The sequence below is a fragment of the Rhodococcus sp. GB-02 genome (genome assembly GCF_053470465.1).
In genome coordinates this window covers 230,687-461,372 of the sequence record NZ_JBPUKE010000004.1, presented here as the reverse complement: position 1 = coordinate 461,372, position 230,686 = coordinate 230,687, and the positions used below count along the sequence as shown (strand labels likewise).

The 230,686-nt window shown below is 62.2% G+C and carries 200 protein-coding genes and 1 pseudogene (2 of these 201 cut by a window edge); 119 read left to right on the top strand and 82 right to left on the bottom strand.

Annotation, left to right across the window (positions count from 1 at the left end; genetic code table 11):
• Positions 1-352, bottom strand: the beginning of a protein-coding gene (pknB, locus tag ACSW29_RS26905) for a Stk1 family PASTA domain-containing Ser/Thr kinase (RefSeq protein WP_448278728.1). Its footprint begins 1,712 nt before the window's first position; only the first 352 of its 2,064 coding nucleotides appear in the window; its start codon is at positions 350-352; its stop codon lies beyond the left edge, outside the window.
• A 303-nt stretch (positions 353-655) separates the two neighbouring features.
• On the opposite strand from pknB, the gene ACSW29_RS26900 reads away from it, so the two are divergent.
• Complete coding sequence (locus ACSW29_RS26900) at positions 656-1,024, top strand: Rv2175c family DNA-binding protein (protein ID WP_230813547.1); 369 nt, start codon at positions 656-658, stop codon at positions 1,022-1,024.
• 35 nt (positions 1,025-1,059) lie between these two features.
• Here the strand turns inward: ACSW29_RS26900 and ACSW29_RS26895 are convergent, their stop codons facing one another.
• From ACSW29_RS26895 to ACSW29_RS26880, 4 genes are all read right to left on the bottom strand, one after another.
• On the bottom strand, positions 1,060-2,001 hold the full coding sequence (locus ACSW29_RS26895; protein WP_317826346.1) for a phytoene/squalene synthase family protein: 942 nt from the start codon (positions 1,999-2,001) through the stop codon (positions 1,060-1,062).
• Positions 2,002-2,020: 19 nt separating this feature from the next.
• Entirely contained in the window at positions 2,021-3,589 is a 1,569-nt protein-coding gene (locus ACSW29_RS26890; RefSeq protein WP_317826347.1) for an alpha-(1->6)-mannopyranosyltransferase A, read from the bottom strand.
• 98 nt (positions 3,590-3,687) lie between these two features.
• The gene (gene crtI / locus ACSW29_RS26885; protein ID WP_230813541.1) at positions 3,688-5,280 is read right to left on the bottom strand and encodes a phytoene desaturase family protein; all 1,593 of its coding nucleotides are present in this window, start codon (positions 5,278-5,280) and stop codon (positions 3,688-3,690) included.
• Between the two features lie 2 nt (positions 5,281-5,282).
• Positions 5,283-6,422 (bottom strand): polyprenyl synthetase family protein, encoded by a 1,140-nt coding sequence (locus tag ACSW29_RS26880; protein WP_230813539.1) that lies wholly within the window; start codon positions 6,420-6,422, stop codon positions 5,283-5,285.
• Between the two features lie 170 nt (positions 6,423-6,592).
• On the opposite strand from ACSW29_RS26880, the gene ACSW29_RS26875 reads away from it, so the two are divergent.
• Complete coding sequence (locus tag ACSW29_RS26875) at positions 6,593-7,582, top strand: methylenetetrahydrofolate reductase (protein WP_230813537.1); 990 nt, start codon at positions 6,593-6,595, stop codon at positions 7,580-7,582.
• Positions 7,583-7,630: 48 nt separating this feature from the next.
• Here ACSW29_RS26875 and ACSW29_RS26870 read toward each other — a convergent pair whose 3' ends face one another.
• The 3 genes from ACSW29_RS26870 to ACSW29_RS26860 form a co-directional block, all read right to left on the bottom strand.
• The gene (locus tag ACSW29_RS26870) at positions 7,631-8,425 is read right to left on the bottom strand and encodes an LppM family (lipo)protein (protein ID WP_448278727.1); all 795 of its coding nucleotides are present in this window, start codon (positions 8,423-8,425) and stop codon (positions 7,631-7,633) included.
• Positions 8,426-8,495: 70 nt separating this feature from the next.
• Entirely contained in the window at positions 8,496-10,094 is a 1,599-nt protein-coding gene (locus ACSW29_RS26865; RefSeq protein ID WP_448278726.1) for a phytoene desaturase family protein, read from the bottom strand.
• Positions 10,091-10,696 carry a GNAT family N-acetyltransferase gene (locus ACSW29_RS26860; protein ID WP_230813532.1) on the bottom strand — a complete coding sequence of 202 codons (606 nt, stop codon included), beginning with the start codon at positions 10,694-10,696 and terminating at the stop codon, positions 10,091-10,093. Before ACSW29_RS26860 ends, ACSW29_RS26865 begins: the two co-directional genes overlap by 4 nt.
• A gap of 147 nt (positions 10,697-10,843) precedes the next feature.
• Here ACSW29_RS26860 and ACSW29_RS26855 point away from each other — a divergent pair, with 147 nt between their 5' ends.
• The 25 genes from ACSW29_RS26855 (at position 10,844) to ACSW29_RS26735 (ending at position 39,147) form a co-directional block, all read left to right on the top strand.
• A complete protein-coding gene (locus tag ACSW29_RS26855; protein ID WP_230813530.1) occupies positions 10,844-11,395 on the top strand; it encodes an SAV_6107 family HEPN domain-containing protein in 552 nt (183 codons plus the stop codon).
• Between the two features lie 237 nt (positions 11,396-11,632).
• Positions 11,633-12,070, top strand: coding sequence for a DUF3040 domain-containing protein (locus ACSW29_RS26850; RefSeq protein ID WP_230813528.1), 438 nt, complete (start codon positions 11,633-11,635; stop codon positions 12,068-12,070).
• 555 nt (positions 12,071-12,625) lie between these two features.
• Entirely contained in the window at positions 12,626-13,057 is a 432-nt protein-coding gene (mraZ, locus tag ACSW29_RS26845; protein WP_003941779.1) for a division/cell wall cluster transcriptional repressor MraZ, read from the top strand.
• Between the two features lie 190 nt (positions 13,058-13,247).
• On the top strand, positions 13,248-14,261 hold the full coding sequence (rsmH, locus tag ACSW29_RS26840; protein WP_230813526.1) for a 16S rRNA (cytosine(1402)-N(4))-methyltransferase RsmH: 1,014 nt from the start codon (positions 13,248-13,250) through the stop codon (positions 14,259-14,261).
• Positions 14,258-14,902: a hypothetical protein gene (locus tag ACSW29_RS26835; protein ID WP_317826352.1), complete on the top strand. Its 645-nt coding sequence runs from the start codon at positions 14,258-14,260 to the stop codon at positions 14,900-14,902. Before rsmH ends, ACSW29_RS26835 begins: the two co-directional genes overlap by 4 nt.
• Complete coding sequence (locus tag ACSW29_RS26830) at positions 14,899-16,773, top strand: peptidoglycan D,D-transpeptidase FtsI family protein (RefSeq protein WP_448278725.1); 1,875 nt, start codon at positions 14,899-14,901, stop codon at positions 16,771-16,773. The genes ACSW29_RS26835 and ACSW29_RS26830 overlap by 4 nt, the downstream gene beginning before the upstream one ends.
• Before the next feature lie 178 nt (positions 16,774-16,951).
• Positions 16,952-18,583 carry a UDP-N-acetylmuramoyl-L-alanyl-D-glutamate--2,6-diaminopimelate ligase gene (locus ACSW29_RS26825; protein WP_448278724.1) on the top strand — a complete coding sequence of 544 codons (1,632 nt, stop codon included), beginning with the start codon at positions 16,952-16,954 and terminating at the stop codon, positions 18,581-18,583.
• Positions 18,583-20,136 (top strand): UDP-N-acetylmuramoyl-tripeptide--D-alanyl-D-alanine ligase, encoded by a 1,554-nt coding sequence (locus tag ACSW29_RS26820; protein ID WP_448278723.1) that lies wholly within the window; start codon positions 18,583-18,585, stop codon positions 20,134-20,136. The genes ACSW29_RS26825 and ACSW29_RS26820 overlap by 1 nt, the downstream gene beginning before the upstream one ends.
• Positions 20,133-21,215: a phospho-N-acetylmuramoyl-pentapeptide-transferase gene (mraY, locus tag ACSW29_RS26815; RefSeq protein ID WP_230813516.1), complete on the top strand. Its 1,083-nt coding sequence runs from the start codon at positions 20,133-20,135 to the stop codon at positions 21,213-21,215. Before ACSW29_RS26820 ends, mraY begins: the two co-directional genes overlap by 4 nt.
• A 5-nt stretch (positions 21,216-21,220) precedes the next feature.
• On the top strand, positions 21,221-22,744 hold the full coding sequence (gene murD / locus ACSW29_RS26810; protein ID WP_317826357.1) for a UDP-N-acetylmuramoyl-L-alanine--D-glutamate ligase: 1,524 nt from the start codon (positions 21,221-21,223) through the stop codon (positions 22,742-22,744).
• Entirely contained in the window at positions 22,741-24,219 is a 1,479-nt protein-coding gene (ftsW, locus tag ACSW29_RS26805) for a putative lipid II flippase FtsW (protein WP_317826358.1), read from the top strand. The genes murD and ftsW overlap by 4 nt, the downstream gene beginning before the upstream one ends.
• Positions 24,216-25,385 (top strand): undecaprenyldiphospho-muramoylpentapeptide beta-N-acetylglucosaminyltransferase, encoded by a 1,170-nt coding sequence (gene murG / locus ACSW29_RS26800; protein WP_347873026.1) that lies wholly within the window; start codon positions 24,216-24,218, stop codon positions 25,383-25,385. Before ftsW ends, murG begins: the two co-directional genes overlap by 4 nt.
• The gene (murC, locus tag ACSW29_RS26795; protein WP_283304396.1) at positions 25,382-26,890 is read left to right on the top strand and encodes a UDP-N-acetylmuramate--L-alanine ligase; all 1,509 of its coding nucleotides are present in this window, start codon (positions 25,382-25,384) and stop codon (positions 26,888-26,890) included. Before murG ends, murC begins: the two co-directional genes overlap by 4 nt.
• On the top strand, positions 26,887-27,693 hold the full coding sequence (locus ACSW29_RS26790) for a cell division protein FtsQ/DivIB (RefSeq protein ID WP_448278722.1): 807 nt from the start codon (positions 26,887-26,889) through the stop codon (positions 27,691-27,693). The genes murC and ACSW29_RS26790 overlap by 4 nt, the downstream gene beginning before the upstream one ends.
• A 274-nt stretch (positions 27,694-27,967) precedes the next feature.
• A complete protein-coding gene (gene ftsZ / locus ACSW29_RS26785) occupies positions 27,968-29,155 on the top strand; it encodes a cell division protein FtsZ (protein ID WP_230813510.1) in 1,188 nt (395 codons plus the stop codon).
• 108 nt (positions 29,156-29,263) lie between these two features.
• On the top strand, positions 29,264-30,031 hold the full coding sequence (gene pgeF, locus ACSW29_RS26780) for a peptidoglycan editing factor PgeF (RefSeq protein ID WP_007733207.1): 768 nt from the start codon (positions 29,264-29,266) through the stop codon (positions 30,029-30,031).
• A 6-nt stretch (positions 30,032-30,037) separates the two neighbouring features.
• Positions 30,038-30,787: a YggS family pyridoxal phosphate-dependent enzyme gene (locus tag ACSW29_RS26775; protein ID WP_230813508.1), complete on the top strand. Its 750-nt coding sequence runs from the start codon at positions 30,038-30,040 to the stop codon at positions 30,785-30,787.
• An 85-nt stretch (positions 30,788-30,872) separates the two neighbouring features.
• A complete protein-coding gene (locus ACSW29_RS26770) occupies positions 30,873-31,523 on the top strand; it encodes a cell division protein SepF (RefSeq protein WP_003941752.1) in 651 nt (216 codons plus the stop codon).
• Positions 31,524-31,712: 189 nt separating this feature from the next.
• Positions 31,713-31,991, top strand: coding sequence for a YggT family protein (locus ACSW29_RS26765; protein ID WP_003941780.1), 279 nt, complete (start codon positions 31,713-31,715; stop codon positions 31,989-31,991).
• A 126-nt stretch (positions 31,992-32,117) separates the two neighbouring features.
• On the top strand, positions 32,118-32,945 hold the full coding sequence (gene wag31 / locus ACSW29_RS26760) for a DivIVA-like cell division protein Wag31 (RefSeq protein ID WP_003941722.1): 828 nt from the start codon (positions 32,118-32,120) through the stop codon (positions 32,943-32,945).
• A 49-nt stretch (positions 32,946-32,994) separates the two neighbouring features.
• A complete protein-coding gene (locus ACSW29_RS26755) occupies positions 32,995-33,303 on the top strand; it encodes a hypothetical protein (protein ID WP_317826362.1) in 309 nt (102 codons plus the stop codon).
• A 302-nt stretch (positions 33,304-33,605) separates the two neighbouring features.
• Positions 33,606-36,719: an isoleucine--tRNA ligase gene (gene ileS, locus ACSW29_RS26750; RefSeq protein ID WP_448278721.1), complete on the top strand. Its 3,114-nt coding sequence runs from the start codon at positions 33,606-33,608 to the stop codon at positions 36,717-36,719.
• A gap of 68 nt (positions 36,720-36,787) precedes the next feature.
• Positions 36,788-37,126, top strand: a complete 339-nt coding sequence (locus tag ACSW29_RS26745; RefSeq protein WP_448278720.1) for a TfoX/Sxy family protein — start codon at positions 36,788-36,790, stop codon at positions 37,124-37,126.
• Between the two features lie 36 nt (positions 37,127-37,162).
• Complete coding sequence (locus ACSW29_RS26740; RefSeq protein WP_448278719.1) at positions 37,163-38,527, top strand: DNA polymerase IV; 1,365 nt, start codon at positions 37,163-37,165, stop codon at positions 38,525-38,527.
• A 131-nt stretch (positions 38,528-38,658) separates the two neighbouring features.
• Positions 38,659-39,147, top strand: coding sequence for a hypothetical protein (locus ACSW29_RS26735; RefSeq protein ID WP_448278718.1), 489 nt, complete (start codon positions 38,659-38,661; stop codon positions 39,145-39,147).
• 83 nt (positions 39,148-39,230) lie between these two features.
• Here the strand turns inward: ACSW29_RS26735 and ACSW29_RS26730 are convergent, their stop codons facing one another.
• The 3 genes from ACSW29_RS26730 to ACSW29_RS26720 all read right to left on the bottom strand — a co-directional run bounded on the left by ACSW29_RS26730 (position 39,231) and on the right by ACSW29_RS26720 (position 42,456).
• Positions 39,231-40,622 carry a glutamate decarboxylase gene (locus ACSW29_RS26730; RefSeq protein ID WP_448278717.1) on the bottom strand — a complete coding sequence of 464 codons (1,392 nt, stop codon included), beginning with the start codon at positions 40,620-40,622 and terminating at the stop codon, positions 39,231-39,233.
• A gap of 143 nt (positions 40,623-40,765) precedes the next feature.
• Entirely contained in the window at positions 40,766-41,533 is a 768-nt protein-coding gene (locus ACSW29_RS26725; protein WP_448278716.1) for a sensor domain-containing protein, read from the bottom strand.
• On the bottom strand, positions 41,530-42,456 hold the full coding sequence (locus ACSW29_RS26720) for a hypothetical protein (RefSeq protein WP_448278715.1): 927 nt from the start codon (positions 42,454-42,456) through the stop codon (positions 41,530-41,532). The genes ACSW29_RS26725 and ACSW29_RS26720 overlap by 4 nt, the downstream gene beginning before the upstream one ends.
• Positions 42,457-42,581: 125 nt before the next feature.
• On the opposite strand from ACSW29_RS26720, the gene lspA reads away from it, so the two are divergent.
• The 5 genes from lspA (at position 42,582) to dnaE (ending at position 49,388) form a co-directional block, all read left to right on the top strand.
• Positions 42,582-43,226: a signal peptidase II gene (gene lspA / locus ACSW29_RS26715; protein WP_448278946.1), complete on the top strand. Its 645-nt coding sequence runs from the start codon at positions 42,582-42,584 to the stop codon at positions 43,224-43,226.
• Entirely contained in the window at positions 43,223-44,149 is a 927-nt protein-coding gene (locus ACSW29_RS26710) for an RluA family pseudouridine synthase (RefSeq protein WP_007733161.1), read from the top strand. The genes lspA and ACSW29_RS26710 overlap by 4 nt, the downstream gene beginning before the upstream one ends.
• A complete protein-coding gene (locus ACSW29_RS26705; RefSeq protein ID WP_448278714.1) occupies positions 44,146-44,817 on the top strand; it encodes a hypothetical protein in 672 nt (223 codons plus the stop codon). Before ACSW29_RS26710 ends, ACSW29_RS26705 begins: the two co-directional genes overlap by 4 nt.
• Positions 44,814-45,752, top strand: a complete 939-nt coding sequence (gene rarD / locus ACSW29_RS26700; protein ID WP_317826368.1) for an EamA family transporter RarD — start codon at positions 44,814-44,816, stop codon at positions 45,750-45,752. Before ACSW29_RS26705 ends, rarD begins: the two co-directional genes overlap by 4 nt.
• A 99-nt stretch (positions 45,753-45,851) precedes the next feature.
• Positions 45,852-49,388 (top strand): DNA polymerase III subunit alpha, encoded by a 3,537-nt coding sequence (gene dnaE / locus ACSW29_RS26695; protein ID WP_448278713.1) that lies wholly within the window; start codon positions 45,852-45,854, stop codon positions 49,386-49,388.
• A gap of 95 nt (positions 49,389-49,483) precedes the next feature.
• On the opposite strand, the gene ACSW29_RS26690 is transcribed toward dnaE, so the two are convergent.
• Positions 49,484-49,717, bottom strand: coding sequence for a hypothetical protein (locus ACSW29_RS26690; protein WP_448278712.1), 234 nt, complete (start codon positions 49,715-49,717; stop codon positions 49,484-49,486).
• A 221-nt stretch (positions 49,718-49,938) separates the two neighbouring features.
• On the opposite strand from ACSW29_RS26690, the gene ACSW29_RS26685 reads away from it, so the two are divergent.
• The 3 genes from ACSW29_RS26685 (at position 49,939) to ilvA (ending at position 53,720) form a co-directional block, all read left to right on the top strand.
• On the top strand, positions 49,939-50,373 hold the full coding sequence (locus ACSW29_RS26685; RefSeq protein WP_448278711.1) for a nitroreductase family deazaflavin-dependent oxidoreductase: 435 nt from the start codon (positions 49,939-49,941) through the stop codon (positions 50,371-50,373).
• 116 nt (positions 50,374-50,489) lie between these two features.
• Positions 50,490-52,265, top strand: coding sequence for a pyruvate dehydrogenase (locus ACSW29_RS26680; protein ID WP_448278710.1), 1,776 nt, complete (start codon positions 50,490-50,492; stop codon positions 52,263-52,265).
• A gap of 99 nt (positions 52,266-52,364) precedes the next feature.
• Positions 52,365-53,720 carry a threonine ammonia-lyase IlvA gene (gene ilvA / locus ACSW29_RS26675; RefSeq protein WP_230813492.1) on the top strand — a complete coding sequence of 452 codons (1,356 nt, stop codon included), beginning with the start codon at positions 52,365-52,367 and terminating at the stop codon, positions 53,718-53,720.
• A gap of 13 nt (positions 53,721-53,733) precedes the next feature.
• On the opposite strand, the gene ACSW29_RS26670 is transcribed toward ilvA, so the two are convergent.
• Positions 53,734-54,255, bottom strand: a complete 522-nt coding sequence (locus ACSW29_RS26670) for a TetR/AcrR family transcriptional regulator (protein ID WP_007733148.1) — start codon at positions 54,253-54,255, stop codon at positions 53,734-53,736.
• 129 nt (positions 54,256-54,384) lie between these two features.
• On the opposite strand from ACSW29_RS26670, the gene ACSW29_RS26665 reads away from it, so the two are divergent.
• A complete protein-coding gene (locus tag ACSW29_RS26665) occupies positions 54,385-55,929 on the top strand; it encodes an MFS transporter (RefSeq protein ID WP_230813491.1) in 1,545 nt (514 codons plus the stop codon).
• Between the two features lie 50 nt (positions 55,930-55,979).
• Here ACSW29_RS26665 and treZ read toward each other — a convergent pair whose 3' ends face one another.
• Positions 55,980-57,701: a malto-oligosyltrehalose trehalohydrolase gene (treZ, locus tag ACSW29_RS26660; protein WP_317826374.1), complete on the bottom strand. Its 1,722-nt coding sequence runs from the start codon at positions 57,699-57,701 to the stop codon at positions 55,980-55,982.
• Positions 57,702-57,771: 70 nt separating this feature from the next.
• The gene (locus ACSW29_RS26655; protein ID WP_448278709.1) at positions 57,772-59,133 is read right to left on the bottom strand and encodes an NAD(P)-binding domain-containing protein; all 1,362 of its coding nucleotides are present in this window, start codon (positions 59,131-59,133) and stop codon (positions 57,772-57,774) included.
• A gap of 98 nt (positions 59,134-59,231) precedes the next feature.
• Here ACSW29_RS26655 and ACSW29_RS26650 point away from each other — a divergent pair, with 98 nt between their 5' ends.
• The 4 genes from ACSW29_RS26650 (at position 59,232) to ACSW29_RS26635 (ending at position 62,081) form a co-directional block, all read left to right on the top strand.
• Complete coding sequence (locus ACSW29_RS26650; protein WP_448278708.1) at positions 59,232-60,116, top strand: helix-turn-helix domain-containing GNAT family N-acetyltransferase; 885 nt, start codon at positions 59,232-59,234, stop codon at positions 60,114-60,116.
• 68 nt (positions 60,117-60,184) lie between these two features.
• Positions 60,185-60,571, top strand: a complete 387-nt coding sequence (locus tag ACSW29_RS26645) for an ArsR/SmtB family transcription factor (protein WP_230813486.1) — start codon at positions 60,185-60,187, stop codon at positions 60,569-60,571.
• Positions 60,568-61,671: an ACR3 family arsenite efflux transporter gene (gene arsB / locus ACSW29_RS26640; RefSeq protein ID WP_448278707.1), complete on the top strand. Its 1,104-nt coding sequence runs from the start codon at positions 60,568-60,570 to the stop codon at positions 61,669-61,671. Before ACSW29_RS26645 ends, arsB begins: the two co-directional genes overlap by 4 nt.
• The gene (locus ACSW29_RS26635) at positions 61,668-62,081 is read left to right on the top strand and encodes an arsenate reductase ArsC (protein ID WP_448278706.1); all 414 of its coding nucleotides are present in this window, start codon (positions 61,668-61,670) and stop codon (positions 62,079-62,081) included. The genes arsB and ACSW29_RS26635 overlap by 4 nt, the downstream gene beginning before the upstream one ends.
• A 21-nt stretch (positions 62,082-62,102) precedes the next feature.
• Here the strand turns inward: ACSW29_RS26635 and ACSW29_RS26630 are convergent, their stop codons facing one another.
• The 3 genes from ACSW29_RS26630 to ACSW29_RS26620 are packed head-to-tail and all read right to left on the bottom strand — an operon-like array spanning position 62,103 to position 64,866.
• Positions 62,103-62,234 (bottom strand): hypothetical protein, encoded by a 132-nt coding sequence (locus ACSW29_RS26630; RefSeq protein ID WP_256922339.1) that lies wholly within the window; start codon positions 62,232-62,234, stop codon positions 62,103-62,105.
• Entirely contained in the window at positions 62,231-62,821 is a 591-nt protein-coding gene (locus tag ACSW29_RS26625; RefSeq protein WP_448278705.1) for a TetR/AcrR family transcriptional regulator, read from the bottom strand. Before ACSW29_RS26625 ends, ACSW29_RS26630 begins: the two co-directional genes overlap by 4 nt.
• Before the next feature lie 41 nt (positions 62,822-62,862).
• On the bottom strand, positions 62,863-64,866 hold the full coding sequence (locus tag ACSW29_RS26620; protein ID WP_448278704.1) for an MFS transporter: 2,004 nt from the start codon (positions 64,864-64,866) through the stop codon (positions 62,863-62,865).
• 195 nt (positions 64,867-65,061) lie between these two features.
• Here ACSW29_RS26620 and ACSW29_RS26615 point away from each other — a divergent pair, with 195 nt between their 5' ends.
• Genes ACSW29_RS26615 through ACSW29_RS26605 form a run of 3 tightly spaced genes read left to right on the top strand, consistent with a single transcriptional unit; the run spans position 65,062 to position 66,351 of the window.
• Positions 65,062-65,256: a DUF1918 domain-containing protein gene (locus ACSW29_RS26615; protein ID WP_230813481.1), complete on the top strand. Its 195-nt coding sequence runs from the start codon at positions 65,062-65,064 to the stop codon at positions 65,254-65,256.
• Positions 65,257-65,313: 57 nt separating this feature from the next.
• Positions 65,314-65,937 carry a TetR/AcrR family transcriptional regulator gene (locus ACSW29_RS26610; protein WP_448278703.1) on the top strand — a complete coding sequence of 208 codons (624 nt, stop codon included), beginning with the start codon at positions 65,314-65,316 and terminating at the stop codon, positions 65,935-65,937.
• Between the two features lie 57 nt (positions 65,938-65,994).
• Positions 65,995-66,351 (top strand): PLDc N-terminal domain-containing protein, encoded by a 357-nt coding sequence (locus ACSW29_RS26605; RefSeq protein ID WP_448278702.1) that lies wholly within the window; start codon positions 65,995-65,997, stop codon positions 66,349-66,351.
• A 1-nt stretch (position 66,352) separates the two neighbouring features.
• Here ACSW29_RS26605 and ACSW29_RS26600 read toward each other — a convergent pair whose 3' ends face one another.
• Positions 66,353-67,243: a LysR family transcriptional regulator gene (locus tag ACSW29_RS26600; RefSeq protein ID WP_448278701.1), complete on the bottom strand. Its 891-nt coding sequence runs from the start codon at positions 67,241-67,243 to the stop codon at positions 66,353-66,355.
• A gap of 83 nt (positions 67,244-67,326) precedes the next feature.
• Here ACSW29_RS26600 and ACSW29_RS26595 point away from each other — a divergent pair, with 83 nt between their 5' ends.
• Positions 67,327-68,223, top strand: coding sequence for an EamA family transporter (locus tag ACSW29_RS26595; RefSeq protein ID WP_448278700.1), 897 nt, complete (start codon positions 67,327-67,329; stop codon positions 68,221-68,223).
• A gap of 19 nt (positions 68,224-68,242) precedes the next feature.
• Here the strand turns inward: ACSW29_RS26595 and ACSW29_RS26590 are convergent, their stop codons facing one another.
• Positions 68,243-68,836 (bottom strand): TetR/AcrR family transcriptional regulator, encoded by a 594-nt coding sequence (locus ACSW29_RS26590; RefSeq protein ID WP_448278699.1) that lies wholly within the window; start codon positions 68,834-68,836, stop codon positions 68,243-68,245.
• Between the two features lie 55 nt (positions 68,837-68,891).
• Here ACSW29_RS26590 and ACSW29_RS26585 point away from each other — a divergent pair, with 55 nt between their 5' ends.
• Positions 68,892-69,338, top strand: coding sequence for a PaaI family thioesterase (locus ACSW29_RS26585; RefSeq protein WP_448278698.1), 447 nt, complete (start codon positions 68,892-68,894; stop codon positions 69,336-69,338).
• Here the strand turns inward: ACSW29_RS26585 and ACSW29_RS26580 are convergent.
• The 5 genes from ACSW29_RS26580 to ACSW29_RS26560 form a co-directional block, all read right to left on the bottom strand.
• The gene (locus tag ACSW29_RS26580; protein WP_448278697.1) at positions 69,328-70,257 is read right to left on the bottom strand and encodes an NADP-dependent oxidoreductase; all 930 of its coding nucleotides are present in this window, start codon (positions 70,255-70,257) and stop codon (positions 69,328-69,330) included. The two genes, ACSW29_RS26585 and ACSW29_RS26580, sit on opposite strands and share 11 nt — an antisense overlap.
• A gap of 66 nt (positions 70,258-70,323) precedes the next feature.
• Positions 70,324-71,136 (bottom strand): mycofactocin-coupled SDR family oxidoreductase, encoded by an 813-nt coding sequence (locus ACSW29_RS26575; RefSeq protein ID WP_347873000.1) that lies wholly within the window; start codon positions 71,134-71,136, stop codon positions 70,324-70,326.
• 94 nt (positions 71,137-71,230) lie between these two features.
• On the bottom strand, positions 71,231-73,597 hold the full coding sequence (treY, locus tag ACSW29_RS26570; RefSeq protein ID WP_448278696.1) for a malto-oligosyltrehalose synthase: 2,367 nt from the start codon (positions 73,595-73,597) through the stop codon (positions 71,231-71,233).
• A gap of 13 nt (positions 73,598-73,610) precedes the next feature.
• Complete coding sequence (glgX, locus tag ACSW29_RS26565; RefSeq protein WP_448278695.1) at positions 73,611-75,950, bottom strand: glycogen debranching protein GlgX; 2,340 nt, start codon at positions 75,948-75,950, stop codon at positions 73,611-73,613.
• A gap of 57 nt (positions 75,951-76,007) precedes the next feature.
• The gene (locus ACSW29_RS26560) at positions 76,008-77,300 is read right to left on the bottom strand and encodes an adenosylmethionine--8-amino-7-oxononanoate transaminase (protein WP_448278694.1); all 1,293 of its coding nucleotides are present in this window, start codon (positions 77,298-77,300) and stop codon (positions 76,008-76,010) included.
• A 38-nt stretch (positions 77,301-77,338) separates the two neighbouring features.
• On the opposite strand from ACSW29_RS26560, the gene ACSW29_RS26555 reads away from it, so the two are divergent.
• The 3 genes from ACSW29_RS26555 (at position 77,339) to ACSW29_RS26545 (ending at position 80,765) form a co-directional block, all read left to right on the top strand.
• Positions 77,339-78,484 (top strand): 8-amino-7-oxononanoate synthase, encoded by a 1,146-nt coding sequence (locus tag ACSW29_RS26555; RefSeq protein WP_317826393.1) that lies wholly within the window; start codon positions 77,339-77,341, stop codon positions 78,482-78,484.
• Positions 78,481-79,164 carry a dethiobiotin synthase gene (bioD, locus tag ACSW29_RS26550; protein ID WP_347872996.1) on the top strand — a complete coding sequence of 228 codons (684 nt, stop codon included), beginning with the start codon at positions 78,481-78,483 and terminating at the stop codon, positions 79,162-79,164. The genes ACSW29_RS26555 and bioD overlap by 4 nt, the downstream gene beginning before the upstream one ends.
• 203 nt (positions 79,165-79,367) lie before the next feature.
• Entirely contained in the window at positions 79,368-80,765 is a 1,398-nt protein-coding gene (locus ACSW29_RS26545) for a diguanylate cyclase (protein WP_448278693.1), read from the top strand.
• A 55-nt stretch (positions 80,766-80,820) separates the two neighbouring features.
• Here the strand turns inward: ACSW29_RS26545 and ACSW29_RS26540 are convergent, their stop codons facing one another.
• The 7 genes from ACSW29_RS26540 to ACSW29_RS26510 all read right to left on the bottom strand — a co-directional run bounded on the left by ACSW29_RS26540 (position 80,821) and on the right by ACSW29_RS26510 (position 87,754).
• On the bottom strand, positions 80,821-82,203 hold the full coding sequence (locus tag ACSW29_RS26540) for a tripartite tricarboxylate transporter permease (RefSeq protein WP_317826397.1): 1,383 nt from the start codon (positions 82,201-82,203) through the stop codon (positions 80,821-80,823).
• Positions 82,200-82,691, bottom strand: coding sequence for a hypothetical protein (locus ACSW29_RS26535; protein WP_448278692.1), 492 nt, complete (start codon positions 82,689-82,691; stop codon positions 82,200-82,202). Before ACSW29_RS26535 ends, ACSW29_RS26540 begins: the two co-directional genes overlap by 4 nt.
• Positions 82,692-82,770: 79 nt before the next feature.
• Positions 82,771-83,739: a hydroxymethylglutaryl-CoA lyase gene (locus tag ACSW29_RS26530; RefSeq protein WP_448278691.1), complete on the bottom strand. Its 969-nt coding sequence runs from the start codon at positions 83,737-83,739 to the stop codon at positions 82,771-82,773.
• A 5-nt stretch (positions 83,740-83,744) separates the two neighbouring features.
• Entirely contained in the window at positions 83,745-85,019 is a 1,275-nt protein-coding gene (locus ACSW29_RS26525) for a hydroxymethylglutaryl-CoA reductase, degradative (protein WP_448278690.1), read from the bottom strand.
• A gap of 105 nt (positions 85,020-85,124) precedes the next feature.
• Positions 85,125-87,098, bottom strand: coding sequence for a helix-turn-helix domain-containing protein (locus ACSW29_RS26520; protein ID WP_448278689.1), 1,974 nt, complete (start codon positions 87,096-87,098; stop codon positions 85,125-85,127).
• Between the two features lie 10 nt (positions 87,099-87,108).
• A complete protein-coding gene (locus tag ACSW29_RS26515) occupies positions 87,109-87,642 on the bottom strand; it encodes a tail fiber domain-containing protein (protein ID WP_317826401.1) in 534 nt (177 codons plus the stop codon).
• Entirely contained in the window at positions 87,626-87,754 is a 129-nt protein-coding gene (locus ACSW29_RS26510) for a hypothetical protein (RefSeq protein WP_003941742.1), read from the bottom strand. The genes ACSW29_RS26515 and ACSW29_RS26510 overlap by 17 nt, the downstream gene beginning before the upstream one ends.
• A gap of 132 nt (positions 87,755-87,886) precedes the next feature.
• Between ACSW29_RS26510 and ACSW29_RS26505 the strand changes: the two genes are divergently transcribed.
• Positions 87,887-88,207 (top strand): hypothetical protein, encoded by a 321-nt coding sequence (locus ACSW29_RS26505; RefSeq protein ID WP_448278688.1) that lies wholly within the window; start codon positions 87,887-87,889, stop codon positions 88,205-88,207.
• A gap of 5 nt (positions 88,208-88,212) precedes the next feature.
• Here ACSW29_RS26505 and ACSW29_RS26500 read toward each other — a convergent pair whose 3' ends face one another.
• The 3 genes from ACSW29_RS26500 to ACSW29_RS26490 form a co-directional block, all read right to left on the bottom strand.
• On the bottom strand, positions 88,213-88,587 hold the full coding sequence (locus tag ACSW29_RS26500; protein WP_448278687.1) for a VOC family protein: 375 nt from the start codon (positions 88,585-88,587) through the stop codon (positions 88,213-88,215).
• A 29-nt stretch (positions 88,588-88,616) separates the two neighbouring features.
• Positions 88,617-89,030, bottom strand: a complete 414-nt coding sequence (locus ACSW29_RS26495; RefSeq protein ID WP_347872988.1) for a VOC family protein — start codon at positions 89,028-89,030, stop codon at positions 88,617-88,619.
• Positions 89,031-89,144: 114 nt separating this feature from the next.
• A complete protein-coding gene (locus tag ACSW29_RS26490) occupies positions 89,145-89,717 on the bottom strand; it encodes a helix-turn-helix domain-containing protein (protein ID WP_230813457.1) in 573 nt (190 codons plus the stop codon).
• A 64-nt stretch (positions 89,718-89,781) separates the two neighbouring features.
• On the opposite strand from ACSW29_RS26490, the gene ACSW29_RS26485 reads away from it, so the two are divergent.
• On the top strand, positions 89,782-90,477 hold the full coding sequence (locus ACSW29_RS26485) for an AzlC family ABC transporter permease (RefSeq protein ID WP_448278686.1): 696 nt from the start codon (positions 89,782-89,784) through the stop codon (positions 90,475-90,477).
• A complete protein-coding gene (locus tag ACSW29_RS26480; protein WP_230813455.1) occupies positions 90,474-90,794 on the top strand; it encodes an AzlD domain-containing protein in 321 nt (106 codons plus the stop codon). The genes ACSW29_RS26485 and ACSW29_RS26480 overlap by 4 nt, the downstream gene beginning before the upstream one ends.
• Here ACSW29_RS26480 and ACSW29_RS26475 read toward each other — a convergent pair.
• Positions 90,780-91,436: a TetR/AcrR family transcriptional regulator C-terminal domain-containing protein gene (locus tag ACSW29_RS26475; protein ID WP_448278685.1), complete on the bottom strand. Its 657-nt coding sequence runs from the start codon at positions 91,434-91,436 to the stop codon at positions 90,780-90,782. The genes ACSW29_RS26480 and ACSW29_RS26475 overlap by 15 nt on opposite strands.
• 164 nt (positions 91,437-91,600) lie before the next feature.
• On the opposite strand from ACSW29_RS26475, the gene bioB reads away from it, so the two are divergent.
• The 3 genes from bioB to ACSW29_RS26460 are packed head-to-tail and all read left to right on the top strand — an operon-like array spanning position 91,601 to position 93,422.
• Positions 91,601-92,614 carry a biotin synthase BioB gene (gene bioB / locus ACSW29_RS26470; RefSeq protein ID WP_024487821.1) on the top strand — a complete coding sequence of 338 codons (1,014 nt, stop codon included), beginning with the start codon at positions 91,601-91,603 and terminating at the stop codon, positions 92,612-92,614.
• Positions 92,611-92,835 carry a biotin synthase auxiliary protein BsaP gene (gene bsaP / locus ACSW29_RS26465; RefSeq protein WP_230813453.1) on the top strand — a complete coding sequence of 75 codons (225 nt, stop codon included), beginning with the start codon at positions 92,611-92,613 and terminating at the stop codon, positions 92,833-92,835. Before bioB ends, bsaP begins: the two co-directional genes overlap by 4 nt.
• A gap of 11 nt (positions 92,836-92,846) precedes the next feature.
• Entirely contained in the window at positions 92,847-93,422 is a 576-nt protein-coding gene (locus ACSW29_RS26460) for a DUF2567 domain-containing protein (RefSeq protein WP_448278684.1), read from the top strand.
• Between the two features lie 11 nt (positions 93,423-93,433).
• Here the strand turns inward: ACSW29_RS26460 and ACSW29_RS26455 are convergent, their stop codons facing one another.
• Entirely contained in the window at positions 93,434-94,264 is an 831-nt protein-coding gene (locus tag ACSW29_RS26455) for an SDR family NAD(P)-dependent oxidoreductase (protein ID WP_347872982.1), read from the bottom strand.
• 83 nt (positions 94,265-94,347) lie between these two features.
• Here ACSW29_RS26455 and ACSW29_RS26450 point away from each other — a divergent pair, with 83 nt between their 5' ends.
• Together ACSW29_RS26450 and ACSW29_RS26445 are read left to right on the top strand one after the other, a co-directional pair.
• Positions 94,348-94,950: a TetR/AcrR family transcriptional regulator gene (locus tag ACSW29_RS26450; protein WP_448278683.1), complete on the top strand. Its 603-nt coding sequence runs from the start codon at positions 94,348-94,350 to the stop codon at positions 94,948-94,950.
• Between the two features lie 108 nt (positions 94,951-95,058).
• Entirely contained in the window at positions 95,059-95,391 is a 333-nt protein-coding gene (locus ACSW29_RS26445) for a short-chain dehydrogenase (RefSeq protein ID WP_448278682.1), read from the top strand.
• 14 nt (positions 95,392-95,405) lie between these two features.
• Here the strand turns inward: ACSW29_RS26445 and ACSW29_RS26440 are convergent, their stop codons facing one another.
• Entirely contained in the window at positions 95,406-96,134 is a 729-nt protein-coding gene (locus ACSW29_RS26440) for an NUDIX hydrolase (RefSeq protein ID WP_007733069.1), read from the bottom strand.
• A 102-nt stretch (positions 96,135-96,236) separates the two neighbouring features.
• On the opposite strand from ACSW29_RS26440, the gene nadA reads away from it, so the two are divergent.
• From nadA to nadC, 3 genes are read left to right on the top strand one after another with little or no spacing between them, the layout of a single operon-like run.
• Positions 96,237-97,274 (top strand): quinolinate synthase NadA, encoded by a 1,038-nt coding sequence (gene nadA / locus ACSW29_RS26435; protein WP_448278681.1) that lies wholly within the window; start codon positions 96,237-96,239, stop codon positions 97,272-97,274.
• Complete coding sequence (locus tag ACSW29_RS26430; RefSeq protein ID WP_347872979.1) at positions 97,271-98,842, top strand: L-aspartate oxidase; 1,572 nt, start codon at positions 97,271-97,273, stop codon at positions 98,840-98,842. The genes nadA and ACSW29_RS26430 overlap by 4 nt, the downstream gene beginning before the upstream one ends.
• A complete protein-coding gene (gene nadC / locus ACSW29_RS26425; protein WP_347872978.1) occupies positions 98,842-99,714 on the top strand; it encodes a carboxylating nicotinate-nucleotide diphosphorylase in 873 nt (290 codons plus the stop codon). Before ACSW29_RS26430 ends, nadC begins: the two co-directional genes overlap by 1 nt.
• A 6-nt stretch (positions 99,715-99,720) precedes the next feature.
• Here the strand turns inward: nadC and ACSW29_RS26420 are convergent, their stop codons facing one another.
• Positions 99,721-100,629: a LysR substrate-binding domain-containing protein gene (locus ACSW29_RS26420; RefSeq protein ID WP_347872977.1), complete on the bottom strand. Its 909-nt coding sequence runs from the start codon at positions 100,627-100,629 to the stop codon at positions 99,721-99,723.
• 71 nt (positions 100,630-100,700) lie between these two features.
• Between ACSW29_RS26420 and ACSW29_RS26415 the strand changes: the two genes are divergently transcribed.
• The 6 genes and pseudogenes from ACSW29_RS26415 (at position 100,701) to ACSW29_RS26390 (ending at position 107,545) form a co-directional block, all read left to right on the top strand.
• Positions 100,701-101,594: a 4-hydroxy-tetrahydrodipicolinate synthase family protein gene (locus tag ACSW29_RS26415; RefSeq protein ID WP_448278680.1), complete on the top strand. Its 894-nt coding sequence runs from the start codon at positions 100,701-100,703 to the stop codon at positions 101,592-101,594.
• 48 nt (positions 101,595-101,642) lie between these two features.
• Complete coding sequence (locus ACSW29_RS26410) at positions 101,643-102,941, top strand: DUF222 domain-containing protein (protein WP_448278679.1); 1,299 nt, start codon at positions 101,643-101,645, stop codon at positions 102,939-102,941.
• 136 nt (positions 102,942-103,077) lie between these two features.
• Entirely contained in the window at positions 103,078-103,590 is a 513-nt protein-coding gene (locus ACSW29_RS26405; protein ID WP_448278678.1) for an N-acetyltransferase family protein, read from the top strand.
• 93 nt (positions 103,591-103,683) lie between these two features.
• Positions 103,684-105,687, top strand: a pseudogene (locus ACSW29_RS26400) (ArnT family glycosyltransferase).
• Between the two features lie 34 nt (positions 105,688-105,721).
• The gene (locus ACSW29_RS26395; RefSeq protein WP_448278677.1) at positions 105,722-106,948 is read left to right on the top strand and encodes a hypothetical protein; all 1,227 of its coding nucleotides are present in this window, start codon (positions 105,722-105,724) and stop codon (positions 106,946-106,948) included.
• Positions 106,949-107,041: 93 nt separating this feature from the next.
• Positions 107,042-107,545: a GbsR/MarR family transcriptional regulator gene (locus ACSW29_RS26390; protein ID WP_317826419.1), complete on the top strand. Its 504-nt coding sequence runs from the start codon at positions 107,042-107,044 to the stop codon at positions 107,543-107,545.
• A 36-nt stretch (positions 107,546-107,581) separates the two neighbouring features.
• Here the strand turns inward: ACSW29_RS26390 and ACSW29_RS26385 are convergent, their stop codons facing one another.
• Entirely contained in the window at positions 107,582-108,613 is a 1,032-nt protein-coding gene (locus ACSW29_RS26385) for an iron-siderophore ABC transporter substrate-binding protein (RefSeq protein WP_347872972.1), read from the bottom strand.
• A 201-nt stretch (positions 108,614-108,814) separates the two neighbouring features.
• A complete protein-coding gene (locus ACSW29_RS26380) occupies positions 108,815-110,674 on the bottom strand; it encodes a DUF4012 domain-containing protein (protein WP_448278676.1) in 1,860 nt (619 codons plus the stop codon).
• Between the two features lie 192 nt (positions 110,675-110,866).
• Here ACSW29_RS26380 and ACSW29_RS26375 point away from each other — a divergent pair, with 192 nt between their 5' ends.
• A complete protein-coding gene (locus ACSW29_RS26375) occupies positions 110,867-127,102 on the top strand; it encodes an amino acid adenylation domain-containing protein (protein ID WP_448278675.1) in 16,236 nt (5,411 codons plus the stop codon).
• A gap of 523 nt (positions 127,103-127,625) precedes the next feature.
• On the opposite strand, the gene ACSW29_RS26370 is transcribed toward ACSW29_RS26375, so the two are convergent.
• Positions 127,626-128,279 (bottom strand): GNAT family N-acetyltransferase, encoded by a 654-nt coding sequence (locus ACSW29_RS26370; protein WP_317826423.1) that lies wholly within the window; start codon positions 128,277-128,279, stop codon positions 127,626-127,628.
• Between the two features lie 123 nt (positions 128,280-128,402).
• Here ACSW29_RS26370 and ACSW29_RS26365 point away from each other — a divergent pair, with 123 nt between their 5' ends.
• From ACSW29_RS26365 to ACSW29_RS26345, 5 genes are all read left to right on the top strand, one after another.
• Positions 128,403-129,800: an MFS transporter gene (locus ACSW29_RS26365; RefSeq protein ID WP_448278674.1), complete on the top strand. Its 1,398-nt coding sequence runs from the start codon at positions 128,403-128,405 to the stop codon at positions 129,798-129,800.
• A complete protein-coding gene (locus tag ACSW29_RS26360) occupies positions 129,797-131,359 on the top strand; it encodes a pyridoxal phosphate-dependent decarboxylase family protein (protein ID WP_448278673.1) in 1,563 nt (520 codons plus the stop codon). Before ACSW29_RS26365 ends, ACSW29_RS26360 begins: the two co-directional genes overlap by 4 nt.
• 127 nt (positions 131,360-131,486) lie before the next feature.
• Positions 131,487-132,818 (top strand): cyclopropane-fatty-acyl-phospholipid synthase family protein, encoded by a 1,332-nt coding sequence (locus ACSW29_RS26355; protein WP_317826425.1) that lies wholly within the window; start codon positions 131,487-131,489, stop codon positions 132,816-132,818.
• A 20-nt stretch (positions 132,819-132,838) separates the two neighbouring features.
• Complete coding sequence (locus ACSW29_RS26350) at positions 132,839-134,158, top strand: lipase family protein (RefSeq protein ID WP_448278672.1); 1,320 nt, start codon at positions 132,839-132,841, stop codon at positions 134,156-134,158.
• Positions 134,159-134,227: 69 nt separating this feature from the next.
• A complete protein-coding gene (locus ACSW29_RS26345) occupies positions 134,228-134,899 on the top strand; it encodes a DUF1345 domain-containing protein (RefSeq protein WP_317826427.1) in 672 nt (223 codons plus the stop codon).
• A 21-nt stretch (positions 134,900-134,920) separates the two neighbouring features.
• Here the strand turns inward: ACSW29_RS26345 and ACSW29_RS26340 are convergent, their stop codons facing one another.
• Positions 134,921-135,550: a LysE family transporter gene (locus ACSW29_RS26340; protein ID WP_230813430.1), complete on the bottom strand. Its 630-nt coding sequence runs from the start codon at positions 135,548-135,550 to the stop codon at positions 134,921-134,923.
• Between the two features lie 110 nt (positions 135,551-135,660).
• Between ACSW29_RS26340 and ACSW29_RS26335 the strand changes: the two genes are divergently transcribed.
• Both ACSW29_RS26335 and ACSW29_RS26330 read left to right on the top strand, forming a co-directional pair.
• Positions 135,661-136,317, top strand: coding sequence for a nitroreductase family protein (locus ACSW29_RS26335; protein ID WP_124569410.1), 657 nt, complete (start codon positions 135,661-135,663; stop codon positions 136,315-136,317).
• A complete protein-coding gene (locus ACSW29_RS26330) occupies positions 136,311-136,946 on the top strand; it encodes a dihydrofolate reductase family protein (protein WP_317826428.1) in 636 nt (211 codons plus the stop codon). The genes ACSW29_RS26335 and ACSW29_RS26330 overlap by 7 nt, the downstream gene beginning before the upstream one ends.
• On the opposite strand, the gene ACSW29_RS26325 is transcribed toward ACSW29_RS26330, so the two are convergent.
• The gene (locus tag ACSW29_RS26325; protein ID WP_448278671.1) at positions 136,943-137,746 is read right to left on the bottom strand and encodes a sulfite exporter TauE/SafE family protein; all 804 of its coding nucleotides are present in this window, start codon (positions 137,744-137,746) and stop codon (positions 136,943-136,945) included. The genes ACSW29_RS26330 and ACSW29_RS26325 overlap by 4 nt on opposite strands.
• 93 nt (positions 137,747-137,839) lie before the next feature.
• Between ACSW29_RS26325 and ACSW29_RS26320 the strand changes: the two genes are divergently transcribed.
• Positions 137,840-138,643: an AraC family transcriptional regulator gene (locus ACSW29_RS26320; protein WP_317826430.1), complete on the top strand. Its 804-nt coding sequence runs from the start codon at positions 137,840-137,842 to the stop codon at positions 138,641-138,643.
• Here ACSW29_RS26320 and ACSW29_RS26315 read toward each other — a convergent pair.
• The 3 genes from ACSW29_RS26315 to ACSW29_RS26305 form a co-directional block, all read right to left on the bottom strand.
• Positions 138,621-139,070, bottom strand: coding sequence for a hypothetical protein (locus tag ACSW29_RS26315; RefSeq protein WP_448278670.1), 450 nt, complete (start codon positions 139,068-139,070; stop codon positions 138,621-138,623). The genes ACSW29_RS26320 and ACSW29_RS26315 overlap by 23 nt on opposite strands.
• A 46-nt stretch (positions 139,071-139,116) precedes the next feature.
• Complete coding sequence (locus tag ACSW29_RS26310; RefSeq protein WP_317826483.1) at positions 139,117-140,370, bottom strand: glycoside hydrolase family 1 protein; 1,254 nt, start codon at positions 140,368-140,370, stop codon at positions 139,117-139,119.
• Positions 140,371-140,511: 141 nt separating this feature from the next.
• Positions 140,512-143,766 carry an arabinosyltransferase domain-containing protein gene (locus tag ACSW29_RS26305; RefSeq protein ID WP_448278945.1) on the bottom strand — a complete coding sequence of 1,085 codons (3,255 nt, stop codon included), beginning with the start codon at positions 143,764-143,766 and terminating at the stop codon, positions 140,512-140,514.
• A 132-nt stretch (positions 143,767-143,898) separates the two neighbouring features.
• Here ACSW29_RS26305 and ACSW29_RS26300 point away from each other — a divergent pair, with 132 nt between their 5' ends.
• The 11 genes from ACSW29_RS26300 (at position 143,899) to hisF (ending at position 152,238) form a co-directional block, all read left to right on the top strand.
• Complete coding sequence (locus tag ACSW29_RS26300) at positions 143,899-144,381, top strand: hypothetical protein (RefSeq protein ID WP_448278669.1); 483 nt, start codon at positions 143,899-143,901, stop codon at positions 144,379-144,381.
• Between the two features lie 152 nt (positions 144,382-144,533).
• A complete protein-coding gene (gene hisD / locus ACSW29_RS26295) occupies positions 144,534-145,856 on the top strand; it encodes a histidinol dehydrogenase (protein ID WP_317826433.1) in 1,323 nt (440 codons plus the stop codon).
• A gap of 11 nt (positions 145,857-145,867) precedes the next feature.
• The gene (locus ACSW29_RS26290) at positions 145,868-147,010 is read left to right on the top strand and encodes a histidinol-phosphate transaminase (protein WP_317826485.1); all 1,143 of its coding nucleotides are present in this window, start codon (positions 145,868-145,870) and stop codon (positions 147,008-147,010) included.
• Positions 147,007-147,621 (top strand): imidazoleglycerol-phosphate dehydratase HisB, encoded by a 615-nt coding sequence (gene hisB, locus ACSW29_RS26285; RefSeq protein ID WP_003942383.1) that lies wholly within the window; start codon positions 147,007-147,009, stop codon positions 147,619-147,621. Before ACSW29_RS26290 ends, hisB begins: the two co-directional genes overlap by 4 nt.
• On the top strand, positions 147,618-147,767 hold the full coding sequence (locus tag ACSW29_RS26280; RefSeq protein ID WP_230813421.1) for a hypothetical protein: 150 nt from the start codon (positions 147,618-147,620) through the stop codon (positions 147,765-147,767). Before hisB ends, ACSW29_RS26280 begins: the two co-directional genes overlap by 4 nt.
• A gap of 89 nt (positions 147,768-147,856) precedes the next feature.
• On the top strand, positions 147,857-148,978 hold the full coding sequence (locus ACSW29_RS26275) for an MFS transporter (protein WP_448278944.1): 1,122 nt from the start codon (positions 147,857-147,859) through the stop codon (positions 148,976-148,978).
• Positions 148,979-148,987: 9 nt separating this feature from the next.
• Complete coding sequence (gene hisH, locus ACSW29_RS26270; protein ID WP_230813420.1) at positions 148,988-149,623, top strand: imidazole glycerol phosphate synthase subunit HisH; 636 nt, start codon at positions 148,988-148,990, stop codon at positions 149,621-149,623.
• Positions 149,620-149,871, top strand: a complete 252-nt coding sequence (locus tag ACSW29_RS26265; protein WP_230813419.1) for a hypothetical protein — start codon at positions 149,620-149,622, stop codon at positions 149,869-149,871. The genes hisH and ACSW29_RS26265 overlap by 4 nt, the downstream gene beginning before the upstream one ends.
• Before the next feature lie 19 nt (positions 149,872-149,890).
• Positions 149,891-150,625 (top strand): bifunctional 1-(5-phosphoribosyl)-5-((5-phosphoribosylamino)methylideneamino)imidazole-4-carboxamide isomerase/phosphoribosylanthranilate isomerase PriA, encoded by a 735-nt coding sequence (gene priA / locus ACSW29_RS26260; protein WP_003942371.1) that lies wholly within the window; start codon positions 149,891-149,893, stop codon positions 150,623-150,625.
• Between the two features lie 9 nt (positions 150,626-150,634).
• Entirely contained in the window at positions 150,635-151,468 is an 834-nt protein-coding gene (locus ACSW29_RS26255) for an inositol monophosphatase family protein (protein ID WP_230813418.1), read from the top strand.
• Positions 151,465-152,238, top strand: a complete 774-nt coding sequence (gene hisF / locus ACSW29_RS26250; protein WP_095969965.1) for an imidazole glycerol phosphate synthase subunit HisF — start codon at positions 151,465-151,467, stop codon at positions 152,236-152,238. The genes ACSW29_RS26255 and hisF overlap by 4 nt, the downstream gene beginning before the upstream one ends.
• Here the strand turns inward: hisF and ACSW29_RS26245 are convergent.
• Positions 152,235-152,852: a TetR/AcrR family transcriptional regulator gene (locus tag ACSW29_RS26245; RefSeq protein ID WP_269068031.1), complete on the bottom strand. Its 618-nt coding sequence runs from the start codon at positions 152,850-152,852 to the stop codon at positions 152,235-152,237. The genes hisF and ACSW29_RS26245 overlap by 4 nt on opposite strands.
• Before the next feature lie 103 nt (positions 152,853-152,955).
• On the opposite strand from ACSW29_RS26245, the gene ACSW29_RS26240 reads away from it, so the two are divergent.
• The gene (locus ACSW29_RS26240; RefSeq protein ID WP_317826434.1) at positions 152,956-154,437 is read left to right on the top strand and encodes a flavin-containing monooxygenase; all 1,482 of its coding nucleotides are present in this window, start codon (positions 152,956-152,958) and stop codon (positions 154,435-154,437) included.
• Positions 154,438-154,459: 22 nt separating this feature from the next.
• On the opposite strand, the gene ACSW29_RS26235 is transcribed toward ACSW29_RS26240, so the two are convergent.
• Entirely contained in the window at positions 154,460-154,981 is a 522-nt protein-coding gene (locus tag ACSW29_RS26235) for a universal stress protein (RefSeq protein WP_317826435.1), read from the bottom strand.
• Between the two features lie 100 nt (positions 154,982-155,081).
• On the opposite strand from ACSW29_RS26235, the gene hisI reads away from it, so the two are divergent.
• The 4 genes from hisI to ACSW29_RS26215 all read left to right on the top strand — a co-directional run bounded on the left by hisI (position 155,082) and on the right by ACSW29_RS26215 (position 156,544).
• Positions 155,082-155,429: a phosphoribosyl-AMP cyclohydrolase gene (gene hisI / locus ACSW29_RS26230; protein ID WP_050655350.1), complete on the top strand. Its 348-nt coding sequence runs from the start codon at positions 155,082-155,084 to the stop codon at positions 155,427-155,429.
• A 6-nt stretch (positions 155,430-155,435) separates the two neighbouring features.
• On the top strand, positions 155,436-155,729 hold the full coding sequence (locus tag ACSW29_RS26225) for a DUF1905 domain-containing protein (RefSeq protein ID WP_317826436.1): 294 nt from the start codon (positions 155,436-155,438) through the stop codon (positions 155,727-155,729).
• 63 nt (positions 155,730-155,792) lie between these two features.
• Positions 155,793-155,957 (top strand): hypothetical protein, encoded by a 165-nt coding sequence (locus tag ACSW29_RS26220; RefSeq protein WP_317826437.1) that lies wholly within the window; start codon positions 155,793-155,795, stop codon positions 155,955-155,957.
• A 200-nt stretch (positions 155,958-156,157) separates the two neighbouring features.
• Positions 156,158-156,544 carry a DUF2784 domain-containing protein gene (locus ACSW29_RS26215; protein WP_230813412.1) on the top strand — a complete coding sequence of 129 codons (387 nt, stop codon included), beginning with the start codon at positions 156,158-156,160 and terminating at the stop codon, positions 156,542-156,544.
• Between the two features lie 62 nt (positions 156,545-156,606).
• On the opposite strand, the gene ACSW29_RS26210 is transcribed toward ACSW29_RS26215, so the two are convergent.
• Complete coding sequence (locus ACSW29_RS26210) at positions 156,607-157,032, bottom strand: nitroreductase/quinone reductase family protein (RefSeq protein WP_317826438.1); 426 nt, start codon at positions 157,030-157,032, stop codon at positions 156,607-156,609.
• 112 nt (positions 157,033-157,144) lie between these two features.
• On the opposite strand from ACSW29_RS26210, the gene ACSW29_RS26205 reads away from it, so the two are divergent.
• Both ACSW29_RS26205 and ACSW29_RS26200 read left to right on the top strand, forming a co-directional pair.
• A complete protein-coding gene (locus tag ACSW29_RS26205) occupies positions 157,145-157,567 on the top strand; it encodes an ArsR/SmtB family transcription factor (protein WP_230813410.1) in 423 nt (140 codons plus the stop codon).
• On the top strand, positions 157,564-158,604 hold the full coding sequence (locus tag ACSW29_RS26200; protein WP_317826440.1) for a cation diffusion facilitator family transporter: 1,041 nt from the start codon (positions 157,564-157,566) through the stop codon (positions 158,602-158,604). Before ACSW29_RS26205 ends, ACSW29_RS26200 begins: the two co-directional genes overlap by 4 nt.
• Before the next feature lie 13 nt (positions 158,605-158,617).
• Here the strand turns inward: ACSW29_RS26200 and ACSW29_RS26195 are convergent, their stop codons facing one another.
• The gene (locus ACSW29_RS26195) at positions 158,618-159,226 is read right to left on the bottom strand and encodes a glyoxalase (RefSeq protein ID WP_448278668.1); all 609 of its coding nucleotides are present in this window, start codon (positions 159,224-159,226) and stop codon (positions 158,618-158,620) included.
• A 317-nt stretch (positions 159,227-159,543) separates the two neighbouring features.
• Between ACSW29_RS26195 and ACSW29_RS26190 the strand changes: the two genes are divergently transcribed.
• Positions 159,544-162,648 carry a multicopper oxidase family protein gene (locus tag ACSW29_RS26190; RefSeq protein ID WP_448278943.1) on the top strand — a complete coding sequence of 1,035 codons (3,105 nt, stop codon included), beginning with the start codon at positions 159,544-159,546 and terminating at the stop codon, positions 162,646-162,648.
• 58 nt (positions 162,649-162,706) lie between these two features.
• Here the strand turns inward: ACSW29_RS26190 and ACSW29_RS26185 are convergent, their stop codons facing one another.
• Genes ACSW29_RS26185 through ACSW29_RS26170 form a run of 4 tightly spaced genes read right to left on the bottom strand, consistent with a single transcriptional unit; the run spans position 162,707 to position 165,657 of the window.
• Positions 162,707-162,940 carry a ferredoxin gene (locus ACSW29_RS26185; protein WP_082900857.1) on the bottom strand — a complete coding sequence of 78 codons (234 nt, stop codon included), beginning with the start codon at positions 162,938-162,940 and terminating at the stop codon, positions 162,707-162,709.
• A complete protein-coding gene (locus ACSW29_RS26180; protein ID WP_448278667.1) occupies positions 162,937-164,154 on the bottom strand; it encodes an NADH-ubiquinone oxidoreductase-F iron-sulfur binding region domain-containing protein in 1,218 nt (405 codons plus the stop codon). The genes ACSW29_RS26185 and ACSW29_RS26180 overlap by 4 nt, the downstream gene beginning before the upstream one ends.
• Before the next feature lies 1 nt (position 164,155).
• The gene (locus ACSW29_RS26175) at positions 164,156-164,713 is read right to left on the bottom strand and encodes a ferric reductase-like transmembrane domain-containing protein (protein ID WP_448278666.1); all 558 of its coding nucleotides are present in this window, start codon (positions 164,711-164,713) and stop codon (positions 164,156-164,158) included.
• Positions 164,714-164,715: 2 nt separating this feature from the next.
• Positions 164,716-165,657: an FAD:protein FMN transferase gene (locus ACSW29_RS26170; RefSeq protein ID WP_448278665.1), complete on the bottom strand. Its 942-nt coding sequence runs from the start codon at positions 165,655-165,657 to the stop codon at positions 164,716-164,718.
• Positions 165,658-166,108: 451 nt separating this feature from the next.
• Here ACSW29_RS26170 and ACSW29_RS26165 point away from each other — a divergent pair, with 451 nt between their 5' ends.
• The 5 genes from ACSW29_RS26165 to ACSW29_RS26145 all read left to right on the top strand — a co-directional run bounded on the left by ACSW29_RS26165 (position 166,109) and on the right by ACSW29_RS26145 (position 173,617).
• Positions 166,109-166,771, top strand: coding sequence for a response regulator transcription factor (locus ACSW29_RS26165; protein WP_448278664.1), 663 nt, complete (start codon positions 166,109-166,111; stop codon positions 166,769-166,771).
• A complete protein-coding gene (locus ACSW29_RS26160) occupies positions 166,768-168,003 on the top strand; it encodes a sensor histidine kinase (protein WP_347872468.1) in 1,236 nt (411 codons plus the stop codon). The genes ACSW29_RS26165 and ACSW29_RS26160 overlap by 4 nt, the downstream gene beginning before the upstream one ends.
• A gap of 63 nt (positions 168,004-168,066) precedes the next feature.
• Positions 168,067-168,564 (top strand): DUF2231 domain-containing protein, encoded by a 498-nt coding sequence (locus ACSW29_RS26155; RefSeq protein WP_230813401.1) that lies wholly within the window; start codon positions 168,067-168,069, stop codon positions 168,562-168,564.
• A gap of 35 nt (positions 168,565-168,599) precedes the next feature.
• Positions 168,600-169,247 (top strand): HemK2/MTQ2 family protein methyltransferase, encoded by a 648-nt coding sequence (locus ACSW29_RS26150; protein WP_230813400.1) that lies wholly within the window; start codon positions 168,600-168,602, stop codon positions 169,245-169,247.
• Positions 169,244-173,617, top strand: a complete 4,374-nt coding sequence (locus ACSW29_RS26145; protein ID WP_448278663.1) for an amino acid adenylation domain-containing protein — start codon at positions 169,244-169,246, stop codon at positions 173,615-173,617. Before ACSW29_RS26150 ends, ACSW29_RS26145 begins: the two co-directional genes overlap by 4 nt.
• A 58-nt stretch (positions 173,618-173,675) precedes the next feature.
• On the opposite strand, the gene ACSW29_RS26140 is transcribed toward ACSW29_RS26145, so the two are convergent.
• A complete protein-coding gene (locus ACSW29_RS26140; RefSeq protein WP_195791363.1) occupies positions 173,676-174,884 on the bottom strand; it encodes an amidohydrolase family protein in 1,209 nt (402 codons plus the stop codon).
• 194 nt (positions 174,885-175,078) lie between these two features.
• On the opposite strand from ACSW29_RS26140, the gene ACSW29_RS26135 reads away from it, so the two are divergent.
• Positions 175,079-175,825, top strand: coding sequence for an SDR family oxidoreductase (locus tag ACSW29_RS26135; RefSeq protein WP_448278662.1), 747 nt, complete (start codon positions 175,079-175,081; stop codon positions 175,823-175,825).
• Between the two features lie 146 nt (positions 175,826-175,971).
• Here ACSW29_RS26135 and ACSW29_RS26130 read toward each other — a convergent pair whose 3' ends face one another.
• The 6 genes from ACSW29_RS26130 to ACSW29_RS26105 form a co-directional block, all read right to left on the bottom strand.
• The gene (locus tag ACSW29_RS26130) at positions 175,972-177,153 is read right to left on the bottom strand and encodes an acetyl-CoA C-acyltransferase (protein ID WP_317826447.1); all 1,182 of its coding nucleotides are present in this window, start codon (positions 177,151-177,153) and stop codon (positions 175,972-175,974) included.
• A gap of 39 nt (positions 177,154-177,192) precedes the next feature.
• A complete protein-coding gene (locus ACSW29_RS26125; RefSeq protein ID WP_317826448.1) occupies positions 177,193-178,536 on the bottom strand; it encodes an MFS transporter in 1,344 nt (447 codons plus the stop codon).
• An 85-nt stretch (positions 178,537-178,621) separates the two neighbouring features.
• Positions 178,622-179,857, bottom strand: a complete 1,236-nt coding sequence (locus ACSW29_RS26120) for an alpha/beta hydrolase (RefSeq protein WP_317826449.1) — start codon at positions 179,855-179,857, stop codon at positions 178,622-178,624.
• Positions 179,854-180,099, bottom strand: a complete 246-nt coding sequence (locus tag ACSW29_RS26115) for a hypothetical protein (protein WP_195791367.1) — start codon at positions 180,097-180,099, stop codon at positions 179,854-179,856. The genes ACSW29_RS26120 and ACSW29_RS26115 overlap by 4 nt, the downstream gene beginning before the upstream one ends.
• On the bottom strand, positions 180,099-180,743 hold the full coding sequence (locus ACSW29_RS26110) for a VOC family protein (RefSeq protein ID WP_195791368.1): 645 nt from the start codon (positions 180,741-180,743) through the stop codon (positions 180,099-180,101). Before ACSW29_RS26110 ends, ACSW29_RS26115 begins: the two co-directional genes overlap by 1 nt.
• Positions 180,744-180,768: 25 nt before the next feature.
• The gene (locus ACSW29_RS26105) at positions 180,769-181,527 is read right to left on the bottom strand and encodes a maleate cis-trans isomerase family protein (protein WP_347875780.1); all 759 of its coding nucleotides are present in this window, start codon (positions 181,525-181,527) and stop codon (positions 180,769-180,771) included.
• Positions 181,528-181,717: 190 nt separating this feature from the next.
• Here ACSW29_RS26105 and ACSW29_RS26100 point away from each other — a divergent pair, with 190 nt between their 5' ends.
• From ACSW29_RS26100 to ACSW29_RS26075, 6 genes are all read left to right on the top strand, one after another.
• Entirely contained in the window at positions 181,718-182,098 is a 381-nt protein-coding gene (locus tag ACSW29_RS26100) for an acyl-CoA thioesterase (protein WP_448278661.1), read from the top strand.
• A gap of 174 nt (positions 182,099-182,272) precedes the next feature.
• A complete protein-coding gene (locus tag ACSW29_RS26095) occupies positions 182,273-184,375 on the top strand; it encodes a hydantoinase/oxoprolinase family protein (protein WP_448278660.1) in 2,103 nt (700 codons plus the stop codon).
• Positions 184,376-184,385: 10 nt separating this feature from the next.
• Positions 184,386-186,710 (top strand): hydantoinase B/oxoprolinase family protein, encoded by a 2,325-nt coding sequence (locus ACSW29_RS26090; protein ID WP_448278659.1) that lies wholly within the window; start codon positions 184,386-184,388, stop codon positions 186,708-186,710.
• Positions 186,711-186,753: 43 nt separating this feature from the next.
• Positions 186,754-188,451, top strand: a complete 1,698-nt coding sequence (locus tag ACSW29_RS26085; protein ID WP_448278658.1) for a (2,3-dihydroxybenzoyl)adenylate synthase — start codon at positions 186,754-186,756, stop codon at positions 188,449-188,451.
• 390 nt (positions 188,452-188,841) lie between these two features.
• Positions 188,842-190,425 carry an FAD-dependent monooxygenase gene (locus ACSW29_RS26080; protein WP_195791373.1) on the top strand — a complete coding sequence of 528 codons (1,584 nt, stop codon included), beginning with the start codon at positions 188,842-188,844 and terminating at the stop codon, positions 190,423-190,425.
• Positions 190,426-190,462: 37 nt separating this feature from the next.
• Positions 190,463-191,248, top strand: coding sequence for a TetR/AcrR family transcriptional regulator (locus ACSW29_RS26075; protein ID WP_019748739.1), 786 nt, complete (start codon positions 190,463-190,465; stop codon positions 191,246-191,248).
• Between the two features lie 143 nt (positions 191,249-191,391).
• Here the strand turns inward: ACSW29_RS26075 and ACSW29_RS26070 are convergent, their stop codons facing one another.
• From ACSW29_RS26070 to ACSW29_RS26050, 5 genes are all read right to left on the bottom strand, one after another.
• Positions 191,392-191,817, bottom strand: a complete 426-nt coding sequence (locus ACSW29_RS26070; protein WP_019748738.1) for a DUF1003 domain-containing protein — start codon at positions 191,815-191,817, stop codon at positions 191,392-191,394.
• A 113-nt stretch (positions 191,818-191,930) separates the two neighbouring features.
• Positions 191,931-192,668 (bottom strand): SDR family oxidoreductase, encoded by a 738-nt coding sequence (locus ACSW29_RS26065; protein WP_448278657.1) that lies wholly within the window; start codon positions 192,666-192,668, stop codon positions 191,931-191,933.
• Positions 192,669-192,678: 10 nt separating this feature from the next.
• Complete coding sequence (locus ACSW29_RS26060; RefSeq protein ID WP_448278656.1) at positions 192,679-192,930, bottom strand: hypothetical protein; 252 nt, start codon at positions 192,928-192,930, stop codon at positions 192,679-192,681.
• Positions 192,927-193,859: a universal stress protein gene (locus ACSW29_RS26055; protein WP_448278655.1), complete on the bottom strand. Its 933-nt coding sequence runs from the start codon at positions 193,857-193,859 to the stop codon at positions 192,927-192,929. Before ACSW29_RS26055 ends, ACSW29_RS26060 begins: the two co-directional genes overlap by 4 nt.
• On the bottom strand, positions 193,856-194,374 hold the full coding sequence (locus ACSW29_RS26050; RefSeq protein ID WP_020907987.1) for a flavodoxin domain-containing protein: 519 nt from the start codon (positions 194,372-194,374) through the stop codon (positions 193,856-193,858). Before ACSW29_RS26050 ends, ACSW29_RS26055 begins: the two co-directional genes overlap by 4 nt.
• Positions 194,375-194,618: 244 nt before the next feature.
• Between ACSW29_RS26050 and ACSW29_RS26045 the strand changes: the two genes are divergently transcribed.
• Positions 194,619-194,993, top strand: coding sequence for a hypothetical protein (locus tag ACSW29_RS26045; protein ID WP_021333637.1), 375 nt, complete (start codon positions 194,619-194,621; stop codon positions 194,991-194,993).
• Between the two features lie 23 nt (positions 194,994-195,016).
• On the opposite strand, the gene ACSW29_RS26040 is transcribed toward ACSW29_RS26045, so the two are convergent.
• From ACSW29_RS26040 to ACSW29_RS26030, 3 genes are read right to left on the bottom strand one after another with little or no spacing between them, the layout of a single operon-like run.
• Complete coding sequence (locus tag ACSW29_RS26040; protein ID WP_448278654.1) at positions 195,017-198,262, bottom strand: HAD-IA family hydrolase; 3,246 nt, start codon at positions 198,260-198,262, stop codon at positions 195,017-195,019.
• On the bottom strand, positions 198,259-199,257 hold the full coding sequence (locus ACSW29_RS26035) for a zinc-binding alcohol dehydrogenase family protein (RefSeq protein ID WP_031333463.1): 999 nt from the start codon (positions 199,255-199,257) through the stop codon (positions 198,259-198,261). The genes ACSW29_RS26040 and ACSW29_RS26035 overlap by 4 nt, the downstream gene beginning before the upstream one ends.
• Positions 199,258-199,292: 35 nt before the next feature.
• Positions 199,293-200,180, bottom strand: a complete 888-nt coding sequence (locus tag ACSW29_RS26030; protein WP_448278653.1) for a universal stress protein — start codon at positions 200,178-200,180, stop codon at positions 199,293-199,295.
• Between the two features lie 234 nt (positions 200,181-200,414).
• Between ACSW29_RS26030 and ACSW29_RS26025 the strand changes: the two genes are divergently transcribed.
• From ACSW29_RS26025 to ACSW29_RS26005, 5 genes are all read left to right on the top strand, one after another.
• Positions 200,415-201,386 carry an Acg family FMN-binding oxidoreductase gene (locus tag ACSW29_RS26025; RefSeq protein WP_347872946.1) on the top strand — a complete coding sequence of 324 codons (972 nt, stop codon included), beginning with the start codon at positions 200,415-200,417 and terminating at the stop codon, positions 201,384-201,386.
• 115 nt (positions 201,387-201,501) lie between these two features.
• Complete coding sequence (locus ACSW29_RS26020; protein ID WP_020907981.1) at positions 201,502-202,149, top strand: response regulator transcription factor; 648 nt, start codon at positions 201,502-201,504, stop codon at positions 202,147-202,149.
• Positions 202,146-203,837 carry a GAF domain-containing sensor histidine kinase gene (locus ACSW29_RS26015; protein ID WP_317826461.1) on the top strand — a complete coding sequence of 564 codons (1,692 nt, stop codon included), beginning with the start codon at positions 202,146-202,148 and terminating at the stop codon, positions 203,835-203,837. The genes ACSW29_RS26020 and ACSW29_RS26015 overlap by 4 nt, the downstream gene beginning before the upstream one ends.
• Before the next feature lie 2 nt (positions 203,838-203,839).
• Positions 203,840-204,421 (top strand): flavodoxin domain-containing protein, encoded by a 582-nt coding sequence (locus tag ACSW29_RS26010; RefSeq protein WP_080656740.1) that lies wholly within the window; start codon positions 203,840-203,842, stop codon positions 204,419-204,421.
• A 125-nt stretch (positions 204,422-204,546) separates the two neighbouring features.
• On the top strand, positions 204,547-205,566 hold the full coding sequence (locus ACSW29_RS26005) for an Acg family FMN-binding oxidoreductase (protein WP_448278652.1): 1,020 nt from the start codon (positions 204,547-204,549) through the stop codon (positions 205,564-205,566).
• On the opposite strand, the gene ACSW29_RS26000 is transcribed toward ACSW29_RS26005, so the two are convergent.
• On the bottom strand, positions 205,550-207,037 hold the full coding sequence (locus ACSW29_RS26000) for a bifunctional aminoglycoside phosphotransferase/ATP-binding protein (protein ID WP_448278651.1): 1,488 nt from the start codon (positions 207,035-207,037) through the stop codon (positions 205,550-205,552). The genes ACSW29_RS26005 and ACSW29_RS26000 overlap by 17 nt on opposite strands.
• Before the next feature lie 163 nt (positions 207,038-207,200).
• Here ACSW29_RS26000 and ACSW29_RS25995 point away from each other — a divergent pair, with 163 nt between their 5' ends.
• A complete protein-coding gene (locus ACSW29_RS25995) occupies positions 207,201-209,537 on the top strand; it encodes a heavy metal translocating P-type ATPase (RefSeq protein WP_448278650.1) in 2,337 nt (778 codons plus the stop codon).
• A 54-nt stretch (positions 209,538-209,591) separates the two neighbouring features.
• On the opposite strand, the gene ACSW29_RS25990 is transcribed toward ACSW29_RS25995, so the two are convergent.
• A complete protein-coding gene (locus ACSW29_RS25990; RefSeq protein ID WP_448278649.1) occupies positions 209,592-210,176 on the bottom strand; it encodes an Rv1733c family protein in 585 nt (194 codons plus the stop codon).
• Between the two features lie 36 nt (positions 210,177-210,212).
• Complete coding sequence (locus tag ACSW29_RS25985) at positions 210,213-211,013, bottom strand: slipin family protein (protein WP_448278942.1); 801 nt, start codon at positions 211,011-211,013, stop codon at positions 210,213-210,215.
• 279 nt (positions 211,014-211,292) lie between these two features.
• Here ACSW29_RS25985 and ACSW29_RS25980 point away from each other — a divergent pair, with 279 nt between their 5' ends.
• On the top strand, positions 211,293-214,082 hold the full coding sequence (locus ACSW29_RS25980) for a cation-translocating P-type ATPase (protein WP_448278648.1): 2,790 nt from the start codon (positions 211,293-211,295) through the stop codon (positions 214,080-214,082).
• An 8-nt stretch (positions 214,083-214,090) separates the two neighbouring features.
• Here the strand turns inward: ACSW29_RS25980 and ACSW29_RS25975 are convergent, their stop codons facing one another.
• A complete protein-coding gene (locus tag ACSW29_RS25975) occupies positions 214,091-215,347 on the bottom strand; it encodes a serine hydrolase domain-containing protein (protein WP_448278647.1) in 1,257 nt (418 codons plus the stop codon).
• Between the two features lie 743 nt (positions 215,348-216,090).
• Between ACSW29_RS25975 and ACSW29_RS25970 the strand changes: the two genes are divergently transcribed.
• From ACSW29_RS25970 to otsB, 4 genes are all read left to right on the top strand, one after another.
• Entirely contained in the window at positions 216,091-217,194 is a 1,104-nt protein-coding gene (locus ACSW29_RS25970; RefSeq protein ID WP_317826467.1) for a 3-oxoacyl-ACP synthase III family protein, read from the top strand.
• The gene (locus ACSW29_RS25965; RefSeq protein ID WP_019748714.1) at positions 217,178-218,062 is read left to right on the top strand and encodes a 3-oxoacyl-ACP synthase III family protein; all 885 of its coding nucleotides are present in this window, start codon (positions 217,178-217,180) and stop codon (positions 218,060-218,062) included. Before ACSW29_RS25970 ends, ACSW29_RS25965 begins: the two co-directional genes overlap by 17 nt.
• A gap of 83 nt (positions 218,063-218,145) precedes the next feature.
• The gene (locus ACSW29_RS25960; protein WP_317826469.1) at positions 218,146-219,030 is read left to right on the top strand and encodes a universal stress protein; all 885 of its coding nucleotides are present in this window, start codon (positions 218,146-218,148) and stop codon (positions 219,028-219,030) included.
• Between the two features lie 120 nt (positions 219,031-219,150).
• A complete protein-coding gene (gene otsB / locus ACSW29_RS25955) occupies positions 219,151-222,393 on the top strand; it encodes a trehalose-phosphatase (RefSeq protein ID WP_448278646.1) in 3,243 nt (1,080 codons plus the stop codon).
• On the opposite strand, the gene ACSW29_RS25950 is transcribed toward otsB, so the two are convergent.
• The 8 genes from ACSW29_RS25950 to ACSW29_RS25915 form a co-directional block, all read right to left on the bottom strand.
• On the bottom strand, positions 222,390-223,760 hold the full coding sequence (locus ACSW29_RS25950; RefSeq protein WP_448278645.1) for a wax ester/triacylglycerol synthase family O-acyltransferase: 1,371 nt from the start codon (positions 223,758-223,760) through the stop codon (positions 222,390-222,392). The genes otsB and ACSW29_RS25950 overlap by 4 nt on opposite strands.
• Positions 223,761-223,817: 57 nt before the next feature.
• Positions 223,818-224,096, bottom strand: coding sequence for a DUF1876 domain-containing protein (locus ACSW29_RS25945; protein WP_019748709.1), 279 nt, complete (start codon positions 224,094-224,096; stop codon positions 223,818-223,820).
• A gap of 246 nt (positions 224,097-224,342) precedes the next feature.
• Positions 224,343-224,837: a hydrogenase maturation protease gene (locus ACSW29_RS25940; protein WP_448278644.1), complete on the bottom strand. Its 495-nt coding sequence runs from the start codon at positions 224,835-224,837 to the stop codon at positions 224,343-224,345.
• Complete coding sequence (locus tag ACSW29_RS25935; protein ID WP_347872936.1) at positions 224,834-226,138, bottom strand: Ni/Fe hydrogenase subunit alpha; 1,305 nt, start codon at positions 226,136-226,138, stop codon at positions 224,834-224,836. The genes ACSW29_RS25940 and ACSW29_RS25935 overlap by 4 nt, the downstream gene beginning before the upstream one ends.
• The gene (locus ACSW29_RS25930; protein ID WP_317826473.1) at positions 226,128-226,895 is read right to left on the bottom strand and encodes an NADH-quinone oxidoreductase subunit B family protein; all 768 of its coding nucleotides are present in this window, start codon (positions 226,893-226,895) and stop codon (positions 226,128-226,130) included. The genes ACSW29_RS25935 and ACSW29_RS25930 overlap by 11 nt, the downstream gene beginning before the upstream one ends.
• Positions 226,895-227,719 carry an FAD/NAD(P)-binding protein gene (locus ACSW29_RS25925; RefSeq protein ID WP_020907962.1) on the bottom strand — a complete coding sequence of 275 codons (825 nt, stop codon included), beginning with the start codon at positions 227,717-227,719 and terminating at the stop codon, positions 226,895-226,897. The genes ACSW29_RS25930 and ACSW29_RS25925 overlap by 1 nt, the downstream gene beginning before the upstream one ends.
• Complete coding sequence (locus ACSW29_RS25920) at positions 227,709-228,173, bottom strand: Crp/Fnr family transcriptional regulator (RefSeq protein ID WP_019748704.1); 465 nt, start codon at positions 228,171-228,173, stop codon at positions 227,709-227,711. Before ACSW29_RS25920 ends, ACSW29_RS25925 begins: the two co-directional genes overlap by 11 nt.
• The gene (locus ACSW29_RS25915) at positions 228,170-229,327 is read right to left on the bottom strand and encodes a 4Fe-4S dicluster domain-containing protein (RefSeq protein WP_448278643.1); all 1,158 of its coding nucleotides are present in this window, start codon (positions 229,325-229,327) and stop codon (positions 228,170-228,172) included. The genes ACSW29_RS25920 and ACSW29_RS25915 overlap by 4 nt, the downstream gene beginning before the upstream one ends.
• A 281-nt stretch (positions 229,328-229,608) precedes the next feature.
• Between ACSW29_RS25915 and ACSW29_RS25910 the strand changes: the two genes are divergently transcribed.
• Positions 229,609-229,998: an N-acetyltransferase family protein gene (locus ACSW29_RS25910; RefSeq protein ID WP_448278642.1), complete on the top strand. Its 390-nt coding sequence runs from the start codon at positions 229,609-229,611 to the stop codon at positions 229,996-229,998.
• Positions 229,985-230,686, top strand: partial view of a 1-phosphofructokinase family hexose kinase gene (locus ACSW29_RS25905; protein ID WP_283569313.1) — the 5' portion only. It continues 267 nt past the right edge of the window; 702 of the gene's 969 nt are visible here — the first part of the coding sequence; its start codon is at positions 229,985-229,987; the stop codon falls past the right edge of the window. The genes ACSW29_RS25910 and ACSW29_RS25905 overlap by 14 nt, the downstream gene beginning before the upstream one ends.

Here is a 230,686-nt window from a genome sequence, read left to right as displayed (position 1 = left end):
GGACAGGGGCTACGACTGCTGCAACGGCGTGAGGCGGCATCGGTCCGCGCTCACGGAGGAGTTCGCGCAAAGTTCCACCGTCGACGAGTTCCATGACGAGGAACACGTGATTGCGATCGCTGCCCTGGTCGTAGACGGCCACCAGGGCCGGATGCTTGAGCCGGGCCACGGCCCTGGCCTCGAACTCGAAACGAGTCAGGAATGCTGGATCACCGGCGAACTGCGGGTCCATCACCTTGATCGCGACAGGTCGATCCAACCGTGTATCAAGGCCTCGATACACGGTCGACATACCGCCGCGCGCGATCGGTGCGTCCACTCGATAGCGGCGCTCGAGCATTTCGCCGATCAACCCTCGACCTCCGTAATGACTATTCCTCCGTGCTTGCGATCTGTCTGCTTGCGGTCTGGGTGGTAGCTGTCAGCGTGTGGGTGGTTGTATACCGCGTACTGGTTCCCGCAGTGAGGGCACCGATTCGCATCCACCGCGAAATTCCGGTTACTGATACGCCGCATCCCGTCCATCGTAGCCAGCGATACCGACGCGGAAGTCTCGAGAACGTCACAGAGCGCTGTGACCTAAGCGGAGCGGCAGTTTCGAGCACTGCACCGGGCGGTACCTAGCGGGCTCGCCGGACCGGATAAACTTCTCGCGGTGAGCGCGATTCCTTATTGTGATGATGTCCTGGATTCTTCGGTTTCCCTGTTCCAGCTTGTGGATGTGGCGAAGAACGTCGGGTTGCCGGTGAGCAAAGTTCACCAGTTGCTTCGCGATCACAAGATCGTCGCAGTCAAGCGTCACGGTGTTCTCGGTGTTCCCGAAGTGTTCTTCGGTGAGGACGGCCAGATCGTCAAGTGGCTGCCGGGTCTCCTGGCGGTATTGCACGATGGTGGCTACACCGACATCGAAATCCTTCGCTGGTTGTTCCTGGCCGATGATTCCCTGCCTGGTCGCCCGGTAGACGCACTGCATGGTGATCTCGCGCGTGAGGTCATCCGCCGCGCGCAGGCGATGGCCTTCTAACTTGTCGGCTTTCCGACAACTCACCCACTGCGTACTCAACCGCGCCGGCTTTTCACCGCGTACGTAGCGGACCGGACGAGACCGGGCGCAGCGACCCGAAGTCGCGTGCGTCCGGGAACGGATACTCGTCGATGCAGTATCCGGAAGTCGGCGCGCTCGACCTGATCGAGGATTGCCCCGTACAACACGAAAGCTGTGTGGATCGACGGCTGGACCCGCCGGTCGAGCATCGGGATTCCGGATTCGGCGGACCGATACCGCCCTCGCGTCACGGCAATGAAGTGTGCCAGTGCGCGCTTGACGCGAACGTCCACCGTTCCGGTTCTGCGCCCGTGCTCGAGCATCTCGATGTCGACGCCGAATGCGGCGAACTCGTTTGCCGGTAGATACAGACGTCCGCGGTCGAGGTCTTCACCGACGTCGCGGATGAAGTTGGTCAGCTGAAACGCCTCACCGAGATTCGACGCGGGCACTACGGCTTCCTGCTGCGGAACGCTCACTCCGAGAATCGGGAGCATCTGCAAACCGATGACGACCGCCGAGCCATACATGTACTCGCCCAATTCGTCCATGGTGTTGTAGACGGGTCGAAACTTCGCCGTGTCGGGGGCGTCCATCCGCATGGACTCGAAGAAGGCTTCGAAATATGCACGAGGAATGTCGAACATCTGCACGGCGTCGGCGAAGGCCGGCAGCACACGGCTCAGGTCCGATGGAATCGTTGCCGGGAGGTCACGTATTCCAGCGGCGTCCAGCGTAGTGAAGGTCGCACGTTCGACATCGGCGAGGACGGTGCCGCGTTCATGCGGACCCGATGGTTCGTCCACGACGTCGTCGACGATGCGAGCAAATGCGTAGAGTGCGTGAACTGCGCGGCGTCGTGGCTCGGGTAGCAACCGCGCGGCCAGAAAGTACGTGCGGCCGTGTTCCTTTGTCACGCCCTCGCAGAATCCGTAGGACGCGGACAGTGCGTTCATGACCTGCGGATCACGCGGATCATGACGTCGAGGTCGCCGAGGCTGGTGTTGAGACTTCGACCGGTTTTTCATGATGGCGTCCACGAAGTCGGAGTGGGTCTTCCGTTTGCAAGGACATCGCCGCGATCACGGCGGCGAAGATGGCCAGAGCCACATGCGGGAAGGTGTACAGACCGATGGATCCGTCCGGCTGGAACACCAGCATGAGCCAGGTGGACAGGCCGGTCAGTACAGCGAGGGTGGTCGGCGACATTGCAAAACCGGCCGCAACTGCCAGCGGCCAGGAGTAGTACCAGGGGAGTGCGGCGGGGGAGAGAACGACGATGGCGACCATCACGATCACGATGCCCATAACGGCGTCGCGCTCGGTCTTGCGGTAGCGCCACCACACGACGGCGATGATTGCGATCAACACAACCGCCGAGATGGTCCGGGAGACTTCGAGGATGTCGTTGAAATGGTCACCGGCGAACCAGGAGGTGGCCATGGTTCCGATGTGCGCCACGATCGTGGGCAGCGAGAGCCAATTGATGATCTTCGCCGAGCCGGAGAGTGCCGTCGTCCAGCCGAGACCGACGCCGGCAATCAGTGAGGTGGATCCGAGTACTGCCACGAACACGGCAAAACCAGCACCCGCGGTCTTGACGAACGACCGGATCGGTGACGCCGGTTCGCGGCCGGCGGCCGCGGCAGCCTCCCGCTCGTGAATCATCCAGATCCAGACGATGAACGGGAGGGCAACGCCCGCGGTTGCCTTGATCGCGACGGCGAGCGCAATCAATCCTATTCCGAACAGGTGCTTACGTTCGAGAGCGAGCGCTATGCCTGCGGCCATGAGGCCGACCATGAGCATCTCGTTGTGAACGCCGCCGATCAGGTGTATCAGGACGAGGGGATTGAGTACTGCGAGCCACAGGGCGATCGAGGTGTTTCCGCCGAGCTTCGTCGCGAGATGGGGGACGGCCCACATCATCAGGGCGAGTCCGGGGAGCATCGTGATCCGCAACAGCATCGTGCCGGCGATGACGTTCTCGCCGGTCAGACGCACGATGGCGTCGGCGAGGAGAAGGTGAACCGGTCCGTACGGAGTAGTTGTCGTCGTCCACACGTTGGAGACGTTGTCGAGCAGGATCCCCGGATTGACGACTGGGCCGACGGCGTACGGGTCGAAGCCGTTGCGCAACAAGGCGCCTTGTGCCAGGTAGGAGTAGGCGTCACGGCTGAACATGGGAACCGCGAACAGCAGCGGAAACGTCCAGACCGGGACGACGTAGCGCAGACCGCGCAGCGAGACGTCACCGCGCAGAGTCGAGCGGCCCAGTCGAACCCAGGCGCCGATCATGCAGAGAACACCGATCCACACGATTGCCGCCGACAGGATCGATCCGTGTCCGAATCGTAGCCAGGACAGATGCATCGACTCGAGCAGCGGATCCTGGCGCCGGACGCTACCGGCACCGAATCCGCCGAAAGTGATCATGACTGCGCCGAAGAAACCGAGCAGTGCACTGTGACCTTCGGGAGTCCGAAGGAAATCGGCGGCCCTTAGGTGCCACGGTATTTCAGTGGCTGCGGCAGAGGACGTCATCGGTGCAGGTTCCTCCCCCGAGGAGATCGGTGTCGATCGGCGCGTGCAGCGCCCGAGTCGGTGAATCGTGGATGAATGGTCGGTTACGAGGGGCTAGTTTAGTTGCTCGCACGAGTGCACACCGCTCTGGCTCGCTCGCGTGTACCGGTAATACGTTCGGCGGCGAGCCGACCGGACAGCAGAACGGTCGGTACTCCTACCCCCGGAACGGTTCCCGACCCGGCGAGAACGACGTTGTCGAAGCCGCGGGCGAGGTTCTTGCGTCGGAACGGCCCCGTCTGGGTGAAGGTGTGTGCCGCCGCGAACGGACTACCGGCGGCCATGCCCTTCTCGAGCCAGGTCTGCGGGGTGTCGACTCGATCGATCTCGAACGACTCGACCAGTCCCGTGTAACCGCGTTCCTGCAGCGTGAGGATGATTTCGCGGACGTAGGGCGGGCCGAGAGTCGACCAGTCGAGCGGCGCACTGTCCAGATTCGGGCACGGCGCGAGGACTGACAACGGTTCACGGATCCGGCCGTCTCGCGAGAAGGCCAAGCCTGGATCGGTCTGTGCCGGTCGGGTGACGAGCAGTGACGGATCACTCATCAGTTGCCCGCGGCCGCGGCGTGCCGTGATCTCGGCGAAGGTACGCTTCCACGCCTCGCCGAAGTCGATCATGTGGTGTCGCTGCGCGGGCCATCCGTCGGCGACCGCAGCGGAAACCGTGCCGTGAATCACGACCGCGGACGGCGATGTACGCACCGGGCGCGGGCGGAATCGGGTATGTGGGCGCAGGAGCGAGTCCGTGACGACCATGTCGGGAGTGAGGACAGCGGCGTCACAGTGGAAGCGCTCACCGTCGCGTGTGTGCACGGCATGCACGCGCCGATCGCTCACTTCGAGGCGTTCGACAGTGCGGCCGAGATGCAGAATTCCGCCGGCCTCGGTGAAGGCGTCGGCCATCGACTCGGCGATCGTGCGCATCCCGCCCTCGGGAAAGTAGACGCCGAGCGAGGTATCCATGTGCGCGATCGCCCCGTACACCGCGAGCGCACGAGACGGAGCAACGCCCGCATACAGCGCTTGGAAGGTGAAGATCCGCCGAAGGCGAGGGTCGTGGATCTTGCGATCCACCTGCCCACCCAGTTTCCCGAATCCTCCCAGCGCGACGAGTCGTCTCAGATCCTTGATCGCGGCACGCGAATTGACCAGTCCGAGGGGAGAATCGAAGTCGGCGTCCATGAAGCGATCGAATTCGGCGTCGAAGATCCGGTTCAGCCATCGGCGTAGCGCGCGGTATCGCTGCGCTTCTTCCGGCCCGCAGACGCGGGCTACTTCGGCAGCCATGTCTTCGGGATCAGCGTGAACGTCGAGAGCGGTGCCGTCCGCGAATCGCGCGTGGTACGTCGGATCGAGCTTGTGCACAACGAACTTGGGGTTCGTCGAGTCGGGGTCGGCCCCGACGGCGGCAAGAGCGTCTTCGACGAGTTCGGGCATCGTGAGCACTGTTGCGCCGTTGTCGATGCTGTAGTCACTGCATTCGTAGATGCCGACTCGTCCACCGACCGAGCTGTTGCTCTCGAGAATCGTGACTTCGCGCCCGGCGCCCCGCAGGTACAACCCCGCAGACAGTCCGGCAAGTCCGGCGCCGACGATCACGACTCGATCGGTCGGCGAGCTGACAGTTCGAGTGCGGTGCACGTCTGCCACGGTCAGTAGCTTCGCTTCGTGGCCGCGACCGCCATGTCGGTGAGACGAGCCTTGGCCTCAGCCGTCGCGGTGCTTGCACCGAGAGCGTTCGACGCTGCCTCGACGAGGGTGTCGATCTGCGTTTCGACGTCGGTGACGGCGCCGAGATCGGTGATCACCTCGCGCAGGGTGTCCACTTCGTTGTCGGTCAGCTCGGTGCCGATTCCGTTGCGAAGTAGTTCGGCCGCCGCCGGGTCCGCGGCGTCGGCGCGGTCGAGTGCCATCGCGAAGAGCACAGTCCGCTTGCCTGCAATGAGATCGTCGCCCGAGGGTTTGCCCGTAACGGACGGGTCTCCGAACACTCCGAGTAGGTCGTCGCGAAGTTGGAACGCGATGCCGATGTCGGTTCCGAACGTGCGGTAAGCGTCGATCAGCTCGGCGTCTGCACCGAACAGTGCGGCGCCGAGATGCAGTGGGCGTTCGATCGTGTACGCGGCGGTTTTGTAGCGGTTGACCCGCATGGCAGCCTCGACGGTCTCGTCACCGCGGGCTTCGTTGCTGATGTCGAGGAACTGGCCACCGAGCACCTCGGTGCGCATTGCCGACCAGACCGGGCTGACCCTTGCGGCTGCCTCGGGGCTGATCCCGGATTCTCGGATCATGTCGTCCGCCCAGGCCAACGCCAGGTCGCCGAGAAGAATGGCGACGGCCTCGCCGAAGTGTGCGGAGTCGCCGCTCCACTTCTCGCCGCGATGCTGGTCCTCGAATTCGACGTGAACGGTGGGGAAGCCGCGCCTGGTCGTTGATGCGTCGATGATGTCGTCGTGGACGAGCGCGCAGGCCTGCACCAGTTCGAGGGCGGCGCATGCCCGAATCACGGCGTCCGCGTCGCTCCCGTTCGGGTCGCCTCCGGCGCCGAGCCAACCCGTCCAGGCGAACGACGGCCGGACCCGCTTTCCGCCACGCAGGACGAAGGCCTCGAGGGTATCGACGGCCTTCTCGTATCCACCGCCGATGTTCGAGACGAGTTCGCGGCGTGAAGCGAAGAAGTCGCGGAGCGCTCCTTCGAACATGCCCGGCAGTTCGAGTGAGGTCGGATGCGGTGCGGTGTTGGTCGAACTCTGTCCAACGCGCGCGGTTCCTGCGGACAGGGTGGCCTCCAAGATCGGTACGTTCTCGCGCCGGAGGGTTACACGGAAGCGAGCTTGGAGCCCAGCTTAGTGGGGGTTGGAATCAACGGCGGGTCGGGCCGTGAACTGCGTGATCCTGACATACGGGATGCGCAGCCCTGGGCGATGAGCTTGTTTGCGGCTGGAAAACATATGCTTGACCGGTGACATTCGATCCAGTCAGGGGCCGCTCCAGCGAGGGGTGGGCCACCCGAACACCGTCGATCGTCGATCGGATCGCTTCCTCGACAGGTAGCCGCATTCCGTTCTCGGTCGAGTTTTCGCCGCCGCGCGACGCCGACGCCGAAGCTCGCCTGTGGCGTGCGGTGCGTACCTTCGAACGGCTCGCACCGGCATTCGTCTCGATGACGTACGGCGCAGGCGGGTCGACGCGCGATCGGACGGTACGCGTCACCGGTGAACTGGCCGAAGAGACGACCCTGCTGCCGGTTGCTCACCTGACTGCGGTGTCGCACAGCACCGAAGAACTTCGTGCCATGGTCGGTGCTTACGCCGATCGTGGGATCAGCAACATCCTCGTGTTGCGCGGCGATCCGCCCGGCGATCCGCTCGGCGAGTGGAAGAAGCATCCCGAAGGCGTCGAGTACGCCGAGGAACTCGTGCGGATGGTCCGTGACCTGGGCGACTTCCACGTGGGTGTCGCGTCGTTCCCCGAGGGCCACTACCGCGCTCCGGACTTGGCATACGACACGAAGTACCTGGTGTCGAAGCTGCGTGCCGGCGCGGAGTACTCGATCACGCAGATGTTTTTCGACGTGGAGGACTACCTGCGTCTTCGTGACCGGGTGAGCGCGTACGACGCAGAACAGGGCGCCAAGCCGATCATCCCGGAGATCATGCCGGTGACCTCGCTGCGTTCGGTGCGGCGCATGCTCGAACTGTCGGGCTCGTCTCTGCCTCCCGCCCTCGAACGTCGATTCGATGCCGCGGCCGGAAGCGGTCCGGAAGAGAACCGTGCAGCGGTTCGTGAACTCGGCATCGATCTGGCCACCGAGATGGGTGAGCGGTTGATCGCCGAAGGCGCTCCGTGCTTGCACTTCATCACGTTGAACTTCGCGCGTGCAACGAGTGAGGTCCTCGAGCGCCTCGGTCTGACCCCCGACACCTCGGTCGGGACAGCGCAAGCGGTCTGATCTTCGGTTGCCTCGCTCGACAACAATCGAGTGCGCAACTGCCAGGCGCTACTTTGTGGTGTTTCTCGGATTCTTGGTGTCAGCTTGCTTCGTGACCGGTGACTTTGTGACAGGCGTCTTCATGGCCGGTGCTTTCGACGCGGGTGCACGCTTGACCGGTGCGCGATTGCGCGCCATCCAGGCCAGCGCGCCGACGACGATTGCGACCCCGAGCGTCAGTCCGGCCATGATGCCGGCCCAACCGGCGAAGCTGCGAGTGCTGGGATCCGCATAGTTGACCTCGGCACGCATCGTCGACACCTCACCGGCAGGCAACGTCCACGACACCCGGGAATCACCGTCTCGGGTTCCGTTCGTGGTGCCCACCCGTGCCGGGAATGCGATGCTGACCTGGACGTCAGCGCCCTGGGCCGGCAACGTCTTCAGGTCTACCTTGCCGTCGAGCGTGACGGTGTCTCCCGAGCGCTTGAGGGTGATCTGGAACGAGCCGGATCCCTCGGCGTACATCGAACTCAGCTGGGCGACGTCACCGAAAGACAAATCGCTGAAGAACGCCTGACTGCCGACGTACCCGTCCTTCTTGTACTCCTGGACCCGTACCTTGTCCTCCAGTGAGGAAGGCGGGGTCAGCTGGGGACCCTTGTCTGCCTCATCCGCAGGTATCGCGGCGGCGACCACCTGACCCGACACACGATCGTTCGCGGACACGCCCATCGACACCTGCACGCGGATGCACCCGGCCAGCAAGGGAACGAACATCAGGGCGAGCGCGGCAACCGTCAGGAAGCGTTTCCGACTGGTCGGCTTGGCGGCGGGATCGGTGGACTGTTGCACACTGGCCATCGTGCCAGCCGTGGCGTAGCCAGTCATCGAGGCGGGGGCGTGTCGGCGGGTGAAGTTCGGCGGGTGACCTTTACGACCTGCTCGAACGAAGCAACCAACGACCAGTCGCACCCCGGCGGCTGTCGGACAGTGCGATTCGGGCGGCACTGCGACCACTGGCTCCGGACACACCACCACCGGGATGCGTCGACGCACCGGTCAGATACAACCCGTCTGCTCCCGGAACGCGATGTCCGGACAGTTCCGGAAGCGGTCGCCACAACATCATCTGATCGAGTGACATCTCGACGTGCATGACATTTCCGCCGATCATCCCCAATTCCGACTCGATGTCGCGGGGAGTCTGAATGAACCGGTCGAGGATGGAATCAGCGAATCCGGGCGCGACGGCCTCCATCTCGCCGACGATCCGATCGGCCTCCGCCGCCGCGACCGACGCCCAATCACGATGTCCGCTGAGGCGATACGGTTGCCACTGCGACCACAGCGTCACCTGATGTCGACCGGCCGGGGAGATCGTGGGATCGATTCCGCTGAAACTCATTCCGAGAACCGCAGGGCGAGGAGGAAGTTCCCCCGCCAGCGCTGCGCCGTGTGCAGCGCGCAAGTGGGCGCGATCGGAAACCAGCAATTGCAATCCCGACGTGCTTTCCTGCGTCGTGGCGTCGCCGCGGTAGGACGGAAGCGCAGATGTTGCCAGTCGCAGTACCGCGCCGATACCGGGGCCTACCCTGATGCGGCGACGCCATCGTTCGAGCGTCTCGCCGTCGAAGCCGCCGCGGCCCAGGAGTTCGAGCGTGGTGAGGATGTGGCACCCGGCAATTACCTTGCGAGCCTGAACCTCTCGACCGTTCTCGGTCGTGACGGTCCAGTGATTCGAGTCAGGGCGGATCGACGCCACACCGTCGCCGAGTGAGATGGCGGCGCCGTCGACAGCCATGCGGGAGGCCAACGCAGCGCTCAGCGCGCCGCTCCCGCCGACTGCCCGCCCGGGGGGCAAGACGTGCATGAGTGCAGCGAAGCCGACCATCGGAGCGGTTCCCGGTTCCGACATCGGAGGCCCGGACTGGGCGCCGAACCACGCCAACGCAGCTTTGAGTTCCTCGCTGTCGAAATACTCGTCCAGCAGTGCGTCGCCAGGCGCGAGGAACTGCCGCGAGAGTTCGCTGTTGCCGCGTGCGGTGGCGAGACCCCCGAACGCACCGATCAGGTTCGATCCGGTGGGTGGCGCCGAAAACGCTTTCATGACGTGTTGACTGCGCTCCGACCAGACTGCGACGAACCGCCGATACGAGTCGGCGTCCTTTGTCCCGCAAGCTCGTTCGATGGACAGGCAGGTTGCGTCGAGGTCGCGGTGAAACACGATGCCCGGCCCGTCGGTGCCCGGGGCGGGCGGCGCGAACGCCCACGGGTCACAGTCGATGTAGCGCAGTCCGTGCGCGCCGAGTCCGAGTTCCTCGATGATGCCGCTGTGCCGAATCATGAGGTGCGCCGACGACCCGCGGTCCACCTTGTATCCGGGAAATCGCTCGACGGTCGAGACGGCGCCGCCGAGAACCGTGTCCCTCTCGAGCACCTCGACCGACCAACCCTCGCGTGCGAGGTAGGCGGCCGAAACGAGCGCGTTGTGTCCGGAGCCGACGACGACGGCGTCGAGAAGCGCGCTCACAGCGGCAGTCCGCGCCCGAGGACCGCGAACGGTCGGTTGTCGCCGGCAAAACGAAATCTGCGGAGCACGTCACGAAATCCGAGGCGACGGTACAGCCGCCAGGCACGGTTGTCCTCGTCGTACACCTCGGGGGTCGACAACAGAACACTGCGTTCGGGTCGATCGGCGAGGAGGTGGCGCAAGAGCGATTCGCCCAACCGGTGCCCTTGTCCGTTCGGATGCACGTGAAGTTCGGTGAGTTCGAAGTAGTCACTCAGAATCGCATCGATCTCGCTCTGGGGGCGACCCGAGCGCCGCAGCCCGTGCAGTACCTGCTGATGCCACCACTGGTCCGGGCTCCCGCGATACCCGTAAGCGATCCCCACCAGTGGCAGATTTTCGTGCGACGGTTGCTGGGGAACTGCCAATGCGCCGACGGCTTTCCAGCCAGGCCGGTTCGCATGCTCCTGCCACATCGGTGCGCGATGGAACTCGGTTCCTCGCGGATAGTCCATCGCTGTGACGTACACGGCCAGTGCCTCGTGGAGTCGATTCGCGAATTCTTCGCGGTCGAGGTCGACCGTATGTGGTGTCCAGGCGATCTGCGGGTCGACCGGTCTCACCTCTTCTCTTGACGGCGTGTCGGTGGGTGCAGTTATATTGAATAGGTCGAACAGATGTTCGATGTGGGTGATCCGGAGATGCCCGAAGGGAAGCGGGCATCTCCGGCCCACCCGGCCTTGGATCCTTACGGTGCAGGAGGTGCCCCGATGTCCGAGCGTGTGAAGCCTGAACGTGTGAAATCCGTACGAACTCTGCCTGCCGAGTTGTCGAGTCCGTCGGATGCCGCAATCTCTCGATTGCCGATGTCGGCGCGGCGGTCGTTCGGTGCGACGGCCACCAGCCACCGCAGTGTTCAAGTGGGAAAGTCTGGTGTGGCATGGGGACTGCTTCGGAAGGCGGATGCGCTTCTGGAGGAAGCGATAGGGGCAGGCGATCCTGCCGACCGGTTCCGGTGTGCTTACCTGGCGGCGTTGCGTGGTGCCGGGGCGGTGTTGGCGGCGGCTCCCGCCGGTGCCGGTTCGAAGCGTAAGCGAACCGGAAACGCGTGGGTCCTGATGGACGCCGCAGCGCCCGCGTTCGGTGCGTGGTCGAAGTTCTTCGCGGGGTGGTCCGCTACGCGTGCGGCCGTGGAAACCGGTGTGTCGATCGTCATCACAGACTCCGATTCCGACGCATTTTTTGCCGAGGTCGGTCGTTTTCTCACAGCAGTCGAAGATTTCATCGGTCAGGACACGTCCGCGCATTTGCAAGCGTCGTGAACAAATGGTCCGTCGCGGCAGTCATTTCCGGGGAAATTCCTGGTCCGCGCGGGCAAATGGAGCCGAATCGGGGCCCTTTGGCACGAATACGTACGCTTGTGGCGGAACTCGTACCCGGAGTTGGTGGTCCGAGACCTAAACTGCTCGTATTATGAAAACAGGTAATCGTTCAAGTTGATTACCCGCCGCCTCACACCGTGAGGTGGTTGCCAAACTTCCAGTGCCGGGGGAGGTACCGTGCCACTCTCCGAGCACGAGCAGCGCATGCTCGATCAGATCGAGAGCGCTCTCTATGCCGAAGACCCCAAGTTCGCCTCCAATGTGAGGGGCGGCCGTATGCGGGCGCCGTCGAGCAGACGGCGATTCCAAGCAGCGGCTCTATTCGTGCTGGGTCTGGTCCTGCTGATCGCGGGGGTTGCCCTCCCGCTCAAGCCGGGCGGTTTTCCGATCATCAGCCTGTTCGGTTTCTTGTTCATGTTCGGCGCAGGGGTGTTGTTCCTCTGGGGTGGTGGACGTAAGTCCGCAGCAGCTGCCGACCCCGCTTCAGAAGGCGGCAATCATCCGTCCGGTCCGCCGGGCAGGGGTGGTTCCGGACGAGGACGCGGCCGGAAATCCGGCGGCGGATTCTCGTCGCGGATGGAAGATCGATTCAAACGCAGGTTCGAGCAGGACTAGCTCTCCCGCCCTTTTTTGGGGCGTACTTCGAGAGTGATGCAGTTTGGACATGACGCCCTTTGCAGGGCACGAACGACCACACGAGTTGGTGTGGGTGTTGTCGTGTGCGCTGGCGGGGTTACCGGCGAATCAGTGACGCGCGAGCGAATCACGTGCCACCCTGGCCGCCCGTAGGCATGCCCACGGGCTTCCTCCACTTCGCTCCACCCGGTCCTCCACTTTCCTCCACCCTGGCCGAACTGCAATGCTCGACCAGACCTCGTCCAGCTCACGTCTATTCGAAAACCGTGCTTGTACTGCCATTTTGTCTGGGGGAGCGACAAGTCGTGGCGTGACGGGTCGATATGACGGTGGTGTGGGCCGGGACACGGTTGCAAATTTCCCCCACGTCTCCCCACCTGCACTGACCTGCTATTTGTCAGCAAATGATGCTGAATAGGGACCATGTGCTCCTTGTTTGTGGGGGAAAGTGGGGTACTGTGGGTTCGGGCGGAGAGCTGAAGCACGATCCGCTCGATAGGGAGGGTTTCAGCGCAAGCTCGCAGGAGGTGTCGAGTGTTCCTCGGTACCTTCACGCCGAAGCTGGACGACAAAGGTCGGCTCACGTTGCCGGCAAAGTTCCGAGACGAACTGGCAGGAGGATTGATGATCACCAAGAGTCAAGATCACAGCCTCGCCATCTACCCCCGGGACGAGTTCGTCAAGCTCGCTCGAAAGGCAGCGGCAGCTCCACGCAATGATCCGGCAGCTCGGGCGTATGTACGTGCCCTGGCCGCCGGCACAGATGAACAGCACGCCGATGCCCAGGGGCGAATCACCCTCTCGGCTGATCATCGGCGTTACGCAAACCTGTCGAAGGAATGCGTAGTGACCGGCTCCGTCGATTACCTCGAGATCTGGGATCTAGCAGCCTGGGAGAGGTATCTCGGAGACAACGAAGAGGACTATTCGCAGGCAACAGGCGAATCTCTCAGCGAGATCGTCTAGGCGAAGAGCCCCCGGCGAATGCCGCGAGGCCTCTGCCCGGAAAGACCCTGACGCACTTCCCCAGCGCCAGGTTCTCCTTCGGGCAGGGACCTCGAAGCATTCGCCTTCTCGAACAGTCATCGCCTTCTCGGAAAGTTAGCAACTTTTCGAAAAGTCATCGGAAATCATGAAAGTAGGAGCCGGAGCAATCATGGTGGATCACGAGGTGAACGAACCCTCGGATGCCGATGGCTTCGCCCACGTCCCAGTACTTCTGCATCGCGCCGACGATCTTCTCGGCCCTGCCATCACAGCCGTCGGTGACGGTGGTGCGGGCGCCTACATGATCGATGCGACGTTGGGGCTCGGCGGCCACTCCGAATTCTTCCTCGGCAAGTACCCGGGCCTTCATCTCATCGGTCTCGACCGCGACACCAATGCACTCCGTATCGCTTCCGAGCGTCTGGCACCCTTCGCAGACCGAACCACGTTCGTGCACACCACGTATGACGGGATCGAAGACGCGCTCGAACAGGCCGGTCTGCCGTCAACGGAGTCGGTTCACGCGATCCTCTTCGATCTGGGTGTGTCGTCGATGCAGTTGGACGAAGCCGACCGAGGTTTTGCATACTCGATCGACGCACCTCTCGACATGCGAATGGATCAGACGGTCGGGCTGACCGCGGCAGAGGTTCTCAACACCTACAGCCACGGCGACCTTGCTCGCATTCTGAGCACGTACGGCGAAGAGAGATTCGCCGGAAAGATTGCGTCCGAGGTCCTTCGGCAGCGTGAGCGTGAACCTTTCACTACCAGTGCAGCTCTGGTCGAGTTGCTGTACCGGACAATTCCCGCAGCCACGCGACGGACCGGTGGACACCCGGCCAAGCGCACCTTCCAAGCGCTGCGGATCGAAGTCAATGCCGAGTTGGATTCGCTTCGTGCAGCGGTGCCTGCCGGGCTCGACGCACTGGCAGTCGGTGGACGAGTGGTGTTCATGTCCTACCAGTCGCTCGAGGATCGAGTTGTGAAGGCGGAGTTGGTTCCCCGCTCCAAGTCCACCAGTCCTGAAGGTCTGCCGGTCGAGTTGCCGGGAATGGGCCCGGAGTTCCGCATTCTCACCCGTGGCGCAGAACGTGCGTCCGAGCAGGAAATCGAAGAGAACCCACGATCAGCTCCGGTGCGTTTGCGTGCCGCAGAACGCATTTCCAGGAGGCGAGCATGAGTGGTCAGGGTAAATCCGGTGCAGCGCAACGCGCATACGAGAAGCGCACCGCGCGGGCGGCTGGTCGGACCGGAACTGCCGCTGCTGCCGGCCCGTCGATCTCTCCTCGGGCGATGCTCAAGGGACGAGTACCGTTCGTGGCCTCCGTCATCGGACTTCTGTCGATCGGTCTTGCGGTGACACTGCTGCTGACCACTCGCGCTGCCGAAGATTCGTACCAACTCAGTGATGCGCGTGCCTATAACCAGTCTTTGGTCGAGCAGAAAGCAGCGCTCGAACGTGACTTCCAGTCGCGTAACTCGGCTCCGGAGTTGGCAAATCAGGCAAGCGCTCTCGGCATGGTGCCGGCCAAGGATCCTGCACGCCTGGTGGTGCATCCGGATGGTTCGGTCGAGGTCGTCGGAACGCCGACTCCCGCGACTGCCGGAGCGATGCCGCCGCTCGATGCGCCCACGTCGGTCCCCGCTCCGACCGCGACGCCACCGCGTACTACGACGCCGGTTGTTCCCGGAGCCACGCCGAGCGTTCCCAATAACACGCGAAACCTCGCGCAGAGTGAACAATTGGTTCCTGTGATCCCCACAACGACAGCACCCGCCACCACGACGGCGGTGCCTGCTCCGCCTGAGGAACGTCGGTGAGTCAGAACTCCCGTAACAACCCCGGTCGGCGTCCGCGCCGCTCGGCGACCGCTTCCTTCCCGTTTCGCCAGCGAGTCGGTCGTATCACGATGTGTGGTGCGCTCGCCGTTGCGGCATTGCAACTCTTGTGGATTCAGGGCATCGACGCGCCGAGCCTGGCGGCGGAGTCCGCGAATCAACGAACCACGACGCAGGTCGATCCGGCCGTACGTGGCTCGATTACCGACCGCAACGGAAATCCTCTCGCATTCACCATGGAAGCCAAGGCGCTGACCTTCCAGCCGGTGCGGGTACGCAAGGAACTCGAGGAAGCGCGCGCCAAGAGCCTCGAGCAGGGCGCCGAGGGCGACAAGCAGGCGCCGGAAGTGAGCGATCGCCTCGCCGAGATCGCCGCCGGAATCCACGCCAAACTCGGCGAGACCGTTCCGGAAAAAGATCTGCTTCAGAAGATGAACAGCAACGAGACTTTCACGTACCTCGCACGCAGCGTGGATCCGGCTGTTGCTGCCGAGATCTCGGACAAGTTCCGGGAGGTCGGCCTCGAGCGACAGGACATCCGCGAGTATCCCGGTGGCTCTCTGGCCGCGAATCTCGTCGGCGCGACCGGCTGGGACGGGCACGGTTTGCTCGGCCTCGAAGATTCGATGGACTCCACGCTCGCCGGAACCGATGGATCCGAAACGTACGACCGCGGTTCCGACGGCGCTGTGATCCCCGGTAGCTGGCGTGACAAGCAACCGGCAGTCAACGGTTCGGGCGTCGAACTGACCATCGATTCGGACCTCCAGTTCTACGTTCAGCAGCAGGTTCAGATCGCCAAGGACAAGTCGGGCGCAAAGAACGCTTCGGTTGTGGTCATGGACTCCAAGACGGGGCAGGTGTTGGCCATGTCCAACGACAGCACCTTCAACCCCGCGATCGGCATCGACAAGAACGCGCCGACAGCCGAAATGGGCAATCCGTCGGTCAGTACGCCGTTCGAGCCCGGATCGGTGAACAAGATCGTCACCGCTGCAGCGGCTATCGAGGACGGTAAGACAACTCCGGACGAAGTTCTGCAGGTTCCGGGCAGCATCACGATGTCCGGTGCCACAGTCAAGGACGCGTGGGATCACGGTGTGGCCCCGTATACCTCTACCGGTGTGTTCGGAAAGTCCTCGAACGTCGGCACATTGATGCTCGCTCAGCGAGTGGGCGAGGATCGCTACGCAGACATGCTGAACAGGTTCGGCCTCGGACAACGCACCGACGTCGGACTTCCCGGCGAGAGCGCGGGCAGCGTTCCGAGCCGCGACCAGTGGTCCGGCGGAACCTTCGCGAACTTGCCGATCGGGCAGGGCCTTTCGATGACAACCCTGCAGATGACGGGGATGTACCAGGCTATTGCCAACGACGGCGTGCGAATTCCTCCGCGGATCGTGAAGTCGACTGTCGATTCTTCCGGTGCTCGAACCGAGACGCCGCAACCCGAGGGCGTCGAGGTGGTCAGCGCCCAGACAGCCGCGACGGTTCGGGACATGTTCCGATCGGTCACCCAGGAAGACACGGGTAATCAACGAGGAACCGGTGTTGCCGCGGGCGTCGAGGGATATCAGGTCAGCGGCAAGACGGGCACCGCGCAGCAGGTGGATCCGGCGTGCAAGTGCTACTCCAACTCCAACTACTGGATTACCTTCGCGGGCATCGCGCCCGCGGACAACCCTCGATTCGTGATCGGAATCATGCTCGACGCCCCGGTTCGCGGCGTGGACGGCGGCGGCGGTCAATCGGCAGCGCCGTTGTTCCACAACATCGCCTCGTGGATGTTGCAGCGTGACAGTGTTCCGATGTCGCCGGATCCCGGTCGCAAGTTGGTGTTGCAGGCGGACTGATTGCGGGTGTGGGGTTCGACACGGTCTTCGGGTTAATCCCGGACACGGTAATCTCAAACGCCGCAGTAATCTCTTTCATTGCAGTGCGCCGAACCTTGCTTGCGCTGCGATCGCCATAGACCGACGACAGACCAACGACCGCAATAGACCAACGACAATTCCCAGGAGTCGAGTGACAGTGCCGAATCGTTTGCAATCGTCGAACTCGGACGGCGCTCCCGGGACGCGTCCGACACAACCGGTTGCTACCGCGGTCACGGCGCTGTCCGAACTGTCCGGGGCTCGCCTCGAATGGGTCGGACAACCGGGATCACAGTCGCCGGAGGTGGTCGTCAAGGGCGTCGACCTGCGTGCGCAGGGAATCGTTACCGACGACCTCTTCGCTGCTCTGCCCGGTGCCAGGACGCACGGCGCTCAGTTCGCCGTCGACGCTCTGGGGCGCGGTGCGACCGCGATCTTGACCGACGAGGCCGGCCTGGAATTGATCGAGGCCGCTGACAAGGAGCCCGACCGTCCCGTTCCGGTTCTGGTTCATCCGAATCCGCGGGACGTGCTCGGCGAGATCTCAGCGGAAATCTACGGCCGACCTTCAGAGAAGATGCAGGTCGTCGGCATCACCGGCACGTCCGGCAAGACAACGACGTCGTACCTGCTCGAAGCAGCGATTGCCGGAGCCGGCCGCAAGCCCGGCCTGGTGGGCACCATCGAAACTCGCATCGACGGCCGCCGGGTCCCCAGCGCGCTGACCACGCCGGAAGCTCCGCAACTGCATGCTCTGTTCGCCGTGATGGCGGAGCAGGGGATCGACACCGTCGTCATGGAGGTGTCCAGTCATGCGCTCGCTCTCGGACGCGTCGACGGCATCCGCTTCGACATCGGCGCTTTCACCAACCTTTCGCAGGACCACCTCGATTTCCATCGGGACTTCGAGGAGTACTTCCAGGCCAAGGCTCGGTTGTTCGATCCCGAGTCGACGGTGCGAGCCGAGCATGCCGTCGTCTGCGTCGACGACGTATGGGGTCGACGGATGGCCGAGTTGGCTGCGACCGACGAGAGCGATGCAGTGACCACGGTCTCGACCTCGACGGCCGAGGCCGAATGGAAGGTCGGTGTGGTCGAGGTTGCCGAGGACGGCTCACAGACTTTCGAGTTGGTCGGGCCAGACGGACAAACATGGCCGGTCTCGCTTCGCCTCCCCGGTCGATACAACGTGGCCAACGCTGCGCTGGCGTTGACCGTCAGTTTTGCTGCCGGCCTCGACCCGGACGCCGCTGTTCGAGCGCTCGGCACTGTGGATGTCCCAGGACGAGTTCAGCGGATCGACCGTGGACAGAGCTTTCTCGCTGTGGTCGACTACGCGCACAAGCCGGCAGCGCTCGAAGCCGTGATCGCCACGCTGCGCAACCAGGTTCCCGGCCGAGTTGCGGTGGTGGTCGGCGCGGGCGGGGATCGCGACGCCGGCAAACGGACTCTCATGGGCGAAGCGGGTGCGCGAGGTGCAGACCTGCTGATCGTCACCGACGACAACCCACGTACCGAGGATCCGGCGAAGATTCGTGCTTCGGTGATGCAAGGCGCCATGGACGTGCCTGAATCCGAACGCGGCGAGGTTCGTGAAGTGGGGGACCGGGCCACCGCGATCGAGCGAGCGGTCCGGTGGGCACAGCCAGGAGATGTTGTCCTGGTAGCAGGCAAAGGCCACGAGGTAGGTCAAGAAATCGACGGGGTCAAGCACCCGTTCGACGACCGCGAGGTGTTGGGCGAAATGATCGGCCGATTCGCGATCAACACAGCACATGGAGGCAAGTAATGATCCCGATGACGCTCTCTCGGATCGCCGAGATCGTCGGAGGAACCCTGCACGACGTCGACGATTCGTCGACGCAGGTGACTGGAACCGTCGAATTCGATTCGCGCAAGGTCGGTCCAGGTGGGCTTTTCCTCGCACTACCCGGCGCGCGTGTCGACGGCCATGATCACGCGGAAGCTGCGGTGGCGGCAGGCGCCGTCGCGGTACTCGCGGCGCGGCCGGTCGGAGTGCCGGCGATCGTCGTTCCTTCGGTGCCGAACGACGGTCCCAGTGCGGTGATGCTGCTCGAACACGACACCGACGGATCCGGGGCCGCAGTCCTGCACGCCCTCGGTCTTTTGGCTCGAGCAGTTGTCGACGAACTGGCAACTGATGGAACAGCAACTGATGGTGGACTGACGCTCGTCGGTGTCACCGGTTCTGCGGGCAAGACCTCGACCAAGGACCTGATTGCAGCGCTGTTGCGCGAACGCGGTGAGGTTGTTGCGCCGCCCGGATCGTTCAACAACGAACTGGGTTTGCCGTGGACGGTCCTCCGTGCGGACGCGAAGACTCGCTTCCTGGTCCTCGAGATGTCGGCACGCGGGGTCGGCCACGTCGGCGAGCTGACCAAGATTGCTCCGCCGAAGATCGGCGTCGTTCTCAATGTCGGTACCGCGCACCTCGGTGAATTCGGTTCGCGCGAAGCGATCGCTGTCGCCAAAGGTGAACTGGTGGAAGCACTCCCGTCGGCAGCCGACGGTGGAGTCGCGGTCCTCAACGCCGACGACCGCATGGTCGCCGCAATGGCGAGCCGGACCGGAGCCCGGATCGTATTCGTCGGCCAGTCGGAAGACTGCGACGTTCGGGCGACCGACGTGGTCGTAGACGATCAGGCTCGGGCTTCCTTCACACTGAACTGTTCGCAGGGTTCGGCGCGTATTCGCCTGGCCGTCCACGGCGAACATCACGTGAGCAATGCCCTTGCCGCTGCGGCTGTCGCACTCGAGAACGGCCTCGCGGTTGCGGACATCGCGCGTGTCCTCGAGGGTACGAAGGCGGCGTCCGCGAGGCGGATGGAAGTCACCGAGCGCGCCGACGGCGTCACCGTTGTCAACGACAGTTACAACGCCAATCCCGATTCCATGCGCGCCGCCCTCAAAGCGTTGGTATCCATGGCACGATCGGATCGGCACTTCGGGCGTCGTAGCTGGGCTGTGCTCGGTGAGATGGCTGAACTCGGGCCGGAGTCGGTGGTCGAGCACGACGCGATCGGTCGCCTTGCCGTCAGGCTCGACGTTAGCAAGTTGATCGTCGTCGGAACTGGCCGCACCTCGCGTGCGATGCATCAAGGAGCGGTGATGGAGGGGTCGTGGGGTGACGAGTCCGTCGTCGTGCCCGACGCGGCTGCGGCAATTGCCATCCTCGACGCCGAACTCGAACCCGGCGATCTCGTGCTGGTGAAGGCGTCCAAGTCGGTTGAACTATGGACGGTCGCCGAAGCGATTCTGGCCGCAACGCCCGGCGCCGACGGCGAGAACACTGACGGCGAGAACAGCGGGGATTCGCAGTGATCCAGATTCTTCTCGCCGCAGGCATCGCGCTCGCGGTCTCCATCATGCTCACGCCGATTCTGATCAAGGCGTTCTCGAAACAAGGTTTCGGGCAGGAGATCCGAACCGAAGGTCCGGCCAGTCACCAGGCCAAGCGCGGCACTCCCACCATGGGCGGCGTCGCGATCCTGACCGGAATCTGGGCCGGCTATCTCGGCTCGCACCTCATCGGTCTCGGCATGGACAACGCGGAGGGACCATCGGCGTCCGGACTCCTCGTTCTGGGTCTGACCACAGCTCTCGGCGGAGTCGGTTTCCTCGACGATTTCATCAAGATCCGCAAGCAGCGCAATCTCGGACTGAACAAGACAGCGAAGCTGGTCGGTCAGTTCGTCGCAGCTATTGCCTTCGGTGTCTTGGCCCTTCAGTTCCGCGGTGACGACGGGCTGACTCCGGGCAGTGTTCATCTGTCGTACGTTCGTGACATCGCGACCGTCTCCCTCGGTTCCGTGGTCTTCATCGCGTTCTGCTACCTACTGGTCAGCGCCTGGTCCAATGCCGTCAACCTGACCGACGGCCTGGACGGTCTGGCCGCCGGAGCGATGAGTTTCGTTCTCGGTGCCTACGTCATCATCACGTTCTGGCAGTTCCGCTACTCGTGTGAGACCAACCCGGGCAAGGGTTGCTACGACGTCCGCGATCCACTCGATCTAGCGGTGCTCTGCGCGGCCGGCGCCGGCGCGTGCATCGGGTTCCTGTGGTGGAACGCCGCACCCGCCAAGATCTTCATGGGCGACACCGGTTCTCTTGCCCTCGGCGGCATGCTCGCCGGGCTGTCGATCACCACCAGCACGGAACTGCTGATGGTTGTCATCGGAGCACTGTTCGTCGCGGAGGCCGCGTCGGTGGTGATCCAGGTAGCGGTATTCCGGTCCAGCCGACGGCGGGTGTTCCGAATGGCGCCGTTCCATCACCACTTCGAACTCGCCGGGTGGGCTGAAACCACGGTGATCATCAGATTCTGGTTGCTGGCGGCTATCGCGTCGGCAATCGGATTGGCACTCTTCTACAGCGAATACCTCGCAGCGCTCGGAGGCTGAAAACCATGACCAGCTCAGCGGATTCCGAGAACGATCTGTCCTGGCTCCGCGGTACTCGAGTGCTGGTCGCCGGTGGTCGGGTGTCCGGTCAAGCCACCATCGAGCCTCTTGTCGCACTCGGCGCCGTCGTGACGGTTGCCGATTCGACTCTGGACTTCGCGGAGCGCTGCGCCGAACTCGGCGCGGACATGGTGACCACCACCTCGATCGAGGATGCCCCGGATTCGATCACCGACTACGGGCTCGTTGTCACCAGTCCCGGCTTTCGTCCGGATGCACCGATCCTGGCAGCCGCCGCCGGTCACGGGATTCCCATCTGGGGAGACGTCGAGCTCTCCTGGCGCGTCGACCACAGCGGGCACTTCGGCGCGCCGCGCAAGTGGCTCGTCGTGACGGGGACCAACGGAAAGACCACGACGACGTCGATGTTGGCCTCGATTCTCGACGCCGCCGGAGTTGTCGGCCGAGCCTGCGGGAATATCGGACTGCCGATTCTCGACGCGCTCGCCGAGACGTCGCCGCGCGTGGAGTACCTCGCTGTCGAACTGTCCTCGTTCCAATTGCACTGGGCGCCTTCGGTTCGTCCGGACGCCGGCGTGGTCCTCAACGTCGCCGAGGATCACCTCGACTGGCACGGCGGAATGAGTGCGTACGCCGAGGCCAAGTCGCGGGCATTGAGTGGAAAGGTCGCGGTGGTCGGCCTCGATGACGCAATCGCGTCCGAGCTGGGAACTCGCGCCACTGCAGACAAAGTCACCGGGTTCAGATTGGGTGAACCGGGCGAAGGAGAACTGGGTGTCGACGCGGGATACCTCGTCGACAATGCTTTCGGCGATCACGTCCGCTTGGCCGAAGCGGCGTCAATAGATCCGGCCGGCCCGGCCGGCGTCATGGACGCGCTGGCCGCTGCCGCCTTGGCGCGGGCACTCGGATTCGACGCAGGCGTCGTGGAGCGCGGTCTGGCCGCTCACAAGGTCGGCCCACACCGCGGGGCGCTGGTCGGTCGTGTCGGGTCCGTTGTGTACATCGACGATTCCAAGGCCACCAATCCGCACGCGGCCAGACCGTCGATACTCGCGCACGGTCGCGTCGTCTGGGTTGCCGGCGGTCAGCTCAAGGGAGCAAGCGTCGACCAGTTGGTGAGCGAAGTCGGCCCGAGACTCTCCGGCGCTGTCCTCCTCGGCCGTGACGCTGGTGTGATCGAGGACGCGCTCGCGCGACACGCGCCCGATGTTCCCGTGGTGCACGTGATGTCGGGGGACGATGCAGTGGTGAGCGAAAACAGCAGCAACTCGACTCTCACCATCCGGCTGCCGTCGGGTGCCGACGCGGATGCCGTCATGGCCGCAGTGGTAGCCGAAGCTGCCGAATTGGCGTCCCCAGGTGACGCTGTTGTACTCGCGCCGGCCGCCGCGTCCTTGGACATGTTTGTCAGTTACGGGCATCGCGGTGACAGCTTCGCCGCCGCAGTAGCCGCGCTACCCGATCCGTATACAGATTCGCCTGGCGAAGCCGGGAACCTGCGATGACCAAGGGTCCCAAGACCCGAATCGGTGCCTGGTTGGCGCGGCCGTTGGCATCGTTCCACCTGGTGGTGACGATTGCCACGATGTTGACTGTCTTGGGGCTCGTAATGGTTCTGTCGGCGTCGAGCGTCGAGCAGTACGTGTCCGGCGGCTCGGCATATTCGTTGTTCACCCAGCAGTTGATCTTCGCGATTCTCGGGGCGATGCTCTTCTATGTCGCGCTGCGGATTCCGGCGAGAGTGCTCCGGCAGTATTCGTTTCCGCTGTTCGTCGTCGTTCTGATCATGCTGGTACTCGTCCTGATTCCGGGAATCGGCACCGAAGCGCAGGGCGCGCGTCGCTGGTTCAACGTCGGTGGATTCTCGGTGCAGCCCTCGGAAATCATGAAGGTCGCGTTGGCGATCTGGGGCGCCCATCTGTTGGCCTCGAGGCGACCGGACGACCGATCCGTGAAGTCGATCCTGATTCCGCTCGTACCCGCCGCGATGCTGGTCTTCGCCCTGGTCGTCGCGCAGCCGAACCTCAGTACGACCATCGCATTGGGAATCATCGTCGGGGCCTTGCTGTGGTTCGGTGGGCTGCCACTGAAGCTCTTCGGCTCGATCGCGGTGACGGGCGTGGTGGTGGCAGGCGTGCTGGCCATGACGGCCGGCTATCGATCCGATCGAGTTCAGGCCTTCTTCAACAAGAGCGATGACCTGCAGGGCAACAACTACCAGGCCAAGCAGGCTCTGTATTCGCTCGCCGACGGCGGCGTTTTCGGACGCGGACTCGGGCAGAGCGTCGCCAAATGGAACTACCTACCCAACGCTCACAACGACTTCATCTTCGCGATCATCGGTGAAGAGCTGGGATTTGTCGGCTGTGCGGTAGTGATCGGGCTGTTCGCCGTATTCGTGTACACGGGATTGCGCATCGCAGCCCGGAGCATCGATCCGTTCTGGCGGCTCCTGTCCGCCACCGCAACTACCTGGATCGTCGGCCAGGCAATGATCAACATCGGCTACGTCATCGGGCTGCTACCGGTCACCGGACTCCAGTTGCCCTTGGTCTCCGCCGGTGGTTCGTCCTTGGCGATCACACTGTTCATGTTCGGCGTCATCGCCAATGCTGCTCGCCACGAGCCCGAAGCGGTTGCCGCTCTGAACTCCGGACAGGACGGCAAGATCTCGAAGTTGCTCAGACTCCCCAAGCCGGTGCTGTACCACCCTCCGTCAGGGGGCCGGCCGATCCGTCGACCGAAGCCCACGCGGCAGATCGAACCAGCTCGCGGACGCGACGGCCGGCGTGCGATCGAGACGGGTGATCGACGCAAGCGGGCAGATCAAGGCGCTCGTACTTCCGCGGATTCCACGCGAGGTGCGGCTGCTGGGTCACGGAAGCGCACCGCGGGAGGGCAGAATGGTCAGCGTCGGCAGGCGCCGACACGTAGGGCACAAGATCCACGAGAAGTTCGAGAGCGAGGAATTCGTAGGTGAGCGGCAACAAATCGGCTCTGTCGGTAGTGGTGGCAGGTGGAGGCACAGCTGGTCACATCGAACCCGCTCTTGCGGTCGCGGACGCGGTCAAGGCCGCTCAGCCCGACACCAGGATCACTGCACTCGGGACTGCGCGTGGTCTCGAAACCACCTTGGTGCCTGCCCGCGGCTACACGCTCGAGCTCATTCCGCCGGTTCCGCTGCCTCGGAAGCCCACGATGGATCTCGTCAAACTGCCGACACGCATCCTCGCGTCGGTGCGCAAGACCCGCGAGGTACTCGATTCCGTCGACGCCGACGTGATCGTCGGCTTCGGCGGCTACGTCGCGCTTCCGGCGTACCTTGCCGCCCGTGGTGGTGTTCTTCGGCGCCGACGCAAGATTCCGATCGTCGTCCACGAAGCAAACGCCAGTGCCGGAATCGCGAACAAGATCGGTGCTCGCCTGGCGACGCGCGTACTTGCCGCCGTTCCGGGGTCGGGTGTGAAGAACCGCGGCGATCAAGACGCCGAAATCGTCGGCATTCCGGTCCGGGCGTCGATCGCCAATTTCGATCGAGCGGGACTTCGCTCGCAAGCGCGCGAGTACTTCGGACTGCCGCAGGACGGCCCCGTTCTGCTCGTCTTCGGCGGATCGCAGGGCGCGAAGTCGCTCAACGACGCGGTCTCCGGCGCTGCCCAGGAACTCGCGAAAGCGGGGATCTCGGTGCTGCACGCACACGGACCCAAGAACTCCCTCGAGGTTACGCAGTACTCGGAGACAGCACCCTATGTGGCTGTTCCTTATCTCTCGCGGATGGATCTCGCGTATGCGGCAGCCGATGCGACCATCTGTCGCTCTGGCGCGATGACGGTCGCCGAGGTCTCGGCGGTCGGGCTTCCGGCCGTTTACGTTCCGCTGCCGCACGGCAACGGTGAGCAGGAACTCAACGCGAAACCCGTTGTCGCAGCAGGCGGCGCGATCATCGTCTCCGACAACGACCTCACGCCGACGTTTGTCGCCGGTACCGTCGTCCCGATGCTGAGTGACAGCGCGCGCCTCGACAAGATGAGCAGTGGCGCTGCCAATGTCGGACACCGTACGGCGGCAACCGAGATCGCACGGATCGTGCTCGACATCGCGGCAAAGGAAAACGCCGTCCAGGAAAACGCAAGGGGAAACCGATGACCGCGCTGCCCGCCCACCTCGAGCGAGTACACATGGTCGGAATCGGCGGTGCCGGTATGTCCGGCATCGCGCGAATTCTGCTTTCCCGCGGGGGCCTCGTCTCGGGTTCGGACGCGAAGGAGAGCCGAGGAGTCCTGGCGCTTCGTGCACGCGGGGCGCAGGTCCGGATCGGTCATGACGCCGATGCTCTCGACCTGCTGCCAGGCGGGCCGACCGTCGTCGTCACGACTCACGCGGCCATCCCGAAGGACAACCCGGAGCTCGTCGAGGCCGCTCGCCGCGGAATCCCGGTGATTCTCCGGCCGGCCGTCCTTGCATCACTGATGCAGGGCAATCGCACGTTCCTGGTTTCGGGTACACACGGCAAGACGTCGACGACCTCTATGCTCGTGGTCGCCCTGCAGCACTGTGGTTTCGACCCCTCGTTTGCCGTTGGCGGCGAACTCAACGAAGCCGGAACGAATGCCCATCACGGCAGCGGTGACGTCTTTGTCGCCGAGGCGGACGAGAGTGACGGGTCGCTCCTGCAGTACGACCCCAACGTCATCGTCGTGACCAACATCGAGGCCGATCACCTCGACTACTTCGGCAGCGTCGAAGCGTATGTGAAGGTGTTCGACGATTTTGTCGACAAGCTACGTCCGGGCGGGCTCCTGATTGTCTGCCTCGACGATCCGGGATCGGCGGATCTCGCGAAGCGAATCGTGGCCTCGGGTCGTTCGGACATCCGGGTGCTCGGTTATGGATCCGCGGATGCGCAGGAAGTGGAGGCGGGCACTGCCTTCGAGCCTGTCGACGGTGTCGAGGTCGGAGTCCGACTACTGGGCTTCCACGCACACGACGTCGGGGGAGTCCTGCAGTTCCACCTGGCGGGGGAGAGCGCTGCGCGAACCGTGCGGATGGCAGTGCCGGGTCGACACATGGCTCTCAATGCGCTGGCCGCCCTGCTGGCCGCCCGTGACGCCGGAGCCGAGACGGAGGAAATCGTCGAGGGGCTCGCCGGATTCGGTGGCGTCCACCGCCGGTTCCAGTTCACCGGGCGCGAGCGTGGTGTCCGGGTGTTCGACGACTACGCCCACCATCCGACCGAAGTTCGCGCGGTCCTCGGCGCGGCTGCGGATCTGGTTCGACCGGAAGATGATTCGTCGTCGACCAATTCGGCAGCCGGACGCGTGATCGTGGTGTTCCAACCTCACCTCTATTCGCGCACAGCCGCGTTTGCCGAGGAGTTCGCGCAGGCACTGGACTTGGCCGACGAGGTAGTGGTTCTCGACGTCTACGGCGCTCGCGAAGAGCCGATGCCGGGCGTCAGCGGTGCGCTGGTCGCTCAATCGGTCACCAAACCTGTTCACTATCAACCTGATCTGTCGCAGGCGCCGAAGCAGGTTGCGGCGTTGGCTCACCCCGGCGACATCGTCATCACGATGGGTGCCGGTGATGTGACCATGCTCGGCAAACAGATCCTCGATGCTTTGCGTTCGGCGCCGCATCCCGCGCCGCGATGACACCCGACGCACGAAGTCGGCGCGGGCGTCGAGATCCTCAAGCCAGACGAGCCACCAGTACGCGTCGGCGCAGTACTCGCACCGAATCGCGATACTCGACGCGGTCGACGGAGCAGGCTCCCGAACCCACACCGACTCGTAAGTGGTTCAAGCGACCGCTGATCGTGGCACCGCTGGCAATCGTGCTGGTGGTGGGAATTGCGCTGACGGCCTGGTTGTCTCCGGTTCTCTCGGTCCGGGGCACCGAAGTTCTCGGTGCGACGACCGTCAGTGAGGAACAGATCCTTTCACTCCTGGCCGTACCGACCGGTCAGCCGTTGATGCGGGTCGATACCGGCGCAGCCGCCGCACGTGTCGCGACGATTCCGAAGGTGGCCTCGGCCCGGGTGCAGCGGATGTACCCGTCGACCATCCGCGTCACGGTCACCGAACGGGTACCGGTTGTCTTCGTCGACTCGCCCGAGGGCGCGCACCTGCTGGACGGGAAGGGCGTCGACTTCGAGATGGGCGTCCCACCGCCTGGGGTTCCGCGCCTGGTGACACCGACGCCCGGGTGGAACGACGAGCCCACGCTCGCCGCTCTCGAGGTGTTGTCGGTGTTGCCGCCGGATCTGAGGTTTCAGGTGGGAGAGGTTGCCGCTCGGTCGATTTCGAGTGTCACGCTGACCTTGCTCGACGGTCGCGTCGTAAACTGGGGCGGTGTCGAGCACTCGGATCGTAAGGCTGCCGTGACGCTTCCGCTGTTGACCCAGCCGGGGCAGACGTACGACGTGTCCAGTCCCGATCTTCCGACGGTTCGATAGCGCACGGTGCGCTCGTGCGTCAGTGCGTGGCAAATACTTCGGTGTGTCTCGGCGCGCCTAATGGCGGAACGCGACGACGGTGCATAGCGTTTCGTTTCAGATCGAATACTTGACATAACTCTAACCCTGTGGTTGAGGTTTAGGGTTTATCTCGAACAACAGCAGTAGCAAAGCCCCAGCAGTAACACAGCCCCACAAGTTACACAGCCCTTAGCAGTAAAAAGACAGCAGCTCTGACAAGCAGCGTGAAACACGACACGGAAGGCGAGAGCCGATGACGCCCCCGCACAACTACCTCGCCGTAATCAAGGTCGTCGGCATCGGCGGCGGCGGCGTGAACGCAGTCAACCGCATGATCGAACAGGGACTCAAGGGAGTCGAGTTCATCGCGGTCAACACGGACGCGCAAGCCCTTCTGATGAGTGACGCCGACGTCAAGCTCGACGTCGGTCGTGAATTGACCCGTGGCCTCGGCGCCGGTGCTGATCCTGAAGTGGGTCGCAAGGCAGCCGAAGATCACAAGGACGAGATCGAAGAGGTCATCAAGGGCGCCGACATGGTGTTCGTGACCGCAGGCGAGGGTGGTGGCACCGGAACCGGTGGTGCCCCTGTCGTGGCAAGCATCGCCCGGAAGCTGGGTGCACTCACCGTCGGTGTCGTGACACGACCGTTCTCCTTCGAGGGCAAGCGTCGTGGGGGGCAGGCGGATACCGGAATTCAGGCGCTCCGCGAGTCCTGCGACACGCTGATCGTCATTCCCAACGATCGCCTGCTCCAGTTGGGTGATGCCGCAGTCAGCCTGATGGACGCGTTCCGCAGCGCCGACGAGGTTCTCCTCAACGGCGTCCAGGGCATCACGGACCTCATCACCACCCCGGGGCTGATCAACGTCGACTTCGCGGACGTCAAGGGTGTCATGTCCGGCGCCGGCAGTGCGTTGATGGGCATCGGTTCCTCTCGTGGTGAGGGGCGCGCGATCAAGGCGGCGGAATCCGCGATCAATTCGCCTCTCCTCGAAGCATCGATGGAAGGCGCCCGCGGCGTTCTGCTGTCGATCGCCGGTGGCAGCGATCTCGGCCTCTTCGAGATCAACGAGGCGGCGTCGCTGGTACAGGAAGCTGCCCACATCGACGCCAACATCATCTTCGGAACGGTCATCGACGATTCGCTCGGTGACGAGGTTCGTGTGACGGTCATCGCTGCGGGATTCGACGGTGGAGCTCCGGCTCGTCGTCCCGTGGAGTCGACCGCGCAGGGACGTGGAGCGATCGGCGCCGGGCGCGCAGGTGAGGTCGGCCGGTCACCGGTAGCTGCCGAACCTGCTGGCGAGCAGCCGATTTCCGCAGCGCGCGAGACCATCGGTTCGGGCAGCTTGCCTCCGATCGGTGGCCCACGCCATGCGCCGGTCCAGGAAGACGAGGGCGACGACGACGTCGACGTGCCCGTCTTCATGCGTCGCTGACGTAGGGCTACAAACAGTTTCGAGAACAGGGTGCCCGGAATTTCTGGGTACCCTGTTCTTGACTGGATGTCCGGTCACGCCTGAGCCGGACGACAACTTTCGACGTTTGTGAGCACACTTATCTTGAGTACCGAGAAGTCGACCACCCGCACCCGCATTCGCCGCGTCGTGACCAGCCGAGCCGGTGGTGTTTCCGCATCGCCGTACGAGTCGTTCAACCTCGGCGATCACGTCGGAGACGATCCGGCAGCCGTCGATGCGAATCGCCGTCGTCTGGCACGCGAAATAGGCGTCGAGCCTGACCATCTCGTGTGGATGGAACAAATCCATTCGCGCAACGTCACTGTCGTGACGGAACCGACCGACGAGGTCATTCCGGTGACGGATGCTCTGGTCACCACCGTTCCCGGCTTGGCGCTCGCCACTCTCAGCGCGGACTGTGTTCCTGTTCTTCTCTCCGACGAGGAGGCCGGTGTCATCGCGGCCGTTCATGCCGGACGGATCGGTGCCCGCATCGGTATCGTCCCGCGTGTCCTCGCGGAGATGGTGCGACAGGGCGCGGACGTCTCGCGTATCGGCGCCTTCCTCGGTCCGGCGGCGAGTGGACGCCAGTACGAGGTTCCCGCCGCGATGCGTGCTGACGTGGAAAAGCACTTGCCGGGCAGCGCAACTCGCACCGAGAAGGGCACACCGGGACTCGATCTGCGTGCGGGACTGCGTAAGCAGTTGCTCGCGGCGGGTGTGTCCGGTGTCGCCGAGGACCCGCGATGCACGATCGAGGACCGCGCGCTGTTCAGTCATCGCCGAGAATCGCTGACCGGACGTCAAGCTGCAGTGATCTGGATGGAAGCGCCCGCAGCGCAGGAAACCGTCTAGGCACAAATGCGACAGACGGAAATGCGGCTGACAGAAATATCGACGGCACTCGACTCGGTGAGGGCGCGATTGGCCGCCGCGTGCCTTGCTGCCGGTCGCGAAGTCTCCGACGTCGCACTGCTGCCAGTTACCAAATTCTTTCCGGCGTCCGACGCTCGAATCCTGTACGAACTGGGTTGCCGTGAATTCGGTGAGTCTCGTGAGCAGGAAGCAGTGGAGAAGGTCGCGGATTTCGACGGCGCTGCTCGTAGCGGCGCGATCGACGATCCGGTTCGCTGGCACATGATCGGACAGTTGCAGCGCAACAAAGCTCGGTCGGTAGCGAAGTGGGCCTACGCAATTCATTCGGTGGACAGTGCGCGGTTGGCCGATGCACTCGATCGGGCGGCGCTCGGCGCTTTGTCCGACGGCGAACGCAGGGCGCCGCTGCGGGTGCTCATCCAGGTAAGTCTCGACGGCGACCCTGCGCGTGGCGGAGTTCCGACGGGGGAGTTAACCCCTCTTGCCGAGCGGATCGAATCAGCCGAAGGTCTCGAATTCGCGGGACTGATGGCCGTCCCGCCACTTGGATCAGATCCGGACGAGCAGTTCGAAATCCTCCGCAGGGCACATCTTTTGATTCTCGAATCGCATCCACGGGCAACCGAACTCTCCGCCGGTATGACCGGCGATTTGGAGGCTGCAGTGCGCCACGGTTCCACGTGCGTGCGTGTCGGAACCGCACTGCTCGGCTCACGACCAGTAATCTCGAGGTGATCGCTCAGGTGATCGCCCAACCCGTCCACACCGCTGCGACCGGTCGCAGTCGGATTGATTCCGCCGCGCCAAGGAAGGTCGATCAATGAGCAACCTGCATAAGTTCAAGGCTTACTTCGGCATGGTTCCCCTCGATGACTACGAGGACGAATACGTGGAGGAGCCCGATCAGGCTCGCCGCGCACCGCGTCGTAGTCACGACGGCTATGCCGAGCGCGACGACCGCGAGTTCGTCGAACCTGCCTTCTCGAAGGCGAGCTACGCGCCCAGTCGTCGTGACGAAGAGGACGCGGAGTTCGATCGCTACGATTCCCGGCCCCGAGTCGACACCGTTCCCAGTCGCAGTAGCCGCCCGGCGATGGCGCCGCGTCCGGCCAGTCGCGGCAACCTTGCGGTCGACGCGCGCGCCGAGCGGCCCGAAGCGCGACGTGCGCCGGTTGTCGACGACGGCGGCCCGCTCGCCAAGATCACGACACTGCGTCCCCAGAGCTACGCAGAGGCCCGGACCATCGGTGAGCGCTTCCGCGACGGCACGCCCGTCATCATGGATCTGGTCGACATGAGCAACGCCGACGCGAAGCGTCTGGTCGATTTCGCGGCCGGCCTGGCGTTCGCATTGCGTGGTTCTTTCGACAAGGTAGCCACCAAAGTGTTTCTTCTCTCACCGGCTGACATCGACGTTTCCGCTGAGGAACGTCGTCGGATCGCCGAGACGGGTTTCTACAGCCAGAAATGATGGTCTCGACCGCAGTCCGGCCCCTGAGCAGGGGTGACGTGAGCACATTCGAACGGCGGCCGGTCTCGGCGGGCGCCGCATTCGGACCCATCGCCGGCCGTTACAAGACGGACTCGATGCGGACCGGTTCCGGAATTGCTGCGGTGTGTCTGTTTTGGACACAACGCAGAAGTCAGGCAGAGTGAGGGTGTGGACGCGCTTCTCTCTGTGATCTATCTGGTGCTGGTTGTCTTCTGGCTGTTGCTGATCGGCAGAGTGATCGTCGAGTTCGTTCGTTCGTTTGCCAGAGATTGGCGACCGACCGGATTGGTCGCAGTCATTCTCGAAACCATTTTTACGATCACCGATCCTCCGGTGAAACTGCTCCGCAGGTTGATCCCCCCGATCAACCTCGGTGGAGTTCGCTTGGATCTATCCATCATGGTCTTGCTTTTCATCGTCATCATCCTGATGTCGGTTGTTCGCTGAGCGCAGTCCGAGTGTGTGGTGTGCCAGAATGGAACCCATAACTCATACGGTGGTTCGCCACTACGTAGACTGTGTTGCAACTGAATGCTTGCTAGACCGCCAAATGACGCGTGAAGGGATCCTTCCATGCCGCAACTGACTCCAGCTGACGTGCACAACGTTGCGTTCAGCAAGCCGCCTATCGGCAAGCGTGGCTACAACGAGGACGAGGTCGACGCATTCCTCGACCTCGTCGAGCAGGCGCTGTCGCAGCTCATCGAAGAGAATGCGGACCTGCGCCAGCGCGTAGGTGAGCTGGATCAGGAGCTCGCGGCTGCCAAGAAGTCGCCGGCACCTGCTCAGCAGGCGGCACCCGTCGCAGCGCAGCCCAAGCCGGAGCCCGCTCGGGTCGTCGAACCGCCCAAGCCTGCACCCGTTGCAGCTCCGGTTCCCGCCGCCGCTGCCGTTGCAGCGCCGCAGAGTGGCGACACCCACATGCAGGCCGCAAAGGTCCTCGGACTGGCTCAGGAGATGGCGGATCGCCTCACCAACGATGCCAAGACCGAATCCGAGCAGCTGCTCGGCAGTGCTCGCACCAACTCCGAGCAGCTCATGAGCGAGGCTCGCAGCAAGGCCGACGGCATGATCGCGGATGCGCGCAACAAGTCGGAGGCAATGCTCACCGACGCTCAGACTCGCTCCGAGACCCAGCTTCGCCAGGCTCAGGAGAAGGCAGACGCTCTCAAGGCGGACGCCGAGAAGAAGCACACCGAAATCATGGCGACCATCAACCAGCAGCGTTCCGTCCTCGAGGGCCGTATCGAGCAGCTCAAGACGTTCGAACGCGAGTACCGGGTGCGCCTGAAGTCCTACCTGGAATCGCAGCTCGAAGAGCTCGAACAGCGTGGCTCGGCCGTTCCGGTCGACGGTGGACAGGATTCCTACAGCCCGTCCTTCGCCAAGGGAAACAGCTGACCGAGAGCGCCCCGTCGGCTCAGCTATCGGACCGGACAAAGGTTGATACGTGCTGGTCGTGACGTTGGTTCTCGCGGGAGTTGGCTTCGCACTCCTGATCGTTGCCCTGACCACAGGGTCGCTGATCTGGGCGTGGGCGTGTATCGCGATTTGTGTAGCAGGTGCCGTCCTCCTGCTGGTCAGTGCGCTGACCAGCAGGAAGGCGGTTCCTTCGTTGGATGACCCGGTATCGGGTAGCGGGATGTCGTCGCCTTACGGCCGAGCCGAGAGTTCCTCGGATTCCTCGACCGGTGATGCAGCCGCTGCCAACGATGACAATCCGGGCAATCATGGCGAATCGTCGGGCGGCAAGTCCTAGGTAGTACCGGCAAGTCCTAGGCAGTACCGACACGTCCCAGGGCAAGTATTAGACTGTCGATCACGAATACCTGGCTTTGATCCGGCAATCACCGGGGAGCTTTCGGAAGAACGGTTTTCGACGCTTTCATGCGTACCGAGAACCCAGTAGAACCGAACGGGTGAGCCCGTCACAGCTCGATCGAGTGGCACGTCGAGATCCAAGCGCGGATCTGCGGGGTGCAAACGGGGTGGTACCGCGGTGTCGGCGCACAAGCGTCACGTCGTCCCCGTGCCGAGTCCGACTGGCACGAGGAGATCGCCATGGCGAGTAACGGGTATCCCAAAGTCGACTACGGAGTCCCCGCCGACACCGGAGTCAAGTTCCCCGATCTGGAACAGAAGGTCCTGAAACAGTGGGACGACGACGACACCTTCCGGGCATCGGTTTCCAATCGGGACGGTAACGAAGAGTTCGTTTTCTACGACGGGCCGCCGTTCGCCAACGGTTTGCCGCATTACGGCCACCTGCTGACGGGGTACGTCAAGGATCTGGTGCCGCGCTTCCAGACCATGCGTGGACGCAAGGTCGAACGACGCTTCGGCTGGGATTGCCACGGCCTTCCCGCAGAACTCGAAGCGGAGAAGCAGCTCGGTATCAAGGACAAGGCCGAGATCGAAGTCATGGGTCTGGCCAAGTTCAACGAGTACTGCAAGGCCTCGGTGCTCAAGTACACCGACGAGTGGCGCGACTACGTCACCCGCCAGGCCCGTTGGGTCGACTTCGACAACGACTACAAGACCCTGGACGTCGACTTCATGGAGTCCGTCATGTGGGCCTTCAAGGAGCTGCACGACAAGGGCCTGATCTATCAGGGCTTCCGCGTGCTGCCCTACAGCTGGTACGAGCAGACTCCGCTGTCCAATCAGGAGACTCGCCTCGACGACGCGTACAAGATGCGTCAGGATCCAGCAGTCACGGTCGACATGCCGCTGGTCGCCCCGGGTTCACCCCTCGATGGCGCAAACGCGATCATCTGGACCACGACCCCGTGGACCCTGCCTTCCAATTTGGCCACTGCGGTGCATCCCGAGGTCGACTACGTTCAGGTGCTTGGTGAGGACGGAAAGCGGTACGTGCTCGCCGAGGCGCGGGTAGCTCACTACGCACGCGAGCTGGGGGAGGACCCCGAGGTCGTTTCCCGTCACAAGGGCGCCGAGCTGGTCGGCCTGTCGTACACACCACCCTTCGACTTCTTCCTCGGACACCCGAACGCGCACGTCGTGCTCTCGGCCGACTACGTGACAACCGACTCCGGAACCGGAATCGTCCACCTCGCACCGGCTTTCGGTGAAGAGGATATGGACGTGGCCACGGCCAACGGTATCGAGGTCGTGCAGCCGCTCGACCCGGGTGGAAAATTCACCTCGATGGTTCCGCCGTACGAGGGCCTGATGGTGTTCGACGCCAACCCCGTCATCATCAAGGACCTCAAGGCTGCCGGTAAGCTTCTGCGGCACGAGACGATCGAGCACTCCTACCCGCACAGTTGGCGCAGTGGGCAGCCGCTCATCTACATGGCGGTTCCCTCGTGGTTCGTCGCGGTCACCAAGTTCCGCGATCGCATGGTCGAGTTGAACAAGGACATCACGTGGGTGCCCGAGCACATCCGTGACGGCCAGTTCGGCAAGTGGCTCGAAGGTGCGCGCGACTGGAACATCAGCCGAAACCGTTACTGGGGCAGCCCGATCCCGGTGTGGGTGTCGGACGATCCGCAGTACCCGCGCACGGACGTGTACGGCTCGCTTGACCAGTTGGAGGCAGACTTCGGTGTGCGTCCGACCGATCTGCATCGCCCGATGATCGACGACCTGGTCCGCCCGAACCCGGACGATCCGACCGGGAAGTCGATGATGCGCCGTGTTCCCGAGGTACTCGACTGCTGGTTCGAATCCGGCTCGATGCCGTATGCGCAGGTGCACTATCCATTCGAGAACCGTGAATGGTTCGAGGGCCATTTCCCGGGCGATTTCATCGTCGAGTACAACGGACAGACTCGCGGCTGGTTCTACACGCTGCACGTGCTGGCAACCGCACTCTTCGATCGTCCGGCGTTCAAAACCGTTGCCGCGCACGGCATCGTGCTGGGCGACGACGGCCTGAAGATGAGCAAGTCCAAGGGTAACTACCCGGACGTGAAGGAGGTGTTCAACCGCGACGGCAGCGATGCCATGCGATGGTTCCTGATGTCTTCGCCGATCCTGCGCGGTGGAAACCTCATCGTGACCGAGCAGGGCATCCGCGAAGGAGTACGTCAGGCGTTGCTCCCGCTGTGGAACGCCTGGAGCTTCCTGCAGTTGTACGCGCCGGAATCCGGTGTGTGGCGTACCGATTCGGAGAACATTCTCGATCAGTATATCCTGGCCAAGCTCGCCACCACCCGCGACGTGATCACCGAGGCCCTCGAGGTCAACGACATCGCCGGCGCGTGCGACGAGCTTCGGTTGTTCTGTGACGCGCTGACCAACTGGTATGTGCGACGGTCTCGTTCGCGGTTCTGGGACGAGGATCGCGACGCGATCGACACCCTGCACACCGTGCTCGAGGTCGTGACGCGTCTCGCTGCGCCGCTGTTGCCGCTGGTGTCCGAGGTGATCTGGCGCGGACTGACCGGGGAACGCTCGGTTCACCTGGCTGACTGGCCGCAGGAGTCGGAGCTCCCCGCGAACCCCGAGTTGGTAGCGGCGATGGACGACGTACGGACCGTGTGCTCGACGGTGCTGAGCCTGCGAAAGGCACAGAATCTGCGTGTTCGTCTTCCGCTGCCCGAGGTCACGGTTGCGGCGCCCGACGCCGAGCGTCTGCGTCCGTTCCTCGGACTGATCGCCGACGAGGTCAACGTCAAGAAGGTCGATCTGACCGATGACGTCGACGTGCACGGGCGCTTCGAGATCGCGGTGAACGCGCGTGCTGCCGGCCCGCGTCTGGGCAAGTCCGTTCAGACCGTCATCAAGGCGGTCAAGGCGGGCGACTGGACGGAGAAGGCGGACGGCGTCGTGGTTGCGGCGGGCATCGAACTGCTGCCCGAGGAGTACACGCAGAAACTGGTTGCGGCCGAGCCGGATTCGACAGCTGCACTGCCGGACGGTGCGGGACTCGTCGTACTCGATTCCGTCGTGACGGAGGAACTCGAAGCCGAGGGTTGGGCGAAGGACCGTATCCGTCAACTGCAGGACGCACGCCGTGCCGCCGGGTTGGACGTCTCGGACCGGATCAAGGTCGTGCTCGAGGTTCCGCAGGACTGCAAGGAGTGGGCCGAGCGTCATCGGGAATTGATCGCCGGTGAGGTTCTGGCCACCTCGTTCTCGGTGGGCGAAGCGGGAGACGACGCCGTCGATCTCGGCGACGGTATCCGCGCCGCGATCACGAAGGTCTAGTACCGACGCAACTACTCCGGCTCCCCGATGAACGTCTGTATGTCGGGGCGCCGGAGTAGTTTGCTCTCATGAGTACGAGCAAGGAAACCGTGGCGCGCATTCTCGAGCAGTTGGAACCGCTCGACGTGCGGGCAAGGGCGATGTTCGGCGAGTACGGATTGTATTGCGACGAGAAGATCGTGGGCTTGATCTGCGGAAACGTACTGTTCGTCAAACCCACCGAGGTCAGCGCTGAGTTCGGATCAGAGAGTGATCTGGCTCCGCCGTATCCGGGGGCGAAGGATTACTACAGGGTTCCGGAGGAGAAGCTGCAGCATATTGATCATCTGCACGCCTTCATCCAACGGACAGCCGACGTGATACCCCTGCCGAAGAAGAAGTCGCCCAAGAAAAAGGCACGGACTTAAATTCGGCGCCCACTTTTGAGAGAACCGTAACTCCCGATGAATCAAGATGACCCCACACGAAGCCGCAGGTGGGTGCTGCATCTCGACATGGACGCGTTTTTCGCTTCCGCCGAGCAGTTGACCCGTCCCACGCTGCGAGGTCGCCCGGTGTTGGTCGGCGGCTTGGGCGGGCGCGGGGTGGTGGCGGGGGCAAGTTACGAAGCCAGGGTTTTCGGTGCGCGATCGGCAATGCCGATGCACCAAGCGCGCCGCATGGTCGGTGGCGGAGCCGTGGTATTGCCGCCACGGATGTCACTGTATTCGGTTCTGAGCAAACGGACGTTCGACGCGTTGCGCCTTCGCATGCCGATCCTCGAGCAATTGTCGGTGGACGAGGCCTTCGGTGAACCGGTGGAGTTGGCCGGAGTCGGGGCCGACGAGGTTCGCGCGTTTTGCGAGGATTTGCGGGCGTTGATCAAAGCCGAGACCGGGTTGGTCGCCTCGATCGGCGCCGGCGCAGGCAAGCAGGTGGCCAAGATTGCGTCGGGGCTGGCAAAGCCCGACGGCGTCGCGGTGATTCCTCCCGGGATGCAGCACGAGTTGCTCGATTCGCTTCCGGTGCGGAAGCTGTGGGGCATCGGCCCCGTCGCCGAGGAAAAACTCAAGCGTCTCGGCATCGAAACCATCGGCGGGTTTGCCCGCACACCTATAGCGGAGGTGGCGTCGATACTGGGGACCACCGTCGGACCGGGGTTGCATCGCCTTGCGCAGGGGATCGACGATCGGCCGGTCGCCGAGCGTGCCGAATCCAAGCAGATCAGCGCGGAATCCACGTTCGCCGCCGACATCGTCACGATGGCGCAACTGCGCGCGGCCGTCGAAAGTAGTGGTCGTGCAGCATTTTCCAGGCTGGAGAAGGACGGAAGAGCCGCCCGTACCGTCGTACTGAAGCTCAAGAAGTCCGACATGAGCATCCTGACTCGATCCGTGACGTTGCCGTTTGCCACCATCGACCGCCAAATCCTTGTCGCCACCGCGCAGAAACAGGTCATCGACCCGCAGGAGTTGGGGCCGATTCGCCTGGTCGGTGTGGGATTCGCCGGTTTGTCCACGGTTCGCCAAGGATCACTTTTTCCCGAGTTGGATCAGGATGTTCCCGGCTATCCGGTCGAGACTCTCACCGGCGCCCTCGATGAGACTGAACTCGACGCTCCGGTGGCCGCGCGTGTCCCTCAGCACTACTGGCACCCCGGTTTGGACGTCAAGCATCCAGAATACGGACACGGTTGGGTGCAGGGCGCGGGGCACGGTGTGGTGACGGTTCGCTTCGAAACCCGTTCCAGCGGTACGGGAATCGCCAAGACCTTCGCCGAGTCGGACGAGGTGCTCGAGGTAGCAGATGCGGTCGACAGCCTTCTCTGAGGATGTCCTTAGACTTTTTCCGCTTACCGTTGGGTAATGTTGTCGACGATCCTCGAGCAAGCACGTTGTTCGACTGACGCTCGAATGTGAACACCCGAATGGATAGGACTGAGAAGTTGAAGCTTCAGAAGATGACCGTTGCAGCCGTGGCGATCGCAGCAGCCCTGACGATGACCGCGTGTGGTTCAGACGGAGGAGACTCCGACAAGACGACTTCGGCGAAGCCCACGACCACCACCTCTGCGGCACCCACGTCCGAGGTTGTTCTGCCGACCGCCCCTGAGCTCAACGCCAAGGTTGCCCAGGCACTCGACGAGAGTGTTCCGGCAGCAGACAAGGTCAACCTCGTCCAGGGAGCGGAAGCTGACCCCGAGCTGATCAACCAGGTCGCCGCTGCCGCGAAGGCTGCCGGCGCCCAGGTCGAGATCCTCGACCCGGTCACCGACACGGGCAGCGAGACGGCAGCCGCTTCGCTGAACATCGTTGTCAACGGTCAGCCGCTGCAGCAGGGCCTGCAGGCTTCGTTCGTCTACGAAGACGACGTCTGGAAGCTCTCGAAGACCACCGCTTGCCAGATCGTCGGCGTTGCAGGTCTGACCTCGCCGGCTTGCGCTGCTTGATCTCTCGGTAGCACCTGAACCACCAGAGCGGCCGTCGACTCCCGAATGGAAGTCGACGGCCGCTCTTTGTGCGTTAAGCAACGTCAGTGATGGAATCCCTCGGTGACGCGCGGCCGCGGCATCGGGCTGTCCAGCTCGTCGAGGAACGCGGTTTCCTCCTCGATGATGCGCAGCAGATTGGCCGCCAGGTCCATGCTCAGCCCGTTACGAACCACGATGCGCTGCACTGTCAGATCCGCGAGATCATCGGGCATGGGATAGGCCGGCACCAACCAACCCTTGCCGCGGAGTCGGTCTGACAGGTCGTACAGCGTCCAGTTGGACGTGTGCCCCTCGGCGAGGCGCCACGCGAAGACCGGGATGTCGGACCCGTCGTTCCACAGTTCGAAGGCGTCGAGTTTCCCGATCCCTTCGGCGAGGAACGTCGCCACGTCTTGCGAGGACTGCTGGATCGCGCGATAGCCGTCGTGGCCGAGACGCAGGAACAAGTAGAACTGCAGGATCACTTGAGCGCCGGGACGCGAGAAGTTCAGTGCGAAGGTCGGCATGCTGCCGCCGAGGTAGCTCACTTTGAAGACGAGGTCGTCGGGAAGTAGATCCTGCGATCGCCAGACCACCCATCCGAGGCCAGGGTAGACGAGTCCGTACTTGTGCGCCGAGGTGTTGATGGAATGCACGCGCGGTAGCCGGAAATCCCATTCGAGTTCGGGCTGCAGGAACGGTGCGATCATCGCACCGGAAGCGCCGTCGACGTGGATGGGGACGTCGAGGCCGGTCTTCTCCTGGATAGCGTCGAGTGCCTTTGAGATTTCCAGGACAGGCTCGTACATGCCGGTGTACGTGACACCCATGATCGCGACGACGCCGATGGTGTTCTCGTCGACGTACTTGTCCAGATCATGACCGTCGAGGGTCCGGTGTTCTTCGCTGATCGGCACGTAGCGCGCTTCGACGTCCCAGTAATTGCAGAACTTCTCCCAACACACCTGTACGGCGGAACTCATGATGAGATTTGGCTTTTCGGTGGACTTACCCGCGGCTTTTCGCGCATGCTGCCAGCGTCGTTTCATCGCGAGGCCACCCAGCATGCAGGCTTCGGACGAACCGATCGTCGAAGTGCCGATTGCGTCCTTCGGAGAGGGTGAGTGCCAGAGATCGGCAAGGATGCGCCAGCAATAGGTTTCGATCGCGGCGGTTTGCGGATACTCGTCCTTGTCGATCATGTTCTTGTCGAACGACTCGGCATACAGCTTGGTTGCGTGGTCGTCCATCCACGTGCTGACAAACGTCGCGAGATTGAGTCGCGCATTGCCGTCGAGCATCGTTTCGTCGTGGACGATCTGATAGGCGGTCTCGGGAAGCATGCCGTCGGGTTCGAGTGTGTACTTCGATGCGACCGAATCCTCGCCTGGCCTCGAGAAGATCGGATTGACGGCTACGTAATCGGTGTGATCTGACCTTCTGGGTTCCGGCATGAACTTCTGCTCCTCACATCAGTGTGTCGCGTTGGTCTGTTTCGTACCTACTCTCACCGTTCAGTGTGGACGGGCAGTTGTCAAAGGGTCTGTGGTCCCGAATCATTCGCGAGTCGCCCGGACCGGGCAGGTTCCGCTCGCTGCTATGGCATTTGTGCGCGCAGTCGATCCGCAGCAGCCGAGGCCATCGACTGCAGAACGTCGGGTGCGATCGGGCTCGGCGCCGTCGCGGATACCTGAGTCAACGTCGTCCCCACGGCTGCGACTATCGCATCGGCCACCAAGGTGAATCCGCCACTCTCCGTAATGATTCGGAAAGCAAAAGACGCGTCACCGACATTCGGTGCCGACGATCCACCGACGCGATAGGTGATTGTCGTTCCGTCGGCATCTGTTCCTGAATACTCTGTGCACGCAGCCAGAGTCGTCTGCAGTTTCTCGAAAGCTGCTGCTGCCGCAGCGCCGTCGGCGTACGAAGCAGAGTCCTGATCGATGCTCGTGAAATCGGGGCCGGTGAACATGTCGGAGAGGTCGGCAACCGATCCGGCAGCCTGGGTGGCTATCGGTGCCAGAACCTGGGCGCAGACGGCGGGGTCGGTGCTCGACTTGTCCGCCTCCGAACTTTCCGGCGCCGGTGCGAGGCCGAGGTCGTCAACTGGGTCGGGAACTACGTCGAATTCCGCGGGTAGTTCGGAGAGGCTGAGCGCTGCGCGTTGCAGCGCGTCACGGTCGAGCGGAGCCCCGCTCAGCGGTGCGGCCGGAGTAGCAGTGAACGGCGCCAAACCGACCTGGGGTGCGGAAACCGGCGTAGTCGTGTCGCTGCTCGGGGATTCGTCCGAGCCGCAACCGGCCACGACGAACAGTGCCGCCGTCGCCGACAGGCCAAGTGAGAGAAGCGATCGACTGTTCACGATTCCCACCGAATGCTGTTCGAGATGGTCTGCCGGATCACCGAGGAACTGTCCGGATCGCCGTATGCCTGGTCTCCGCCGACGCTCATCTGACCGTCGATCGGCAAGGGGAGTGAGAGGTCGACGGTGAGGTTTCCGGTGCCGGCCATGACGTACTGATCGATGTTCAACGTTCCGGCGTCACCGGCCAGGTTCCAGACCGGGCTCTGCGGGGTCTGCGATACGTCCACCGCGAGTGAAAGCCGGTTACCCTCGCGCGCGGTGAGCGTGACGGTGGTTGTCTGATCGAGCAGGATTTCGCTGCTGACTTGCTGGCGAACCACCCAACGTGCGCCGACACCGACAGGAGCGTCGGGGAGTGCAACGGTCCGGTACACCGCTTGGCCCAGCGCCTGTTCGATCGCGGCGCGGGCGGCATTGGCCGAGTTGGCGGACGGCTTCAGCCGTAGTGCGGTGATGGCGCCCGAATTCGTGACGGACAACCCGGCCGCAGATCCGTCGGCCCCGCTCAGTGCTGCTTGCAATGTGGCATCCGGCGAAGTCATCGACGACAGTGTCAGGTCTACGACAGCCGTGGGATCGTCGGCTGTCACGTTTGCCGAGAGCGGGATCGTGATCTCCGGCGAAGAGAAATCCTGCGCCGGTTGTTGATCGATCTGCTGACTCACGACGGCCTGGGTGACGAGCGTCGCCGTCTGCGTGGTGCCGACAGGCAAGTTCGTACGCAAAACCTCGCGCGGCTCGCTTCCCGCATCGAGTACTTCGACCGTCGCGGCGGTCACCGGAACAGTGACCTCACTCGGCGAGGAGGTCGGAGTGTTCGGAGGTTGATCCGAGTCGCCGCAAGCGGTGAGAACGGTGGTGAGAGCGAGGGCAGCGAGGGCGAACGGAACGCGTCGGCCGGTCGTGGACAGCAGTGGCACGCGCTCCAGGCTAGCCGCAGTTGCAGAGTGCGTGACCCGGTGCGGTGAACATGAGGGATGATGGTTGCGTGAGTACAGACCACCCAGACCGAGATGTCAACGCGGAGGATCAGCCGATTACCGAAATCTCGAAGGCCGCCGAGCCCGAAACCGTGCAGCAGAAAGACACGAAACCGGAAGTTGCGGAACCTGAGGGCGGCGACCCGGCTGAGTCGTCGGTTGCGAAGCCCCGGAAGCTGACCATGCTCATTGCCATCGCGGCGGTCATCCTGCTCTCGGACGTTCTCACGAAGGTGTGGGCTGTCGCCGCAGTCAAGCCGGGGCAGCCGATCGAAATCATCGGTGACGTGGTCACATTCACGATGGTGCGCAATCCGGGGGCAGCGTTCTCGATGGCGACGTCGATGACGTGGATCCTCACCCTCGTCGCAATCGGTGTGGTCATCGGTGTGATCAAGATCGGTCGCACGCTCCGATCACCGTGGTGGGCGCTCGGTCTGGGTCTGGTTCTCGGCGGCGCGCTGGGTAACCTCGTCGACCGATTCTTCCGCTCTCCCGGAATCATGCGCGGACATGTGGTGGACTTCGTCTCCGTCGGCTGGTGGCCGGTGTTCAACATCGCGGATTCCGCGATCGTCTGTGGCGCGATCCTGCTCGTCGTCCTGACACTGTTCGGCTTCGAACCCAACGGTGAACGCCTGCGCGATCACAAGACGGACGACAAGAAGCTCACCGATGCGAAGGCAGCAGCCGAGGGGGAAACCAAGTGAGGGAATCCCGTTCGATGCCAGTGCCCGACGGCCTCGACGCCATGCGCGTCGACGCGGGCCTGGCGCGCCTCCTAGGACTCTCGCGCACCGTGGTCGCGACACTCGCGGAGGAAGGCTCGGTACTCGTCGACGGTGTGGCTGTCGGCAAGTCCGATCGTCTGACCGCAGGGTCGTGGCTCGAGGTCGTCTTGCCCGAACCACCGCGGCCGTTGACCATCGAGGCGACGCCGGTCGAGGGGATGGAGATCCTCTACGCCGACGACGACGTCGTGGCAGTCGACAAGCCCGTCGGAGTTGCCGCGCACGCCAGCGTCGGTTGGACAGGACCGACCGTCATCGGTGGACTCGCCGCGGCCGGTTTCCGCATCTCGACGTCCGGCGCCCACGAGCGTCAGGGAATCGTCCACCGTCTGGACGTCGGTACGTCGGGGGTCATGGTGGTTGCCACGTCCGAGCGCGCGTACACGCTGCTCAAGCGGGCATTCAAGCAGCGGACCATCGACAAGCGCTACCACGCTCTCGTACAGGGACACCCCGACCCGAGCAGCGGAACCATCGATGCCCCGATCGGACGCCACCACGGTAACGACTGGCGCTTCACGGTCACGGCCGACGGCAAGCCCAGCGTCACGCACTACGACACCATCGAGGCGTTCCAGGCAGCGAGTCTGCTGGACGTGCACCTCGAGACCGGTCGTACACACCAGATCCGCGTGCACTTTTCGGCTTTGCGTCATCCGTGCTGCGGCGACCTGACGTACGGCGCGGATCCTCGACTTGCCGAAAGGCTCGGCCTCGAGCGCCAGTGGCTGCACGCCGTGTCTCTCGGATTCGCACATCCGGCGGACGGTCGCTGGGTCGAGATCAAGAGCAAGTACCCGAAGGATCTCGAACACGCACTCGAAGTTCTCCGGTCCTCATGACACCGCGCGGGCTTGTTCCCGCGTTGGCCGTCGTCGCAGCGGTGGCGGTGGTCGGTGTGGGGTTTGCGAATCCCGTGCCGACCCCGCCGATCAGGACGGACACTCTCGGTCCGGACAGCGGGGAAGCTGTGCCGGACTACCTCGATCGAGCGCGAGATTCTGTTGCGTCGGTCGACGGACCGGTGTGGGCCTTGGTCTCGTTCGCGAAGGCACTCACCGTCGACGAGGTCATCACGACCACCAGCAGCTCTCAGGTTTCGAGTGTTCGCTTGTCCGATGTTCGGGTGGCAAGGGTCATGTTTCGAGTACCGATCGAGCGCGTCCAGACGCCGCTCATGTCCGTGCCCGTTCCCGACAACGACGAGGCAGTGCGCAGATCGCCCGGCGTTGCAGCCACGCGATTGGTCGCGCTCGGCGGCGACACCGATCGCCAGCAGCAGGTGGCGCTCGCATCGGCGAAGCAATTGTCCGCCGGATGCGCCTGCGCGGTGGGTGTGCTGGTGCGGGCTGCTCCCGAAGGACTCGAAGCGATCGGACGTGAGTCGAATGTCCGTGCAGTGGAGGCATTGCCGTCCGACGCCTCGCCGTGGTTCGCGGCTGTTCGCCCCTTGCTGCCGGAGTACGTGGACGTCGTTGCTCCCGGCCCCGACGACGGCCCGGTCCCGTGAGCGAGGACAAACGCAGTAGATCCGGTTCGTCCTCGGGGATCTTCTACGGAGTAGCGGCTTTCCTGTTGTGGGGAACGTTCCCGGCTTTCTTCGGGCTTCTCGACTTCGCAGATCCGGTCGAGATCCTGGCGCACCGGGTGGTGTGGACCCTTCTGCTGATGCTGATCGTGTTGGCCTGCGCCGGCCGCCTCGGATCACTTCGCGGAATCAGCGCTCGCACCTGGCTCCTGGTGACTGCGGCCTCAGCGGCAATCGCGGTGAATTGGGGAACGTACATCTATGCCGTGGTGTCCGGCCGCGTCGTGGAGGCGGCCCTCGGGTACTTCATCAACCCGCTGGTAACCGTTCTGCTCGGCGTGGTGATCTTCCGCGAAAGATTGCGCCGCGCTCAGATCGCCGCCCTGGTCCTCGCTGCGACGGCAGTTGTCGTGATCACGGTCGACTTCGGCAAACCGCCGATCGTCGCATTGGTGCTCGCCGGTTCGTTTGCGACCTACGGGTTGGTCAAGAAGGTCGTTCCGCTCGATCCTCGAACCAGTTTGACCGCCGAGGGAGTTGTAGCCGCGCCCTTCGCGGTCGGTTACCTCGTGTTTCTCGGCCTGACCGGGGCCGGCGCCTTCATCAGCAGCGGCGCCGGACACAGCCTGTTGCTGCTCGCGGCCGGCCCGGTCACCGCGCTGCCACTGCTCCTTTTCGGCGTCGCCGCTCAGCGAGTTCCGTTGGCGACGATGGGCATGCTGCAGTACCTCACCCCGGCGCTGCAGATGGCGTGGGGCGTGGCCGTCATGCACGAGGACATGCCGGCGTCACGGTGGATCGGCTTCGTTCTGATCTGGGCCGCACTCGTGATCTTCACGACAGACACCTTCGTCGCAAGCCGGCGTTCTCGGCGTTCGATGAGGTCGAGCGTCGAACCTGAGGTTCCGGTCACGTGATCCGGGGCGGCACGCTGCGACTCCACGATGGCGGTCGCCGACCGTGTCGGCAGCGCGGCATACACTCGATCTCGCTCCCAGACCTTCAGAGAGGCGCACGTGGCTGACTCGTTCGTACATCTTCACAATCACACCGAGTACTCGATGCTCGACGGTGCGGCCAAGGTCGGCGCCATGTTCGAGGAGGCCGCTCGTCTCGAAATGACCGCCGTCGGCATGACCGACCACGGAAACATGTACGGCGCCAGCCAGTTCTACAACGAAGCCAAGAGTGCCGGCATCAAGCCGATCATCGGCATCGAGGCCTACATCGCGCCGGAATCCCGCTTCAACACCAAGCGCGTGCTGTGGGGAGATCGCAGCCAGAAGTCCGACGACGTCTCCGGTAGCGGCGCGTACACCCACATGACGATGGTGGCCGAGAACGCGACCGGACTCCGGAACCTCTTCAAGCTGTCCTCGCTCGCGTCCATCGAAGGCCAGCTCGGCAAGTGGCCCCGGATGGACGAGGAGCTCATCGCATCGCACGCCGAGGGCATCATCGCCACCACCGGTTGCCCGTCGGGTGAGATCCAGACGCGTCTTCGTCTCGGTCACGATCGCGAGGCTCTCGAAGCTGCCGCGAAGTGGCAGGAGATCTGGGGACCGGACAACTTCTTCCTCGAACTGATGGACCACGGTCTCTCAATCGAGCGCCGTGTCCGCGAGGGTCTGCTCAATATCGGTCAGCAGCTCGGCATTCCGCCGCTCGCGACCAACGACTGCCACTACGTCACAAAGGACGCCGCCGAGAATCACGAGGCGCTGCTCTGCATCCAGACCGGCAAGACGCTCTCGGATCCCACGCGCTTCAAATTCGACGGCGACGGCTACTACCTCAAGTCCGCTGCCGAGATGCGCGCCATCTGGGACACCGAGGTGCCGGGTGCGTGCGACAACACCGTTGCCATCGGCGAGCGAGTGCAGTCGTACGAGGACGTCTGGGCGTTCCACGACCGCATGCCGATCTTCCCGGTCCCGGAGGGCCACACGCAGCAGACCTTCCTGCGCGCCGAGGTGATGCGCGGGCTGGACCGCCGCTTCCCGAGCGGACCTCCGCAGGAGTACCTCGCTCGCGCCGACTACGAGATCGGCGTCATCAACGAAATGGGCTTCCCGGCCTACTTCCTCGTGGTCGGCGACCTGATCAACCACGCCAAGGACGTCGGGATCCGTGTCGGGCCCGGCCGTGGATCGGCTGCCGGTTCGTTGGTCGCCTACGCGATGGGCATCACCAACATCGACCCCATCCCGTACGGGTTGCTGTTCGAGCGATTCCTCAATCCCGAGCGCGTGTCCATGCCCGATATCGATATCGACTTCGATGATCGCCGTCGCGGCGAGATGGTTCGCTACGCGACGGACAAGTGGGGCAACGACAAGGTCGCCCAGGTCATCACCTTCGGCACCATCAAGACCAAGGCAGCCATCAAGGACTCGGCTCGCGTCCAGTTCGGCAAGCCGGGTTTTGCCATCGCCGATCAGATCACCAAGGCACTCCCGCCGCCCATCATGGCCAAGGACATCTCGGTTTCCGGTATCACCGATCCGAAGCACGAGCGGTACAAGGAGGCCGTCGAGGTACGGGCGCTCATCGACTCCAGCCCGGACGTCGCGAAGATCTACAAGACCGCGGTGGGTCTGGAAGGGCTGATCCGTAACGCCGGTGTGCACGCCTGCGCGGTCATCATGTCGTCCGAACCGCTCACCGACGCTATCCCGGTGTGGAAGCGCGCCCAGGACGGCGCCATCATCACCGGTTGGGACTACCCCTCGTGTGAAGCCATCGGTCTGCTCAAGATGGACTTCCTCGGCCTGCGAAACCTCACGGTCATCGGCGACACCCTCGAGAACATCAAAGCCAACCGCGGCATCGATCTCGATCTCGACACGTTGCCGATGGACGATGCGGCAACCTACGAACTGCTCGCCCGCGGTGACACTCTCGGTGTGTTCCAGCTCGACGGCGGCGGTATGCGCGAGTTGCTGAAACTGATGCAGCCCACCGGATTCGGCGACATCGTGGCCGCATTGGCGCTGTATCGACCGGGACCGATGGGTGTGGACGCCCACATCTCGTACGCCAAGCGCAAGAACGCTTTGGAAGACGTCAAGCCGATTCACCCCGAGTTGGAGGAGCCGCTCGCGGAGATTCTCTCGGAGACGTACGGCCTGATCATCTACCAGGAGCAGATCATGCAACTGGCACAGAAGGTGGCCGGTTACACCCTGGGTCAGGCCGACTTGCTGCGTCGCGCCATGGGTAAGAAGAAGCTGTCCGAGCTGGAAAAGGCGTACGCCGGGTTCCGTCAGGGAATGCTGGACAACAACTTCAGTGAGGCGGCCATCAAGGCGCTGTGGGACACGGTCCTTCCCTTTGCCGGCTACGCGTTCAACAAGTCGCACTCCGCCGGATACGGGCTCGTGTCGTACTGGACTGCGTACCTCAAGGCGAACTACCCGGCCGAGTACATGGCGGGTCTGCTGACCTCCGTCGGTGACGACAAGGACAAGTCCGCGATCTACCTCGCCGACTGCCGCAAGTTGGGCATCACCGTGCTTCCGCCGGACGTCAACGAATCGCGAGTCGACTTCGCGACCGTCGGCGACGACATCCGTTTCGGTATGGGGTCGGTGCGCAACGTCGGGGCCAACGTCGTGGCGTCGATCATCAAGGCGCGTACCGAGAAGTCGAAGTTCACCGATTTCTCCGACTACCTCGGCAAGATCGACGCGATGGCCTGCAACAAGAAGGTCACCGAATCTCTCATCAAGGCCGGTGCTTTCGACTCGTTGGGTCATCCGCGCAAGGGCCTGATGTTGGTCCATGCCGACGCCATCGATTCCGTGATGAGCACCAAGAAGGCGGAGGCGATCGGACAGTTCGACCTCTTCGGCGGTGCCGAGGCGGACGAGTCGATCACCTCGGTGTTCGACGTCAAGATTCCTGACGAAGAGTGGGATTCCAAGCATCGCCTGGCGCTCGAACGAGAGATGCTGGGGCTGTACGTTTCCGGTCACCCGCTCAACGGCGTCGAGCACATTCTTCGCCAGCAGTCCGACACGTCCATCGCTGCGATACTCGAAGGCGGCGTTCAGGACGGTGCCCAGGTAACTCTCGGCGGCATCATTGCCTCGGTGGACCGCCGGGTCAACAAGAACGGCCTGACCTGGTGCATCGTGCAGCTCGAAGATCTAGTGGGTGGAATCGAGGTGCTGTTCTTCCCGCAGGCGTACGCCGTCTACGGAATGGACATCGCCGAGGATGCCATCGTGTTGGTCAAGGCTCGCGTCTCGATCCGTGACGATCGGATGTCGCTGATCGGCAACGACCTTGCGGTGCCTGATATTTCGGCGATCGGGGTCGCGCGTCCGCTGTCGGTCTCGTTGCCGCTACGACAATGCACCAAGGACAAGCTCAGTGCACTCAAGCAGGTGCTGACCAGGCATCCGGGAACGTCCGACGTCCATGTCCGGCTGATCGGAGGAACCGAAATCAGCTTGTGGAAGGTCGACGACGTCCTTCGGGTCGAACCGTCCTCGGCGCTGATGGGTGACCTGAAGGCATTGCTCGGACCGAGCTGTCTGACGGTCTGACCGCCGACCGAGCGGACCTGAATCGAACGAAGGGACCTTGCTGCTGATGCAGCAAGGTCCCTTCGTGGTCCGCCAGAGATCGGGGAGTGCGGTAATCAGGTGGTGCTTGAGTAGTGCACACGTCGCGTCCACCACGTGATCACCGTTGCTGTTGCGGCAGTCAGTACGGCCACCTGCATCGACTGCGTGACGGCACCTGCGACGACGAACAGCACAAAACCAACCACGAGAGCTTCGATCTTGTACAGCGGCCACCGAGTCCCGGCCAGGTCGACGCAATGGTCGGGTGACGGGCGTGATTCGCGAGCGGAGATATCTGCGGTGGTCATCTCGTCCCTTTCCCGGTGCAGTCATTTCACGATGTGGCCTGGCTAGCTGGTACGGCTGCTCGAAGCTGTGGTTTCAGAGTAGCCAGAGATGAGAGTTCGGGCAAGCTAACTTTATTGATCGGCACCTCACTTAATCGATCAATCAGGGGAGTGCGGCGGCGACAGACCTGGTCGGCGTGGTTCGGTGGCCAAGGCAGTCGAGTGGGTGTTCACTGGTACACATGCCAATCACAGGTGAGTACGAACCCAGTCCAGCGTCGTGGGCCGCCGATCAGGTCGCACGCATCGAGAACTCCGGTGGCACCGAGGGGAACGACATGAACGGCATGCCCGTCGTCGTTCTCACGACCATCGGGGCAAAGTCCGGCAAGGTCAGGAAGACGCCGCTGATGCGCGTCGAGCACGACGGTTCGTATGCCGTAGTGGCTTCGCTTGGTGGCGCTCCGAAGAATCCGGTCTGGTACTACAACGTCATAGCCGATCCGCATGTCACGCTGCGTGACGCGACGCAGGTCTTCGACCTGGTTGCTCGTGAAGTCACCGGAGACGAGAAGGCGATCTGGTGGCAGCGCGCTGTCGGTGCGTACCCCGACTACGCCGATTATCAGACGAAGACCGATCGTGAGATTCCGGTGTTCGTGCTCGAACCCAAGTAACGCACTGCAGTCCTCACGAAACGGCAGTCCACAAGAAGCACTGCATAAATCACAAGTAAATCGTCACTCTCGGGGGTCGGCGATCCCGACTCCCGTGAGTGTGTCATGGAGGTCTGATGAGTCCGAAAACCGTTGCAGATCAATTGGTTCAGCAGCTCGTTGACGCGGGTGTCAGTCGGATCTACGGAATTGTCGGTGACAGTCTCAATCCCATCGTCGATGCGGTTCGTCGCACCGGTGGTTCTGAGAAGGGTGGAATCGACTGGATACACGTCCGGCATGAGGAAGCAGCCGCGTTTGCGGCCGCAGCAGATGCCCAGATCACCGGAAAGCTCGCAGTGTGCGCAGGATCCTGCGGTCCCGGAAACCTTCACCTGATCAACGGGCTGTACGACGCTCATCGTTCGGGCGCCCCGGTCCTCGCGATCGCCTCACACATCCCCAGTGCGCAGATCGGTATGGGTTACTTCCAGGAGACGCATCCCGAGCGGATCTTCATCGAATGTTCGAGTTACACCGAACTTGTCAGCACGCCAGTGCAATCACCCCGCGTGGTGCAGTCCGCGATTCAGCATTCGGTCGCTCGAAACGGCGTCTCGGTGATCGTGCTTCCCGGCGACATTGCCGACTGCCCGGCCGAAGGCACTCCGCCGACGCTCGTCGAAACGCGAAGGCCGACAGTCGTTCCAGATGTCGGTGATGTGAAGGCGTTGGCAGATGTGATCAACGGCTCGCGCAAAGTTGCGATCTTCGCCGGCGCCGGTGTGCGAGACGCACGCGCGGAAGTATTGGCGCTGGCCGAAACCGTCGGCGCTCCCATCGGGCATTCACTGCGTGGCAAGGAATGGATCCAGTACGACAACCCGTACGACGTCGGGATGACCGGATTGCTCGGTTACGGTGCGGCGCACGACGGTATCCACGGCGCCGATCTCCTGCTCCTCATCGGTACGGATTTTCCTTACGACCAGTTCTTGCCCGATGACGTTCGTACCGCTCAGATCGACATCGCGGCCGAGCGGTTGGGGCGTCGAACCAGCCTGGACCTGGCGGTGCACGGTGACGTCGCGAGCACCTTGAGCGCACTGATTCCGCAGCTCGATCGAAAGGCTGACCGCGGGTTCCTGGAGGATACGCTCGCCAAGCACAACACTCTGATGACCAAAGTGGTTGGTGCGTACACGGATCCGGTCAAGCAGCGCACACCCATTCATCCCGAGTATGCGGCCTCGATCCTCGACGATCTGGCTGCAGACGACGCAATCTTCACCGCCGACACCGGGATGTGCAACGTGTGGACGGCGCGCTATCTCAATCCGAACGGATCGAGACGCTTCATCTCCTCGGCGTTGCACGGATCCATGTCCAATGCACTTCCGCACGCGATGGGTGCGGCATGGTCGAGTCCGGGGCGCCAGGTCATTTCGGTGTCCGGCGACGGTGGATTGTCGATGCTGCTCGGTGAGTTGGTCACCGTCGCGATGTACAAGTTGCCGGTCAAGATCGTGGTGTTCAACAACTCGACGCTCGGAATGGTCAAGCTCGAGATGCTGGTCGACGGCCTTCCGGATTTCGGGGTCGACGTGCCCGCGGTCGACTACGCGGCGGTCGCCGCTGCGCTCGGAATCTTCTCGCGGCGTATCGAGAATCCCGCGGACATCGAATCCGGTCTGCGCGCGGCGCTGGATCACGACGGCCCGGCCCTCGTGGATCTGGTGACCGATCCGCTGGCATTGTCGTTGCCGCCCACCATCACCGGCGGTCAGATGAAGGGCTTCGCCTTGGCGATGTCGAAGATGGTGATGAACGGCGGCGTCGGCGAGGCGGTACAGATGGCCAAGTCGAATCTGCGGAACGTGCCACGCCCCTCGCAGTTGGATCCGCGCGGCTGACATGCCCCCGCCCTGCCTCGCCGACGATGCGGGGCGGGGCGGGGGAAGGTTGCGGCGGGGTGGTGGGAAGGTTGATCCCCGACGTGCGAAAATGGCGGAGTGTCTAACTCGCCCGATGTCGTAGTAACGAAGTCCACCGTCCCCGCGCTCGACGCGCAGGAGATCGACGCGGCCATCGAGCGAATTCAGCACGTCATTGCGGCGACACCCTTGCAGTACAGCGACCGTCTGTCGGCGCTGACCGGCGCACACGTGTACCTCAAGCGTGAGGACCTCCAAGGCGTTCGTTCGTACAAGATTCGCGGCGCGTACAACCTGATCGCGCAGCTCAACGAGGCCGAGCGCGCGGCCGGCGTGGTGACTGCCAGTGCCGGGAACCATGCGCAGGGCGTTGCCTTCGCTTGCCGAACCATGCAGATCAAGGGTCGGATCTACGTGCCGGCCAACACGCCCAAGCAGAAGCGTGATCGCATCCGTGCTCACGGCGGAGCATTTGTCGAACTGTTCATGATCGGTGAGACCTATGACGCCGCCGCCGCTGCGGCCGCGGAGGACGTAGCCGAAACCGGCGCAACCATGGTTCCCCCGTTCGACGACGTGCGCACCGCTGCGGGGCAAGGAACCATCGCAGCGGAGATTCTCACGCAACTGGACGCACCTCTCGACACGATCGTCGTGCCGGTCGGCGGCGGCGGTTGCATCGCGGGCATAGCCACCTACCTGCACGAGCGGTCACCCAAGACGTCTATCGTCGGGATCGAGCCGTCCGGCGCGGCGTCCATGACGGCTGCTCTCGTTGCCGGCGGCCCGGTGACTCTTCCCGACGTCGATCCGTTCGTCGATGGTGCCGCCGTCAAGCGCATCGGTGACGTTCCCTACGAGGTGGTCTCGCGTCTCGGTGCTGCCGTCGTGTCACACGCGTCGTTGCCGCTCGTGGCTCGTCAACTACAGACGCGGTCCGGTTCGGGATCGTTTGTCGTCAATCAGATCGACGAGGGTGCTATCTGCACGGCGATGCTCGAGCTGTACCAGAGCGAGGGCATCATCGCCGAACCCGCGGGCGCGCTTTCCGTTGCGGCACTGCAGAATCTGACGTTCGAGCCGGGCTCGACCGTCGTGTGCCTGATCTCCGGTGGTAACAACGACGTCTCCCGTTACGGCGAAATCCTCGAGCGTTCGCTCGTTCACCTCGGGCTCAAGCACTACTTCCTGGTCGACTTTCCGCAGGAACCGGGAGCGTTGCGCCGGTTCCTCTCGGACGTGCTGGGGCCGGACGACGACATCTCGCTCTTCGAGTACGTCAAGCGAAACAATCGCGAGACGGGTGCCGCGTTGGTGGGTATCGAACTCGGTTCCGCCGACGGTTTGGCGTCGTTGCTCGAGCGGATGGAGCACGCGCCGATGCAGTCCGAGAGGCTCGAGCCGGGAAGCCCGGCGTACCGCTATCTGACGTAACGGGTGCCCCCGGTCAGGGCCTGAGTCGCTCGACCACCTGTCGATGCAGTTCGGGATCTGGCTGGGGTAGTCCGAGCATGGCTGCCAGATACAGGCCGTCGCCGACGAGTCGGATGATCTCGGCCTGCACAGGATCGGCGATCTCGGTCTGAAGGCCCTTGTCCCAGCTCCGCATCACATGTGTGACGGCCTTCTGGATTTCGTCGTGTTGTCCGTCGACTGTTCGGAGCGCGGCAATGATCGAGCGAAAGAGTGAGAGTTCTTCGCTTTCGTTCGCATCGGGGATCTGCAGGTAGAACTCGGTGACCGTGGTACCGCCGGCTACGGCGTCTTCGAGTTGCTGATCCGAGCGTTCCCCGAGTCTGCGGACCATCGCCGCGAGGAGGGCTTCCTTGCTGGGGAAGTGATAGAGAAGTCCGCCCTTGGAAACCCCGGCTTCGGCGGCAACGCCTTCGAGCGTGACTTGGGCGACGCCGCTGACCAGCAGCAGCTTCTCCAGTGCGTCGAGAATTCGATCGCGAGTGTCGGCAGCCATGTGATGTGACCCTACCCGGAAATAACTTTACCGCTTGGACGGTTCACTGTTACCGTAGACCTACTGTACCGGCTGGACGGTGCAGTGAATTCTTTTCGGAGAGAACTCAGAGAAAGTCGCAGGGGAGCAATGTCAGTGTCGGCAGATCACACGTCTGCAATCAATCCCGACGAGGTTCGGGCGACAAAGCGTGACTGGGCGGGCTTGATAGTCCTTGCCTTTGCTGTGTTGCTCATCGCAGTCGACGGCACGGTGCTCGATCTTGCGCTTCCGTTCATCAGCGCCGACCTCGAGCCGAGCAGCACGCAGTTGCTGTGGATCATCGACGTCTATTCGTTCGTGCTCGCCGGTCTGCTCATCACCATGGGTACGCTCGGTGACCGGATCGGAAGGCGAAAACTGCTCCTGATCGGCGCAGTCGGCTTCGGTCTCGCCTCGATCATCGCCGCTCTAGCTGTCAGTCCCGAGATGCTCATTGCCGCCCGCGTGCTGCAGGGTATTTCCGGTGCAACGCTGATGCCGGCCACCCTCGGTCTGATCCGCACGATTTTCGTCAACCCGCGTCAGCGCACCGAGGCGATCGGCGTCTGGGGCGCGATGGCAGGTGGCGGTACCGCGGCCGGCCCGTTGGTCGGTGGTTGGTTGCTCGAGCACTTCTGGTGGGGCTCGGTCTTCTTGATCAACATCCCGGTCATGATCGCGCTGGTCGTGCTCGGCCCGATTCTGATCCCGGAGTCGAAGGACCCCAATCCGGGTCGATTCGACCTCATCAGCGCTGGTCTGTCGATGGCGACCATGTTGCCACTGGTGTACGCGGTCAAGGAATCCGTGGTGCACGGCGTCAGCATCACGTTGCTGGTGATCGGCCTTGTGGGTCTCGCGGCCGGTTACGTGTTCGTGCGTCGTCAGCGGATGCTGAAGGATCCGATGTTGGATCTGAAACTGTTTGCCAACGCGTCGTTCTCCACCGCCGTCATCACCAACCTGCTCTCGATCTTCGCGTTGGCAGGTGTCCTGTTCTTCGGTTCGCAGTACCTGCAGTTGGTGCTGGGTAACTCGGCGCTCGACGCCGGCCTGCTGATGCTCCCGGGTATGTTGCTCAGCGCCTTCACCGCGGTTGCGGCGGCCTGGTTGATTCGCCGGTGGTCGGTGTCTCACGTGCTCAGCGCAGGCCTCGCGGTTGCCGGTATCGGCGCTGCGATGCTGCTCGCCCTCGGGGTGGACAGCGGGCCGTTGATGTTCGTGATCGGCTTCGGTCTGGCCGGTGCTGGTGTCGGTGTTGCATTGACGTTGACCTCGGATCTTGTGGTCAGTTCGGTGGAACCCGAGCGTGCCGGTGCTGCGTCTGCGGTGTCGGAGACTGCGTACGAACTCGGCATCGCGCTCGGTGTGGCAATCCTGGGCAGTGTGGTGATGGCGATCTTCCGTAAGGGAATCGACACGTCCATGCTCGAAGCAGATCAGGCGCACGCTGCGCAGGGCACCCTCGGCGGTGCGCTGCAGGAAGCGACGTACCTACCCGGTGAACTCGGTTCGGTACTTGCCGATTCCGCGAAGTCGGCATTCGTCGACGGTATGCACGTTGCTGCCGGTTCGACTGCTCTGGTTCTGTTCGTCAGTGCTGCATTGGTTTTGCGGATGCTGCGGAGTACACCAGAGAACGCGAAGCGTTGATGCGTGCAACAGTTGAACGCGAAGCGTTGACCCCTCCAGAATCCAGGTAGTCAGCTTTCGAGTACGACGAACGAGTGCCCAGGCACGACGGTTGCGGACGCGGTCTCGTCCTGTGTCGGCGGATCCCACCAGAGGATGGGGGTTCCACCGGCCGGGACCGAGGCCGCGTCCGTTCCCAGATTGCACACGATCTGTAAAGCGCCGCGGCGTAGGGTGATCCACTGTTTATCCTCGTCGTAGTCGACGTGCAGGTGCCCAAGCCAAGGGTCGGTGATCTCGATTCGCTTCTTGCGCAGGGCCAGTAGATCGCGATAGCACGCGAGGACGCGCGCGTGCGTCTCGTCGGTTCGCTCGCTCCAGTCCAGTTTCGAACCCAGAAATGTCTGGGGGTCTTGTGGATCCGGAATGTCGTCGCTGTTCCAACCGTGGGCTGCGAACTCCGCCTTGCGGCCTTTGGCGGTGGCCTCCCCGAGTTCCGGTTCCGGATGCGAGGTAAAGAACTGGAACGGGGTTGTCGCTCCCCATTCTTCGCCCATGAACAGCATCGGCGTGTACGGCGAAAGCAGGACCAGCGCCGCCTTGATCACCAATTGTCCTGGCGTCAGATAGGCGCTCGGGCGGTCACCGATCGCGCGGTTGCCGATCTGATCGTGGGTGCACGTGTATGCGAGCAGGGAGCTGGCCGGCTGATGCGTGATGTCGATCGGACGTCCGTGGACCCGCCCTCGAAAAGAAGAATACGTTCCGGCGTGGAAGAAACCGCGGCGCAATGTATTTGCCAGGGATTCCAAGGATCCGAAGTCGGCGTAGTAACCCTGGCGTTCGCCCGACACGGCCGTGTGAATGGTGTGGTGGATGTCGTCGTCCCACTGCGCGTCCAAGCCGAACCCGCCCGCCGCGCGCGGCGCGATGAGAGTGGCGTCGTTGAGGTCGCTTTCGGCAATCAACGTGAGCGGTCGACCCAGATGGGCCGACAGTGTTTCCGTTCGGACCGCGAGTTCCTCGAGGATGTGCGTTCCGGTGTGGTCGACCAATGCGTGGACGGCATCGAGACGTAGGCCGTCGATGTGGAAGTCGCGCATCCATCGCAAGGCATTGCCGATGATGTACTCGCGAACTTCGCCCGACTGAGGGCCACCGATGTTGATCGTTCGGCCCCACGTGTTCGCGCCGTCCGCGATGTAGGGACCGAACCGTTCGAGATAGTTGCCCGACGGGCCCAGATGGTTGTAGACCACGTCCAAGATCACACCGAGCCCGCGTTCGTGGGCCGCATTCACCAACCGCTGCAATCCGTCCGGACCACCGTAGATCTCGTGGACCGTGTACCAGAGCACACCGTCGTAGCCCCAGTTGTGAGTTCCGTTGAAGCCGTTGACCGGCATGATCTCCACGAACCCGACGCCGAGGTCCACCAGGTGATCGAGACGTTCGATCGCGGCGTCGAAAGTTCCTTCGGTGGTGAATGTTCCGATGTGCAATTCGTAGACGGACGATCCTGGGAGTTGCCGTCCGGTCCACTGAGAGTCGGTCCAGGACGCCTCGTGCAGTTGGTGCAGTTGGGAGAGAAGGTGCACGCCTTCGGGCTGGCGTGGTGACCGCGGATCCGGAAGGATGTCGCCGTCGACGACAAATCCGTAGCGAGCCTGGTTGTCGCAGTCGACCTCGGCTCGCCACCATCCGTCGTCCGTGCGGTCCATGTCGTGAGTGATGCCGTTGACTTCGACCCGGACCGATTCCGGTGTGGGCGCCCAGACCTCGAAAGTATGCACACGATCAGCATGCCTTGTTCGGTCGGATGCGGCAGCCTGGCGGGGCGGGATCGGTCGTCATGGACGGTTTCTATCCGCAGGTGTTGCCGGACGGTGCGGACAGCGTGATCAGTTCCGGAGCGGGTGCGCCGCAGCATCCGCCTTCGGCTTCCCCGGTGTCACCTTCGTCCGTGTCAGCTTCGTCGAAAATACCTGCACCGCCGCAGACTCCGGTCTCCGGAAGGATCAACTCGACCCGGGCTGCGGCGTCGTGGTCACCGGCGAGTTCGGCGGCGATGCTGCGAACCTGCTCGTAGCCGGTCATCGCCAGGAAGGTGGGCGCGCGGCCGTAGCTTTTCATTCCTGCCAGGTACACGCCCGGCTCCGGATGGCGAAGCTCTTTTGCGCCATGTGGATACACCGTGCCGCACGAGTGGATGTTCGGGTCGATCAGCGGAGCCAGCTCCACCGGTGCCTGCAACACCGGGTCGAGGCCGAGTCGGATTTCCGAAAGCCAGGACAGATCCGGGCGGAACCCGGTCAGCGTGACGACGTTGTCCACGTTCTCGATGCGCTCACCGGCATCGGAGGCAAGTAGAAGTTGTCCCGAGGGGGTTGTCGACACCTCAGCTGTGCGGAAACCGGTGACCACTCTCAGCAATCCGTCATCGACGGCCTTCTTCGCGCGTAGTCCCAGGGCGCCGCGAGCGGGCAGTTCGTCAGCTTCGCCGCCGCCGAACGCTGAGCCGACGTTTCCTCGGCGGACCGCCCAGGTGATGCGTGTGCTCGGAGCCTGCTCCGCCAACCCCGACAGGGCAACGATCGCCGTCAGCGCAGAGTGGCCGCTCCCTGCGATGACCGTGTGTTTTCCGGCGAACTGTGCGCGCACCGCCGGATCGTCGAGATCCGGAACCCGGTACCTGATCGCAGATTCAGCAGCGCTTTCGCCGAGGGCGGGTAGTCCTTCACCGCCGAGCGGGTTGGGAGTACCCCAGGTGCCGGATGCGTCGACAACCGCCTGGGCGAAGACGCGGTCCTCGGTTCCGTCACGGCGGCGCAGATGAATCGAGAGGGGTTCGGTATCGCGACCGGCGTCGACGACACGGTCACGCCCGCGCCGGGCTACGCCGATCACTTCGGTGTCGAACTGGACGGCGTCGCCGAGTGCTGAGGCGAGTGGCCCGAGGTAGAGGTCGCGCCATTGCCGGCCGGTCGGGTACGTCTCGGCGTCGGGAGAGCTCCATCCATTCTGTTCGAGGAGTCGCTGCGCGGCGGGGGAGACGAGTTCGGACCACCGGGAGAACAGTCGGACGTGATTCCACTCGGAAATCGCAGTACCGGCGGCGGCTCCCCGCTCGAGTACGAGGGGGGTGAGTCCACGTTCGCGCAGTTCTGCTGCGGCCGCCAGGCCGATCGGGCCGGCCCCGATCACGACGACGGGTAGGGGGTCCATTGTCCGTTCCTTTCATCGACACTTATCGATCTACCGTCGAACTGTATCGACAGTCATCAATGTAAGCAACCATCGACAGCTGTCGATATAGTGGACGGATGGCATCGCTGCAGACTCCGACGGTGCGCGTCGGTGATTCGGGCCAGGATCGGGTTGTTTCTTCCGTGCTCGCGCAGGGCGATGCCGATGCCTACGCGCAGTGGTTCGCGTGCCTTGCCGAACCGATGCGTGTTCGACTGCTTCACCGGGTGGCGAGCGCGTCCAGCGGAATTACCGTCGGTGCGCTCGCGGGGTCGTTGGGGATCGGGCAGCCGACGGTGTCACATCACCTGCGCAAGCTCGCCGATGTGGGTTTTGTGACCATGCGTAAGGAAGGGACAAGCACAGTCGTCGCGATGAATCCGACGTGCTGCGTCGCTCTACCGCAGGCGGCGGACGTGGTGATGGGGGTGCTTGCGCCGCGCCCGTGCTGCCCGAGTGATCTGCCGGACGATGTCACTGTCCGGGCGATGGCCGACGACGACTGGGGTGCGGTTCTACGGATTTACGGCGAGGGCATCGACACTCGAAACGCCACCTTTGCCACCGAGGTTCCCGCGCGTGAGCATCTCCAGGAGCGGTGGCTGTCGCAGCACCGGTGGGTGGCGACTATCGAGGGTGTTGTTGTCGGTTGGGCTGCGTTGAGTCCGGTTTCCGAGCGTGACTGCTACCGCGGGGTGGCGGAAAACTCCGTGTACGTCGCGGACGGAATGCGTGGTCGGGGTGTCGGAAAAGCGTTGTTGCGCAAGCAAGTCATGGCCGCCGATGTCGACGATCTCTGGACACTGCAGACGTCGATATTTCCCGAGAATCGCGCCTCCATCTCACTTCATCATTCGGCCGGGTTCAGAACTGTCGGTCTCCGCGAAAAGATTGCCCAGCTCGACGGTGTCTGGCGTGACACCGTTCTGCTCGAACGACGTGCGGTGACCGTCTCCGATTGAGAGACCTGGATCGGATGGCCGCGCGCCGCTCGATTGCGCGTTGATTCGAGTTCTGTCAATATCGAAGTATGTCGAATCAAGTTGTGGTGGAGACCGGCGCTTGCTGCTCCCCGCTGGTGCGTGAGCCGTTGACCGAGGATTGGGCCGGTGACCTGTCTCGGATGTTCAAGGCCCTCGGTGATCCGGTTCGCCTCCGTCTGTTGAGCTTGGTGGCCAGCCATGAGGGTGGGGAGGCCTGCGTCTGCGACATCTCGGATACGTTCGACCTGTCCCAGCCGACGATTTCGCATCATCTCAAGGTGTTGCGTCAGGCCGGTTTGCTCGACTGTGAACGTCGCGGCACCTGGGTGTACTACTGGGTGATTCCTGCTGCACTGCAGCAGCTCTCGGCTGTGCTCCTGGTTGAAGGCTCGATCGTGACCGCAGTGGACGCGTGCGCGGAGGTCACCGCATGAGCAACACCGCTGCGACCACCGAACACCGCGCAGTGGTCGGAAAACTCTCCACCCTCGATCGCTATCTGGCGGTCTGGATCGGGGTGGCCATGGTCGTCGGCCTGCTGGTCGGGCGCTGGATTCCCGGTGTGAACACTGCCCTGGAGAAGGTGCAGATCGACGGCATCTCACTGCCGATCGCCCTCGGTCTGTTGATCATGATGTACCCGGTGTTGGCGAAGGTCCGCTACGACCGCCTCGACACGGTCACCGGGGACAAGAAACTCCTCGCGGGCTCGCTGTTCCTGAACTGGGTTCTGGGCCCGGCGTTGATGTTCGCCCTCGCCTGGTTGTTTCTGTCTGACCTGCCGGAATACCGAACCGGTTTGATCATCGTCGGTCTCGCTCGCTGCATCGCGATGGTGATCATCTGGAACGACCTGGCCTGCGGAGATCGCGAAGCTGCCGCGGTGCTGGTCGCCATCAACTCGGTGTTCCAGGTGGTCATGTTCGCGGTGCTCGGTTGGTTCTACCTCTCGGTCCTGCCCGGGTGGCTCGGCCTCGAACAGACCACTATCGACACTTCGCCTTGGCAGATCGCGAAATCGGTCCTGATCTTCCTCGGTATCCCGTTGCTGGCAGGTTTTTTGTCCCGTTTCTTCGGTGAACGCGTCAAAGGCCGCGACTGGTACGACACCACGTTCATCCCCACGATCAGTCCCTGGGCGCTCTACGGTCTGCTGTTCACCATCGTCGTGCTCTTCTCGATGCAGGGCGAACAGATCACCTCGCAGCCTTGGGATGTCGTCCGGATCGCGTTGCCGCTGCTGGTGTACTTCGCACTGATGTGGGGCGGTGGCTACATCCTCGGTGCCGCAATCGGATTGGGCTACGAACGCACCACCACGCTCGCGTTCACCGCTGCGGGTAACAACTTCGAACTCGCGATCGCCGTAGCCATCGCTACTTACGGCGCCACCTCGGGGCAAGCCTTGGCTGGTGTTGTCGGCCCGTTGATCGAGGTGCCGGTGCTGATCGGTCTGGTGTATGTCTCCCTTGCTCTGCGTAAACGCTTTGCCGTCAAAGACGTTTCATCCAGTCGGGAAAGAGCGGGTTCATGAGCAAATCATCGGTGTTGTTCGTCTGCGTCCACAATGCCGGCCGATCTCAGATGGCTGCCGGTTTCCTGAGTCATCTCGCGGGTGACGCCATCGAGGTCCGTTCCGCTGGGTCTGCACCCGCCGAGATCGTCAATTCCGCTGCAGTTGAAGCGATGGCAGAGCTCGGAATCGACATCTCGGCTCAGTCTCCGAAGATTCTCACCGTCGACGTTGTCCAGGATTCGGATGTCGTGATCACGATGGGCTGCGGTGACACGTGCCCGATTTTTCCCGGCAAGAGCTACCGAGACTGGGTTCTCGACGATCCCGCTGGCCAGGGCATCGATGCGGTCCGCCCGATCCGCGACGAAATCGAGCGACGAGTCCAAGCCTTGATCGCTGAACTCGCTACTTCCGCGAAGTCTCCCTGACCGATCGGCGAATCGACGGGATCATTCGTCTGCTGGCTCGATGTGTTCGGCACCAAGGACCGAGAGTCGGTATTCCTGTGCGTCCTGCTCGGTTTCGAAATCCTTCTCTTCGAGAAGATTTCGATCAGCGTCGAGGTATCGGTAGGTAGTCATCCCTCCACCGTGCCACTGATGTCCGATTCTTGCTCGGAGACAGGGACTGTTTCGTCGACGATCGTTTGCACGAGACTCCCGTAGTGCCGGACCAGATCCTTCGACGGCAACGAGTCCTCACCGAGGAGGTCGAGGGTCCGCATCCCGGTGGCAAGCCCGAGCAGTAGTGAGACAACCAGTTGGCTGCGCACCAGATCGGGCGAGTTGTCGCCGATGCGCCGGGCGATCCCGTGTACGTAGCGTTCCTTGATCTCGGCCCGGGCGGCGTCCGGGTCCGGGGCTTCGTGCACGAGTATGGCGAGCATCGCCCACGGGTCAGTTTCGTCGGCTTCCCTGCGGACGACGAGTTTCTCGACCAGTCTGTAGCCGATGTCACCGGAGGAATCGTCATGCGGCGCCTCGTCCACCGGAGGTGTCGATGGGATCGCTGCCGAATACAACCGAGCTTTGCTCCCACATATCTTCATGACCAGGGCAGGGGAGTAGCCGGCCACTGCAGCGACATCCTTGATCTTCGTCGATGCGTATCCGCGTTCTGCGAAAAGGGTTTTCGCTGCTGTGAGGATGCGGTCCTCGGCAGTACTCATGTCAAGCCTTTCTCACTGCCTGATGCTCGCACGGTGGGTGCTCACACTGGTGTCAAGGGCTCTGCGTCCAGGGGAACGTCGAAGTCGATGACGGTGGACTGCGCGATTACCGCGATCTGCCGCGCCTGTGTGCCGTGTCCGCTCGCGGTCAATGCGGTCAGGATGTATCGACCGGATGTCGGGAGCGCGATTCCATAGTGGCCGGCTCCGTCGGTGACGGTGGATGCGACGAACTCGCCAGTCGGTTTCGTGAGTGTGACGACAGTTCCCGAAGTTGTTTGCCCGTCCACGCCGACCTTGCCGGAGATAGTGAGGCGCTCACCGAGTTCGACGGTGTGCGTCGATTGTGCGCTGTCGAAAGCGATCACCTGCGACCTCGGGGACCAGCCATCGGCACTCGTTACCATCAGGTACCGTCCTGGCTGAGGTAGAGCGAGGGAGAAGTTGCCCTCGTTGTCGGCGCGACTCCAGTCGATCGGTCGGCCCTCCATGTCCATCACGGTGACAACTGCCTGCCGGATCGGTCGACTGTCCGCTCGGACGACACGACCGGCAACCACGATCTCGGTATCGCTCACTGCCGCGTATGGAAGCTCGAATCCCTCCGGCGTCACCGGGCGAAGTGCCGTTTCCGGTTTCGCACCGCGGCGAGGAATGAATGCGGCGGCCGCGGCAGCAGCCACGGCGGCGAGGGCGGCGAGCCAGAAGATGTTCTTGAAAGCATCGATCGACGGAAGGCCCTCGCCGGGTCCGGACGGGATGACCATCGAGGTGAGCATGGCGGCGACCACGGCGCTGGAGATCGAGGTACCGACCGAGCGAAGGAGCGAGTTGAGGCCGTTCGCCGATGCGGTTTCGGTGATCGGGACCGAGCGCATGATCAGCATCGGCATCGCGGAGTAGGCGATCGCAGTTCCGATGCTGACCACCGCCGCACTGATGATGATCAGCGCGATCGAGCCGGTCAGGAACACGCGCGCGATGTAGGCGAGCGCGAGCACCGTGCCGCCGACGATCAAGGTGGTTTTGGCGCCGTATCGTTTGGTGATGTTCGCTGACACGGGAGCGAAGAAGACCATCGCCAGTCCTGCCGGAATCATGCACAGTCCGGCTGCCATCACTCCCAGCTCGAAGCCGTACCCGGAGATCTTCGGCATCTGCAGCTGTTGAGTGGTCGAGAGGTTGTTCGCGTACATCGAGAAGCCCACGAGGATCGAGGCGACGTTGGTCAGTAGAACCGGCCGCTTGGCCGACGTTCGCAAGTCGACCATCGGTTGGGTGACGCGGAGCTCGTAAGGGAACCACAGCGCAAGCGTGACGATCCCGATGACGAACATCAGCAACGTCGGTTCACTGGTCCATCCCCAGCGGGCGCCCTTGGAAATTGCCAGAAGAAGTGCCGCAAGCGAAACCGAGAGCATGACTGCGCCGAGGAAGTCGAACTTGCCACGGGTACGAACACTTGATTCCGGGACTACGACCGCTACCGCGATGATCAGCAGAACGCCCACGATTGCCGAGAGCCAGAAGATGGCCGGCCAGCCGAGATGTTCGAAGATCAACCCCGACAGCGGGAGTCCGAGTGCGGCGCCGACTCCGAGAGTCGCGCTCATCAACGCGGTCGCCGACGCCACCTTCTCCTTGGGGAGTTCGTCGCGCATGATGCTGATTCCGACCGGGATCATCGAAATGGCAAAGCCTTGAAGACCGCGTCCGACAAGTAGGGAAATGAAGTTACCGCCCATCGCTGCGACCAGGGAACCGACCACGATCATCGTCATCGTCATCGAGATCAGCATCATGCGTCGTTTTCCGAACATGTCTGCCAGACGGGAGACGATCGGGGTGGCGACGGCACTGGTCAGCAGGGTGACGGTGACGAGCCAGGACGCGTCGTCAGCGCTGACGCCGAGGATCTTCGGAAACTCGGGCAACAACGGAATGACCATCGTTTGTTGCAGTGCGACCACGGTGCCGGACAGACAGAGGACTGCGGTGATGAGCCGACTCGAACGGCGAGGGGTTGGAGACGAGTGCAATGCCAAGAGACGATCCTTCGCGAGGCGCGGGGTGAACGGTAATTCACCCCAGAGTGAATCACTGTTCACCTCCAATTGTCACGTCGGGTGATTGTGTCTTCACTCACGATCTCGGTGACGCTGTTGGTTTCCTTGCCGGTTTCGCGGGAACAACGACAGTGGTGTTCTGTGCCTGCGCTGGGCGGGCGGCAAGGAGGAGTGATGCGTGCCGAAGTGGGTGACCGCCTTCATGTTCAGGGGCGAGTGGTCGGTCAGTCCGAGGTGACCGCCGAGGTTCTCGAAGTTCACGGCGATGACGGGGGACCGCCGTATCTGGTGAGGTATGACAACGGGCACGAGGCGCTCGTGTTTCCCGGTAGTGACGGTTGGATCGACCACCCCGGAAAAGGCTCTTGATCTGCGCAGTTCTTTCCATGCATGGCTGTTGCATCGAATGCGGCTAGAGTGTGCGCAATGGAGGGCAAACGCCAGTATCACTCCCGCGTGCGCGAGGCCTCTGCGCAGCGAACCCGAGAACTCATTCGTGATGCGGCACAAGCTCTGTTCGTGCGAGACGGGTACGTCAGCGCCACTGTCAAACAGATTGCCGACGCCGCCGGCGTGGCCAATCGGACCGTGTTCACAGCGTTCCCCGGTGGAAAACTCGAGATCTTCGAAGCGGCACTCGCCGAGGCCCTCGATGCTGAGTGGGTTCCTCTCGGCGCGCCGAGTTCGGCCTCGGACCCTGACGACGTTCGGCGGATCGTCTCCCAGATCGTGGCGCAGGGCATCGGGCTGCTCGAACGCGCCGGCGCGCTCATGATGGTCACAGTGGAATCCTCCGGTGCCGATTCCGATATGCGTCGTCTGTCCGAGGAATCAGCCGAGCAATCGGCAGTCAACGCGATGTCGATAGCGGAGGGCCTGTCGGAACACGGTTTGCTGAGGCCGGAGATTTCGCTCGAGAAGGCCGCCGGAATCCTTGCCGCCTTCGTCTCGCCTCAGCTTCACCAGCAATTGCGTCGTGTCAGCGGTTGGGACGTCGACGCGTATCGAACGTGGCTCGAGTTCAACATTCGTCAGAATCTAATGTACTAATCGGTCTGTTTTAGCTAGCATGGCGAGGGTTTTTTATACTCGGGAGGAATCGCCAGCGTGCCCTATGCCTTGTTCGGCCTCATTACGATGCTGCTCTGGATCTTTTGCATCGTCGACGCCATCACGAGAGACGACGCCTGTATCCAATACCTACCCAAGGTTGTCTGGATTCTGATCATCATCTTCCTTCCCACGTTGGGGTCGGTGCTGTGGCTGGTGGTCGGTCGCGGGCAGAACGCACCGCGTGGGTACGTCGGCCCAACCGGTTACGGCGAATACGAGCGTCCGGGACGCGCGGTTGCCCAGGATCCCGCGGCGGACGAAGCCTTCCTGCGTCAGTGCCGCGAGCGTGCGGAAGAGCAGCGTCGAATTGCCATGCAGCAGCGCCGCGACGGCGACGCTGATCGGATGTGAGTTATCGGTAGGCCGTGAGTCGATCCAGTACGAGCCGAAGCGGCGGCCACGACGATCGGCCGCGACGCGTCACCGCATACGCGGTGAGGATGACAGGCGGATCTGTCAGCGGCACGACGCGTACGCCGTCGCGGGTCTTGCGTTCGAGCGGCATCAGCCCCACGCCGTAACCACTGAGGATCAAGAGTTCGACCAAGTCGAGACTGTCGATCTGGTGCGTGATCCGAGGGGTGAACCCGGCCAGCGACGCGAGAGTGCGGACGGCTCGCTCGTCTGCGGTGTTTCGTGAGTTCACTATCCACGGTGTGTCTGCGAAGGCGCGGAGATCGATCTCGGATCTCCCGGACTCCTCGGGAGTATTCGCGTTGTCGGGAACGCACAGTCCCCACGGCGTCGACCAGAGCGGAATTGCCTCGAGTAGAGGGCTTGGCGACGCGGGGGCGAGGTTGTAGTCGTAGGTCAGTGCGAGGTCGAGGTCGTCGCGCTCGAGGAGTGCAAAAGCCTCGACTGGTTCGTATTCGCAGATCACCACATCCACCTGCGGATGACTTCGCTGCAGGCTTTGTGCGACGGGGAGCATCGCCGTTCTGATGGCAGTCGCGAATCCGCCGACTCGCAGAGTCCCCACCGGTTCTGCGTCCGGATCGAGGTCCAGCCGAGCGGCGTCGAGAGCCGCCAGGATCGTGACGGCATGATCGGCAAGTCGTTGTCCGGCAGGCGTGAGGCGAACGCGTCGGCCTTCCGGCTCGATCAACACGGTGCCGGTTTCCGTAGTCAGGGCCGCGAGCTGTTGGGACACCGTTGACGTCGTGAGGTTGTGAGCTTCGGCGACGGCGCGCATCGAACCAAGACGCGAGAGTTCGAGGAGGAGGTGGAGTCGACGGGTTTCCATCCCTTGATCATTCACTAATCGTGAACATTATGTGGCTCAAAATCGCGTGGACACGAACGGTTGGCCTCCCGTTCAATGCAGCTATGGATACGAAAGCGCGAGCCGGCGTCGGCCTGGCTGTTCTGGCGATGTTGTGCGTGCAGCTCGGGCTCGCCGTGTCGGTGGGCCTGATCGATCAGCTCGGCGCAGACGGAGCAGCGTGGGTCCGACTCGCCTGGGCAGGCATCATTCTTCTGATCATTGTCAGACCCCGGCCGTCTGCGTTCACCCGCAAGGCGTTTCTGGCCTGCGTGGTTCTCGGTGTGGTCACCGCCGGGATGACGCTCCTGTTCATGGCGGCTGTGGAGCGCCTTCCGCTGGGAACGGCAAGCGCGTTGGAGTTCTTGGGTCCGCTGACAGTTGCATTGCTGCGGGGGCGTGGCCGCGTTCTGTGGCCGGTTCTGGCCGGCGCCGGAGTAGTGCTTCTGACCGAGCCGTGGGCGGGCACGGTCGACCTGGTCGGCGTGGCTTATGCACTCGGTGCCGCACTCTGCTGGGCGATGTACATTCTGCTCACCCAGCGTGTCGGCGACGAGGTTGCCGGTATCAACGGGCTGGCGGTGTCGATGGCGGTTGCCGGACTGGCAGCGACAATTGCGGTGGGGCAGTCCGCCGTTGGGCGACTGACCCCGCACCTGATTCTCGTGGGACTCGGGCTCGCGATTTTGCTGCCCGTCGTCCCCTTCGCCTTGGAGATGGTCTCGTTGCGCAGGCTCTCCACGGCGGCGTTCGGCACGCTGATGAGTCTCGAGCCTGCGTTCGCTCAGCTCATCGGTTTGGTTGTGCTGCATCAGGTACCGAGCATTCTGGCTGTGGCCGGTATCGCTTGCGTCGTCGTCGCCGGTGTCGGCGCGGCCCGAGGTGGTGCTCGAGGTGGGGCCGAGAAGTCCGCGGACCCACCCTCCGATTCCGAGCGAACGTACCTTTCGGCGCCTTCATGAGACCGAGAGTGCCGTTCGCTCAGGTCGCGTTCGCTGCCGCGATCGCGCCATCGAACAAGTCGGCGACTTCGCCGAGGGAGTCGAGAATCGGCTGACCTGATTGTTCGACGCGAGCCCGAACCAGCGAACCCTCGAGCGCGGACACCGCAAGGACGGCAAGTCGTTCCGCTCGCGTACGTGCGATGCCGGACACGACCAGTGAGTCGCGCAGTAGCGAAGTCCACTGTCGGTAGACCGCCTGTCCGGCGGCTGTCACGCTCTCCGAATCTGGGGCAAGTTCCAACAACACCGTCGTGATCGGCGAGCCTTCGTGGAAGTCCGAATCGCTGACCCATCCGGTGAGCAACCGCGCGTATTCGCGCAGCAGCGATCCGGCGTCTGATTGGCTCTCGGCGAGTTCGGTCAGAGTGTCGGTGACCAACTGCCCGCCGACGCGGACGACTTCTTCGCCGATTTGCTCTTTGCCGCCGGGAAAGTAGTGGTAGAGCGAACCTTTCGGCGCCCCGCTCGACTTGAGGATCTCGTTGAGTCCTGTTGCCGCATATCCCTGGCGGCGAAACAGATCGGCCGCAGCTCGTACAAGTGCGTCGCGGTGTTTCGGGGGAGTTGCCACGAGTTGGAGCTTAAACACCCCAGTGATCCACCACAATCTATGTAGACTGGTCTACATGGAAAATTCTGAAATGCTCGAACAGTTGCGCGCGGTCAACGCGTCGGCGGCCTTCAACCGTTGGGCTGGGTTCGAAGTCACGGAGGCAGAACCGGGTCATGTGCGTCTGAGGCTCGAGTGGCGTGAGGATTTGGGCCAGTACGCGGGACACTTGCACGCCGCGCTCGTGGCGGGGCTAGTCGACACCGCGTGCGGATTCGCTGCCTTCACACAGGTGGGCGTAGTGGCGGCATCCAACTGTGCGGTCAACTTCGTGAGCCCAGGAGTCGGAACCGCATTCGTCGCCACGGCGCGCTCGGTCAAGGCCGGGCGTAAGCAGGTGTTCGTCACTGCCGAGGTACATGCCGAACGCGAAGGCGAATCCGTGCTCGTCGCGTTCGGCACCACTCTGTTGGTTCCACTCGCCGCTCAGTCTCAGGGAACCCCAGGCAAAGTCAGGGAATGAGGATGAACTTCCCGGCGGGATGAGAACTCTGTAACTCGGTGTGAGCGAGCGCGACGTCCGTCAGTGGGAAGGTCTTGGCGATCTTCACGATGAGGTGTCCGGATCCGGCTTGTTCGACCAATTCGGATCGCGCCTTCAACCGGGCTTCGGCGCTCGCCGGATTACCGCCGCCTACGGAAGCGAAGCCGTCGGTCTGAGCTCGCCCGAACGCGACGATGGTGACGATGCGACTCTTGTCGGTGACCAAAGCCAAAGATGTATCGACGGCTTCGTCCGTTCCGGCGGTGTCGAAAGCGGCGTCGACACCGTTCGGTGCGAGTTCACGAACACGCGCTTCGAGGCCGTCGCCGTAGAGCACCGGCGTGGCGCCGAGCGAGCGCACGTAGTCCTGATTCGATGCTCCCGCAGTGCCGATCACGGTGGCTCCGCGTGCTGCGGCGAGCTGAACCGCTATAGCGCCGACGCCGCCGGACGCGCCGTGGATGAGGAGGGTATCGCCGGAGCCGACTCGAATGGTGTCGAGGGCATCGACTGCAGTTCCGCCGACGAGAAGGAGGCCGGCCGCCTGTTCCCAGCTGATGCCGGCGGGCTTCGCGGTGACCGAGGAGACCGGCACAACTACCTGTTCGGCGTACAGACCGTTGCCAGGGCTGACGATCACCTCGTCGCCGACGGCTACGTCGGTGACACCGTCGCCGACGGCCGAGACGACACCCGCTGCCTCGCCGCCGAGGCGGATCGGAAGCTTCTCGGGGTCGGTGCCGAATGCGCCGCTGTAGAGCTTGAAGTCGAAGGGGTTCACGCCGATCGCTTTGACATCGACCAGGACTTCTCCTGACTCAGGCGAGGGTGAATCCACGTCAACCAGCTTCAGGACCTCGGGCGTTCCGTATGTCTGCGCTACAACAGTTTTGGTCATGTGTCGCGCAACCGTCCTCGGGGAAGCGATATTCCCCGAGGACGGGACAAATTCGAGAAGATTCGATCAGCGGATCAGCGTTCCCAGATCCAGTGGCATGGCGATCCCCGTGATGTGGTGGGCTTCGTCGGAACCGAGGAACGCTACGGCGGCTGCAATGTCCTCGGGCTGGCTGACGGGATCGGGCAAGGTTTGCATGAAGATCGGGCCGAGCGTGTGAGCGTTTGCGTCGATGAGTGGCCTCATGTCGCTCATCTGCATGCCGGTTTCCACGCCGTGAGGGTGAATGGTGTTGACCCGAATGTTGTACTGCCCCAATTCCGAGGCCATCGTCTTCGCCAGGCCGGTGATGCCGTGTTTGCTCGCGACGTAGTGGCCGAGGAAGGGGAGCCCGCGCAGGCCTGCCACGGAACTGGTGAAGATGATCGAGCCGCCGGTGCCCTGTTCGATCAGGTGCGGGATTGCTGCCTTTGCGGTGTGGAAGACGCCGGTCAGGTTGACGTCGAGCGTTTCCTGCCACTGCTCGGGCGTGATTTCCCACGACATGTTGGCAGAGCAGATTCCGGCGTTCGCGACGACGACGTCGAGGCGCCCCAATTCGTTGATGCCGGCTTCGAGCGCCGCGGACAGAGCAGCGAAGTCGCGGACGTCTGTCTTGGTGGCGACAACTCGACGGTCCAGTGCCTTGACCAGTTCTACGGTTTCGGCAAGGTCGTCTTCGGTGGCGCCGGCATACGAGGTGGATTCGAACTGAACACATGCATCGACGGCGATGATGTCTGCGCCCTCTTCTGCCAGGCGGACCGCTTCAGCGCGCCCCTGACCGCGGGCTGCCCCGGTGATGAAGGCGACTTTCCCGGTGAATCGACTGGCAGTCATGCTCAAACCTCCGAATAGTGGTGACAATCTGCTCTTCGGAAGTTAGCGCGACGAAGTTCTTTTCGGGCGTGAATGTCCAGTCAGCGGAAATCGCTTAGCGCGCTCTGGTCAACAGCACACAGGGCCCGGCGTCGAAAATGTCCCGCGCATCCGCGGACGTGACGGGCCGTCCGCTCAGTGCGTCGACCCAGTCGCCATCGGGAAGGTCGATCCGAGTATCTCGCCAACCATGCGCCGAGAGTCCGAGCGAATGCCGCGTCGCCAGAGCAACGACTCTGGCCGATTCGCCGACGGGGCCGCGCGAGAACCCGACCAGATGGCCGGACGCGGAACCTGAAGCGAAGATCGGCCGGTACTCACCGCGCTCGAACCACGAGGGATTCTCGCGCCGCAACGTCAGCGCCGTGCGAACGAGGCGCAACTTTGCGGCTCCCGTCGCGTCGATCGTCGCGGCGTCGGCTTCGAGGAGTGATCGCCTCGCTCCGTAGTCGACCAGGCGCCGGTTGTCCGGATCGACCAACGAGTCCTCCCACAGCTCAGTGCCCTGATAGACGTCGGGAACGCCAGGCCCGAGGAGTTGGAGCAGCTTTTGGCCCAGGGAGTCCGACCAGCCGTGACGAGCGATCCGGCCGACGAACTCGCTGACCGAATCACCGACCGGACCGTCGATCACCTCGTCGATCCACCTGTGCACGTCCGATTCGAAGTCGACGTCCGGATCGTTCCAGGAAGTCTTTGCGCCGGATTCGCGGACAGCCTTCTCTGCATAGGCGTGTATACGCTCGCGCAGCTCGGGAACCGAGGCCGCCGAACGCCCGTCGGCCGGCCAAACACCGATGATGTTCTGCCACAAGAACAATCCGGTCAGTGGATCAGGGCTGGGGCAGACGCCTTCCCATTCGCGAATCAGCCGGGACCACAGGGTCGGCACTTGGGACAGAACACCGATCCGCGCCCGCACGTCCTCGCCGCGTTTGGTGTCGTGAGTGGACAGACTCGTCATCGCGCGCGGCCACAGCTTCGCTCGGTCCGCGTTGTGGAGATGGAATTCGGCGACGGAGACGGCAAGTGATGCCGGGTTGCCGCCGACTTCCTGACGTGAGACCAGTCGCGCCGTCCGATAGAAGAGTCGATCTTCGACGGACTTCGCCATGACGGCGCCGCACACCTGCTGGAAGCGAACGGCCGCTTCACCGCCGTTCACCAGTGACTGCGCCAGCACGTTGAACGCCGCTTCATGCCCAGGAGCCAGTTCGTGCATGTCGCCGACGATGCGAGCGGCTAAACCGGCAAGGGGACTGTAGTCGGATCGATATACCGGCATCCGGGCGATCGCGACGACGACTGCGTCGTTCAGTTCGGTCTCACTGCAACGACTTCCGGTTTCGCGTCGGATTGCGCGCACGAGCCTGCGAACCTCGGGTGCCAGGTCACCGCGCCCGGTGTCGCGTTTGAACTGACGTTCGGTGTGATGCAACCACGTACTGTCCCCGTCGGCGCCGGTCAGATCTGCCGAGAGTTCGGTCAGTTCGAGTTCGGCGGCGGGATCGACGAAAATGCCGCCCAGCTGATTGAGGGCGTCGTATCCGGTGGTGCCGTCGATCGGGAGCAGCGGATCGAGTGGCTCAGTGTGGCCGAGGATCTTTTCGATCACGAGCCACTGATCTGGTCCGATCAGTTCTCGCAGGCGCCCGAGATATTCCGCCGGATTTGCAAGTCCGTCCGGGTGATCGATGCGAACGCCGTCGATCAGTCCTTCGTCGACCCACGACTTCACTTGCCGATGGCAGAGTTCGAAGACTTGGGGGTCCTCCTGGCGCAGCGCAGCGAGTTCGTTGACGGCAAAGAACCGTCGGTAGTTGATGATTCCGGCGTTCCACGGTACGAGTCGGTACGACTGCCTGGCGTGGATCTCCTGTGGAGATCCGAGTTCGGTGCCGGCCGCGACGGGGAAGCGGTGCTCGTAGAACGCGAGAAGTGTTTCCTCACCGTCTTTCTCGACGGTCAGTGCGTCGAGATCGTCCGGGCTGCCCAGTACCGGGAGCGAGACCTTGCCCTCGGCGCCGTTGGCTCCGTTGTCGTCGACCCAGTCGATGTCGAAGAAGTCTGCGTACTCCGACGACCGTCCGTGCGTGAGAACGTCCCACCACCAGGCATTTTCGCGAGGTTTGGCGACGCCGACATGGTTTGGGACCAGATCGACGATCAGGCCCATCCCACGTGATCGAACCGCGTGCGAGAGCTCCACCAACGCCTCGCGGCCACCAAGTCCCTCGGACACGGTTGTCGGATCGGTGACGTCGTAGCCGTGCGTCGACCCGGACGTCGCAGTGAGGATGGGGGAGAGATAGAGATGCGAGACCCCCAACGCCTCGAAGTAGTCCACCAGTGCGGCCGCATCACGAAGGGTGAACGCGTCCGGGCGCAACTGCAGTCGGTAGGTGCTGGTTATCTGGGCCATGTGCACGTCTCCCTCAAGCGGTTCTGCGGAGTACCGTCAATGCTCGCGCTTTTACATCCAATGTTGTTCCGGCCTTGATCACGGTATCGCTCTCACCGGTGGGGACCGACGTGTCGAGTACGACGGTCCACTCCGACGCGTAGTCCGCGTTGGGGGTGGAGAATTCGAGATCTTCGTAGTGGGCGTTGAAGCAGAGAAGGAACGAATCTCCGGTGACGCGCTCGCCACGGTAGTTCGGTTCCGGGATCGCGTCACCGTTGAGAAAGACAGCCAACGACTTGCCGAAACCGCTGTCCCAGTCGGCCGGAGTCATTTCTTCGCCAGACGGCGTGAGCCAGGCGATGTCGCGACTCTGATCACCACTTCGAATAGGTCGACCTTCGAAGAATCGACGACGCCGGAAGACGGGGTTCTTGGCGCGCAAGGCAATTGCACGCTTGGTGAACTCGACGAGGTCCGCGTTGGTTTCCGCGAGAGTCCAATCCATCCAGGACAGTTCCGAATCCTGGCAGTAGACGTTGTTGTTGCCCTGCTGAGTTCGGCCCATCTCGTCGCCGTGAGCGAGCATCGGGGTGCCTTGGCTGAGCATCAGCGTTGCGAGAATGTTTCGGCTCTGGCGTCCACGCAGTTCGAGAATCTCCGGGTCGTCGGTGGGGCCTTCGACGCCGCAGTTCCACGATCGGTTGTGCGATTCGCCGTCGTTGTTGTTCTCACCGTTGGCTTCGTTGTGCTTCTCGTTGTACGAGACGAGGTCGTGCAGGGTGAAACCGTCGTGAGCGATGACAAAATTGATGCTCGCGCCAGGGCGACGTCCGGTGGCCTCGTAGAGATCGGAGGATCCGGTGAGGCGGGAAGCGAACTCGCCCAGCGTTGCCGGCTCACCGCGCCAGTAGTCGCGGACGGTATCGCGGTACTTGCCGTTCCATTCGGTCCACAGGCCTGGGAAGTTGCCGACCTGATAACCGCCTTCGCCGACGTCCCACGGTTCGGCGATCAGTTTCACCTGACTGACGATCGGATCCTGTTGCACCAGATCGAAGAAGGCGGAAAGGCGGTCCACGTCGTGCAGTTCACGGGCGAGTGTGGAGGCCAGGTCGAAGCGGAAACCGTCGACATGCATTTCGGTGACCCAGTACCGCAGCGAGTCCATGATTAGTTGCAGCGTATGCGGATGACGGGCGTTGAGGCTGTTGCCCGTTCCGGTGTAGTCCATGTAGTGCTCTTCGTCGCCGTCGACCAGGCGGTAGTAGGCAGCATTGTCGATGCCGCGGAAGCTGATGGTCGGCCCCATGTGGTTGCCCTCGGCGGTGTGGTTGTAGACCACGTCGAGGATCACTTCGATACCCGCCTGGTGGAAGCTACGCACCATGGCCTTGAATTCCGCGACGGCAGCATCGGGTTTTGCTGCCGAGGAGTAATCGGTATGAGGCGCGAGGAAGCCGAAGGTGTTGTAACCCCAGTAGTTTCGCAGTCCCTGGTCGAGCAGCACCTGGTCGTGCATGAACTGGTGGACCGGCATCAGTTCGATCGCCGTGACACCCAGATTGGTGAGGTGCTCGATGATCACCGGATGCGCGAGTCCGGCGTAGGTGCCGCGCAACTCCTCCGGAACTCCGGGGTGCGTCGCGGTCATGCCCTTGACGTGCGCTTCGTAGATGACCGTCTCGTGGTACGGGCGCTTCGGCGAGTGGTCGGACGCCCAGTCGAAGAAGGGATTGATGACGACGGTCGACATCGTGTGGCCGAGCGAATCATGTTGGGGGAAAGGGATGGTGGCGGGTTCGTCGACGAATGGTTCTGGGTCGAAGGGTTCGGGCTCGAGGATCTCGTCCGATTCCTGATCGCTCGTGGGCGACTCGTCTTCGAGGACCACCTCGCCCGATTCGGCTTCCGAACTCGTCTCGTCGGTCGCGTCTACCGGCTCCACTGCAGGAGTGTCGTCGTCTCCCGAAGGTTCGGGATCGCCTGCCGACTCGACGTCGTACGAGAACAGTGAACGGTCTCCGTCGAAGTCTCCGTCGAATGCTTTTCCGTACGGGTCCAGCAACAGTTTGCTCGGATCGCACCGCAGGCCTGCCGCCGGATCGTACGGCCCGTGCACGCGGTAGCCGTATCGCTGGCCGGGGGATACGGACGGAAGGTACGCATGCCAGACGTAACCGTCGACCTCGTCCATCCTGATGCGGGTTTCGGTTCCGTCCTTGGCGATCAGGCACAGTTCCACGGCTTCGGCGACCTCGGAGAAGAGCGAGAAATTGGTCCCCGCGCCGTCGTAGGTTGCACCGAGTGGGTACGCACTGCCAGGCCATACCGGGATGGGAGTGGCTGAGGGCGCGCTCGGCGGTTGATCCATGAATCAGACCCTATCGGGTGCAGCCGATCGAATCTTGTCGACTGTCTACGCCGCTGATCACCGTTTTGCCTGGCTGCGGGCGGTTGCAAGCATTCCGGCTGTGATCTGTTCCACCTCTGCCTCCGAGCAGAGGTAAGGCGGCATCGCGTAGACGAGGTTTCGGAACGGTCGTAGCCAGACGCCGGCGTCGACGGCTGCATCGGTCGCGCTCTGCATGTCGACCGGCTGTTCGAGTTCGATCACTCCGATTCCGCCTTTGACGCGGACATCGACGACCCCGGGAATGGTGACGCCTTCGGCGAGGCCACGAGCGAGACCATGTTCGAGGGCAGCGACGTCACGCCGCCAGTCCATCGCGAGCAGGAGTTCGGTCGACGCGACCGCGACGGCGCACGCGAGTGGATTGCCCATGAAGGTGGGGCCGTGCATCAGCCCGCCGCCGTCACCGGCGGTGATGGTCTCCGCTATCTCCGTGGTGCACAGCGTTGCCGCCAGGCTCATGTACCCGCCGGTCAGTGCTTTGCCGACGCACATGACGTCGGGAGTGACGCCGGCGTGATCGGCGGCGAACAGTTCTCCGGTGCGTCCGAATCCGGTGGCTATCTCGTCGAAGACCAAGAGGACTTGGTATTTGTCGCAGAGGTTACGTAGGTCGATCAGGTATGCGGGGTCGTGGAAGCGCATTCCGCCGGCGCCTTGGACTACCGGTTCGACGATCACCGCGGCCAGCTCGTCGTGATGCTCGGCCAACAGCGCTTCCAACTCCTGTACGTACTCGGGGAGGTAGTCCGCCGGGGGTGTCTGGGCGAAGACCTGAGGGCGAAGGACGTCGGTCCAGAGAGAGTGCATGCCGCCGTCGGGATCGCAGACGCTCATGGGGGTGAAGGTGTCGCCGTGATATCCGCCGCGCCAGGTCATCAAGCGATTTTTCGACGGCTTTCCGAGGCTCCGCCAGTACTGCAGGCACATCTTGACTGCGACTTCGACGGCCACCGAACCGGAATCGGAGAGGAACACCTTGTCGAGGTGATGTGGTGTGATGTCGACGAGCATTCGCCCGAGGCGAGCGGCGGGTTCGTGCGTCAGTCCGCCGAACATGACATGGCTCATCTTGCCCAGCTGCCGCGCGGCGGCGGCGTCGAGCACGGGATTGCGGTAGCCGTGAATGGCAGCCCACCACGAGCTCATCCCGTCGACCAATCGGCGGCCGTCGGAGAGCGTCAGGGTAGCCCCCTGGGCAGAGTCGACGATCAGCGGACGAGTCGACGCGGGAAACGATCCGTACGGATGCCAGAGGACATCGGCATCGATGGCGGAGACGTCATGAGGATCAAGTCCGGTTGTGAGCACGGATGCACCCTAACCATTGAGTTGAACGGTGTTCAAGTATGGTCGGAAAAGTGAACACCTCGCTGAATTGGCTCACTGCCGTCGAAGCGGATCGTAGGGCCGCTGGACTGCGCCGCGAACTCCGTCCGCGCACGGTCGACTCCCCGCTGATCGACCTGGCGTCGAACGACTACCTCGGACTGGTGCGGCACCCTGACGTGATCGAGGGCGCTACGGAGGCTCTGCGCCGTTGGGGCGCAGGCGCCACTGGTTCGCGTCTGGTCACCGGAACCACCACCGAACACGAACTGCTCGAAGTCGAACTGGCGGAGTTCGTCGGGGCGGACTCCGGTCTCGTGTTCTCCTCCGGATACACCGCCAATCTCGGCGCGGTGACGGCCCTCTCGGGGCCCGGGTCGTTGATCGTCTCCGACGCAGGATCACATGCCTCGCTCGTGGACGCCTGCCGACTGTCACGCGCGCGGATAGCCGTTGCCCCGCATTCGGACGTGAACTTTCTCGCCGACACGCTGCGCACCAGATCCGAAGAGCGAGCGCTGGTCGTCACCGATTCGGTCTTCAGTGCCGACGGAGATCTCGCTCCGCTGCGGGAGATACATCAGGTGTGCCGCGAACACGGCGCGATTCTGCTGGTCGACGAGGCGCACGGCATCGGTGTGCGCGGTGCCGGTGGACGCGGACTCGTTCACGAGTCGGGCTTGGCCGGTGAACCCGACGTCGTCGTGACGGCGACGTTGTCGAAGTCGCTCGCCAGCCAGGGCGGAGTTGTACTTGGCGACAACAAGATCCGCGCGCATCTCATCGACGCGGCAAGAACGTTCATCTTCGACACCGGTCTCGCACCGGCTGCCGTCGGCGCGGCCAGGGCTGCACTCGCCGTCCTCCAGCGTGAGCCGACGCGAGCGCTCGACGTCCTGGCCCGGGCGTCCGAACTCGCCGACGTCACCGGGGCCCCATCGCCTGAATCTGCCGTCGTCTCGGTCGTTCTCGGTGATCCGCAACGGGCGTTCGATGCCGCGTCGGCGTGCCGAGACCAGGGGCTGCACGTCGGATGTTTCCGGCCACCGTCGGTACCGGAAGGAACGTCGCGCTTGCGCCTGACTGCACGAGCAACGCTGTCCGCTGCCGAAATGGAGCAGATCTCACTCGTACTGCGCGAAGTATTGGCAGGTGCCCGCGCATGAGCATTCTCGTAGTGACCGGAACGTCGACCGACGTGGGGAAAACAGTGGTGACGGCAGCACTGGCCTCGGTAGCCCTGCAGTCGGGTAAGTCGGTCGCTGTGCTCAAACCGGCGCAGACCGGCGTCGACGTGGACGGTGCGGGTGATCTGGCCGAGATCGAGCGTCTGACCGGTGGCGGTGTGACACTGGTCGAGTTGGCGCGGTATCCCGAACCTTTGGCACCCGATACTGCTGCGCGCAGAAGTGGTCTCCCGTTGTTGGCGCTCGACGACGTGGTCCGGGTCGCTTCCGACCTGGACGCAACTCAAGACCTGACTCTGATCGAAGGCGCCGGCGGCTTGCTGGTCCGGTTGGGGACAGACGGGTTCACCGCGCGTGATCTTGCCGCGGCTTTGTCAGCCCCGGTCTTGCTGGTGGTTGCCTCCGGCCTGGGCACGCTCAATCACACTGCTCTGACAGTGGAAGCGCTCGGGGCATCCGGCGTGGACTGCGCCGGGTTGGTGATCGGTTCGTGGCCACAGGAACCGGACCTGGCCGAGAGGTGTAATCGCGAGGATCTGGTCTCGGTCAGCGGCGTCCCCCTTGTCGCAGCAATGCCGGCCGGTAGCGGCAGCGCGAGTGCCCGAGAGTTTGCTCAGACAGCTTGGTCTGCGCTCGGCAAGTCTCATTTGGCCAACTAGAGCCGTAACATCCGATTTGTCTGCATCGATAGCCAAGGCACAGCGGGGCGCCTTGATTTCGGCGCCCCTCGCGTACGAATCCGGTCGGTATATTTCGGCCGGCGTCTTGGGCGACCCAGAGTCTTGGGTGCCCGAGTCACCGATCGTGGTTGTCGAATTGTGAGTTGGTCAGTCGAACGTAGGTGGTGAGTACGGTCGGAAGATTGTCGTCATCGGCCGTTCGCCGCGCAGTGTTCATCGGTGTTGTTGTCTTCGTCTCGTGCCTGGTCGGGATTCTGAGCCGGCTACCCGGCACGCTTGCTGTCTTCTGGCCGGCCAACGCGCTGCTGCTCGGGATTCTCTTTCGGTCGCCGCGTTCCGCGACACCGCTCACCTGGATCTGCGTAGTGGCAGGTTATGTCGGAGCCGACCTGATCACCGGCGGGGCGTGGGAGTCCACGGTGTGGCTCAACGCGGCCAACATCGTCGGGGTCGCGAGCGGCTTCTACGCCTTTCGCTGGGTTGACGGTGAGAATCGTCGTCTGACCAGTATTCAGTCTGTCGGATATCTCGTGTCGATGACGGTGGTCGGCGCGTCGATGGCAGCGCTCGTCGGCGGAATCGCAAACCGTGTGCTGTTCGGCGGACAGTGGTGGGACGGCTGGTTGCTCTGGTTCTCGAGTGAGTTCGTCAACTACATGACCATCGTCCCAATGGTGCTGACGTTCCCCTCGCTTCGGCGAGTTGATCGAGACCCGAAAGCTGTTGCCGCACTTTTGCGTCGATCGCTCGTTCCGACAGCGCTCCTGGCGATCTGCATCATTTTGGAGTGGGTGATCGGCGGCGCCGGAGCGATCGCGTTCGCCATGCCCGCGCTCGTGACTGCAGCCTTGCTCACCAATGTTTTTGTCACGTCGATGCTCACAGCCGTATCAACTGCCTGGACGTTGGTGCTGACGGCCGACGGTCATCTCGGATTGTCCAGCGAAGGCCTCTCGCCCGTCAGTGCGTCGGTCCAGATCGGATTGTCGCTGCTGGCGGTAGCGCCGATCGCGGTGGCATGTGTGATCCTCGAGCGCCGCCGCGCGCTCGAGGCGCTGACACAAGCCGTGACCCACGACGATCTCACCGGTGCGTTGCGGCGGGACGAGTTCTTGCGGCGAGGCGGCGGCGTGATGGGTGCGATCGATCCGCGTCGACGCTCCGGACGTCCGGTCAGCGTCTTGATGATGGATCTGGATCACTTCAAGCTGGTGAACGACAACCTCGGTCACCGCGCCGGCGACACCGCGTTGGTGAGTTTTGCCGATCAGGTCCGGCGGAACCTCGATGACAAGCATCTGTTCGCCCGCTTGGGTGGCGAGGAGTTCGTCGTTTTGATGACAGGTGTCGATCTGGAAGGTGCAACCGCAACGGCCGAGATGATTCGACGCGCGCAGGCGGAGAATTCGTCAGCAGTGTTGGGCGACCTCGGGCCGACCGTCAGCATCGGTGTCGCGTGTTCGCCCCACGGCGACGCAGATCTGACGCAACTGGTCGACTGCGCCGACGCAGCCTTGTACGAAGCGAAGAAACACGACCGGAATCGAACGGTCTCGCTGACGCTCGGAGACGTCACGTAACCCGTGCGGACCCGCAGTGTTTGCAGGTCCGCACGGGTTGGTGGTGTCGAGAGATTCAGAAGAGGTTGATCAGTGCCGGAACGCTGAACAGGGCGACGTAGTAACCCATGAACAGGACACCGCCGTGAATCTTGAACAGACGCCCGAGAAGGCCACCGACCAGGCCGACGGTCACGGTGATCAGGAGGCCCAGGATGCCGCCCTCCCAGATGCTGATGACGACGACGAGTCCCGTGAACACCGCGATCACAGCTTCGTGACTGATGTGCTTGACCACCGCTGACGCAGCGCGGTACGCGTAGTTCATGGCAAACGGATATGCGATGACCGTTGCCGTGACCACTGCCAGCAGGCCGTAGAGCAGGAACTCCCACTGCGTCAGGTACGTGGAGAGATTGTTGATCACTCCGGTTTCCTGATTGGTCTCGAAAACCGGCGGAGCGTTGAAGAGAGGTGCCGCGGGACCTGCCGCGAGCGGGCTGAGCGGGAGGCCGAACGCCACGAGCGGGATGAGGGTTTCTGCGATGTAGGTGGATTCCGTCGTACCGTTTTTCGCCGAGACCATCGTGGTCAGTCGGTGATAGCCGTTTTTGATCCGCGCACCTACCAGCTCACCCATCAGAACGGTCATGGCGACGGGGCTGAAGACGAACGTTGCGCTCGATACCGTGGAAGCGGCTGCGGTGTAACCGATCTGCTTGCGATCGAGGACCTTCAGGGGATTGGGGAAGTATCCCTTCCATCCCTTGATGTCCGGCGCCAGTGCAACAGTTTTGGGTTCACTGCGCTCCATGTCCTTACGGGTCGACGGACCCAAGGTCAGTGCGAGGTCCGCGATCAGCGGCCCGACTGCGATGGCAAGGAAGTAGCTGATGTTGAGCGACACATCGTAATTCGACGTCAACGCGCGGGCGCCGAGGATCAAGATGACGAAGGGAACGAGAGCGACGACCCCGGCCCAGCGGCCCGGCGAGGCGTAGGCGATACCGATGGCGGCGACCAGGAAAAGCCAGGGTGCTATCGATTGAACGGTGTCGGCGAACGGCGCGAGGATGGTCGCGAACAGGACGGCAACCGGCACAGCGACGAACGCCGAGATCACCGCTCCCGAAATAGCCTTGCGCAGTGCGATGTGCGGGATGCCGAGTGAGCGCATCATCTGCGCCTCCGGCAAAAGCGGAATCGCCATCGTGTCACCGGGAATGCCCAGCAGCATCGTCGGCACCGCGTGCGTCATGTGTTTGGCGATCGCGCCGGAGAGGAAGAACGTGAACACTGCGGCCGGGGGAGCGCCGAGCAGGATCACGAGCAGCGTCAGTGGCGCGATGGTGGCGGTCTCGTCCGTGCCGGAAATCAATCCGATGAACGTGAATGCGACCGCGCCGATGATGCCGAACAGAACGGCAATCAGAATTTCGTTGGTCAGGACCGAACTCATGCGCGCCCACCGTCCTTCGGTGCGTTCGAGGCCGGTGCGTGCTCGGCCTCGGCGGCGGCGAAATGGTCGTACAGACCGAGTTCGCGAAGTTCCTGTTGGCTCTGCTCCGGAATGTCGGCGAGAGTGCCCAGACCCTGGCGTTGTTCACTCATCATCGTGATGACGCCGTCGATCGACTCCGCGTCGGCGGCCGCCAAGGCGACTATCCTCTTCGGCTTGATGAAGATTCCGCAGACGACGCCGGCGAGCAGGCAGGCCGCGATCCCGACCAGCAGGCTGTACGCCTGGGCCAACGACGATTCATTGACAATCCGTTCGAACAGTTCCTGGGCCGCGAGAAGGGCCGAAGCGCCGACGACACTGCCGACCAGGACGGAGATCGCGAGGTGTCGACCGTTGACGGTGTCGCCCCAGACTTCGAGGTACGTCTGCTGCTCGGTCGGCTCGGTTGTGGTGGTCGGCGTCGTTGCCGACTGCGGTGGTGACATCAGTTTTCTCCAGTGTCATGCATGGCGAGAGGCTTGCGAGGTGGGGGACTTGCGAGATGAGAGGCTTGCGTGACGAGTGTCAGGTGCGTGCTGTGCGGAGGGCGTGGACAACTCGGGACGGACTCGGGTGTCCGATCTGTTCGGCCATCCAACTGCTTGTGTCGGAAAGGGAATCCAGGTCGATGCCGGTGTCGATCCCGAGGCCGTGGAGCATCCACACCAAGTCCTCGGTGGCGAGATTTCCGGTCGCTCCCTTGGCATACGGGCACCGTCCGAGACCGCCTGCGGAACTGTCGAATTCGGAGACTCCCGCAGTCAACGACGCGTAGACGTTCGACAGTGCCTGGCCGTAGGTATCGTGAAAGTGCATCGCGATCTGCGATGTGGGGATGCCACGTTCGCGGATCGCACCGAGTAGGGCGAGCACATGGCCTGGCGTGCCGACGCCGATGGTGTCGCCGAGAGAGAGCGACGTGGCACCGCAGTCGATCAAGGCTTTCGCGATGTCAGCGACACGCTCGACGGGCACGGCGCCTTCCCAGGGGTCGCCGAAGCACATTGAGATGTAACCGCGGACGGGAAGTCCCAGGGCCCGCGCGGCGGCAGTGACCTCGGCAGCCGCGGCGATCGCACCGTCCACCGTAGAGTTGAGGTTGCGTCTCGCGAATTCCTCTGTGGAGCTGACGAATACTGCAACTTCGCTCGCCCCGGCGGCAACGGCCCGCTCGAGACCTTTACGGTTCGGGACAAGGACGACCGTGCGTACCGAGTCCGGCAGGTGCAGCCGACCCATCAATTCTTTCGCGTCGGCAAGTTGCGGGATCCATCGAGGCGAGACGAAGCTCGTCAATTCGACGGTGCGGGAACCGGCCGCGACCAGGCGTTCGATGAACTGGGCCTTCGTCTCGGTCGGGATCACTACCGTTTCGGCTTGAAGTCCGTCGCGTGGCCCGACTTCGTAGACCCGGACCGCGGTCGGTAGGCCCGTCGCCGACACTCGATGAGGCGTGGGCTTCCACACTGGTGATCCTGCAGCTGTTTCGGTCATCGTGGTCAGTTTCCGCCGCGGATCTCGGCGAGAACCTTCTCGGCATGTTCGACGCGAATGCTCTTGTCCGCGATCAGGCGTGCAACCACGGCGTCGATCTCGCTCTTCTGGGCTCCGGCGGTGGCAGCGATGTTACGGGCGTGTAGTCCCATGTGTCCGCGCTGGACACCCTCACTGGCGAGAACGCGGACAGCAGCCAGGTTCTGTGCGAGACCGACTGCCAGGATGATGCCGGCGAGTTCCTCGGCGCTCTCGACGCCGAGCATCTTGATCGCGGCCTGCGCTACCGGGTGCACCTTGGTGGCGCCGCCGACGAGGCCGACCGGCATGGGTAGCTCCAGGGTACCGACGATGTTGCCGTCGGCATTCTTCTCGAAATGCGAGAGTGAGGAGTAGATTCCGTCGGCGTTGACTGCGTGGGAATGGCACCCGGCTTCGACTGCGCGCGTGTCGTTTCCGGTCGCCAACACCACGGCGCTGATGCCGTTCATGATGCCCTTGTTGTGTGTCGCAGCGCGGTAGGGATCCAGCTCTGCCAAGCGTGCGGCATGGATCAGGTTGTCCACTACCTCTGCACCGCCGACCAATTCGGCGTCGAACACGGCGCGAACGCGCGTCAGCCGCAGATCTGCCTTGTTGGTGAGAATGCGAAGAACGACGTGCCCGCCGCCGATCTCGGCCACTCGATCCGCGATTGCCTCTGCCATCGTGTTGACTGCGTTGGCGCCCATCGCATCTCGTACGTCGACGTGAAGGTGGAGGACGACGTAGACGGCCTTGTCCGAGGATACGATGCGAACCGAAATGTCCCTTACACCACCGCCGACGCTGACCAACTTCGGGTCCTGCTCGTTGGCGAGTGCAATGATTTCTTCCCGTGCCTCGAGGAGCCGGATGCGGGCAGCTGACGGATCCACGACGTCGACGAGTTGAATCTGGGCTTGCATGATCGGCTGGGTGCTCGAGACGTGAAAGCCCCCGAGTCCGCGTGCGATGCGAGCAGCGTTACTCGCAGCTGCGACCACCGACGGCTCCTCGGTGGCAAGGGGGATCAGGTAGTCCTTGCCGTTGATCGTGAAGTTGGTGGCTACGCCGACCGGGATGCCGATGACGCCGAGGACGTTCTCGACCATGCGATCGGCCTGATCGATGGTGAGGCCGTCGGCAGCGTCGTAGACCGCGATGTCTGCTTCGGTCAGGTCGGTCTGGCGGACGATCTCGGCGCGCCGTGCGGTGACGTCGTAGGACCGGAAATCGGCGATGCGGCTGTTGATAGACACGGGGGTCGTCCTCCTGGAGTGGTTCTGTGCTCCGCTTCACAGTAGGGAGATTGATGCCTGCCAGACCACGTGTTTACAACACATCGATCGGTCGAAATTGTAGTGTCATGCACCATCGCCGCTGTCGTTGATGTCGCTTCCACCCTCTTCGGTTCCCACTTCTCGAAGTTCGTCGAGCCTCGTCGCCATGGACACTCGAAAGAAGTTCTCGTCTTCGCGCCACGAGTGACCGAGGAGCGTACGGATGCGGTCGAGACGCTGAACGACGGTGTTCGGGTGATAGTTGAGTGCGCGGGCAGCCTTGGTCGGGCTCCCGTCGTTGCGGACCAGAGCCCGAAGGGTCGCCGTGAGATCGGTGTCCTTGTCACGGTCGTAGGCGAGTACCGGGCCGATTACCTCGTCGACGAACTGATGGAGTGATTCCGGATTCTCACCGAACAGAACGGTGTACGGCAGGTACGACGCAGTCGTGACCGCGCCGTCGGTCTTGCCCAACGCCGACAGTAGGCGGGCCGTGCGCAGCGCAGAGGTGAAGCGCGCCGGGAGTTCTTCGGGGCGCTCCGCTGTCGCCGGCGCGATGACTACAGCGTGAGGTCCTACCGAACCGGTGATCTGGCGGTGAACGACGGTGGCCGCGGCCGCCGGGTTCCCCGAGCGCGAGACCACCGCGATCAATCCGGCGTGCTGCGACGCCAAAGCTCCGACCGGCAGACTCTGCCCGATTGCGCGGAGCGCTGCGGTGCGGAGTTCCGGAGCGACCGACACCACGAGGACGGTGTCGAGTTCGCTGAGGGAGATGCCGAGGTTGCGGGTCCGACGTTCGAGATCGCGCCGTCGTTCGGGCGCAGTGCTCAACAGGTCGGCGACCAGTTCGTCACGTGCGCGCCGATCCGCTGCTGCTTCCGCCGAGTGTTGCAACACGAGAATCGCTGTTACCTGAGCTGCCCGTTCCACGGTCCGGAGTTCAACGGGTCCGATCGGCGCGTCCGATCGATTCAGCAAGATGGCCCCGAGGAATGATTCTCCGGCGGTGACGGCGCTGACGAGTTGGATCAGGGTCTCGCTGTTATCAGCGACATACGTGCATCGGCCACTGCGGCGACTCTGGGTGATGGCATCGGACACGGCACGAGGTAGCGGCAACGGCACCGTCGTGATCTGCTCACCCGACGATGTCACGAGAGGGCGTAGCTCGTTGTCGACGACGACGGTGCTGCGCTCGAGTGCGCTGCTGAGAGTTCGTGCTACCTGGGCGTAGCCACCGCCGCGGAGAACGGCATAGATCAGATCCTGGTGGACGATGTTCGATTTGTCCCGCGCGGACACGTGCTCGCGCAGCTCGTCGAGTGCTCTCCCGGTCTCGGCGGCGGATTCCTCGGCGCGGTCCAGCGCCCGTGCCGTTTGCAGGACTACCGAGGCGTGATCCGCGAGTGCAGAGAGCAGGGCGATCTGATCTGCGGTGAATCGTCGTTCCCGGCGGTCGGCGGCAAACAGGACTCCGAGGATCTGGCCGTCCGAGAGCATCGGCACGCCGAGAATCGCCACCAGACCCTCGGCGACTATCGCGGCGTCGACCACCTCGTCGTGCCGCGACTGCGTGTATTCGCTGTAGTTCTGGACCCACTGGGCCGCACGAGATTCGGCAATCGCGCTGACCAAGCCGGCGCCCGCAGGAACCTGCAGATGCTGGAGCTCCGGCGAGACCGCGCCTGCTGTCTTTCGAACGTTCAGATCTCTGGTTACCACATCGAATTCGGACAGGTACGTAACGTCGGTACCCATGATGTCGTGTGCGCGGTTGACCAGTCTCTGCAGCAGTGTGTCGACGTCGCGAACCTGCGCAAGCTCGCGCGCACTCGAATAGAGGACCGCCAATTCGTTCTCGCGGCGGCGCAGTCGACGAAATTCCGACCGACTGGCCCGGATACGGGCTGCGGTCTCGGTGATCTCCGTTGTGCCAAGGCCGAATTCGGAAAGTGCCTGTTCGACGTGTTCGTCTCCGACAGCGTCGGATGTCACGTCGAACAGTGCGGCAATCTCGTTAGGGTCTGAGTCCGAGTCTGATTCAGGGGCGGTCACACCGAACAAACTACAGACCGGTGGATCCACCGAATTCGTCGAGCATCGAGGATTTGTGATTGTTGTTTATCTCTAACGTATTTCGATCCGTTCTCGTGTCTCCCATCTCCGTGCGCAGTATGTCGAGGTCCTTCTCGAGTGCGCTGACTTTTGTCTCGAGGGCGCCGATTTTGCGGTTCAAGGCTTGGATGCTCGCCATGCACACGCCGTTCGCATCGACGGCCGAGATCCGACGGGTGTTGGATCCCAAGCCGAAAATCGCCGCAAAATCTTGCGCCATCGGACCCAGGTGACGGATCGACTTGTGGTCGAAACCGTAACTCCACGTGCTTATTCGAAGTGCTGTCAACCTGTCGAGCACATCCTGGGCGCTGGCCGGAACAACCGCGTCCGTATGCACGCCACGTCGTCGCGTGGCCCGTGAGAACACCCAGTGCGCGGGATGGCGCATCGCGGCGTTCACGCGAGTGCTGACTCCAACGCCGAGGTATTCGGTGCGCTCGCCGTTTTCGGTGCGCTCGCCCTCGTCAGGCGGTGAGTTCACGTCGTGCGGTTTTGACGGTCTTGTCGCTCAGCAGAATTCCCGCTCCTGCGCCGAGCAGTCCGAGGCCGATTCCGACAGCGGCGCTGCCGAGGCCCAAAGCAATTCCCAACATGATTCCTCCAAAAATTGTGCGGTGAATTGAGGGGCCAGGTGTCCGACGAAAGTGCTGCCGACCTGCTCCGCGCTCATCTTTCACATTGCTCCAGCACGCGGTCGATGACAACCCGTCTGGACCGAATTTCTCGTGGAAAACACGGGCGTGCAAGACTGGGTGAGGAAACTGCTGAGTCATCGGCGTCTTGTCGGCGCCGTACGGCGGCAGTATTTAAGTAGCCATCGACCGATCTCTAACGCAGGTTTATCTGCGCGCGGCAACGATGACCAGGCAAAAGGGTGGCATGTGAACGAATCGAACAGTGGCTTGTTTTCCGACCTCAGTGCGTCGGAGCCCGTTGTCGACGCAAAAAGCGCCGAGCAATTGGCGGCCGAGCGTGAAACTGCGGCAGCGGAACGCTCCAATACCGACACCGCTGAACAGCGGCAGTCACAGCTGTTCAGCGGTTAAGCGCGTCAGGACCCCTTGATTACCGACAGAACATTGCCGGCAGGGTCGGTGAACCACGCGATATCGGGGCCGTTGCCATGCATGATGCCTCGCGCATCCTGGGGGAATCCGTCGTATTTCAGAAACTCCACACCACGTGCGGTCAGTTGATCGACGGTTGTGTCGATGTCGTCGACGACGAAGTTGAGGATCGTGTAGGTCGCCGCTTCGTGATTCGGTTTCGGATAAACCAGGATCTCGGTTCCGCCGGCAAGATGTAGGCGAATGAGTCCCATGTCTTCGTCGGTCACTTTCAGTCCGAGTGTTTCGCCGTAGAACTTCTTTGCAGCGTCGATGTCAGTCACCGAAAATCCGCTGAATGCTTTCGTGTCTGCAAGCATGACTATCTCCGTTCCCAGCGGTTGCCGGACTAGGTGGTTTGGGAATCCGTCATTCCGGATTCCATCTCGGCCCTGGCTTCCTCGCTGAACTCGATGATCTGAACGTAGTTTCCGTCGGGGTCGATCGCGGTGGCGAACAAACTGCCCCCGCGGTCTTCGAGTGGGGCGAACCAGTGTCCGCCGAGTGCGTCGATGCGCTGCGCGATCGACCGGGCATCGTCGGTCTCGACGTTGAGGAACATCCGGCCGGGCTGCGGGTTGGTCTCGCCGACGTCGTCGCGTCTGTCGAGCATGACGTAGAAACCGTTGAAGTCGAGGACGTCGTAACCAGGTTCGCCCGGCGTGCGGTCGACTTTCGGGGCGAACGCCTCGGCGTACCAATCGCGCAAGCGTTCGGGGTTGGTGCTCGAGAGCAAAATGCTGCTGATGCTGGATCCGGACATGGGTCCTCCTGCTGTTGGTCGTTGCTGCCGTCGGTGATCGAGGCGCTGGCCACATCACCTCGCAGATACAGACTTCCCGCAGCGACGAAACTCATCGGCGAAACTGATCGAGGCTCAGGTGTGCTCCGAAACCATGATCGCCGTCGTGCCTGGTTGGAGTGCCCGAAAGATGTGCTCCTCGTCCCCAGGATAAGAGAGATAGTCGCCCGGGCCGAGCTCGATCGGATCTGCGGTCGGTCCGACCTCGGCCCGCCCCGTACCGATCACAACGTGTTCGGTGGTGCCGCGGGCATGCGGAGACGAAATGCGCGGCTCGCCCGGTTCAGCGACGATCCGATACAGATCGCGGCGTGCGTTCGGTGGGCTGGGCGCCAGGAGAGTCGCGATGTACGACGCGTTAGCCGACGCAATCGCCGGCCCTTCTCCGGCTCGAATCAACTGAACAGTCTGTGCCTGCGAGTCGACGAGTTGTGAGAATGGCACACCCAATGCGTTGCCGAGTGCCCACAGTGTTTCGAGGCTCGGATTTCCGAGGCCGGATTCGAGTTGGGAGAGTGTGGATTTGGCGATGTCGGCGCGCCGGGCCACCTCCGAGAGGCTCAGGCCCGCTCGGGTGCGCTCGCGTTTGAGTGCGACGGCCACCAGTTTCTGCGGGCTCTGATCCGTGCCGGTTTCACCACTGACCATCGTTCGATTCTCCGATCGATCGTTTTTCTTGACGAACGGTGTCATTTCGTTCAACATAGAATACATGCGTTCTTTATGGCGAACAGTTGATCGCGACACGATCCGGGTGACTGTGCTGATCTGTCTCTCCGTGGCCGTCGTCGGCGTGTCCTACGGTGTGACGGCAGGATCAGCTGGATTCTCGATATGGCAGCTGCTTGCCTTGGCTGTGCTCGTTCTGGGTGCCTCCTCGGAGTTCCTGTTCATCGGAATCATTGCGGCCGGAGGCGGCGCCCTCGCTGCAGTTGTAGCAGGCTTGCTGATCAACTCCCGAAACTTCGCCTACGGATTGGCCGCGGGATCGTTTCTCGGCGAGGCTCGGCACAGGGGCTCGGGCTGGCGCAAGTTGGTCGGCGCGCACCTGGTCAACGACGAAAGCGTCGCGGTTGCCATGGCGCAGGGATCGGTGAAGCAGAAGCGTGCGGCTTTCTGGTTCTGTGGGATCGGGATCGCGGTGTCGTGGCCGATCGGAGCGCTCCTGGGCGGGCTGCTCGGCGGCGTCGTCCAAGATCCGGCCGCGTTGGGATTGGATGCCGCTTTTCCAGTTGTCATTTTGGCCCTCGTCCTGCCCGCGCTGAGGGAAAAGGTGACATTGCTTGCCGGTGTGATCGGTGCAGCGGTTGCGGTGGCCACGTCGCCGTTCCTGCCGTCGGGTACAGTGCCGCTCGTAGCTCTGCTGAGCCTCGCGGTGACGATACCGTTCCGGGAGAAGGTTCGATGAATACCGCATCGGTCTGGATCGGTATTGTCGTGTTCGCTTGCGGCTCTTACGCTTTGAGGGTGAGCGGCGTTTTGCTCCGTGCTCGGGTAAAGCTTTCGGGTTTCGCTGAGAAGACCCTCGATCGTGCTGTCGTGGTGCTGTTGCTTGCAGTTGTTGCGACCTCGACGATCTTCACCGGGCATGACGTTGCGGGGCCGGCGCGAGTGTTCGGCGTGGCGGCCGGAGGCATCTGCGCCTGGTTCAAGGCCCCGTTGGTGGTCGTGGTGATTGTTGCGGCCGGCACTACTGCATTACTGCGACTGTCAGGAGTGTCGTAGAACCGATTCGGTGTGGGCTGACTTCAGGGTCGAATTCAAGCGAGTGCGAATTCCGTCGATGAAGAGGTCCAGGCCGAACTGGAAGCGCACTGTCGGATCGCCGTCGAGGAGGTCCTCGTCGGAACCGCCGCCGATCACCTCGGGGGAGTCGGGGGAGATGGGAGCCCGGGTGAGTGCCCCCATTTCTTCCATCTGCGCTCGGGACTGCTCGTCGACGGTATGGCCGAGTACGTAATACAGCAGGGCATACGCCGCGAGTTGGGCGTGCTCGCGTGAGAGGCCGGATTCTTGCCCGGCTTGCGCGAAGTGCTCGCGCACCTTGCTGCTTGTCATTCGTGAGGCGAAGGTGGCGCTGACCAACTCGGCGCCGTCGCGGTGCGCCAGCAGTGCAGACCGAAGTCTGTGTGCCAGTTCGGAATACGCCTCTTGCCACGTCTCTGCGTCAGTGGGTGCGTCGAGGTCCTCGAGGATCTTGTCGACGACCGCGCCGAGCAAGGTCTGTTTGTTCGGGAAATGCCAGTAGAGAGCGCCGGGTTGGACGCCCAGTGAGGTTGCGAGCCTGCGCATCGTGAGGTCGGCAAGCCCGAACTCGTCGAGTATCGCCATGGCGCCGTCCAGCACGTCGCCGCGTCGCAACTGCACTTGTTGTTCCCCTCGTTTCGCCTCGCTGTTGACCGCTCGCGATCGGATGTCGATCGGACCCGCCTTTGACAGTATTCCACCACGTCTCTAACGTGAACACCGTTCAACTTGTACGGTGTTCAATTTTGCTGGTTCTGAAGGAGACGTCTGTGACCCCGCCCCCGATTAGCACGGCCCCTGCGACGGTCGACATCCTCGACCAGGCGCGCGAGCAAGTTCTCGAAAGAGGAGTTGGCCTGACCGAAAGCCAGGTGCTCGACGTACTCCGACTCGACGACGACAGGCTCGAAGACCTGCTGGCTCTCGCCCACGATGTGCGTATGAAGTGGTGTGGACCGGAGGTCGAGGTCGAGGGCATCATCAGCCTCAAGACGGGCGGCTGCCCCGAGGACTGTCATTTCTGCTCGCAGTCCGGACTCTTCCAGTCGCCGGTTCGCGCGGCCTGGTTGGACATCCCGAGCCTGGTGGAGGCTGCCAAGCAGACTGCGAAGTCGGGCGCTACCGAGTTCTGCATCGTGGCCGCCGTCCGCGGACCCGACGCCCGGTTGCTCGCTCAGGTCGCCGCCGGCATCGAGGCGATCCGCAACGAGGTCGACATCCAGATCGCCTGCTCGCTCGGCATGCTGACCCAGGAACAGGTCGACCAACTGGCCGCCATGGGTGTGCACCGGTACAACCACAACTTGGAGACCTCGAAGTCGCATTTCCCGAACGTCGTGACCACGCACTCGTGGGAAGAGCGTTGGAACACCCTGCGGATGGTTCGCGAAGCAGGCATGGAAGTGTGCTGCGGCGGAATCCTCGGTATGGGCGAATCGCTGGAGCAGCGCGCAGAATTCGCGGCCAACCTGGCTGAACTGGAGCCGGACGAGGTCCCGCTCAACTTCCTCAACCCGCGTCCGGGTACCCCGTTCGGTGATCTGGACGTGTTGCCCGCCAGCGAGGCACTCAAGTCCGTGGCGGCATTCCGTCTCGCGCTGCCACGCACGATCCTGCGCTTCGCCGGTGGACGCGAGATCACCCTCGGCGACCTGGGTGCCAAGCAGGGCATCCTCGGCGGAATCAACGCCGTCATCGTCGGCAACTACCTGACGACCCTCGGGCGTCCCGCCGAGAAGGATCTGGATCTGTTGGTCGATCTGCAGATGCCGATCAAAGCACTGAACGACACTCTGTGAGCGCTCCGGTGACCGAGGAGCGGTACAACCCGTTCACCGGGCGTCGGATCGTCGACGGTGTCGACGATCCGACGCCGACAGCGGCGTCGATGGGGCTGGAGCCTCCTCGCTTCTGCGAGCAGTGCGGGCGTCGCATGATCGTTCAGGTCAGTCCTGACGGATGGTGGGCGAAATGCTCCCGACACGGTGTCGTCGACTCGATCGACGTCGCCCGCAGGTAGCGTCACTCTGTGTGATCTCTCTTCGGCAGACTCGTCTGCGTACCGCGATCGTGATCGCCGCAACCACTGCGGGCGTGAGCGTGCTCGTTGGTGTGCTGTGGGCGTTCTTGGCTCCGGCCGAGCACCTGTTGGTGGTGTCCGAGGGGCGCGGCGTCGCGTTGACAGGTGAGAGTCTTCACCAGTTCGACGCGAGCGCTGTATTCATCTGGCTGGCACTGATCGTCGGTGTGCTGTCGGCAGTGGCTGCGTGGCTGGCACGCCTGAGTCGAGGCCCGTATGCCCTGGGCGGGTTGATCGTCGGCTCAGCGGTGGGAGCGGGTCTGATGGCACTCGTGGGTTCGGGCGTGACCAAACTGCGTTTCCCCATGGCCGACAATCCGGCGGTCGGGGAGATCATCGCGCGGGCGCCGAACATCGGCACCTTGCTCGTCCTTCTGTTTCAGCCGCTCGCGGCGTGCGTCGTGACTTTGGTTCTCGCAGTGCTCAATCCGTACGACGACCTCGGTGTGGGTGACCATCCGGAATCTGGGGATCCGGCCACCGAGACCGAACAGGCCGACGATGAGATCCAGCCGAAGCTCCCGTAACTGTTATGTCGCTACGCAGGCGACGTCGACGAGCGCTTCGCTTCGGACTTCATTCGCACGTCACCCAGCAGTCGGCCCGAAATCAGCGCCCCCAACCGGCGGGTTGCGAAGCGAGTGCTGATCGAGGACACCCAGTTCGGCAATCCTGATACGACGGTCGGCGGCGCGTTGCGTCGATCCAGTGCCCGGAAAGCGGTGTCCACCACCTGAGTTGCCGTCTGCATTCGCCCGACCGCAGCATCTTCCGAGCCGACGACGTCGAAGAACTCGGTGCGCGTCGGACCGGGGCACACCGCCAACACGGTCAATCCGCTACCGCGAGCTTCTGCCCAGAGTGCTTCGGTGAAGTTGAGTACAAAAGCCTTGGATGCGCCGTAGACCGCCATGCCCGGTGTCGGCTGGAACGACGCGGTGCTGGCGATGTTGACCAGTGCTCCGCGGCCGGTGAGAAGGTCGGGCAGGAATGTGTGTGTCAGTTCGACGAGTGTGGCGATGTTGAGCTGAATTTCGGACGTGACGCGTTCGAGGTTTTCGTCCACGAATGCTCCGTGTGTTCCGAATCCGGCGTTGTTGATCAGGGACGTGACCGTGATGTCGCGACTGGCGAGTTCTTCGTGCAGGGTCGCGCCGACGCCGGGTGCGGCCAGGTCGACGGGCAGAACTGTCACGGTGATGCCGTGCGTGCCACGAAGTTCGGTGGCGAGTGCTTCGAGGCGGTCCGCCCGTCTGGCGACCAGAACGAGGTTTGCGCCGCGAGCGGCAAAGCGATGAGCGAATTCCACACCGAGCCCAGCGCTGGCTCCGGTGATGAGGACGGTGGTTCCGGCTACGTCGATGGCCATGGTGGCTCCTTCGGTTCGGGTGATCCCAAATGTAGGCACTGGCACCATAGTTGTCAATGACAACATTTTGATATGGTGCCACCATGCCCGCCCACGAACAGCCGTACCACCACGGCAGTCTGCGACAGGAACTCCTGGCGTCGGCCGAAGCAACACTCGAACGAGATGGTGTCGACAAGTTGTCGCTGAGGCAACTTGCGCGCGAGGCGGGCGTGAGCCACGCGGCTCCGGGCAAGCACTTTCGTGACCGCCAGGCTTTGCTCGATGCCTTGGCCGAAAGTGGATTCCATCGGATGACCGGTGCGCTCGAGCGGGCAGTCGCGGATGCTCCACCGACCGCGAGGGCCCGGTTCTCCTCCCTCGCCAATGCCTACGTGGATTTTGCGCTGGACCATCCCGGACTTTTGTCGTTGATGTACAGCAACAAGCATGCACCGGGCGCCGCCGAAACTGTCGTCAACGCGGGGCACGCGACGATGGACCTGACCGTCCGGCTCGTGTCGGAAGCTCAGACCGCGGGCGATATTGCCGCCGGCGATCCGGAAAGTATTGCGCTGGTTGCCTTTGCGACGTTCCATGGCGTCGCGACGCTTGCTGCGGGCGGAATGTTGGGCGACGTACCGGTCAGCGATGTGGTGAACGCGGCCTCGACGGTCTTCTGGGCGGGGCTGTCTCGATCTGCCTGAGGTGGGGCGCGCAAATCCCCAGAGTTCTCACAGAACCGGCACAAGGGAAGCACAAGATTGCGGACTTACATAGGAGTCAAGAGTTTGATTCCGACTGGAGGTTCCGCAATGAGTGTTTCAGAGATCGCCCCGAACAGGGGAGTTGTACTTGTCGCGGACATCGGATTCGAGCACGGTGCGCGCACTGCCGCCGAGTTTCTCGACGCTGGTTGGAGCGTGGCAGTCACGGCGCGGACGGTCACCGAATTGGTGCGCGTCATGGCGGGAAAACCCGCCCATCGCTTCTTTGCGATTGTCGCCGATCCGACAGATCGTTTGCAGGCCGGTCGGATTCTCGATCGGGTGACGACACGGTTCGGTGCAATCAACCGGGTCATCGATCCGGCCGGCGCCGTGGCCTCGGTGTGGTTGCAGCGCGGAAGTCTCGAAGCTGTTGCCTGACAGTATGATCAGTGTCAGCTCGGTGGCCGTAGTGCGGCGAATTCGTCGGTGACTCGCAAGGTGGAGTCAGTGAAACGGTACAGTGCCGGTGGACGTCCGCCCGACTTGCCGGACGGTGCGGTGTTGCCGGTGGGAGTCAGAACGCCTCGACGCCCCAGCACGCGTTGCAAGTTGGTGGCATCGACCTGGTAACCGAGTGCAGCGCAGTAGATTTCGCGAAGCGTCGACATCGCGAATTCTTCGGGCGCCAGCCCGAATGCGATATTGGTGTAGGAGAGTTTTGCAGCCAGTCGATTGCGCGCGTGCCGCACGACGGTTCCGTGATCGAACGACATCTCCGGCAATTTCGAAACGGGGTGCCAGGCAGTGTCCGGTGGAAGTTGTGGATCGGCACTGAGGGGAACGAGTCCGAGGAAGGTCGACGCGATGCGGCGCGGGCCCGGCACACGTTGTGGATCACTGAAGACGGAGAGTTGTTCGAGGTGGGCGACCTTTCGTAGGTCGACCTTCTCGGCGAGGAGTCGTCGAGCGGAGGTCGTCAGGTCCTCGTCGTCGCGCAAAGTGCCCCCGGGCAGGGACCACGTGCCCTTCTGCGGGTTGAGTGCACGCTGCCACAGCAGCACGGCCAACTCTTCACGCCCTTGTGGGCAGTGGTCGCCGTCACCTGCGGCGATGCTTGCGGGGAAGGTGCGAACTTGGAACACCGCTGCAAGCACTTCGTGGGTGGTGTTACTATTGGGCACGTTTTCGATCCTAAGTCGAAAACCTCGAATACGGAAATCCGGGCCAGCCCGTCCGGATTTGAACTGGGTGACGAGCCCGGGTTCACGGTGAAGGAGAACGCCATGACGACCACGACGTTATGGGAGGGATCGGCCTCGCAGATTCACGACGGCCCCGGCGGATACAACGGAGTCGAAGCGACCCCCGAGTGGGCCGCTGAGATCAAACGTCTGGCTCGCGAACGCGGCGCGACGATTCTTGCGCACAACTACCAGCTGCCTGCGATTCAGGACGTCGCCGATCACGTCGGAGATTCCCTGGCGCTTTCGCGAATCGCGGCCGAGGCACCCGAGGACACGATTGTCTTCTGCGGTGTGCACTTCATGGCCGAGACCGCGAAGATCCTGTCGCCGTCCAAGACCGTGCTGATCCCCGACGAGCGAGCTGGCTGCTCGCTGGCCGACTCGATCAATGCCGAGCAGCTTCGTGAGTGGAAGGCCGACAACCCGGACGCGCTGGTGGTGTCGTACGTCAACACCACGGCAGAGGTGAAGGGACTCACCGACATCTGCTGCACCTCGTCCAATGCCGTCGACGTGGTCAACTCGATCGATGCCGACCGCGAGGTGCTGTTCCTGCCGGACCAGTTCCTGGGCGCTCACGTCAAGCGCGTGACCGGCCGTACCAACATGCAGATCTGGGCGGGCGAGTGCCACGTGCACGCCGGCATCAACGGTGACGAGCTGACGGCCAAGTCCAAGTCGCACCCCGACGCCGAGCTGTTCGTACATCCTGAATGTGGTTGCGCCACTTCGGCTCTGTACCTGGCCGGCGAAGGCGCGGTCCCCGCGGACAAGGTCAAGATCCTTTCCACCGGCGGAATGCTCGACGCTGCCCGCGTCACCAAGAGCAAGCAGGTTCTGGTCGCGACCGAGATCGGGATGCTGCACCAGTTGCGTAAGGCGGCGCCCGACGTAGATTTCCAGGCCGTCAACGACCGCGCATCGTGCCCGTACATGAAGATGATCACGCCTGCCGCGTTGCTTCGCTGCCTTCTCGAGGGCAAGGACGAGGTCCACGTCGATCTCGAGATGGCCAAGCGTGCGCAGAAATCGGTGCAGCGCATGATCGAGATCGGTAATCCGGGCGGCGGCGAGTGACCAGCCCTGCCGGGCGTTTCGCCTGGGAGGCTCATGCCGACCTGGTCGTCGTGGGAGGCGGTGTCGCGGGCCTCACCGCTGCGCGCACCGCTTCTCTGCGGGGGCTGAAAGTACTCACGGTCAGCAAGGGTGGTCCGACGGACACCTCGACTCAGTACGCGCAGGGCGGCATCGCCGTCGTCGACGATCTGAATACGGATTCCGTCGAATCGCACGTTGCGGATACGTGTGAGGCCGGCGTCGGTTTGTGTGACGAGGAAGCCGTCTATTCCATCGTCGAAGCTGGTCACGATGCTGTTGCAGCGCTGGCCGCGTTGGGAGCGGTCTTCGATCGCGGGCGAGACGGCGAGGTGTCGCGCACCCGCGAGGGTGGGCACAGCACACGTCGGATCATCCACGCCGGCGGCGACGCCACGGGCGCAGAAGTGCAGCGAGCCCTCAATGCTGCCGGCCTGCCCGTCCTGTTCGGTGCGGCGGCAGTTCAGGTGGTGACCAACCGCCGTGGGGTGTGTGGACTCATCGTCTCCTCCCCGGAAGGCCTCGGGGTGATCCATGCACCAGCGGTACTGCTCGCTACCGGCGGACTCGGTCAGCTGTATGCCTGCAGCACAAATCCGCCAGGCGCAACTGCCGACGGAATCGCGTTGGCACTCGAAGCTGGTGCGGCGATTGCCGACCTGGAGTTCGTTCAGTTCCATCCGACGGTGCTCTTCACTCCGGGTGGGGTAGGCCGCCGACCCCTGATCAGTGAGGCGGTCCGCGGCGAGGGTGCGATTCTTGTCGACACCAACGGTGATTCGGTCACCGCAGGTGTTCATCCGCTGGGTGATCTCGCCCCGCGTGATGTGGTTTCGCGGGCAATCGCAGCACGCCTACGAGACCTCGGCACCCATCACGTCTATCTCGACGCACGAAAGCTCGACGGCTTCGATTCGAGATTCCCGACCATCACCGCGTCCTGCCTCGAAGCCGGCATCGATCCACGCACTCAACTCATTCCGGTGGCTCCGGCCGCGCACTATTCGTGCGGGGGAGTCGCCACCGACGTCCATGGACGAACGGGAGTGCCTGGACTCTACGCAGCGGGTGAAGTGGCTCGTACGGGATTGCACGGCGCGAATCGCCTTGCGTCCAACAGCCTTCTCGAGGGTTTGGTAGTCGGGGAGCGTGCAGGAATCGCAGCTGCCGAGCGTCGCGATGTCCATGCCGAAGTGGTCAACGTGGTGCGCAAGCCGATGCCGATCATGCCGCGAGAGACCGTGCAGTCCGTCATGACGGCACACGCGTCGGTGGTTCGCGACGGAGGCGGTCTCCAGACTGCGCGAGCCGCGCTTGCCGACGCTGAACAGACAGTGGCGGTGGCTGCTCCGGACCTCGAAGACTCGGCGCTCACACTGACCGCAACTGCATTGGTCGACGTGGCCGTGGCGCGAACCGAGAGCCGTGGCTGCCATACCCGCACCGACTATCCTGAAACGGATCCGAATCAGCGTCGCAGCACTCGGATCAAGATGGGCGCCGATGGAGCGCTCGAAATACCCGACATGTTGTTGACAGGAGTTCATTGATGACCGAGCAGAAGATCCTGCCCGCGCCGCTCGACCGTGACGAGCTGCTCACATTGGTCAGGCTCGCTCTGGACGAGGATCTGCGCTACGGCCCCGATATCACCTCTACCGCAACGGTTCCCGCTGATGCGGTCGCGAAGGCGTCGGTCGTGTCACGCTCAGCGGGTACCGTCGCCGGCATCGACGTCGGACTGCTTGTTCTCGACGAGGTGATCGGCGCTGGTAACTACGAGGTCGTCGATCGGGTCTCCGACGGAACTCGGGTTGCGCCAGGTCAATCGGTGCTCACCGTTGTCGCACCCACCCGCGGACTTCTCACGGCAGAGCGGACGATGCTCAACCTCGTCTGCCATCTCTCGGGGATCGCCACGGCGACATCACAGTGGGTCGACGCCATCGCCGGCACTCATGCCAAAGTGCGTGACAGTCGAAAGACGCTGCCCGGCCTGCGCTCTCTGCAGAAATATGCGGTTCACGTGGGCGGGGGGGTCAACCACCGCATGGGGTTGGGTGACGCCGCATTGATCAAGGACAACCACGTTGCTGCTGCCGGTTCGGTGGTTGCTGCACTTCGCGCCGTCCGAGAACTCGCGCCGGACATCGAGTGTGAAGTCGAGGTCGACAATCTCACTCAGCTCGATCAAGTGCTGGCGGAAAAGGTCGAACTTGTTCTGCTGGACAACTTTCCGCTCTGGCAGACGCAGATTGCGGTCCAACGCCGCGACGCTGTTGCTCCCGAAACCAAGCTCGAGTCCTCGGGCGGTCTCACCATCGACGTTGCCGCAGAGTACGCCCGAACCGGCGTCGACTACCTGGCCGTAGGTGCACTGACTCACTCGGTGACGGTGCTCGACCTCGGACTCGACATGTAAGTGTCGCTAGTGCTCGGCGTCCAGAAGTAGCGGGACTGCCGAGCGAAGCGCGCTTGTCACGGTTGTGACTGCCGGGTGTGCGTCGGAGCCGGCTCGGTGGGCGATCTTGGTCCGTCGCCGAATAGGCATCGGCGTGAGCTGCACTCCAGATGGTGGATGACTTGCTCCGAGTTCCGGGACCAGTGAAACTCCCTGTCCCGCAGCAACGAGGGCGAGAACAGTGGCGAACTCGTCGATGTGATGACGCACTTTCGGTGTGAACCCGGCAGCTTGGCACGCGCGAATGGTCATTGCGTGGCAAGCGGTTCCGGGGATCGCGGTGATCCAGGGACGTTCTACGCAGTCGGTCAGCGATGCGACGGCGTTACCGGGATCTGGCTCGATGTCACTCGAAGCGAGGTACACGGCTTCGCTGCACAGCGGCAATGTCGTCAAGCCCGGTTCGGTGGGGCGAGGGACGAAGTCGTAGTCGTGAATCAAAGCCAAGTCCAAATTCCCGGCTCGTAGCGCGTCGGCGACGTCGGCTGGGTCGATTTCCGAGACCATCGGTTCCAATCCCGGGTGATCGTGCGACAGTGCGATCAATGCCTGAGGGAGGATCGCACGTGCGGCGGTCGGGAACGTTCCAATGCGCAGCGGCCCGGCGAGGCCACGACGAGCGTCGACCAATTCACTCGATGCCTGTTCCAGGCGTTGCAGGATGACTTCGGCGTGACGTGCGAGGTTATCGCCTGCCGGCGTGAGGCGCACCCGACGCCCCGTGCGTTCCAACAGAGGAACGCCGGCTTCACGTTCGAGAACGGCCAACTGCTGCGACACGGCAGAAGGACTGAATGACAACGCCTCGGCGACGGCAACGATGGTGCCGCGCAGCGCTAGTTCACGCAAGAGCCTTAGTCGACGAACGTCAAGCATCAGCTCAGCTTACGCTCGAAGATGGAAACGCGAACTAGACCTACAAGGTTTGTTGGGTGAGGGTGAATTCTATGACTACTACTCGAATTGGCCTCGCCGGAATCCATGTCCCTCTGATCACCCCGTTTGAGAGCGACGGTCGTATCGCTACCGATGCACTCGAACGGCTTGCGCACAAGGTTCTCTCCGATGGTGCGGTCGGGCTCGTTGCGCTCGGGACGACGGCGGAGAGCGCAACGCTGACGGAGCAGGAGAGAGTGGCCGTTCTGGACATCTGCGCGAGCGTGTGCCGTGCGCGGGGCGCGACGTTGATCGTCGGCGCGGGCGGTAGCGACACAGTGGGCAGTGCGCGGGCGCTCGACAGTCTGAGTCGGTGGCCGGAGGTCTCGGCGGCCTTGGTGCCGGTTCCCTCATTCACGAGGCCGTCGAAAGCCGGTGTGGTGGCGCATTTTGCGTACCTACAGGAATCGAGCCCGGTACCGCTCATCGTCTATCACGTGCCGTACCGAACTGCGTGCGATTTGGACGGTCGCACACTGCGAGAGTTGGGAGCGTTGCCCGGGGTTGTTGCTGTGAAGTATGCCGCTGGCAGTATCGACGCAGCTGCCGTCGAACTCTTCGCGGATCTTCCGGACGACTTCGCCGTGCTGGCCGGGGATGATCTGTTCCTCGCACCGCTCCTGGCCTTGGGTGCGTCCGGCGGCATTTTGGCGTCGGCTCATGTGTCGACTGGTGACTTCGTCCGCTTGGTAAAGGCTTGGGACAGTGGCGATGTGGACAGTGCTCGCGACCTTGGGCGACGGTTGTCGAAGCTGTCCGGGGCCCTGTTTTCCGAACCGAATCCGACTGTCATCAAGGGTGTGTTGCACGCGTTGGGGCAGATTCCGACACCTCATTTGAGATTGCCGTTGCTACCGGCGAGCGATGAATCGGTGGATCGAGCACTGAAGATCTATCGCTATTGACTCGAACGCATGTTCGAGGATTGTTGGGGGTGGGGATCGGGGGATTCAATGACTGTCTTGTTGTCGGATGTGGTGTCTGGTTCTGCGGTGGGGTTACGCGGACGCCTGTGGCGGTTGTCTGCTGCGGAGTTGCGGGCTGCTGCTGTCGAGGCGAGTGCGGAGATTCTTCGCCTGGAAGCCGTTCGGGTGGCGGTGGTCGACGAACTCTCGATGCGTCCCGACGATCAGGTGATCGCCAGCCGCGGTGTCGGTGCGTGGTTGGCGGCCAACACCATGCTGCAGGTTCGGGACGGGAAGAAGATCGCCGCCCTGGGCGCAGCGTTGCGGCCGTTCCCGGCTGTGGCTGCTCGGTTCGATGACGGGGATTGCTCGTTCGATCATGCCGCCTTGATCGTGGCGTTCTGTGAGTCCCCACCGAAGGGGATGCCGGAGGAAGCGCTATCGAAGTGCATCGATTTGTTGTTGGCGGCTTCGTCGGGTGTGGAGGCGACGACGACAAAGGTGCGGAACGTGATCGCGACGTTGGAGCGGTTGTTCGAATCGGATGAGATTCCGCCCGCCGAAGATGTCGATCGCAACGAGTTGCGGATCGCCTCGACGTTGAACGGTCGGGTGGTGGTCCGAGGGGATTTCGACGCTCTCACCGGCGAAATGCTGCTGTCGGCGTTGTCGAATCTGACGATGCCGACCCCAGTGCCGGACGGCACTCCTGACGCTCGGTCGGCGGCGAAGCGGACGGCGGACGGGTTCACCGAATTGATCCGCCGGTATCTGGATTGCGCCAAGACCGGCACGGATGGTGGTCAGCGTCCGCATGTGAATGTGCATATCAATGCTCGTGATCTCGCTGAGCATCGGGACTGCGCCGCTGCACCGTCTGATGGTGGAGTGGCTGTGTCGGATCCTGATGTGGGGCACATGCCGTGGCTCGGGCCGCTGTCGGTGTCGCAGACGAGGCTTCTGGGGTGTGATTGTTTCCTGTCGACGGTGTTGCTGGACGATCATGGCGCGCCATTGGATGCGAAACCCGGGAAACGGTTGGTCACCGCCGAACAGCGCGTCGCGTTGATCGCCCGAGACAAGGGCTGCGCGTTCCCGGGGTGTTCATGTGTTCCGGCGTGGACGGATGCGCACCATATTAGGCACTGGGCGAACGGCGGCCCGACGGTGATGAGCAACCTTGTCCTGCTGTGCCGCTCGCATCACCGATTGATGCACCGGAAATCCGGGTTCGTGGGCAGATGGGAAATCCGGATCGGTGTCGACAACAAACCGTGGTTCATCCCGCCGCCCTCGATCGACCCCGGGCAGCACCCGCGGCCGGCGAACACCACCTTCAAAACCTGACCGAGTGGTGGGACCTGTTCAGAGACATAACTTCACGCCGATAGGCTCCATCTCGCAGATACATCCGAGGTGGAGCCTAGAGGTCGTGCCGCTGTGGGCCGCACCTGTGGTTGGCCGTATCGAGAGGGGAGGGATCATGACTGTGGACGTTGTGCGGGCGATCGCAAGTGATGCGCCAGCGATCTTGGCGCTTCGGCATGGGGCGGAAGACTGGTTGGCGGAACGTGGAATCGCTCAGTGGCGTCCTCGCGAAGTGTCTCTCGAGCAGATCGAGGCCCAGATTTCGAGAGGGGAGTTCTATGTCGCGCGAGACCAGGTGCAGTCGAGGATCGTCGGTGCGCTGAGGTTGATCTGGTCAGACCCTCAGGTTTGGCTCGATTCGGATGAACGTGCAGGCTACGTGCACGGATTGGTTATCGATCGAGCATTTTCGGGCGACTCGATGGGTGAGCGCTTACTGCGCTGGGCGCGTCGACGGTCTACGGAGGAGGGCGCGCAGTACCTGCGGCTCGATTGTGTGGAAACGAACGTGCGATTGCGTCGCTACTACTCGGACGCGGGTTTTATCGAGGTCGGGCGCCGTGACTTCGGAGATGATGCCGAGAACGGTTGGTTCAGCGTCGTGCTGTTCGAGCGCGCTCTGACCTGATCCATTCACAGCAACCTTCCAGACGGGTCCCAGTGCCGCCAGGGATGGAGACGCGATCGTTGGCAGGACAGTTACTCGTGAAGGGACTTCCTGATGACCGCCGTTCTGCATCCGGCCCCACCTCAGCGGCCGGCACCAACTGCCCATCGAGCCGAGCCCTCGCCGTCGTGGTTCCGCACTCGCCGTACAGGATTGGCGCTGACGACCCTGTTGGCGGCAACGGCGGTCCTGTATCTGTGGAATCTGACCGCGAGTGGTACGCCGACACCGTCTACGCTGCGGCTACGCAGGCCGGCTCACAAGATTGGAAAGCGTGGTTCTTCGGGTCCCTCGATACCTCGAATTTCATCACGGTCGACAAACCGCCGGCTTCGTTGTGGGTCGTGGGTCTGTCCGGACGGATCTTCGGATTTTCGAGTGCCAGCCTTCTAGTTCCGCAGGCATTGATGGGCGTCGGATCGGTTGCACTCGTGTATGTGGCCGTCAAACGAGTGGCGTCGCCCGCTGCGGGTTCTGTGTCGGGAGCTGTGTTGGCCGCTACGCCGGCTGCCGTCCTGATGTTCAAGTTCGACAATCCTGATGCACTGTTGGTTCTGCTCATGACTCTCGCCGGCTACTTCGTGATTCGGGCAATGGGCACGGCGATGGGTCGACGAGCCGCGATGTGGGTAGCCCTCGCAGGTGTTGCGCTGGGGTTCGCTTTTCACCAAGGTGTTGCAAGGGGTGATGGTATTGCCTGCACTCGCAGGTGCGTATGTGATTGCCGGACAAGCACGTTTGCGAGATCGCTTGGTCCACTTGGCGATCGGCGCCACGGCCGTTGTCGTATCGGCCGGTGGGTGGGTATTGGCAGTGTGGCTGTGGCCGGCGGATTCTCGCCCGTACATCGGTGGGTCGACCAACAACAGCGTCATGGACTTGGTGCTGGGATACAACGGATTGGGTCGACTTTTCGGGAACACCGGTGTCGAATTGTCCGGTGGTAGTGGCGGAATGAACGGTGGCAGTGCAGGTTCGAGCTTCGGGGGGAGTACCGGACTGGAGCGGCTGTTCGGCAGCGAGATGGGTATCCAGATTTCCTGGCTGATTCCTGCGGCACTGATCGCAGTGGTGTTCGGACTGCTCGCTCGGGGACGCGCACCGCGCACAGATCTTCTCCGCGCGTCGTTGATCCTGTGGGGTGGTTGGTTTCTCGTTACCGGCCTGATCTTCAGCTACATGTCCGGAACGATCCACCCCTATTACACAGTTGCGCTGGCGCCTGCTGTTGCGGGGATGATCGGCGTCGGTGGATACGCCCTGTGGTTGGTGCGTGCCCGCTGGATCGGACGCTGCGGCTTGGCAGCGATGATGCTGGCCGCAGGAATTTGGAGCTGGGTGTTGTTGCACCGCAATGCCGAATGGCTGCCGATGCTGAAGTGGATTCTGTTGGCGGGCACTGTCGTCGGCGCGATCCTGGTTCTCGTGGGAGCCAAGGATTGATTCCGAAGGCTTGCTGTCGCTGGATTGATCATCGGCTCGTTGGCAGGGATAACGGCTTCGGCGTCTTACGCGATTGCCACTGCCGCAACCGCGCACGGCGGATCCATTCCGACAGCCGGACCCGCCAGCGCGGTGTCCGATTCCGGAATGGGCGGGAGAGGAGGCATCGGTGGGGGCCCAGAGCTGCCAAACGGTGACGCACCGCCGAATTCTTCTGACGCGACTGTAAATCCGACGTCGAACGGGCAAGCACCTAGTAGCGGCAGCGAAAGCACTTCCGAGTTGACGGCAATGCTGGTCAACGCGGGCACCACGTGGTCGGCCGCGACCAACGGTTCGCAAAGCGCAGCAACCTACGAGTTGGCCAGCAATACCGCGTTGATGGCGACCGGCGGTTGGAGTTCCGATCCCTCACCGACATTGGATCAATTCATCCAGTACGTGGCAGACGGAAAGGTTCACTACTACATTGCCGGTGGCCAGGGCGGAAGCCAGAGAGAGGGCCAAAGCGGGGACAGCACGTCGAGTGCCATCCAGGAATGGGTCGAAGCCAATTTCGCATCGACGACAGTGGGAAATTCCACGGTTTACGACCTCACTGGGTATGTCGGGTAGTGAGGTAGTTGTTGCCGTAGGCAATGATCGAGAAATGTCTGGGCGCACCGCACACGAGTCGAACCGTCGTCGCGAGCAATGGACCTGGCGCGACGGGCTGGTGATCGTCTCGATCGTCGCATTGGGAACTGTTGTCGCGGCGGTGATGAACGAGGACACAGGCACGTCGATTCCTGGCTGCGATTCGGTCGAATCACCGGGTCCGCCGGTGCGATTCAACTACGTTTTCGCAGGCGAGCCTGGCTATGACGATCCGGACTATCCGTGGTTCTCGGGGCCGAAGGCCACCGCTATGAGCGATGCGTTACTCGAATCATTGCCTTCCGATGTCGAGGTTGTATTTGCGAGTCCGTCGAAATCGTTCGAGTTTGCGCCGATCCAGAATTTCCGGGGCGCCTCGTTTCCTGACGGGGTCGACCCGATCGAGTTCAGCGGTTCGACAAAGGCAAGCGGGGCGGTAAGTCGCGGCGGGCAGACGGCCGATGTCTCGGTTCAGGTTCGTGCATGGGATCAGCCGGTGCCACCGTGCTTGGAGGGTCTTGTGGATCGGCGGGAGCATCTCGCGAACGGAACAGTGCTGGATATTGCGGATTTCGAGGACAAAGTCGCTTCGGATGTCGGGGGCGAGCGCGGTGTCGTCGCGTATCTCGGCGACGGATCCCGGGTTGTTGCCAGCATCGACACGTCGACGGACACTGGTCCGCTTTTGACGATGGACGAACTGATCGCGCTCGCAACCGCGCCGGGGCTTGCGGTGACTGCGCCGGTTCCAGACTCGACGCCGCCACCGATGGCATCCTGCTACACCGATTCTGTGAATGCCGGTCCACCTGCGACGCGCATGGATATCGACCGACTGAATCAATTGCTCGATGCACGGTGGAAGGATCTCGGCGCGGCAGGCGTCACCTTGGAACGCCCGCTCGGTTCGTTGGTTCCAGATGATTACGGACAGGGAGGAGTGTGCGAGCGAATCGTCGCTTCGACAGCGGACGGCAGCAGCGATGTCGAAATATCGGTTGGTACCGCTGTGCCGGAACCGGGTGAGACACTCACGTTGCCGGACTCCACCATCGTGACTCGCCTGGTCGATCCTTATGGCTCGGGCGACGACACGGTCCGGGTTGTCCACCCCTCCGGCGAAACCGTCGTGGTGACCCAGTTCGTGAAACCGGCAGGCTCGACAAAAGCTTCGCCTTTGACGATCGAACAACTCGAGTTCATTGCAACCACTCCAGGACTGATGCTTTCGTTTCAGTGAGTGTGGTGCTGGCACAATAGTGACGAATTGTTCGGACCGGGTTTTGTTCGGACCGGGTTTTGTTCGTACCCAGTGACGTCGGAGGCTCAACGAATGGGCGATGCCAGCCCTGCTCGCGGTGACGATTTCTCCACCTGGTTCATCGACCAGTTCTCCGTGTACTGGCAGTCCGGTGGTGGGGCTCGTATCGAAGGTCGGATTGCGGGCTATCTGTTGATCAGCGAGTCGCCAGGGGTCAGTGCTGAAGAGCTGGCGCAGGCACTCGGAGCAAGTCGCGGATCGGTGTCCACCTACATTCGCCGGTTGATCGACCGGGGCTTCGTCAAACGCACGCGCAAGCCTCGGGATCGGACTCACTACTACGTCATGGATTCCGACGTGTGGGGCGGATTCCTCGAAACCGAGCACGTGTATCTCGAGAATCAACGCAAGCTTGCGACCGAGGCGCTGCAATACGCAAACCCCAACGGCCCTGCGTACATTCGCGTGCTCAACATGCGCGATTACATGGGGTGGATCATCGACAATCGGATGCTGAGCAGTGAGTGGATGCGATTCAAGAGCGAACGTGACGGCAAGAAGCCCGCATCCGAATAGGACGCGGGCTTCTCGATCGTACGGTGCGTATCGACATCACTTGTTCAGCTTCGCGATTGCCTCGTCGATCATCGGTACATAACGCTCGAGCGACCAGGGCACGGTCAGTGGGTTGATCATCGAGGAACCCGTTACGAAGGGCTGTTCGGTCGGAGCGATCACAGTTCCCCGAGCCACGGCGGGGATGGCCTGGTAAGCCGGTTGTGCCTCGATCTCGGCGCGATTGGCCGGGTCAGAGTAGAAGGTGAAGAGCAGGTCGGACTTGTCGAGGAGGTTTGCGTTCTCCAGGCCGATGACTGCTGAGTCTGTTCCTTCCGATTCCGTCAAGGTGTAGACGACGGGATCCACCTGCAAGCCGAGTGCGCGGACCATAGCCACACGCTGCTCTTCTGCGAAGAAGACGCCGAGCGTTCCCGGGCCCGTATTGTAGATGAAAGAGAAGCTCACATCGGCGTAGTTCGGATGTGCTGCAGTCGATTCAGCGAACTGCGACTTGATCTTGTCGATTTCGGCCGTTGCCTTCTCGGATTCACCCATGGCTTTGCCGATGACGTTGATCTGCTCTTCCCACGTGATGGTCCACGGACTCTCGGCGTAGGCGACGGTCGGCGCGAATGCGTTGAGTGAGTCGAACTGCTGCTGTGTGATGCCGGACCAGGGGGCGAGGACGAGGTCTGGCTCGAGAGCGATGATCGCTTCGATGTTGAGGTCGGTTCCGCCGGTGAACTGCTCGGGCAATTCGCCACCTTGCTCAGTGACCGCTTCGTGCACCCACGGCAGATACCCGGTGTCGTCGCTGCCCCATGCGTACTTTTCGACGCCGACCGGGATCGTGCCGAGTGCGATCACGGTTTCCGCCGATCCCATGCCGAGGGTCACGATTCGCTCGGGCTTTTCCGTGATGACGGCGTTTCCGAGTGCACTTTCGATGGTGACGGTTTCGAAGTCGCTGTTGCCTGATTCGGTTTCAGCGTTGTTGTTGCTACATCCACCGAGCACAAGGGCGGCAATGACCAATCCGCTCAGTGCCACAGTTCGGCGAAGTGAGCGCACACGGGCGTATCGCATGAGGAACCTTCCGTTGTCGATGCGCCGAGGAGTGTGACTCCGACGGATCGCAGCCGACGGCTGGTTCCAGGCGCGTCAGGAAGCATAGGCTAGCCTTCGTCAAAGTTTCAAATCTGTTGAAAGTTCATCGAGGGCTGTCGAAAGACGCTGATCGGCAAACGTCCGTTCGGAAGGGGAGCGATAGACGTTTGCCGATCACGTTCAGCAGGTAGGCACGTCGACCGTGATCTTCGGTTCGTCGACCAGCGGCTGGACCGGTACGCGGGCCTCGCCCTCTGCTGTGGGCTCGGTCAGATCGAACTTCAGTTCAACCGTTTGTCCTCGCGGAATGACAGCCCTCGTCATGTAGGCCGGGTGCCCCTGCTCTGATCCGTTGACGGCAAACGAAATCTGCCCGCCCACCGAGACTGTGTCGAGTTTTGCTCCGGTCGTTGCCAGTAGGGTGACTGCGGCCACGTTGGTGCCCTTGGGCAGTCGTCCGGGGTTGTCGACGATCCCGCTGACGTATTCGGTCAGGTCGGCGTCGGGTGCGTTGTTTGTCAGTCGAACCGTGACCGTTGTCTTTCGGGTGTCGCCGGTGCACGTCTGCGCTGTGTAGTCGATTTCTCTTGTGAGGTAGTAGTCGAGCTTGTTGCCGGCTTGATTGTTGATCACCACACCGGCATACGGCGCCGAATCTCCGGGGATCGTATGACCGAGGACCGTGTCGGCGAGAACTGATTGTTCCTCGGGGTGCGAGCTCCACACCGCGATTCTGCCCTCGCTGACGCCTTTGCCCAGTGCTTCCAGCAGTGCGCTCGGAGACTTGATGTTCCCGGTCATCTTCTCGACGACGCGAGCCGCGATGGTCTGCAGATACTGCTTTCGTGCCTTGTTGTCGGAAGGGAAGCGTGCATACGCGGTCGACTCGGTCAGTTCCACGACGTTGTCGGCTGTCACCGACTCCCCATCGGGCATCTTGATCGGCCCCACCGCTTTCAGGATGTAACTCAGTGCTATCGGATCGGTCGCAATTGCACCGTCGACCATCTCACCCCCGGACTCCTGTGACCACAGGGACTGCCAGATCTGTGCCGCGTAGGGAAAGTGCGAGCTGAGGTTGCTGTTGCGAGAATCTGTGGTCGGGCGACTTGTTCCGTACAGCTGATTGAAGTCAGGACCAAGGTCTATCGGTTGATTGTCCAGTGTTAGTTCGGAGTTGGGGGAGAGTGTATCCACCCGAGCGGCGCCGTCGTCGACTCGGACGATGCCGTATCCACCCAGGAGGCCACCGGTTCCGCGGGCCTCCGCATTGGTCTGGAAACCGATGAAGTAATTGCGCGGTCCGTCGGTGCCGAGCATCGCCGGTGCGATGCGAGCCGCTGTGGAGGTGTTCGTCAAGAGGGTAGCCAGTTCGCTTGTCTGCGACTGCAATTCTGCTCTGGCATCGTTAACTCGGCCCAGGTACTTCGATTCGGGAACTTCCTGTGCCTGCGACGACAGCAATTTCGCGGCGATAGCTGTTTCGGCCAGTTTCGGTTCTGCTTCGCGTAACGGTGCGAGTGCCAAGCGTCCGCCGGGCTGCACCAATTCCGTTGGTGCGAGTGAAGTTCCGACAGTGACAGCAGGACCGAGAACGTCACGCGTGAGTCCCTGAACGACCTCGGTCATCTGGCGCGTCGAGTCGAAGGGCGACCCGATGGCCGGAACAGCTGCGGCGATGTTCCAGGGAAGCGAATGGGTGTTGTCATAGGCGGCCGATGCCGCGACATCGGCTTCCGCCGCGGCGGACTCTGCGACCCCCGTATCCCCGGCAAGGAGCGCACTCTTTGCCGATTGTGCATGGTCGCGAGCCGCTTCCAGGTTGCCCTGCGCCTCGTAGGCCGTGTACCCGAGCCAGGCTACAAAAGCGCCGACGACCAGTGTCGATGCCGTCATCGCGACTGCGGTTCGGTGGCTTCGGAGAAATGCAGCCGACCCCTTGGATTCGCGCTCCGGACCGCTCGGCGGGATGTTGTCGGAGCCGATCGGTTCAGCCCCGGAATCGTCGTCGGACTTTGGTCCCACCGTGTCGTTGTTCATCCGCTGAAGCTCCTGACGTTTGAGTGCGTGAAAGCTGCGACGACATGTCTAGCAGTGTTGGCCCGGTGGTGAAAACTTAGACGAGACAGTAGGGTTCGGTTCGGCCGTTCGTGGTGTTCGCTCCCATGGATTCACGTGATCAGCCACCGAACGTTCGTGAATTACAAGGCTGGTGAAATGTGAGGTGACGGGTTGAGCGCTCTTCCGTTGTCTCGGGCTCAGCTCGCGCTGTGGTTCGCGCAGCAACTGAGTCCGTCAACTCCGTTCGTGGTGGCTCAGTACGTGGAGCTACGAGGACCGGTTGACGTCGATGCGCTGATCGAGGCAACGAATACTGCATGTCATGAATTGGAGTCGGCGTTCGTTCGCCTCGTCGCTACTGATGCCGAGCCGCGTCAGGTCGTCGATCACTCCATCCTCGACGATCTCGAATATCTCGACCTACGCAGCGATGACGATCCAGTTGAGCGCGCGAACGAGTGGATGAGAGCGGAATACTCACGGCCACTTGACGTGATGTCCGATCGCCTGATCTCTGGGGCGCTGCTTCACCTGGAAGACAACCACTTTTTCTGGTATTCACATGCCCATCACCTCGTGCTCGACGGGTATGCGGCGATGACACTCACCACGCGAGTGGCGGAGCGCTATTCGCATCTTGTTCACGGCAAGAAGCTGACTCCTTTCGGTGGTGTGGGGGTACGTGCGATGCATGACCTCGATGTCGACTACCGATCCTCGGCGCGGTATCGATCGGACGAGCAGTACTGGAAGGAGATGTCAGAGGGCCTTCCTCACCCGGTTCGCCTCGCCGACGGCGCCGGGCTGACGTCCATGCCGCAGCGTATGTTGGTGCAGACCTTGAATCCAACGCTTGCAAAACAGCTTTCGGATGTCGCGACCGAGTGGGCTACGTCCGAGGTGGCGATCCTCGTCGGTGCATTCGCGTCCTATCTCGGTCGGATGACTGATTCCGACGACGTCGTCCTCAGCCTGCCGGTGTCCGGCCGCACCTCGGCAAAGTCGAGACGTTCGGGCGGAATGCTGTCCAACATCGTGCCTGTTCGTGCGCAACTTGATCGGGATCTGTCACCACGGGAGTTGGTGCGTCAGATCTCGGTGCAGATGACCGGCGCATTGCGGCACCAGCGATTCCGATACGAGGACATGGGTTTCCAGGGAGATCAGGGCGGATCCCGCGACTCGACGGGCCCGGCCGTGAACGTCATGATGTTTCACGAAGCGATACGGCTCGGTGACGTCGTCGGTGAATTTCACGTCCTCACATCCGGACCCACCGAAGATCTGTTCTTCAGCATTTATCCGTCGATCGCAGGGGAGAACGTTCGCCTGTCCTTCGAAGCCAATCCGCGCCTGTACAGCGAACGTGACCTGGCGATGCACCATCGTCAGTTCGTTCGGCTACTCGAGGGATTCCTCGACTCGGCCACCAAGGCGCTCGGTGACCTCCTTGTCCTCTCGGCGGACGAACTGAAAGATCTGGTCCCCGCGCTAGGACCGCGGACGGGCGGATTCGCGACGCTCGATGCGGTGATCAGAGACGGGGCAGGGCAGGGGAGTGCCGTCGCGATCCGCGACCAAGGTGTGGACCTCACCTACGACCGACTCGGCGCTCGCGCGGATGCACTGTGTGCCTTGCTCGTAGAGAACGGCGTCGGCCGAGGTGACGTCGTCGGGATCCTCGCCCAGCGCTCGACCGATTCCGTAGTTGCGTTTCATGCAGTAGTGCGGGCCGGTGCGGCTGTTCTTTTCGTTGATCCTCAAACACCCTCCGAGCGTGTCGCTTTCATTCTCGACGATGCCAACGTGTCTGTCGTGGTCGGTGACGATCCGGCGGACGTGCCGGCGTGGGTCTGCGTCGTCAGTCCCAGAGTCGACGAAACTGTCGATGGGCCGATCGATCGAACTGCGGGGGCCGGTTCATCTATCGCCGACGTATCCCTGGACGATACCGCCTACGTGGTTTACACCTCGGGGTCGAGCGGACGGCCGAAGGGCGTCGCGGTCACGCACCGAGGCATTTTGCCGTTGCTGCGTTCTCATGCAAGGCGATTGAACATCGATAGTTCGTCTCGAGTCGCGCTCCTGGCATCCACGTCGTTCGATGTGGCGATCCTCGAGATTCTGCTTGCTCACGGCTGCGGTGCGACTGCCGTGATCGTTCCTCCCGGTTTGATCGGCGGAGTTGACCTCGAAGACTATTTGCGGCTCGAGGGTGTCACGCACCTGATCTCGACACCATCGGTTCCTCTGACGATGGATCCTCGGGAACTGCCGGATCTTCGAGTGTTGAACGTGGGCGGCGAGCGACCGCCGGGGACGCTCGTCGATGCGTGGTCGAGTCACGTCGACATCGTGAATTCGTACGGCCCTAGTGAAGCAACCGTCGCGGCATTCATGAGCGAGCCGCTGGTGCCTGGCGGTGATACACCGATCGGGCGCCCGATCGACGGCGTTGCCGCTGTGGTGTTGGATTCGTGGTTGCGTCCCACTCCGGTCGGCGCCGCGGGTGAGCTGTACGTGATGGGACAAGGGCTGGCGCGTGGGTACCTTTCGCCGACGCTGACTGCGGAGCGTTTCGTCGCGGCGCCCATAGGTACGGCCGACGCTGGTGCGCGCATGTACCGCACCGGGGACGTGGTGCGGTGGAACGATGCCGGTCAACTCGAGTTCTTGGGCCGCACTGATCAACAGGTCAAGATCCGTGGAGTACGCGTCGAACTGGGCGAGATCGAAGCCGTGCTCCTGTCGACTCCTGGCGTCTCGCAGGCAGCAGTGGTGGAGCGATCCGGGTCGATTGCAGCGTATGTGACAGTGAGCGAAGACAGAGATGACCGACTTCGTCCGTTGAGTCAGGAGGCGGTCCTCGACCATCTGGCCTCACTACTGCCGCGTTCCATGCTTCCGAGTTCGGTGACGATTCTGGCAGCGTTGCCCGTCACAAGCCATGGAAAGACAGACCGTTCAGCGCTCCCCGAACCGACGACGACGGCGGTCGCCGAGCAGCGCTCGGCGGTAAGCCGCACAATCGAGTACGACGAGGAATTGATTGCGTCGGTGATGGCCGAGGTCCTCGGCGTCGGCGTTCTCGGACCGCACTCCGACTTGTTCGCCTGGGGTGGTAGTTCTCTCGACGCCGTGTACGTCGCCGCGCGCGTGAGTTCCGCGTTCGGAAGAAGGGTTGGAGTCAGGGACGTGTTCGGTGCCCCGACGCCGGCGCGGCTGGCCCGGAAGATCCGTGAGGGTCGGGCGGAGTGGTTGGTGGAACCACAGCGCATTTCGGACGACGTCATCGTGGAAATTGCTCCGGCACAACAACGTCTGTGGCTACTCAACCGTCTGGATCCGCAGTCGTCGGCGTACAACATTGCGTTCGAGGTCTCGTTCAGTGGTGTTCTGGATGCATCGGCGATGAGGGAGTCGGTAGGTGACCTGACCGATCGCCATCCCGTCCTGCGCACCGTGTTCTCGTTCGACCAGAGTCACGACACATGGCCGATCCAGGCTGCGTCCGCGGCGTCCGTGACCCTGATCGAGGTTCCGTCCGAAGAGTACGACTCTGCGTCAGCGGATTTGGTTGCGGCCGGGTTCGACCTGGCGACCGAATTGCCCTTGCGGTTGATCCTCACCTCGGACAGCGACGCCGACCATCGCATGACCGTGGTTGCCCATCACATCGCCCTTGACGGCCTTTCGTTCGCGACGATCGTCTCCGACCTCATCGCGGCGTACGACGCCCACGCCGCCGGGAGTTCGCCGATCTGGGCTTCGCCCTCGCTCGACTATCGCGACTATTCTGCTTGGCACAGAACCGTTCTCGGTGATCCTGCAGACCCGCAGAGCCTAGCTGGCCGCCAGCTGGAATTCTGGGACAAAGCTCTCGCCGGCGTTGATCCGACTCTTGCGCTTCCCGTGGACAGATCCCGCCGGCCGGGCCAATCGTCGTCGGCGCGGGATGTGACGTTCGAATTGCCCTCGCCCGTCCACGCGGCGCTGAACGAAATCGCCAGGGCACACGACTGCACGACCTTCATGGTGTTGCACGCCTGCCTTGCGATCGCGCTGAGCAAGATCACCGGTACGCCCGATATTGTCATCGGAACCCCGACGTCCGGTCGAACACACCCTTCGTTCGACGGCTCCGTCGGTATGTTCGTCGGAACCGTGGCCCTGCGAACGCTCCTGCTCGATGGAGACACCTTCGGTGAGTTCTTGAGTCGAGTACGCGACGTCGACGTGGCGGCTCTGTCCAATGCCGACGTCCCGTTCGACTGGGTAGTCGAGCGGGCGGTCGGTGGAGCCGCAGGCGACAAGAATTCCTTCCTGCACGTGGTTCTCGCTGTCGATCCGCTGGCTTCAGCTCCCGAGATCGCGCTGGGAACGATGACGGCCCACGGCACTCCGCTACCTCCCGCGCACCCTCGCTTCGACCTTGAAGTGACTGTGCGCGAGGATCGCACGGTTGACGGAGGCGCGAGCGGCATTAGGGGCACCTTCCGATATGCCGATGATCTGTTCGATGCGGCCACCGTAGGCGGTTGGGTCGAGCGAGTACGTCGAGTGTGCGACTCGGTCACCGAGAACTCGTCAATTATGTTGCGTGACATCGATGTTCTCAGCGTCGCCGAGCGCGAAGAACTGCAAATGCACGTGCCGGCGCCCGCACTTGGTGCGAACTCACTGTCCGACCTGTTCGCCGGGGTCGCGACGAAGCGGTCGAACGCAATCGCCGTGACGAGTGGAAATTCTCGGGTCACCTACGCAGAGTTGCAAGTTCGTTCGGAGGCGCTCGCAGCCGCCCTGATCGATCGAGGAATTCGAGTGGGGGATCGCGTGGCCGTCGGCCTCCCTCGCTCGATCGACCTGGTAGTTGCGATTCTCGCGGTCGTTCGGGCGGGCGCCGCGTACGTCCCGATCGACCTGCAGTATCCCGACGCTCGTATCCGGTACGTCCTCGCCGATGCGCGCCCGAAAGCGATTCTGTCGACGCCCAGTTCCGCTACACGTTTCGGTGAGTACGAACATGCCGTCGTATCCGTCGACGAGACGGCTGACGCGGCTGAATACTGGCCAGTTGCGCCCTTGGAGTCCGCCGCATACGTGATCTACACCTCCGGATCAACCGGAGCCCCCAAAGGCGTGGTGGTCTCTCAGGGCAACGTGTTGGCTCTGCTCGCCTCGACTCGAGAGATCTTCGACTTCGGGCCCGAAGATGTGTGGACGATGTTTCATTCGTACGCATTCGACTTCTCGGTATGGGAGATGTGGGGTGCGTTGACCACTGGCGGATCCTTGGTGATCGTGGACGGTGACGTCGCGCGCTCACCCGAAAGATTCGTGGATCTGATTGTGCGGGAACGAGTGACCGTTCTGAATCAGACCCCGGCTGCCTTCTATGCGTTCGCGGAAGTCACGCAGGAAATGCTGCTTCCGCTCCGGTCGATTGTTTTCGGCGGTGAACGCCTCGACGTCGGGCGCGTGGAGGCTTGGTTCGATCGGCACCCGGATGTGCGGGGCGTCAACATGTTCGGAATCACCGAAACCACCGTTCACGTCACCAGTGTCGAACTGCCGGTCGGTGACGGAGCTGCCTCGCCGATCGGATCTCCGCTACCAGGCTTGCGCAGCTACGTACTGGACACCGCGCTCGCGCACGTCCCCTCGGGATCTGTCGGCGAACTGTACGTTGCCGGTCCGCAGGTGGCCGCAGGCTACTTGGGTCAACCCGGCATGACGTCTTCACGATTTGTGCCTGAACCGGGATTCGACGGCTCGAGGATGTACCGCAGCGGCGATCTGGTCCGTTGGCGAGCCGGCCGACTCGAATATGTTCGCCGCGTCGACAGTCAGATGGCTCTGCGTGGTTACCGCGTCGAACCGGGCGAGGTGGAGTCCGCGCTGCTGGCTCACACGTCGGTGGAGCAGGCCGCGGTGGTGGTACGAGAACTCGACAGCGGGCCGACATTGGTCGGCTACATCACCCCGGAGAACGGCCACGACCTCGACGGCGTATTGCGGACTGCCCGTTCGTTGTTGCCCGGGTACATGGTGCCGTCGGCTTTGATTGCGCTTGCGTCATTGCCGGTCACGATCAACGGCAAGATCGACCGTACGTCGCTGCCGACCCCGGTGTCTCTCACGCAGCCGTCTCGGCGGTCACGAGACTTCTTCGAGCAGACAGTCGCAGCCATCCTGAGCGATTTGATGGACGTTCCGAATGTCGATCTGGCTCGGAATTTTTTCGATCAAGGGGCCAATTCCTTGATCGCCACTCGACTCTCGTCGCGACTGAACGCCGTCTTGGGCTGCACCCTCGACGTCCGCGATGTCTTCGAGCACCCATTCGTCGATCAGCTGGCCGGAATTGCTGCTGCCCGAATCGGCACTGGGCAGGCGTCTCCGGTGTCCTTGGTGCCTCTGTCCTTGGTACCTCGTTCGGACACTACGGAGGTGCAGCTGTCGGATTCCCAACACCGAATGTGGATTCTGAATCAGTTGGATACAGAGTCCGCCGGCTACAACATTCCGATCGTGTTGCGCCTGACGGGTGAATTGGACGTAGTTGCAGTCGAACTGGCAATTCGTGACCTGATCGAGCACCATCGCACCCTGCGGACCGTGTACCCGGTTGTCGGCGAGCGCCCAGTTCAGAGGGTGCTCGACGCCAGGGAAGCAAGTCCGCCACTTCAGCTCGAGGCACTCGCGGGCGAGGACGCCGAGAATCGCGTTGCACAACTCGTGGGTTCGGGCTTCGATGTCACCACGGATCCGCCTGTACGGGTGGCCCTTTTCCAGGTTTCACCCGACGAGCATGTCCTGGCCGTCGTTGTCCATCACATTGCCGCCGACGCTCGATCGCTGGAAGTGTTGGTACGTGACTTCACCGCCGCGTACACCGCTCGCACGGAGCAGCAAGCTCCGAAGTGGTCGCCGCTCGCACTCGAATACTCCGATTACACTGCATGGCAAAGGGAATCGGGGATTCCAGACACGGTATCCAGTTACTGGAAGCAGGCTCTCGAAGGCCTTCCCGAGCAGGTGACGCTACCCCTGGACCACCCACGCTCGACGTCCGCTCGCGCGTCGAGCTGTCGAGTGGTCGTCTCAGGTCCCGTCCGGACGGGCCTGCAAGCGGTGGCACGATCGAACAACGCAACCATGTTCATGGTTGTCCACGCTGCTCTCGCGGCGCTGCTGGCGAGGCACACCGGCAGCAGTGACGTGGTTGTCGGCACTGTCGTGTCCGGACGCACCGCACCTGAACTCGATGAGCTCGTCGGCATGTTTGCCGGCACGATTGTTCTCCGAACCGAAGTCGATCCGTCGAAGTCCTTCGGCCAGTTGGTCGAGCAGGTTCGCCAGCGCGACGTATCGGCGTTCGCGCATGCAGAGATGCCCTTCGAATCGCTGGTCGATCTGATCGACCCTCCCCGATCGCGCTCGCGGCACCCGTTGTTCCAGGTGGCGCTCTCGTTCCAAACAGTGCATCCCACCGCCTGGTCCGTGCCGGGGTTGTCTGTCACACAGATTGCTCCTGATGTCAGGCACGCAAATTTCGATCTGCAGCTCAACGTCACGGATGCGGGGATCGGCGGCGGTTTCACACTCGAATTCGTCTACAACGCTGATCTATTCGATGATCTGACGGTATCGAGCTTTGCGGACAGGTTCGAGCGCTTCCTGGGTCACGTGTCGATCGACTCGAAGATCGCCGTAGGGCGAATCGACCTGTTGGACAGTGCGGAACGAGCTCTTCTCGTCCCCGCACACGGCGCGGCCGACCGGCCTGATCAATCTCGACGTTCCGGTACGACGCTTGCCTCGATGCTGCGCTTCGTCGTCGAATCCGCACCGGACGCTGTGGCGGTCGAGGGCGAGGGCAACACACTGACTTATCGGGATCTCGATGCCCAGTCCGATGTCGCAGCCGACGAGTTGCGCGCTCGGGGAGTCGGAGTCGACCAGGTTGCTGCCTGGACTGCTGATCGGTCCATTGCGTCGATCGTGCAATTGTGGGCAATCGCGAAGGTCGGGGCAGCCCCGGCTTTGGTGGATCCGGAACACCCGCAGGCACGACTACGCGATGTCCTCGAAACACTGGGCGACGGCGCGATCGGCGGCCGCAACGCTGGTGGTGAGAACGCTGGTGGTGAGAGGGACACAGACTCGGCGCGGGAATGTTCCGACAGCCTTGCGGCATACGTAGTCTTCACTTCGGGTACGAGCGGAACCCCGAAGGCTGTAATCGTGACCAACGGCGGGCTCGGTGTGATCGCCGAAGACCTGCCCGGTAGGTTCTCTGCTGGGCGAGGTTCTCGCGTATTCCATCGCGGAGCACCAGGATTCGACATGACGTTGCTCGAGGTGCTCATTGCGAGTATGTCCGGGGCGACGCTCGTCCTGGCGAAGAACGACGAACTGTTCGGTTCGGGACTCGCATCAGCGCTGAGGCGCGAGCGTATTACTCATCTCTGCGCCACACCTACCGTCGTCGCCTCGATCGGCAATCCGTCGCTGCCGGACCTTGTAACGGTGATGTTCGGAGGCGAGCGGCTCAGCGGTGCGTTGGCGAAGCGTTGGCAACCCGGGCGCAGAGTGATCAACGGATACGGACCCGCTGAGTCGACTATGTATTCGCTTGCTACCGAACCGTTGTCGATTGAACACTTGTCGACCGACAGTCACGACGGGTCCGTCGGACGTCCGCTGGCCGGGGTCGACGCGGTGGTGCTCGATGATCGACTCGAACCGGTGCCGCCGGGAGTTGCCGGCGAACTGTATCTTTCAGGTCGAATGCTCGCACGCGGGTACGCCGGCCAACCGAGCCGAACCGCGGAACGATTCGTGGCAACCAGTTCGGGCGCCAGGATGTACCGAACCGGCGACCTGGTGATGTGGAAGCCTGAGATCTCCAAACCTGCAACCCAGAAGCCCGAACGCAATGCGTATCGCCTGCATTATCTCGGGCGAACTGACGCACAGGTGAAGGTCAACGGTGTCCGGATAGAACCGGGCGAGATCGAGGCTGTCATTCAGTCCGCCGCGCACGTCGATTTTTGCATCGCCGGAGTTCGGAGCTCCGCAAGTGGAAGCCCTCTGTTGGTCGCCTACGTGAGAAGTTCAGGCGCCGAGAGAGTTGACACGGGTCGACTTCGCGTCGCCGTTGCAGAAGTTCTTCCGACGTACATGGTTCCGCATGTCATCGTCGAAATCGAGGGCGACCTTCCGATGCGGAACGGCAAGGTCGACTTCGACGGTCTACCGTTGCCGGCACTCGATGCTTCCCGCCCAGCGGGCCCAGACACTGACGCTGAGTACCTGGTTGCTGCGGCTTTTGCCGCCGTTCTGGGCGGAGACGGGGACGATCGTGACGCAGACTTCTTCTCGCTCGGGGGCAACTCGCTCTCGGCCGCGGAGGTCACGTCACTTTTGAGTAGTTCTCTGGGACATGATGTTCCGCTGAGGACCGTATTCGAGCATCCGACGGTTGCGGCGTTGGCCGCTTGGCTCGATTCGCTCGAGCAGATCGACTCGGTGACCGATCTTGTCCGACTTGAGCCGCGCCGCGACCCCACGCCCGCACCCCTGTCACGAAACCAGCGTGCGATGTGGGTACTCAATCAGCGGAACACAGCGAGCGGTGCGTACAACCTGCCGATCTGCATCGAGATCGTCGGTGAACTCGACGTGTCCGCGCTGCGTCAGGCCGCGACGGATCTTGTCGGTCGGCATGACGTCCTCAGAACGCGGTATCCGGGCACTCCACCGGTTCAGGTTGTAGATCCTCCGTCCTCGGTGACAGTGGAAACGCGACTGGTCGGCGACATCGAGGTCGAAGTGCTGCTGCGAGAGTTCGGCTCGCGCGGTTTCGACGTAGCTGCAGACCTGCCGGTGCGCTGGATGCTGCTCCAACTGTCGCCGGTCAGACACGTTCTGGCGGTGAGTTTTCATCACATCGCAGTCGACGGGGTGTCGATGCGAACTGTGGTCGGCGACCTCCTGACCGCTTACGGCAAGCGCCGGGCTGGACTGGATCCGCAATGGCTTCCGCTGCCGATCCAGTACGGAGATTTTGCCGCGTGGGAGGCAGCGAGTGACGTTCCCCCCGCCGTCGAAGAGTTCTGGCGCCGAGCACTCGACGGCGTGACGTCTGTGTCGCCGCTGACGGTGGATCACACTGACGACGGACCGCTCTCCGTGGCGCGGCGAGTGAACTTCGTGATACCAGCCGTCGTCACCTCGGCACTGCAGGCGCGAGCAGACCGGTTGAAGGTCTCGCTGTTTGCGGTGGTTCATGCGGCGCTGTCCGTGGTGCTTGCCAAGCTGAGCGGGAACCCAGATGTCGTGATCGCGACCGCTGTTGACGGACGGCGTACGCCCCAACTCGACGGCATGGTCGGAATGTTCGTGGATACGGTGCCTCTGCGCCTGCGGATCGACGGGGACATGCCGATCGATCTTCTGTTGGCTACAGCTTTCGATGCTGACGTTGCAGCGTTCGAATACAGTTCTGTTCCTGCCGAATTGGTTGGTGAGTTGCTCGGTGGACGAACTCCCCAGGTTGCGCTGGGTCTGCAGAATTTTGCGGTCCCTGCCGTGGAGGTGGCCGGTCTCACGATCGAGGCTCGTGAAATCGAGACCGCAACAACGAAGTTCCCCATGCATGTCTCGCTCGCACCCGCTGTCGACGGATCGTTGACCGGCGCTGTCGTCTATGCCGCGAGCGCGTTCGATCCGTCGAGCGCCGACGCGGTTACTCGACATCTGTCGAGAGTGCTCACCTCGATTGCCGAGGATGTGCCGGTACTCGTTTCGGATCTCGCGATGGGCGCGGCGCCCAGTTGGACTGCTGTCGAGGTCGATTCGTCTCGGACACTCACCGAGATCTTTGCCTCTACGGCGGCTCGATTCCCGAACAACATTGCTCTCGACGACGGACAGAGCACGGTGACGTATGCCGAACTCGACTCGGCCTCGGATGCTCAAGCCTGGGAACTGGTGGCTCGGGGGGCAGGACCGGGCGCCGTCTACGAGATTCCGGCAGTGCGAACCATCGCTTACCTGGTCCGAATGTTGGCCATCACGAAAACGGGCGCGGCATTCGTGCCGATCGACCCTGACCTGCCGACGGCACGGTTGAAGCAGCTACGCACAGTGCTCTCCGACCGCAGTCCTGTTCCCGGCCGGCAGTATCCGGATTCAGTTGCGTACGTCGTTCACACGTCCGGATCGACCGGTGAACCGAAAGGCGTTGCAGTCACCCATCGAGGACTGGGCCTTCTGACCGACGACGCAATCCGGAAGTACGGCGTGACTTCGGGTTCGGTTGTGCTGCATGGATACAAACCGACGTTCGATGCAGCGATCCTCGAGATGATGCTGGCGATCGGCGCCGGGGCTACCTTGGCGGTCGCGCCCCGGGAGGCTTTCGGGGGACGGGCACTCGAAGAGTTTGTTGCAGAACGCGGCGTTACCCACATGTTGTCGACTCCGGCCGTACTCGACACCATGGCACCGGAGCGGTTCGACTCGCTCGAGGTGGTGGCAGTCGGTGGCGATGTGCTCTCACCTTCCACCGCGCGCGCGTGGAGTCGCCGTGCGCGAATGCTCAATGCGTACGGACCGACGGAATGCACCGTGGTCACGACTGTTGCCGAGGTGGATCATCGGGTGACCATCGGAGTCCCGCTCACCGGAATCGGTGCAGAGGTACTGGATACGCGACTGCATCCGGTGCCATGGGCCGGGATCGGTGAGTTGTACGTCAGCGGACCCGGACTGGCGATGGGCTACGCCGGAGATCCCGCCGGCACCGCCAGTTCGTTTGTCGCCGCACCAGGTGGGCGCCGCCGCTATCGGACCGGTGATCTGGTTCACCGCCGCACCGATGACACCCTCGGATTTGTCGGACGCTCCGACCGCCAGATGAGTGTGCGAGGAATCCGCGTCGAGCCTGCCGAGATCGAATCAGCCCTGCGTCGGTGCCTCGGCGTCGAGGCCGCTGCGGTTGTTCTTGTCGACGAGATCGCTGTGGCATGCGCGGTTGGTGATTCATTGGAGTCGGGTCAGCTGACAATCGAGTTGGCAGCGATGTTGCCTGCGTATCTGATGCCCGGCCGAGTAGTCGTGTTGGAGTCGATCCCGCTCACGTCGAACGGCAAGCTGGACGCAGACGCGTTGCGGCGCCATGTGTTCGAGAGCCAGGCACCCGACGCAGCAGTGACGGTTTCGGAGGAACTCGTCACCGCTGTCATGTCGGAACACGTGTCCGGAAGCTTCGGCGCTCTGCACAACCTGTTCGAATCGGGTGGTGATTCGTTGGCCGCGGCCGCGGTGGCAGGTCGACTCGCCTCGATCTTCGCCCGTGACGTGCCTGTTCGAGCCGTCTTCGACCATCCGTCACCGCGAGCGATGTCTCAGTGGCTTTCGTCGAGCGCATCCGACGGCACGCGCCGCGAATTGACTCGACGCGATCCCGGGATGCCCGCGCCGTTGGCGCCCTCTCAACAGCGACTCTGGCTGATCAATCAGCTGCAGCCGGAATCGACCGCGTACAACCTGACGTTTGCAGCAATCCTGGCAGACGGCATCGATCGTTCGGTCTTGAGCACCGCACTCGGTGACGTCGTCGATCGCCACGCCGTACTGCGAACTGTGTTGGTTCCAGGTGAATTCGGTCCACAACAGGTTGAAATAGATTCTGTTGCATTCGATCTCACCCCGGTGGAGGTCGACGATATCCGTGCGAGCGCTCAGGCCTTCGCGAATGTGCAGTTCGATCTCGAACGAGACGTTCCGTTCCGAGTGCGTGTATTCACCGAGAATGCAGGAGCCAACTCTGCAGGATCGACTGTCCTGGCCATCGTTGTTCACCACATCGCAATCGACGGTGCTTCGATGGGCCCGATCCTGGCCGATTTCGCGGCAGCCTTCAAGGCCAGGACAGTTGGAAAAGAATGGGATCGCTCCGCCGACGGGATCAGCTACGGCGATTACAGTCTCTGGGCGAGAGAGAGTTTGGGTGATTCCGAGGATTCTCTCAGCGTGGCTCACCGGCAACTCGACTACTGGTCGAACGTCCTTCGTGGCGTCGAGGATGTGTTGGCTCTACCCGTCGACAGACCCCGGAGTCTGCTGTCCTCACGATCCGACGAGATGGTGACGGAAGTCCTCGACGGCACCACCTACGACGCGTTGTCGGCGTTGGCCCGTTCGCACGGCGTCACGGTATTCATGGTCGTCCACAGCGTGATTGCCGTGCTGCTCGCTCGTGAGTCCGTCACGGATGACGTCGTTGTGGGAGCAGCGGTGAGTCTGCGCAACGATCCGGCGCTTTTGAATGTCGCCGGCATGATGGTGGGCACCGTCGCGTTGCGCACGAGGATCAACTCCGCCGACCACTTCACAGCAGTCTTGGACGAGGTTCGCCGCGTAGATCTGGAAGCAATGGCGAACGCGGACGTTTCGTTCGACGATGTAGTCGCAAAGGTCGATCCGCCGCGCAGGATGAACGAGCATCCACTGTTCACCGTCATGCTGGCATATCGACGAGCGCTCGAGTTGCCGCAGATCGATGGGGTATCTGCCTTTGACATCGACATCGCAGGGGCGTCGACGGGCTACGACTTGACGTGGGATCTGGTCGACGCCGGTGACAGTCTCACCATTCGATTGCTGTACGCCACGGACAAGTTCCGGAAGTCGACCGCGGAACTGTTCATGCAGCGGGTGACACGTATCGCCGAATCAGTGATAGCCGAACCCGAGATAGTGGTCGGGGAGATCGAATTGTTGTCCGGATTCGAACGCTCGGCGCTGACCGCTGCGAATCCCCGCACCGTCGATCCTTTGACGATTGCCGACATTTTCGAACGTGCACTGTGTCAGGCACCCGACGGAGTAGCTCTGGAAGAGAACGGCCAACTCTGGACCTACCGCGACCTGCACGAGGCGTCGTCGCACTGGACGCGCGAGTTGGTGGGCCGGGGAATCGGGCCTGACGACGTCGTCGCCGTTGCGCTCGGTCGCGGACATCTGTGGATCGTTGCGTTGTGGGCAGTGGCGCGGGCAGGCGCAGCGTGGCTGTCGCTCGATCCGGCGCTGCCGACAGTGCGCCGGCAGACGATGGTCGAGGAGTGCGGTTCGGTTGTCGGTTTGACAGCACAAGGTGCAGCCGAGAGTTTGCCCGATTGCGTCGAGTGGCTGTCGATGGATGAATCACGCACTGTGAGTGAGGCTACCGAGGTATCGGCCACGCCGGCTCGTCCCGACAACCTTGCCTATGTCATCTACACGTCGGGTTCGACGGGAAGACCCAAGGGTGTCGAGGTTTCACATCGCGGAATCATGAATGTCTACACGGCGCACGCCGAGATCGCCCAGCTCGATCGTGGCACCCGAGTCCTGCAATTGGCGTCGTCGACCTTCGATGCGTCGGTGATAGAGATTCTTCTGGCGGCTGCGGGGTGTGGAACGTTGATTCTGGCTCCCGACTTCGTGTACGGGGGAGAGGAACTCACGAGTCTGCTGGTGGCTGCCGACGTCACGCATTTGATCGTGACGCCGACCGTCCTGGCCACGGTCGATCCGGATTCAGTGCAACCGTTGATCGTCGAATCGATGGGAGAGCCGCTCTCTGCCCGCCTTGCGTCGGCCTGGTCGAGCCGACATCACATCGTCAACGGGTACGGACCGACCGAATCAACGGTCGCGGCATCGATTTCGCACCCGATTATCGATGGGGACGTCACTGTCGGCACTCCGGTACCTGGTACGACGGCACTTGTTCTCGACCAAAGGTTACGTCCGGTTCCGGATGGCGTGGTGGGAGAGCTCTTCCTCTCCGGTGAGAATTTGGCGCGGGGGTATGTCACCTCCCCGGGTTTGACTGCTGATCGTTTTGTGGCCAATCCCTTTGTCGCGGATCCCGCCGCGGTGGGGACTCGGATGTATCGCACGGGTGACCTTGTTCGTCGTCGGCGTCACGACCGAGCGCTCGAGTATCTGGGTCGCAACGACGCACAGGTGAAGGTCCGGGGTGTTCGCGTGGAACCGGCGGAGGTCGATGCGGCTCTGTCAAGCCATGGAGCAGTGACCTTCTCGGTTACCGTTGTCACCGACGACGGGCGCGGGTCCGCTGAGCTTCGGTCGTATGTAACTCTGGCGGAGAATAATTCGGCGACGGAAAGGGAGCTGCGCGACTTTGTCTCCGGCTCGCTGCCGAAACACCTGCTGCCTTCTTCGGTAACGGTGGTGGACCGGGTCCCGTTGCTCGCATCGGGGAAAATCGACGTCGCGGCTCTTCCTGCTCCTGCACCGCAGGTAGGGTCGAGTGCGGATCGACCCGTCTCGGCTACCGAACGTCAAGTGGCACAGGCATTCGAGAGTGTCACAGGCGCGGTATCGGTGGGCCGTCATGACGACTTCTTCGAACTCGGCGGTACGTCCATGGGAGCCGTTCAGGTGGCTTCGCGCTTGCGTGAGGCCCTGAACAGGGAATTCCCTGTTCAATGGATTTTCACCGACCGAACTGTGGCCGAGCTTGCCTCTCGGTTGGATCTCGATCATGCCGATGTCTTGGACGGTGATTCGTTTCATTCGGATCCGCTGGACACGATCGTCATGTTGGGCGGCAATCCTGACGACGTACGGCCGCCGTTGTTCTGCGTGCATCCGGTCAGTGGAATTGCCTGGTGCTACGTCGGACTCGTCGGTCGGCTCGAAGGTCGACGGGTGTACGGCATCCAGGCAACGGGAGCAGGTGAGCTACCTGGCACGGTGGCGGAGTTGGCGTCGGGGTACGTCGATGCCGTACGGATGGTGCAACCGTCGGGTGAATACCATCTGCTGGGGTGGTCTGCCGGCGGAACGATCGCGCTCGAGATGGCGTGCCAGCTCGAGGAGGCCGGCGATCTGGTCGGTTCGGTTGCAATGCTCGATGCACTGCTGCCGGAGATGATGCCGTCTGTACAAGCAGCTCCGGAGCCTTCCGAACTGTTCGCGCAGATCGGACTGGCGGAGGTTGAAACTGCGACTGCAGCAGTGACTTTCGTCGACGTCGCAGCAGAGATCCGAAGGCAGACCGGTATGGATTTCCTCACCGATACGGTTCTCGAATCGGTAGTGGGCCGGGTGGAAAAACTGTCGCGAATCGTCCGGGATCACGGGCCGAGGTCCTATTCGGGGTCTGTGGAGCTGTTTGTGGCGCAGCATGATCTGCCTGAACATCGTCACTTGGTTGAAAAGTGGTCCGAACTGGCTGGGTCGTTGCGAACGTATCTGGTCGACTGCTCTCACTCGGAAATGTCGAGCATGGAGGTTTTGGCAAGCGTTGCGAAAGTCCTCGTCGACGATCGCCAAAGCATCGAATCCGAAGCGGGGAAGCGCAATCATACTGGGGTGCAGTAGATCTGCGGCGCCGGGACTTTGGTCCGGAGTTGTCACACCCGGGGTCCCCGTCCTTCCGTTCCGCAAGTAGAACCCGTAGCATTTGCCTTGTGGCAGTAAGCCATTCAGAAACTATCTCCGGAGGATCGTATGTTGGGTTCCCTTTTTTCCATCAGCTCTGAAATCGGTGTCCCGTCCGTCGACGCGCTCTTCGAGGCTGCTCGGACCATCATCGGCGCGATCTTCGGCCTGAGCTGACACATCGCAGCGACCTTCCCCCGCGGTGAAGAAGTCCCTGTTCTCCGACGAGGAGGACAGGGACTTTTGTGCTGCCTGCCGGTGAGTGGCTGCCTGTGGGTGTGTGAGAGGCCTAGCGGTCGTTCTGTTGATATGCGATCGCCATCAAAGATGCGACATCGTCATTCATGTCCGCGGTACCGGTGAGCCCGATCTTGTGGGTCGACTGACCGGGAGCTTTTGCGGGCGCCAGAAGGTCGGAACCGGGGGCCTCGACAAAAGTGGTCGCTGTGCGCGGGTAACTCGCTCAGTCGATGCCGAGCATCTGCTTGAGCTCGCGCACGCCGGTCACTTCGACGGGATACGGCGGTGGGACAAAGTCTTCGCGACTGAGGGTGAAGAGACGACGCACAGTCATTCGGCCGTCGGAAGCCAACTCCTCTATCGTGCCGTCTGCGCGGTACCCGACTTTGGTTGACACCGTGATCGAGGCGGGGTTGTCGGTGAACGCCGACGATACGACGCTGCGTGCGCCCAAATAGTCGAATGCGAATGCGCAGATTGCCTGTCGGGCGAGAGTGCCGATACCCCGGCCCTGGAACTCGCGCCCGATCCACGAACCGGTTTCACCGGTACGACTGTTGGGGAAGTCCGTCGCTGCAAACGCCTGACAGCCGACGATTTCTCGGTCCACAACGATGGCTGTTTCGAATTTCCAGTCGGCTATGGTCATCGCTGCGCGGACCGACCAGTGGTATTGGATGAATCTTCGCGACACTTCGTCGGGAGTGCCCACCGTCCAGGGGACGAGAAACGGCATCTGTTCGGCAGGGTGAATGCCGGCTCGGACCAGCGCAGCGAGTTCGGGGAAATGGTCGTCGCGCACGGGGGTCAAGGTGACGGGCCCACACGTGATCGTTACTCCGTACGGAGGCCAGATCTCTCTCAACGGATCAACCATCGTGCCCAGACTTTCGTTCGTGTGCGAATCGAGTCACAGTCTGGCATGCCCGGCCCGTCCGAGTGAGCGACTTCTGGTCATCGAGATTCTTTTGCCCTCGCGGTACGGAGTTGTGACATTAGTGTGTGGACGGTGACTACAGACAAACCGGTACGTCTTCGTGAAGGTAGATCGCCTGACAGGCTTTCGCGTGGTGTGGTGGCCGGATACGCAGCGGGAAGTGTCGGCACGGGCGGATTCGGTGTTCTGCCAGGTCTGGTACTGGCGTACTACCTGACCGACACGCTCGGGGTTACCGCGGCGCTCGCGTCGCTCGTGGTCATCGTTCCGAAAATCGCCGATGTCCTGATCGACCCGCTGATCGGGTCGATCAGCGATCGAGGCTCTCATCGAACTGGTACGCGAGTGCCACTCATGCTCGCAGGTGCTCTGGCTCTGCCCTTGCTCTTCATTCTCACGTTCTCGGCTCCCGTGTCTGCCGGCCCTGGAGTCGGGGCGTTGTGGGTGCTCGTCTTCTTCCTGCTCGCGGCCAGTGCCTACAGTCTCTTTCAGGTTCCGTACATCGCGTTGCCGACCGAGTTGACCGGCGATTATCACGAGCGCACTCGCTTGGTATCGGTTCGAATTGCTGTGTTGGCCCTGACAATTCTGGTCATCGGCGCCGGCGGCCCCGAGCTTCGCGATGCCGCCGGGGGCGGGGCGCGCGGCTATCTCGTCATGACGATCGGAGTGTCGGCGCTGATGTGCGGCGCAATGATCTGGGCAGTTCGCGGAGCGGCGCGCCACACGGTGACTCACGCGGATGCCCCGACAGGCTCGTTGCTCTCGCAGTATCGGGACGGATTCGACGCGATACGACGCACGCGCGCGTTCCGATTGCTGGTCAGCGTATTCGTGCTCCAAGCTCTTGCGACTGCGGTGATGTTGGCGGGTGCGCAATACCTGGCGACGTATGTGATGGGCAACGAAGGTGCACTCACCGGGCTGTTCGTCGCACTCGTCGGGCCGGCCCTCGTCGTGATGCCACTGTGGTACCGGTTCTCCCATCGGTACGGAAAGCTTCGCGGTTACGTCGTGGCTTCGGTTCTGTTTGTCGTGGCGACGGCGTTGTTGACGCTCGCGGCGCTCGACGCCGGCCCGTGGATCTACGGCGCCGTCGCCCTTGCCGGCGTTGCCTATGCCGGTATGCAGGTGTTCCCGCTGGCGATGCTCCCGGACGTCATCGAGGACGACGCGCGAATCGGTGGTCGCCAGCGCGGAGGCTCGCTCAGTGGTATCTGGACCGCCTCGGAAACCGCGGGTTTGGCCCTCGGGCCTGCCGTGTTCTTGGGTGTTCTCGCAGTAACCGGGTTTGTCTCGAAAACTGCGGGGGAGACTGTCGTACAACCGGAATCGGCGCTCACCGGCATCGCCCTGGGGTTCTCGATCGTGCCGGCAATCCTGGTTGCGATAAGTCTGGTCGTATTGCGGAATTACCACACCGAGCAAGAATCCACTCACGAGAACGCAGGTGAACGATGAGTTCCAGTCAGGTCGAGGCATTTCAGGGCAAAATCCTCGAGAGCGCGAACCTCGAGAGCCGCGCCGCTGACATCTTGGGCCGGCTGCGTTCGCTTCGTGAGCAGGATGCTCCGACGCACGGCGGCCGGGTTCTGTCGTACGTGTACGACAGCGGTCTCGCAGTCCTCGACGAGTTGGCAGCCGACGCGGCTCGATTGGTTCAGCCCGTCAACGGTCTCGACCCGACGGTGTTTCCCTCCACTGCGGTAATGGAGCGTGAGCTGGTGGCGTTCGCGCGCGAGTTCCTCCATGGAACTTCGGACACGGCCGCAGATCCAGACGCAGAAGCAGGAGGGGCGGTAGTCGGCAATGTCACCAGCGGCGGAACGGAAAGTTGTGTGTTGGCCGTCAAGGCCGCTCGCGACTTCCGTGGCCTCCCGCCGGGGGAGGGCTCGCTGGTTCTTCCGACCACCGCGCATGCCGCTTTCCACAAGGCGGCGCACTTGCTCGGACTGGAACTGATCCTGGTGCCGGTGGATCCCACGTCGGGGCGCGTTGACGCACAAGGTATTGCGGCAGCGTTGCGGGACGACACGGTATTGATCGTCGTCTCTGCGCCCAATTACCCGTTCGCGGCCCTCGATCCGATTGCCGAAGTCGCGGAAGTTGCTTGTGCACGGTCGATTCCATTGCATGTTGATGCCTGCATCGGCGGACTTGCGTTGCCGTGGTGGGGTGATCTGGCGCCCTGGGATTTCCGGGTGGCCGGTGTCACCAGCATGTCGGTCGACTTCCACAAGTACGGATATTCACCGAAAGGCGTCTCGGTTTTGCTGCACCGAGGGCGTGATCTGCATCGCAAGCAGTATTTCGGACTCACGGACTGGCCGGGCTATCCGGTGGTCAATCCCACTCTTCTCGGTTCCAAATCCGTTGCTGCCCTGGCCGGGGCGTGGGCGATTTCGCAAGTCCTCGGTCAACCCGGGTATGCCGAACTGGTGTCCCGGGCGCATCGGGCGACCCGTGCGCTCGTCGACACAGTCCAGAGCGTCGACGGGCTTCGCGTCGTGGGCTCGCCGGTGGGACCACTGTTCGCGGTCGCTACCGACGATTCCGTGCCGCTCGAACGGCGAGTGGATCCGCATCGCTGGGTGAGCGCTGTCGGTGCCCGGGGTTTCGTCCTTCAAGGGCAGCCGGCGTCGACGCAATCCGACGGGACGAAGTTGCCTCGAACAACCCACCTCACCGTCACCCCGGTGACCGAGTCGGTGCTCGGCGAGTTGACCAGCGCACTCGTCCTCGGTGCCGACGACGTTCGTGGCTTGGCGGCAGCCGAGGCGCCGCCGGCCCTGGCAGAGTTGGCCGGAGCATTTGAACGTGGCGATGTCACCGTCGCCGATGTTCTTGCGTTGCCCAGTGATGCCGTCGCGGCAGCGTTGACGTCGGCGGGGCTGGATCCTCGGGGCTCTTCTGATTCTCCCTTGGACATGGCGGCCGTCCTGGCGGCAGTGGAATCGCTGCCACGTGAGGTCACGAAGAGACTGCTGGTGGAATTCCTCGCCGGACTGGTGGAGCCCTGAACTCAGCGGTGAATACCGAAACCGCGATGAACACTATCCAAAACTCGGACAAATGGCGCGAAAGATTCGTGCATCGAGCGTAAGTTTTCTGTCATCGGCTAACCATCTGTTGTCGGAGGGTTGATTTGTGACTGGTGCCGCGACCAAGATTCTGACAGTTTTCGAGGACGTAATCGGGGTTCCGCTTCCGATTCGAGTGCGTTGTTGGGACGGTTCCGAGGCAGGCCCGCCGGACGCCGCCGCACAGGTGCATTTCCGGAATCGGCGTGGATTGCGGCGAGTCCTCTACTCTCCCAACGAATTGGGGTTGGCGAGGGCGTACGTGTCCGGGGATCTTGACGTCGACGGCGATATCTTTGCGCTCCTCGACGTCCCGGACCTGGTCACGCGGCTTGGCGAGAATCGATTGTCGGCGTTGCCGTTGCGCTCGATCGTGCGCGCCGCCGGTACTTTCGCAGGCTTGGGGGCGGTAGGTCTACCGCCATCACCCCCGTCGATCGAGATGCGTCGTAAGCGAGGCAAACGGCACAGCAAATCACGCGATTCGGCGACTGTCTCCCATCACTACGACGTCGGGAATCGCTTCTACGAACTGTTTCTCGGGCCGAGCATGGTCTATTCGTGCGGATACTGGCCGGAGGGGGTCGAATCCCTCGAAGCCGCTCAGTTCGCGAAGCTGGACCTGATTTGCCGCAAGCTCGATCTGAAGCCGGGCATGCGACTGCTCGACGTCGGCTGTGGTTGGGGATCGATGGCATTACACGCCGCTCAGAACTACGGTGTCGACGTCGTCGGAGTCTCGCTGAGTAACGAGCAAGTCGAGTACGCCAAGGGGCGAATTGCCGATGCAGGTTTGACCGATCGCATCGAGATTCGGGTGCAGGACTACCGCGACGTCGATGACGGCCCGTACGAGGCGATTTCGAGTATCGGGATGTCAGAGCATGTGGGCCTGGTCAATTTGCCGGTGTACACGGCAAAACTCTACGGCCTTCTCGTGCCGCAGGGGCGTCTGCTCAATCACGCCATCGCAGCGGTGAAGTCGTTGTCGGACAAGGCCGAAGACGGACCCAGTTTCATCGACAGCTACATCTTCCCGGACGGCGAGATACTTCCGCTGAGTAAAACCATTGATGCGCTGGAACTTTCAGGTTTCGAGACACGTGACAGCGAAGCGTTGCGTGAGCATTACGCACTGACGCTGCGCGCGTGGGTGGAGAACCTTCGCGAGAACTGGGATGCGGCAGTCCTACAGGTCGGTGCTCCTCGGGTGCGTACCTGGTTGCTGTACCTTGCCGCCAGTGCGCTGGGTTTCGAGGAGCCACACAGGCTTACGATTCATCAGGTTCTGGCCGTGAAACCAGGGGATCGGGGGGTCAGCGGTATGGCCCGCTCGCGTAACAGTTGGTACCGACCGATTGAAGTCCCGCAGATCGAAACCGGTCCGCGCATCGACTGAGGCCTATACGTTGGATTTCCATGAGCACCCGGAAGGTTGTCCTCGCGGCGGTGAAGATTTCGGCCGTTGCGGTATCGGCGCTGTTGCCGACCTCGCTGCTGTTCACGCCGATATCGAACGCCGAACCGGTGAGCGATTTTTACGACGCGAGCCCAGGCGACGTGGGTGATCCGGGATCGGTGATCCGGACGGAACCCCTTCCGATTGCCGGCGCCGTCGGCGCAGTGCCTGGTGTAGGGACTCGGATCCTGTACGCGAGTACCGACACCCACGGATCCAAGGTTGCCGTGTCGGGCTCGTTCCTGGAGCCGGCTGCCCCCTGGTCAGGGGCGGGTCCGCGCCCGACGGTGGTGATCGGTCCGGGCACGCAGGGCCAAGGTGATCAGTGCGCGCCGTCGAGGATGTTTCCCACTGCCGGTCAGCTCCGCCTGGCGGAACCCGGGAATCCGTCGAACTACGGCGCCGGTGTGGACAGTGTCGGTGTCAACTACGAGTCAGCTTTTGCTTTCGCTTTCCTAGCCCAGGGCGTTCGCGTGTTTGTCACCGACTACATCGGACTCGGAACACCAGGCGTCCATACCTACGTCAATCGCGCCGAGGAAGCCCATGCGATGTTGGACGGTGCACGCGCTGCCCGAGCCCTGGCACAGGCAGGAGAGGACGATCCGATCGCGCTGTGGGGCCACTCGCAGGGCGGCGGCGCCACTGCCGCTGCAACCGAACTGGCACCCGAATACGCGCCTGAGGTGAATCTGGTCGGGAGTTACGCCAGCGCGCCCCCGGCAGACCTGGCAAGCGTTCTGCGTCATATTGACGGAACCGGCCTGATGGCCGCGATCGGCTACACGATCAACGGTGTCCTCGACCGCTATCCCGCCGCCCGAGAACCGATCGAATCTCGACTCAACGACTACGGTCGGTCCGTGCTCGCAGACGTCGCCGGGCAATGCCTCATCGATTCCCGAACCAAGTACGGGAAGCAGTCGACGGCGTCGTGGAGCGCGGACGGACGACCCCTTGCCGACGTGGTGGAATCGGTACCGGAGATCCAGCAGGTGATCGAGGAACAACGCATCGGGCGTCGAACCCCGGCCTCGCCGATCCTGGTCAACGGAGCGCTCAACGACGATTTCATCCCGTACGAGCAAACCCGGCGCCTGGTTCAGGACTGGTGTGCGCGTGGGGCCGAGGCGACGTTGTTCACCGACACCCTGCCTGCGGTGAATCCGGGGAGCGGCAACAATCACCTCGCACCGGCGGTGGCGGACTTCGGCGTCGGATTGCAGTACGTGCTGGACAGATTCAACGGCAAGCCGATAGTCGGTGCGTGCAACGCCTGAGTTTCTGTGTCACGTAACCACCGTGTCGCGTAATCACCGTGTCACTTCGAACGGTGGTTGACTGAGCGCGTGAACGATCGATCGCACGACCTCCCGATCAACCCGGTTCCGCGGGGTGAGCTGGGTGCCGGGCCCGCGTTGAGAGTGTCGACAGGTTTGGTGCTCGGTGTCGCTGCAGGTGTCGTCACGGCGTTGGTCGGCTACCCCCGGTTCGCTTTCCTGATCGGCTGGGATGTCGCGGCGATGGTGTTCACGGTGTGGACGTGGATTCTGGTCTGGCCCTTCGATGCGACGCTTACCGCGAGCCACGCAACGCGGGAAGAACCGGCTCGCAACGTCGCACACCTGCTGATTCTCGGCGCCGCCGTCGCGAGCTTGGTCGGTATCGCGTTCCTGCTCGTGGCCGCACCCGACGGACATCACTACCAAGTCGTGGCCGCGTCCGTCGCAGTCGGCAGCGTCGTGATCTCGTGGTTGGCGGTTCACACGCTCTTCGCCCTCGGATACGCGCGGCTGTACTACTCGGGCCCCGACGGAGGAATCGACTTCAATCAGGAAGAACCGCCGAGGTACAGCGATTTCGCCTACGTGGCGTACACGGTCGGGATGAGCTTCGCGATTTCCGACACCAACTTGAAGTCGTCGGACATGCGCGCGATGGCGCTCGGCCACGCATTGCTGTCGTACCTGTTCGGTTCGGTGATCGTGGCGTCCGTCGTCAACTTGATTGCGGGCCTGTGATCGATCAAGCCGTGTGACCGATCAAGCCGCTGCACGCCCGATGCTCGAGAGGAAGCCGGCGGCTCCGAAGAACAGGCCGGCGAACACTCGATTGGTGGTTCGCTGCTGTTTGGGGGAGCGCATCAAGGTGAGCACCCGTGCGGCGAGGCCGGTGTATCCGGTCATCACGATCACGTCGACTGCGCACATCGTGGCGGCGATGATCAGATACTGCGGCAGCAGCGGTGCCGCCGGGTCCAGGAACTGTGGGAGCACTGCGAGCATGAAAACGACGGCCTTCGGGTTGCTCGCGTTCACGAGAAATCCGCGAAGCATCATCATCGGGCCGGAACTGCTCGCGGTGGCTTCGTCGGTCTCCACTTCGGTGGGCGCTGACCGCCACTGCCTGACTCCCAGGTAGACGAGGTATACGACACCGAACCACTTGATCAAGGAAAAGGCCACGGTCGAACTGGCGAGAATTGCACCGACCCCGGCCGCGACAATTCCGATCTGCAGCAACAATCCCAATTGCAGCCCGAAAATGTTCCAGTAACCGCGCCGCAGGCCGTAGGCAAGCCCCGACGACATCGACGCAATGGCGCCGGCCCCCGGTGACAGGCTGATCACCCAACTTGCTCCGAAGAAGGCCAACCAGACGTGCCAACTCATGTCGAATGTCCTTTGATCGGGGAATACTCCCGACAACCAGCACGCACGGGATCAGAAAAGTGTAGACGGACTGTCCTGCTCACTGCTCGCTGCAGTGCAATGATCGGGAGATGACGCCGTACCCCGTACTCGACCTGACACCCGACGAATTACTGACCACGACACGCACGGTTCGAAAGCGTCTGGATCTGACCCGTCCCGTGCCGTTGGATCTGGTGAAGGAGTGCCTCCAGATCGCCCTGCAAGCGCCCTCCGGTTCGAATCGCCAGGGGTGGCAGTGGATGGTGGTGACCGATCCGGCACTGCGAGCAGCAGTCGGGCAGATCTACAAGGAAGTCACCGACGAGTACCTTGCTTCTCACGGTTCGGCGGCAAAACTCTTCGCCGACGATCCTGATCGCGCGCCGATCCAACAGCGCGTGGGCACCAGCGTCGCGTGGCTCGGTGAGCACATGGGTGAGGTGCCGGTCCTTCTCATTCCGTGCATCAAGGCGGGCAAGACGCTGCCGGAGGGGAACCAAGCCGGTCTGTGGGGTTCTCTACTCCCGGCTGCGTGGAGTTACGCGCTTGCCGCACGGGCACGTGGGCTCGGTACGGCATGGACAACATTGCACCTGCAGCGTGAGGCGGAAGTTGCCGAGCTGCTGGGCATTCCGGCCGGATTCCATCAGGCGGCTCTGATCCCGACGGCGTACTTCACCGGCGAGACGTTCAAACCTGCGGCGCGCGAACCCGTCGACAACGTGCTGCACGTGGACCGATGGTGAGCCTGATTTACTCGGCGATCTGCTCGATCGACGGGTACATAGCGGACAGCGACGGGAACTTCGACTGGGCTGTTCCCGACTCGCAGGTCCATTCGTTTGTCAACGAGCTCGAGAGGGGAGTCGGCACGTACCTGCTCGGGCGCCGGATGTACGAGACGATGATTCCCTGGGAAACGATGGCACACGAAACGACGCCACACGAGGACCCCGCAGGCACGTCGGTGTCTGGCTATTCAGTGCCAGGAGGACCTTCGGTTCCGGACGAGTTTGCCGGAATCGAGGCGGCGACCGTCGAGTTCGCTCGGATCTGGCGTGGAATCGACAAGATCGTGTACTCCACAACGCTGAACGAGGTGTCGACTGCGCGCACCAGGATCGTCCCGCGCTTCGATGCAGACTTTGTCAGCTCGATCAAGAGCGAAGCGGTACAAGATATCTCGATCGGTGGACCGACGGTTGCGGTTAGTGCTTTCGCGGCGGGTTTGGTCGATGAAGTGAGACTGTTTCTGTGTCCGGTCAATATCGGTGGCGGATTACGAGCTCTCCCGGAAGAGCGGCTTGATCTGCAACTGCTCGAGGAGAAAACCTTCGACGGCGGCGTGATCTACCTGCGGTACGCCGTTCGCTAGGCCGCGATCATCACTGCCGTGACGACGCAGAGTAGAGCGATGTAGGCGCCGGCATGGACGCGGTCCGGAATAGCACCGACTAGTCGCCGGCTCAGCACAATCGCAGGCAGAGAGCCGGCGAGAAGCGTGCAGACGGCCAGAAGGTCGACAGCGCCGACTCTGCCCGCCGACAGATCCGAAGCAGAGATGTGTCCGGATGCCGCCGCGTACACCGCAGTCGCGACGACGGCGACAGGCAGGCTCAACGGGTTGGCGCTCGCGGCGGCATCGGCCATCGGAACTCCGCCGCGTCGCATCATCGGCACCGTCATGACGCTCCCGCCGACTCCGAGGAAACTTGCGACGGCACCGATGCCTGTCCCGACAGCGTGGACGCCGTGACGGTCAAGATGTTCGCGAGGTTCAGGTGGAGTCAGAAACCCTTGTCGCAGAAGGCTGTCGAGGATCGTCACGACGAGGTAGAGGACAAACAGGATCCGGACGATGCCGTCGTCGACGTGGCCTGCCGCGACCGCTCCGAGCGCTGCTCCGACCGCGACGGGTCCGATCAGAGGTCGGATGTACTCCGTCCGAAGTCGTCCTGATTTCCTGAATGCCACTGTGGCACTGAGTGAATTGACCACCATCACTGCAACCGAGGACGCGACGGCGACGTGCATCGGATCGGCGACGTCTGGCCGAAGTGCGGACGCGGCGTAAACGACTGGGACGGTGACGAACCCGCCACCGAATCCGAACAGAACAGTGGTGACTCCGGTCAAAGCGCCGAAAGTGAGCAGGATGAGGGCGTAGTGAAGCACGTGATGAACGGTAGCGATTTCCCTCCTGGCTCACATTCGAAGGTTCGCCAGATTCCATTGTCAATCGGACACCGACTCGGTAGATTCTTTCCGGTGCGCAACATTCCGATCAAGGACGTCGATCACTCACCTCGCAGTGTCCTCGCCATCGGAACCGACTACCCACCCGGTCACGCCCTGGCAGCACACGATCATCGACGAGCCCAGTTCCTCTACGCTGTGAACGGTGCGATGAACGTCGAAACCGAAGACGGTGAGTGGACGGTTCTGCCGTCCAATGCGATCATGATTCCCGCCGGTGTCGCGCATGCGGTGACGATGGACGGCGTCAGCACACGAAGCCTCTACATCGAACCGTCCGCAGTTCCCTGGTTTCCGGTCAGGTGCCGGGTAGTCGCGGTCTCGCCGCTCCTACGTGAGCTACTTGTCGCTGCGGTCGACCTGGATGTCGGGCTGAAGGTGGAGGACGACATCTCTGCCCACGGACGTGAGGCCGCAGTAGTTCAATTGATCCTCCACGAACTTCGCGATCTTGCACCTCTACCTGTGGAACTTCCGCTGCCTCGGCACCCGGGATTGCGGGCATTGTGCACGCGGTATCTCGCAGGCCCGTCGATTCACGACTCGCCCGCGCGGTGGGCCGGGCGACTCCACATCAGTGAACGAACGCTGCACCGCTTGCTGATCTCGGAAACGGGGATGAGCGCGTCGTCGTGGATGCAGCGTGCCTGCATTCTTCATGCGCTTCCGAAACTCTCCGCCGGTGCCAGTGTGACGTCCGTTGCGTCTGAACTCGGATACTCGACGCCCGCTGCCTTCGCGGCGATGTGCACCCGGGTCTCGGGTGCATCGCCCAGTAGCTATCGGGCGCGCCTTACGACACCGACACCGGGATGATGTCGGCGACGACGTCGTGGATGAGTCCGTCACGGACTTCGAAGGTTTCACGAATCTCTACGGTCATGAGGCGAGTGCCACCGATTCCCGCGTCCAGCAGGTAGGTGGTCGAGACGATGTCCCCGGCTTCCGACATCTCGAGGTCGCGTATGCCCTGGATGACGCGGTATTGGATGCCGTTTTCGAGGTCGGCGGTCATCTGCGGTCCGGAGAACCCGGTCTTGATTCCGGCTTCGACGCGCGTGGCGTCCGGGGCGAAATGAACATCGGAGACGTCATGGGAGACGAGGGCGTCGATGTAGGCACGTACCTGCGCCTCACGGGGTGAATCGGCCGGGTTGGGGACTGCCGTCGCAGCGCCTCCCGCAGCCAGGATCAGGGCAGCTGTGGCAGCAGCAGTTCCGGCGATCTTTTGCAGTGTTCGCATGGGGGATCCTAACGACGAGGAGTGGTGGAAATTCGGAAAACGGCTGTCATCGAGTAGCCGTGCAGCTGCGTGGAGGGTCGACGAGCGAGCAGAAAGCCGGGGCCATGACGGGCACGTAGTCGGCGCCGACGCCGTTGTCGCGAATGATCCGGCGGTAGGTGTCGACTCCGTCGGTCGGGGTACGGGTCGCGGTGGGATCACCGAGAACATCTACGGTGTAGAGGCCGAATCGAGGCCGGTACGAACCCCATTCGTAGTTGTCGGTGATGGACCAGTAGTTGTAGCCGATCACGTCGGCGCCGTCTTCTCGGGCGCGTTCCATCCAATAGATGTGATCTCGTAGGTGATTCGAGCGTGTGTATCCGTCGGCGCGCGGCGCTCCGTTGTCGGTGGGCATGCCGTTCTCGACGATGTAGAGGGGGAGTTCGGGATACTTGCCCGAGTAGCGCATCAATGCGTCGTACAGGCCTTCGGGTTGTGGTGTGACGTTGTAGAACTCGTCGAGCGCGGCGTACGCGGCACTCGGATTGTCGAGGGCCACACCGTAGTAGTAGTCGATCCCGAGAAAGTCGAGCTTGTCGCGCACTCGATCCGTGAACACCGAATCGATGGCCTCGGACACACCGGGAATGAAGGAGAAATTACTGCTCACACGGGCACCGGGATCGAGAACATGGATGCGGTCGTAGATCGCCCGGTGGACTCGGACCAATGAGTCGAACATCGACGGTGCCTGGGTGAGTGCGATTCCGCCAAAGGTCAATTCGCGCTGAACATACACAGTCGGCTCGTTGATCGTGATCCACAGCGCCCCGATTCCGGAGTACCGCTCGACTACCTTCTCTGCGTTGACCAGCCAATCGGCTTCCGTCTTCGGATTTGCCCATCCGCCTTGATCGACAACCCATCCCGGATACACCCAGTGATCGAGCGTGATCATCGGAGTCATGCCCCGCGCGCGGATGTGCGCCACCACGTCGTCGTAGTACGCGAATTCGGTCTCGTTCCAGTTTCCCGGGGTGGGCTGAACTCGCGCCCACTCGACGCCGAATCGGAAAACCTTCGATCCCAGATCGGCCGCCCGATCGATGTCCTCGGCGTAGCGATGGCGGAAGTCGACCGAGTCACCGATTTTGTCGTGGGTTCGTCCGGAGTCGGAGTATCTCGACCAGTTGCTGTCCGGTGACGATCCTTCCGATTGGAATCCGGAGGTGGCAACGCCCCAGAGGAAATGGTCCGGTACCTCAGCCGATGCGTGCGTGGGAAGGGCAAGCGCCCCGACCAGGCACGTCAGTGCCATCAGCGCAGGCGCGATAGACCGTGACAGGGCTCCCATGTCTGGGAGACTAAGTCATACAAGTGTCCAGTCGCAGGCGTTTCGTCCGATCCGCCCGCGACTGGACCTCGTCACTCAGAACCTTCCCGCTCAGAACCTTCCCGCTCAGAACACCATGGTCATCGGACCAGGGGTCCACGTTCCGGAACGCTGTACTCGTGTTTCGTCGACCTGGGCGGGCACTGCGCCCGGATCGATCGGTGTGTACTTCTCGATCGAACCCCAGTCGCGAGCCCAGTCGTTGTCGAGGTACGACGGAATGGTCTGAGCGCTGAGCAGCAGATCGATCCACCCCAACGGTCCGCCGCCGTAGTGGTCCTGCCAGGCACTGGTCACGAGCGCGCCGGAATGGTCGGGAAGGATCCGGTACTCGGGGACCTCGGCGATTCCGACCCTGTGATCGAAGGGGCGTTGGCACGGGAATGCCAGGCCGACAGCCCAATCCAGCATGACGGGCGCCTGCGAGCCGACGACGTCGTTGAGCTTCTGGGTCTTCGGAACGCGTGGCGGGGTAACGGCCACCCATTGGTCGGCCTTGCTGTCGTAGTCGCTGACGACAAGTCGAATGCTGTTGGCTTCGACGGGAATCTGAGCCAGCGGCACACGCAGGTTCCGCCAGGACGGTGCCGGCCCGATGTCGAGGGGTGTGATCTTTCCGAGTGTTTCCACATCGTCTGCTTCCGCGTCGTCGACGCCGCGCGCTGTGCCGTACTCGACCTCGACGTTCTGGCCGTAAGTGACGATTCCGTCCTTGTCGACGGATCGGACACGACCAGCCGTTGCAATCGAGATGATGTCGCCACGGGTTGCGTTCTCACCCACGTCGGGGAGTTGGTACCAATCGCTGGTCAGAGTGCCGGGGGACGGTTGACCGTAACTGCCCATGACCGGTGTTGTCGCCGGGTCGAGACCGAACGGCAACGCGACCGAACTGCCGTTGACTCCGGTCTGTCCGGCGCCACCACCGGTTCCGGCCGAGTTACCGGCGGTGTCCTCGGAGGTGTCGACGGTGTTCGCGCCGCCGGTAGCCGTGGCTTCCTTGTCGGCTCGAAGGTCGGAGGCGACACCATTCGGATCGAATCCTGTTGCCCCACCAGCGGAGAGCGCCGTGGCTACGCTGCCGGCGAGGGGGGTCAGCATCGACGCATTCGGATCGGTTTCGAGCAGAACGTCATTGGCGAGTCCGCATTGTTGGCCCAGAACCGCGTCGACGTTCGCGCGGCCCACCGAGTAGGCAGGGTATTGGGTGACCGCGCCTTTGGCCATGGAGAGCACCTCGAAGAGGACCATGGCACCTGCGGCGATCGTCAGTGGCGAGATGGCAAGCAGTCGAGCGTGCTTCGCGGATGGTTCCCTTCCTGCGGTGTACGGCTCACGGAAGAAGTACCACGCGGCGACGCCGAGCATCAGCACGGTCAGCCCGAGGAGGACGGTGCTCGCGCCGAGCCCGCCGATCGACACCGGCTTGTCCCACCACGGAACGCTGTAGCTGGACACGTAGTAGTAGCTGTTGCTGCCGGTGAATGCGACCGCCAGCAGGAACAGGACAGCCGCCGCGAAGAGGGCCCGATTGCGCGGCGAACGCAGGAGTTTCGTTCCCACGGCGACGGCAGTCATCATCGCCAGAACTGCGGTGAGTCCGGCAAAGATTCCGAAGTGGTGTGTCCACTTGGTCGGCGAGAACATCAGCAGTGGCAGTGCGCCGATCGTCAGCCCCACGACGCGGCGTGACGGACCGGCGGCCAAACCGGGAATCCGGCCGCCTTTGCGCAACATCATCGCGGTGCAGACGCCCAGGCACAGAACCATGACGAACACACCGAATCTGCGGGTCAGGGAACCGTCGACGGAGATGTTGAAGAGGTACTGATAGCGGAGGTACTCGTCGAACCAGGGCTGATTCGGTGAGATCGAGTGGACACGTTGCATCTCGATGACGGCGGCCAGACTCTGATCGCCGAACGCGGGGATGAGGATCGAGAGTCCGGCAGCCAGCAGTGGCCCGACAGCCGCGACGTAACCGATGGTGCGCGCACGTTCGATGATGATGCGCATGATCGGGCGTATTCCGGCGATGAGTGCGGCAAAGCAGATGAGGCCGGAAGGACCGGCAGTCAAGGTGAATCCGGCGATCAGGATCGCGACTGCGACCGGCAGAAGTCGTCTCGTCGCGACGGCGCGTTCGATCGAGCACCAGGTCAGCACGACGCCGAGAGCAACGATCGGTTCGGGGCGCAGTCCGTTGTTGAACGGAAGCCAGAATGCGAGGAAGACAAGCGCGCCGGTCCAGAGGGCGAGTCGATTTCCGCGAATGGCGGCGCCCAGCCGAGGCGCAACCTCCCGGCTGATGACGAGCCAGGTGATGATGCCTGCCAACAGAGCAGGCAGACGGACCCAGGGGCTTGCGGTGCTGACGTGGGCCAGGAGTCCGAGGATGTTGTAATACGGCGTTCCGAACGGGGTTTCGGGGACCGCGAACCACCGGAAGTAGTTGGACATGTAGCCCGATTGCTCGGAGGCTCTTGCCATCGTGAACTGGTAGCCGTCGTCGGTGGTGGTAGCGCCGATGAAGTGCCACAGCACCAGCGTTCCGACGACGACGCCGTCGAGGACGGTGAACTTCCACCATCGGGCGGGCAGAAATCTGCGTGTGCCCCGGCCGTCGCGGTTGTCGAGGCGGTGCAGCGCGAAGAGGGACACGACAGCCGTGAGTGCCCCGAGAATCATGGCGAGAGTCTTGATCACCGACGGGCTCGACGTGAAGCGAGAGTCCGCCTCGATCGAGACGTTCAAACCGGCTGCCGCCGAATCGAGGTCGCTGAAGACGCCGACTACCTGTGGCCGGCTGTCGCCCTCGATGACGCGCGGTTCGGAACCGGTGGCACTGAAGGTGGTTCGGGTCGGCTCGGCGGCGAGCGTGAGTGCGCATCCAGTCGGCAGATCAGCGACGGGTGTCGAGAGCAACACTCGATCGCGCAGGACAACGTCCACCCGGGCGGGAGCGTCGGAGGATTCGGGGGAGACAGTGGCAACAAATCCGTAGCGGCGCGCATCGGCGGCACCCGGGGGAGCAGTCGAGACGAGCGTTCCGCCGGTGGCGGCCAACTCACTGATCGACGCGCACGGAATCGATGCCTCCATGCGCAACGGTGTGTACGAGACCAATGGCGCCTCGACGCTTGTCGTCGACCCGGCCTGCGGCCAGTTGACGGCGGCCGTGTCCTGTTCGATCGGCAGGAACGGCACCGATCCGCACAAAACTATGCCGAGGATCGATGCGACAATCGCAACGATCCGTGCTCGGTTCGGTCCGCTGGATCGCTCGGGGGTCGGCAAGGCCGGAGGTGCGGTCGTGGCCACGTCACTGTCTGTCACGACTTTGGACCCTAGCTGTGCGTGACGTATTTGTTATAAAAGCGGGAGTAATGGGATGGTCGTGTTCCCGGTGTCGTTCCTCGGGGTGGGGTTGTCGGCGATCGAGGTGGGGGTGCTGTGCACGAAGTTCACGAGTCCATTCCGCTGAGCCCACTACTGCGGCGGTCGACGGTCGCATTGTGCGTCGTCCTCGGAATTATCTTGGTGATTGTCTGCGGGTTTGCGGAGATCGTGGAAGGCGACCCGGCGGGTTACGTCGGTGCTGTGTTGTCGGCGACCTTCTGCTTCGGTTTGGCTGCGTACATGTGGAAGGTGCGCGTGATCATCACCACAGACTCCGAACGGGTGATGATCGCGCTGTCTCCGGGGTTGCGTCAGGTATTTCGGTGGGACGAAGTTGTGTCCGCAACTGCAGTCCATATCGGGATGGGCTCCGGGATCGGTTTTCGGATGACCGGCCCCGGTATGCGGGTAATCCTCGCGTCTCCCGGCCACGGGGTCCGCTTTCGTCTGCATGACGGCCGTGAAATCTCGGTGGCAACACCTCGAAGGAACGAGCTGATCGAACTTGCCGGGCGGCGGGCGCCGGACCTGCAGTGAGCGTCGCAGGTGGACCGGTGAAAAATGGGGTGCGCCTATCCTGGATAATTGACATCAGTTCTGTATTTCAGGCGCGTTGTTCAGGCCTGTAATGCCGGACCGGTTTGCTGCCGCTTGCACAGGCACCCCGTTTGCGTACGAGAGGAACTCTCATGCTTGCCCGCACCGACCTGCGTGGTCGTACCCCATCCACGGCCGAACTTCGCGCCGCGCTTCCCCGAGGTGGAGTGGATGTGGACGCGGTACTGCATCAGGTTCGCCCGATGGTCGAAGCCGTTCGTGATCGTGGGGCCGAAGCCGCGCTCGAGTTCGGCGAGAAGTTCGACGGCGTTCGTCCGTCTTCGGTCCGGGTTCCGGCTGCGGAGCTCGAGCGCGCACTTCGTGAACTCGACCCGGCCGTCAAGGAAGCCCTCGAGGTTGCGATCGAGCGCACCCGCAAGGTGCACGCCGATCAGCGTCGCAAGGACACTGTCACCGAGGTGGTCCCGGGTGGCACGGTCACCGAGCGTTGGGTTCCCGTCGAGCGCGTCGGGCTGTACGTCCCCGGCGGTAATGCCGTGTACCCGTCGAGCGTTGTCATGAACGTCGTGCCGGCTCAGACTGCCGGCGTCGGATCGCTGGTTGTCGCCTCGCCGCCCCAAGCCGACTTCGGCGGATTGCCGCACCCGACCATCCTTGCCGCCGCAGCCATGCTCGGTGTCGACGAGGTGTGGGCAGTCGGCGGCGGACAGGGCGTCGCCCTCCTTACCTACGGCGGGACCGATACCGATGGCTCCGAGTTGGTGCCGGTAGACCTGATCACCGGTCCCGGCAACATCTACGTCACCGCCGCCAAGCGTCTGTGCCGTGGCCTGGTCGGCATCGACGCCGAGGCCGGACCGACCGAAATCGCGATCCTCGCCGACCACACGGCTGATCCGGTTCACGTTGCCGCCGATCTCATCAGCCAAGCCGAGCACGATGTCATGGCTGCAAGCGTCCTCGTCACCACCAGCGTCGAATTGGCCGACGCCGTCGACAAGGCCCTGGCCGCGCAGCTCGGGATCACCAAGCACCGCGAGCGCGTCACCACCGCACTGACCGGCAGTCAGTCGGGCACCGTGCTGGTCTCCGATGTTTCCGCCGGTCTGCGTGTCGTCAACGCCTATGCGGCCGAGCACCTCGAGATTCAGACCGAGGACGCAACCGGTGTCGCAGCACAGGTCACCAGCGCTGGTGCCGTCTTCGTCGGCCCGTGGGCGCCGGTCAGCCTCGGCGACTACTGCGCCGGCTCCAACCACGTTCTGCCGACGGCCGGGTGTGCACGTCACTCCTCCGGTCTGAGCGTGCAGACCTTCCTGCGTGGGATCCACGTGATCGACTACTCCGAGTCGGCTCTGAAAGATGTTGCCGGACACGTCATCACGCTTGCCAATGCCGAAGACCTGCCCGCGCACGGGGAAGCTGTGCGCCTGCGATTCGAGGCTTTGCGATGAGTAGCTCTGCGATGAGTAGTGCTCCTGGAGGATCGATTTCGGTCGACGCACTTCCGATTCGCGAGAACCTGCGTGGCAAGTCGGCGTACGGCGCACCGCAGTTGACGGTTCCGGTTCAACTCAACACCAACGAGAACCCGCATCCGCCGACGCAGGCGCTCATCGACGACGTCGCCGAGTCCGTGCGCGAGGCCGCAAAGGAACTGCACCGATACCCCGACCGCGATGCCGTGGCTCTGCGGACGGATCTCGCTGCGTACCTGTCGAAGCAGACGGGAGTGCCGGTCACCGTCGACAACCTCTGGGCGGCAAACGGATCGAACGAGATTCTGCAGCAGTTGTTGCAGGCGTTCGCAGGTCCAGGACGTAGCGCGATGGGTTTTGTGCCCTCGTACTCGATGCACCCGATCATCGCCGACGGGACCGATACCGAGTGGGTCGAGGTCTTCCGTCGGGACGACTTCGCACTCGACGTGGATGCTGCCGTCACAGTGATCGAGGAACGTCGACCGGACGTCGTGTTCGTGACCAGTCCCAACAACCCGACCGGACACAGCGTCGGTATTGCGGAACTACGACGCATCCTCGACGTGGCGCCGGGCATCGTGATCGTCGACGAGGCGTACGCGGAGTTCTCCGCTGCCCCCAGCGCGATGACGCTGATCGACGAGTTCCCGGCCAAGCTGGTTGTGACCCGCACCATGAGCAAGGCTTTCGCGTTTGCCGGTGGCCGACTCGGCTACCTCGCCGCCGCTCCCGCGTTCATCGACGCACTGTTGTTGGTGCGCTTGCCCTATCACCTCTCGGTGGTGACGCAAGCGGCGGCACGTGCCGCCCTGCGTCACGCCGACGAGACCCTCGGCAGTGTCCACGCCTTGTCCGCCGAGCGTGATCGGGTGTCGAAGGCACTGGCGGACACCGGTTTCCGAGTGATTCCCAGTGACGCGAACTTCATCTTGTTCGGTCAGTTCACCGACAGTGCACAGGCGTGGAAGGAATACCTCGACCGCGGGGTTCTCATCCGCGACATCGGCATCCCCGGATATCTGCGGGCCACCGTGGGACTCGAAGCCGAGAACGACGCGTTCATCAAGGCCAGTGACGAAATCGCAGGCACCCAGCTGGTCGACACGAATTCAGGAGAGACGGCATGAGCGATCGCATCGCGCGGATCGAACGAACAACTCGGGAATCAAGCATCGTCGTCGAACTGAATCTGGACGGGACCGGCATCGTCGACGTCTCCACCGGCGTTCCGTTCTTCGACCACATGCTCAACGCGTTGGGTACCCATGCCAGCTTCGATCTCGACGTCAAGGCGAAGGGTGACGTCGAGATCGACGCTCACCACACCGTCGAGGACACCGCGATCGTTTTCGGCCAGGCGCTCGGCCAGGCTCTCGGCGACAAGAAGGGCATCCGTCGTTTCGGTGACGCCTTCATCCCGATGGACGAAACGCTGGCGCACGCGTCGGTCGACGTCTCCGGTCGCCCGTACTGCGTGCATACCGGCGAGCCCGACTACATGGTGCACTCCGTCATCGGCGGGTACCCGGGCGTGCCGTATCACGCGGTGATCAATCGCCACGTGTTCGAGTCGATCGCCTTGAATGCGCGTATCGCACTGCACGTTCGGGTTCTGTACGGTCGCGATCAGCACCACATCACCGAGGCTGAGTACAAGGCCGTTGCGCGCGCTCTGCGTGAGGCGGTCGAGCCGGATCCGCGCGTGAGCGGCGTGCCGTCGACGAAGGGCACACTGTGAGCGTCCTTTTCACCTATCTGCTGTTCATCGGTGCGGGAATTGCTGTGGGCGGCGCCTACTCGATGTTCAAGGTCAACAAGCTGGCGTCGGGAATCCTCCTCGCGATGGCGGTTCTGGCGGCGGTAGCGGGCGCACTGCGTCTGTGACGCGAAAAAATACTGCGTCTGTGACGCGAAGAGTTACTGCGTCTGTGACGGGGAAAGAGGCGGGGCCGGGGTTGCTTCGTACTCCGGGCATGGTCGGTGTCCTGATCATGGCGGCAGCGGCTTTCGGCGGCTGGTCGTTGCTGTTGCCGGTGGTGCCGTTGATGGTTGCGCAATCCGGCGGATCGGATGCGCTTGCCGGATCGGTGACCGGTGTCTTCATGGCGGCCACGGTCGTGACGCAACTTCTCGTGCCTCGGTTGTTGCGGACGCAGGGCTATCGGCGCGTGCTGGCGGTCGGATGTCTGCTCCTCGGTCCACCGTCGTTGGTGCTGTTGATCTCGGCCGACGCCGGCCCTGTCCTGGCGGTTTCCGCGGTGCGAGGAATCGGTTTCGGCCTGCTGACGGTGGCCGGTAGTGCACTGGTGGCGGAGTTGGCGCCCAAACGAATTCTCGGCCGTGTCACTGGCGCTCAGGGGATCGCGATCGCAGCGTCGCAAATGGCTGGGCTGCCGCTGGGGCTTGCGCTCATGGAGCGGTGGTTGGCGACACCGGTGTTCGTTCTCGGTGCGCTTATCCCGGCACTCGCACTGGTGGCCATTGCCCGGTTGCCGAAGATCTTCGCTCAGCCCACCGGGGAATCCGTTCGGTTGAGTGTGTTCGCAGTCTTGGTTCCGGTGCTCGCTTTGGCTTGCGTGTCCGCGTCGTTCGGCGGGCTGTCGTCTCTGCTGCCGATCGCCATCTCGGAGCGCGCGGCCGTCGCGGGCGTGGTGTTGGCGACGGCAAGTGGGTCCATGTTGGTCGGCCGGTACTCGGCGGGGCTGATCGCTGACCGCCTCGGCAGTGGGCGGACACTCGCACCGGCATTGGTGTCGTCGACCATCGGATTGGTGCTGTTCGCGATCAACGTGGACGGCGGTTCGACACCGGTCTTGTTCTGCGCGGCGGTCCTTTTCGGGCTCGGCTTCGGTGCGGTGCAGAACGAATCATTGGTCATGGCGTTTCAGGCTGCCGGCCCGAGACAACTCGGATCCGCGAGCGCGATCTGGAACATCGGCTATGACGCCGGCACCGGAATCGGAGCGCTGGCGTTGGGATTCGTGGCTACTGCAGCCGGCTATGCGTGGGTGTTCGCGGTCTCCGCGGTAGTTGTTGCTCTCCTCCCGGCACTGGCCGCAGGCGGCAAAGTGATCGGCGCCAGGGTTGCCCGATAGAGTTGGGGCATGAGCGCTTCCACGATTGCTGTACTCGATTACGGCTCCGGCAACCTGCATTCGGCTACTCGCGCCTTAGCGCGCACCGGGGCGCAGGTGGAGGTGACCAACGATATGAACGTGGCACTGGCTGCGGACGGTCTGGTGGTGCCCGGCGTCGGCGCGTTCGCGGCCTGCATGGAAGGTCTGCGTGCAGTCCAGGGTGAGCGAATCATCGGCAGACGCCTGGCCGGTGGCCGACCGGTGCTGGGCATCTGCGTCGGCATGCAGATTCTGTTCGACCGGGGGGTCGAATTCGGTGTCGAGGCGGAGGGCTGCGGCGAATGGCCCGGCACCGTCGAGAGGCTGCAAGCAGAGGTCCTTCCGCACATGGGCTGGAACACCGTGGAGGCTCCGGAGTCGAGCACCCTGTTCAAGGGTATCGACGCCGATACCCGCTTCTACTTCGTCCACTCCTACGGTGTGCAGAGTTGGGAACTCGCGCCGTCCGAGCACATTGCGCCCCCGAAGCTGACGTGGGCCGATCACGGCGGAAAGTTTCTCGCTGCCGTCGAGAACGGTGCGTTGTCCGCGACGCAGTTCCACCCCGAGAAGTCCGGCGATGCAGGCGCCGAGTTGCTGAGCAACTGGGTGCAGAGTTTGTGACCGGGGGACCCGGATCGAACCGCGGCGAAAATTTCTCCCTCGCTCGTCTGGCGTTGTTCTCGCTCGGCGCCGCGGTGGCTGCGCTGGCGGTCGCCACGGTCGTCATCGTTGTGCTCAAACCCTCGCCGGGTGTCGGCCTCGTGATCGGTCTCGTGGGGGTCGTCGCTGCGATTGCGGCAATGGGCGTCGTATCCAAGCGGATGACCCGAAAAGCGTTCGGTGACCCGGAGGACGGTTCGAGGTCCTGACCCACTAGGGTTACCGCACGTGAGCCTGGTCCTTTTGCCTGCTGTAGATGTCGTCAACGGTGAAGCTGTTCGCCTCGTGCAAGGAGAGGCGGGAAGTGAGACCGGTTACGGGTCGCCCCGCGACGCCGCTCTTGCGTGGCAGAACGACGGTGCCGAATGGGTACATCTCGTCGACCTCGACGCTGCTTTCGGGCGTGGATCGAACAGCGAACTGCTGGCCGGCGTCATCGGCGACCTGACTGTCAAGGTGGAACTCTCCGGAGGAATCCGCGACGACGCTTCCCTGGAAGCTGCGCTGGCCACCGGTTGTGCTCGCGTGAATCTCGGCACCGCCGCAATCGAAGATCCCGAGTGGTGTGCACGTGCCTTGGCCAAGTACGGCGACAAGATCGCCGTCGGCCTCGACGTTCGTCTCGTCGACGGCCAGTACCGCACCCGTGGTCGCGGCTGGGTCACCGACGGCGGGGATCTGTGGGAGACCCTCGCGCGTTTGGACCGTGACGGCTGCACCCGTTACGTCGTCACCGACGTCTCCAAGGACGGCACGCTCACCGGACCTAATCTCGAACTTCTCAGCCAGGTATGCGCGGTCACCGACGCGCACGTCGTCGCCTCCGGCGGTGTGTCGACCATCGAGGATCTCCTTGCTATTTCCAGCCTGGTAGATCAGGGTGTCGAGGGTGCGATCGTTGGCAAGGCGCTCTATGCCGGTCGCTTCACACTCCCCGAAGCACTGGCAGCAGTTTCCGGATAGATTTTCCAGATGACTCCGACGCGTGACCTCGACGAACTTCTCGCGATTGCGGGTCGGCTTCTCGACGGCGTCCACGATCAGTTCGTCTCCGGTGTCGGTGCCCCGAGCGCGGTCCGCAAGGGTTGGGGCGATTTTGCCACCGAGGTCGATCTCGCGCTGGAGAAGCGGTTGAGCGCGGAGTTGTTCGAGCAGACCGGCATCGAGGTGCACGGCGAAGAATTCGGTGGCCCCGACGTCGGTTCGGGACTTGTCTGGGTACTCGACCCCGTCGACGGCACTTTCAACTACTCGGCCGGATTACCTACTGCCGGAACGCTGTTGGCGCTTCTCGACGACGGTGTCCCGGTGCTCGGATTGACCTGGCTTCCGTTGATCGGTCACACGTACGCCACTCGTGCCGGCGGTCCGTTGTTGGTCAACGGAATCGCCGTACCGCCGCTGGAGCCAACCGATCTGGCGTCGTCGATCGTCGGCTTGGGCGCACTCAACGTCAACAGTCGTGGCCGGATTCCCGGTAGCTTCCGACTCGACCTGCTCGCCGAGATCAGCAAGGTGTCCTCGCGGATCCGGATACACGGCTCCACCGGAGTCGATCTGGCCTTCACAGCGGCGGGCATCTTGGGCGGTGCGATCGTCTACGGCCGTAACGCGTGGGACAACGCGGCCGGGGTCGCGCTCGTTCGCGGCGCGGGTGGGGTGGTCACCGATCTGTCCGGCAATCCGTGGACCGTAGAATCGGAGTCGGTGCTCGCCGCCGCCCCGGGCATCCACGGTGAGATTCTCGATATCCTCAACGCGCTCGGTGATCCGCGCGCTTCGTCCTCAGGAGGACCACAGTCATGACCCTCGCAGTTCGTGTGATTCCGTGCCTCGACGTCGACGCCGGACGAGTGGTCAAGGGTGTCAATTTCGAGAATCTTCGCGACGCCGGAGATCCTGTGGAACTCGCGGCAGCGTACGACGCTCAGGGTGCCGACGAACTGACCTTCCTGGACGTGACCGCATCCACGTCGGATCGCGGCACGATGCTCGACGTCGTAAGCCGTACTGCCGAGCAGGTTTTCATTCCCCTCACCGTCGGCGGTGGGGTGCGCACGGTCGCGGACGTCGATCGTCTGCTGCGTGCCGGTGCCGACAAGGTCAGCGTCAATACCGCGGCGATCGCGCGCCCGGAACTGCTCAAGGAACTGAGTGAGCGTTTCGGCTCGCAGTGCATCGTCCTCTCGGTCGATGCCCGCACCGTTCCCCAGGGTCAGCCGGATACACCGTCTGGCTGGGAGGTCACGACGCACGGAGGCAAACGCGGCACCGGGATCGACGCGGTGGAGTGGGCCGAGCGTGGTGCGGAGTTGGGAGTGGGGGAGATCCTGCTGAACTCGATGGATGCCGACGGCACCAAGGCCGGCTTCGACCTGCTGATGATCCGCGCTGTCCGGGCGGCGGTCCATGTACCGGTGATCGCCAGTGGCGGCGCCGGCCTGGTCGAGCACTTCGCCCCGGCGGTCGAAGCGGGCGCGGACGCAGTTCTCGCAGCAAGTGTCTTCCACTTCGGCGATCTGAGCATCCCACAGGTCAAGGATGCGATGCGTGCCGAGGGAATTGTTGTTCGCTAGGCGTTCTCGGCGCGGATTCCGTCGAACATGAGGCGGCTGATGGCTTGGTTCAGTGCCGTGCAGTCGGCGGACGAATCGGCTCGCAATCCTTGAATCGCACTTGCCAGCATCATGCCGTTGACGGCCTGTGCAGTGTTGTCGACGTCGAGGTCGGCGCGCAGATAGCCGCATTCGACTCCGTGATGCAGGTACGCCGCGGTCAACGATGCCGACTGATCGAGTAGATCGAGCATCCGGCCGGTGAGATCGGCATCGACGCCCGTCGTCTCGAAAAGCAGAACCCGCGGGATGCGTGGGTCGTCGAAGAAGATGCGGGGGAGCGCTTCGGCGATCCGTCCCACTTGAGCGCGGTACTCGTCCAGAGTGCTTGCTGCGTCAGGTGAATTCTCGGTGGCCAGTGCGCTGATGATCTTGGCGATCAGGTCGTCGATGACGTGGTCGATGATGTCGCGCTTGTTCTCGAAGTACCGGTAGAAGGTCCCGTGGCCGATTCCGAGAGTTGTTGCGATGTCGGCAATTCCGGTTGCGTGATAGCCGCGCTCGGCGAAGCACTCGAATGATGCGTCGATGATCTCGCGGCGTAATTCCGCCTTTTTTCGTTCCGCTCTGGTCATGGCCTTCGTCACGTCAAGAATGATACCGTTCTCCATAACGGAATGGCATGTCATTTTCTGATGTGCAGTTCATGAGTGCGTAGTTCATGAGAGGGATTCTCCGATGACAGTGCAGTACGACGCAGTAGTGGTGGGGGCGGGCTTCGGCGGAATGGGTGCGGCCATTCAACTCAAGCGGCTGGGCCTGAACAAGCTGGCGATCCTCGAGCGCGAGGACGATTTGGGCGGAACGTGGCACGTCAACCGCTATCCCGGGTTGGCTGTCGACATCGCGTCGGTCACGTACTCGTATTCGTTCGAGCCCAATCCGAACTGGTCCAGGCTCTTTGCGCCGGGCGCCGAACTCAAGAAGTACGCCGATCACGTCGCAGACAAATACGACCTGCGTAAGCACATGACGTTCGGTGCCGTCGTCGACGGAGCCCGCTGGGACGAGGATTCCTCGCACTGGGTCGTATCCGTCGAGGGGGCGCCGGACATCACTGCCAAGTACCTCCTGACTGCGACGGGCTTCCTGTCGCAACCGCATCGGCCGGACATCCCCGGTATCGACGACTTCGCCGGCAAGATCATTCACACCACTGCCTGGGACGATTCCTACGATCTGTCCGGCACCAAGACCGCAATCATCGGAACCGGTGCTACCGCTGTGCAGTTGATCCCCGAGGTGGCGCGTCAGGCCGCAGAGTTGACCGTCTACCAGCGCACGCCGATCTGGGTGGTTCCCAAGATCGACGTCCCCATCCCCAACGCAGTGCAGAAGCTGTTCTCGCGCATTCCGCTCACGCAGCGAATCGCCCGCGCCGTCAGTTCGTCGATTCTCGAAATGATCATGGTCAGCGCAGTTCTGCACTACAAGCAGGTCAAACTGTTGAACAAGGGTGCGTCGGCCGCATCACGCGCGTTTCTGCGGTCCCAGGTACGAGATGCGACCCTGCGCAAGCAACTCACACCGGACTACGACTTCGGGTGCAAGCGACCCACGTTCTCCAACAGCTACTTCCGTACGTTCACCAAAGACAATGTGCATCTTGAAACGACGTCGATCGACCATATTGCTGCCGACGGAATCGTCACCGCCGACGGCCGCAAGACCGAGATCGACACCTTGGTGCTGGCAACGGGCTTCAACCTCTGGGATGTGAACTTTCCGGCCATCGAGGTTATCGGTCGCGAGGGCCGAAACCTCGGTAAGTGGTGGCGTGACAACCGATTCCAGGCCTACGAAGGGGTCGCGGTTCCTTACTTCCCCAATTTCCTCACGCTCGCCAGTCCGTACTCGTACAGCGGATTGTCCTACTTCACGACGATCGAATCCCAGATGCAGCACATGGATCGACTGTTCGGCGAGGTGAAACGGCGCGGCGCGGAAACATTCGAGGTCACCGAAACTGCCAACGCCGAGTTCCTCGACCGGATGACCGAGAACCTGGCGGACTCCGTCTTCTACGGCGGCAGTTGCCAGACTGCGCGAAGCTATTACTTCAATCAGCACGGTGAGGCTGCGATCCTGCGGCCCACATCGACACGCAACGCTTTCGTCGAAGCGAAACGCTTTCCGCTCGAAGACTATTCGATCGTTTAGGCGGGCATGTGCCGGTGTTCGGCTATCTGGCTGATCTGACGCCGGCGGGAACCGATATCACGGGATAGCGGTTCTGCCGGTTCAGTCGGGAAGAGACCGAACTGTGAATCAGTTGGCTCACCGCGGAGGCAGCGCCTTTTCGCGGTGAGCCGATTACGATGGTGAAGGCGTCGTATTTGTCCGCGGTCGCGAGGATGACACCGGCTGGATCTCCGTAGGTGCAGTCGTATGTCCAGGTGTCGGTGTGCGAGGCGAGTGTCGAGGTTGTCTGCTCGCGTTGCGCCACCATCTCGTCGTGCAGGCGTGTTTCGAATTGTGGCGAGTCGGTTTCGACAGGCAGGTCCTCGGACGTGATGCAGTGAACGACGTGGAGGGCTGAATCCTCCTTGGCGGCAAGCGCCAATGCGTAGCTGAGCACATTCTTGCTGGTAGACCCTGGGCCGATGCCGAGAACGATGTGGCGCGTTCGGACGTGATCGGTACTCGGGTTCGTGAGATGGCATGAGTACTCCGGGTGCGGACCGTCATGATGCTGATGGTTCATGTCGGATCTTCTTCCACGGTGACGGCGAAGGAACTTCCATTCTAGGGCGGGCACGCAGGGGAATTCCACGGAAGTCACAGGTGGAAGGTATAAACGTCATATGAGCCTTGATCCCGCAATCGCGGCGAAGCTGAAGCGAAACGACGCCGGACTGTTCAGCGCGGTTGCGCAGGAGAAGTCGACCGGTGATGTGCTGATGGTCGCGTGGATGGACGACGAAGCGCTCGCGCGAACACTGGAAACCCGTAAGGGGACGTACTATTCGCGCTCGCGGCAGCAGTACTGGGTCAAGGGAGAGACCTCCGGGCACACCCAGTACGTACACGAGGTGCGCCTCGACTGTGACGGCGATTCCGTCTTGCTGATCGTCGATCAGGAGGGCGCAGCATGCCACACCGGCACTCACACGTGTTTCGACACCGACGTCCTGCTAGCCGCTCAGCAGTGACGCGACATGGCCGCTGACAAGACTCCACAACCGCTCGATTACTCGTTCACCTCACCCATCGAGAAAGACGGGGCGTTCGCAACGTACTTGACCGTGCCCGGCTCGGCGGAACTTCTGGGTACCAGACGCGCTGTCAAGGTGGTCGGGACCCTCGATGGTGATCATCCCTTCGAGGCGACGCTGATGCCCTCCGGCGACGGACCTCACTGGCTTCCGCTGCGCGTGGCCCTCTGCAAGGCGATCGGCAAGAGCTCCGCTGGAGAAGAAGTATCAGTACATCTCCGCCAGCGACTTAGCTGAAGTTTCGCTCGAACCGAGGAGCCTAACCGTCGACAAAGCAATTGATTCGTTGCAGTTGGTGGCGTGAGAACGGGCCCGTTCGGCGGTGACGAAGGGAAAACACGCACGCTCCGCATGTCGCGGACGCTCGCGGCACCCATCGGCACGGTCTGGGCGGCGGTCACCCAGCTCGACCGCATCGCGCTGTGGTTCACGCCGGTGTCGGGGGAGGCTCGGATCGGCGGGTAGTGACGAGGCCAAGGCATTCGTCGCGGGAAGCAGTGAATCATGAGCCGCTGCCGCAATCGCATCGGGCGACGACCCGGATGCCGCCCACGCCGCCGCTGTCCGCACGACGGCTGCATACACCGGGTAGATCGCCGCTACGGGGACTAACATCGGAATAGTCTGATTGTTGCGGGACTTCCGCGCCACGAGCGGAGACGACGATGGTGTATCGGCTCATCGAAGTAGTGACGGTGTTCGTTCACTTCGGGTTTGTTCTCTATGTGGTGCTTGGTGGATTCGTGGCGTGGAAGTGGCGTCGTAGCATTGCATTCCATCTTGTTGCGGTTGTCTGGGGAGCCGGCTCGATAGCGGTCGGGTATGACTGCCCGTTGACCAATCTCGAGAATTGGGCCCGCCGGATGGCCGGAATCGCGGAATTGCCGTCCACTGGATTCATCTCGCACTACATCACCGGTGTGTTCTATCCGGTGAGTATCGAAGGCCTTGTGCAAGCGCTCGCGGCGACAGTGGTTGTCGGATCCTGGGTTGGATACGTGCTGCTCGGACGGCATGCGAAGGCTGAGGTCAAAGCGTCGTCAGTGTCGTGATTCCGTTTCGAACGACCCCTGCCGTTTCGTGATGTAAACGGCAGGGCTGCACATCGCAGGATTTACGCGCGAGTCAGTGCCACAACCGGGATGGTGCGGATCCCGGCTGTCTTCTCCGCGTATTCGGCAAATCCGGGGTATCGGCTGGCCTGTTCGTCGTAGATTCGGTCGCGCTTCTCGCCGGTTACTTCGCTGACGGAGACCGGATACGTTTCGGTACCGACCTCGACCTCGGCCTGGTCGGCGGCAACAAGGTTGTAGTACCAGTCGGGGTTGGTCGGGGCGCCGGCCTTCGATGCGAAGACGTAAACGGTGTTCGGATCCTGCTCGTCTGGCAGGTACATCATCGGGCTCACGAACTTGCGTCCGGACTTGCGTCCTGTGTGATGGACCAACACCATGGGGGCACCTTCGAAAGGTCCGCCAACTTTGCCCTCGTTCGCGCGGAATTCTGCAATGATGCCGGCGTTCCAGTCGTCAGGACTCATCTCGGTTGTTTCCCTGTCTGCGAGTGGAGAAGTGCTCTGCCGCCAAGCTTTGCACAACTGGTGAATCGAGGAGAGATCATCTTCGACGCATCTGATGATCTACTATCTACGTATGAACGCAGATAGTGGTGTTTGTCGCCGAAAACTTCCCGATGATCAAGTCGACCTCGTTGTGGAGGTGTTCCGCATGCTTGCCGACGCAACCCGTGTGCAGGTGTTGTGGGCATTGGTCGACCGAGAGTGCTCGGTGAACGAATTGGCAGAGCGTGTCGGCAAGCCGGCGCCTTCGGTGTCGCAGCACCTGGCAAAGCTGCGCATGGCGAGGTTGGTACGAACGCGCCGCGACGGTACGACGGTGTTCTACCGTCTCGAGAACGACCATGTGCGCCAACTGGTTACGGATGCGGTCTTCAATGCCGAGCATGCCGGACCTGGACTACCGGGCCACCACCGTAGTGAGGGTGAGCTTCGAGAGATTCACCCGGAGCGCTCCGCGAAGGTCGAGCGGACCGATCAAGAAGAAGGTGCGTCATGACGCACGAGCCCAGAACATCCCACGGTCATGGGCACGGTCACGGACACGGACATGGAACGAAGGGATTTCGATCGGCGGTTCGCGAAGTGTTCGCCCCGCACAGTCATGACGCCGCGGACAGCGTCGACGATGCGCTGGAATCGAGCGAGATCGGCATCCGGGCGGTCAAGATCAGTCTTGTCGCGCTCGGCATCACCGCAGTTGCTCAGGTTGCAATCGTGGCGATTTCGGGTTCGGTGGCGCTGCTGGCGGACACCATTCACAACTTCTCCGACGCACTCACGGCAGTCCCACTCTGGATTGCCTTTGCCCTCGGTCGGCGCGCTGCAACCAGGCGCTATACCTATGGTTTCGGGCGTGCGGAGGACTTGGCCGGATTGTTCGTGCTCGCCATGATCGCACTGTCGGCAGTGATCGCCGGTGTCGAAGCGGTGAGGCGATTGATCAACCCGGTCCAGATCGAGCACCTCGGTTGGGTAGCGGCGGCAGGTGTGATCGGTTTCATCGGCAACGAATTGGTGGCGTTGTATCGGATTCGAGTCGGAAGGCAGATCGGCTCAGCTGCATTGGTGGCTGATGGACTGCATGCTCGGACAGATGGATTCACCTCACTCGCAGTCCTTCTGGGAGCTGGGGGAGTCGCTCTGGGATTCCCGTTGGCAGATCCGATCATCGGTCTTGTCATCACAGTGGCGATCGTGGCCGTGCTGCGGACCGCGGCACGAGACGTCTTCCGGCGTCTGATGGACGGTGTCGAACCGGAGTTGTTGGACGATGCCGAACATGCGCTACAGCGCGAGCCCGGGGTTCTCGGGGTACGTGATTTGAAGATGCGGTGGATCGGGCACCGATTACATGCCGATGCAGAACTCGACATCGATCCCCGGGCAACTCTTGCCGAAGCTCATGCGATAGCGCATAGCGCCGAGCATTCGCTCACCCACGCGGTGCCCAAGCTCGCCACTGCCCTGGTGCATGCTTATCCGGCTCATGACGCGCCCAACTCCGAAGTCGGGTTTCGATCACCTTCCCGATGATCCGTGCCCGATGTCAAGCGGCGGATTCCCAGGCGAAACCGTCGGGATCCGCGAAGCGTTCGGAAGCGCCGGTGATGGTGATCCGGTGCGATCCGGTGCCTTCCGGAGCGAGCCCGGCATCCTTCGCCAAGGCGCGCCGACCATACAGTGCCAGTGTGACATTGCCTGCTGTACTGGTGAATTCGACGTACTTGCGGCCGAAGCTCTTCGACACCTCGAGTCCGTGGTCAAGGTAGAACTGCTTGCTGGCCTTGAGGTCTTCGGCACCGAGCAGCAGCACAAAGCTGTCGATTGTGCGGGTGGCGGGTCCGGTGTTCTTCTTCGACGACGTGGCGATCTTCCAGATCGAACCGTCCGGAGCCTGAACAACTCCGCCGTATCCCCAGAGGGATTTCTTCACCGGCTTCAACGCGGTGGCACCGGCTGCGAGTGCCGCGCCGACAAAAGCGTCGACGATGTTCGGTTGGGCGACAACGAGCGAAAGGGTGTACCCACGGAATCCGGTTGTCGGTTCGTTCGATTCGCGTAGCTGGATTCGATCTCCGACGCCGAGAGCGTTGTAGAAGGCCCCGGCTGCGGCGAGGTCGGGAACGTCGAGGATCACGGATTGCGCGGTGGTCATCTGGGCGCTCCCTGCTGATGTGTGGATTGACGACGTGTGGTGGGAAGTGGACTTCTGTGGTGTGTTCATGTGTTTCAACGTAATTGCGGGTCCCGTGGCTGTGCTTCTCGATTTCTGATCGGTTTGCTGAGACTGCTTGCAAGGTGCAGCGCCCAAGCGGGCCCTAGGTGGGCAATTTGTCGGGAATATACTGTTCAGCCGATGTTTTCTCGATAGGCTGATGTGCGCTGATCGGACGTATCTCACGCCACCATGGAACGGGGAAACCAGTGATCGCACTGCGAGGAAAGGCGTTAGCCGCAGCAGTAGTGGTGTCCATGACGGTGGCGTTGGCCGCGTGTACCTCCGGTGAATCGGCGTCCGAGATGGGCGCCAATTACGGCTCGAGTGGAACCGCCGTCGACTATCGGGAGCCGGTGAAACTGAGCAGTCGAGATGGTGTACTCGAGGTGCGGTTGTCCGCTCATCAGGGCGTGATTCCGCTCGATACCGTGTCGGCGCCGGTGTCGAATTTTCTGCTCTTCGGGTACGAAGTCATCCGCGGTACGGCGTCGGACGGGTCGACCTCGGCGAGTGACGTCTATCCGGCGCCGACTCTCCAGGTCAATCCGGGAGAGCGATTGATCATTCATTACGACAACGATTTGCAGGATCTCACGATCGAGGACTTTTACGATCCTGCATTCACACCGGCGGGCGGCGATGTGCCGACCTATCCGCCGGCGCTGACGTCGGCTCCTTTGAATCTACACACGCACGGAGTTCACGTGAGTCCGGACGGCAATGCGGACAACGTGTTGCTCAATATCCCCGCCGGCCAGGGAAATGTGTACGACTACGCGATTCCGGGGACGATGCCGAACGGTCTCTACTGGTACCACAGTCACCGGCACACCCTCACCGCCCAGCAGACGTACATGGGCCTGGCCGGGCTACTGGAAATCGGCCGGCCGGACGGCAATTTGCCTGTCGTGACGGCTAACGACGTCCCGATCCGCGATATGGCACTGCAGTACAACTTCGTGTTCGACCGCAAAGGAAAGGGCCGACAGCTCAACGACGCGAACTGGCCCCAATTCGTCAGTACCTTGACGCGGCCCACCGGCACGGAATTAGCAGACGGGACGTACCGTCCGAGCTTGGCTCCAGTGAATTTCTCGGAAACCACGCAGGGAGCGCAGTATTTCACCAATTGGTACAGCGGACCGCTGTCGCCTGCCAACCATCGTGGACAGAATCAATTCGTACCAGGCAACCTTCAGAGCTTCGTGGGTGAATCGACAAGTGTTCCGGCCGATCCCTCACTGCCGGAGAACCAACGCGACGTGCAGTACACCGTGAACGGTCAGTTCCAGCCGTCGCTGAAACTGAAGCCGGGGCAGACGGAGATCTGGGTGCTTGCCAACATCAGCGACTTTGCCTACATGCCGGTCACGTTGACGGAAACCGCAACCGGCGCCCATCCGAAGTTCGCAATCGTGGGGCAGGACGGAAACCCGTTCGACGAGGTCAGGCCACCCGTGGACGGGGACGGAACCAGACTGGTGATTCCGCCGGCCTCGCGATACGCAATCGCGGTGACGATGCCGGTGGCTGGTGATCTGGTGTTGGAAATGCCACCGCTCGAAGGTGCAAAACCGGTGAGAAACCCGGGCATTCTCTATACCAACAACGGTACCGACAATCCGCCCGCCGAACTCGGAACCGTCACCGTTGACCCGTCGGTGATCAGTTACGCGGACGGATTCTTCACCTTCCCGACTCAGCAGTTGATCCGCGCGACACCAGATGAGGGCCAAGGAAAGACGACTCCATTCGACTTCGGACAAAAACTGGACACCTACACCTCCTTCGTGGATACCGCAGCGATGACGCCCGACGTGACCCGCAACCTCACAGTCTCGGGCGGATTCGGAAACGAGAAGGCCAGCAACAGTGATCCGAAGGCCTTCACCTACGAATTCGCCGACAACACGTTCCCCAACATTCCGCTGATTCAACCGCGTTTGAATTCCGTTGAGGAATGGAAGATCACGAACCTCAACAATGACGAACATCCGATGCATATTCACGTCAACGACTTCCAAGTGATGGAAGTCGTGGATTCCGTCGCAGGGACGACGACAGGCGTTCAGCCGTGGGGAATCGACAACGTGAACGTGCCGGCGCCGGTGACGGACGAGAACGAGAATGCGCTGGAACCAGCATCGGTGACGTTGCGGACAAAGTTTACCGAGTACACCGGAACCTTTGTCATCCACTGCCACCGACTCAATCACGAGGACAACGGATTGATGGCGACTGTCAACGTGATTCCAGAGGTGTCGACCTATGCAGTGGCGGTACCCGGTTCGGCCGGCGTTCCCGCCAAAGTTCAGATATTCGATGCCAACGGCGACAAGCTGATCTCCACCGTCACTCCCTTCCCGTCGTTCGAAGGCACACCGAGCGTTGCAATGGCCGACGTGAACGGAGACATGGTGCTTGATCTGGTGGCTGGAACAGGTGCAGGCTCGGCTCCGGAAGTCTTGGCGTACAACGCAGTCGGAGGCGTGCCGTTCACCGACGAGTTGGCAAGATTTGCACCTTTCGACTCGGCCTTTCGTGGTGGAGTGAACGTAGGCGGCGTCGACATCGACGGGAATGCTCTGGCGGACAACATCATCGTTTCGTCAGGCCCAGGAATGGAGTCGCAGGTCAAGATCTACTCCACCGACCTTCCGGCGGACAAGAAGTCCGCGCCGGCAGAATTCGGCTCCTTCTCTCCGTATCCGGGTTCGAGTAGTGGCGTCACTTTTGCAACCGGGATGGTTGACAGTCACTCCGGTCGGGCGAGTATCGTGACCGCGCCGGGTGCCGGCGACGAGCCTTTGGTCAAGACGTTCCGCTACGACCTGTACGAGCCGACGGCGGCGACCAAGGGCGACTCCGATGAACACGCAGGTCATGCGGTTGGTCCAGTGACGACATCACAGTTCTTGGCCTTCGATCAGGGCTACCGCGACGGGGTGTCTCTGTCGACCGGTTGGGTGGCCGGCGCCGAGGGCGGAGCAAAGTCGATAGTGGCAGGCATGCTCGGAGGCGAAGGATCCGTCCGCGTCTTCTCGAGTGGATCGAGGCTCGACGGTGCGCCCGAGATGTACCTGGAGAGCCCAGATCATCATTCGACGGACGTGGTGTTTCGGGAAGTTGCATCCTTCGATCCGTTCGCCGGTCCAGGGACGGGTGTCGGAGTAGCCACGACGAGCACGACCACCGGCGCGGATCTCCTCGTCAGCGGCAGCGACGGAAGTGGTGCCGAAGTTCGGAAATTCACTCTCGGTCGTTCCGATCCGTCTGCGACCACATTGACACCGACACTTGTGGGAACGCTCCCTCCCTACCCCGTCGGTGGGGGAGCGCTGCCGCTCGGCGGTCGATGATCGATGTCGCCAGTATGGACTGATTGCGGAGTCGGGATCTGTGCATGGAAACAGATTTTCATCGATCCTGACCCGAGAGAACCCTCAATGACGCTCTGGGACAGAGTTTGACGGCGCGTTGGGCATCCGTTTCGAGTTCGGCGGGAATGTGTGGCTCACGTCGGCGATCGTGTGGGAGTGGATATCCCCATTCGTCGCGCGTCAGCAGGGTCGGCAGCAATTCTGTGCACAGTCCTCGACCTTCACATGTAGTCCAATCGATGTGTAGGACTTTGGGCGATTTTGTGCTCATGATGCCGCTCCCATCCGTGTGTTGACCTCGCAGGCTTCTGCGGCATGCATTCGGAGATCGTGCTGGAAAACGTGAAGGGAACTCCTCACCAATCTCACTGTCCCGTCCGGATGTTTGCATGCTCCACGCCCCTCGACCAGATCTGCCAGATATCGGATCGACTCCTGGGTATGGACCGACCTTGAGCGATAGGCAATCTCGGATAACGCGCGTGCCAGTCGGGGCATTGCGTTGATGCACGGTCCACACTGCCGAGCGCTTTGATCGGCGAGATACTCAACGATGTCGGCTGAAGTCTTCAGACCACACCTTGCGTGACCCAGTACGTGAATGACTCCGGCGCCGGGCGAAGCACCGACCTTCGCCAAAGCTGTTGTTGTCATGGTGGTGGTTGGCAAGTCTTGCGCATCGATCCAACCTCCGTGAAACCCGCCGACGAGGACTGCTCTGATCGACGGAGTATCAGTACGCGAATACTGGGTCACCAGCTGATCCAATGGAATTCCCATCGGGATCTCGACGACACCACTCACGGTCACATCGCCTGACAGGGTGATCAAGGTCGTCCCCGACGCGTCGCCCAGCCCTCGCGTGCGGAACCACTCGGGTCCGTATCGGGCTATGAGAGCGATGTGCGCGAGTGTCTCGACATTGTGAACCACTGTGGGTCGTCCGTTCAGCCCGGCCACGGTGCTGTGTACCGAGCGGTCTCGAGGAATGGGTGCTCGGCCTTCGATCGTTCCGACTACCGTGGATGTCTCGCCGCTGATGAATGTCTTCGGTGAAGCCACGAGTGTGACCAAAGGCTCGGTCAGCCCGGCAGTCCTTCTTTCTTTCAACGCATTCCGTACGAATTGAAGCAGTTGCGATCCTGCGTACAGATATGTTTCTTCGCTTCCGCACTCGTGTGCGACGAGTTGTAAGCCGTCGAGGACGAGGTGCGGCGCACGTTCGAGAAGAACTGCATCCTTGTCGCTGAGCGGTTCGCCTTCGCTACCGTTTGCGATAACCACAACACGCCGTCCAGTTACGGAATCGAGTTTTCGCGCAGTCGAAAATGCCGCCCCGCCTTTCCCGTGGAGACCGGCATCGGCGAGTAGGCGGCTCAAGGTACCCGGCGACGAGCGTGGGTTGTGGCCGTGGAGGGCCGTGTGGGTGGCTAGATCGGGTGAGCATGCGGCGAGAAGGCCCGCATAGGTGGATTCGGTTGTCACGTCACGTCCTTTCCATGAGGCGCAGGGTCGAGAATTCGACGAAGTCTGTCCGGAGTCGCCAGAGAACCGCTCCGGTCACCGCGACGGCCGATCCGATGGCGATGGCGAGAAACCACGTGTGTCCTGAGTCCGTTCCGTTTCCCAGTCCGTGCGCGAACGCGATCGGCCACAGAGCGTACGCGCTCCAATGAACGACGCGAAAAGTTCTGTTTCCTAGGCGATTTCGCAGTAGTACTGTCAAGGACACCGCGAACAGAACATCGAACGCAAGGGTGCCCAGTCCGAGCCAGAAGGCACGATAGTTACCCAGGAAGGGGAAGACGAAGTCGACGAGTTTCAGCTGTGCGTACGGATCGGCCAACAGTGCCAGCATGTGTACGACTACGAGGATCACCCCGATCAAGGCGGCGTCCCTGTGCACGTTCTGCACGCCGAATCGAGGTAGTCCCGCTAGAGCTCTCCCGGACCGTGTGACGATTCCGAGAACCATCGACATCGTCATGAACACGAGAGCGGTGATACCTGTCCCTCGACCCAATGCCCACAGTGCTTCGTCCACGACTAGGGTTCCCGTCTGCCGGTGGCGACCGCATCTTCCGTCGGCCATCCGTTCAGTAGGCGGATCTCACCTGCACGGTCCACCAGTCGCACCGGTAGGCCCGTGTCCATGAGGTCCCGCGCACCTTCGAAACCTCGGACAATGCATGCGGTGCTCGCGAGGTTTGCCGACACACAACTGTCCGCGCCGACGGTGACCGTCTGCCATGTTGCATCAACGCTGGTGCCGCTCCGCGGATCGACGATGTGGTGCACGTGTCTACCGTTTTGCGACCATCGACGCTTCCTGGTGCTGGATGTAGCGATGGCTGTCCCGCCTCGAATGGCGACCGTATCGGCCGGGGCGTCGTCGCCGTCTTGGACGAGAACGATCCACCCACCGTCCGGCGCCGGTCCGGCGGTAGCGATGTCTCCGCCGAGGCACACCAGGACACCGCAGTCGAGTAACATGCTGACGGCGTGCGCACATTCGTCTGCTGCGAGGGCCTTTGCCGTTGCCCCGAGGTCGAGTTGGACGCCCGGGGGAACTGTGACCTTTTGTCCGTCGAGTTTGACCGAGGTCCACTGCGGAGTAGAGACGAACGATGTCTTGATCGGCACGTCCCTGCCTTCGATCTGCGCGAAATCGCGGTCGTATCCGAGCGCGACGAGCGCTGCGCCGATGGTCGGGTCGACGGCGCCGTCCGTGCACTCGGCGCCATCGAGTGCTGTCTGGATCAGCCGGGCAAGCGTGCTACTCACTTCGACCGGTAGGCCTGTCGACTTTTCGAGAGCTCGAATCTCTGAATCGTCACGAAATCGACTGCATGCCAATTCTATTTCGAGAAGGCGCTCGTCGATTATCGACCTGGCAGATGGAATCGCCTCGGGTTTTGTCACCACGACCGTGGCTTCGAGGCCCCACACCCTCCACATGGAACTCGCGACGCTCAGGGAGGTGGTCACGATCCGGCCGATCGAGCGTGGGGAGTAGAACTTCCGCTCGAGGTCTTCTGTGCCGCCGCGGTTGAGGTAGTTTTCGATTGCGAGTTCGGAGTCGAATTGCCGCCAGGTGCACTGCTCGATTGCTTGGTTTCGTCTGTGGTCGCTGTGATCGGCGTGGCCTGCGTATCCGAATAGGCAAGTACTGTTCCGCCGACAACGCCCACGACTCCGAATGCCACGAGGGCCCCGGTGACGATTCGGGTGCGTCGAAATCCGTCTTCCGGTGTATCCATCTGATGCCTGCCCTCGAAGGTTCGATTGAGAACTCAACAATCGGCCGAGGTGCTTGTCCGGGGCTGCACGTCTGCTGTGAAGCTGCGGGGAATCGGTCGTGCCGTCGGAGAGTTCCGAGTTCCACGATCGCGGTGCAATCTTGGAGAGTTCTCAGAACGGACGTGGCAGGCTCGCAGGCATGGGCGCGAAACCACGAATTCTTCTTGTCGAGGACGACCGGCAATTGGCGGGCCTGCTTGCGGACCTCTTCGAGGAGGAAGGGCACGAGGTCGACGTGGCGCACGACGGACAAGTCGGTCTGCATCTGGCGTTGACCCGCAGCTACGATGCTTTCGTTTTCGATCGTGGAGTGCCGGTCATCGACGGTGTGAAATTGCTCAGAACCCTCCGGGCGAGGGATTGCTCAGTACCGTCGTTGATCCTCACTGCTCGCGGTTCCGTTGCCGATCGAGTGGAGGGACTCGATGCCGGTGCCGAGGACTACTTGGTCAAACCCTTCGAGATTCCCGAGTTGTTGGCTCGAATGCGTGCGCTGTTGCGTCGCCGAACGTCCATAGTGCCGATCGTGGTCGGAAGGTGGGAAATCGATCGAGTGAACCGGACGGCTACCGACACCGAGTCCGGATCGGTGACCTCGTTGTCCGAACGCGAGAGCGAACTGCTCGGGTTTCTGTGCGCATCGCCTGGGCAGGTTTTTTCTCGGACTCAGCTTCTGGGGCGTGTCTTCGGAAGTGCCGATACTCCAGGCACCGTTGACACTTATGTCCACTATCTCAGGCGGAAACTGGGCAGGGACGTCGTAGCCACCGTCCACGGACTCGGATACCGGCTCGGATCATGATTGTCCGCAGCAAAAACAAGGACCGGCAGTCGTCTGGGATCGGGTTCGGTGACGAGGTGCGTCTACGGCGAGCCGGACGTTCAGCTGCGGTCCAAGCCGCCATTGCTCTCGGTGCCGTGTTGCTGATCGTCGGAGCGGTGTCCTACGTGGGGTATGCGCGGGCACAGGATCGTCAGATTCGTTCTGCACTGACCGAGGTTGCAGCCACAGCAGACGATGCGGACGATCCGCCGCCCGGTATGTCGCTGGCCTTTCGTTCCGATGATGGGGTGGAGACCGTGAGCGCGCATGCCCCCACCGGTACCGCGGAACTCTTGGATGCGCCCGCTGGGTATTCGGATTTCACCGATGGTGACAGCAACTTCAGGGCCCTCGTCTCCGACGGTGCGGAAGGTCGCGTTGTCGTGATCGCGGCACTCGAGCCCTATGAATCAGGAAGGCAGCGATTACTTTTTGCACTCGGATTTGCCGAACTCACCGGAATTGCCGCATCTGTGGGCGTCGTGGTGTTGTTGTCCCGACGTGCGATTCAGCCACTGACACAGGCGCTCGAGTTGCAACGTCGTTTTGTCGCCGATGCATCGCACGAACTACGTGCGCCGTTGACCGTACTACACACTCGTGCACAACTTTTGGCTCGACGCGGAGACTCGCTCGAGTCTTCTGATCTTGTTTCGCAGCTCAACGGGTTGGTGGACGACACTCGGGCCCTCGGCGAAGTCATCGAGGACTTGTTGATGGCCGCATCGATGGACAACAGCGGACAACCCCGGAATCGAGTGGACATGGCGGCAGTGTGTGAGAAGGTCCGTGACAGTGTGGCCGATCATGCTCAGAAATCTGGCGTCTCTGTCGACGTGAGCAAGGCCGGAACTGGAGAGCCAGTGGTCTTGGGGATCGAATCGGCTTTGCGCCGAGCGGTTCTCGCGCTCGTTGACAATGCGCTTGCTCACGAGCGTCCAGGAGGTCACGTCCTTCTCCGCGTCGAGCGAGATCGCGACCACGTCAGAATCCGCGTGAGCGATACGGGAATCGGAATCGAATCTGAAGCGGTTCCGATTCTGTTCGACCGATTCTCACATGGCCCGACTCAACCCGCCGGTAGCCGGCGATATGGCATCGGATTGTCCTTGGTTCGCGAGATCGCGCACGCGCACCGAGGGAAAGTCTTCGTCGAATCGACACCGGATGTCGGCTCGTCCTTCGAGATTGTGCTGCCGGTAGCTCGTTGACACCGAGCACGTTCGAGCAGGGTCCCCAGAACTCTCCAAGAAATCCTGCCTACGTTGATCGACATGGGCCTGACTACGATCGGCGGATTACCCGCTCACCCACTCCTCGTTCATTTCGTTGTCGTGTTGGTTCCGCTCTCGGCGGTTCTGGTTCTCTGCTCCGTTCTGTGGCCGAGTGCTCGGCGCAGGCTCGGGATCTTCCCACCGGCCATCGCCCTCGTCACGTTGATACTCGTACCGATCACGACCGATGCCGGTGAATGGCTCGAACACAATTCGCCCCACAGCGAGTTGATCGAGATTCACGCCGAACTCGGTGATCAACTTCTGATCTGGTCCATCGCGGTGTTCGTGTTCGCGGCGACATGGTGGGTTCTGCATACCAATAGATTCACCGAGTGGCGAAGCGCACGAACTTCACTGTCCGACAGTTCGACGCTGCTCCGAGTCGTGACAGTTGCGATAGCGGCAATGGCAATCGTGGCGGCCGTTGGTTCGATGGTCCAGGTTTATCGAATCGGTGAGAGCGGAGCGAAGGCAGTCTGGCAGGAGCAGTCGTAGACATCCACCGAGCAAGTCCACGGCAGGAGCGCAGTGTGATGATTCGATTTCCCGGTGTCTATGCGCCTCAGAGCGATACCCGCCTCATCTCCGACGCAGTACGCGCCGAGAAGTTGGATGCGTCTTCTCAGGTTCTCGATCTGTGCTCCGGTAGTGGTGCGCTGAGTGTGTGTGCGGCCAAAGCTGGGGCGGGAACGGTTTTCGCCGTGGATATCTCACGACGTGCCGCGGTGTGCACCTGGATGAACGGGCGACTCCGCGGTCACAGAATCCACGCCCGTCACGGAGATCTCCTGGCCCCGTTTCACGGTCGTCGATTCGACCTCGTCGTCTCGAACCCGCCCTATGTTCCTTCTGTGGGCGATCGTGCGCCGCGCACCGGCCGTGCCCGTAGTTGGGACGGAGGCAACGACGGACGCTTGTTGATCGATCGCATATGCGCGAAGGCACCGGGTGTTCTGCGGAAGGAGGGCACGATACTGCTGATCCAGTCAGCACTGAGCGGTATCGATCGCACCGTCGAACGGTTGGCCGACCATGAACTCGAGGCATCGGTGGTGTCGAGGACCTTGATTCCTTTCGGCCCGGTCTTGCTGTCGCGCAGGCGATACCTGGAGTCGATCGGTGTCATCGCTCCCGATCAGGTCACCGAGGAGATCGTCGTGATCCGAGCGAGACGATGACGCCGTTGACAGCTGCACAACGCTCGTTGTGGTTCGCTCAGTCCCTCGATCCGACGACGCCGTTTGTCATAGCTCAGTTCGTTGATCTGAACGGTGAACTGGACGCGTCTCGACTGGAATCAGCGACAGTCGCCGCGCACCGTGAGTTCGGTGTTGCGGGCCTTCGTCTACGTGTGACGGAGGGAGTGCCTGACGTGGACGACGACCCTGATGTGGCACTGGTCGGCGGCAGGCTGGATTTTCGTCGATACGACGATCCCGTCGAGGCAGCGATGGCGTGGATGAATCGAGAGTGGAGCACAGCAACTCTCGATCCGGGTACTGCCCTCACCGTCGCAAATCTGTTGCAGGTCGGTCCTCATCGCTGGTTCTGGTACTACCGTGCGCATCACATCGCACTCGACGGTTACTCCGCTGCACTTCTGATGCGCCGCACCACCGAGATCTATCTGTCCGCTGGTCCGGTGAGGCCGGATCAGGTCGACTCGGTTGTGGCGGATCGCGCGGCGGCGGTTGCCCGCCAGGAAAGCCGATACCGAGAATCACAACGCTGTGTCCGCGATCGAGAGTTCTGGCATGAGAAACGCCGGTCAGTTCCTTCATTTCCGTCCTTGGGAACGAGTGCGACGGGTACTAATCGGCGAAGAACGCTGCGGGCGAGTGGCACAGTGCCACTTTCCGATATCTCGGCAGCAACCGTGATATCGGCGTTCGCGTCGTACGTCGCGCTGATGTGTGGTGTCGACGACCTGTGTTTGTCGTTGCCGGTATCCGGACGAGTGACTGCTGCGTCGAGATCGTTGCCAGGTGCGATGTCGAACGTGGTTCCTCTGGTACTTCACGGAGTGGGTGCATCGACCCCATCCTCGGCAGTACGCGTTGTCGAAAGCGCACTGAGCGAGGCACTTCGGCACCAACGTTACCGCCGGGAGGATATTTCCGCTCTGACTGACGGTCGACGGCAGTCAAGAGTGCAATCGTTCGGTCCGGTCGTCAACGTCATGTTGTTCGACAGGACCCTGACCTTGGGTGCGGTACGAGGTCACGTCGAGATACTCACGACCGGACCGGTCGACGATATTGCGCTCAACGTCTACCCCGGTTACACAGGGAACGTTCGTGTCGATCTCGAGGCCAACGGTGCGCTGTACAGCTCTGCCGAACTTTCTGCGCATCATGATCGATTCGTTCGGTTCCTCGAGGCATTCGTCGACACACCCTCGGATCATCCTGCTCCGCCTCTGTGGACGGATGTCGAGCTGGGAGCCACGACGCCGGCGTGTGGCGAGCTTTCGGTCGAGCCCAGAAGTCTTGATTCTCTTCTGCGTTCCGCAGTGAACCACGCTGCGGATTCGGTTGCGATCTCTGACGGTGATCGGTCATGGACCTACGGGCACCTCGATCGGATGGCGGAGATCTGGAGTCGCCGCTTGAAGTCCGCCGATGTGGGTCCCGATGATGTTGTCGTCGTGACGATCCCGCGATCCATCGAATCGGTCCTGGCAATGTGGGCTGCGGCGCGAGTGGGAGCTACATACGTACCGATCGATCCGGCCCACCCCGCCGAACGGCTCGTGGACATGCTCGGTGTATGCAAACCGAAGATCGGGCTCACGACTTTCGGGCTGCGAAATTCGTTGCCGTATGACCTCGAGTGGCTGTTTTTGGACCGTGACCCCGGTGCTTTCGGGCCGTCCTTCGACGCCGAGCCCGCACATGCCGATCATCGGGCCTACATGATCTTCACCTCCGGCTCCACGGGCCGGCCCAAAGCGGTGTCTGTCACTCACCGTGGCCTGGCCAATTTGGCTACCGACATTCGCAAGAAATACGAGCTCGATTCACGCTCTGTCGTAATGCATTGTGCTTCAACCAGTTTTGACACGTCTGTCGTAGAGATTCTCGCTCCCGCTCTGTTCGGCGCCTCGTCGGTGATCTGCCCACCCGAGACCGTTGGTGGATTCGAGCTGGAAGACCTCATCTGCCGTCATGCCGTGACACATCTACTCGTAACACCTTCGGCGCTCGCAACATTGGCTCCGGAACGGGTGCCCTGTTTGAAATTCCTGATAGTCGGTGGCGAGAAATTACCGCACGAACTGATGCGCCGGTGGGCGCCGTTCGTGCGTGTTCGAAGCGCGTACGGTCCTACCGAGGCGACATGCAGTGTCACCATCACCGACGTCTTGAACGTCGACGATCGTGTGACACTCGGGCGGCTCATGCACGGAGTCGAGGCGGTGGTTCTCGACGCATCGCTCGAGCCGTTGTCCACCGGGGCCGCGGGGGAGCTCTACCTGTCGGGACCTGGATTGGCCAGAGGATACGAGGGTAGAGCGGGGGAGACGGCTGCGCGTTTCGTTGCGTCCACTCTTTCATCGGGGCAGCGTATGTTCCGAAGCGGCGATCGGGTCCGATGGACAGACGACGCCCAATTCGAATTCCTCGGCCGCACAGACGATCAGGTGAAGGTGCGTGGGCGCCGAATCGAACTCGGTGAGATCGATTCCGTCCTGTACGGCCACCCGTCGGTCGAGTTCGCCACGACGTTGGTCCGCGATCTGGCCAACGGTTCGCCGGCGCTGGTGAGTTACGTGAAACTGCACTCGGGAATCCTGGACTCGGATGCGAGTATCGAACGCCTTCTGACACAGAAGTTGCCGGAATACATGATCCCGGTCGTCGTGATTCGCATCGACGCGGTTCCGCTCACCACGAACAAGAAAGTCGATCGGGGCGTGCTCCCCGCTCCCACCTTCGAGCGGAGAGAAGCGGTACGGGTCGCAACACCGATCGAGTCCCGCATCATCCGTACCTTCGAGGAAGTGCTCACGGCCACCGAGATCGGCCACAGCGATTCTTTCTTCGATCTCGGGGGAGATTCATTGTCTGCAACTCGAGTGATCGGCCGCCTCAACGCTGATTTCGGCATAAACCTCGGTGTTCGCGATCTGTTCGACTCGCCGAGCGCCGCCGCGCTCGCGAGTTCCTTCGGACAACACGTCGGACGGGTGCCACCATTGGAACGAGCCGTCGACGCCTCGACGCCGCTGCTTTCACCTGCACAGGAATACATCGGTCGAGAACTCACCTCGCCTGCTCTGTACAACCTGCCCTTCACAATTCGCGTGCGTGGCAGACTCGACCACGACGCGTTGGCTTCGGCCGTGCATGACGTAATGGTCAGGCACGAAACACTTCGAACCGTGTATCCGGATGTCGCGGGTTCGCCCCGCCCGCTAGTAGTGAATCCGGACCGGATTCCGCGCGGACTTCAAGTGGTCGAAGGGAATTCGAGCGATGCAGGATCGATCGTTCACCAGACGCTCTCTCGGGGTTTCGATGTGCGTTCCGAGATCCCCATTCGCTTGATCGTGTGTGCATACGGTCGCGACGATCATCTGTTGGCGGCGGTTGTCCATCACATTGCGGCAGATGGATGGTCTCTCGCCATCCTCGCGCGCGACTTGTCCATCGCGTACGAGGCTCGCGCGCGGAACACACACCCGACGTGGCCGGAGACCGCGGTGCGGTACTCGGACTACGCCAAGTGGCGCATGGCAATTCTGGGCGTGCAGGAGGAGCGGACAGACCTCACTGTCGGTCAACTCGAACACTGGGCGACGGTTCTCGACGGGGCACCGAGCGAGATTTCTCTGCCACTTGACAATGCTCGGCCCTTGATGTGGACGTTCGGGGGTGGGCGAGTCGAATTCTTGCTCGATTCCGAGACTCATCGCGGGTTGACGACGTCTGCAAAGCGAGTCGAGGCCGGGATGTTCACTGTCGTTCACGCGGTCTTGACGGCGACACTGAGTGCTCTGTCCGGTGACCACGACATCATCATCGGTAGCCCGGTCGCAGGCCGGTGCCATCCGAAACTCGACGACCTCGTGGGCATGTTCGTGAACACACTCGTGCTTCGCACACACGTCGACGTCACGGAGGACTTCGACTCTCTTGTAGCCGAGTGCCGCCGAGTAGAACTGTTGGCGCACGATCACAGTGATGTGCAGTTCGAGCGACTGGTCGACTACCTCGATCCTCCTCGTCATGCGTCGCTGCACCCGTTCTTCCAGGTGGCAATGTCGTTCGAGAACTTCCCTGCCGCAGTGCTCGAATCCGACGGGCTTACCTTCGAGGTCACGCCGCGGCCACTCGACATCGCCAAGTGTGACCTTCATTTTCACTTCGCCGAAGTGTTCGACGAAACCGGTGAACCCGCCGGGATCGAGGCGACACTCGTCTACTCCTCCGATCTCTTCGACGCAGCTACCGCCACCCTCTTTGCCAAGACCCTGTCCGCAACCGCGGATGCTCTCGTGGCGAGTCCGGATGCAGCGTTGCTCGCGCTGGACACGAAACCGTAACGGTGAGTGTGCGTTTCGATCAGACCGCCTGCCGATCGGTCGTCGGGTACCTGTCCGATTATCGCGGGACGCGAGAGAGTTTGTCACCGCGCCGCCATATGCCCGCGATCGAGAGAGTTGCTGTGATCTCACGCGTGGGATCGCCCTCGACCAGAAGCAGGTCAGCCTGAAGCCCTGGTGCGATACGACCCCGGTCTGTGAGACCAAACCGCCGGGCGGGCGATGACGTCGCCGCGCGCAGCGCTTGCACCGGCGACAGACCTGCCCGGACGAGAAGCTCGAGTTCGCCGTGCATGCTCACGCCGTGCGCGGTGCCGACCACTCCGATGCCGGCAGCATCAGTGCCTGCCAAGATGTCCACTCCGGCTTCGTGCATCCGCCGGGTCGCTTCAATTGCATGGTCGATAGATCCAGGAGAACCGAGATGCCAGCATTGGCATAGATTTTCGTGCCACGAAGCGGGGATGAGTGGACGGGCTCTGTCGTCGTTGGCGAGGTGAGTACCGTCGATGTCGCTGGCGAGGGAACCAACCGTGCTGAGTGTCGGAGTGATGAAGATCCCAGCATCGAGCGCCTGGGCGATGATCTCGTCTGTGGGCGGTCGATCGAAGAAGATGTGTACGAGCCCGTCGACTCCGGCGCGAAGAGCCTGCTCCGCTCCGGCCAGTGACGTGACGTGCGCAACCGCCATCTTGCCGTGGTCATGTGCCGCGTCGACGATTGCCCGTGCCACGTCCTCGCCGAGGGTGGGGGAATCGTGCCCGAGCGAAGTGCCGTCGTCGATGAGAAGTTTGATGTAATCCGCGCCCTCCGCCACGCGGGCGGCGACAAATGGGAAGGCGTCCTGGAGGGAATTCACCACCGGGTACTGCTCATCGAAGTAAGTCCCGATCATCATCGATGGATGCCCGCCCAGCACAGTGGCACCGATGGATGCGGACCGCACGTCAGCGAGGTCATTGCGCTCGGCGGCATCGCGCCGCTGCGAGTCCATCCATTCCGGACAGGAGAACATATCGAGTTCCGTTGTCACGCCGAACAACAGGGCGTTCTCCAATGATGGCGGCTGCGCGTGTGTGTGGCTGTCGATCAGTCCGGGGAGCAGAGTCTTCCCCCGCCCGTCGATGACGTCGATGTCGGCAGTCGAGTCGAACTGCGTCGCGACGGACTCGATGAATCCGCCCTTGATGTGGACCGTCGAATGCTCGACGACGTCCTCTCCGTCGAAGACTCTTACATCCCTGATTGCGAATCCTGTGTCTGTCATTGTCCTGCCATCCATAGTCACAGCATTTACGTTGATGTAATATATTGAACACCAATGTAAATTGATGTGTCAAGGGACACACCTGAGAATTGCGTCCGGCAGTCGCCGGGAGTTGGCAGCCCCAATCTGGGCGGATGCCACAGCGCGCCGAACAACCACGTGCCGCAACGAACATGAATAGAAAGCAGGATGCGATGAACGGGAATCAACGAGCCGCGCTCGTCACTGGCGGGTCTGCAGGAATCGGGCTGGCTATCGCGGAAGCGCTCGCTGACGAGGGCTACAACCTGACAATTGTCGCCCGGGACCAGGGCAAACTCGCCGACGCTGCGACTCACCTGCGCACGCGTGGCGTCGAGGTCCTGCCGGTGTCCGGGAATCTGGCCCACAGCGCCGACTGCGAGGCCGTAGTGACCTCGCACGTCGAGCGGTACGGCCGCACCGACGTCCTGATTAACAATGCCGGCCTGGGACTGAGCGGAAACATCGCCGACATGGCGATACCGAAGCTCGACCTCCATCTGAATCTGAACCTTCGGTCCGCCTATCTGCTGATGCAAAGCTGCATTCCGACACTGCAGGTGGCGGGAGCCGAACACGGTAAGGCCTTGATCGTCAACGTGAGCTCGATCTTCGGCAAGTTGCCGCGGGCAGGAGTGGCCGCGTATTCGATGACCAAGGCGGCGATGATCGCCCTGAGCCAATCGGCGCACGGCGAGCTCAGCCGCCTTGGCATCCAGGTCACCGCCATCTGCCCGGGATTGGTCGAGACACCCGGATCCACGTGGATGGACAAGGAGCCAAGTGCCATGCTGTCGCCCTCGGACGTCGCCGAAGCGGTGCGATTCCTTTTGCGCACCTCGCCGCGGTGCGCGGTTCCCGAAATAACACTGACCACCCCCGGGCCGGACGTCCACTATGTCGACCTTCCGTGGACCTGACCGGCTCTAGCTGCCAAACGGCTCCTGGACCGTCAGCCCTACGCAGGGTTGACGGTCCAGGAGCGAAATCCACCGGGCCGGACATTTGCACGCGGCGATTGCCCATCTTGCGCCTTCAGGGTAAAAGCTTTGCAGGATGACAGATTTCAGTTTGTTTCGAAGAGTGCGGCTGCGCCCATTCCGCCGCCGACGCACATCGAGATCACGACATACCGAACGCCTCGGCGCCTCCCTTCGACGAGAGCGTGGCCGACCAGGCGGGCGCCGGTCATCCCGTACGGATGACCGATCGAGATTGCGCCGCCGTTGACATTGAATCGGTCGGGGTCGATACCGAGATGATCGCGGCAGTAGACGGCTTGGGAGGCGAACGCTTCGTTGAGTTCCCACAGCCCGATGTCGTCGACAGTGAGGTTGTGCTGCGCGAGTAGTTTCGGGATCGCGAAGATCGGTCCGATTCCCATTTCGTCCGGTCCGCACCCTGCCACGGCCATGCCGCGGTACACGCCGAGCGGTTCGAGACCGCGTCGCTCGGCCTCCTTCGCCTCCATCAGGACCGACGCCGAGGCGCCATCCGAGAGCTGCGAAGCATTGCCCGCGGTCACAGTCGACGTGGTTGTCACTTCGCCGTCGAGGAGGACCGGCCGGAGGGCGGCGAGTCCGGCGGCAGTGGTGGAGGGGCGGTTCCCTTCATCGGCGATCAGTTGTACGGGCGCGATTCCGTCTTCGGTGGTTTTGATGCTGTCGATGGGAACGATTTCGGCGTCGAAGAGGCCCGCGGCCTGCGCTGCGGCGGTCCGCTGCTGGGACAGCAGCGCGAACTCGTCTTGCCGGTCTCTGCTGACCTTGTACCGTTCGGCCACGATTTCTGCTGTGTGCAGCATCGGCAGGTAGGTACTCGGGAGGTTGTCTACGAGCCAAGGATCTGTTGCGCGATAACGGTTTTGGTGTTCGTTCTGGACCAGGGAGATCGACTCGACGCCGCCGCCGATCGCGATGTGCATGCCGTCACCGACGATCTGTTTGGCGGCAGTGGCGATGGCCATCAGCCCTGAGGCGCACTGGCGATCGATGGTCATCCCTGGCACGGAGGTTGGGAGCCCGGCGCGCAACGCGGCCTGGCGGGCGATATTGGTTCCGGATGGGCCCTCCTGCATGGCGCAGCCGAGTACGACGTCCTCGATCTCCCGGCCGTTGATTCCGGCTCGTTGCGCGGCGTGGGCGATCGCGTGTGCGGCCAGGTGCTGAGGTTGTGTGTTGTTGTGGGCGCCTCGGTATGCCTTGCCGATCGGCGTTCGGGCTGTCGAGACGAGGACGGCTTCCCTCATGGTGTGCTCGTTTCTGGGTGAAGTTTCTCGGTGTGGGGTTTATCCGGCGAGGTTGGTGGGCGCGACACCGCGTTCTTGGTTTGTGATTCCAGTTGGGTTGGAAGTTGTTGCCGTGTCACCAGTGGTGCGCGGTACGAGCAGTGTCAGTGCCGCGCCGACGACGGCAGGCACGGCGAAAGCGAACAGTTGCCAGGTGGTGTTGGCGCCGAGTGAGACGAAGAGGCCACCGTAGGTGGGGCCGACGATGGCACCGATCCGCCCGACCCCCAGTGCCATACCGAGCCCGGTTGCGCGGCAGGAGGCGGGGTAGAAGGTGCCGATGTAGGTGTTGAGCAGGATTTGAGTACCCGTGGTACCGAGTCCGGCGAGCAATACCAGCAGATAGACGACTGCGAGGGGTGGAGTGGTGGCGATGGCCAGCAGGGACAGTGCGGCGCTGAGGAAGAAGGCGGCGGTCACGGGTTTGATGCCGTACCGGTCTGCGAGCATCGCGCCGACGAGCGCTCCTACCGCACCGCCGACGTTCAAGACAAGCAGAAAGGACAATGCGGCCCCCAGCGGGTAACCGGCGGATTTCATGAGCGCAGGAAGCCAGGTTGCGACACCGAACAGTACGAGAAGGCAGACCAGAGTCATTGCCCAGAACAGCAAGGTCGCCAGGGTGCGTTCGTTGCCGAAGAGTGCGCGCAGTCCGCGTTCGTGTGTGGGGATGCAAGCCGGTTCGGGCGCGGGGGCGGCGGGGAGGTCGAGGCCGTATCGGTTGGCAATTGCTGCAGCAGCGTCGTGCTGGCCCCGGGCGGCGAGGTACGCGGGTGATTCTGGGAGATACCGGAGCATCATGGGTAGGAAGACGAGTGCTGGCACCATTCCGGCCAGGAACATTGCGCGGAACCCGTACTCGGGCACGAGCCAGAGCGAGAGCACTCCGGCAAAAATCCCGCCGATGCTGGTGCCGACGAACCCGAGCGCCACCGACCGGGCCCGGGCTCCGGGGGTGGCGAACTCGATCAACGTCGCTGCCGCGGTGGGCATGAGTACGCCGGCACCGAGACCCACGAGGAGGCGCCCGACCCCGAAGATCGCGGGGGTCGGTGCGATGGCGCACAGGCCTGTCGCTGCGGAGAAGACGAGGACGGCGGCGAGGATGGTGCGTCGCCGTCCCCATCGGTCGCCGACGGCCGCGGCGAGCAGGGCGCCGACCAGCATTCCGACGCCGACGAGCGAACCGAGCATTCCTACGTCGGTGGCATCGAGATCCCAGGGGGCGTAGCTCAGCAGTGAAGGAACGACGGTTCCGTACATCAGAAGGTCATAGCCCTCGAGGACGAGTGCCATGAGGCAGAGCCCGACGACGGGCGCTGCGGGTGGGATACGGGCAGACATCAGTGTCTCCGCTCGGCGTGGATTGGCCCCTTCGGCTCTCCTGAATGCAAGATGGGTCGGGGCTCAGAGGGATTGGGGGGAATGCTCAAGCGAACCGAGTTGCCAGCCAGGCGCCGATATCGGCTGCGGCAAGGCTGGCGCCGGTGGGGGCACCGTCGTGGATCGGGCCGCCGAAGTGGGTACCGGCGACGCGGACGTGGGTTTTGTCCGTTGATCCGAGGGCGTCGACCATGGTTGTGGCGTCCTCGGGGAAGCAGGCTTGGTCGCCGGTGAGTTCGACGAACAGGGACGGTGTGGTGAGAGCAGGGGCACAGCGGAGGAAGTCGGCGTTGCTGCTCAGTCCCGACCAGGTGGACAACCAGGCGTCGGGGGTGGCCAAGCGTCCAAAGCCGACGAGTCCGTAGTTGGTCAGGTCCGGCCGCCGGCCGAGGAGCGAGCCGTAGGGGCGCCCGTTCGAGCTCAGAGACAAGTCCGTGAATCGCAGATCAGCATCGGTGCGATACACGGTCAACACTCGGGGTGCGAGCGCGGCGCGGCGTTCGGCTGAATCGGAAGTGCTTGTGTATCGCTCACGCGCAGCTGCGGCTTCGTCGATGCGTGCGCGGGCAATCGCGTCGAGGCGGGCGATGCGCTCCCGCTGCGCTGATCGGTAGCGAATCACGAACTCGGGCGAGTACGAGGAACTGTGCGGAGGTTCGGCGAATCCGTTGGTGGGATCGAACGGATTCAACTCGGAATCGGTTGCCAGTGGATCTGTTTCGTCGATGACCGAAGGGTCGATCAACCGCAACAGCAGTGCTCCTTGACCGGGGTGCGGGGCCATGAACACTGCCGCGTCGGGCAGCGGCATCTGCGCTCCCGCCAGGTCGATGGGCCGGCCGGCGGGCGTGTGGGTCAGGCGCTCAGCGGCCGGTAAACCAGCTTGCTGGTGGTAGAACGCGAAGAGAGTGCCGCCACCGGAATGCCCGAGGGTGACGACGTGATCGAACCCTTTCTCCCGCAGGAATACTTGCCCTGCTGCCGCATCGAGAAGGGCCTGTTCATGCACCAAAGCGATGTCGTTGTTGACCGACCGGGTGCCCTGCGTCCATACAGCGTATCCGCGTGCGAGCAACTCGGGGACGAGCACGTGGTGTGTCAGGTCTTGCCGAGGGTGCATCAGCGTGACCACGGTGCGGGCGCCAGGCACGACCCGCAGGATTCCACTGACCTTAGCCCCGTCCGCAGTGTTGAGCTCGTGCAGTGAGACCACTGTGGTCTCGGGCGCTTGGGCGGCGTCGATGTAACGGCCGGCACCAAGGCGCGGTGTCTGCTCGGTCATTGCGGCTCGATTCGCATTGCGTCCTTGTCCCACTGGGTGATTCGAGACCGATACAGTCCGGCAACGCTGCTGTACCACACTGCGTGACGTGCTTCGGTCGCCCGTCGGTCGATCACGATGGGGGAGTCGGAGACAATTCGGTAGTACGGTCCGACGCGTTCAATCGTTACCGCAGGGTCTTGTCCGGCGACTGCGGCGACTGGAATGTTCTCGGGAACGTCGAGGATGAACATAGTGGTCATCAGATGCTTGACCTTTCCTTCTCGTCCTGTACTCGCTGCCAGGCTTCGGCTCGCTCGACGATCAGCTCGGCCTTTCGAGTCAGTAGGGCTGACATGCTCGGTTCGGGGCTGGACACGACATCGACGAGGGCGTCGATGGTGAGATTGGCGTCCAGATCCTCCTGCGGGGTCACCGGACGAAGGGCACGAGTGATCTCGATCATGTAGCCGTTGGGATCGTGGGTGTAGATCGACTCGATCGTCTCGTGCTGGATTTGCATTTCGACCGGCCAGTCGCTGCCGTCGAGGCGCCGCCGATATTCCAACAGATCTTTCTCGTTGTCGACGTGGATCGCGAGGTGTCTCGATCGGATGAAGAAGATCGGCACGTCTGCGCCGAAGCGGGAGTACGAATCGCCTTGCGGGCCACCTTCGAACGGGTCCAGGCCGAAGTAATAGAAGAATGCAAGCCGATCGTCGTTTCCGATGTCGAAGAAGAAGTGGATGAAGTCCGGGTGTTTCTCCGGACCCCACCCTGCGGCGCAGATGGAATGCACCACCGGAAATCCGAGCACGTCTCGGTAGAACTTGACGGTAGCGGCGGGATCAAAGGTCGGGTAGGCGACGTGATCGACGCCTTTGACGGTGTGTTGCAGTGTGGGCATGGTGAACTCTCCCAAGGGTTTCGGGCTAGCGACGGGTGGTTGCTGGCGAGTCGGCGCGTAGCAGGCTCCCCGCGCCGGGAAGGTCGACGGGAAGGTCGAGGCCACGCAGGAGGCTGTAAGCACCAGCGGTGGCGGCTGAGAGAACTGGCAGTCCGAACTCGTCTTCGGCTGACTGGACAAGGTTGAGAGACGGCATCTGCACACAGGCAGAGATCACCATCGCATCGGCTCCGGTGAGGTCCAGGGATCGGGCAGCCTCCATGACTCGTTCGCCGGGGATGCAGCCGACCTCGGCGTTGTCCGCCACCTCGAGTGCACGCCAGTCCGTGACCTGAATACCTTCGGCCTCGATGTAGGCGACTACCTGCTCGGCGAGCGGGCGCATGTACGGGGTGACCAGGACTATTCTCTTCGCGTGGATCGCGCGTAGCGCTTCGACGAGGGTGCCCGCGCTGGAGCGAACGATCGCATCCGAACCGCCGGTTGCCAGTTGCTCGGCGACGAGTCCTTCCACTCGCTGGTGCTCGCCTGGACCCACTGACATCAGGGCGACCAAGCATGCGTAGAGGATGCCGTCGACGCCTGCGTCACCGAGTTCGAGGATGCATCGTTCACGTTGAGCGTTCATAGCCCGCAACTGTTCCGGTGATACGGACTGCATCCGCATCCGGCTCGAGTGGAACGAGAACTCGGCGTCGGTATGTCGGCCGAGCAGGGCCGGCATTTCCGTCTCGACCGTCACATTCGAACTCGGAACGACGAGTCCGATTCTGTGAATGCCCATGGGGTAGCCCTTCTGATCTGGAATTTCCGGGCGACATGTGATGGTCCGCCCGACTAACGTAGATTTACGTTGATGACAATTATTCGACGTTAGTGACGATTCGTCAAGCCCTGTCGGGCCTCGAGCGCGATTGCGAATGCGTGCGCTCCGCTGGCTTCGACGTGCGAGCGAGTGAAGGAGGGTGATCTGAATGGCCCACATGAGCAAGAACATTCGAGTGGAATGGGTCGACGTGGACGGTGGTGGCGCGGCGCATCACTCGATGGCGTCAATATGGGCTGAACGCGTGGAGCATTCCTTGCTCAGGGAGTTGCAATTGCCGCCGGATCGTTTTCCTCGTCGCCGGGTCGAAGTCGACTTTCATCGCGCCCTTAGGTTCGGGGATTGTTTCACTCTGTCGTTGGAGATTGCGCAGGTCGGCGCGACCTCGGTGGTGTATCTATGGTTCGCACGGATGTGCGGCGAGGTCTATTTCTCCGGTCGTACGGTCACGGTTTTCGTGGATGACGAGGGTCGCTCGCGACCGGTTCCTGACGCTCTTCGGTCGAAGGTCGGTTCGCCGCTTACCTGACCAGCGCGCCCGGCATCTGTGTGGTCGTGCTGGCATGTTCACCTTTCGTGTCGATTCTCACATTTGACTATTGACTTGTTGTCGCGGACGTCGAATAATCGACATAGACGTAAGCAGTGTTCGAGATGACCTCGCACTCCGTCGCATTCCCAAGTACGAAGGAGCACAGCGGCAATGGCATATGTAATCGGAGTGGACGTCGGTGGAACCTTCACCGACGCAGTGCTCGACGACGATGCGGGTACGATTGTGGCGGCCAAAGCCCCATCGACACCCCCGGACTATTCGCAGGGTGTCCTCGACGTACTCGAGGCACTTGCTGAGCAGTTGGGCTGCCCGATCGAAGAGATGCTGGCAAACACCCATCACATCGCGCACGGCACGACGTCGTCGCTCAATGCGCTCGTCATGGGAAACGTGCCACCAGTCGGATTCCTCACGACGAAGGGCCACCGCGACTCCATCTACATCATGAACGTTGAGGGGCGGTATCTCGGAGGTTCGCCCGAACAGGTCCAGAATGTGATGGGCCAGAAGAAGTCTCACGGTCTCGTCCCGAAGAAGCATGCACTCGAAGTGACCGAACGGCTCGATCGTGACGGCAATGTCGTCGTCGCCCTCGACGAGGAGTCTGCCCGCGAGTCCATCCACGCACTCCTCGCAGATGGAGTGTCGGGGATTGCGGTCTCACTGCTGTGGTCGTTCCGCAATCCTGCTCATGAACAGCGCATTCGAGAACTCGTCCACGAGATCGACCCGACCATGTTCGTCTCCCTGTCGAGCGAGGTGAGCCCACGCATCCGGGAGTTCGCGCGCAACGCGACCACCATCATGAGCACTCAAATCGGGCCCGGACTCCGCGATTACCTCGGCGAACTGGAATCGAAGCTGCGCGAACGCAAACTGGCCGGCCCCCTGCTGGTGATGCAGAGCAACGGCGGTGCTGTCGCAGCGGCCGAGGCACCGAAGAACGCGATCAGCACGGTCGGTTCAGTGTTGACCGGTGGCGTGGTCGGCGCGGTTTCCCTGGGTAAGCAACTCGGCCATCGCAACATCATCGCCACGGACGTAGGTGGCACCACTTTCCTCGTTGGTCTCGTCGTCGACGGTGAGCCCGTCCGGGCGAGCACCACGATCATCAACCATCACCCGATCAACGTTCCCACTCTCGAAGTTCATGCCATCGGCTCCGGCGGCGGTGCTATTGCTTGGGTGGATGCCGGCGGCAATCTCCAGATCGGACCCCATAGCGCCCAGTCGGTACCGGGCCCGGCCTGCTACGGCCAGGGCGGTACCGATCCCACCAACACCGATGCCAACCTTGTGCTCGGGATTCTTCCGGAACGAGGTCTGCTCGGCGGCCGTAAGCCGCTCGACAAGAACCTCGCTCGGGAAGCGATCCGCTCGAAGATCGCAGAGCCCCTGGGTCTTTCGATCGAGGACGCGGCTGCCGCCATCTATGCGGTCCAGAACGCCCAAACCGGTGACCTTTTGCGCAAGACGGTGGTCGAAGCGGGGCACGACCCCCGTGACTTCGTTCTCTACGCCTTTGGTGGTGCCGGCCCAGCACACTGCGCCGCATACGCCGCAGAGGTCGGGGTCAAGGAAGTCATCATCCCGCTCGGTCAAGTTGCTTCTGCTTTCTCGGCGTACGGTCTCGCCTCGTCGAACATCGTGCTCGCGGCCGAACTATCGGACCCGGCAGCGATGCCACTCGACCCGTCCCGAGCCGAGCGTAATTTCGCCCAGCTCGAGACCCAGGTGCTCGAGCAACTCAATCGCCAGGGTTTGAACTTCACCGGAGTGGAAGTCGAACGCGAAATCGACATGCGCTACGCGATGCAGCTCGCTGAGGTGGCAACCCCGGTGCCTGAGGGAAACCTCGATGCAGCAGGGATCCAGCGGGCCTCGGATCTGTTCGAACAGCGGTACGCCGAACTCTACGGAAATGACAGCGGCTTCCGGGAGGCTGGCATACAGGCCATCACCTACCGCGTTCGTGCCACTGGAATCCTGCCGTTCTCACCGGCACTTCCTGACCTCAAATCTGCAGACTCCGCCGATTCCACCCACGCGCGGATCGGTACCCGCAAGGTCTGCCTCGACGGCAAGCTTGGCTTCGTCGACACCGACGTCTACGACTACAGCAAACTGCTCGCCGGGCACGTCCTGTCCGGTCCCGCGATCGTCGAGGTACCCACCACCACCGTCGTCGTCCCGCACGACACCACCGGCACCGTCGACCGCCTCGGCAACCTGAACATTCTTCCCAACTAGGAGCTCCGCAATGACCATGCAAATCCCAGGCTCCGAGGTGTTCTCGAGCCGACCGATCGATCCGGACGAACTCGCGCGCACACTTCCCCCGAAGCTGGAAGTTCATAGCGTCACCCAAGAGCAGATCGATAACTTGGACCCGTTGACCTACGAGGTGATCAGGCACCGGCTGTGGTCGGTCACCGACGAAATGGGCGAAGCGCTCAAGCGCATGTCCGGATCGCCGATCGTCACCGACGCCAACGACTTCGACTTTGCGATCAGCGACGAAATCGGCCAGGAAGTTCAGGTCGGGCTGTACAACACCATGCTCGTCGGTGCCGTAGATCTGGCCATTTACTGGACTCTGAAGCACCGCTCGACAAACCCAGGTATCGCAGAGGGCGACATGTTCTTGTGCAACGACCCCTGGGTCGGCGGCGGACTGCATCAGAGTGATGTGATCGTCTACCAACCGATCTTCCACGAGGGCAAGCTGTTTGCCTGGACCAGTGCGATCTGTCACGAACCCGACCTCGGTGGGTCCGGCCTCGGGTCGTTCGATCCCTCAGCCAAGGATGTCTTCTCCGAATCGCTTCCGACACCACCGATCAAGGTCGTTCGCGACTACGAACTGCAGCGCGACGTCTCCGATGCCTGGGTGCGGCGCTCCCGGGTGCCGATGCTCGTCGGACTGGACCTGCGGGCGAAGATCGGCGCAAACACCGTCGGTCGTAACCGGCTGCTCTCCGTGATCGAACAGTACGGTGCTGACACGGTCAAGGCCGTGATGAAGCGGATGATGGCCGACGCCGAGGGCCGCCTGCGCGGAAAGCTCACTTCGCTACCTGACGGGACCTGGAAGGCCACTGGATACCAGGATCAGTCCCAGATCGGCGACCGCGGAATCCACAAGATCACCGTGGCCATGACCAAGACAGCCGACCATCTCACCTTCGATTTCACCGGCACAGACCCACAGACCGGTGTGATCAACTGTACCTACGCCGGTATGCGCGGCGGCGTCATGCTCGCTCTGCTGCCCATTCTCGCCGGCGACATCCCGTGGTCCGCGGGCGGTCTGATGCGCTGCTTCGACTTGGTCTCTGAAGAGGGCACGATCAACAACGCCACCTTCCCTGCTGCCGTCAGCCGTGGACCTATCGGTCCGGCCTGGCTCACAGGAACTCTGATCGCCGAATGTCTGTCCCAGATGCTGGATCGTTCTGTCGATCTCGGTAAGAGTGTGCAGGCGGCCTGCTGCGGCACCTGGGACACAGCTGTGATCGCCGGCCTCGACGAACGCCCCGAACAATCGGTTCCTTTCCTCAACATCATGATGGAACCCATGGCGGGCGGGTACGGAGCTCGGCCTACCGCCGACGGTATGGATACCGGTGGGCTGTTCTGCATTCCGATGGGTCGCATCCCCGACACCGAGATGACCGAATTTCTCTACCCACTGCTCACGTTGTGGCGCCGTGAGGAACCGGACTCCGGTGGGCCTGGACGTCACCGCGGCGGCGTCAGCGCCTCCATCGCCATTACTCCGTACGGCACCAGCCTGCCGATGGGCCTGGTGCTTGCCTCTGCGGGCAAGGCCGTCGCCCAGAACAACGGCCTCGCAGGCGGATATCCGGGCAACACCGGCGTCGAGGTGCTCGCCCGCAATACCGACATCGTCGAGCAGTTTGCAGCCGGCAGCATTCCCGGCTCGCTCCACGAGCTCGGCGGTTGTCGCGAACTCGGGGCTTGCTATGCAGAGAGCTATGTAGCCCCCGGCGAAGTGCTCTACATGCACTGGCAGGGTGGCGGAGGTTACGGTGACCCGCTCCTACGTGACCCGGCGGCTGTGGCAGCGGACTACCGCGAGGGCAAAGTCACGGCATCCGGAGCCGAAACCGTGTACGGCGTCTTGCTCCTCGACGGTGACGTCGACGAAGAACAGACTTTGGGTCGGCGTGAGGAGATGCGCTCCGAGCGGCGAGAGCGCTCCGGCGACATTCCCGCCGACGGCCCCACACTCGAGCTGGCTGGTGCTCGTCGACTCGACGACAACCTCGTCGAGGTCACGATCGGAGACACCCGCGCGATTGGCTGCGCTCAGTGTGGTCGTCTACTCGGCGACGACAAGAACAGCACCACCCTCGACCTCGCGCGATTCGAGGGCCCGTCGTCGATCGCCGGCCCACAGGTCACCTCCGACCCCGCCGAGTACGTCGATGCCGCGGTGGTTTTCCGGCAGCTGTGCTGCCCCGGCTGCTGGACCGCCATCTACTCCGGAATCGTTCCCGCCGATCATCCCGATCATGCGCTTGATTTGGCGCGGCTTTTGCCTGCGGTGGCGGATCGGTGATGTTCCGGACAATCGTGATTACGATCAATAGAGGAGGAAAACGGTGACATTCTCGGATTGGGGCGGACGCCTCGTTCCGTTCCCGGAGGAACGTGCACGTCGCTACCGTGACAGCGGCGCATGGAGTTCCGATCCCACGGGGCGGCGACTGCATCAGATTGCTACCCGCTTCCCGGATCGACCGGCCGTGATCGCCGCCGAAGGGCAGATGAGTTTTGCTGAACTGGACCGCCGTACGGACCAGATCGCCGCCGCGCTGATACGACTCGGCCTTCGCCGACTCGATCCGGTCATCTTCCAACTCACCAACCGCCTGGAGACGGTCCTCGCGTGGTACGGCTGCATCAAGGCGGGGCTGGTACCGGTGGCAACGCTGGCGGCGCACCGCATGCACGAGATCGGGCACGTCAGTCGCAAGGTCGGCGCTGTGGCGCACCTCGTCGAGGCTGGTCTGCCCTCCTTCGACCTCGTCGAGTTCGCCCGCGAACACGCTGCCGGACACCCCACGATGCGGCACATCATCAGCGTCGGCGATGTTGCGAGCAACGATCGGGACGAGGTGACTCGACTCGAAGATCTCGGCCTCGACATCGATCCGCACACGGCGCATGCAGTCGTCGAGCAGATCGCAATACAGACCGATCCGAGTGACGTGGCTGCGTTCCAGCTCTCCGGTGGAACCACTGGAGTTCCCAAGGTCATCCCACGAATTCACGCCGAATACTGGAACAACGCGTTGCTGTACGCAGACAGCCTCGGATGGGACGAGAACAGTCGGGTCGCACATTTGATCCCGATCATCCACAATGCCGGCATCTCGTGCGGGTTGCACGCGGCGCACTCGGTCGGAGCGTGCTTGATTCTCGCGACGGCCGATGCTTCGGTCGCGTTCGATCTGATGACACGGTCCGGCGCTACCGAGGTACTGATCGGGCACGGTCACTACCAAGCCGTCATGACACCGGAGTTCGATCTAGCAGCGGTGTCTCTGAAGCGGATCATCCTTTCGGGGGCCAAGGTTCCGCATGAGCTCTTCGAGCGCGTCGACGACGGCGCTGAGCGGTGGGCAGGCCAGCTGTTCGGCATGGCCGAGGGCTTGTTCACAGTTACCCCTCTCGATGCGCCCGCACAAGCTCGACTGACGACGGTGGGTTCGCCGATCTCCTCCGATGACGAGGTACGCATCCTCGAACCGGGATCCGAGACAGAACTCGGGGATGGGGAGGTCGGAGAATTGTGCTGCCGAGGCCCCTACACGATTCCCGGATACTTCGACGCTCCGGATCACAACCGGGATGCCTTCACCTCCGACGGTTTCTACCGAACCGGAGATCTCGGCACGATCGCCGAGATCGAGGGCGCGCGTTACCTGTCCATCGAGGGCCGGATCAAAGATCTGATCAACAGGGGTGGGGAGAAGATCAACGCCGAAGAACTCGAGCTGCTCCTGTTGGAACATCCTGGCATCGCCAACGTCGCTGTCGTCGCCATGCCGGACCCCCGACTCGGCGAAAGAACGTGTGCGTACGTTGTCGCGACACGCGGTGATGTGTTGGCGCTCAAAGATGTCCAGGAACACTTGGCCCAGCTGGGGGTCGCTAAATTCAAGTGGCCCGAAAGGCTCGAGTGGGTGTCGTCCTTCCCTCAGACGAATGTGGGCAAGATCGACAAGAAGCGTTTGAGGGCCGAGATTGCGGCGAAATTGGTCGATGAATCGGATTCCCGGCCGATCGGGGTTTAGCAAGACACCGGAAGAATCACGGCTGTGAGACGTCGTTGGCGTCTCACAGCCTCTTTCCGGAATCTCGACCTTTGCTCGACTACCTACTGGTTCAAAGTTGTTTTTCTGCAATGTCATTGGCTGGACTGGAGCAATGCACTCAGGTTGTTGTGGACGGAATCGGTGCCGGTGTCGTACTCATCACGTCCTCACCTGGCCGGAGTGGTGAGTCCAGTGCGAAGAACCTGAATTTCTTGACTTTTGACGTCCATGTTGAATAATCTACGTACAGGTCAATTTGTGTTCCGCGTTGATGTTTCGCGGACGGACCGAGGCTAAAAGTTGCCGGTTTGACCATCTGACGTTGGCGACGAATAATCAACGAGTGCGTCACAAAGAGTGGAGTTGGATATGAATCTGGAACGAGTGGCAGTACTAGGTGGCGGACCAGGTGGCCTCTACGCCGCGAGGCTGGTCAAACGCAGTCATCCAGACGCCGATGTGACTGTCTACGAGCAGAGCCGCCCGGATCAGACGTTCGGGTTCGGCGTCGGCTTGGCGTCGCGCACTCAACGGAACTTGCGTGAGGCCGACCCTGCATCGCTCGAAGCCATTGTCGGGGCCGCGCACCCTCACGAGATGTCAATGCAGGTCGGCGACAAAATGGCTACGCTGGCGCACGGTGAACTCCTTGCCGTCGCGCGCACCACCCTGCTCGCGGTACTTCAGCAACAAGCGCAAAATGCCGGTGTGCGAATGCATTTCGGCGAACGGCGCGAAGCCGCAGAACTCGATGTGGACCTCGTCATCGCAGCAGACGGAATCAACAGCGCAACACGCACACAGATGGCCGACACCTTCGGCCCTCGCGTAAGTACCGGGGCCGGCCTCTACTTGTGGTGTGGAACCGAGTTTGCACTCCCTCGCGCAATCTTTGTTCCGGTCACCACTGAACACGGCACCTTCGTCGCTCACGCTTACCCGTACGCCGGGGACCGCAGCACTTTCCTCGTCGAAACCGACGAGGAAACATGGCGGCGAGCCGGATTCGATGTCTCCACCGACCGGACAGCTCCCGCTGACAGTGACGGCTTCGCCCTGGAATATTTGCAGCGTGCGTTCGCGGACACCCTCCAAGGCCACCGACTGATCGGGAACAGAACCCGGTGGACACGCTTTCGTACCATTTCGTGCGAGCGCTGGCACAGCGGCAAGACTGTCCTGCTTGGCGACGCGGCCCATACAGCTCACTACTCCATCGGATCAGGCACCAAACTTGCCATGGAGGACGCCATCGCCCTCGACCATGCACTCATCGCCGCACAGACTGTCGAGGACGCCCTCGTGGCGTACGAAAAGGTGCGGCGGCCCGCTGTCGAATATCTCCAGGAGATCGCGCGGCGCAGCGAACTCTGGTGGGAGTCGTTCCCGGAGCGGATGAACCTGCCACTCGAGCAGCTGATGATCGCCTACATGACCCGCGCCGGGAAAGTCAGCGTCGGCCGCTTTCACGACTCCGCCCCCACACTGGTTCAAAAGGGGCTTGCGAGCTACGGCAACGTACCTGTCGGCGCGGTACCCCCGACGGATATCGAGGACTGGATCCTTGCGCAATCCCTCGATCATGACCAAGACCGGTTCGAGGACCGTGTCGCGACTTCGGAGCTGCGTGACGCTGGCTCCACCGCAGTGATCAACATTGATTTCGACTCCGCGTGGGGCGTCGAAGCCGCTGACATCGTGGAAACCGCACCCATTGCCCGGGCGCTCTGGTTGACAGGACCTCCGTCGCGGGCTGCCGTCCTCACCCGACTCGACCTTGCCGAACGGCTTCGCGGTCGTACGGGGTCCCTGCTCGTAGTCGAAGCACCGTCGTCATGCCGCGAGGACATTGCCGCCGGCCTGGCCAGTGCGCGCATCGACCTCGCCTTCTTCGATGAACCCGAATCGATTCCTGCTGATCCGGAGCTCTCCTCGTTCGGGGCCTCGGCGTGAGCGCAAACATCCTCCTCGGCCGGGCTATTCTTCGGGCATGACAAGCGAGGAAGCCGCGGCCAGGCGCCGTTCCCGGGGACGGGGCAAGTTGACCACGACAGATCAGGATGCCATCGAGGGCGCGGCAACCCGCAGCAACCCGCGTCGGGAACTCGTGGAGAAGCAAATAATGGAGCAGGCCACCCGCCTGTTCGCTGAGAAAGGCTTTGCGAGTACGACACTGCAGGACATTGCGGACGCGACCGGCCTGACCCGGCCGGCGCTCTATCATTACGTGGCCAACAAGGACGAACTCCTCTCCCGCCTCGTGAGTGAAAGCACAGAGACACCCGCGGCTCTTCTGCACGAGATCAATGACCGCCCCGACTTGGGCCCTACCGAAAAACTGCGCCAAATGGCAACAGCCATCGCCCTGCACCAGGCGCAAGGGCCGGACAGATTCCGATTGATCATCCGATCGGAAGCTGAACTCCCCGAGGACATCGCAACCACGTACCACCACAGCCGCCGACATGTGCTCAAGGAATTCATCCGCGTCATCGAGGAAGGAATTCGCGCCGGCGAGATGCGCCCCGTCGACCCCCGTACTGCGGCGCTCGGCGTTATCGGCATGATCAACTGGATCGCCTGGTGGCACCAACCAGGCGACCTCGAGAACGACCGTGCTGTCGCAAACCAACTCGCCGACATGGCATTACATTCGCTCATCCAGGAGAATCCGCATACCGAAACTTCCGAAGGTCCCGCCAGGGCGATTGCCTTGCTTCGCCAGGACCTCAACTATCTGGAGCGGTTACTCGACGAATCTACGGAGTTGGGCTGAGCACTCTGGATTTGTCCTGGCTCGGCCTCTGGGTGAGAGCGGGAAGTGCGAATACCGCTCGACATCGCCAAGGATGACGTTTCATTCTCACTTCGCAAGTGTTCGACGAAACCGGTGAACCCGCCGGGATCGACGCGGTGACGTCACCCTGCGGTGTGTTCCGGAGTGCAGACATGCTTGTGGATCTCCCGCGAGAGTTCCGCGACGGTCTCGGTCAGTGCCGTGTTCGCCTCGATCAACTGTCGGAGTTGATTGGTGTTGTCGAGAGTGTGAACCGCGACTTCACTACTGATGGCATCCGCCCGTTTCGCCGAGATCAACAGAATTGCTCCCTGCATGCCGGCAAGCATCGACAAAAATAGATTCAGCAGAATGAACGGGTAGGGATCGAAACCGGTATTGCCGTTGAACCCTGCCCAGATTCCCATGATCGCGACGAACACGAAGACGAACGGCCACGACCCCATACCGTTGCGGACCACATCGGCCGCACGTTCTCCGCGGGTCAGCTCCGAACCCGTGCGGACTGCGGGATGCAGATGCCACCGATTCTTGTTTCCGAGTCTCATGGTTCTGCGTCTCATGGTTCTGCGTCTCATGGTTCACCGCCTCATGGTTCACCATTGTGCGCTTGCCGCTGGTCGTGTTCAGTTCAGGTCGACTATCCTCGGTATTCTTTCGGCTACGAGCGATGTCGCCCCGCAGAGTACCCACCGTCGACGACAAATTCTGTGCCGGTGGAGTACGTCGCTTCGCTGACGATGAAGCGCACTGTCGATGCTATCTCGTTCGGACTTCCGAGACGCGGGATAGGCTGATCGGAAACGAAGGGCAAACCGCCGAAATCATTTGTCGCTGAGCCTTGTATCGGTCCGGGATGAACGGAACAAACTCGCACGTTGTTACCGCACAGGTCGAGGGCCGCCGCCTTGGTAAGTCCTCGAAGGCCCCATTCGCTGGCAACGTAAGCACCCATTCCCTGGTATCCGGTCAGGCCCGCTGCGGAGGAGATGTTCACGATTGCACCTCCGCCCGCGGCTGTCAGGGACTTTGCAGCACAGTGTATTCCGAGCCATGCTCCGTACAGGTTGGTATTCAGAACATGTTTGAACTGCGTGGGGCGTTGTAGTTGCACGCTTCCCGGCTCGATGATTCCGGCATTGTTGACGAGGACGGACAGATGTCCGTAAGTTGACTCGGCTGTGTCGATGGCGGATTCCCAACTCTCCGGTTGTGTCACGTCGAGACGCTGGAACGCCACGCGGTCACCGAGTTTCGATGCTGTAGCGTTTCCTTCTCCTTCGAGGAGGTCGCCGATGAGGACTCCGAACCCTTCTTCGGACAGGGCTTTGGCGATGGCCGCACCAACCTGGCCCGCTCCTCCGGAAATGAGAGCACTTCTTCCGTCGTGGTCGGTCATGCGTAGCCCCTCAGTTGAAGTTGTCGGCCTTGCTGTCGAGATAGCTGATGATGCGTTGCCGCGCCAGTCGTTCGCTGAGTTCAGGTCGGGCTTGCGGTGTTGTCCAGGACAGATCGTCGAGGCAGCCCATCATGACGATGTTGATGCATTCCGCCGAGATGAGTCCCTTGAACTCCGCGTCGAGTCGATTGACCGTGGCGGAGTATTGGTTGCGGTCCGACGGCGAGTTCGGTGGTGAGTGGGGTTCGAGGTGCGTTGTCACTTGTTCTGGTCCTTCTGGCGGATCGGGGACGAAACGATCAGCAACGGGCAGGACACTGTGTGCATGAGACGGCGACTCGTGGAGCCGAGTAACATCGACGAGAATCCGCCCCGTCCTCGCCGACCCACGAGGACGAGTTGCGCTGATTTCGATTCGATTTCCAATTGCCTTGCAGGATTGTCACGTACGACGACACATCGAACGGCGACGTCGGGGTACTCCTCCCTCCACCCCGCAAGCCTTTCCGCCAAGACCGCATGCTCGGCGGTAGAGATCGTGTCCCAGTCCAGCGATACACCGTCAGGGTCGGAGCGAAACACGGTTGTAAGGTCGGAGTCGCTCCAGGCATGGACTGCAGTGAGCTCCACTCTGTGGAGTGAAGCGGTCTCGAACGCTTCGGCAATCGCGGGTTCGCTGTTCTCTGTCCCGTCGATACCCACCACTATCGGGCCGCTCATCTGCGGCTGTTTCGACTTCGGGACGTTTCGGATGACTGCGACAGGCACGTTCGAATGGAGAACCACTGCCGCGCTGACGGAGCCGAGTATCGCGTCGGCGAATTGATTGAGCCCGTGTGATCCGACGACAAGCATCGCAGCCGTGCGGGATTCGTCAAGGAGTGCTTCTACACCGTTTCCGAATCTCAGCTTGTCGACGATCTGTAATTCTCTGTCTCCCAGCGTCGCTGCGGACAGCAGCGCCTCGGAACGAGCTGTGGAGAGTCGTTCGCGACCAACAGTTCGTTGGTCTGGAAACCGTGGTGCACCGAGTTTGACAGCACCGCCGAAAGTGTCTGCTTCGACAGGCATCACGGACAGTAAGTGGAGCGGTCGAGTGCGAAGTACGGCTTCTCGGGCCGCCCATCGAACTGCGGAAAGCGCCGGTGCCGACCCGTCGACACCCACCACGATTGGTGCTCCGCGGTTCATGATGTCTCCTCTGATTCGAAATGCCGTGTGGTGCGAGCTGTCCCGAGGATCGACTCAGCCCAGGAGCGAACCGAAGCCCAATCCCGGAAGTCGCCTTCAGGCGCGTGAACGACTCGTACGGCTACTCGTTCACCGAACCCCAATCCTTCGCGGTCGAGTTTGCCTGCGAAGGATTTGTGTTCGACTGCACCGGTTTTCTCCATCAAGGTGGCAATGTCGGACGGAACACCGGTCGTGGATTCGCCCGAACCGATCGGTCCCGAGGAGAACAGCCAAACCTGGCGAAGCCGCAATGCATCCGAGAAGCGTTTGGTGAATTCCTCTGCGTCCTTCATCCAGTGCCCCATATAGATCGCGCTCCCGAGAACTATCGTGTCGTACTCGGTGAGTTCGAGAACGTCGTCGGGGTGACGGCGGTCTGCATCCATTCCGCTCTCTCGCAGGGATTTTGCGAGGAAATCTGCGATTTCGCTTGTCGAACCGTGGCGGCTTGCGGCCGTGACCAGTGTTTTCATCCAGTGCTCCGCTCGGGAATCAACACGGTGATTGCTCACATGCACTCGCCGTGCTCGGGTGATCGTGATTCGAATTGTGCCGGGGTCAGGACTTCCTGGTCAGGGCCGCGAGGTGCACGAAAAAGGGTCTTTCGGCCTTCTGATCCGTGTGCCGCCGACACCTGTGGTGGTGGTTGTTGTGCGCTAGCGTCGACGGCAGAGAGCGACTCGACTCGACCGGTACGACTGCTCAGGAGGCCCGGCAATGAATCAACCGAAAATTGCGCGTTTGGTGAGCGAGACAGGGGATACGGTGACGGTCTCAGGGGGAGAGGGCGCAGTCAGGTCCTTCCCGGTCGGGGTATGGATGCTGACAGATGGTCAGCGGGTAGTGATCGTGGGTGAAGGTGGACCACTGTCGACGGCGACAGTCGACGGCAGCGCGCTGGTCGCTGCGGTCCATGCGCGATGGCCTGGCGCTGTCGTCCTCGAGAGGATGCCTGTCACGGGCAGCGCTGCTGACCCGAGAGCGTATTCGGCCAGGTATGTCGAGGTTCGCGATGACGGCTCCCACGGCGAGCCTGCGTATGCGGATCTGTCCGACGCCGGATTCGCCCTGGGGTCGATCGACGCCTCGTGACAGCCCCTAGCTGTTCGGACCCCCTAGCTGTTCGAGCTCCCTGGCTGTTCGGACTCCACGGTGACCGACGAGCCTGCAGCAAAGGTGTAGCTGGTGTCGTCGATCGAAAGTGCGATCGGTGGGACATCTTTCGTCTCCGATGTCACAGTCACAGCCGAATGGGTGCACTGGATTCGAAGACGGTGGCCACGGTAATAGATCGTGAAGGCAAGTTCACGCAGCTCGACGGGTAATTGCGGATGCAGCCACAGAATATCGTCCCGAAAATCGAGCCCTGTGTAGCAGCGTTCGAGAATATCGATCGCGCCCGCCATCGCTCCGAGATGGATTCCTTCCCTGGTACTTCCGCTCCGAGCGTCGGACAGATCCGCGGCCAGTGCATCGCGGAGCATGGCCCACGACTGTGATCGGTTGCCTCGCACAAGGACCCAGGTGTGGGAAATTCGGCTCAGTGTCGAACCGTGCGTCGTACGCTCGAGGTAGTAATCGATCATCGCCGGGATCACGGAGGGATCGAACTCGTACCCCAATCGCGTGATCAACTCAGTCAGTTCCTCAGCGGTGAATACGTAGAGCAACATGAGGATGTCTGCCTGTTTCGAGGCCTTGTAGTGGATCGATGAGTCTCCCTCTGCCTCGAGTATGAGATCCAGGCGGCCGATGTCCCCGTATCGTGACCGGTAGTCGGCCCAATCCAGCTCGGTCAACGCGCCGAAACCCTCGAATTGACTGATCAGGCCGTTGTCGAGGAAAGTCAGGCGCAGTCGCCTGCTCAGTCGGTCCCACGACACCAACTCCTCGTCGGTCACATCGAGGCGCCCAGGGAAGTATCGGTTGTCATTCCGGAGTACCCGAACCGCCTCGACCGCACGTATGAGCGACCATTCCGTCATGACGTTCACGTATGCGTTGTTGTCGATCCCGGTGCCGGGGCGGTCGGGATAGCCGTCATGGAATTCATCTGGGCCCATGACACCGCGGATATCGTATCTGTCGCTGCTCGCGTCGTATTCGGACTTTGCCATCCAAAATCGCGCATTCTCGATGAGTAGATCGACCCCGTGATTACCGAGAAATTCCAGATCGGTTGTCGTTTGCCAATATCGCCAGACATTGTGGGCGATTGCGAGGTTGACGTGGTACTGGCGACGAGAGTGATCGGGTATCCAGCGGGCAGACCTCGGGTTGAAGAGGAAGGGCGGTGTTTCTTCTCGACCGTCGCTGCCGCTTTGCCAAGGAAAGAGAGCGCCGTGCAGGTTCAACCCTCGGGCGTTTCGGCGCGCCCGGGCTAACCGCCGGCACCGATAGAGCAGCAACGACGATGTCAACTCCGGAAGCCGACGCGTCAGGATTGGCACAACGAACAATTCATCCCAGAAGACGTGACCGCGGTATGCCTCGCCATGGAGTCCTCGAGCGGGAACTCCGACGTCGAGATCTGTCGTGTGGGTCGACAGTGTCTGAAGTACGTGAAGGAGTAATACATTCGTCGCCAGAGCGGTGGAGTCTTCCGTAGCGAGTGTTATGCCGAATTGGTTCCAGAGCCAGTCCCAAGCGGCGCAGTGGCGTCGAAACAGTGCGCCGTGATTCTCTGCTTCCTGGACTCGTTGCCACGCGGCGGACTTTGGATCGAGTGTTGACTTATCGCGGGAGGTGAAGAGCGCCGACGTCTTCTCGACGGTGACGGGTTTGGCGACCGTGATTCGGCAGCGGATGACCTGCACGATTCCAGTGTGGTCTGTGTTCACGCGGCGGTTGTGTTGCGTGGTTGATCCGTCGACGTCGGTCAGGCGGAGACGCTCGGCTTGGGTGATGCGGATGTGGGAGCTAGTGGTTTGGACCGTTGCGGAAATGCATTGGTCGCCGACGGTATCCAAAGCGAGGACTTCGAGATGTTTTTTGGCCAGTTTCGAATAGTCCGGAACATTGTTGTTGACGACGTCGGTGGTGATCCCGGATGCGATGTCGATCGATCCATCCCAGTTTTCGGCTGCGACGGTCATGGTGATCGCGGCTACGTGTGGATCGTCCATCGATACGATCCGGCGTTGTCGAATTCGAGTGACGCGACCGCGCGTATCGCGGAATACACTTTCTCTGGAACAGATTCCATGCTCGAGATCAACTGCTTCGTGGTGGTGCGTGACAAGCGCTGATGGGGATTGGAGCAGTTCTCCGTCAGGACCTGTGACGGTAAATGTCGTCCAGTCCGGCAGATTGACCACGCTTTCGTCCTCGCGTACGTGTCCGTCCACATCCGAGGTGAGTCGGTTGTAACACCCCGCGACATAGGTGCCGGGATAGTGGAGGCCGTCATCGTGGGACTCAGACAACGCGCCTCGCGTGGCAAAGTAGCCATTTCCCACGGTCGACATGGTCTCGCGAAGGCCAGTGGCGCTCGGATCTATCCCGCGATATTCGAGTGTGGAGTTGGGCTCATTTCCTGATATACAGAGTCGGCATCCAGGGTCGTGGTTATCGCCTTCGCGCGTTGTGGCCGTGACGAAGTGGAAGTTGACCTCGCCGATGGCGGTGACGGCGAGGTCGGCGCCGTTCTCGGTGAGAGATTCGAGATTTTCGCTTGGGCCAAGACCGATTCGCAGACCGAATCCACCGGATCGGGCGGCGCGGATTCCAGCGATCGAGTCTTCGACGACGACGCATTCGGCTGGCGGGATCGACAGTCTTCGTGCGGTTTCCAGATAGGTGTCTGGATCCGGTTTGCCGTCCAACCCGAGTAGTGCAATGTCGGCGCCGTCGAGTCGGATGTCGAAATAGTCAGATACACAGGCATTCTCGAGTACTCGTCGCGCGTTTTTACTTGCCGACACCACAGCAGTGAGTACGCCGGCGGCGCGTAGTTGCTGAATCCACCTCACGGTCGGGACGATCACCCCGACTCCTTCTCGTTCGAGTTCCGCGAGGAAGAATCGGTTTTTGCGCTCGAGGAGATTATTGACGGTAGTGGCGTCGGGAGGATCGTCGGGATGCCCCAGGGGGAGTTCGATTTTCCGCGATTCGAGGTATGACCGGAGGCCTTTCTGTCTTTCTTTGCCGTCGATGAATTCTCGATAGTCCTCGTCGTCGAGTTCCACATCGCCGACGTCGCCGTGCGCGCTCAATTCGTGAAACAGGCGCCCCCAGGCGGCTCGATGGGTATGTCGGGTGTCGGTCACGACACCGTCCATGTCGAACAAGACAGCGCGAAAGACGCGTCTACGAATGACCACCGACGCGTGTTCGGAGGTCGCCGCGCGCCAGATGGTCATGGCACCAGCACTGCTGCGCCAGTGACTCGATCTGCCGCCAAGTCTTCCAGTGCCCGATTCGCTCCGCTGAGTGGATAGGGCATGGTGCTGACGCGGAGGTGATGATTGTCTGCGAATTCGAGAAACTCCTGTGCATCTCGCCTGGTATTCGAAGTCACCGAGCGAACCTCGCGTTCGTAGAACAGGTGCTTCTGGTAGTTCAGTACAGGCACATCCGTGAGGTGTATTCCGGCGATCGACAGGACGCCGGCTCGGTCCAGTGCTTCGAGGGCAGTGGGAACGAGATCACCGACTGGCGCGAAAAGGATTGCCGAATCGAGCAGTTCCGGTGGATGGTCGTATGCACCTTGCACCGATGCGGCTCCGAGATCGTGGGCCAGTTCGCGCGCGGATCTGCTGCGCGTCATCACATGCACCTGTGCGCCTCGAGCAAGTGCGACCTGCGTCGCAAGGTGTGCACTTGCGCCGAAACCGTAAACTCCCAGCCGCCCACCTTCCGGCAGGTCGGCACGCTCGAGCGCACGGAATCCGATGATTCCCGCACAGAGTAGCGGAGCGAGTTCGTTGTCCGTATACCCAGACGGGAGTTTGAGTGCGAATCCTTCTGATATAGAAGTATATTCGGCAAATCCACCGTTGACATCCCAGCCGGTATAGGTGGAGTTCGGGCACAGGTTCTCAGCGCCGCGTAGGCAGTAGCGACACACACCGCACGTCGAGTGAAGCCACGGAATCCCCACACGGTTACCGGGCTTGAAGGCGTCGACAGCCGTCCCGACCGCCTCGACGAGCCCGACAACTTCGTGACCCGGTACGACATTGCGTCGGTGAACCGGAAGGTCGCCTACGGCGACGTGGAGGTCGGTGCGGCACACTCCGCACGCGAGAACACGAACAAGTAGTTCATTCGCGCCGATTTCCGGGCGGGGGACCAGTCGCCTTACAAGAGGATGCGTCCCGAGCGAACCGGGGGAGTCGACATGCCACGACATCATCCACTCGTCGGAGGGCGTGCGGGGTGCCATCTCGATCATCGATGGCTGTTGACGACCAACACCGGACAGTGCGCGTCGTGGAGGACCTCTCGACAGGTGCTCCCGAGAAGCATGCCGCTGAATCCGCCGCGGCCGCGGCGTCCCAGAACTACCAACTGTGCCCGCTCGGAGTGGTGGACGAGATTTTGACCCGGCTTGTCCTTGACTACGACAGTATTTACTGGAACATCGGGGTAACGATCACCGAATCCGGCCAGGCTCTCGGCGAGCAGTGCGCGTTCGGTGTCTTGGCGGGCTCGCCAATCGACCTCGCGAAACTTCGAGAAGACAACGTCGAGAACTACGTCCGACCACGCATGGACGGCGACCAACTCGACGCCACGTAGTGACGCTTCCTCGAAGGCAGTTGCGATGGCTGGTTCGCTGTGTACGCTGCCGTCGACCCCGACTACTACAGGGCGAACGGAGACGTCCTCGTCGCCGCCGAGTCCTCGGACGACGGCGACCGGGCACAGTGAATGCACTGCCAGCGACGAACTCACCGAACCCAGGAGACCTCCGGTGTATTCACCGTGTCCGCGGCTTCCGACGACGATGACCCGGGCAGTCTTGGAGATTTCACGGAGCACCGGTATGGGTGGATCCGAAGCCAATTCGACGTCGATCTGGACTGTTCGTTCGCCGATCGCTTGTTTCGCCAGTTCGGTGGCCTCGGCAAGTCGTTTTTTGGCGGCTGCTTCTTGTTCGTCGAAATAGAAGGCCGGCATCCCGATGGGTACGCCATAGGTGGTGGGAGTGAACATCGTCGTCAGCAGGAGTAAGGGTGCAGCTCGGAGGGCGGATTCGTGAGCGCCCCACCACACTGCGTCCCGTGACTGCGAAGATCCGTCATACCCGACAACAACGGGTGGATTGATTTTCACAACTGATCTCCTTCTCGTCGGAACGGATGTCAACTGGCCGTGACCGAATCCTTCGTGAACGAGGCTGCCGATGGCAGAGGAGAAAGTCATTTTCGGTGTCACCAGTCGGATTGGGCCGACCTTCACAGGGCCGGCGTTGCGGTGACCATTGGCACTTATGCAGAGCGGACGACCCTGAGACGCTACTACTGAGAGCGGCACGTACGACTTCGGGCCGCTGAGATCGGAGGAGACATGAACCTCACCAAACCGGATTCGAGTGTCGTACAGCTCGCCGTCGATCTCGCGTGTCGGGCGCCGTCCTTGCACAACAGCCAACCGTGGCGGTGGACGTACGCCGACGGGCGGTTACAGCTGTTCGGCGATCACCGTAGACTTCTCCGGGCAGCTGACCCGACCGGACGGCAACTGCATATCAGTTGCGGCGCCGCACTCGATCACCTCCGAGTGGGCCTGCTGGGGCTACGTTGGAGTGCCGACATTCACTACGAAGACCGCGGAGTCTCCCCGAATCTATTTGCCACGGTAGAGTTTCGACACGATGCGCGGCCGCGCTCGCACGACTTCGACATGCTCGCCGCGATACGTCGGCGGCGCACCGACCGCCGCGCTTTCGGGATGTTCGACGCAATCGACGAGCTGACCGACTGTGTGGCGGAAGTAGGTCGCAAACTCGACGTCGGCGTAACGGTAATGGACTCGGATCAACGAGCCGGTCTGCTTCGCGCAACCGAAGCGTCGGCCGCTGCTCGCCGATATGATTCCGAGTATCAAGCGGAGTTGCATTGGTGGGCTGGGCATTCCATGTCCTCGGGTGGAATTCCGGAGACTTCGCTTGTTTCCGGTGGTGGCAGCGTCCCCATCGCCCGGACTTTTCCCGCGCGCCGTAATGCCGCGATGGGGGACCAAGGCGCAATCGACGAATCGACGGTATTGGCAATTGGCACAACCACTGACACCCGGCGCGACTGGCTGCGGTGTGGTCAGGTGCTCTCGTCGATACTGCTCGAAGCGACGGTTCGGGGCGCGGCGACGTGCCCACTGTCACACATGACCGAAGTGCCTGGCAGTCGTGCTCTGCTCAACCAGTTGGTGCCGGAAGTCGGCGTTCCTCAGATGCTGGTTCGTATCGGGCGCGCGCCTGGCGGCACTCCGCCCGTCATGACCACTCGCAGGTCGATGTCCGAGGTCCTTACCGTGACGTGACGAACTTGTCGGGAAACACCCGTTAGGTGCAGTGACGTCCGCGTTCGCTGATTCGTTCGTCGGGCTATGGGTAGTCGTTGAGTGCGTGCTGCGTGAGGTGAGGACGGATGATCACATGACCGACGTATTTCTGGTGGACGATCACGAGGTTGTGCGCCGTGGCCTCGTGGAGTTACTCGAGGGAGACCCGGGGCTGAGGGTAGTAGGGGAGGCGTCGAATTATGCCCACGCGATGGCACGAATACCTGCTCTGAAACCAGACGTGGCTGTTCTCGATGTTCGGCTTCCGGATGGAAACGGGATCGAACTGTGTCGCGAGTTGTTGTCGAAGTTGCCTGCATTGCGATGCCTCATCCTCACCTCGTTCGAAGACGATCAGGCGATGCTCGATGCGATTCTGGCCGGTGCCAGTGGCTACGTGGTCAAGGACATCAAGGGACTGGACTTGGCCAGGGCGGTGCGAGATGTCGGCGCGGGGAAATCGTTGCTCGACAACAGAGCTGCTGCGGCGTTGATGGCGAAATTGCGTACCGATGCGGCTGACAAGAACGGCCCATTCGAGGAACTGAGCCAGCAGGAGCGCGTATTGCTGGGATTACTTGGTGAAGGCCTGACGAATCGACAGATTGCGGCGCGAATGTTTTTGGCGGAGAAGACCGTGAAGAATTACGTTTCCCGTTTGTTGAGCAAACTTGGCGTGGAGCGTAGAACTCAAGCGGCGATACTGGCAACGAAGATGCACGAGCACCTTCCGCAGCCATGACTCACTCCGAGCCGGGTTCTGAAGCTCATGCCGGAATGGTACCGAACGACTTCGGCGTGCCGTCCGGCGAAGGCATTCATGTCGACGGACTTCTCGAAGCTCTACTGGCGGTCTCGGCAGGACTCGACTTGGATACGACTCTGCGTACGATCGTCAAATCCGCTATCGCGTTGGTCGATGCCAGGTTCGGTGCACTCGGAGTGGTCGGCGACAGTGAGGAACTGAAGCAATTCGTCTACGAAGGAATCGACGAGACCGGGCGGGAACTGATAGGTGACCTCCCCCGCGGACGCGGTGTGCTCGGCGCCCTGATCTCTGATCCGAAGCCACTGCGGTTGGATGATCTGTCAAAACATGAGGCCTCCGTGGGTTTCCCCGACCATCATCCGCCGATGAAAACCTTTCTCGGCGTACCGATACAGACTCGTGGCCAGGTGTTCGGCAATCTCTACCTCACCGAGAAGTCGAACGGGCGAGCTTTCACCGCGCACGACGAGATGATCGTTCTCGCGCTCGCATCGGCCGCCGGCATCGCGATCGACAACTCCCAGCTGTACGCCCTGACGAAAATGAAACAAGAATGGCTGCTCGCGACCGGCGAGGTAACGACAGCATTGTTGGCCGGCGCTGATGCGCTCGGGGTTCTCCAACTGATCGCAGACAAGTCGTTGTCACTCACTTCATCTGACTGCGCATTTCTGGCGGTACCTCCGGATCCTGAGCTGACGGGAGTAGCGACCGCCGAGTTGGTGGTCACTGTCGCGAGTGGGCTTGATTCCGAAACCTTGGTCGGACACGGAATTCCGTTGGACTTCTCCACATCGGGCGCGGTCTACCGGAACAAATTTCCGATTGTGACGGAGTCATTGGAATTCGATCCGGGGTTCGGTGAGGGACATGACTACGGACCTGCGATCGTGCTGCCACTTCGAGACGGACAACAGGTTCGAGGAGTCCTGGCGGTATTGAAATTGCTTGGGGCGGAGCAATACGGAGCGGATCAGTTGGCGTCCATGTCGGCCTTTGCCGATCAAGGGGCTGTTGCACTGCGGCTGGCAGACAATCAACGGCGAATGGCAGAACTCGACATACTTGCTGACCGTGATCGGATCGCGCGTGATCTCCACGATCACGTGATTCAGCGAATCTTTGCTGTCGGATTGTCTGTTCAAGGCACGCTCCAGCGGACGCGGGCTCCTGACATACATCAAAGGCTCAGTGGGACCATCGACGACTTGCAGGACATCATTCAAGACATTCGCCGTGCCATCTTCGACTTGCATGCGACCGAGGACGGCGCCCCTTCACTTCGGAGTCGCCTGAACCAAGTTGTCGCCGAGACGAGCGCTGACACCGATCTGCGGGTGACGGTCCAAGTAAGGGGCCCACTGTCTGTCGTCGATCCGTCTCTGGGCGAGCAAGCTGAGGCGGTGGTGCGAGAGGCGCTCAGCAATGTGGTCCGACACGCGCAGGCGTCCACCGTAGCGATCGTCATAGATGTGCACGATTCATTGACCGTCACGATCGCCGATGACGGAATCGGCTTGCCACCAGGTGCACATCGGCGCGGGCTGAAGAATCTGTGCGAGCGAGCATTCGCCTTGGGTGGGACCTTTGACGCACAGTCCCCTGATGGCGGCGGTACAACTCTCGTCTGGTCGGTTCCCCTTCCTGATGGGAACGAGTGACGATGACCAAGATTCTGATCGCGTACGCGAGTGCCAAAGGATCGACGCGAGGTGTAGCCGGAAGGATCGCGGAACGGTGTGGTGCTGCAGGATTCGACGTGAAGATGTTTCCTGCGGTCGAGAGCCCAGGGCACGAATGGTTCGACGCTGTGATCTTGGGAAGCGCCATTCACGACATGGATTGGTTGCCCTCCGCCACAGTCGTTGTCGATCGACGGAGGGTGGAAGTGAAGACTCAACCGGTGTGGGCCTTCTCGGTCGCGACATGGGGCGAGACATCGACGCTTCTGTCTACGCGACTGACTCGTCGAATCAGAAAGTCGGCGACTGAACCGAGGACGGTGACAAAACTTCGCAAATCCGCGGACTTGCGAGACCATCGCCGGTTCGCTGGTGCGTTGACACGTGGAGACTGGCCCCTGGTCGGGCGCATTGTCTTCAAGATCATGGGCGGTCGATACTCGGATGCTCGAGACTGGGCCGACATCGATGCGTGGGCGGACAAGATCACGGAACAACTCCGTGGCGGTGAATTCAAGTACTCCGCACGAACCGAGGATGCCTCACGAGAGTTCGATGATTGACACAAGTTGATTGACAAAGGGCCGTAGCGAACAGTGCGGGGCGAGGCGCACGATCAACAGAGACGTTTGCCGCTCGTCCGACAGCAGACGACTTCGACGAGAGTGATCTAACCATGGTGCGCTACGTGAGCGCGGATTCCGAGACGATCAGCAACGCTGTCCGTTGGGCCTGCGCGGCGCCGTCTGTTCACAACGTCCAACCGTGGGCTTGGCGACTGCGGCGCGGTGAACTTGAACTCCGCGTCGATCGGCTGCGCTCGATCCCGGTGGAGGATCCTGCCGGCAGGCAACTGATCATCAGCTGTGGCGCCGCCTTGCATCATTTGCGAGTTACATTGGAACACAACCTCATCGAGCCCATTGTCGCGACGTTTCCCGACCGTGGGCAACCGGACCTGCTCGCGGTGATCACCTTCAGAGGGCGAGCGCGCGCGATGAGTGCCGACGCGGGCCTCTTCGCATCGTTGGAACGCCGCCGCTCCGACCGACGGCCATTCGATGCACCCCCCGTCGGGTCGCTGGTCGGCCTTGCGCGGCAAGCCTCGGTGTTCGGGGCGTCGGCGATCAGTTTGTCACCGCAGTTCGGGGACATGCTCGCCCGAGCGGCCACAGTGGCCGCGGAGGAGCATCAGAGCGATCCGGCGTACTGGAACGAGTTGGAGAGTTGGATACGCTCGGCTCCGACCGCAGACGGTGTTCCGCGCAGTGCGTTGCCGGATGCATTGTCGATTCACGAGTCTGCGTCTGCACGAGCGTTTCCTTCGGGGCAACTGAGGATCGGGCATGGAGTGAGGGACGATGCAGCATTGATACTGCTCAGTACGGTTACGGACACACCGATCGACTGGCTGAACGTAGGTCAGGCGATGTCCTCGCTGCTGTTACATGCCACCGCGTCGCACCTGGCAACCTGCCCTCTGACACATTTGACCGAAGTGGAATCAAGTCGGGAAATCGTTCGAGATGTTGCTTCGAGATCCGGCGAGACACTTCAGAATCCACAGGTGATGATTCGTGTCGGGTTGGAGAGAGAACCGTCCGACGCGGTGATCGATGCCGCAGGGAGCGAAACACGTATCGAGGAACATCGACCAAGGGGCACAGGCCGTCGTCCACTCGAAGAGGTGCTCACCGTGTCGAGTTGACACCTTTACCCACACTCACTGACCGGCGCCAGACATCTACGGCCGACTCGGCGCTGACGTCGATGGATGTGTCGGTATCGATCGCGGTCGATTCGGGCCAAGGGTCGTGGCCTTGCGCGATGGCGGCTGCAGTAGCCGTCGTGGCGTCGGAAAGCGTATTCCTGCGCGTTGCTATTCGTTGAACGGCGACAGGTAGCGGTGTGCTGGTCGACAGGCTGATCAACGTCGACGCTGTCGAGGTGCATAACAGTTCGGCTTCCCTGCGGTGTCGAGACCGAGCCCATGTTGCATCGAGTACGACCGACTCACCCATCGAGAGGTGATCGCGGGCACGATCGAGCATTTCGCTGTAGACGGTGTGAACCGAGTCGGGCGAATACAGTCCCGATTGATAGGCGTCGGCGGAGCCGCGGAGTGCGCCGGCATCGACGAGTTCGCGCCGCACGCGGTCGCTGGAGATGACTGTAGCGCCGGTGTGTGCGGCAAGAGCGAGGGATAATGTCGTTTTACCGGTTCCCGGAAAGCCGCCCACCAGGCATAGTCGAACTTCGCCGTTGCGCAGGTGGTTGTCGGCAAGATCAAGGTGCCGTTCGAGCGCGGCCTGACTATTCGAATCGCCTTGCTGCAGACGCAGAGCGTCGACCTTGGCACGAACCGTGGCGCGATAGGCGATGTAATGGTCGATCAACGAAATCGGCGGCTGGTCCTTCGATTTCGCGACGATCGAGGCAAGGAACTCCCTCGCAAGATCCTCATAGCCGAGAAACTCCAGGTCCATGGCGAGGAAACAGCTGTCGTCGAGAATATCGACGAATCTGAGTTGGTCGTCGAAGTCGAGGCAGTCGAGAATCTTGGGTCCGTCGGGCAGTACGAAAATATCGTCCGCGAGAAGGTCTCCGTGGCCGTCCACGATGCAACCTTCGGCGATTCTCGAATCGAACAGGGACCGACGCCCACACAGGTATCTCGTAGACATCGACTCGAGGTGATCGAGTCGGCAGGGCGGGAGGAGACCCGCACACAATTGGCGCAATTCGGCAAGATTCGATACCCATCGGTGTCCGACGCCTGTTGATGTTCCTTGTTCGGATATTCGCTCGCCCCTGGCTGCTCGCCTGTGAAAGTCCGACACTGCCGCTGCGATCTCGTCCAATGCGTGTGCGACATCCTGATTCGTCGCAGCCAACGCGGACAGTCTTCGCTCATCGGGCATACGCACCATCACCAGAATCGGCTCGCTCGACTGGTCGACCGGGTCGACCACGTGTGTCACTCCGCGGTAGACACCCTCGCAGATCCTTTGATTCAACGTGAGTTCACGTTGCAGAGCGTCCTCTCGTCGTGAAGGTTCGCTGAAGTCGAGGAATGGCGTGGAAATGGCCTTTTTGATCTTGTACGCGCGGTCACCTACAAGTACGACGACCCCGGTAGTCGTTTCCTTTACGTCGAGATACGAAGCATGAATGCTCATCTGATCTCCCCTCGAACTGAAGCGGTTCCCACACGGAGATGCTCGATTCCTCGATCCTTCAAGTCTGGACTAAACAGCGGTCAACCGTCGCGGGGCATTGCGGTGTCTCAGTCGGGCATTACGGCACTAGTGGTCGCGGCGCGGCAATGACGACGCTGGAATCATGTCGCTGATCCGAGACCTGTTCCAGCGCTTGACGACGAAAGCCGAGTCCCTTCTCCTGATCGCGACTGTGTCTGCGCTCGCCGGTGGCGTTCTCGCCTGGTCGCTCGATCAGCGCGCCGTTGCCGACGGGATGTGGGCCTTGGGGACAATTGCGGCGTTGCTGCCGGCAGGGTGGTGGGTTGTCGACGGGTTGCGCAGAGGACGGGCGGGCGTCGATGTCATTGCAGTTCTGTCGCTGCTCGGAACGATTTTGGTAGGGGAGTATCTGGCCGGTGCGTTGATTGCAGTCATGCTGGCGACCGGGCGAACCCTCGATGCGGCGGCCAATCGTCGAGCGGCGCGAGATCTTCGTTCCCTTCGTGAACATGTTCCGAGGACTGCGCAACGCGAAGAGCGCGGCCAACTTCGGACGGTTGCGGTCGACGAGATCGAGCCAGGCGACCGAATCTTCCTCAGCTCCGGGGACGTCGTACCCACGGACGGATGGATTGTCGGTGAACCGGCAGTCTTCGACGAATCCGCTCTGACGGGTGAATCGAAAGTAGTGGAGCGCTCGATCGGCGACCCGGTTCGCAGTGGCGTGGTGAATGCGGGTGGTGGTTGTCGAATCGAGTCGAGTCGGACGGCCAGATCGAGCACGTACGCGGCGGTGGTTTCGCTTGCCCAGGAAGCGGCCGCCGACAGTGCGCCGATCGTGCGTGTGGCCGACCGCGTGGCGGCGTGGTTCATACCCGTGACACTGCTCGTGAGTGGCTTTGCGTGGATGTCGAGTGGCTCTGCCACACGTGCGGTTGCCGTACTAGTCGTCGCGACCCCGTGTCCGCTTTTGCTGGCTGCACCCGTTGCTATCGTTTCCGGTCTCTCACGGGCATCGCGGATCGGTGTGATCGTCAGGTCCGGCGGTGCACTGGAGAGGCTCGGAAATGTCAAGACTCTCGTTATCGACAAGACGGGGACTTTGACCACAGGGAAACCCACACAATCGGATATCGTCTGCGGAGAGGACGTCGACAGCTCTTCAATTCTCCGCCTGGCTGCATCCGCAGACCAAGTGTCCTCACATATCTTGGCGGAGTCCATCGTTCGAAGTGCGCGAGCGCAGGGTTTGTTGCTCAGTACACCCGAATCGGTGACCGAACGGCCAGGGTATGGAGTGACCGCAACGGTCGACGGTCATGTCGTCGAAGTCGGCAGAATCGCCGGCGCGATCGACCGCCCCGGCTGGGCCGCATCAGTGGAGAATCGCGCGAGGCTCGACGGAGCGGTCGTGGTGTGGGTGCGGATCGACGATCAACTCAGCGGGGCGCTACTGCTGATCGATCCGATTCGCAACGACGCACCTTGGACGATACGGCGCTTGCGATCGGCCGGCATCGGCAAGATCGTGATGCTGACTGGCGACCGTCCGGAACCTGCAGTCGAGGTCGGATGTGTCCTCGGACTGGACGCGGTTCATGCGGAACAGGAACCTGCCGACAAGGTCGTGCGAGTACGCGAAGAATCCGAGCGCGCGGTGACCGTCATGGTGGGAGACGGAATAAACGACGCGCCGGCGCTGGCCGCAGCATCGGTCGGTATCGCCATGGGTGCACGAGGTGCGACGGCATCGTCTGAAGCGGCTGACATCGTCTTGACGACAGACCGGTTGTCTCGGGTAGCCGATGCAATGGATATTGCTCGGCGATCTCGTCGAATTGCTGTGCAGAGTGCCACTGTCGGTACCGGGCTTTCTGTGGTCGCGATGGCTTTTGCAGCGTTCGGATTGCTGGCTCCGGCGGTGGGTGCCTTGTTGCAGGAGTTGATAGATGTTGCAGTGATACTGAACGCGTTACGTGCGCTTGGGCACGGACGGTCGAGTGTGCCGAAGCTCGAACCTGAGTTGGAGCGGATGCTTCGCGGATTCTCCACGGAGCATCGTCGTATGCGCGCAGATCTCGATTCGATTCGTGTCGCTGCGGATGCTCTCTCGGGTGACGACCGTGTGTTGGCAATGCGGCGACTTCATCAGACCAATCGGCTTCTCCAGGAGGTGGTTCTTCCGCACGAGCGGGCCGAGGGGGCGAAACTGTATCCAGCACTAGAGCGTTCGTTGGGTGGCGCGGATTCCATCTCGGCGGTGGCCGACGCTCACTCCGAGATCGAGAGACTCTGCCGACGGGTCGAGAATCATGTCAGGGCCGCGGACAAGCTGGGAGCGGTGGACGATGCTCAGGTCGGAGACCTTCTCGCGTGTCTCTACGGTCTCTATGCGGTGCTGAAGTTGCATTTCCGTCAGGAAGAAGAGAGCTATTTCGTCCTCGCAGATCGATCGGAGAGGGAAGGGAGTAGCAGTTGATCTGCGTCGCAGACGAATCCAGTCGCAGACGAATCCACTTGGATTTTTGTTACTTCATGCGTGTGGTGGGAAGGCCCCCGACCACTCTGCATCCCAGGCGCGACCGTTGCGCCAACTGATCAGTGTTTTTGCGGCAGTGAGCATTCCGTGCACAGCAAGAACGCTCGCACAATACAACGTGATCGCAGCAGCGATTCCGTCGACAGCCGTGCTCGACGTCTGAGGGGGAGGCGGAACCTGATCGCCCGTTGCATTCGTCCACACGGCGATCGTGTCACCGGGACGTGCGCTGAAGTGAGCAACCATTGGTTCGGTGCGTGCAGTTCCGTTCATGGTCCATGCCACGACCTTGCGCGCGGCTCCCATGTCTTTTGTCCCGGGAACCGGGTCGGGACTCACCGTGCCACTCCATTGGCTGTCGACGTGCTGTTGCTGTTCGATTCGCGCTCGGCCGGACGCGTAGACGGACGTGCCGACTGCTGCTGCGACAGGTATCGCAAGAGTCCCGATTGCGACTGCGGCGATGACCAAGGAGGACCAGATACGATCCGACGGACGCATGAGTCGGTTCGAAGACCAGGGAGCTTGGTTCCACCAGCGAGTGGGTCGTCCCGTCGTGTGAATCAGATCTTTACGCATGGTGCCGGCCTCCTGGACCGGTCTGGAGTGGAGGCATCACGGTCGGCTGGCGCTGAGGGAGCTTGCGTTGAAAGTTGTCTCTTTCATGGCGTTTTCCTTCGCACCATGACTGGAGAGATCCTCCGCAGATGCGTTTTCCCGATGAAGAAACGAACCGAGTTCGCCGATTGCGCTCATCAGGGGTGCGGGGAAGACCACGGTGGTGTTTTTCTCGACGCCGAGCTCTGCGAGGGTCTGCAGGTTGCGCAGTTGTAGCGCCAACGGGTGGTCCATCATTGTGTCCGACGCTTCGCCGAGCGCAGCGGCGGCTCGCGCTTCCCCTTCCGCTGCGATGATCTTTGCCCGCTTCTCTCGTTCGGCCTCTGCTTCAAGCGCCATGGCTCGCTTCATGCTTTCCGGAAGCTGAATGTCCTTGAGCTCTACCAGCGTTACCTCGACGCCCCAGTCGAGTGTCGTGGTATCGAGTATCTGACGGATACTGGTGTTGATCACGGCCGTTTCCGACAGAACCTCGTCGAGGGAATGCTGACCTACCACGTTTCGGAGCGTGGTTTGCGCGATCTGGTCGATGGCAGAGTTGACGCTCTCGATGGTCACCACGGATTTCTCCGCGTCGATGACGCGAAAATATGCGACGGCCGCGATATCGACGCTGACGTTGTCGCGGGTGATAACTCCCTGCGACTGGATAGGCATCGTGACGATACGCATCGAGACCTTGGTCATCCGGTCGACCGCGGGAATGATGAGTGTCAGACCGGGATTGCGTACCGCGATGATCCGCCCCAGCCGGAAATGAACACCGCGCTCGTACTGTGTGACGATTCGTATTGCCATTGCGAAAATCAGGAACAGGATTGTCGCAACCACGACGACGACGATGGTGGCGCTCACGGTGATTCTCGATTCTGTGCGGGGCAGGGGGCCAGACGAGCACCGTCGTGCGGGCGGGCGGACCTGCAGGCATGTCCGGTCTTCGTCCAGCTTTGCGTCGCGGTGTCGATTGCATACATGGCCGAATGTCACTAGTTGCACGGCAGGCGGACACTGTTTCGATCAGTGAGGCCATACGGCCTGAGTTGACTACCGAGTGCCCTGGTATCGCGTTCTCGGACGGTGAAACCTCGAACGAAGCAGTTGCACTTGGTTCTTGGTTCGCGAGGAGGTGTGCGTGTGTCTGAAGCGGTCGCTGATTCGAAATCAGATGCGGTGAATCCGCGTGAATCCGTGGAACGAATGTTTCGAGATCTCAGGTCAGATCGGCAAGGTCTCTCGGCCAGAGAAGCCGAACGACGGTCCCTCGTTCACGGTTCCAACGAACTGCAGCGTCGGCGTGGACGTGAGTGGCCTGGCGAGATACTCCGGCAGTTGACTCATCCCCTCGCGTTGCTGTTGTGGGTTGCCGCCGGACTTGCTGTTGTCAGTGGACCCTCTCCGCTGGCCGTGGCAATCGTTCTGGTGATTCTCGTCAATGCGGTGTTCGCGTTCGTTCAGGAGTTACATGCCGAACAAGCGGTGGAGGCGCTCTCTGCATTTCTCCCGGCAACGGCGGTGGTGGTCCGTGACCGCGCCGAGCAAGTGGTGGATGCACGGACCTTGGTGCCAGGTGATGTGATCGTTCTCGACGAAGGCGGCCGGGTATCGGCGGACGCGCGACTGATATCGGGCTCGGTGCAGGTAGATCTGTCCACACTGACCGGAGAGTCGGTTCCGGTCACTGTTTCTGCGGATTCGACAAGTAACGCAGGAGCTTTGGTTTCGGCCCGAGACATCGCCTTCAGTGGAACGGATGTGCTCGGCGGCAAAGCCATGGGATTGGTCTTCGCCACTGGTATGCGTACCGAGATCGGACGGATTGCTGCCCTTTCCCAGCGCGGGGGTCGTGACGAGAGTCCACTCGAGAAACAAGTGAAGAAGGTTGCCTGGCTGATCGCCTGTGTAGCGGTGGTGATGGGCGCGGCATTCATCCCCCTCGGTAGCCTGATCGCGGGACTGTCCTGGGGAGATTCGATCAACTTCGCAATCGGACTCCTTGTTGCCAACGTTCCCGAAGGGCTCCTTCCGATCATCACGTTGGCGCTGGCAGTCGGAGTACGCACCCTTGCTAAACGAGGTGCGTTGGTCAAAAGGATCTCGGCAGTGGAAACGCTCGGTTCCACCAGCGTTATCTGTACGGACAAGACCGGGACGCTGACACAGAACCGCATGCGAGTAACCAGGATATGGATGCCGAGCGACGTTCTGACCTTCGATGCAGACGATGCGGCCACCGATCCGTGGCCCGAGGGGACCGTGCCGCGTCGTCTGGCACACGCGATCACATCCTGTTGTACTGCAGAGCTCAGGGAGGGGTCAGGGGACGGCGACGAGTGCGACTCGGGGGATCCCACCGAGGTGGCATTGTTGAGGGCGGCGGAACACATCGGGGAGCCGCGAAACGCGGCCATCCAAGCACATCACACTATTTTTCCGTTCGATCCCGAGCTTCGTAGGATGTCGACGGTAGACCGAGTCGGTGATCGATTTCGGATCCAGGCGAAGGGGGCGCCGGAAGAGATTCTGTCTTTGTGCGTCCGCATCGTCGGTTCTGGGGCGTCCGAGCATGGTCTCGAGTCCTCGGAGCGCTCGGAAGTGGCAGCGGTGGTCCACAGGTGGGCACGTGAAGGACTGCGACTGATCGCCGTGGCAGAACGATCGGCCACCGCCGAGGAGGTTGAACAACTCTGTCGTCGAGATATCGAGCGCGACATGACATTGCTGGGGATCGTGGCGATGATCGATCCTCCGCGACCCGAAGTCCGTGCGGCGGTGGCAAAATGTCATACGGCCGGAATACGCATCATCGTGGTGACGGGCGATCACGGACTCACTGCACGCGGAATCGCGGAGAGTGTCGGAATCGGCAATGCGGGCTTACAAGTAGTAACCGGATCTGAACTCGAAGGTATGTCGGAGAAGGATCTCGACAGGCTCCTTTACACCGACAACGAGATCATCTTCGCTCGTAGTTCACCTGAAGAGAAGCTTCGGATCACGGATGCACTACGCGCCGGTGGCTATGTGGTCGCGATGACCGGCGACGGTGTCAATGATGCTCCAGCTCTGCGACGGTCGGACATCGGAGTGGCGATGGGGCGCTCGGGCACCGACGTCGCTCGGGAGGCTGCGACGATGGTTCTCACCGACGACAATTTCGCCACGATCGTCGACGCGGTCCAAGCTGGGCGCAGGGTCTACGACAATGTCCGAAAATTTATCGTCTACATTTTCGCTCACGCGACACCGGAAGTGGTGCCCTTTCTCGTCTATGCGCTCTCCGGTGGTCAGATTCCACTTCCATTGACCGTAATGCAAATACTGGCAATCGATTTGGGTACCGAGACATTGCCGGCGTTGGCTCTCGGTCGGGAACGGGAGGAGCCTGGTTTGATGGATCGGGCGCCGCGAAAGGCTTCACAAAATGTCGTGGACAAGGCGATGCTGGTCCGATCGTGGGGCGTCCTGGGGGGCGTGTCGGCTGCAGCAGTCATGGTGTTGTTCATGACAACTCTCGTGTCCGGAGGCTGGACATTCGGGGCTGACGTGTCGTCAGGTGCGCTCGAGCACACCTGGAAGCTGGCGACGACAATGAGTTTCCTCGGGATCGTTTCGTGTCAGATCGGTACCGCCGTCGCTTCTCGCACTGAGCGAGCGTCCTTGCGGGAGATCGGGCTGTTCTCGAACCGTTTGTTGCTCTGGGGGATTGCGTTCGAGGTTGTCTTTGCCGCTGTTGTGGTGACGGTTCCGACGGCGCAGCGCCTATTCGGCACAGTCTCGCCCTCGTGGTATCAGGTTCTGTGGTTACTGCCCTTGCCGGTCTTGGTGTGGGGATGCGACGAATTCTGGCGGTGGACGCGACGTCGCTGATCGGCGGCCTACAACGTGCGGGCGATGGCTTCCGCTTTGGCGCCCAATCCAGCCAGCCTGAGGTCGGCGAACGGAGTTAGGGGGCCGCCCATTCTGTTCGTGACGAAAGCGACGGACAAACGAGTTTCGGGATCGGCGAACGCGCCTGATCCGCCGAGGCCGTAGTGCCCGAAGGCCTGCAGCGACCGAGTGCGGCTGGTGACGAACGCCGAGTGATAGCCGAGTCTCCAGTTCATGTGGATTCCGAGTACGTAATCGCGTGCAGTGGTCTGCACTTCGCTGACCTGTTCCAGGGTGTCTTCGCTCAGAAACCTGATTCCACCCACAATTCCCTCGTTGGCAAGTGCTGCATACATACGAGCAAGGGCACGCGCGCTGAACACGCCGTTCCAGCCGGGCATCACGTAGTCATGGATCGTGGGATTGCGGACGAGTTCGTCGAAACCTGCCGGCATGCCGGCATCCGCGATATTTCTGAGCGCCGGTATCCGGGCCAAAGCGAACGAAGCGGTATCCCACGGCATTTTGAACTGATTGATGTGGGGGAACAACCTCGCGATCCGATGCCGTTCGTCTTCGGGGACCTGGAACCAGAATTCTGGAATACCAAGAGGTTCCGCGATCTCGGTGCGGACGAGGTCTGTAAATGATGAGCCGGTGGCGCGAGTTGTGAGTTCGGCGACGAGAGATCCGAATGTGACTGCGTGGTATCCGGGTGCGCCCAGGCGGCGGTGGTCCGGAGTGGCCGAAGCAAGGGCATTGGCGATGCTGTCGTGATCGAGCATCGCCAATCGGCCGGGAACCAGTCCTCGTACACGATGCAGCCCAGCCCGGTGAGCCAACAGCTGCCGTACTGTCACGGTGTCCTTACCGGCGCTTGCGAATTCGGGCCAATACTCTGCGACGGGTGTGTCGTAATCGATCAGCCCGCGTTCGACGAGACGGTGCAAAACTGTACTCGCGACGCCTTTTCCGGTGGAGAAAGACACGGACACGGTGTCAGATTGCCAGCGGGTGTCTGGGGTCGACCACCCGGCCCAGATATCGACGACAGGTTCCCCTCCCAGATATACCGCCAGTGCGCCGCCGCCGCTGGAGGGGCGCTCGAAGAGGCGAAAGAACTGTGCGGCCAGCTGACCGAACCGTGGATCGACGAGCATGACGCGCGGAGTGGACCGAACCGGGGACTCTGCTGAGACATCGCGAGGGACCGCGGGTGTATCGGCGGTCGGGAGTCGCTCCTCGAACTCGGGGAGGTTCGTCATGACGTCCACTTCTCTTCAGTCGGCGGTCGCTGATTACCACCTCGTTACTTCTCTGAAACACCTCGTGGATCGGAAGGATTCCTCGGCTGGGTCTCTTGTGACAGATGGTGCCGAAGTGCTCTCGAAAGAAGGACTTGCGGCAGGATGCGGAGCCTTGGCCACACCTGTGGATACGAGCAGAAAGACCCTGTATGTGCGTTGTGAAAGGGCGCATCATGAGGGGGGAAGCGTGAGTTCTCCGCTGGAGGGAGTGCGGACGACACGCATGGAGACGTTGGAGGCCTCGCTGTGATGCACGACCATTATTCGAGTGGTTGGAGTTGGGGTTACCTCTTGATGTTCGTAGGTATGGCCCTGTTCTGGGGCCTGCTGATCTTGGGCATCTTTCTGCTCATTCGCTATGCCGGACACGGACCTCCGGAGTCGGCGATTCGGCCGGCCGGTAGCAGTCCGCCGACAAGTTTTCCGCCGCCGCAACACAGCGCAGAACAACTTCTTTCCGAGCGATTCGCGCGTGGGGAAATTGATGAGAACGAGTATCGAAGCCGATTGACGATTCTGCGAACAGACCCATCCCCCTGAGTGATTCGGTACAAGCAAAGAAGGAGGTGACAGCCATGGATGCCATGCAAATGTTCCATATGTTCATGATGTGTCTCCACGGCATGGGCATACTTCCACCCATGCAGATGATGTCGATGCACTAGCTCCAGATCCAATCCCGGCGTGAGGTATCAAGTGACATGGTCAAACACTGGCTGTTGACGGATTCGGAAAGTAATGACAGACGAGTGCCGTATCGAACGCGGGTGGCGGGGGCAGGTCGGCATCTTCCCGTCACAAGACTCACGACTGAGGACTTGATGGCGACAACACGCCACGACACTGGTATCGACCTCGAACGACTGACTGGGATCCACGAGCGTCGGGTCAGCGTGGGCGATGAGGATTCCTACACTCTCGCAACAGCAGCCGCGCGGGATGCTTTGCATCGGTCGAGTTGTGCCGCCGAGTCGATAGATGTGGTGATCAGCTGCAGTATCACCAAGTTTCGGGGCGGCATGACTCAATGGCTCGAACCGACGATGAGTAGTGCCGTCGCGCGCACCCTCGGTGCAGACCGGGCTATGAGTTTCGACCTTTCGAATGCTTGCGCTGGGATGCTCACTGGGGTGATGGTGGCCAACAATTGGATCCGCCTGGGCTTGATCGAGCGGGCGCTGGTTGTCAGCGGTGAGTATATTTCCCAGCTCGGTCACAATGCTGCCAAGCATATTCACAACATATTGAGCAGAGAATTGGCTTCCTTGACCTTGGGCGATGCCGGCGCCGCACTTGTACTCGAACGGGCGCCCGTCGGTGCAGCCGGGATCCGCGTCGCCGGGTTTACAACGGTCGCGGACTACAGCCGGTTGTGTCTCGCTTACCCGAAGGGCAGCGAGCCGGGTGCTCGCATGTTCACCAATTCGCGAGCCATTCAGAAGGCCGCCATCGCCGATACCCCGTTACTCCTGCACGAGGTACTCGACACTCTCGGACTGTCGATCCATGACATCGACCATGTGATCACCCATCAAACTTCGGCGCGGGCAATCAAGAAGGGCATGGCTGAGATGGCGCTGTCGTTCGGCGACAGTCCGCGCCATGACGCGGTCATCACCGTCGATCGATACGGGAACACGGCCTCGACAACCCACACCGTGGCGTTGGTCGAAGAACTCGAAGCCGGCCGGATCAAACCGGGAGAGACAGTGGCATTGATCTCCTTGGCTTCCGGGCTGGAGATCGGGGTAGTGCTGGTGGAAATCGACGAAGAACTGGTGGCGTGCTATGGGAACGATCATTGAGCAGGTGAACGTCACTCGGGCTGGATGGCTGAGGCGGCACAGCGCACTGCACCTTGCGGTAGTGGCGGCTCAGTCGTGCCTCGGAAAGGCCGGTCGCAGCCCGGACGATTTGGATCTGCTCGTTAACGCAGGGTTGTACCGCGACCGAAACCTTGGTGAGCCGGCCCTGGCCGCGCTGATCCAGGACGACATCGGTGCTCATCCGGAAGACCCTCATACCGGCGAACACGGGACCTTCTCCTTCGATATCGCGAATGGCACCTGTGGCGTTCTGACCGCGCTGCAGATCGTCGATGGATTCCTTCGCTCTGGTGTGATCGAACTGGCTCTCGTCGTTGCCAGCGATGCAGACCCGGGGCACCGGCTCAGCGAGAGCTTTCCGTTTTCTGCAGCAGGCGGAGCGGCGTTGTGCCGCTGGACCGAGGATCGGTATGGGCTCGGCCCGGTGCATTGGGTCAATGATCTCGACAGCGGCGATTCCTTCCGGGCAACTGTCGGTCAGGCAGACAATCGAAACATCCTGCGTTTCCGGGAGACCGACTCGCTCGATGACGTCTACGCCGCCGCCGGTCACGAAGCAGTCACCGCATGTCTCCGGCAGGCGAAAATCGCTCTGGCCGACGTCGATTTCGTAGTGGCTGCTCCGGCTCGCCCGGCATTCCGTTCAGCGCTCGCGACACGGCTGGGGAGACCGAGCTCACGGGTCATCGTGGCGGATGACGAGTACATCCACACCGCTGCGCTGATCGCAGGTTTGGCGAGGGAGAAACCGCGACGATTTGCCGGCTCCCGAACGATGCTGGTCGCGGTAGGGGCGGGCGTGACCGCTGGCGCCGCGCTGTACGACGTGCCCCCGGAGTCAGATTGAGCTGAACAATTGTGTGGGTGAGGAAGCCATGGTCACCGACGTATCGGTGTTCGACGCTGATATCAATTGTTGTGGAGGTCCTGATGGTGAGATCTCCGATCATTGTGGGAATAGACGGGTCTCAGCACTCGCTGGACGCTCTGGGGTGGGCTACGCGAGAGGCAACCCTGCGTGGCTTGCCTCTACTGCTCGTTTGCTGCACGACCTATCGATACACAGCAGACGGTCCGTACCTGGCCCGAGAGTTATGTGACCGCGCAGATCGAGTGCTTGCCACGGCCCTTGGGATCGCCAGGGCTGACACAGTTGCCGGATCGATCGACGTCCAGGGGGAAGTGTCACACCAGTATGCTCCGGGAGCGCTCATCGATCGATCCGCGGATGCATCGATGATCGTGCTCGGTCGTCGCGGGCTCGATGAGTACTCCAGAGGGTTTGTCGGTTCGGTGTGCGCGGCGGTAGCACGTCGAGCGAAATGCCCAGTGGCAGTGATAGACGGTTGGTCAAGGGACGAGCCCGTCGCGGGACCCGTCGTAGTCGGCGTCGACGGCTCGATGAACAGTGATCCGGCCATCGGTCTCGCCTTCGAAGAATGTGCTCTTCGTGGAGCGGCCCTGGTAGTGCTGCACGCTTGTTTCGACCAGGATATGTCTACGCTGCAGGACGATTCGGCGACCGAGGTCCGCGCCGCGGTGGAGGCGGCAGGCCGGTTGGTGCTCGCGGAAAGTGTGTCCAGGTGGTGGAAGCAATTCCCTGAGGTCAGGGTGCGGCGGAATCTGGTTCGGGACCGGCCTGTTCGTCATCTCCTGGTTCTGGCGGCCGATGCCCAGCTCGTTGTGGTCGGAACCCGAGGAAGAGGCGGCTTCGCGGGGATGGACATCGGCTCGACCGGCACAGCTTTGCTGCACAAAACGCCGTGCCCACTCCTGATGGTCCGACAACCAGGCGGTGAATGTGTTGACGAATAGAGGATGGCATCGAAAGAAATTGTGTATCAAGGAATCCGGCGATACTTCGTGGACGATCGCGTCCGACATTTGCGACGAGTGGGTTCTCGCCGGCATCGATGAATCATTGGAGTCGAGTCCATGACTATGCCTGCGCTCCACCCACGTCGTCACGACCGCCGAATGTCGGAAATACCGGAAGCTCTCACATCACGCGATCAGCTGACGACCCTTTTGCGTTCCCGGCGACCTGTCGTCTTTCTTGACTTCGACGGTACCCTCTCGAACATCGTGAACGACCCAGCCGCTGCCACTCTCGTCGACGGCCTGAAGGAAGATCTCGCGAGGCTAGCTCGCCATTGCACGATCGGCGTGATCACCGGCCGCGATCTGGCGGACATCGAGACCCGAGTTGGCATGACCGGGATCTGGTACGCCGGTAGTCACGGTTTCGAAATCGTCGGGCCGGACGGGCAGCGCTATCGAAATGAGCTGGCCATGGCCTCGGTGCAGAATCTCGAGCGCGCGGCGGACATCCTGCGTGATCGTTTGACCGGTATTCCAGGGGTTATCCTGGAGCGCAAGCGGTTTGGTCTCTCCGTCCACTATCGCAATGCAGATGCCCTCAGGGGCCCCGAGATTGTCGCGATGGTTCAGGAGGTTGCGGGTGGAACCGGGCTTCGTTCCACCAGCGGACGGATGGTGGCCGAGCTCCGCCCCGACGTCGACTGGGACAAAGGTCGAACGCTGGACTGGATTCTCGATAGCCTGGTCGATGCCGACAACGTGCTGCCGATTTACATCGGCGATGACTTCACCGACGAGGATGCTTTTGTTGCGCTGCAAGACCGCGGCGTCGGGGTCGTGGTGCGCCACTTCGAGAACGGCGACCGGCGGTCGGCTGCTCGGTTCGCGGTAGACAGTCCCGTCCAGGTCCGTAAATTAGTGCAATGGCTGGCAGATCTGCTGGGCAGCGGCGCGCAGACGATGCCACCTGCCGGCGATCCCTGGACTGTGTTCTTCGAAGGCTACGACCCGAACACAGAGAAGCTGAGGGAGGCACTGTGCACCCTGGGCAATGGAGCATTCGCCACTAGGGGATGTGCTCCGGAGTCTCGCGCCGGGGCCATCCACTACCCGGGCACGTACGCTGCGGGGATCTTCAACCGCCTGCAGGACGAAGTATCGGGAATCACAGTCGACAACGAGAGCATCGTCAACCTGCCGAACTGGTTGCCGGTGACATTCCGGATCGAAGGGGGCCCGTGGTTCGATATCGATGCTGTGGAGGTGCTCGAGTACCGCCAGTACGTCGATCTCCGCCGGGCAATGCTGACGCGCCGATTCCGGGTGCGCGACACTGAGGGATACACCACCACGGTCGTCCAGCGGAGATGTGTTGCCATGCACCTCCCTCACGCCTGTGCGCTCGAGATGACGATCGTGGCTGAAGATTGGGCGGGCCTACTCGAGATCCGCTCGGAACTGGACGGTACGGTCCGCAACAGGTTGGTGGAGCGTTATCGTGAACTCGGCTCTCAACACCTCGAACTGCTGACGGCCAGAGAGCTTTCCGAGAACGCGGTTCTGCTCGCGGTGCAAACCAATCGCTCACGGATACCGGTGGCGATGGCCGCCCGGCATACGGTGTGGAGCGATGGCGATTCGACTTCGACTGAGTATCGACTGGTAGAAGGAGAGGGTCGGATCGGGCACGACATATCTCTGCATCTTGCAGCGGGTTGCTCGGCGACTCTCGAGAAGATGGTGACGGTGTTCACCGGACGCGATCCCGCTGTGACCGAGCCCGCAGACGAAGCCGAGCGCTGGCTGTCTCGTCTAGACCGATTCGATGTAATGCTCGACGGTCACGTTCTCGCCATGGCAAGTCTGTGGGATCGCATGGGCATCGACCTCGTAGGTCACGGTCACGCACTGCGTGTAATCCGATTTCATCTACTTCACTTGCTGCAGACGGTCTCGCCGAACACCGCCGACCGCGACGCCGGAGTGCCGGCTCGCGGATTGCACGGAGAGGCCTATCGTGGCCATATCTTCTGGGACGAGTTGTTCGTTTTTTCGGCTCTGAACCTGCGCTTGCCTACGCTGACGCGGTCCTTGCTCCGGTATCGATACCGTCGATTGGGGGAGGCCCGTCGGGCTGCGATCGAAACCGGTCATCAAGGAGCGATGTTCCCCTGGCAGTCGGGTAGTGACGGACGGGAAGAGAGCCAGCAACTGCATCTCAATCCGAGATCCGGGCGCTGGAACCCGGATCCGAGTCGGCGCCAGCATCACAGCGGCATCGCGATTGCGTACAACGTGTGGCAGTACTATCAGGTCACCGGCGATTTGGAATACCTGATCGAGTTCGGGGCCGAAATGCTGGTGGAAATCGCTCGGTTCTACGCGGATCTCGCTTCACTCGACCAGATGCGCGGACGGTACGTCATCCGGGGCATCATCGGCCCTGACGAATTCCACTCCGGATATCCGGATGCTCCCTGTGACGGGATCGACAACAACGCCTATACCAATGTCATGTCGGTGTGGGTAATCCTGCGAGCACTCGAGGCATTGGAAGTTGTGCCACTTCAGATCCGGTCGGATCTGACTCAGAAGCTGGAACTGCCCACAGTGGAGATCGAGCGTTGGAGAGACATTACCCACAAGATGTTCGTCCCGTTTCACGACGATGTCATCAGCCAGTTCGAGGGGTACGCAGACCTTCCCGAACTGGATTGGGACGCATATCGTCAGCGATACGGCGACGTACAACGCCTCGATCGACTCCTCGAGGCAGAGGGGGACGACGTCAACTGCTACAGGGTTTCCAAGCAGGCCGACGTAGTGATGTTGTTCTACTTGTTGTCCGCTGACGAGTTGCGTTGCATCCTTGATGGTTTGGGTTACGAGTTTTCGGGTGACGCCATCCCCGCAACCATCGACTATTACATGGCACGTACTTCGCACGGTTCGACGCTCAGTGGTGTCGTCCATTCCTGGGTGCTGGCTCGGGCCAACCGCGAGCGGGCGATGGAATTCTTCGACCTGGCACTGCGTTCCGATATTGCCGATGTTCAGGGGGGAACTACCGCGGAGGGAATACACCTGGCCGCCATGGCGGGAAGCGTCGACTTGCTGCAAAGGTGCTTCACCGGGCTCGAGACCCGCGGCGACCGCCTGATCTTTTCCCCGCATTGGCCAAAACCACTCGGAGTTCTCGAGTTTCCCGTCTTCTACCGGGGCCACCGCCTGCAACTGCGGATCAACGGAAGAGAAGTGCACGTCAGCGCCGGGATCGGAAATCAGCCGCCGATCGAGATCGAATGCCGTGGTCGAGTGGTACAACTCCGGCCGGGCGCGACTGTCCGACTGACCTAGTGAAATTCGCCGGCGGACGAAGGGTTGCGCGTGGAACGAAGTAGGGAGGCGACTTCCTGTTCCACCGACATTGAAAGAAGTTGGACTTCGGAGACCGAGTCGTAGTCAGCCGTGATTCCGAACGCGAGTTGATCGTGGTAGCTGAGGATTGCGAATCCGAGTCGTAACCGCACTGCAATCGGCACGTACGGATAGATACCGATGATTTCTCGCCCCAGCAGTCGGCGCTTTTCGGTCGGACCGGGAACGTCTGTGACTACGGTGACGATACTTCGCTGAGGAACGCGCATCGCAAGCCGAATGAACCAGGCGGAGGACATGAATGGTGCGTACTGAGCAGCTGCCGTGATCGTTTGTCCACTGCCTGATTCACCACCGTTCTTGTGTCGGGAGAGTCTGCGGTGGATCGTCTGCAAGCGGTCCACCGGATCCTCGATCTCGACGGGTAGGAAGGGAAGCATGAGAGAGACCTCGTTGTGGAACGACGTGCCGGTGTTCGATGCCCGAACAGAGACCGGGACGAGTGTCCTCACCGCATGTCGGCTGATGTCTTCTTTGCGGTGAAGGAGAAGTGAGCGCAGCGAACTGGTCACGCAGGCCAGCGCAACGTCGTTCACGGTGACATCGAAGGCGGAACAGATGGTCCTTACATCGTGCATTCGCACCTGTGCTGTCCCGTATCGCCGTTGATGTCCAATCGGCCCGTTCAGGGAACTGTTCGCGCTCGGGATCAGCAGATCGCCCGCCAACTGGGCAGTGCCTTCCGCGATCCGGACGGATCGCCGAGCCAACCGTTGCGGCGCCCTGAGCGTCGAACAATAGAATCCGATGATTTTGCCGTACAGCGACTTCGGGCCTTTCGGTGCCTCGTTGTCCGTCGGCGGTCCGGAGGTGAGAGGTTTGTCGAACAATACGTCGAACAATCGGGCCCCGGTAACGCCATCGATGAGAGAGTGGTGTGCCTTGACGAGAATTGCCCAGCGGCAGTCCTCGAGGCCTTCGATCAACCAGCATTGCCACAGTGGACGATCGCGATCGAGTCGTTCGGACATGATCCACGCGACGGTGTCCGTCAAGTCGCACATTCGCCCTGGACTCGGCACTCCGATCCGCGTGAAGTGGCGAGCTGGATCGAAATTCGGATCAGGCACCCACGTAGGTGCAGCAAGATCGAGTGGGATGACGTGAATCCGATCCGCAGCATGTGGGAGGGACCGAATTCGGGCGCATAATCTCTCGATCAAATCGTCGTCGGTGGGTGTGGGTCCTTCGGCAACTACAACCGCGCCTATTGAGAGATTCGCGTGTCGATCGGAGTCCTCGACCTCGAGGAAGGCCGCATCCAGGGGAGTCAATTTATCCGACATCGCCATCTCCTTGGTCGACAACGATTTCTACGATTTCGACATCTTCCCGAGATGTCGCTAGGCGTTCAGGTGGGCGGGTTCGTGCGTGACATTTTCGAGGTCTGCAGCGGTAGCCTCGATCAGTTGACGGGCCAAGTGGGAAAGAGCACGCGCGACCGCGAGCTCGTCACCGATCTCGGGCACATCGCGATCCGATGGGTTGCACCGAGCGAAACCTGATCCGACGATGTGAGTATCGTCCCTCGATCGAAGGCGTGCGATGGCCCGAGTACGGTTGCCCTCTGCGGCGGTGTGCTCGTCGATGGTTATGTCCACTGACCAATGCTTTTCGTTCACGATCAGATTCCTCCCTATCGAGGTTCCTGGGTGTCAATTCGGCTGTGGTGGTGTACTTGTCAAGTTCCGTTCACGCATCACTGTCGCTTCATGTGCAATCCTCACGGACACTTCGAAACCGGTGTGGCTTTCAGCCTTGTCCGGTGAACATTGGCCAAGTAGAGGCGAACGACGCCAATCGATGGCAAAGGTCACTGCCACGGGTCACTGCCACGGTTCACTGCCACGCCTCCGATAACCTCGGAGTTACGTCCCAAGAGGTAGATCCCGAGATTGCACGTCGGCGATTTCGGCTGCGATCAGAGACAGTACCGCGGGGACAGAAGCTGCAACGGAGGGTGAAAGCCCGATGCCGTAGTCGGTGTCGTGCGCTTCGATCGTGTAGATCGCCACGCGGTGGGGTTCTCGGCCGAGCGCGGCGGCCAAGGCCAGCGCCTCCATGATGCCCAGTCCGTGTGAGCTGGTGAGTATTCCGGAGTTCTCTCTCGACCAATCCGTGATCCGACGAATTGTTCCGGCAGGTTGCGGCTGGCTGCCGGAAGACTGAGCACAGACTGAAGCGTCGACGATGATCACCAGATCCGACCTCGTCGATGTTTCGAGCAGCCTTGAAGGTTCACCGTTGTCGATGACCACGTTCACGCCGGCCTGGTGCTCGCTTTGTATCGTTCGCGCCACCACAGGTCCTACGCCGTCGTCTCGGCGGAATTCGTTGCCGGCCCCGACCACTGTGACAGTCATGCGCGGTTGATTGTCACGTCGAGGAAATGAGTGGCACACGAGATGCAGGGATCGTAGTTTCGGATGGTCCGCTCACACAGTCCAGTCAGTTCGGCGTCTGTCAGCCTGAGGTTCGCGGCGAGGGTGTTGCGGAGGTCGTTCTCGATTGCTGCCTGGTTCTGCGAGGTGGGCGGAATGATTGTGGCCCGCAGGATTAGGCCCTCGGAATCGAGTTGGTAGCGGTGGTACAGCACGCCTCTGGGGGCTTCACTGACGCCGTACCCGGTTGCGGCGCGGGGTGACATGTCGACGTACGGCGATTCCGGGCGGTAATACTCACGTATCAGGCGGAGTGCCTCGTCCACGGCGAACACTGTCTCGACGGCGCGGACCACAATGCTTTGAAACGGGTTGCGACACACTGTTCCCAAGCCGGCCTCGGTGGCCGCTTGACGAGCGGTCTCCGAGAGGTCGGCGGAGTGGAGGCTGTAGCGAGCCAGCGGTCCGGTGAGATAGGCCTGGCCGTCGAGGTGCGCGTGCAGCGCGGTCGAATGCGGAACTTGCCGTTCCGCGACGTGATCGCAGAATTCCTCCGGTGCGAACGATGATCCGGATGTGGTTGTCAACACGCCGTCTTCGATCGCGTAGCGGCCTGGCTGAGCCAGTGCGAGTAGTTCGGTATCCACCTCGGCATCTGGGATCTCGAAGTGTGATACCCACTGCACGGTCGCGAGAGCATCGTCGAGTGCCCTGTGTAATTGTTCGGCGAGGGGCGCGAGTTCACTGGACGTCGGCGCTCGGTAGAACCCGCCGAGGCGCACGTTGACCGGGTGAATCGATCGGCCACCGATCATGTCGAGAATCGCGTTGCCGGCCTTCTTCAATGCGAGCCCACGTTCGACGTCGGGACGCGCGATTCGGGCAAGTTCGATGGCGTCTGCCGCGCCCAGGAAATCAGGGGCATGCAGCAAGTAGATATGCAATGTATGACTGGCGATCCACTCGCCGCAATACAGAAGTCGTCGCAGATCGAGAATCGGTTGGGTGAGGTGCGCACCGCATGCTTGCTCGATTGCGTTGCAGGCGCTGACTTGATAAGCGACAGGACAGATTCCGCAAATCCTGGATGTGATGTCGGGAGGCTCGCGGAAATCGCGGCCCCGGAGAAATGACTCGAAGAATCGAGGGGGTTCGTAGATGTTCAACTCTGCGGCTTCAACCCGGCCGTGTCGGACCGTGAACGCCAGCCGGCCTTCCCCTTCGACACGGGCGAGGGAACCGAGCGTCAGTCGGGTGGTATCCCTGTTCGTTTCACCGTCCATCTCGCCTGATCCCGTCGAACTCGGGGGAGGCAACGTTGAACGTCGAGAAGACGCGCTCGATACTCTCGTCGGTCATCCCACAGGTGCGCAACCACCCCGCCATTGCAATCAAGTTCGGGTGGGTTGATGGACCGAAACATCCATAGCAACCCCTCGACTGTGCCGGACACAGCGCGCCGCAGCCTGAATGGGTCACTGGCCCCAGACACGGTGTGCCGTCGGCGACCATGACGCAGGTGAGGCCACGTCGTTTGCATTCGGCGCAGACACTGGTGTCCGGGATGTTCGGCTCCCGCCCGGCCAGATACGACGAGATCACCTCGAGGAGCTGCCGGCGATCGATGGGGCAGCCGCGTAGTTCGAAATCGACCGGGACATGGTCGGCGATCGGTGTGGACGTCGCGAGAGTGTCGATGTACTCGCCGCTCGCGTAGACCACGGACATGAACTCGGCGATGTCCGCAAAGTTCCGGAGAGCCTGTATCCCACCAGAAGTCGCGCAGGCGCCGATCGTCACCAGATGCCGGGAATTCTCGCGGATGGCATGAATACGTTCGATGTCGGCAGCGGTGGTAATGGAGCCTTCGACCAGCGAGAGATCGTATGGACCGCTTTCCACCTCGCTCGACATCTCGAGGAAATGTGAGATGTGAACGGCGTCGGCCAAAGTGAGTAGTTCGTCCTCGCAATCGAGCAGAGTCAGTTGGCATCCGTCGCAGGATGCGAATTTCCAGACCGCCATGGTGGGTGAGGGCATCACAGCTCCTTCACTGCGAGAAGTGGCTCGGCCGCGCGGTAGTCGACTACCGGACCGTCACGACAGAGGAGGAGTTCGCCGAGTTGACAGTGCCCGCACACTCCGGTCCCGCACTGCATGTTCCGTTCCAGCGATACTCGAATATTCTCGCGCTCAACGCCTTGGCCGATCATGGTCCGAGCCGACATCCGCATCATCGGTTCGGGGCCGCACAGCAGTACCGTCGTGCGACCGGGCTCGAGAACGAGGCGGTTCAGGGACTGCGTGACAAATCCGACATGACCCTGCCAGTCAGGTTCTGCCACGTCCACGGACAGCTCGAGGTCGACCAGGTCTCCCCGGCTCCATGTGTCGAGATCTGGGCGGTACAGGAGATCGGATGGTCGGCGAGCACCCACGCTGAGGACAACTCGACGAAATCGACCGCAGGCCTGGGCCTCCAAGACTGCCGAACGTACTGCCGCCAAGCCGACGCCTCCCGCGACGACGATCAGATCGTCTTTGGCGGAATCCAGATCCCATCCCGTTCCGAAAGGTCCTCGGACACCTACGATGTCACCGATGGAGGCTTCGTGCAGCGCGCGGCTGACGGCACCGACAGCCCGAACAGTATGAACCACTGTGTGATCGGCGTGAGTCGGGTCCCCACTGATCGACAGCGGAATCTCGCCCACCCCCCGTGCGTAGACCATCATGAATTGACCGGGGCGGAACCCGGGGAACCACTGCGAGGGCGCGGCGAGGGTCAGGGTCGAGGTATCGCTGTTCTCGTCCCGGCGGGCAACAACCTTGCACGGCGTCGGGACGAGTTGATCACCGAACATGTTCGCGTGCATAGAGATCAAGCAGGCGTGCGCGTGTTGCCTGCAATCGGTGGAGGAGTGTGTCCGCCAGGATCGAGTAGATCGCCCGTCCGAGATCCGGATTGCTCCCGGCGACAGATTGCAACATGGTGGCGTCGACTTCGGCTGCTGTCACGGGAGTGACCGCGGTCGCTGTCCATTGCCACTGTCGAGGTGGGCGGAACCAGGACACGCCCAGAATCTCACCGACAGAAAGTGTTTCGACAGTTTCCTCGCCGCGTCCGGGAATTCTGGTGGTGAGCGTAATCCGGCCGGTCCGGAGAAGCCAACATTTGTCAGCGGAGTCACCTTCGCGGAACACCACGGTACCGGCCGCGAACTGAACCTCGCGTGAGAAGGCAGCGAGTTCATGACGTTGATCGTCGGCCAGACCTTCGATTTCTCTTGGACACTGCTCGCAGGCGTGATCGTTCATGAGTGACAACCGGTATCGCTGTCGGGTTCCACAGTCAAAGCGCCGGTCAGGCGGGCCGCTTCCGCCGTGATGTCGATTCCCACTGGACACCAGTCGATGCATCGGCCGCAACCAACGCAACCGGACGAACCGAATTGGTCGTGCCAGGTGCCCAACTTGTGAGAAATCCACTGTCGGTACCGGCTCTCACCACTGACACGTACTGCGCCACCGTGCAGTTGCGAGTAGTCCAGGTCGAAACATGACGACCAGTGCTGCCATCGCTCGACATTGTCGCCCGCAAGATCGGAGACGTCCTCGGTGGTAGTGCAGAAGCACGTCGGGCACACCATCGTGCAGTTCCCGCACGTCAAGCACCGTGACGCGACGTCCGCCCAGACATCGGCGTCCCGTGCGTCGCGGAGCATGCCGCGAAGATCGACGTCCGGCATTTGCCGACCCATATGATGTGCTGCATCGGCGACAGCGCCTGCGGCTTCGATAGTTTCCTCGTCGGTCGCCTGCCTACCGCGGACCAGCGTGAGTATCCGTGATCCTTCCGTGGTGCCCACCCCGGTGACGAATCGGTGGCCGTCGTTGTCGATCCTTTCGGTCAGACACAGGTCGTAGCCGGTTTTGGCCTCCGGGCCGGTGTTCATCGACGCACAGAAACACACCCCGCCGGGCTCCGTGCAGTTGGCTGCGATCACGAACAGACCCTCGAATAGATTTGTCGCCGCCTTTCCGCCGGCCGACAGCACTGTCTGGAGTATTCCGATCGCTGCGAGGTCGCACGAGCGCACACCGAGAAATGCGTATCGAGCAGGTTCGGTCGGCGGTGCGTGGAATGTACCGTCCGTGGATCGGCTCCAGAGTTGTTGCCGCGACGGGTGCAGGTACTGCTTCCACGATTGCGGGCCCGCGGAGTGACCGAAGACGGCAGAATCTGCTCTCCTCCGCAGTCGATACAGTCCAGGGGCGGTATCGACACCCCATCCCGTCGGCAATTGATCACCGGAGTCGAGAGTGTCGAGGACAATAGCGCTGTCGCGGACAGTCGGCCCGATGACGCGATAACCCTCGCTGATCAACACGGTGATCAACTCGTCAAGTCCGTCTCGGTCCATGACGAATTGTTCGCTGGTCAGGTCGGTGGCAGATCCTGAATCAGTCATGGATCCTCCTTGCGGGCGTCATCCGTATTCCTCCACGCTTCAGCTTCGCGCATGGGCTGCCGGCGCGGGTAGGGGCGAAGGACGGTATTCGATGACAAAAGGCTCTGCCCCCTGAAGGCAACGGCACGGTTCAATCGGAAAGTATCCCCAGCCGAATCAGGTGATGATCGATGGCCGCGACGGGCAGCGGAATCGGCACGACAACTCTCCGGTGCCTCGGAGCACCCGACGCGGTTGCTGTTCAACGGTTACATGAGCATCTTGACCAACATGATTCGTACATGCGGTGGTTCGGACCGCAGCCGAAGCAACTCACCACCTTTTCCGATCAACTGTGCGAGTGCAACGATCGGCGATGCGCTCTGGGTGCCTTCATCGGCGAAGAATTGGTGGTTGTCGGAAGCTATGTTGCGTTGGAGAGGGTTTCGCCGCCCACGGTGGAGTTCGCCCTCGTGGTTGCGCAAGGCGACCGGCTGCATGGAATCGGGACTTCGATCTTGAAGCGGCTGGAGGATGAAGCTTACCTGCACGGGGCACGACGCATGGTGGCCGAAATTTTGGGGGCGAACGCACCGATGCTTCAGGTCATTCGTGACCGTGGCTGGGCGCATTCGCTTCGTCGTGATGGATCAACGCTGCATCTGGAAGTGAAACTACATGGAGCAGAGTGACTCTCGCGTCGTAACGGTGACGATGAACCCGGCACTCGACATAGCGACCAGCGCGCGTGCCGTCCACACGACAGACAAGGTGCGTTGTGTGGCACCTCGTCGTGATCCCGGCGGCGGCGGATTGAACGTCGCGCGAGTGCTCCGGGTCCTCGGCGGCGACGTGATGGCAGTGTTTCCCTCGGGAGGTCATTGTGGCCTGGCGGTCGAGGACCTTCTGATCGGTGAACAAGTGCGGCATTGGGCCGAGCCCGTCTCAGGGTCGACTCGCGAGAGTTTTACCGTGGACGATGAGTCGACAGGTGAGCAGTATCGTTTTGTGTTGCCTGGACCGATTCTCACCGTTGCAGAGGTGGAATCGTGTCTCGCTCGAGTGCGTGAATTCGCCGTCGATTCCGGATATGTTGTCGTGAGCGGCAGTTTGCCACCGGGGGTGGGTGCTGATTTTGTTCAGCGGTTGGTCGATTACCTCGAGGGAACCGGGGCGCGGCTGGTTGTCGACACCTCTGGCGCTGCATTGCGCGCATTGAAGAGTGGTGTCTTTCTTGTCAAGCCGAGTATCCGCGAGCTTCGTGAATGGGTCGACCACCCACTCGAGACTCGGGTGGAGCAAGTCGACGCAGCGAGAACTATTGTTGCGCAGAAGGTTGCGGAGGTGGTGGTCGTTTCGCTTGGAGCCGCTGGAGCCTTG

Coding starts and splice junctions, on each gene's coding strand:
- ACSW29_RS26895 (WP_317826346.1), bottom strand. CDS start 2,001: ATGAACGCACTGTCCGCGTCCTACGGATTCTGCGAGGGCGTGACAAAG.
- ACSW29_RS26890 (WP_317826347.1), bottom strand. CDS start 3,589: ATGACGTCCTCTGCCGCAGCCACTGAAATACCGTGGCACCTAAGGGCC.
- ACSW29_RS26870 (WP_448278727.1), bottom strand. CDS start 8,425: ATGGCCAGTGTGCAACAGTCCACCGATCCCGCCGCCAAGCCGACCAGT.
- ACSW29_RS26855 (WP_230813530.1), top strand. CDS start 10,844: ATGTCCGAGCGTGTGAAGCCTGAACGTGTGAAATCCGTACGAACTCTG.
- rsmH (WP_230813526.1), top strand. CDS start 13,248: ATGGTGGATCACGAGGTGAACGAACCCTCGGATGCCGATGGCTTCGCC.
- ACSW29_RS26835 (WP_317826352.1), top strand. CDS start 14,258: ATGAGTGGTCAGGGTAAATCCGGTGCAGCGCAACGCGCATACGAGAAG.
- ACSW29_RS26820 (WP_448278723.1), top strand. CDS start 18,583: ATGATCCCGATGACGCTCTCTCGGATCGCCGAGATCGTCGGAGGAACC.
- murD (WP_317826357.1), top strand. CDS start 21,221: ATGACCAGCTCAGCGGATTCCGAGAACGATCTGTCCTGGCTCCGCGGT.
- ftsW (WP_317826358.1), top strand. CDS start 22,741: ATGACCAAGGGTCCCAAGACCCGAATCGGTGCCTGGTTGGCGCGGCCG.
- murC (WP_283304396.1), top strand. CDS start 25,382: ATGACCGCGCTGCCCGCCCACCTCGAGCGAGTACACATGGTCGGAATC.
- ACSW29_RS26790 (WP_448278722.1), top strand. CDS start 26,887: ATGACACCCGACGCACGAAGTCGGCGCGGGCGTCGAGATCCTCAAGCC.
- ftsZ (WP_230813510.1), top strand. CDS start 27,968: ATGACGCCCCCGCACAACTACCTCGCCGTAATCAAGGTCGTCGGCATC.
- ACSW29_RS26775 (WP_230813508.1), top strand. CDS start 30,038: ATGCGACAGACGGAAATGCGGCTGACAGAAATATCGACGGCACTCGAC.
- ACSW29_RS26770 (WP_003941752.1), top strand. CDS start 30,873: ATGAGCAACCTGCATAAGTTCAAGGCTTACTTCGGCATGGTTCCCCTC.
- wag31 (WP_003941722.1), top strand. CDS start 32,118: ATGCCGCAACTGACTCCAGCTGACGTGCACAACGTTGCGTTCAGCAAG.
- ileS (WP_448278721.1), top strand. CDS start 33,606: ATGGCGAGTAACGGGTATCCCAAAGTCGACTACGGAGTCCCCGCCGAC.
- ACSW29_RS26745 (WP_448278720.1), top strand. CDS start 36,788: ATGAGTACGAGCAAGGAAACCGTGGCGCGCATTCTCGAGCAGTTGGAA.
- ACSW29_RS26740 (WP_448278719.1), top strand. CDS start 37,163: ATGAATCAAGATGACCCCACACGAAGCCGCAGGTGGGTGCTGCATCTC.
- ACSW29_RS26735 (WP_448278718.1), top strand. CDS start 38,659: ATGACCGTTGCAGCCGTGGCGATCGCAGCAGCCCTGACGATGACCGCG.
- ACSW29_RS26730 (WP_448278717.1), bottom strand. CDS start 40,622: ATGCCGGAACCCAGAAGGTCAGATCACACCGATTACGTAGCCGTCAAT.
- ACSW29_RS26705 (WP_448278714.1), top strand. CDS start 44,146: ATGACACCGCGCGGGCTTGTTCCCGCGTTGGCCGTCGTCGCAGCGGTG.
- ACSW29_RS26690 (WP_448278712.1), bottom strand. CDS start 49,717: ATGACCACCGCAGATATCTCCGCTCGCGAATCACGCCCGTCACCCGAC.
- ACSW29_RS26685 (WP_448278711.1), top strand. CDS start 49,939: ATGCCAATCACAGGTGAGTACGAACCCAGTCCAGCGTCGTGGGCCGCC.
- ACSW29_RS26680 (WP_448278710.1), top strand. CDS start 50,490: ATGAGTCCGAAAACCGTTGCAGATCAATTGGTTCAGCAGCTCGTTGAC.
- ACSW29_RS26670 (WP_007733148.1), bottom strand. CDS start 54,255: ATGGCTGCCGACACTCGCGATCGAATTCTCGACGCACTGGAGAAGCTG.
- ACSW29_RS26665 (WP_230813491.1), top strand. CDS start 54,385: ATGTCAGTGTCGGCAGATCACACGTCTGCAATCAATCCCGACGAGGTT.
- ACSW29_RS26655 (WP_448278709.1), bottom strand. CDS start 59,133: ATGGACCCCCTACCCGTCGTCGTGATCGGGGCCGGCCCGATCGGCCTG.
- ACSW29_RS26650 (WP_448278708.1), top strand. CDS start 59,232: ATGGCATCGCTGCAGACTCCGACGGTGCGCGTCGGTGATTCGGGCCAG.
- ACSW29_RS26645 (WP_230813486.1), top strand. CDS start 60,185: ATGTCGAATCAAGTTGTGGTGGAGACCGGCGCTTGCTGCTCCCCGCTG.
- arsB (WP_448278707.1), top strand. CDS start 60,568: ATGAGCAACACCGCTGCGACCACCGAACACCGCGCAGTGGTCGGAAAA.
- ACSW29_RS26635 (WP_448278706.1), top strand. CDS start 61,668: ATGAGCAAATCATCGGTGTTGTTCGTCTGCGTCCACAATGCCGGCCGA.
- ACSW29_RS26630 (WP_256922339.1), bottom strand. CDS start 62,234: ATGACTACCTACCGATACCTCGACGCTGATCGAAATCTTCTCGAAGAG.
- ACSW29_RS26625 (WP_448278705.1), bottom strand. CDS start 62,821: ATGAGTACTGCCGAGGACCGCATCCTCACAGCAGCGAAAACCCTTTTC.
- ACSW29_RS26615 (WP_230813481.1), top strand. CDS start 65,062: ATGCGTGCCGAAGTGGGTGACCGCCTTCATGTTCAGGGGCGAGTGGTC.
- ACSW29_RS26610 (WP_448278703.1), top strand. CDS start 65,314: ATGGAGGGCAAACGCCAGTATCACTCCCGCGTGCGCGAGGCCTCTGCG.
- ACSW29_RS26600 (WP_448278701.1), bottom strand. CDS start 67,243: ATGGAAACCCGTCGACTCCACCTCCTCCTCGAACTCTCGCGTCTTGGT.
- ACSW29_RS26595 (WP_448278700.1), top strand. CDS start 67,327: ATGGATACGAAAGCGCGAGCCGGCGTCGGCCTGGCTGTTCTGGCGATG.
- ACSW29_RS26585 (WP_448278698.1), top strand. CDS start 68,892: ATGGAAAATTCTGAAATGCTCGAACAGTTGCGCGCGGTCAACGCGTCG.
- ACSW29_RS26580 (WP_448278697.1), bottom strand. CDS start 70,257: ATGACCAAAACTGTTGTAGCGCAGACATACGGAACGCCCGAGGTCCTG.
- ACSW29_RS26575 (WP_347873000.1), bottom strand. CDS start 71,136: ATGACTGCCAGTCGATTCACCGGGAAAGTCGCCTTCATCACCGGGGCA.
- treY (WP_448278696.1), bottom strand. CDS start 73,597: ATGGCCCAGATAACCAGCACCTACCGACTGCAGTTGCGCCCGGACGCG.
- glgX (WP_448278695.1), bottom strand. CDS start 75,950: ATGGATCAACCGCCGAGCGCGCCCTCAGCCACTCCCATCCCGGTATGG.
- ACSW29_RS26555 (WP_317826393.1), top strand. CDS start 77,339: ATGGTCGGAAAAGTGAACACCTCGCTGAATTGGCTCACTGCCGTCGAA.
- bioD (WP_347872996.1), top strand. CDS start 78,481: ATGAGCATTCTCGTAGTGACCGGAACGTCGACCGACGTGGGGAAAACA.
- ACSW29_RS26540 (WP_317826397.1), bottom strand. CDS start 82,203: ATGAGTTCGGTCCTGACCAACGAAATTCTGATTGCCGTTCTGTTCGGC.
- ACSW29_RS26535 (WP_448278692.1), bottom strand. CDS start 82,691: ATGTCACCACCGCAGTCGGCAACGACGCCGACCACCACAACCGAGCCG.
- ACSW29_RS26530 (WP_448278691.1), bottom strand. CDS start 83,739: ATGACCGAAACAGCTGCAGGATCACCAGTGTGGAAGCCCACGCCTCAT.
- ACSW29_RS26510 (WP_003941742.1), bottom strand. CDS start 87,754: ATGTTGGGAATTGCTTTGGGCCTCGGCAGCGCCGCTGTCGGAATCGGC.
- ACSW29_RS26500 (WP_448278687.1), bottom strand. CDS start 88,587: ATGCTTGCAGACACGAAAGCATTCAGCGGATTTTCGGTGACTGACATC.
- ACSW29_RS26495 (WP_347872988.1), bottom strand. CDS start 89,030: ATGTCCGGATCCAGCATCAGCAGCATTTTGCTCTCGAGCACCAACCCC.
- ACSW29_RS26490 (WP_230813457.1), bottom strand. CDS start 89,717: ATGGTCAGTGGTGAAACCGGCACGGATCAGAGCCCGCAGAAACTGGTG.
- ACSW29_RS26485 (WP_448278686.1), top strand. CDS start 89,782: ATGCGTTCTTTATGGCGAACAGTTGATCGCGACACGATCCGGGTGACT.
- ACSW29_RS26480 (WP_230813455.1), top strand. CDS start 90,474: ATGAATACCGCATCGGTCTGGATCGGTATTGTCGTGTTCGCTTGCGGC.
- ACSW29_RS26455 (WP_347872982.1), bottom strand. CDS start 94,264: ATGGCCATCGACGTAGCCGGAACCACCGTCCTCATCACCGGAGCCAGC.
- ACSW29_RS26450 (WP_448278683.1), top strand. CDS start 94,348: ATGCCCGCCCACGAACAGCCGTACCACCACGGCAGTCTGCGACAGGAA.
- ACSW29_RS26445 (WP_448278682.1), top strand. CDS start 95,059: ATGAGTGTTTCAGAGATCGCCCCGAACAGGGGAGTTGTACTTGTCGCG.
- nadA (WP_448278681.1), top strand. CDS start 96,237: ATGACGACCACGACGTTATGGGAGGGATCGGCCTCGCAGATTCACGAC.
- nadC (WP_347872978.1), top strand. CDS start 98,842: ATGACCGAGCAGAAGATCCTGCCCGCGCCGCTCGACCGTGACGAGCTG.
- ACSW29_RS26420 (WP_347872977.1), bottom strand. CDS start 100,629: ATGCTTGACGTTCGTCGACTAAGGCTCTTGCGTGAACTAGCGCTGCGC.
- ACSW29_RS26415 (WP_448278680.1), top strand. CDS start 100,701: ATGACTACTACTCGAATTGGCCTCGCCGGAATCCATGTCCCTCTGATC.
- ACSW29_RS26410 (WP_448278679.1), top strand. CDS start 101,643: ATGACTGTCTTGTTGTCGGATGTGGTGTCTGGTTCTGCGGTGGGGTTA.
- ACSW29_RS26405 (WP_448278678.1), top strand. CDS start 103,078: ATGACTGTGGACGTTGTGCGGGCGATCGCAAGTGATGCGCCAGCGATC.
- ACSW29_RS26395 (WP_448278677.1), top strand. CDS start 105,722: ATGTCTGGGCGCACCGCACACGAGTCGAACCGTCGTCGCGAGCAATGG.
- ACSW29_RS26390 (WP_317826419.1), top strand. CDS start 107,042: ATGGGCGATGCCAGCCCTGCTCGCGGTGACGATTTCTCCACCTGGTTC.
- ACSW29_RS26385 (WP_347872972.1), bottom strand. CDS start 108,613: ATGCGATACGCCCGTGTGCGCTCACTTCGCCGAACTGTGGCACTGAGC.
- ACSW29_RS26380 (WP_448278676.1), bottom strand. CDS start 110,674: ATGAACAACGACACGGTGGGACCAAAGTCCGACGACGATTCCGGGGCT.
- ACSW29_RS26370 (WP_317826423.1), bottom strand. CDS start 128,279: ATGGTTGATCCGTTGAGAGAGATCTGGCCTCCGTACGGAGTAACGATC.
- ACSW29_RS26360 (WP_448278673.1), top strand. CDS start 129,797: ATGAGTTCCAGTCAGGTCGAGGCATTTCAGGGCAAAATCCTCGAGAGC.
- ACSW29_RS26350 (WP_448278672.1), top strand. CDS start 132,839: ATGAGCACCCGGAAGGTTGTCCTCGCGGCGGTGAAGATTTCGGCCGTT.
- ACSW29_RS26340 (WP_230813430.1), bottom strand. CDS start 135,550: ATGAGTTGGCACGTCTGGTTGGCCTTCTTCGGAGCAAGTTGGGTGATC.
- ACSW29_RS26335 (WP_124569410.1), top strand. CDS start 135,661: ATGACGCCGTACCCCGTACTCGACCTGACACCCGACGAATTACTGACC.
- ACSW29_RS26330 (WP_317826428.1), top strand. CDS start 136,311: ATGGTGAGCCTGATTTACTCGGCGATCTGCTCGATCGACGGGTACATA.
- ACSW29_RS26315 (WP_448278670.1), bottom strand. CDS start 139,070: ATGCGAACACTGCAAAAGATCGCCGGAACTGCTGCTGCCACAGCTGCC.
- ACSW29_RS26310 (WP_317826483.1), bottom strand. CDS start 140,370: ATGGCACTGACGTGCCTGGTCGGGGCGCTTGCCCTTCCCACGCACGCA.
- hisD (WP_317826433.1), top strand. CDS start 144,534: ATGCTTGCCCGCACCGACCTGCGTGGTCGTACCCCATCCACGGCCGAA.
- ACSW29_RS26290 (WP_317826485.1), top strand. CDS start 145,868: ATGAGTAGTGCTCCTGGAGGATCGATTTCGGTCGACGCACTTCCGATT.
- hisB (WP_003942383.1), top strand. CDS start 147,007: ATGAGCGATCGCATCGCGCGGATCGAACGAACAACTCGGGAATCAAGC.
- ACSW29_RS26275 (WP_448278944.1), top strand. CDS start 147,857: ATGGTCGGTGTCCTGATCATGGCGGCAGCGGCTTTCGGCGGCTGGTCG.
- hisH (WP_230813420.1), top strand. CDS start 148,988: ATGAGCGCTTCCACGATTGCTGTACTCGATTACGGCTCCGGCAACCTG.
- ACSW29_RS26255 (WP_230813418.1), top strand. CDS start 150,635: ATGACTCCGACGCGTGACCTCGACGAACTTCTCGCGATTGCGGGTCGG.
- hisF (WP_095969965.1), top strand. CDS start 151,465: ATGACCCTCGCAGTTCGTGTGATTCCGTGCCTCGACGTCGACGCCGGA.
- ACSW29_RS26245 (WP_269068031.1), bottom strand. CDS start 152,852: ATGACCAGAGCGGAACGAAAAAAGGCGGAATTACGCCGCGAGATCATC.
- ACSW29_RS26240 (WP_317826434.1), top strand. CDS start 152,956: ATGACAGTGCAGTACGACGCAGTAGTGGTGGGGGCGGGCTTCGGCGGA.
- ACSW29_RS26235 (WP_317826435.1), bottom strand. CDS start 154,981: ATGAACCATCAGCATCATGACGGTCCGCACCCGGAGTACTCATGCCAT.
- hisI (WP_050655350.1), top strand. CDS start 155,082: ATGAGCCTTGATCCCGCAATCGCGGCGAAGCTGAAGCGAAACGACGCC.
- ACSW29_RS26225 (WP_317826436.1), top strand. CDS start 155,436: ATGGCCGCTGACAAGACTCCACAACCGCTCGATTACTCGTTCACCTCA.
- ACSW29_RS26215 (WP_230813412.1), top strand. CDS start 156,158: ATGGTGTATCGGCTCATCGAAGTAGTGACGGTGTTCGTTCACTTCGGG.
- ACSW29_RS26210 (WP_317826438.1), bottom strand. CDS start 157,032: ATGAGTCCTGACGACTGGAACGCCGGCATCATTGCAGAATTCCGCGCG.
- ACSW29_RS26205 (WP_230813410.1), top strand. CDS start 157,145: ATGAACGCAGATAGTGGTGTTTGTCGCCGAAAACTTCCCGATGATCAA.
- ACSW29_RS26200 (WP_317826440.1), top strand. CDS start 157,564: ATGACGCACGAGCCCAGAACATCCCACGGTCATGGGCACGGTCACGGA.
- ACSW29_RS26195 (WP_448278668.1), bottom strand. CDS start 159,226: ATGACCACCGCGCAATCCGTGATCCTCGACGTTCCCGACCTCGCCGCA.
- ACSW29_RS26190 (WP_448278943.1), top strand. CDS start 159,544: ATGACGGTGGCGTTGGCCGCGTGTACCTCCGGTGAATCGGCGTCCGAG.
- ACSW29_RS26185 (WP_082900857.1), bottom strand. CDS start 162,940: ATGAGCACAAAATCGCCCAAAGTCCTACACATCGATTGGACTACATGT.
- ACSW29_RS26165 (WP_448278664.1), top strand. CDS start 166,109: ATGGGCGCGAAACCACGAATTCTTCTTGTCGAGGACGACCGGCAATTG.
- ACSW29_RS26160 (WP_347872468.1), top strand. CDS start 166,768: ATGATTGTCCGCAGCAAAAACAAGGACCGGCAGTCGTCTGGGATCGGG.
- ACSW29_RS26155 (WP_230813401.1), top strand. CDS start 168,067: ATGGGCCTGACTACGATCGGCGGATTACCCGCTCACCCACTCCTCGTT.
- ACSW29_RS26145 (WP_448278663.1), top strand. CDS start 169,244: ATGACGCCGTTGACAGCTGCACAACGCTCGTTGTGGTTCGCTCAGTCC.
- ACSW29_RS26140 (WP_195791363.1), bottom strand. CDS start 174,884: ATGACAGACACAGGATTCGCAATCAGGGATGTAAGAGTCTTCGACGGA.
- ACSW29_RS26135 (WP_448278662.1), top strand. CDS start 175,079: ATGAACGGGAATCAACGAGCCGCGCTCGTCACTGGCGGGTCTGCAGGA.
- ACSW29_RS26130 (WP_317826447.1), bottom strand. CDS start 177,153: ATGAGGGAAGCCGTCCTCGTCTCGACAGCCCGAACGCCGATCGGCAAG.
- ACSW29_RS26125 (WP_317826448.1), bottom strand. CDS start 178,536: ATGTCTGCCCGTATCCCACCCGCAGCGCCCGTCGTCGGGCTCTGCCTC.
- ACSW29_RS26120 (WP_317826449.1), bottom strand. CDS start 179,857: ATGACCGAGCAGACACCGCGCCTTGGTGCCGGCCGTTACATCGACGCC.
- ACSW29_RS26115 (WP_195791367.1), bottom strand. CDS start 180,099: ATGACCACTATGTTCATCCTCGACGTTCCCGAGAACATTCCAGTCGCC.
- ACSW29_RS26110 (WP_195791368.1), bottom strand. CDS start 180,743: ATGCCCACACTGCAACACACCGTCAAAGGCGTCGATCACGTCGCCTAC.
- ACSW29_RS26105 (WP_347875780.1), bottom strand. CDS start 181,527: ATGGGCATTCACAGAATCGGACTCGTCGTTCCGAGTTCGAATGTGACG.
- ACSW29_RS26100 (WP_448278661.1), top strand. CDS start 181,718: ATGGCCCACATGAGCAAGAACATTCGAGTGGAATGGGTCGACGTGGAC.
- ACSW29_RS26095 (WP_448278660.1), top strand. CDS start 182,273: ATGGCATATGTAATCGGAGTGGACGTCGGTGGAACCTTCACCGACGCA.
- ACSW29_RS26090 (WP_448278659.1), top strand. CDS start 184,386: ATGACCATGCAAATCCCAGGCTCCGAGGTGTTCTCGAGCCGACCGATC.
- ACSW29_RS26080 (WP_195791373.1), top strand. CDS start 188,842: ATGAATCTGGAACGAGTGGCAGTACTAGGTGGCGGACCAGGTGGCCTC.
- ACSW29_RS26075 (WP_019748739.1), top strand. CDS start 190,463: ATGACAAGCGAGGAAGCCGCGGCCAGGCGCCGTTCCCGGGGACGGGGC.
- ACSW29_RS26070 (WP_019748738.1), bottom strand. CDS start 191,817: ATGAGACTCGGAAACAAGAATCGGTGGCATCTGCATCCCGCAGTCCGC.
- ACSW29_RS26065 (WP_448278657.1), bottom strand. CDS start 192,668: ATGACCGACCACGACGGAAGAAGTGCTCTCATTTCCGGAGGAGCGGGC.
- ACSW29_RS26055 (WP_448278655.1), bottom strand. CDS start 193,859: ATGAACCGCGGAGCACCAATCGTGGTGGGTGTCGACGGGTCGGCACCG.
- ACSW29_RS26050 (WP_020907987.1), bottom strand. CDS start 194,374: ATGAAAACACTGGTCACGGCCGCAAGCCGCCACGGTTCGACAAGCGAA.
- ACSW29_RS26045 (WP_021333637.1), top strand. CDS start 194,619: ATGAATCAACCGAAAATTGCGCGTTTGGTGAGCGAGACAGGGGATACG.
- ACSW29_RS26040 (WP_448278654.1), bottom strand. CDS start 198,262: ATGACCATCTGGCGCGCGGCGACCTCCGAACACGCGTCGGTGGTCATT.
- ACSW29_RS26035 (WP_031333463.1), bottom strand. CDS start 199,257: ATGATGTCGTGGCATGTCGACTCCCCCGGTTCGCTCGGGACGCATCCT.
- ACSW29_RS26025 (WP_347872946.1), top strand. CDS start 200,415: ATGAACCTCACCAAACCGGATTCGAGTGTCGTACAGCTCGCCGTCGAT.
- ACSW29_RS26020 (WP_020907981.1), top strand. CDS start 201,502: ATGACCGACGTATTTCTGGTGGACGATCACGAGGTTGTGCGCCGTGGC.
- ACSW29_RS26015 (WP_317826461.1), top strand. CDS start 202,146: ATGACTCACTCCGAGCCGGGTTCTGAAGCTCATGCCGGAATGGTACCG.
- ACSW29_RS26010 (WP_080656740.1), top strand. CDS start 203,840: ATGACCAAGATTCTGATCGCGTACGCGAGTGCCAAAGGATCGACGCGA.
- ACSW29_RS26000 (WP_448278651.1), bottom strand. CDS start 207,037: ATGAGCATTCATGCTTCGTATCTCGACGTAAAGGAAACGACTACCGGG.
- ACSW29_RS25995 (WP_448278650.1), top strand. CDS start 207,201: ATGTCGCTGATCCGAGACCTGTTCCAGCGCTTGACGACGAAAGCCGAG.
- ACSW29_RS25990 (WP_448278649.1), bottom strand. CDS start 210,176: ATGCGTAAAGATCTGATTCACACGACGGGACGACCCACTCGCTGGTGG.
- ACSW29_RS25985 (WP_448278942.1), bottom strand. CDS start 211,013: ATGGCAATACGAATCGTCACACAGTACGAGCGCGGTGTTCATTTCCGG.
- ACSW29_RS25975 (WP_448278647.1), bottom strand. CDS start 215,347: ATGACGAACCTCCCCGAGTTCGAGGAGCGACTCCCGACCGCCGATACA.
- ACSW29_RS25970 (WP_317826467.1), top strand. CDS start 216,091: ATGGTCAAACACTGGCTGTTGACGGATTCGGAAAGTAATGACAGACGA.
- ACSW29_RS25965 (WP_019748714.1), top strand. CDS start 217,178: ATGGGAACGATCATTGAGCAGGTGAACGTCACTCGGGCTGGATGGCTG.
- ACSW29_RS25960 (WP_317826469.1), top strand. CDS start 218,146: ATGGTGAGATCTCCGATCATTGTGGGAATAGACGGGTCTCAGCACTCG.
- otsB (WP_448278646.1), top strand. CDS start 219,151: ATGACTATGCCTGCGCTCCACCCACGTCGTCACGACCGCCGAATGTCG.
- ACSW29_RS25950 (WP_448278645.1), bottom strand. CDS start 223,760: ATGTCGGATAAATTGACTCCCCTGGATGCGGCCTTCCTCGAGGTCGAG.
- ACSW29_RS25940 (WP_448278644.1), bottom strand. CDS start 224,837: ATGACTGTCACAGTGGTCGGGGCCGGCAACGAATTCCGCCGAGACGAC.
- ACSW29_RS25935 (WP_347872936.1), bottom strand. CDS start 226,138: ATGGACGGTGAAACGAACAGGGATACCACCCGACTGACGCTCGGTTCC.
- ACSW29_RS25930 (WP_317826473.1), bottom strand. CDS start 226,895: ATGCCCTCACCCACCATGGCGGTCTGGAAATTCGCATCCTGCGACGGA.
- ACSW29_RS25925 (WP_020907962.1), bottom strand. CDS start 227,719: ATGTTCGGTGATCAACTCGTCCCGACGCCGTGCAAGGTTGTTGCCCGC.
- ACSW29_RS25920 (WP_019748704.1), bottom strand. CDS start 228,173: ATGAACGATCACGCCTGCGAGCAGTGTCCAAGAGAAATCGAAGGTCTG.
- ACSW29_RS25915 (WP_448278643.1), bottom strand. CDS start 229,327: ATGACTGATTCAGGATCTGCCACCGACCTGACCAGCGAACAATTCGTC.
- ACSW29_RS25910 (WP_448278642.1), top strand. CDS start 229,609: ATGCGGTGGTTCGGACCGCAGCCGAAGCAACTCACCACCTTTTCCGAT.